Origin of the sequence: Streptomyces sp. SKN60 (assembly GCF_026236535.1) — a bacterium.
Classification (GTDB): domain Bacteria; phylum Actinomycetota; class Actinomycetes; order Streptomycetales; family Streptomycetaceae; genus Streptomyces.
The window spans coordinates 1-227650 of the sequence record NZ_JAHTMW010000011.1; the positions used below are offsets into that span (position 1 = coordinate 1).

The following is a 227650-nucleotide window of genomic DNA, read 5'->3' on the forward strand; positions in this document are numbered from 1 at the left end:
TCGGCCTCGGTCACGTTCTCACTGGTCATCGGTGCATCCTCCATGATCGGGAGTTACACCGAACGATTTACAGTCCCGGTCGGCGAGAACCCGCTGCCGGAGTTCGGCGCGGGGTGTGTTGTGGGCGAGGCGGCCGTAGCGGGTCTGGTAGGGGTGAGGGCGGAGCGGATGCGCTGGTACAGGTCGGGGTGCTGGCGGACGAGTTCACTGTAGGCCTGGTCTGCTGCCTGCTTGAGCTTGGTGTAGCTGGGGTCGGCTTGCTCGGCGAGTGTCATGGTGTCGTTGAGGTCGGTGATCAGGCGGGTGCATTCGGCGCGTCGTTGGAGGAGCGCGGCGAAGAGCCTGCGCCGGCCGGCGAGTTGTTCGATCTGGGAGGCGCTGCGGGCGCGTCCGGTCGGTGTGAGGTCGTGGAGGCGTTTGGTCGTGGGGTTTTCGGCGGCCGGTGCCAGGTCCGTGAGGCTGTGGTTGAGCTGGTCGCGCCATCGGTTGAGGACGAGGGGATGGCACAGGGCGTCGTCTCTTGCATCCTGCTGGGTGGCGTCGGCGATGAGCCGGCGGCGGAAAGCGTGGTCGTCAGTGGCGAGGAGTTGTTCGACGGTGTCGTTGACGGGTGCTGTGATCCAGCCGTTGTCGATGCTTTTGGTGATCTTGTCGCGGATGCTGCGGATGGGGGCGGCGGCGTTGTGGGGTACGCCGGCGGCGGTAGCGATGGCGTGGACGAGGGCTTCCTTCTCGTCGGCGAGGTAGCGGCCGAGCCATGCGCGGGCCACGTGCCGCGGGTCGTCGCTGCGTGGCGGGAAGGGCAGGATGCCCGCTGCGGTGAGTTCGGTGATCCGGCGTCGCTTGAGTAGCTGTTCGGCTTCCAGCAGGCGGCTTCGGATGGCCTGCTGCTGTTCGGCGAGCAGCGTGGTGTGTGCGTCGCGGCCGCGGGTGAGGGCGTGAGTCTCACGCTGGAGCTGGCGGTCGTGCAGGGCGTAGGTGAGGGCGTCGAGGCTCTGCTGGATGTGGTCGGGTCCGTAGAGGAGGCCGTCGAGGCCGGTGCGGCGTAGTCCGCAGGCGTGGGCGGTGACGACTTTCGCGTGGTCGAGGAAGCTGATGTTGATGAGGTCGGCCAGCTCGTACAGGGGTAGGCGCCATGGCTGCGGGTCGGGGGTGCGGGTGGCGTGGAGGCCGATGCCGGGGCCGGTGGGTGCGCGGTGGGGTTGGGGGTGGCGGGTGTGGGGTTCCGTGAGGTCCAGGCCGAAGCGCAGGTTGAGGTAGCGGGTCTTTCGCCCGCGGTGGAGAGCTGTGGTGGGGCGGTCTCGCAGCGTGCGGCACAAAGCGTGCTTTCGCGCCCCGCAGGTCGGACAGTCGATCGTGGTGACCTCTTTGGAGGTCAGGCTCCACAGTGCCGGACGGACGAGGGCGGTGCTGCTCGCCGAGGGCGGGCGGGGTGGGAATGTGGGGCGCATGGCGTGAGGGTGCCGGTCGGCACGCCGGTGGGCTGAGTATCAGGCCGCCCAGATCCCTCGAATGGCCCCACCATGATCGAACTCACGCTTCGTGCACGTGCTTGAGTTCCTCCGCGACGGCTGCTGCGGAATCTGAGACAAACCGACGGTAGCCGAGCCGGCGGACAGCAGGCCCGAGGTTCGGAAGAAGGCCCCTACAGTGGCCGGCCGACGTCCGCGAGCACTCCATCGGGAATTCCGTCACGCATCAGCGGAAGCGCCCGCTCGAAGTCGCTCAGAAGGCCACCTCCGTCGTAGGGCCACAGGTCCATGTCCGTGACCGCCACGCCGATATATGCGCGGCCGGGAGCATCGTTCCAGGTGGGATCAAGAACGGCACCGTCTGAACGGACCACCCAGGCGTGCGGGAGATGGAAGTCGAGGCCTTCGTGTGTGAGCGCTAAGCCCTCCGCGTAGAGCAGGCCCTCACTGCGATGGGCACGGGCGTATCGGGCCGCGTTGCTGTAGCAGAGCCGGTCAGGCATGCCGACGAGGTCGGGCGGGCTGGGCATGGCGGTGAACCGCCGACCGTGTTCGAGGAGCAGGTGGTACTGGCTGGGGTGTCGCCAGCCAGCTGTTCCTGGGCTCACCGACTCGGTGAGCTGGGCGTACTGGCGGATGACGTGAATCAGCTCGTCCTCGCCCGGGTTCGTGAACGTGGCGGCAGACTCCGTCATCCAACGCGCTCCTCGTACATCATCAGCGACATGGAGGGAATTCTGGCACGCGTGTCTGCGCGAGGACGTAGTGCTCGGGGGCAGTCGGCCCAGGCTTGTGTGATGCGTTCTGGGCTCCAGTCGTCTTCGAATCTTCTGGAGGGTGACCGCAGCGGGCCCTGAAGGTGGCCTCGTCGATGTGCAGTCGATCAGGACGAACCTGAGAGCCAAAAGATTCTCGGCGCCTCTCATCACCGGCCTCGCCACGGAGGCCGAAGGACGTCGAAGCCCTGCCGACGACGCCGGTTCGACCACGTTCTCGTTCGCCGATCTGTTCGGCGGCCCCGGCCCTGGCAGCGCTACTCACTGCGCCGGGCCGTCTCTGCTGGCAGCCGCTTCTCACGCTCGGGTGATGGGCGTGATGTGCAGCGCGTGGAGGGGCTGTCGGGGTGTTGCGGGGAGGACCTCGAACCACGCCTGGCCGTTCCAGTCACCCGCTCACGCTTCATGCACAGCTCCTGATCTTCGCGAACCGGCTGGCGCCGGAAGACGAGAACCTTAGCCGCCTGCGCTGACAACGCCCTGCCCGTGAGCGGCAGCGGGCTTGGTCCTACGTCATCGACGAGCCAGGCGGCTCCTGCCGCGGCAGGTCACATGACCTTCTCGATGATCGCGGCGAGGCGTTCGACGGAATCCTCGTCGTGCCCGCGGGCCACCATGAACCCGAGGATGATGTCCCGGCCTACGCCACCTGCCAGCAGGTCAGGCAACACACGCTCGGCACCGTCGGCGCCGAACCCGCGGGACCACCCGTTGTTTCCGTAGCTGTGGATGTCTTCCAGCCGGGTTCGCTGGGCCGGGTTCCATGACTCAAGGGTTGTCTGGCCGTCGACGAGGTTCACGGCGTGTGTTTCCATCGCCCATCCGATCAGTGGATCGGACTTCAGCTCGACGACTGCGAGCGCACCGTCGCGGGCGTAGGGAAGCGCGCGATGCATGTCGCGGTAGCGGGGCACGTACGCGAGAACTGCCCGCCGGTTTCCGCTCGGCCTCTTGCCGCGATCGGTGACGGTGTCGCAGATCTCCGAGAGTCGCCTGATGGCGTCGGGGCCCCATGCTCCACTGATCCTGGGTCTGGGTGACGAGTACAGGCTTTGTACCGAGGGTATTGGCTTGCCGCAGGGTCCATACGGCGGCCAGTTCTGCGGCGATGTCTAGGCTCCGCGCAGGATCGTCGTTCGGCACCCACGCCGCGGTGTACGTCGTGTCCGTCATGTCGTCGACGTTAGCGCCGCCGTGCGACGGTACGGTCGCGCCGACACACCGCCCGCGGAGGCCGGGGGCTGTCACTGAATCTGAGGAGGGCAGGGGCGTCGTTCAGACGTCGGTACAGCCGCCGGCGCGGAACCAGTCGTCCTCGGCCCAGGCTTGATAGGCGGCGGTCTTCCATCCGTTGAGACGGGCAGCGCGTCGACTGCGTGCCTCACCTTCGAGATAGGCGCGCGCACAGCCTCTGGGCCTGTCTCCTCCAGGAGGTCGGTCAGTTGCAGGCGGATGCTGCTGAGGGTCCGCCCGGCCTGGGCGGAGTAGAGCTCAGCGCGGTTGAAGACGTCGAAGTGGTGGCCAGCATGTTTGGTAAGGAGTCCGTCCCAGTGCCCGGGCGGGGTGACGAGGTACTCCAGCCAGGTGGGGCTATCCCTCACAACGCGGGCCGCGCGTTCGAAGCGTCCTATGTCACATATACCCGTTTGCATCATGCCGGTCCTCGTATGAGCGGTCTGCCGAGTCCATGTCGGCGAGGACGAAGCGGGCCAGTTTGCGGCTGAAGCCTGTCTCCTTTCGCTCGGGGGCATCGATGGCTTCTTGCAGGTGGAAGGTGAGGGTGGCCCAGCTGCGGAAGTTGCCGTGGCAGGCGAGGTCGTCTGCCCACAGGAGGTCCTGGGGTGACACGTCGGCCCAGACGGGGTGGTAGCCGGGCATGGTGTCGATGATCTCGTCCGGGCGCAGGGGCGCGTATTGCTGCCAGAGGCAGATGCGGGAGGCGAGTGCGGCGCGGCTGCGGATGCGCCGGTAGCAGTTCTCTCCGCCGACGAAGACGACGGCCAGGTGGTTGCTCTGGTCGGCCCACAGGTTGCGGATGTATTCGAGGACGTGATTGGTGAGGCCTTGTGCTTCGTCGATGAGGATGACGCGTGGCTGGGCGGCGAGGCTGCTTCTGATGAGGCGTTCGGTGGTGCGGTGGCCTGGTTGGAGGTCGTCGGGCAGGGCGAGGGCTTCGGCGAGGTCGGCCTTGAAGTCGTTGAGGGGGTATCCGGGCGGGTATTCGAAGCGGAGGGTGGTTTGTGCGGCGAGGTCGTAGAGGTTGGTGTTGACGGCGATGGTTTTGCCGAGTCCTACGCCGCCGTGGATGCACATCATGCCGCCGGCTTTGATGACGGTTTTCAGGTGGGCTGCTGTGAGGCGTGTGGCGTGGGTGGGGCGGAGAGCGGCGCCGCTGAGACCGAGGTGGTGATCGGTGGGCGAGGGCGGGTCAAGGGTGTACGTCGTCATCGGGGTCCTTGTCGCGATCAGGCTTCTTGTGCCAGGAGGCGGTGGGCCCAGGAAGGCTGGGGTCCGGGGCTGCTGATGGCCGTACGGGCAGGGTCGGGGCGGTTGTTGTTTCCCAGGAGGAGGTGGGGTTCGGCACCGGGCGCGGATTGTCTGCGCTGTCCCGGGGAGGTTTCAGGCGCGGGTCCGAGTCGGCGTCGAAGCGGGGGCTGAGGAGGTGTGGCGGGGTGGTGTCAGTGACGGCGCTGTAGCGCTTTTTCAGGCTCTTCTCGGTCTTCTCCAGGCGCCGTCTGAGGGTTGCGGCCTGGCGTTGGCGTGTCTGGTGGAGTTGCTGTCGGCGTTCTTCGGCGTCGGGGTCCTTGACGCCTTGTTTGAAGCCGGACCCGAGGTACTTGCCGGTTTTGGCGTCGGTGAGTTCGATGCGCTCGTCGTGGTGTGGCATGTAGCGGACGGCGACTTTCATGCCGACGCGGCCGTTCATCCAGGTGTCGAGGTAGACGCTGTTGTTCCAGTGGACGCCGTCGCCTTGGATGATGAAGGTCTTGCGGGCGGGTTCGAGGGTAAAGGTGTGCAGCGCCTCGGGCGGGATGTCTCTGATGATGGTCAGGTCGTCTTCCCAGGCTTGGGCGGGGGTCCTGTTGCCGAGGTTGCGGATCTTGTGTTCGTGGTTCCACCAGCGGACCCACCTGAGGAGCTCCTCGATGAACTGCTCGAAACTGAGGAGGTCTTCGAGTGGGGGGCATCGCCGTCCCGGCTTCGTGGTCGGGCGGTCGGTGTAGCCGGGAAGGCCCTTGAAGAAGGTGTCGGTGACGGCGCCGTTGATCGCTTCGATGGTGCCTTTGAGTTCGGGGCGGCGTGGGGGCAGGTCGACGCGCCGGATGCAGAAGGCGGCGAGGGATTCTGCGACGGTGCGACACAGGAAGTCTTTGCCGCGGTCGATGCGGATCAGGCCGGGGGCGCCTCCGAAGGGCCCGTGGTGGCGTCCGCGCAAGATCGCGGCGCGCAGGGCGACGAGGATCGCTTCGCGTGAGGGTTCGTGCGGGGTGATGGCAAGTCCGCAGATGCCGTCGGTGGAGGCGTCGGCGAACCACGTGATGTGGGGGCGGACGGGCGTGTTGTTGAAGTTGACCCAGACGTCGGCGGTCTTGTGGTCGCCTTCCCAGGCTTCGTTGCGGTTTCCACGCTCGCGGGTGTTGTGGACGTCGTAACGGCGGCGTGCGGTTTCTCCGCCTTTGAGGCCTGCCAGGTGGCCGGGGTCGAGTTCCTTGGTGATAACGCCGTGCAAGGTGGCGTAGGAGTAGCGGCTTCCGGGTTTGCCGGGGATGTCGAGGTGGCCTTCGGCTGCGAGTTCGCGGTGTGCGGCGGCGATGTTTCCGCACCAGCGGGCCAGCGCGTCGTGGATCTGCGGGGTCAGTCTCAGGCCGTCACGCTGCTTGCGGGTGTAGGTGCCGTTGTGGGCCTGGGCGTTGGCGATCCAGTTGCGGATGGTTTTGGTGCTGCAGCCGAAGGCCTGCGCGACGTGTCGTCGGTGCTCGCTGGTGAGTTCGCCGCTCTGCTGAAGGCGCAGAAGGTTGCTGATCGCGGCCTGTTTCAGGGGTTCGGGGTCGGGTGGGCGGTTGTCTGCTGCCATCGGCGGATGTCGTCTTCCTAGGCGGGTGCGAGGGAGAGGAGTCCGGCGCCGTAGGACTGGCCGCGGCCGATGCCGCGTACGAGGGCGGCGCCGAGTGCGGCGGGGTCGGTGACGTGGGCGGTGCCGTCGAACTGGACCAGGCGGTGGTGGGGGCCGGGAGCGGCGCCGGGAGGCCGGCGGAAGGGGCGGGGTTCCATCGTGATGGTGGTGTTCAGGGTGAGGCCGGCGTGGGTTGCCCGGCGCTGCCACCAGGCCAGGGCGTCTGGTCCGTGGAGGGCGATGACGGATCCGCGGCGGACGGGAGCGGGCGGGTGGGGGCTGGGGGCGGGGTGGCGGGGTGGCGGGTTGTTTCCGATGCGGGTGGAGGGGTTGGCGGTGATGCGGTAGCGCAGGTGCAGGCCGGGGGTGAGGTGGTGCAGGACGGGGGCGAGGTCGGTGGTGCGTGCGGTGCCGTAGCCGGCGGGCAGGCCGGCGAGTTGGGGTGGGTGGGTGGTCTGGACGTAGAGCAGCGGTGTTTCGCGGTCGGGTTCGAGGCGGAACAGCAGGCCGGCGGTGCGGCGTGGGTGGGGGCAGCCGGGTTCGTGGACAGCCAGGCGCATGAGGGTCTTGTGCAGGCCTACGTAGTCGGCGAGGTCACGGCGTACCGCGGGGTGGGCGGGGTTGAGCCGGATGAGGGTCAGGCGTGCCTGGTGCATGGGCGGTCCTGATGGATGTAGTCGGTGAGTACCTGTTGGGGGCGGCGGCCGGCGTAGAGCCGGGTGGGCAGGTTCTCGGTGGTGTGCCAGGTGCGGCGTGCGGCGTACTGGCGGTTTTCGGGGGTGTAGTCGAGCGGGTGGTCGGCGAGGTCGTGGTGGCTGTCGGCGGGTGTGTGGGTGGGGGGCTGTTCCCAGATGAAGGTGACGGGAACGGTCTCGGCTGTGGGGCGGGGTGGGTTCGGCAGGGTGAGGGGGGTGTGGTGCAGGAGGTGGTGGACGGGGTCGGGCAGTGGTGGGCCGAGGACGAGGGGTTCGTCGGGGACGCAGGCGCGGCGTCCGAGGTAGGGGGCGTAGTGGGGGTGTTCGAGGTGGTCGGCGATGGTGTGGATGAGGGGGGTGGGTCCGGTCAGGGCCAGGGTGAAGGCTGCGTCGGTGAGGTAGAGGCGGTGGGAGGGGAGGGCGGAGCTGTGGGGCGGGCGGTGTTTGCCGGTGCTGGTGCGCAGGGACATCGGGCGGGGGTAGCCGCCGCCCGTGACGTGGAAGTCGGTGGAGAGGGTGCCGGGTTTGTCGACGCGGATGGTGCAGGCGAGGTCGTGGTAGGTGGGGTGGCCTGGTAGGTCGGTGAACGGGGTGAGGGCCTGGTCGCGTGGGCGTCCGGCTGCTGCGGCGAGCATGCCGATGAGTGCGGAGCGGGTGGGGCGGGGGTTGGTGTCGCGGTGGGTGAAGGCCGCTTGGGTGCCGTAGGCGGCGAGGGGGCCGGCCAGTCGCAGCAGAAGGCCGCTGATCGGGGTGGTGTTCATGAGGCGGCGGGGAGTTGGGCGTCGTGGACGGCGGCGGCGATGAGGTCGTCGAGGCTGTCGTGGTGGGGGCCGAGGTGGTCGAGGGGGGTGGGGTGTGCGGTGGTGTGGCCGTGGCCGACGAGTCTGCGGGTGCCGATGAGTCGGTTGGCGTAGGCGGCTTCGGCGGTGAGGGCCTGGCGGCTGGGGACGAGGTAGCCGCCGCTGTGGGTGGCGCGGACGGGCTGGTCGAAGGCGGAGGCGTAGGAGACGGGGCGGCGGTCGCGGACGGTGTAGTGGATGGTGTCGGGCAGGGTGTGGGGGGCGGTGGAGTTTGCCTTGCCCTGGGGCAGGGTGGTGGTGAAGGTCTCCATGAACAGGGCGAGCAGGTCGAGGGCCTGCTTGGTGTCGCCGTCGAGGTTGCGGGTGAGGCCGGTGAGGTTGACGTTGGCATAGCAGTAGAAGACGCCGGCGGTCAGGAATGCGGTGTTGAGGTGGGCGCTGCCGCTGTCGCCGGGGGGCTGCCACTCCTCGACCGCGGTGAAGAAGTCTGGCTGGAGGTCGCTGGTGTGCGTGGTGAAGGCCCAGGCGACCTGGGCGGCGCCGGTGACGTTGCTGGCGTCGTGGCCGGCAAGCATGCGGCCGAAGAGGCTGATGCAGGCGGTGCGGCGCGCGAGGATGGCGCTGATGTCCTTCGTCGGCAGGGCGGCTGGCGGTCCGTCGTCGCCGTTCTTCGTCCTACTGGTGCGCTTGGTCTGGCCGGACGGTGATGCGTCGGCGCGGGAGGCGGCCAGGGCTTCTTCGAGCTGGGCGCGCTGCCGGGTGCACAGGGCTGTGAGGTCGTCGAGGAGACCGGTCTCGGCGGTGTAGATCATGGCCTGGGTGCGGTGGCCTGCGGCCGGGTCGGTCTTGAGTCCGCCTTTGATGGCGCTCCTGGCGATCTGCTCTCCTGCGAAGGCGGCGAGGTCGTCGGGCCAGCCCGCTTGTTTCAGGGCTGCAGTGACGCGCGGGGGGATCATGCGGGTGCGGACTGCCGGTTCGGCAAGCTCCTCCTCCATCTCCATGCGATCGGCGCGTTTGATGGACTGGCTGGAGATCGCGCCGCGGACCGTGTTGCCGATCGAGAGGGTTTTGGGTTCGCCGTATTCCCCGCGGTTGGGATTGGCGGCCGGGACGCTGCGGAGCAGATGGATGTCGATGTAGCGGGCGCGCATGCTTGTCAGTCCTCCGTGTCGGGGTGGGGGCGGTCGTCGTCGGGGAGGGCGAGGTAGAAGGAGTCCATCCAGCGGGTGACGACGGCGGGGCGGTCGATGTCCCACAGGCTGAGGTCTTCGAGGAGGACCGCCCAGTCGGGGCGGCAGCCCGCCTGCAGGAGTTGTTCGGCGAGCCCGGGCAGACGCGGGTGCAGGACGTCGGTGGACAGCCGGGCCAGGAGCTGGAGCTTGTTGTCGAAGGCCTGGGCGCTGACGGGTCGCCGGACGACGGCGGTGGCGAGAGTGGCACCGAGGTTGAGCCGGCGGCGCCACTCCACGGCCTCGCCAGCAGGCTCCGCGGTGGGCGGGTGGTGGTGGGTGTGCGGTTCGAGAGCGATGAGGGAGGCCACGGTGTAGTGCGCCCGTCGGGCGCCGTATCCGTGGGCAGGGCGGGTGAGGTAGCGGTGGAGTGCGGTGCACTGCTCGATGCGGCGGCCGCGGCCTTGGGCAAGGGCCGCGCGGATGCCGCTGGTGGTGCACAGGTCGCGTACCTGGGTGACGAAGGCGTCGTAGTGGGCTCGGCGGTCTTGGGTGGCGATCGGAGTCATCGGCGGTCCTTGGGCCGGGGTGCGGCTGTCTCGCGGAGGGTGACGACGGCACGGGCGAGGGCGGGGCCGGCGCCTCGCTGCCGGGGCAGTGCAGGGCCTGCGGCTGTGCGCAGGCTGTCGACGGCCTCGTAGGCGAACGCGGGAAACGCGGGGCGGTCGGGGTGGTGGTTGATGAGGTTCCAGAAGACGGTTTCGGCCCGGGGCCAGTAGGCGGCGAGGGCCTGGCGCGTCCAGAGCGGCTGGTGCTCGGTGCCGCGGTGCGGAGGCTTGCTGCTGCCTGCGTTGGGCAAGGTCGCCTCCCGCCATGCCCGGGTTGCGGCGCGGGCCAGGACCGCGGCAACGGTTTCGGCCGCGAGCCGGCATTCGGCGATCCGCGCGGCCATGAGGGGATCCTTTTCCTGGGCCCAGGTCCAGATCGGCGGGGTCAGGGCCGAATACCAGGCGCGGTTGTTGGTCTTGGCTTCCTGGTCGAACCCGAGAACGCGGACCTGCAGGTGTGTGACGACGTCTGCAGGCAGGTCGTTGAGGCTGGAGAAGACCTCCGGGCGGCGCGCGGTGCTGGTTTCGTCACCGGCCAGGACCAGGGTGTCCAGGTCCAGCCACACGGCGCGGTCGGTGTCCGCCCGCTGGGGCATGTCGCGTGTCTCGGCCGGCTTCTTCGGGTCAGTTCGGATGATCAGGTACGGGTCGGTGGCCGGCAGACCGCTCTGAAGCGTCGCCCACGTCAGGTAGGCGTTGGTGACGTGGCTGCCATCAGCGTCCGGCACGAGAAGCACCGCGTGGCGGGAGCGGCCGGTCAGGATGCCCCCGGGCCAGGTCACCGCGGCGGGCGGCGCCAGAGGGTCACGCGGAGCGGGCTCTTCCCACGGACACCGGTCGGGCTCACTCTGGCCCGGCCCCCGGTAGGGGGTCAGGTGGAGCAGCATCGACTCGTACAGGGTGCGGCCCCGGGGATGGAACGAGACCGTTCCTCTGATCGGTCCAGCGCGCAGACTCGCCTCGGTGACGGTGTCGACAGTCCGGGCAGAGCAGCGTCCCGAGCGCCCGTAGTAGTGGTGGACGAGCAGGTGCCAGGCCGCTTCGTGGCTTGTGACAGGACGGGGGTGGGTGTCGGTGTGGACGGAGAACCAGGCAAGGTTGTTGCCGGCCGGGCGGCCGTGCACAAGCGCGTTCACGCCGGCGGCCTCGCGGCACTGGCCGGCCAGCGAGGGGTCCTGCAGGAAGGGCCGCTTGGTGTCGAACAGGTCCCACGTGAACATGCTGAGGTAGGTGTCGACCGCCTCCCGGTCGAATCCGCCCTTGGCCACAAGAAGCCTGGCGCGTTGTTCGTGCCAGTCGCTCACTGGCATGTCGGGCTGGTCGAGCGTGGTGAGGCGCGCCGTGATGGCAGCAAGGAGGCGCCACAGCGAGGACTCGGCGGGCGGGATCGGCAGCGCCAGGTCCTCGATCTCGTGGGCGTGGTGGAACAGGCTGCGCAGCCCGACCATCCGGTCGGTGGTGCGGGCGAGGGGAATCCAGGGTCGGGTGGCGAGACAGAAGCTGGGTGCCATGGAACGTCTTCTCGAGCGTGGTCTGGGGCATGTGCCCGGCCGAGGTCTGATCGTGGGCGTGGAGGGGCAACCCGCTCATGCATGCATGAAACCCCTGATCAAGGGTGGCGGAGGGTGCGCAAGCCCGGGACAGTGCTGGCCATTTCAGGACAGCATCCGGTGCCGGAGCAGGGACAGTGAATGCGAACTAGTCATACGAACCGGCGGGAGCGCGGCCCCCCAGACAGCGTGCGGCATGGCACCCGGCGTGCGCCCCCGAGCAAGGGGCGTGCGCCGGAGGGGCAGGACCGGCGGCTGATCGCCGCTCCCGGGCGACAGGAGGAATGCCGCAGCTCTACCCGCCCCCGCCCTTGAGTGCGTTGCCGAAGCGCGAGGCGCCCCGCGCCGGCGAGAGTCGATCCTGTCGCTCCAGGACGTAGCCGCCAGGGGGAGAGTGATGGTCGCCTCGCCAGTGCCCGAGGATCCGCAGAGCGAACTCGCTCGATGGCTCGACAACTATCGTCGGCTGCAGGTGGGCGATGAGACCTGGGTGTATCGGAGCTTCGCCGACCTTGTCGCTGAGCACGGCTCCTTCTTCCGTCCGGCACCATGGCCGACAGGGGAACCGCAGACGCCAGGCCGCTGGTCCGACAGAGCCGGCTGGGTCTACGTGGAAGGTTTCGTGCTCGTCCCTTCCGTCCTCCCGTTCACCGTCTTCGAACACGCGTAGTGCCTGGACGAGGAGGGGAAGGTCGCCGACCCTGCGCTGCCGGACGGTATGGCTGCTGGATACCTCGGTGTCCCGCTCACCAGCAACTTTCGCCGCGAGCAGCAGCGCCTCCGCAGGACGGACGCCGTCTTCGCCTGAGACCCGTCCAACCCTCTGGCCGGCCTCAACGAGCCGATCCTCCGCACGGGTCTGCCTGACTGTGCGCTGGCCACTCGGGCAGCCGCTGACGGCCGGGGGCATAGGGCGAAGCAGTGAGGGATCCCGTCGGCTCTGGCATCACAACCGTGCAGGTGTTCATGGCGGGTTGAAGGAGGGCCTGGAGGGCGGTGGTCTGGGGAGCTGCGTTTCTGGGCGGCGCGCTTGGGGTGCCTCCCGGTGTGGGCATACCGCTGGTGGCGTAATGGCAGCTTGGTCTGGTTGGCCGATCACTCTGTTTCTGCTCATCCCCGTCGGCACTGCCGTCTACGGGCGTGTCCGCGACTCCTCCAGCGTCCACCCCATCAACCCGGCGCGGGACGGACAGCGCGTTCTGACCTGCTGCAGCGCCGCTCACCTCGCCGAGCTGCAGCAGCACTACCGGCGCCGCCCCTTCGTCAACGAAGAGCTCTGGGCGATGAAGATCGACCGGGCCATGCGGCAGCACTCGCACAGGCTGACCAATGAGCAGCTCATACGAGAGACCGGGCTCAACCTAATTCAGCTGGAGGCATCCGCCACCTGGCGCTACCGCCGTCACTACGACATCCCGAAATCGGCCGGAGAGCAGTGAAGCTGCGCCATCTTGAAGTGGCTGGTCAGGGTGCAGGTGTGATGTCTTTTTTCGGGGTGCTCGTGCTGGTCGTGGGCGGCAGTCTGGGGTGTAGATCGTCTGGCGGGGCGGTTTGGCCGATGAGTTCACCGTCCTCGAACGGTCTACCCAGCGACACGACCGTTCTCGACAGAAGTGCCATGTCCACCATCCAGCCAGTGATCTTGACTGCCGACCACGACGCCCTGCTCGGCTTCTATACGAAGCTGTTCGGCGCCAAGGAGATCTTTCGGGTCCCGGCGGAAAGCCCGGCCTTCTACCTCGGCTTGCGCATCGGCGACACCGACCTCGGGCTGGTGTCCAAGCCCGACCCGGGGACTGGGGCGGCACCGCGAATCCTGCTCAGCATCGATGTCGACGACGTCGACGAAACGCTCGGCCGGGTGGAGGCGGGCGGCTCGATCAGCAGCGGCCCCAACGACATGCCATGGGGACAGCGCGTCGCCCATATCCAAGACCCCGACGGCAACCCGCTGAACCTCACCCAGCCGATCCCGGCCTGTTTTCGGCAGGGTGAACGGGAGCCACTCGGGCAGCGGGAATGAGAGCCACGTTCGTCCATCCGCGGAAGGGATGGTGGCCGCCTAGGTCCATGATCGGCAATGGGATTGAGAGCCACCCCCTTCGGGTGGGTGACTTCCGGGCTGCTTGACGGGTGGTCGGGGTGTCAGCGTCGTGGCAGAGCCGTGTCCCTGACAGGCGCGGATCAGAAGGGCCCGGCTCTGTCGTTGCCGCCCAGCGCAGGTTGGCGCTCGCCGCACTGAGAACCGTGAGTAGTCAAGCGCCTGGAGGTCTGCGATTTCGCCGACTGTGACATGGGGACGCTGTGGAAGGCGTCGGGATCAAAGTCCGGGGCCGGTGTAACCGGGGTCTGGGTGTTGGCGGGGCGTGTACCACTCGGTGAGCGCCCACACCCCGAGAGCGAGTGCCGCCAGGGTCATGAATACAGCAATCCAGGGGCGCCTCGTACATCGCGTGGTCAGCGTCCAGGTGAAGAGCGGAACCACTGTGCCGCCGAGCAGAATGAGCGGCAGATCGAGGAAGATCGCGCTTAGATCGCGGGCATGGGCCTCGAACCCGCCGTCGATGCTGAAGGCGGCCCGCGGTGCCCACACCAGCAGTCCAGCCATTGCGCCTAGGCCAGCGAGGAGGCATGCGGCGGTGCCCTCGGTCTTCTGGTTCATATCGCCTACCGCCTGAGTCGCTTTGCAAGGCGCTGGTGGCCGTGCGTTCCCAGGACAGCAAGCTAGGGGATCAGAACGGGACGTGAGTGAGTAGGCTTTGCTCCGATCCCCGTCACCCTTCAGGCCGTGCCCGTGCCTGCGCGTAGGGGGTCATCGTCGTCCTGGCCCGGCGCTCGGTTTCGGTGGCCTGGAAGCGGTAGGACTCGATGCCGGTCTGAATGAGAACGCAGCGGAAGGTGATCCGGTCGGCGATGGCCGCGCAGAGCCTGGGGTCGGCGAAGGGCGAGTTGGTGGCCACGGCGGTGGCCTTGCATTCCTCGCGTTCGGTGAAGATCTGGAACAGCAGCCAGGCGCCCTTCTTGACAAGGTTCGGGGGTCGACCTCCGCCTCCTCGCCGGGCTGCATCTCCTGCGGCACCATCCCCTCCAGATGCCGGCGACCCTGCCTGGCCTCCAGCTCCAGCTGCGGGCGGCGCCATTGGCACTGAACCAATGCGGATGACGGCGTGACGGGTTGCGGGCGGTGACGGATGTCCGTCGCTACTACTGGCCGAGGGCAGAACGACAGAAGCACACGCCCCGGCAGTGGTCGCACGTCTTGACCAGTTCGTGAACGCGCTTGTCACACGGCTTTCCGCACGGGTTGCCACCGGTACGTTCACGAGCGAGGGAGACCTGCCGCGGGCCGTAGAGCCCAGCCCCGCCAGACAGGTAATAGCCATTGTCCGTGGCGAACATCCGGACGGAGGAAACCTTCAGAGTCTTTCCCTCGCCCGGTCCCTCCAGGATCGTCAGCCAATCTCCAGCCTTGTACACATCACACTCTTCTCAGGTAGTCGATCTCTGGTAAGGCCCCGCCAGGGCATGAGCCTTCTTGATTGTGGCGTTGGCGCTACAGGTGTTGCACAACATAGCGTCATCGGCATCGACGCTGAGCCGTGAAAAGTGATCTCCACTCGCCTCACGCATCACTCCCCCACAGAAGGCGGCAAGTGGCTCAGGAGTCCTGTTTCCTGTGGACGAGGCCGAGTTCGGCGTCCATGGACAGCCAGTGCCGCCCGAACGAAGCAGGCTGGGGGCTGGCGAGATCGTGGAACAGCGGGACGAGGTCGGCAAGCAGGGGGTGCTGGAGCCACGCTTCGGGCAGAGCGGGTTGCTCCTGCCCTGGCGGTCCTGAGACCCAGGATTCGGGTACGGAGACGACGCACTGGAGCAGGCGGCGGATCTCTACCGGTTTCAGGCGCGGTCCTGCGGGCAGCGGCCATGTGCCTTTTTCGTCCAGGGTCAGGTGGCTGGTCATGGGCTGGAGGTAGCAGGGCAGCAGGCGGCGGGGGCAGGTACCGGCGCGGGTGGGTGCGTTGCCTGGGGTCGTGGGCCTGCGGTGGAGGTCGGCCAGCGATCCGATGCGCACGGGCGGGGGGATGGCCTGGGTGTCGCCGAGGTGGGTTTCGTACCGGAGGGAGGAGACGTGGGCGGCTTCCATGGCGGCGAACTCGCTGTGCGAGCCGGCGGTGCCGGCGTGCATCTCTTCGATCAGGTGGGGAACGTCGTCGGGGAGTGTCACGGTGCGAAGGCCGGTGTGGAGTGCCGCGGCGCTCTGGTGCATCCACAGTTCCGTGTCCGAGCTGCGCCAGGCTTGCGGAATGTCGGTGCGGCCTTCGTGTACAGGGTTGAGGACGCTCAGCCGCGGTCCGCGCTCCCGGATCCAGGGCGGGCGGCGGTCGCGGCGTTTCGTCGTGTTCTGTTGCCGCCAGAGAAGTTCGAAGCGCCAGAGCCGGCCGGCACGTTGCAGGAGCCTGTGCATCGATGCGAGATCGCTGACCAGGACATCGAGGTCAATGTCGAGGCTCATCTCCAGCAGGCTGGTGGTCACCACGATCAGCCGGTAGGGCCGCTTTCCCCTGGGCCCCAGCACGTCACGAATCCTGCGGGTGAGCGGTCCCCGGCGTTGCCCGGGGATGCGGCCGTGGAGCAGGACCAGGTCGGTTCCCGCGCGGATGCCCGCAGCCTTGAGGATCTTCCGCAGGTGGAGGTAGGTGTCCTGGGCGTCTGCGACGGTGGCGCACTCGACAGCTGCGCATCCTCCGTGCTCGGCCACGGGCTGGATCTCCTGGACGATCCGGTCAAGCCTCTCCCCCGCTGCGATGGCTCGCGTCTCCTCTCCCAGGCGCTGGTACGTGACGTCGCGGATGATCATTTCGATCGTGGAGCGCTGCTCCTTCACATGCAGGCGCCGGGGTCCGTCGGCCATCACGGTGGTCGAGGCATCGCTGGCGGCGGCGAACAGCCACCCCGGGTAAGGGACCGTGACACTGCGGCCCGCGAGGCCGGTATGGCCGGCGCCTGTGAGATAGGCCCGCACAAGGCCGGCTGATACCGCCGCCGGCAGCGTTGCCGAGACGACCACCACTGGGCATCCCAATGCTCCGAGCCAGTGCACGAACCGTTCCATCAGTCTCAGGGTGTAGGGGCTGTAGGCGTGCGCTTCGTCGATGATCACGGTGCGTCCGGACATGCCCAGCATCCGAAAGGCGCTGTAGCGGGTGGGCAGTACGCTCATCAGAGTCTGGTCGAGGGTGGCCACGGTGAACTGGGCGAGCAGTGCCCGGTCGAAGCCTCGCAGCCACGGGTCGGGCACTGTCACCTTCTTCTCGGGGCGGCCGTCGGCCTCGGGGGTGTCGGTGAAGTATTCGTCGAGGGTGATCTGCCCGTTGCGGGCGAGGAACTGATCGGTGTAGGCGGTGTTCTGCCAGCTGTGGTTGTGTACCAGGGATACGGGGGCGCGCTCCGGCTGGTGTGCGGCGACGTAGTCCCTGAGCGTTTCGTACATGGCGTCGGCGATCGCGGTCGACGGCTGGAGGATAGCCGCACCGCGTGTCCCGCAGTGGAGGTTGAAGATTCTCTGGGCCTCCAGCATCGCCACGGTCTTCCCGGCCCCGGTCCTGTCCGTGATGACCAGGATCCCGGCGCCGTTTGCCGCGACCGCCTGATCGAGCTGGTTCATCAGGGATGCCTGCAGCTGGTTCGGGCGCTCGAGGTGAGGATGTGCGGTGGTGAAGGGGACCTCGGGAAGGTCGGCCCGCTCCAGCCCGGAGGCGGTCACCACGGCCGCCGCCCACGGCTCTTCCGCCTCCTGCGAGGCGGGCCGCCAGGCCGATGCGTAGTGCGCGCTCGCTCCGAACGCCGGCGCCATCGCGCGCGGAATCCACACATGCGGCTGGCTCGCGAGCCGGTCCGCCACCATGATCAGGCCCGCGATCAGCACGGCCGCCGGGACCGACACCCGCGGCGGCACCGCCAGCGCCTGGGTCTGATACCGGATCTGCGCGGTGTACCGCCACCGGATGTCCTGCCACAGCGGCCCGCCAAGCTCGGCGGCAACCCTCGGGCCGCTCGCCGCCCCGTACACGTCGCACTGGTGGAACCATCCGTGGTGCCCGCCGATGATCTGCGCAGCCCGCACCGCAGGACTCGCGTTGCCCGTCCGCTCGTATCCGAAGCCGGCGAGGATCCCGACCATCGCATGCATGGAAGCCCGTTCGTGGGCGATCAGACGCCATCCGCCGGTGTCCGCCTGCAGGTCATCACTCACCCTCGCCCAGCCGGCCGGCTCGCACTCCTGAAACCGGCTCACCTTCCCCAGGTCATGACAGCCGGCCCAGAACATCACCACCCGCCGCGCGTCCGCCGCTCCCAGCCCCAAGCCCGCGGCGATCAGCCGTCGCTCCTGTCGGGTGAGATAGCGGTGCCACAACACCCCCGCGATCGCCGCCACATCGAGCATGTGAAACAACACCGGATACCCCAGCTGAAACCGCTTGCTGAACTTCCACTTCCCCCACAGACACAGCGGCAGGCCTCCGTTCCGGCCGTCGTCCACCACCCCCACGACCCAAGCCCTCCCTCTGCTGGCAAACGATGCGGGTCCTGGTCGGGCCCGCATCGTTCGCTACCCTCACCTCCTCACCAGCAGGCGGAAAGGACGAGGCAGTTACCTCATTTCGGTGAAGAGGGCCTCAAGTCGCCACTCAGAGGGGCGACTTTGTGCGACAACGATGACAAGCCATGCAGCGGCCGACCACTGCGCTGCGGGCGCCCCACGCAGCTCTTCTTCGTCGGATCCGGCCTTCCCACTCTCGTCGCGCTCAACCACGGAGAACAGCCGTCTCGTCCAGTCCCCGCTCCGGCCAAGGCAGGTGATGTGCATGTAGGCCGTCCCACCGATCAACGCAGTGGGGCTGACTCGGGTGTGGTCACACTTCGACACCGCCTGCTCCAGCGCCAGACAGTGCGCCCCGTCGCCGCAACGCTCGTGAGGCCGTTCCCCGCTCTCCCAACCCGGCGAAACGGGGGATGCTGACACATCAGGTCGTCCGTGCGAGCCGGCGTGGCACCCGTTCCCCGTGCTTTGGCGCTGATACCTGCCGCGTGCCAGGCGAGGGCGTTGATATACACCGCTCCCCACCCGCATGGGGCTGACACGTGCACGGGGTCCCTCGTGGAGCGCGCTTTCAGCCACTCCCGACATCTTGTGGCGATGGTCCCCAGCCGCCGGCCTGGACGGGGATCTCGATGCCACACGCATGGGGTTGACACCACCCGTGGAGTCCTGAGGCGCTCATTCCGGGACCGCTTCCCCACGCACGTGAGGCTGACACCGGGCCCGATGACGCACGCATTCGATCTGTCGCCCGCTCCCCACGCACATGGGGCTGACGCCTCCTGGCCGGCGCCCGCATCTCGGTCTCCGTGACGCTCCCCACGCACATGGGGCTGACACGATGTCCTCCGGCTGCTCACCGGGCTACAGGAACCGTTCCCCATGCACATGGGGCTGACACCTCAACACGCACCTAGGTACTACCTGCAACACCCCGCTCCCCACGTACATGGGGCTGACACTCTGCGGACCAACAGCAGTGCGCGCATGGTGTACCGCTCCCCACACGCGATGCCAGTGACCTGCACGACTCGAAGTCTTTGACATGCCTCTATTCCGACTTGAATCAAACCTTCCTGCAGGTTTGCACTCATTTTCCCAACAAACTCTCACTGGATGTCCGCAACCCCAGGCTCTTCCAGCAGGTCCTGGATGTGAAGGTGGGAAACTCTCGCGCAAGGTCTCTGGGAAATTGAGGCGCTAGTCAGCACCGCGCGTACGGGGAGCATGGACGGCCGGCCAGACGACAAGTCGGCGGGCCGGGAACATCCCCACGCATGCGGGGAGCAGACTGTCTGACCTGCAGCGTTCCACCACCAACAAGCCCAACGCCACCACTTTCAAAGAACCCGACAAAACGCCCCCCTCCCCCGCCCACACACACGAAGACCAGCGGGCCCAAGGGAAAGCGGCTGCTCCCTTGCGAGAACCGGTTCCGGCGCAACTCCTGTGATGCCGTCCTCTCACAGTGCCGGTCAGCCCTCAATAAACGCGGCAGCCAGGCGCCTGAATTCGTAAGATCCCTGACAGGACGGGGCTCGTAGCGCAGAGGTCGTCGCGCCTTCACCGCATGTAGGAGGACGCCGGTTCAAATCCGGCCGGCCCCGTCCTGCCTCTTCCACGACAGCATCCCCCGACACCCAGACACGCCCTAACCACGCCTCAGCAGGCCCGTTGCGGCGTCCCGGTCGCCGATGTTCGCGGCGGTCACCGCGACGACCAGGAGCAGGCCGAGCGTGTCGGTCACGATGTGCCGTTTGCGCCCGGGCACCTTCTTCCCGCCGTCGTAGCCACGTGAGGCGGCCGGCACCGTCGCGGCGGCCCGCACCGACTGCGCGTCGATGATCCCCGCCGTGGGTGAGGCCTCACGGCCCTCGCGTTCACGCACCCTCCCGCGCAGCCGGTCGTGGAACTCGGTGATCAGCCCGTGCTCACGCCAGCGGCGGAAGAAGGCATAGACCCGGCCCCAGGCGGGGAAATCCGCGGGCATCGCCCGCCACGAGATCCCGCCCGCGACCAGGTAGCGGATCGCGTCCAGCAGCTGGCGGTGGCAGTAGCCCTCAGGCCGCCCGCTCCTGCCCTGAAGCCAGGTCGGCACCGGCAGCAACGGCCGGACAGCCGCCCACTCCGCGTCCGTCATGTCCGACGGATAGCGGCGCACCCGGTCCGGATGGTCGGCCGCGTTGCCGTACACGTGCGCGAGGCAATCGCACGACACGGCGGGCAAGTTGAAGTGAAGGGGCTGGGGCACGTACAACAACGACAACAGGGTCTCCGGAACCGCTCGTATGGGATCGCACCCCCGAGCTACCAGGAGGCCCTGCCTTCATGCACGCACGGCCGGAAGATCACCCGACCAGGAACTCTGTTCGACCGGGCGGTGCGGCGGCTCCACGAGGAGGACCAGCCGGCCCTGGTCGTGGACGTACGCGCCGGGGCCGACGGACGCCACGGGGTGTGCGCCGACGCCCGTACGCCCTCGGCGCCGCCGCTGGTCGCGTACTGCTCGGTCCCGCTCGGCTCCGCGCGGGCGCGCTGCCCGCTACTGCGCCCAGTCGAAGACGCCCGACTCCAGGTCGATCTGGGCGTTGCCACCGCCGAAGTTGACCCCGCCGACGCCGTCCTCCAGCTCGAAGACGTACGGCGTCAGCCCCTCCGGCAACGTCTGGCAGGGCATCACCGTTCCGCCGAGGTGCGAGATGCCCTCGACGGACGACCAGAACGCGTCGAGATCCTTGTCGTCCGAGGACCAGGCCTCCACGTAGCCGCCCTCGCCGTCCTCCGCCGGGGCGATGCCGGTGTTCGGGTCGCCGGTGCGCTCCCCGATCCAGACCGTGATTTCGGGGGCGCTGTCGTCCCAGGCGTTCTGGCCGCGGCTGTACTTGTCGCCGAGGCCGTCCGGCCGAATGTCGGCCGGGGGATCTATGCGGGGCGCGGCGAACTCCGCGGCGGTGAGCCAGATGAGCGCGTGCGCGCCGCCGATCACGTCCTCCAGGTCCTGCTGCCGGGGGTGGCGGGCTGCGGCCGTCGCGGCCACCGCGGCGAGGAACGGATCGGCGGCCTGCTCCGGGGTGGGCACGGTGCCCGCCAGCAGCTCGTCCACGCCCTCGATGTCGTCGGCGACGTGGTCGTCGGCGTGGAAGAAGGAGACGGCTACCAGGTCCTGGCCCTTGCGCCGGTAGTCCTCCGGCAGTTCGAGGGTGATGACATGGGTCATCGGCAGTCCCGTGACAGGGCTCCGGGGCCAGGAAGCCGTTCCGATGCCGGGCGCACGACCGCCGCACCACCCGGCGACGCGGGCCCCGGGCAGATCGATCTCGACGGGCTTGCCGGGCCGGACCGACAGCGCGTCCACGGACTCTCCGAACCCCAGGTCGTATGCCTTCACCGTGTTCCTCGTTCATTCCGTTCGACTGCGACGGTGCTCAACCTACGCGAGGCCTCCGACAGTCCCCGTCCCCGTCGTTCCCGCTCGGTCCGCCCGGGCACCCGAACTAGTCTGCTCGTACACCAGCCGCCCACTCCGCGTCCGTCATGTCCGACAGATAGCGGCGCACCCGGTCCGGATGAGCGGCCGCGTTGCCGCACACGTGCGCTTGGAAGATCACCCGACCAGGAACTCTGTTCGACTTGCACGTTCCAAGATCGATTGAGATACGGCTTCTAACTCTGCGCCAGAGGCCTCCCGCTGTGAGATCGTCCGAACCTGCCGTCTATTCTGAACGCGTTCAGTCGGGAGGCGGGTGGGATGCGGATGAGCACTTCAGCGAGACGATGGTCGGCTCTGGTCGCCGCGTTGGCGTGGGCTTGTGTTGCTTGCGCTGATGCAGGTGGAGATGCGGCTCGCATTGATCAGTCGGCACTTACGGGCGAGTGGAGTAGCCCTGGTGGCGCTCTTCTCCACTTGCGGGCGGACCACGGTATGACGGGTGAAGGCCTGAACAGTGCGATGCTGGGAGGCACATCATGCCCGGACACTGCAACCGGCCACTGGAGCTTCTTCAGCGCACCCGACGAGACGGGTTCCTCCTTCGCTGACGACGCGCTCACCAGCGGCGACACCGTCTCCCTGAGCATCGACCCTCCCAAAGACTCCTGTCTCTTGTCGGCTCTGGTCCGGCGGGACGAGCACGGACTCAATCTCTGCCTGGTAGAAGACCCTGATTCCGACTGTTCCGCCGAAGAACTTCTCCGCCTCGAGTCAGCATCGGCAGAACAGGCTGCGAAGTGACCCACCGCCCCTGCCTTTGAAGGAGCATCACAAGATCCCCGACAGAGCCGAATTACGTGACCGTTCATAAGGGTTGTCCCGTAACTGCTGGTCGTCACTGGGGAGCGACGCAGGTGCTGGATTTACCAGTCGAACCGTGTGTCGTCCTTGCTGTGCGGCTGCTTGCCGGGGGCGAATCGTCAGTGGGGCTTGTAGTCGTCCCAGAAGGAACCCGTCCGGCGCCTTTCGTACGAGGCTTCAGCCCTCGCCATCCAGGCGTCGATGTCGGCGACCATCGTGGGGAACTTCTCCTTGAGAGGCTCGGCCAGTTCGACCAGCTCCTCCCAGGAGTCGGCCAGATAGGTCAGGTTCTCCAGTCCGATCGCGACCTCGACCCGGAACGGGTCGTCCGACTTCAGCCACGCCTTCCCTGTCTCGAAGATCTCCGCCCCGTCCTTGGGATCGATGATCCAGGACATGGAGAGCAGCTGCTCCGCGACATACCCAGGGGTGACATTCGGAGCCCTGTGGTCGACGAGGAAGCTCATGACGTCCTCAACCTTCACTGATCTACAACCTCCGGTACATGCGCCACGCGAACACACCCTCGTGCGGTGTGATGACTCGGCCGTCGGTGTACTTCATCGTCCCGAACATGTGGGACGGGTGGACCCCGGCCCCCTCGTCGATCAGTTCGAAGCTTGCCGCGGCCGGCGCGGTGCGGTGGGCGGGTCCGCTCACGCGCTCGTTGGTGTCGTGCGCAAGCCTTCGAGGAGGGTGGCGAGGTAGCGGTGTGCGGTGTCGGCCCGGTCGGCGGGGGTGCCGCCGTGGACGTTCGCGGCGTGGGCGATGCCGCACATGAGCGGGACGAGGTCGGCGGCGGCGAGGTCGGGGCGGACCGCTCCGGCATCGCGGGCCCGGGCGAGGAGGGTGGCGCCGGCCGACGCCAGTGACTCCTTGAGTTCCGTGGTGCGCGGCACGGCGTCCGTGGCCGCCGCGGCGACGGGGGGCAGGGCGGCGTCGGCGACCTGCGCCTCGACGGTGTGGAAGAGGAAGCCCGTCAGGCCGCGCCAGGGGTCGGCATCGGTCAGCGCCTGCCGGCCGTGGGCGGCCAGGGCCTCCAGGCACGGCGCAGCGACGGTCTCCAGCAGCGCCTCGGGCGTGGCGAAGTGCCGGTAGACGGTGCCGACCCCGAGTCCTGCCCGGCGTGCGACGTCGTTGAGCTGCAGTGGTGTGCCCTCGTCGACCAGGCCGCGGGCGACGGAGACGATCCGCTGCCAGTTGCGGGCCGCGTCCTTGCGTAGAGGCGTCGTCATGAGGCCATGCTAATCGGATGGTTCATCCGGATGGTTCCGCCCTGCCGCCCGGTACCCGCGGCGCCGCGCCGCGCGTACGACGTTCAGGCGGGGGTGAGCGGCGCGTGCCGTTCGCTGAGTCGGCGTACGGCTTCGGCGACGCGGGGGTCGGCCGCCGCCCGGTGCGGGGCGACCGGGTGCGCCCGGGCGCCGATGACGATGCCGGTTCGACCCGTCAACGTCTCGTTGGTGGCGGCCGTGATGGAGGGCCTGGCTGCCGCGGACGCCGGATGCGAGGTCGAGCGCTCGAATGTGCGGCGCACCAGGGGCCAGAGCAGCCGCAGGGCGGGCGAGACGATCTTCGGGTCGGTCATGGTGCCGTTGGTCATGTCGGTCGCGGCCCCTCCGGGGTCGGCGGCGAAGACCGAGACGCCGGTGCCGTCCAGCCGGTCTGCCAGGTCCAAGGTGTAGGCCAGGTTGGCGAGCTTGGCGCGGCCGTACCAGTGGAAGCCGTAGTAGCCGCCCGGCGGCTCGACGGCGTCGAACACGCGCTTGGCCACGGCGACCGCGCCCGACGTCACGTTCACGATCCTGCTCGGCGCACCGGCCGTGAGTGTGGGCAGCAGCAGTTCGGTCAGCAGGTAGGGCGAGAGGTGGTTGACGACGAACGACGCCTCGACACCGCCGAGGGTCTGGCGCTCGGGGAACATCGCCCCGACGTTGTTGACCAGCACCGTCAGCGGTTCTCCCGAGGCGGCGTGGTCGGCCGCGATCGTCCGGGCGAGTGCACGCACCTGGTCGAGCGAGGCGAGGTCCGCGGGCAGGAAGCGGGCCGGGTGCACCGGGCCCGTCGCGTTGATCCGCCGGGCGGCCCTGGCTCCCCGTCCGGCGTCGCGCCCGATCACCGTGACCGCGAACCCGGCGGCGGCCAGCCCCAGCGCCGTCTGAAGGCCGATGCCCCCTGTTCCGGCCGTGACCACTGCTGTCTTCTCCATGTACTCCTCCACCAGGCAGCCAATCGGATAGATCATCCGCTTAGTCCCGGACGGTAGCACACATACGGATGAACTATCCGGTTGAGCTTCGGCGGCAGCGACAGTCCGCCCGCGGCAGGAGACAGACGGACGCCCGGGGAATCACGCGACGTCGGCCCCGGAAAATCGCGTGACCGTCGACAACGGGTTTCGCCGCGGCCGGCACCCTCGATCCCGAGGCGGCAGTGGGCGCAGATGCCGGGCGCGGACCAGCGCAGCGAGGTCGGCCAGGACAGCGCGCCGGGCGGTGTCGTAGGTGATCGCGGCGCTGCCGACCAGGACATCGAGGCGCCCGAACCCCGCCCCCACGCTGCGCACAAGGGCACGCACGGACACGGCCGGCATCTGCCACAACCAGCCGGCGCAGCAGCAACCCGCCGGGCACTCCCGGAGCCACGCCGGCCACAGCAACAACATTCCTCCGCACAGCCGCACCCACAATGCCCGACCCCGACCGGCACTTGGGGCGCCGGGGCATCCCCCGCGGGCGCGGGGAACGGTACCGGTCCTCGGTCGCCCCGCCGAAGAAGTCGGGGCGACCCCCGCGTAAGCGGGGAGCAGCCCGGGCCATGCCTGCGGATGTCCACGACGTCGGGGCCATCCCCGCAAGCGCGGAAAGCAGTCGGCGCCGCCGTGCCGCTGAACGCGGCGCCGGTGGTCTCCCCACGGGCACGGGGAACAGCCGACCGGCGGCACGCTCCCGGCCGCCGGTCAGGGACCATCCGCGAACACGGGAAACAGGCGTTCTTCAGGAGCAGGCGGGGCGCCGCCGGGGCCATCCCCGCCAACGCTGATAACCCCACCTGCCAGACCGCAAAAGCAGCCCTGACCAGCACAAACGCACACCAAGCCATTACACGCCAGAACTACCTACAACAAACCCACCCGCCCTCAACACAAAACACATAACCCCAGACCAGCCCACACCCCACACACCAACAAACCCCCACTCAGCGGCAGCACATCGGCGAGTCCGCCTAATTCCTCACAGTCGACGGCCCCGTCGCCGCCAGCCCGTACACCGCAGGCGCTCGGCATGAGCGAGAAGGTCGCCGTGGCCAAGTTCGCCCTCTGCGGGCCCGCGAACGTCTCGAACTGCTCCGCCCGTACGGAGACGCACTGCTGTTGCTGTCCTGGCCGACGATCGCGAGGTTACGGCCGACCTTCTCGCGCTGGCTGGCCGGACGACTTTCCTGAGACGCTGTTGCCGCGGACCACGATTGGGCGCGTTCCTGCGTTCCACCGTGCCCTGCGTAGTCTGCGTCAGGCGTCGTCGCCCGCGAGATTCAGCTGCATCCGGGTCTCGTGGAAGTGCTCCCAGTCCATGACCAGGCGGAAGCGCCGGTGTGCCTCCAGGCGTTCCGCGTCGGCCGGCTCCTGGCCGCGATACACCTGGGCCTCCCCGGACTCCGCGAGCTCCGCCAGGGCGAGGCGGACATCGTTGGCGTCCTGGCTGGTGGCGGCCGCCAGCCGGTCCAAGGAGGTAAGGATTTCTTGCGGTTCACCCAGATCGTTGACCAGGTGGTTGATGAGGGTGTTGACGAGCGGGTCGGTGCGCATCGTCCAGCGGATCTTGTCGAGCCGCTTGGTGATTTCGGTGTCCAGGGGCAGCAGGTCGCCGGGCAGCGGCAGCGCGGTGGGCATCGACCACCGGGTGCCCTCCGGCGTCTCCTCGCGGCTCGCCAGGCCCCATGTCAGGTAGAGCTCGGACAGTTCCCGCACCGTTTTGGGTACTGGGAAGCCGGCGGCCGTCAGCATGGCGCTGAACTTCTCCCAGCGGCTCGCCTCGCACGCCTCTCGGCCCTCTGGCGCTTCCTCGTAGTCCCACTCCTCATCGGGCCATGAGAACGTGAGCGCACCATCGAGATCGCCGCCGATCATGTCCCAGTGGCCGCCGAAGATCTCCTGCAGCAGGTCGTCCAGGGAGCCGGTGAAGCCGGGCTGGCTCGCGGTCCCGATCAGCATGGTCAGCGGGAAGCCCTGGCGGGGCAGGACGTGGTCCCACCCTGACACCCACCAGTCGTTGTGCATCGCCATGTCCCGGCGCGGGCCGGATACAGACGGGTTCTCAGTCATCCGCAGCTCTTCCTCGAAAACGGCCGGACGCCCGCAGCGTACGCACTGAAACGCGGCACGTGCTCACGGGCGTCCGACCCAGGCTTGATGGTCGAGGGCAACGCGCAGTTGCTCGTGTAGGCGGCCGCCAGAACACCGACGCGGGTTCGGGCCCTCACGGACCGCTGCCAGAGCTCCGACATCCCCCCCTCTTGCGGCATGGTGAAGCCTGTCAACGGTCGCTGAAGGCGCCTTAGACCCGGAACGGCTGCCCTTCGCCGTTGCATGGGTGTCATGCTTCGCACTCCTGCGCAGGACGCTCGTCGTCGAACCAATCAAAAGGAAGTCATTCCAGGAGCCATAGAGCCCTTTCCAACCTGATGGCGCGGCAGGTTGGTTGTGCGGCCCGGGCTTTTGACGTCGCGAAGCTCCTGGTAGACGGGTTCACGACCAAGATCGCCCGTATGCACCAGGAGCTTCGTGCGCTTGTCTGCCCATCCGCGATTGATCTGCCAGTACGAGCCTGCGGTATCCAACCCGTCACCTGTCAGCCCACCGCAAGCGCACCGGCAGCCGGTGGCGCCGACTCACGACTGGACACCAAGCCCTGCTCGCCCTCGCTTACCTGCGCTGCGGGAACACCTACGCCCAACTCGCCGCGGGATTCGGGGCCGGCATCGCCACGGTGTATCGGTACATCCGGGAGGCCGTCGAGGTCCTGGCCGCGCGGGCACCCAGCCTCACCGATGCCGTCCTCCCGGAGCCGGCGCTGCGCCTGGCCAGCGACGATCTTGGATGACGGGCGGCGGAGAGGAGGCGGTCGGGGTCTCGTCGCCGCGCGGCTCAGCTTTCGTGTGCCCCTGCTGCGGCGGCGGGGTGTTCCGGGGGTTCGGTGACGGACACCTGGGCGGGGCGGAGCAGGCGGGTGCCCAGCTGGTAGCCGGGGCGGAGGACGGCGGTGCAGACGGGTGTGTCGACGTCGTCGGAGATCTCGTGGTCGACGGCTTCGTGGCGGGCCGGGTCGAAGGGCTCTCCCGGCGTGCCTGTGCGCTCCAGGCCGAGGCCCGCGAGTGTCTCCTCCAGGGCCTCCGCCACGGCCCACAGGCCACCGTTCACCTCGCCGAGGCTACGGGCCCGGTCGATGGCGTCGAGTATGGGCAGGAGGCTTTCGAGGACCTTGGCGGTGGCGATCTCGTTCACGGCCTCCTGGTCGTGCCGTACGCGCTTGCGGTAGTTCTCGTACTCCGCCTGTACGCGCTGCAGGTCGGCGGTGCGCTCGGCGAGCTCGGCTTCCAGGACGCCGGCCCGGTCCGGTGGCTCCAGCACGTGCTCGCCGCCTTCGCGCTCCGGTGGGATCTCGTCGGGTTCCCGCAGCTGGAGGGTCTCCGGGTCGATCCGCCGCCGGTCGTGAACGACCACCTCGGGGCGCTGCTCTTTCGGGTTGGGTGTGTCCGGCCGGGTCATGACGTTCCTCCCATCGGCTCCCCTTGATGGGCGCGTTCCCGTACGACGTACCGCTATGCCCGGCCTAGTGAGCGGCCCCCGCCCGGGCAGTCGAAGGGGAGAAAACCGCTGCCCGATGGCCTTGTGAGCTGGCGTGATCATGGCGAGTGACGTAGGCCCTCCGACGCGTCCCGTCCCGCCGGATCCCGCGGACCTGTCGGAGCCCGGCTGCCATGGGCACGCCGCCCAATGATCCGGTTCCGCCGAGTCCTACACCGGCGCCGGGCCCGGGTCCGGGTCCGCAGCCGGGGCCTGTTCCCGGCCCGGTGCCCGCGCCGGAGCCGGTCACCCGACCCGGCCGGGGCGTGTCGTCAGGACGTGACGGATGCGTCAGGGACCGCGAAATGCGGTGTGGTGGGCGACTCGTCGAGGGTGAACAGGGCGCCGTCCGGGTCACGTACAGTCGCCTGGCGTTCGCCGGCGGGCCAGAGCCCGTTCTGGACGGGGGTGCCGCCGTTCTCGACGGCCGTCGCGGTGGCCTCCTTCAGCGAGGGGACCTTGAAGTGGACCAGCCAGCGCGGTCGCCGCTGCGGCTTGGTGGCGGCTTCCTCGACGGTGTTGAGGCGGGCCACTGCTTCGCCGTCGCGCCGCAGGACGACTTGATCGTCCTCGTACGCGATGTCGCAGCAGCCCACGCCTTGGGCGGCGGTCCAGTCGAGGACCTCACCGTAGAAGAGGGCGGCGTCGAACGCGTTTCTGGTGTGCAGCTCCAGCCACGCGGGCGCCGGTTCGTCGCCGACCCGCCAGTCGGACAGGACCCGTCCCTCCCAGATCCCGAAGGTCGCGCCCTCGCGGTCGGCGACCAGGGCCGCGCGGCCGCTGGGCGGGTAGCGGACGGGGCCGACGCCGATCGTGCCACCGCGCTCGCGTACCCGGGCCACCGCGTCGTCGGCGTCGGCGACGGCGAAGTACGGCGTCCAGGCGACGGGCACCGCGAGTTCACCGGCCACGGCCGCGATGCCGGCCACCGGCGTTCCCTCCGCCTCGGCGACCGAGAACGCCTGGCCGAGCGTTCCCTGGCGGAACGACCAGCCCAGCACGGCCCCGTAGAACTGCTCGGCGGTGCTCCGGTCGCGTGCCTCCAGGCTGAGCCAGCACGGCGCGCCGATCAGATCGGCTGTGACGAGGACCATGGAGGACCTCCTTCCCCTGGACAGTTCGCCAGGATGCCGTCACCGGTCATGGTGCGTCGGTCGGCCGAAGAGTTCGTCGTAGCCCGGGGGCAGTTGCGTCAGGATGCGGTGGGTGAGGTCTGCTCCGGCAGCGTCCGCCGCCACGCTGAGCACGGCGCCGATGTCCCACCGGGCGGTCTCATTGGTGGCTCCGTCGATCCATGCGGCGGTGGCGCGCACGAAGCGCTCGGGAGCCAGGGGCTCGGCGGCTTGGAGAGGGTTGAGCAGGATCAGCGCGTAGGTCTCGGGGAGCCGTGCGGCGAGTTCGGTGCGTTCGCCGCCGACCAGATGGGCTCCGAGCAGCGCGAAGACCACGCGAGCCGCCCGGTCGGCCTCGTCGTCGGTGTCGTACTCTCCGCGTTCCCGGACTTCCTTGAGGAACACGTCCATCAGCATCGGTTCCGTCCCGTCGTCGGAGGAGGGAAGGGGGTGGGTGGATGCGGAAGGCGGGGCCGGAAAGGGGAGGATCCGCGCCCCGCCCTCCGTGCAGAGCCGGCTGCGGCTCGTCTCAGCTGCTGATCTCCTTGCGGTCGCCCCGGTTTTCGATGGTGACCTTGCGGGGCTTGGCGTGTTCGGCGATCGGAATGCGCAGGGTGAGGACACCTGCGTCGTAATCGGCGGCGATGTGCTCGGTGTCGAGGGTGTCGGCCAGCATGACCTGGCGGGAGAAGACACCCAGTGGCCGCTCGGAGAGCTCCATCTGGACGTCGTCAGCCTCCACCGCCGGCCGCCGCTCGGCCTTCACGGTCAGCATGTTCCGCTCGACGTCGATGTCGATCGCGTCCGTGGCCACGCCGGGCAGGTCGAAGGCGACGACGTATTCGTCACCCTTCCGGTAGGCGTCCATCGGCATCGCGGACGGCCTCGACCAGGTGCCCGGGGTCAGCAGCCGCTCGGTGAGCCGGTCGAGCTCGCGGAACGGGTCGGTGCGCATCAGCATCAAGAACACCTCCAGTCGGTTCAGTCGTCCTCTATTGAGGCTTTTCACCTGATTCCGGTGTAGCATGTCATCAATCTGATGACAAGAGAAATTGTCGTCGAAAAGGTGACCAATCGGAAGAGCTCATGGCCATGACTGCGAGTGACCGGAGTGGTGAGCGCCGCCGGCGCGGCGGGAGCGCGCCGGGCAGGGCGGTCGGCGGGCTTGGCGACGTGCGTCCGGGACCGAAATCGCTCCTCGCCGCCACCGAGGCACTCGACGTCATCAGCGCGGCCCTGCGTACGGCACGCGCCGCCACCCCGGACGCCATCGGCCGCGCGTCGGCCGAGGACGAGCTCGTCGGCGACGGGCCGGATCGGGCGCTGGCCTCGCTTCTGCTGCTGCGCGAGGTGCGCGACGAGCTCGGAAGCTGGGAATCGGGGCTCATCGAAGAGGCCCGCCGGACCGGCGCCAGCTGGGCGGAGCTGGCGCACCCGCTCGGCGTGGCCAGCCGGCAGGCCGCGGAGCGTCGTTATCTGCGGCTCCGTCCGGGCACCGCCGGAAGCACCGCCGAGCAGCGCGTCCAGGCGACCCGCGACCGGCGGGCCGCCGACCGGGCGGTCGTCGCCTGGGCCCGTGGCCACGCGGCCGACCTGCGCCGCCTCGCCGGCCAGATCACCGTCCTGACCGGCCTCCCCGAGGAGGCCCGGGCGATCCTCGCCGAGCTCGACCGCGCCCTCGGCGAGGACGACGCCGCCGTGCTCGTCGCCCCGCTGACCGGCGCCCGGGAGCACTTGCGTGCCACCCGCCCGGACCTCGCCGAGAACATCGACAGCCTCGTGCTCCGCGCGGAGCAGCTCCGCCGCGACAGCGCGTATCAGCGCCGTACAGCCTGAGTGACCGCGGCCTGGCCGCGGAGCCACGGATCGCAGGCGCTGGCGCCGCCCCTCCCGGATCTCGCAGGTCGCGTCCTAGGGGTCTGCGGGCAGTGCCGCACAGCCGCTCAGCGGATACGACAGAGCCGACCCCGATCGTGCCGCCACGGCGACGCCGCCGGCCAGAAGGCCGCCCTGCCCGCCGTCGGCCACCCATCCCCGTGGGTACGCGTAGCGAACGCCCCTCCGGGTAGCCGGTCGGTTGAGGGGGTGGCTCTCGCGGACAGTTCGCCTGCGAAGGGACTGCGAAATGAACATCAGCGAGCACTCCGAGGAGAGCCGCCGCATCGTCGTCGGAGTGGACGGCTCCCCGGCCTCGTACGAGGCCCTGCGGTGGGCGGTACAGCAGGCTCGCCTGACGGGCGCGAAGCTGGAAGCCTGGGGTGCTTACGACGTGCCCGGGGCGGTGGGCTGGTCCGCGCCGGCCGTGGATGCCGCCTTCGACGCGGGACAGGCCAGGCAGGCGGTGTCCGACGAGATCCGCGCCGTGATCGACCGGACCGGCGACGTACAGCTCGAGGAGCATGTGGCCCGCGGCAACCCGGCCAGTGTCCTGACCGAGGCGTCGGTGGGCGCGGACCTGCTGGTCGTGGGCAGCAGAGGCCGTGGCGGATTCGCCAGCCTGCTCCTCGGCTCAGTCAGCCAGCAATGCGCCGTGCATGCCTCCTGCCCGGTCGTCATCGTCCGCCCCGGCACCACCGCCGAGGGAGTGGGAAGCGATACGTAACATGCACGTCCACAGTTCCTCGTTGGCGAAAGGCCGCTCACGGTAGTGCTGCTGGAGCTCGGCGAGGTGTTCGACCCCGCACGCGGCCACGGGACGCCGGCCGTCCTGCCCTGGGTCGTCGGGGTGGGCGATGGATGAGTCCCGGTCGTCCGTAGACGGCGCTGCCGGGCGTGATCGCCTGGTGGCAACGGTCACAGACTCGGGGAGACCAGGGACCGCCGGGGTGGCATCGCTCATCGACTCAGTCGCGGTCGGCGGGTGGCGCCGCCGGCCGGCGACCGCCATCCTGCTCCGGCCCTTGGTCCCTGTTGCCTTACGAACATCGATGAGGTCCCAGTCGTCGTAGGCGATGCCGAGGATCGTGGCCCGCATGGTGACGCGCCGTCCTCCGGTCCGTGACGGCGGGTACACGACAACAAGCGATTTCACCGTCCTACGACTTTCCGACTCCGAGCGGCGCACGCCGCAGGGTGCGCGTGAGGCGGCAACGACGGTCGTGTGTCACTGCCAGGCGGTGAGCAGTCTGTCGCGGTGGGCGGCGAGCCAGGTCGCGAAGTCCTGCAGGGCCGGGTTGAGTTCACGTACGGCGGTGAGGTCCCGGGCGGCGGTGAAGCGGTGCTCGCACTCGGCGTAGTACTGGAACATGTTGCCCGTCTCGCCGGCGCCCGGGGTGCCCTGCGCGCGCCACTCGTCCGCGGTGAGCGGCCGGTACCGTACGGGCACGCCGACGGACGTCGAGAGCGCCGCGGCCATGTCGGCGACCTTCAGGTGCTCGCCCGCGATGCTGATCGTGGCGGCGATGAGGTCGGCCCCGCGCCGGAGGACGGCCAGAGCGGTCCTGCCGATGTCGTCGACCGCGATGGGGGAGAGCCTGCTCTCCCCCATGGGATAGGTGAGTTCGAGGGCGCCGTCCGCACCGCGCTGCGGGGCGAAGGCGGCCAGCAGGTTCTCCCAGTAGAAGGTGGTGCGCAGGAAGGTCGTCGGCACCGCCTCCTCGAGGAAGTAGTGGTCGGCCTCCGCCTTGCCGTCGAAGTGCGGCACCTTGTAGTGGTCCTGGAGCGTGGGCATGCGGTCGTCGTCGACCGGGACGCACTCCCGGGTGTCCTCGAGCGTCGACCAGACCGCGTGCTGGACGCCGGCGTGCGAGGCGGCCCGGGCGACCGCGCGGGCCTGGGCCTTCTCGCGTTCGGCCGACATGTGCTCCTAGAAGTTGGTGACGAGGAACGCGCCGTACGCGTGCTCGAAGGCGGGCGCGAGGCTCGACTCGTCGTCCATGTCGCCGCGGACGATGTCGTCGACACCGAGGCGTTCGAGTTCCCGGGCGGGTTCCCCGTCGGGGTGTCGGGTGACGGCGCGTACGGCGAACTCCGTCCCCGGCCCCGTGTCGTGGTCGGCGAGGATGGCCCGCACGAGCCCGCCGCCCTGCCTGCCGGTCGCTCCGATCACCGTGATGATCTTCTTCTCGGTCATGGCTCGATCGCCTCGCACCTCGGACATGCGGTTCAGCTGCCGTCGTCCCTCCGCCACGCCTACTCGCCCTTGTCCTCCCGCTTGTCCTCGTCGACGATCTCGGCGTCGACGATGTCCTCCTCGCCACCGGCTCCGCCGCCGGCCGTGGGTCCGGTGCCCCCTTGGGCCTCTTGCTGCTGGGCGTACATCGCGGTGCCGATCCGCTGCGCGGCCGTGCTCAGCCGATCCACAGCCGTACGGACCTCCGCGGCGTCCTGGCCCTTGAGCTTCTCCTTCAGCTCGGCGATCGCCGTCTCGACCTCGGCCTTGACGTCACCGGGGACCTTGTCCTCGTTGTCCTTGAGCAGCTTCTCGGTCTGGTAGACGAGCTGTTCGCCCTGGTTGCGGGTCTCGGCGGCCTCGCGGCGGCGCCGGTCCTCCTCGGCGTGGGTCTCGGCGTCGCGCATCATCCGCTCGATGTCGTCCTTCGGCAGTGAGGAGCCGCCGGTGACGGTCATCTTCTGCTCCTTGCCCGTGCCCAGGTCCTTCGCGGTCACGTGCATGATGCCGTTGGCGTCGATGTCGAAGGCGACCTCGATCTGCGGGACGCCGCGCGGGGCCGGCGGGAGGCCGGTCAGCTCGAACATGCCGAGCTTCTTGTTGTACGCCGCGATCTCGCGCTCGCCCTGGAAGACCTGAATGGTCACCGAGGGCTGGTTGTCCTCGGCGGTGGAGAACACCTCCGAGCGCCGGGTCGGGATCGTGGTGTTGCGCTCGATCAGCTTCGTCATGATGCCGCCCTTGGTCTCGATACCGAGGGACAGCGGGGTCACGTCGAGCAGCAGAACGTCCTTGACCTCACCCTTCAGCACACCGGCCTGGAGCGCCGCGCCGACGGCCACGACCTCGTCCGGGTTCACGCCCTTGTGCGGGTCCTTGCCCGTCAGCTCCCGGACCAGTCCCGTCACCGCGGGCATCCGAGTCGATCCGCCCACCAGGATCACGTGATCGATATCGGCGACCTTGATGCCCGCGTCCTCGACCGCCTGGTGGAACGGTGTCCTGCAGCGTTCGAGCAGGTCTTCCGTCATCTTCTCGAACTGCGCCCGGGTGAGCCTCTCCTCCAGGTGCAGCGGGCCCTCGGCGGACGCCGTGATGTACGGAAGGTTGATCGAGGTCTCCGTCGCGGACGACAGCTCGATCTTCGCCTTCTCCGCCGCCTCGCGCAGACGCTGCACCGCCATCTTGTCCTTGGACAGGTCCACGCCGTACCCGTTCTTGAACTGCCTGACCAGATGGTCGACGACCCGCTGGTCCCAGTCGTCACCACCGAGATGCGTGTCCCCGTTCGTGGCCTTGACCTCCACCACGCCGTCGCCGATCTCCAGGAGGGACACGTCGAAGGTGCCGCCACCGAGGTCGAAGACGAGGACCGTCTGGTCGTTCTCCTTGTCCAGGCCGTACGCCAGGGCGGCGGCGGTCGGCTCGTTCACGATGCGCAGGACGTTGAGCCCCGCGATCTCGCCCGCCTCCTTCGTCGCCGTGCGCTGGGAGTCGTTGAAGTACGCGGGCACGGTGACCACCGCGTCCGTGACGTCCTCGCCGAGATAGGACGCGGCGTCCCGCTTCAGCTTCTGCAGTACCCGGGCGGAGACCTCCTGCGCCGTGTACCGCTTTCCCTCCACCTCGCCAGTCGCCGGGAACCGCCACTCCGCCTCGCCCATGTGCCGCTTCACCGACCGCACGGTGCGGTCCACGTTCGTCACGGCCTGCCGCTTGGCCAGCTCACCGACGAGCACGTCACCGCCCTTGGCGAAGCCGACCACGGACGGGGTGGTCCGCGCGCCCTCCGCGTTCGCGACGACGGTCGGCTCCCCGCCCTCCAGTACGGACACAACCGAGTTCGTCGTTCCGAGATCGATACCCACCGACCGAGCCATCGTCGGCCTCCCAACATCCACCGAAGCGAGCCGAAATGAGGCCGCTCTACCTTCGGCGCCTTCCCTGGATGGGCGCGGGCAACCCTGCGGCCGTCTCCACTCCTGCCGACAACAGCGCAACGGGCCCTGACGCCCTTGCTTCGTTTGGCGCGCGCACTGCTGGTTATTCGCCCGTGCGAGGGATTCATCCGGGGAAGAGAAGGGAGGTCGGTCTGGCCCTGCCGAGTCCTCCCGCCCCTGTGTCTCCAGACCGGTGCCGATGCGGTACGGGCACGCGGACTCGGCCAAGGCAAGCATCCGGCCCCCGTGCCGCACGACGTTGACGTCGGGCATGTCCCGGAAGGTGCCCGCGAGCTCGGGTCCGACCTCGTCGGCATCCGGAAAGATCATCGACTCCACCCCGCCCCACAGGGCTCGCCCCGCCCGCTCCTCCGCCTGAAGCGCGGGGGTCCGCACGAAGCGGTTGCGATAGCGGGCGCGGCCCTCGCAGAGCCAGACGCCGTGGAGCATTCCGTCACCGTCGATCGGGTACAGGTACGAGCCGACCGGCGTGAAGCGCGGATTGGGCCCGTTGCGCAGGTACAGCCCGTCCAGAGCGGCCGGCACCACACCCGTCACCTCCAGGCCCTCGACGTCCACCTCCCGGCTCACCGGCGCGAACGAGCCCAGCAGATGAGGAACCCGGGTCGGGGGCCCGCAGACGCGGGCCGTCCCTGCGGGCACGGGGAGCAGGCACGCGTACCAGGACGCTGGGTCGCTTCGGGGGCCATCCCCGCGGCCTGGTGGTCGGCTCCGGACGTCTTCGGGGGCCGGCTTCCGGAGTCTCAGGCGGAGGCGGCGGTGAGGAGGGTTTCAGCGGCAGCGGTGCGGGCGTAGAGGACGGAGCGGCCGGCGCGGTGGGCGCTGACCAGGCCCGCGTTGCGAAGTGCGGTGAGGTACTGGGACACCCCGGCCGGGGAGAGCCCGGTGCGGTGAGCCAGTTCGGTGGTGGAGGCCGGGGTCTCCAGTTCGGTCAGCAGCAGGGTTCGCGAGCGGCCGAGGACGGGGGTGAGGACGCAGGTTCCGGTGACAGGCCGTTTCTCCCACAGCGTGCCGACACCCCGTGCTGGATAGGCGAGCTGCGGCGGGTCCGGCGGTCTCATCCTGGTGCGCAGGCCGGGTCCGGTGAACGCTGAAGGGATCAGAAGCAGCCCCGCGCCCGCGGACTCCCGGGGCAGGTCTCGTTTCCGGCGGGCCAGCTGCAGCGTGTTGTCGTTCCAACTCACCGAGGTGTGCAGGTCGTTGAACAGGCGGCCCGCGCCGTGCTCGGCGACGGTGCGGGCCCGGTGGAAGATGTCGGCGTCCAGTACCGCCCGGATCCGCGCCCAGTAGGGGGCCAGTGCCAGCTCCCAGTACGTTTCGATCTCTTGTGTGACCTTGGCCAGGCGGGAGCGCGGGTCGGCATGCAGGGTCCTCAGCCGGGGGCCGAGACGTCCTTGGTGGCGCGCGAGGTGATCGAGGTCCTGGCGTACTCGGTCGGCGTGCGAGGCCAGGACCGCGTCCCACTCGCCCGTCGGCGCGGGGGCCGCTCCGGCAGGGGCCGGATTGAGGAAGTCGGGCACATAGCCGACAGGTGGGATCAGCTCGGAGAGCCATCCCCGGTCCAGCCCGGCGGCCATCACACGCGGCCGTACCTGGTCCGCCCAGGGCCGGTGGATCGGATGCGCGGTGTGGGACATCAGCAGGCGGTAGCTGGGTGCGACCTCCCACATCGGTGAGACGGCGAACCGCACTTGTGCCAGATCGCTCGCAGAGAACGCCAGTTCCGCCAGGACAACCACTCCTCCATGGATTCAGGGATGTGTGAATCAATGGCGAGCCAGCCTATCGTGCGCAGATCATCCCCCCATGACCTCACACAGCATCTCCGCGGCGGCATCGGGCACCTGGAAGCTCGGCGACCGCACGGTCCACCGGATCGGTTTCGGCGCGATGCGCCTGCCGCAGCACGGGGAGGCGTTCGCGCCGAACGCGGTGCCGCGCGACCGTGACCAGGCGGTCGGTGTGCTGCGCCGCGCGGTCGAGCTCGGCGTGAACCACATCGACACCGCCGCCTTCTACTTCTCGCCGCTGCGCTCCGCCAATGAGCTGATCAGCCGTGCCCTGTCCCCCTACCCGGACGACCTCGTCATCACCACCAAGGTCGGACCGGGCCGTGACCCCGCAGGCAGCTGGCTGCCCCATGCCACCCCCGAGCAACTGCGCGGCCAGGTCGAGGAGAACCTGCGCCAGCTCGGCCGCGACCACCTCGACGTCGTCAACCTGCGCATCGTCGGCACCGACTCCCTCGCCGAACGCTTCGGCGCACTCGCCGAACTGCGCGACGCCGGACTCATCCGCCACCTCGGCCTGTCCAACGTCCGCCCCCACCACCTCGCCGAGGCCCAGGCCATCGCGCCGGTGGTCTGCGTCCAGAACATGTACGGCATCGGCGCATCGCCCGAGCAGGAGGAGTTCCTGCGCATCTGCGGTGAACAGCGCGTCGCATTCGTACCGTTCTACTCGATAGCCGGCAGCGGACGCGAGGCCGGCGCGAGCACCGCCGACAGCAGCGAGGTGCACGCCATCGCCCGCGCCCGCGGGGTGAGCACCGCCCAGGTCCGGCTGGCCTGGACGCTGCACCAAGGCCCCCACGTCCTGGCCATCCCGGGCACCGGCGACCCCGACCACCTCGCCCAGAACGTGGCGGCCGGCTCGCTGAGCCTGTCCGGGGACGAACTCGCCGTCCTGGACTCCCTCCACCACGAAACAGCATGAAGAGGCACCCGATGATGCCGTGATCCACTTCTGCTGATCGGCCGGTCTGTCCCTCGGCCGGTCTGTCCCTCGGCCGGTCTGTCTCCCGGCCGGTCTGTCTCCCGGCCGGTCTGCTTTGCCTGTTCCTGCCGCCCGTCCCGGCAGCAGAACGTCATCGGTTCTCAGGGCGAGCCGCTTCCCCCGTCGGTCAGCAGCGCTTGTGCGGCGGCCGTCGACACCACCTCGGCGACCGTGGACAGGGCGGGCGAGTCGAGCTTCCACTGCTGCCAGTACAGCGGTACGTCCATGGGCCGCGTCGGCGCCAGTTCCACGAGCCGGCCCGAGCGCAGGAGCGGTTCGGCCTGCGCTTCGGGCACCATGCCCCAGCCGAGGCCGAAGGCCACCGCGTCCCGGAACCCGTCCGATGTGGGCACGAGGTGGCGGATGCGCCCTGCGTCGGAACGGCCCCGCGTGAGGGACCGGACGAAGCTGTCCTGCAGGCCGTCGCGCCGGTCGAAGGCCACTGTCGGGGCCTCGCGCAGGGCCTCAGGCAGGGGCCCGGTGAGATGGGCGGCGGCGAACTCGGGGGCGGCCACGGCCCGGTAGCGGGCGAGCCCGAGCCGCCGTACCGTGCACCCGGCCACCGGGTCGGGCGAGGAGGTGACGGCCGCCATCACCTGGCCCTCGCGCAGCAGGGCGGTGGTGTGGGCCTCGTCCTCCCGATGCAGCTCGAAGCAGATCGGCGGGTCCTGCGGGACCCGGGTGAGCGCGGGCAGGAACCAGGTGGCCAGGGAGTCGGCATTGACCGCGATCGGGATCCGGACCGGGCCCTGCTCGGCCGCCAGGCCCAGCTCGGCGCGGGCGTCCCGTTCCAGCCGCGCCAGCTGGCGGGCGAACCGCACCACCACCTCGCCGGACTCGGTGGGGCGCACCGGTTTGGTGCGCATCAGCAGGACCCGGCCGGTGCGCTGCTCCAGTGCCTTGACGCGCTGGCTGACGGCTGACGGCGTCACGTGCAGGGCGGCGGCCGCGGCGTCGAACGTACCCTCGTCGACCACCGCGAGCAGCGTCCGGACCTGGTCCAGGGGAAGCTCGTCCATAAGTAGCACTAAGGGTACCTAAGAATCTTTAGCTGTCCTGATCGTGACATGTTCCTTACGGTCGACGTCATGACCAGCAGCATCCTCGCCGCCCTCGTCGCCGGATTCGGTACGGGGCTCTCCCTCATCGTCGCCATCGGCGCCCAGAACGCGTTCGTCCTGCGCCAGGGCGCCCGCGGTCACGCGGTCCTCGCGGTGGTCGCGATCTGCGCCCTGTCGGACGCGGTACTGATCGCACTCGGTGTCGCGGGAGTGGGCGCGGTGGTCACGGCATGGCCGGCCGCGCTGACCGCAGTGGGCCTGGCGGGCGGGGCGTTCCTCCTTGGCTACGGCCTCCTCGCGGCCCGGCGCGTGCTGCGCCCCGACCCGGCCGCCGCCCTGACCACCGGCGGACCGGACGCCGGCTCGGCCCGCCGCGCGGTGATGACCTGCCTGGCGATGACCTGGCTGAACCCGCACGTCTACCTGGACACCGTGCTGCTCCTCGGCTCACTCGCCTCCGACCGCGGCGACCTGCGCTGGGCCTTCGGCGTCGGCGCGGCCCTGGCCAGCCTGAGCTGGTTCTTCACCCTGGGCTTCGGCGCCCGGCTGCTGAGCGGAGTCCTCGCCCGCCCGAAAGCCTGGCGCGTACTGGACGGACTGGTCGCGGCGACCATGCTGGCCATGGGCGGAATGCTGATCGCCGGCGCCCAGTGACCCACAGCGCTGATGCAGGCGACGGCAGCCGGCACGTCAGGACGTCGTGGGTTCCACGACCTGGCCTCGGCTGCCGAGGGATCGGGAAGGCGGATGTCGCGGGGGCGCTCCGCGGGCACGGGTCGGAAGGTTCCCGCACCCAGTCCTCGGCATCCTCCTTCCGGAACCAGACATCCGGCGGTGCCTCGCGCATCCGCAACACTTCCGCGCCGGTGCACAACCCGATGTCCACGGACACCTCCGCGAACTCCTGGTCACCCACCCCCACAAGCTGACGCGCCACGCGCAGAGCCAGTATCGGGTCCGGGCTCTCGCCGAACACTCTCGCGATCGTCTGAGGTCCTTCAGGACCGTTCATGGCGCGGAGGAAGAGATGCCGGTGCTGCTCGATGGCGTCCGGTCCGAGGCCGGTGGACCGAACAGGTCCCAAGCTCGCGCCGGAGAGTGACGGCCCGCCCGCAAGGGCGGCTAGCGGCCCTTGGATTCGACGGAGGCGAGGGGCTGGGGGCCGACGTAAGGGCGGCGACCGCCCGGTCCAGGTCGTGTCTTCGGGGTCAGGGTCGATCGCAGGTACGCCCAGCCGGCCGCGGCGACGAGCGCGACGCGCTCGGGGTCGGGGTCCGTGGTCTCGGCGGCGTCGTATCCGGAGATGCCGCCCGGGATGTGCTCCCCGCCATGGACGGTGAGCAAGCTCTTCGGGCCGGGGCTCAGGGTGTAGGCGTCCCAGCGGTAGCTGATCCGCTCGGAGAACATCGGATTGAGGTCCTGGTCACCGGCGATGACGAGGGCATCGGCGGTCATCGTGCCGAAGTCGACCTTCTGGAGGAGGGGGAAGTGGCTCGCGGCAGCATCTTCGGGTCCGCGAACCTCATCGGGAGAGGCGATGATCAGACCGGCCTTGATCCGTGGGTCGGCGCGTCGCACGACCATACTGTCGGCGGGGTCCATGGTGCACGCGCCCAGCAGCACCGACGCGGTGAGACCGCCGAGGGAGTGCCCGGCGACGGCGATGCGGTCCCGGTCGATCTGCCCGTTCAGCGCGGAAGGCCTTCTCGACCTCGTCGAGGTGGTCCAGCACGGTAGTCACGTCGGCAGCCCGGGTGTACCAGTAGAACGGCGCCTCGGCGTGCTCGGCCTGGCGCTGTCCGAGCGCGGTGGAGTCAAGGTGCGTGGGCTGCAGCACGACGAACCCTCGGGCCGCCCAGAAAGTCGACCGGCGGGCCGTAACCCCGCAGCGGCGACAGGTACCAGCAACCGCCGTGTCCGTGCGAGAGCACGATCACCGGCAGGCCGTCGCCGGTGGCGGGCGCGGAGACCTTGACTCCAGCGGGACGAGCCGGCCGGGCACGTCGACGACGACCGGGCTGTAGCTGATGACGGGCGTGGGCGCGTCGACGGCGATCCCGGCGACGGTGGTGGAGTCGTTCACGGCTCTCTCCTCTTGGAGTGTGCCCGCACCCTGTGTGGCTCGGCGGGTCACGGGTCCGAGACTCGCCGCTGTGGCGCCCTGTTCGCGTCGGCGATCGTCACCTATCCCCTCACGCGTGCCTGCGAGGGGCTCGTACCCGGCGAGTCCTGGCAATGGCCGTGAGCGTCGCCGCAAGCGTCCCGGTCGGTGTCCGACCCGGTGCGTGGTGGGTGGGTGTCGATGACGTTCCACGCGCGTGCTACGTCACAGCGCCGTGGTCACGGGATCGGGAGGTCCCGGAGCTGGCGCCGCGAGGTGATGGCGAGCTTCGGGAAGATGTGGCGCAGGTGGGCGTCGTCGGTCCTCGGGCTGAGAAACAGCTGGGCGGCCACCTCCTTGGAGGTGGCGCCGGTGGCTACCAGGCGCGCGATGGGCAGCTCCTGGGCGGTCAGTGCGCCGGTCGGGTCGCTCTGCCGCTTGCGCGGCTGAGGTCGGGGCACTCGCCCGGGCTTACGTCGGGTTCGCGGCGACCGAGGCGAACCTCGTCGAGCTGATGTTCGCCCACAAGCACGGAGCCGACGGTCGGCAGGTGGGGCTCAGCGCGGTCGAGGCGTTCACACCCGTGCTCGCGGTGTTCACCGGCGGGTGACCCGACCCGGAGCGGACCGGACTCGCGTTCCTCGCGGCCCTCCAAGGCGTCACAGGACTGGCCAACTGCGGCGTGGTCGACGTCTCGCGGCTCGAAGACCTCCTGGCCGACATCATCTCCCGGTACTCCCGGTACTCCCGGTACTCCCGGTACTCCCGGTACTCCCGGTTCTCCCGGTTCTCCCGGCCCTGACAGCTCTCCGGCAGCAGCCCCGGACGGCGTCGAGGAAGCAGTCGGGCCGAGCAGGCGGCAGCCGGCGAGCGCCACCGGCGGCGCCGGCGCCGGAACCTGGACATCGAAGAACGTCACCAGCAGGCCCGCACCAGTCCGGCGGTCAGCCGGTGAACGGCATCGATGCCACGGACATGGAACAGCCGAGGCGGCTGACGAGCCCCGACGCCGCCGGCGCCCCGTCGGGGATCCGGTGCGGCGTGACTCCCTCGCCAGGGACGTAGCCGGGACGTCGCGCTGTTCGTTCGCCGCCGGCTACCGGCCCCTGGGGCCGGGCGCGGGCAGGGTGCGCGGTCGCAGGCGCTCTCCCTGCGGCCCGAACAGGATCAGGTACTCGACCGGTCCGCCGAGGCCGGCATTCGCGACCCCGTGGGGATTGCGGGGTATCGAACTCGGCGACCTCCCCCGCGCTCAGGACGAGGTCCTGGTCACCGAGAGCGAGCCAGAGGCGTCCGTACAGCACACACAGCCACTCGTAGCCGTCGTGGGAGACCTGCCCGGGGCGTGCCGGCGGGCTCTCGACGGCGGGCAGGACGTGCTTGTGGGCGTGCAGGCCGCCGACGTACCGGGTCAACGGCAGCACCGCTTTGCCATCCCCGAGGCTCAGCGGCGCCGCAGCGCGCGGCTGGGCCGCCGGGGTGGGCGCGGTGCCGGCCAGCTCGTCCAGGGAGACGCCGTACTCCCTCGACAGCTGCAGCACCACTTCCAGCGTGGGCTTGCGTCGGCCGGTCTCGATCCGTGACAGCGTGCTCGGTGAGATGCCGGTCGTACAGCTGACTCCGGTGAGCGTGGCGCCGTATCGCTCGCGCGCAGCCCGCAACCGTGGGCCCATATCCGCCAGAGTCTCCACGGTGCTGTCGTCCGCCACTCCTGCTCCCTTCTCACCGACCATGCCGCTCGGCTCTGTCCTGCATGTTTGCCCAAATGGCAACGCTCATCGCGTCGAGGGGCCGTTGCACCGCATGATCGATGTGCACCCCCGCCCGGCCGCAAACCGAGGAGGAACCCATGAAACCCCAGCCGTACGCAGGACTCCGCCACCGGACCGTCGAGGCCCCCGCCGGCCGACTGCACCTGGTCGAGCAGGGCACCGGCCCGCTGATCCTGCTCGTGCACGGCTTCCCCGAGTCCTGGTACTCCTGGCGACTGCAGCTCCCCGCCCTCGCTGCGGCCGGTTACCGGGCTGTGGCCATCGACGTGCGCGGCTACGGCCGCTCCTCCAAGCCCGCCGCGACCGAGGCCTACCGGATGCTCGACCTGGTGGAGGACAACCTCGCCGTCGTGCGCGCCCTCGACGCGGAGAGCGCGGTGATCGTCGGGCACGACTGGGGATCCAACATCGCCGCCGCCTCCGCCCTGCTCCATCCCGGGGCCTTCAGCGCCGTCGGCCTGCTGAGCGTCCCGTACGCACCGCCCGGCGGCCCCCGTCCCACCGACGTCTTCGGCCATATCGGCGGCCCCGAGCAGGAGTTCTACGTCTCTTACTTCCAGGAGCCCGGCCGCGCCGAGGCGGAGATCGAGCCCGACGTCCGCGGCTGGCTCACGGGCTTCTACGCGGCCCTGTCCGCCGACACCATGCCAGCCGAGGGCGAACCCGACCCGCACTTCGTCGCCCACGGCGGCCGGCTGCGCGACCGCTTCCCCGTGGGCAAGCTCCCTTCCTGGCTGACCGAGGACGACCTCGACGTCTACGTCGGGGAGTTCGAGCGCACCGGCCTGACCGGCGCCCTCAACCGATACCGCAACATGGACCGCGACTGGGAGGACCTCGCCCTCCACCGAGGCGCCCCGATCAAGCAGCCGTCCCTGTTCATCGGCGGCACCCTGGACGCCTCCACCACCTGGATGGCGGACGCGATCGACGCCTATCCGGCCACGCTTCCCGCCCTGTCCGCCTCCCACCTCCTGGAGGGGTGCGGGCACTGGATTCAGCAGGAGCGTCCCGAGGAGGTCAACCGCCTGCTGACCGCCTGGCTCGCCACCCTCCAGGGCTGAACCGCGGGACGCCCCGGCCGTCGCCCGAGCGAGCATGCCCGGCGACCACACAGGCCGAACGGCCCCCTTGAACTACGCGCCGGGCGAAAGGGCGTTACCCCTCGGCTGCCTTCGCCCCACAGTGGTGACCATGCTGAACCGCGTAGCCGTCCTGTCCGACATTCACGGAGTCCTGCCGGCCCTGGAAGCCGTACTCGCCGAACCAGATGTCAGCGCCGCCGATCAGATCGTGCTGACCGGCGACATCACCGCCGGCCCGCAACCGGCCCAGGTTCTCGACCGGCTGACCGGCCTCGGTGACCGCGTCATCTGGATCAGCGGGAACGCCGACCGGGAACTCCTCGAATACCGCCGGGGGCAACGCGACACGATCCCCGATCCGATCGCCCCCTGGGCAGCCGAACAGCTCCGCGAAGACCATCTCGCCCTTCTCAGCTCGCTGCCACGATCCCTTTCCCTGTCCGTGAATGGCCTGGGAAACGTGCTGTTCTGCCATGCGACCCCTCGTGACGACGAGGAGGTCGTTCTGGTCGACTCCCGCCTCGACCGCTGGAAGGAGGTCTTCGACGGACTCGACGCCGACATTCGTACCGTGGTCTGCGGCCACACCCACATGCCGTTCGTCCGCCTCGCTCACGGCCGCCTGGTGATCAACCCCGGCAGCATCGGCATGCCCTACGGGCGAAGCGGAGCGCACTGGGCCCTCCTGGGCCCGGGCGTCGAACTCCGCACCACGCACTTCGACCTCCAGGCCGCGGCCACTCAGCTCAGCCAGGACTCGTCCTACCCCGACATCGTCGAATGGGCCGACTACTTCCTGCACGCTCGCGCGACTGACGCCGACGCCCTGGCAGCGTTCGCCCCACGGGACGGACGCGATCACAGCCCGTGACCTCGCCATCCGTCCACGACAGCGAGCAGCCTCAGCCCCCGCCGACGAATTCGAGCGGTGACGGTGGCGCCCCCATCCCGGCGGGCGCGGGAGCAGGCCCAACAGGGCGTCCTTGGCGATGCGGATCCCGAGGGCTGCGGCCGGCGTTGAGTGCGCGTCTCATCGGCCATGGCGAGGGCGGTGCTTCCTGGGCCGGGCTTCGTCAGGTGGGTGAGACGCCTGCATGCTTCCAGGATTTCGCACTGAGGATGGCAGTCTTCCTCGTTGCCTCGGAATGCAGGCCGGCTCTGACCTGGCTTGGCCGCCGTCGAGGAATTCGTTCGCCGTCCGAGGTGATCGCTTCTAGCCTGCGTCGCGTGATGACGGATGAAGACGTGTTGTCTGTCCTGACTCTGCTGCGACGGGCAGAGGTAGATGTCTGGATCGGTGGAGGATGGGGAATCGACGCCCTGATCGGCGAACAGACCCGGGGCCATCGCGACTTGGACCTCATGCATCGGCAAGACCAGGAAGCCACGGTGGTGGCGGCTCTCCGCGAGGCGGGCTTCGCGGAGAACCTGAACTGGAGGCCCATCCGATTCCTCGTCGCGGCTCCGGACGGCCGAGAGATCGACCTGCATCCACTCGTCTTTGGAGACGACGGCTCGGCGGTGCAGGCGTCACCCGAACCAGAGCATCCTTTCGTCTATCCCTCCTCATGCTTCGTGACCGGCACGATCAAGGAGGCGACCGTCCCGTGTCTGTCAGCCGAGCAGCAGGTGTACTTCCATCGGGGATACGAGCCCACGGACCGCGATCGGCATGACATGGCCCAACTTCGCCGAGTCTTCGGGATCGCCACGTACTTCTGAGGAGCGATGCCATGCCGCCGCGCCGCCGCGCCGCTTGGGCGGGCAGGTGGCCGTGCGCTCCCCCGTGTGGGGAGGCGAGCAGGCCGGTGAGGACGACAGCTTCGGGTGAGGTGGCGGCTCGTTCCAGGCCTCGGAGGGACTGTGGGGATCACCGAAGCGCCTCCCCGGGCCTCCCGGCCTCTCGGCGTCCGCCAGTCGCTGGACGGTTCGGGAGGTCATGCCGAGTCGGCGCTGGATTGAGCGTCGGCTGTGGCCGACTGCCCATAGCCCGCCGGCCCTCCTGCCCCGTCGTCCTTGCCGCATGAGAGGCTGCCCGGCGACACCAGGACAGGGGCGGAGGGGCCGGCGGGATGGGTTTCGAGGGCGAAGTCTGGCGACTGATGCGGCAGGAGGAACTGCTCGGCGAGATCGTGATCGACGAGGCCGACTTTCCATGGCTGAACGGTCACTTCGTTCCCACGCCGACGTTCGAAGCAGTGAAGCCGTGGTTCGAGGAGTCGCTGGCTCTGATAGCGGCGGAGCAGTACGAGCGGTTCGACGACTCCTACGACCGGATCGCGAAGGCCCTGTCGCTGGTCGCCCCGTCAGGACCGGTCCCAGAGTTTCTGCTGCACATCGACGACGGTCGAGCATGGTTCAGATGGAGCGACGAACCGTTCGACGATGCCTGAACCCGGCAAAAACGCCCGCCCCTTCCCCCCGCGTACCCGGGAAGCAGCACCCTGCTTCGGGCGCCAGGCCGAGGTCCTGGGGACCATCGCCCGCGCACGCGGCAAACACCGAACGCGCCTGCCCCACGGCCGGTAACCGCACGCTCGCCCTCGCCCCGAACGCCTGCCGGGTGGCTCACGCCGTCGGCGACAGCCGCCCGGTACAGGGTGTCGAGGTCGTCCAGGCTGCCGCGAACGGACTCGGCTCCGGCGGTACGGAGTGCTTCGGTCGGCGTGTCCGGGCGGGCGCGCCGGACGGCGGCGGAGCCGGTCCGGACGGATACCAAGGCGGCGGCGACTCCTGCGGGCAGAGGGACATGCGGGTCCTGCGCCGTACGGATGCCCATCCGGCGTGAGTGCTTGCCGAGTCGGCCGCGCGAGCGCCCGCCCCGGTCACTCGCCGGCCCCTCGTGACCGCTCGCCGGTGAAGGCGGTTCGGTCGCGCGCCGCGCAGCGTGTCCGAGGGTCAGTCGGCCGCCGTCAGCGCCTCGCGCGCGGCCGTGAGGATCTCCTCGGAGAGTGGTGAGTCCCTGGTGGCCCGGGACAGTACGAGTGCCCCGATCAGGGTGGACAGCCGGGCGAGGCCGTCCTCCCGGTCGTCGGAGGTGAGCCAGTCGGCGAACTCGCGTACGCCTTCGGTGTAGACGCGGCGCGCCTCGCGTTCCTCCGTCCCGCGTGCGATGTCGGCGGCGAGCCCGGCGACAGGGCATCCGTCGGCCGCGTTGTCGCGATGCCCGACGGAGAGGTAGGCCTCGATGAACGCCCGTCGCGCTGCGTCGGGCTGTCCGGCGTGCCGCTCGAGTCCGGCTTCGTGGCGCCGGGTGAGTTCGGCGAAGGCGTAGGTGGTGGCTTCGTCGACGAGTGCCTCCTTGGAGGCGAACTGTTTGTAGAAGCCGCCGTGCGTCAGGCCTGCTGCCTTCATGAGGTCGGCGACGCTGATGTGGGTGCCCTGCTCCCGGAACAGTCGCGAGGCGGTCTCGACCACCCGGCGGCGGTTCTCCTCGGCCTGTGCTTTCGATACGCGGCCCATCAGCCACCTCCCTTTGGATGTCGAGCGGAATCTATTCTATGCTGCACGTTAGATGTTGCTCATAATCTATGCATCCGGGGGCGCTCTGCGCCCGGGAGTCGGGAGCGTCAGATGGAACTCAAGAACGCAGTGGCAGTGGTCACCGGAGCCAACCGAGGATTCGGCCGGCACCTGGCCGCCCAGCTCGTGGACCGCGGGGCCACCGTCTACGCGGCGGTCCGCCGTCCGCAGGAGGTGGACCAGCCCGGTGTGATCCCGCTGCGCCTCGACGTGACGGACGAGGCATCGGTCCAGGCCGCGGCCCGCACCGCCTCCGACACGACGCTGCTGATCAACAATGCGGGCATCTCCACCGGGGCGCGGCTGATCGCGGGCGACCTGGACGCCGTACGCCGGGACATGGAGACCAACTTCTTCGGCACGCTGACCACCACCCGGGCGTTCGCCCCGGTCATCGAGCGCAATGGCGGCGGCGCCGTCCTCAATGTCCTGTCGGTCCTGTCCTGGCTGCATCCCGCGGCTCTCGGCTCCTACGCGGCGTCCAAGGCGGCGGCCTGGGCGCTGACCGACGCGACCCGGGAGGAACTGGCGCCGCGCGGCATCACCGTCTCGGGCCTGCACGTCGCGTACATGGACACCGACATGACGGCCGCCGTCCCCGCCGACCAGAAGATCGACCCCGCCGCCGTCGCCACCCAGGCCCTGCACGGCATCGAGGCGGGCCTTCCGGAAATCGTCGCCGACGCACTCACCCGGCGGGTCAAACAGGCTCTGGCCGGCACGTCGCAGCCGTGACCGCCGGACACCCATGAAGGCCGTGCCGGCCGTCGGACAGGCCCCCGGGAGGGGGGACGCCTGTCCGGGCGGTGACGGCGGGGTCAGACGAGGTCCCCGATGGCCTGGCGGTACCCGTCGCGCAAGTGATCCTCGGTGACGTGCTTCAGGTACTCGGAATCGGGTTTCGTCGCGTACCGGAGCACCGTCTCCCTGTATGGGGACACCCAGGTAAGAGCAGCGCGAGACGCCACGGTGGGCTGCGGACCGGCGGGGCGATGATCACCCCGGACCCTCCGTTCCGCTCGCTCGGCTCAGGGGCCACTCGCCCCGGCCAGGGGCGAAGCCATCCGGACGAGGAGGAGTACGGCGCCGAGCGCGGACACGGCGCCGGTGCCGCCGGGAACCTCCTGCTGCACCAGCACCATCGGGACGGTCGTGATCACCGCGATCCACATGGCGTTGGGGAGCTGAAGCGCGATCAGCGCCGGCGCCGACTCTGCCAGCGGGAGCAGACAGAAGAAGACGGTCGCGAGGAGCACGGCGGCAGCCACGATCCGGGCCTTTCCTGCGCGCTCGGCCACGCGGCCCACCGTGATCATCAGCGGAATCTCCAGCGCCGCTCAAACCCCCGCCATCACTCCGACCAGGGAGGTCGGCAGCTGCAGTTCCTTGGTTCGCCACGTTGACCAAGGTGACCGCGCCGAGCAACAGCCAACTGCTGCGCGGTACCGGGGCGAAGGCCTGAAGCGTGCCGGACCGGCGCCAGCGCGCTTCCGCCCCGTCCGGCGGCTCCCGCCGTGGCGGTCCGGGCGGGGCGAGGGAGGCGGGCAGGGCAGGCAGGAACCAGGGGCCGAGCACGGCACTCAGCAGGAGCAGGGCCGCCGCGCCCCCGTACAGACGTCTGAAGCCGGTGTGTGTCAGCAGGAAGCGACCGGCCGGCGGACCGATCACCCACCCGCGGAGCTGAGCGGCGTGACCTCTCGGCCGGCGGAGTCGGCGAACTCCTTGACGTAGGCGAAGAACTGGGAGCCGTACGCCCCGTTGAGACCGAGCAGTACGGCTCCGGCGGCGAACACCGGCGCGTAGTCCCGGGCGGTCGTGAAGACCATCGCGCCGGTGGTGCCCGCCGGCGCGGCCGCGGCGAGCGCAGTCCGTCGGTCAGGCAGCCGGTCGGACAGCCGGCCCACGGCGAGGTTGACGCCGACGCCGATCACCCCGCACCCGGTGCAGTACAGGCCGACGCGTCCCGGCCCGGCACCCACGGCGTCGGCGAGTAACAGGCTGAGCGTGGTGCCGAAGACCGACATCGCGAGGGCGTAGGACCCTGCGGACGCCGCGGGAGACAGCGCCGTCCGGTGGGACGAGATCGCACCGGTCACTCGTCGGGACCGGCTGAAACCTGCGGGCTGCTTCACGCGGATCCCCGTCGCTCGGACGAGGCGCGCACCGGCGCCCCTCGCGCGTCGCCGGCGACATCAGTCTCCTTGACTGCGCAAAGAAGTGACACTGGCCATGGCACCCGTGCTCGCGGGTGACGCCCTGGCCGCCGTTCCGCGCGGTGTCCCGATTGGTTCACGAGTCCGTTCCGGTTGAGATCCGGCACGCCCGGCGGCGTGGGGTGGCGGATAGCGTTCCTCCGGTCGCGCGGTCGCACGTCTGTGCGGTGTCGAGCGCGGCGCATCTCTGATCCGACGATTTCACGGGGGTACGGCAACATGACCATGCGACGAGGCAGCCGGCCGGGTATCGGATTCTCCCGGCGGCGCGCGCTGCGGCTGGCCGGCGGCGGTCTCACGCTGGCCGTGCTGGCAGCCGGCGCGGTCGGCTGTCGCGAGGACGGCTCCGAACTGGGCGGCTCGGGGGGTTCCGGGAGTTCGGGGGGCGGGAAGCCGGTCGGCGGCGACAAGCCGGACGGAGGGGGCGCCGGCAAGGACGGTCAGGCGCCCGAGCCGCTGTGGACGAAGACGACATCCGCGCAGACCTACGGCGACAACGACGAACTCGTGGCCGTGGGCGGCGTGGTGATCGCCAGCGGTGAACCGCTGGCCGCGCTGGACGGCGCCTCGGGCAAGGAGCGGTGGTCGCTGGAGGACGGGGCGATCCCGGGGGCGCCGATGCTGCTCGGCAACGGCACGCTGTACCTGGCCAGTGCGCAGTACGACGGCACCGTCGCCGGCTACGACCCGGCTTCGGGCAAGGAGACCTGGCGCAGCCACCTGGGCAAGGCCTACCGACAGCCGAGGCCCATCGCGGTCGACGACAAGCAGGTGTACGTCATCGCCGAGATCCTCGAGGCCGACGGCTCGTCCAAGACCAATGTGATCGCCGCGCTGAACAGCGGCACGGGCCGACTGGCGTGGAAGGAACAGCGCGACCTCGGCACCGAGCAGAACGGCATCCACGCCCATGCCGAGGGCCGCTATCTCGTCTACACCGACTTCAAGAAGAACCTCACGGTGCGCGACACCGCCACCGGGAAGCAGATGTGGACGCACAAGACCACCAAGACCAACTACGGCTTCTTCGCCGTGTACCAGGACCTGGTGATCGTTCCGCAGGGGCCGAAGCTGCAGGCCTTCAGCCTGGCCGACGGCTCGGCGAAGTGGTCGATGGAGGCCGCCCAGAGCTACGTCTCCTTCAAGGAGCCGGCCGTCCTGGGCGACGTCCTCTACATCGCCGACAGCGACCGCACGATGCGCGCCCTCGACCCCCGTACCGGCAAGGAGATCTGGAAGTCACAGGCGCTCGCCGACGCGAATCTCACGGTGCCACGGCAGTACGTGCAGGCGGGCGATGTCCTGTACGCGGCCACGGACCTCGACAAGCAGGGCGGCGTGATCGCCATCGACGCGAAGACCGGTGCCGTGCGCTGGACGTTCAACGACAAGTCCGGTGACTATCACGCCTGGCTGGTGGCCACGGACGGGCAGCACGTGTTCGCCCTGCATGGCAAGAAGCTGCACGCCCTGCCCGTCTGACATCCGTACCGGGAGGCTCGGCGTCGGCGTGCCGCCTGACCGGCCCGTCAGGCATCATCAGGGGATGATCGGCAATCGGATCACCTCTCGCATGGCGGACGGCGTCCGCATCCCGGGAACCTGGCGCCACGCGTTCATATGCAACGGCGGCACCTACTTCCTCACAGACCTCTTCATCTACGCCGACGGCCTCGTCGACTGCTGGGAACTGGTCACGCTCGACGAGTTCGAGAAGAAGCTCCGCAGCGGGTGGGTGGCCACCAGCCTGCCCGACGGCGGCGCGGTGTCCGCACACCGACTGGGGGCGTGGACCTTCGGTGAGCCGGACACCTGGCTGACCCCGGAGCTGCTGCTCGCCGAAGTCCGCGACACCGTCGACGAGCTGAACGGGCGCCCCGATTCGACCGGTCGCTGCCTGGCGGCGGTGGAGGTGTTCCTCGCCGAGCGGACGGAGGAGCACCGGGCCGCAGCCAGGGCCGCCTATCTGGCCATTCCCGAGACCGTGCGTCATTACGCTCTCGGCGACATGGACCGCAAGGACCGTCCCCTGCAGGCCCTCGTGACGGGGCCGGGCGGTCGCTTTCCCGGCTGGCCTGACGAACGGGTTTCGCAGGAGGAGTACGACGAGGCCCTCACGTACTTCGAGGAGCGGGGCCGATGGCTGGCCGAGGCGCCTTCGCGGGTGCCGGCGGACGGGGCGGTGGACTCCTTCGCGCCTGCGGTGAAGCTCTCCCACTCGTATCCGCAGCGCGCGCTCGAGCACCCGGACAAGCGGAGCCTGCGTAACGACTACCCCGCACCCATCACCCTGGACGACGTCACCTATCCGTCGGTGGCGCACGCCTACTGGGCCCTGTCCGTCGCCGATCCGGAAGCGCGCGCCGCGGTCGCCACCGCGGAGACGGGGGCGAAAGCCCACACACTCGCGGCCAAGGCGACGCGACGCGAGGGCTGGGAGCAGACCCGCACAGCGGTCATGGCCCGGTTGCTGCGCGCCAAGTACGCGCAGCACTCCGGCCTCGGCGCGGTCCTCCTGGCCACGGGTGACGCGTCCTTGCTCTACGACGACGCGGACTCGGGTTTCTGGGGCGACAACGGAGGCCGGGGCCGAAACTGGACGGGGCGCCTCCTGGAACTCGTCCGGTCCGAACTGCTGGCCGACCAGGCCGGCATCGGCCAGGACTTGTCCGGCGGAGCGTGCAGCTGCTCAGGGCAGGACTCGTCGATGCGGGCCTGGGGCGGGGAGATCTGACGGATGTCGGGTGGGAACGGCTGCCGGCCGTTCCCGACCGTCAACCACGGGCCGGCTTGCGCCACACGGAGATGTGCTTCGCGGAGTCCTGGGTGAACGGAGACCCGTCCCAGTCCGCGACGCGACGTTCCAGCTCGAGCCCGGCGATCCGCGCCATCAGGTCGAGCTCCGCCGGCCAGGCGTAGCGGTGCCGGGAGTTGTCACGACGGTAGCGGCCGTCGTCGCCGTCGCGGGTGAAGTGGTGCGAGACGAGCATCTGCTCGACCAGGTCGAAGGTGTCGAAGCCGAGATGCTGCTCGGAGACGTCGAACGGCACCGCGACCTGACCGGGCGGCAGCGACCGCAGCGGCGGCACGAGCAGCTCGATGACGAACCGGCCGCCGGGCTCCAGGTGCCGTGCGGCGTTGCGGAAACACTCGACCTGCTCGTCCTGCGTGAGCAGGTTCGAGATGGTGTTGTAGACGAGATAGACCAGGGAGAACTCGCCGGGAACGACGGTGGTGGCCATGTCCCCGATGACCACCGGGAGGGTGTCCTCGTCGATCTTGCGCCGCAGCACCGCTGCCATGTGCTCGGACAGTTCGATGCCCACGACCGGTACGCCGCGTTCCCGGAGCGGGACGCCCACGCGTCCGGTTCCGATGGCGAACTCCAGTGCCCTGCCGTCGCCGGCGAGCTCGGCGAGGAAGGCGAGGGTCGGTCCGAGAACGGCAGCCGAGAACATCTCGGCATCCTCGGCGTCGTAGCGGTCGGCGGTCGCGCGGGTCCACAGCTCACTGCTCGTCACAAGCGGCCACTTTGCCGGGTGTCGAGGCGCGCTGTCGACGCATTAACGCATCCATGGTCCGGGCCGGATCGCCGCAGCCGCGGCGCGGGCTCGCCCGAGAAGGGTGTTGATCACGTCCCCCGACCGTGCGGGTACAGCCGCCACGGACATGCCGCCACGGACATGCCTCCGCGGCGGGGCCGAGTGGTCAGAGTGCGAGTACAGGGCGGGTGGAGAAGTCCTCGTACATGTCCTCGCCGTCCGGCGCGTAGACGAACTCGGTGGCAAGGAACGGGTTGCGGTTGGCCGTGGCCAGGGGCAGCCATCCCAGCAGGTTGCCGTAGCCACCGCATTCCGATTCGCCGCCGTCTCCGCCGTGCACCGCGGTGACGTCGCTCGTCAGCTCGGTCCGGTAGGTGTCGTAGGCGATGTGCAGGCCCAGGGCGTTCGGCTGGTGGTGCGGGCCGTCGGGGGCGCCGTAGGGGGTCCTGTCGAGGGGACAGTCGTCGCCCCATCGAAACAGGGTGCTCGCGCCGGCTCCGCAGGCGTGCTCCCATTCATCCGCGTTCGGCATGCGCAGGCCGCGAGCGGCGAGCGCGGCCGGCATGTCGGCGGGAGGGTCGGTCAGGTTCTCGTCCTCCACCGCCATGAGCACCGACGCCAAGGCGACGCGGCGGCGCGGACTGAGCAATCGCGCAAGATGGGCCCGCAGGTCGGGGCCGAACCCGAAGCCCTGCTCCAGGCTCTCCTGGTAGTCGGCAGCCTGCTCGGCCGACGGCTGATAGGAGTCGAGGTCGAATCCGAGTATCAGGGTGCCGCCCGGCACCAGGGCGAATTCCTGCGCGTTCCGCTCGATCCGCACTCGGTGCATAGGGGCGCCGAGGTGTTCGACCGGCTCGACGGCAACGACCCGGCCGTCCACGAGATCAGCTGCCTGCTGGGCGACGCGGCGGGCGGTCGGCAGGTCGAACGACCGCCATTCGTCAAAAGTGAGATCGGCGAGAGACATGCGCCGCAGTCTTCCACCAAGATCTGACACGGCCGGGGTCACGGCCTGTCGAGCGTGGGCAGCAGAGCCTGACGAGGCGCCGCCAGCAGCAGGGCCGAAGGCCGCGCGGGCGGTCGTCGCGACGGCAGAGTCGTTCACCGCGCGGGCGCCCGCGGCTCATCGGAGCACGACGGTGACGCCGCTCTGTTCCAGGAGCCCCACAACCTCCTCGAAGTAGGAGAGTCGGCCCAGCGGATCCTCCACAACGTCCGCCGGCGCGCGGCGTGCGACCTCGGAGTCGCGCCAGGTCAAGGTGAACGGCGGGACCACGCCGAATCCACCGCACAGGCAGTCCTTGAAGGCGTTCCACTCCCGGCCGAAGTAGCGGCCGGGCCCGAGCAGCGCCTCGGCCATCGCGCAGTGCAGCCCGGGAACGTCCGTGACGAACCGGCCGTCGAGATGGTGCTCACCGCCGGACCGATCCGGCCGTGGCGCGGGCATCCGCCAGTCGCGTGTGGTGAGGTCCAGCCACTCGGCCCTGCCCTGCGAGTCGTACGGCGCCCACATGTGGGGCTCTGCCGGCGGGCCTTGATGCCACTGCGCCCAGACCGGGCGGGCCGCCGGCGACGGCCGGTCGTGTCCGCCGTCGGCGAGGGTGATGTCGACGAGCGTGCCGCCGAGCACGGACGGTCGCGCTCCGGTGATGGCCAGGCCCACGGTGCGGGAAGCCATCACGGCGCCATGACGATCCAGCACCAGGAGGTACGCCCAGTCCCGCTCCGAGCGACGGGGGCGCCGCAGCGCCGCGAGCAGGGGCTCCGCGGGCTCACAGCCGATCAGCTCCAGCGGAACGGGGGCCGGGTCCATTCGCGCCCGGAACAGGCCGTCCACGGCGGAGCACCGGCCTGCGCTTGCCGCGGCGGCGGTCGTTCCCGCGAAGAGTTCGAAGCGCGGAGTGGCGGGGAGTTCGAAGAAGCCCTCCTCGTTCCTGACGCCGGCCCCGAGCACGATGTCGTACCGCTCCGTGTCGGCAACCAACCCTTCGATGCCTGCGCAACTCCCCCAGAACTGTTCCACACCGTCTCCGTCCTCCCGAGCCCAGGAGGCACTTCACCGGAAAGTCCCGGTCCCACGCGGCGTGATCTGCGATGCGCACCCAACCCCCGAACATACGAGCAGCTTTCGCGCCCACGATACGGACCCGCCCGCCCCAGGGCGGACCAAAGAACGGTTGCCCGGGGGATCTCGCCGATCAGCAGCTTGTGAGGGAACACCGGCAGCACCGGCAGCACCGGCGGGGCTGGTGTCGGGTGCGAGAGGTCGGCACCCGCTGTTCCGAGCCAGCGGAAGGGCGTTCGCGGGGCGATTGTTGGCCGGGCTCCGTCCTGTTCCTGCGCGCTGGGGCCTCTAGCATTCAACCGCTCCCGCCCGTACCGGCGGGGCCACCCCGGGATGCCATGACGTGCGTATGACGGTGCAACTGTTGCCGGCTGCATCACCCTCTCCGCACCAAGAGCGCGTCGATCCACCGCAGTAGGTCCGTGACGGCCGCCCGACCCTGTGGCGCGCCGCACCCCCCAGCCCGCGAGCGGACGCCCCCGTGCGCCCGCGCTCGCCCGGCACCGAAGCACTGGATGGGAGAACCATGAGAATCCCCTCACTGGTGAGCGGAGCGGCCATCGCCCTGTTCGCCTCGGCCCTGCCCGCGCAGGCAAGCCCCTCGTCGATCGCCGACCCGCCCCCGGACCGGATCGTCATCGACATCGCCACCGTGAACGGCTCCGGCTGTCCCCTCGGCAGCACCGCCATCGCCGTGTCCGAGGACAACACCGCCTTCACCGTCACCTACAGCGAGTACCTGGCGCAGGCGGGGGGCGGCTCCTCCCCCACGGCGGCCCGCAGGAACTGCCAGCTCAACCTGCTAGTGCATGTGCCCCAGGGGTTCACCTACGCGATCGCCAGCGCCGACTACCGCGGCTACGCGTCGCTCCGGCCCGGAGCGAGCAGTACGGAGAAGGCCTCGTACTACTTCCAGGGCTCGCCGAGCACCGCGTCCCGGACGCACAGCTTCCGGGGGCCGTACGAGGACAACTGGCAGGCCACTGACGACACCGACTGGGCGCAGCTCGTGTGGGCGCCCTGTGGCGTGCAGCGGAACTTCAACATCAACACCGAGCTCCGGGTGAACGCCGGCACGTCCGACCCGGCCACCACCAGCTACATGACCATGGACTCGACCGACGGTGACATCAGCACCGTCTACCACCTCGCGTGGAAGGCGTGCCCCAAGAGCTGACACCGTGCCCGACCCGGCCGGGCTCGCCCTTCCCCGGCCGGGCCTCACGGCCGCCGCAGGCATCACGCCTCACGCCTCACGCCTCAGCGGATCGCGTATCCGTCCCGCAGCGGGCCGCCGCACCGGTCCAGTACGTCCGTCACGACAGCGGCGAAGGCTTCGGTGTCGCCGGCGATCGCCTGCCCGGCGGCTTCGGTCAGGGTGCGGTGCATCCCGGGGTCGGCGCGACAGCGCCGCTGCCGAAGCGGCCCGCACGGCGCCGTTCGGGCGACATACGGTCGAGGAACCGGCGTGTCGCAGGTGGCGGCGCGCCCGAAGAAACGATTGGGCTTTGGTAGGACGGGCGCGATCCCACGACCGAAAGGTGATCGCCCATGCCTCCCACCACCGGCAGCACGCCAGATCCAGGGACGCTCCCCCGGCCGAGACCCCGCCGTCGGCGCGGTCTCACGGCGCTGCTCGCCGGGGTCCTGATGGCCGCCGCCCTCCCCTTGGCCGCAGGAGCCCCGCAGGCCCGGGCCGACGTCGGCATCGACGAGTACCCCGTATCCACCACCAGCACGCCGGTCGGGATCACCGCCGGCCCCGACGGCAACCTGTGGTTCACCGAGGCGGCCGGGAACAAGATCGGCCGGATGAGCCCGACGGGCGCCCTCATCGCCGAGTACCCCCTGCCCGGCGAGTTCAGCACCCCGCACGACATCACCACGGGTCCGGACGGGAACGTCTGGTTCACCATGCAGGACGTCGACTCCCGGGTCGGGAAGATCGACACGAACGGCACGATCACCGAATACCCCCTCCCCGACCAGCTCGTCGAGCCCACCGGGATCACCGCCGGCCCCGACGGGGCCATGTGGGTCACCGAGCAGAACGGCCACCGGATCGCCCGGGTCACCACCACCGGCGCCGTCACCGAACACCCTCTGCCCGAGGGCTCCGGCCAGCCGTCCTACATCACCGCCGGGCCGGACGGGAACCTCTGGTTCACCGAGATCGACACCAGCGTCATCGGCCGTATGACGCCGTCCGGCGTCGTCACCGAATTCCCGGTCCCGGGCGGCGGCGGGCCGTCCGACATCACCACCGGCCCCGACGGAAACCTCTGGTTCACCGTGTTCGGCGGCAACAGGATCGGCCGGATCAGCACGTCCGGCGTGATCACCCAGTACGAGCTGCCCGCGGGCGAATTCCCGCCCGCGCCCCAGGACATCACCGCCGGGCCGGACGACAGCCTGTGGTTCACCGAACGCAACGGCGGGAAGATCGGGCGGATCAGCACGTCCGGCGTCATCGCCGAGTTCCCCCTGCCCTTCCCCACCCGTGACCCCTGGGGCATCGCCAAGGGCCCCGACGACGACATCTGGTTCGCCGAGACGGCCGGCCTCATCGGGCGCCTCCGTCTGACCGAGGCCGATCTGGCCGTCACGAAGTCCGACACGGGCTCCGATCCCGTCGTCGAGGGGCAGAACGTGACGTACACGCTCACCGCGACGAACAACGGCCCGCAGACGGCCGAGGGGGTCGTGCTGCGTGACGCTCTCCCGGCCGGAATGGAGTTCGTCTCGGCCTCCCCCGGGTGCACCGCGGCCGGCACCGCACCGGACGTCGTCACCTGTGGCATCGGCAGCCTCGCCGCCGGGGCGAGCGCCGCGCGGACCATCACCGCGACGGCCACGACCGAGGACGTCGCCGTCGACACGGCGGGCGTGGCCGGGGCGGTCTCCGACCCGGCCCCGGCCAATGACACCGCGACGGAGAACACCACCGTCGACGCGGTCACCTGCTTCGGCGAGGAGCCCACCCTCACCGGCACCCCCGGTGACGACCAGATCAACGGCACGCCCGCACGCGATGTCATCCTCGCCCACGGCGGCAACGACACCATCAACAGCGGCGCGGGCGACGACCTCGTGTGCGGCGGCCCCGGGGCGGACTCGATCACCGGCGGGCCCGGAGCCGATGTGATCGCGGGCGGCACGGGGGACGACACCCTCCACGGCTCCCAGGGCGTCGACATCGTCTTCGGCGGGCCCGGCGACGACTCCCTCTTCGGCAATGCGGGCAACGACAACCTGGACGGCGGCCCGGGCACGAACAGCAACAACGGCGGCCCGGGCATCGACTCCTGTGCCGCCCCCGACACAGGCATCGGCTGCCCGTGACCTGATCGGGCAGGGGTGCTCCCGGAACCGGAACCGGAATCCGGAACCGGCATCCGGACCGGGAGCACCCGCGGCCACGCGGGCAACCGGCGGCGGGCCCGCCGGCGGCCCGTACCGCGCTCAGGGGCGGGTGTCCTCCGGCTCCGGGAGGACGCATTCGATGAGGTAGTCGCCGGTGGTGGGGTCCATGGTGACTCCGTGGGTCTCGCTGTGGAAGCCGGGGAAGGCGCGGTCGAAGGCTTCGAGGGCGCCGAGGTAGCGCAGGAGCGGGCCGTCGGTGGTGCCGACGGCCTCGCCGGGCATCAGGACGGGGATGCCCGGCGGGGTGACGGTGACCATCGCCGCGGAGACGCGGCCGGCTGCCTTGGCCAGGGTCAGGCGCTCGGTTCCGCCGCGGATCAGGCGTTGGTAGCAGTGCTGCGGGGGTGCGACGGGCTCGGGAAGCTCTCGGAAGGCGGTGTCGAGGGTGTCGATCAGCTCGGCCTCGGTGAGGTGTTCGTGCATGTCCTGGCACAGCTGCTGGAGGGTGAGGCCGGTGTAGCGGTGCGGGTGCGCGTCCACGAGAGCGGGCAGCACCCTGTCGAGCGGGGCGGCGCTGTCGTAGAGGGCCTTGAAGTCCATCAGGGCGTCGATGAGGGTGCCCCACTTGCCCTTGGTGATGCCCATGGAGAAGAGGATGAGCGTGCTGTAGCTGTCGGTCTTCTCCACGACGATGCCGCGGGTGGCGAGGTAGGCGGTCAGGACGCGGGCCGGGATGCCCCACTCCCCTCTGTGTCCCGTGGCGGTGACGCCGGGGCAGGTGAGGGTCACCTTGACCGGGTCGAGCATGCAATAGCCCTCGGTCAGTCCCTCGAAGCCGTGCCAGTCGGCACCGGGCTCCAGCTCCCAGCAGCGCGGATCCCGGGCCAGGAGGGCGGGCGGCGCTTCGGCGAAGTCCACGCGGTCGCCGGTCGCGGGGTCGGTGACGGTGTCGGGCTGCCAGACACCGAAGAACCAGCCGGGCCGGTCGCCCGCGGCGGCGATGCGGCGGCCGGTGCGCACGACGGCCCGGCGGAAACGGATGGCCTCGGTGATCGCCTCGTCGATGAGCGCCCGGCCCTGAGGGCCATCCATCATGGCGGTCGCGACGTCCAGTGAGGCGATCGCGGGATACAGCGGCGAGGTGGTGCCGTGCATCATGAACGCCTCGTTGAACCGCTCGTGTTGGACCGGTGCGCGGGGCGAGGGCTTGACGTGCACCATCGCGGTCTGGGAGAGGGCTGCGAGCAGTTTGTGCGTGGACTGGGTGGCGAAGACTGTGGGCCGCGTCGGGTCGTCGAAGGTGTCGGGGCCGACCGCCATGCCGTATCGGCCCTCGTACAGCGGGTGGAAGCGGGCGTAGGCGAACCATGCCTCGTCGAAGTGCAGCCGCGGCGTACTGGGCGCCAGCGCACGGGCGACCTGGAGGGTGTCGTAGCACAGGCCGTCGTAGGTGGAGTTGGTGAGCACGGCGTACTGCGCGTGCGGGGAGAGGGCGTCCGCGACGAGGGGGTGGTCGGCGATGCGTGCTGCCACCGCGTGCTCGTCGGTGCGCGCCGGGGGCAGCGGGCCCGCGAGTCCGTATCCGTTGCGGGTGGGGACCAGGTAGACGGGGCGGGCACCGGAGATCACGAGGCCGTGCAGCACGGACTTGTGGCAGTTGCGGTCCACCAGGGCGATCTCGTCGCGCATGACGCTGAAGTGGCCGACCATGCGGTCGGCGGTGGAGTCCCCGTGCAGTACGAAGTAGGTGCGGTCGGCGCCGAAGACGCGGGCGGCGTTGCGCTCGGCTTCGCCGATCGGGCCGCTGTGCTCGAACAGCGAGCCCAGGTCCGCGACCGAGATCGACAGGTCCGTACGGAACAGCCGCTCGCCGTAGTAGTCGAAGAACGCCCGCCCCGCCGCCGACTTCAGGAACGCGACGCCGCCGGCGTGTGCCGGGGTGTGCCAGGAGTACTGGTGCGCGTCGTCGAAGCGGCGCAGTGCCTTGAAGAACGGCGGCAGCACACCGTCCTGATACGCGCGGGCCGCGGCGGCCACGCGTCCCGCGATGAAGACGGGCGTGTCCTCCAAGGGCCACACGTAGCCGGTCACCACCTCGGCGACCCAGAGCGGGAGCTGTTCGAACTCGCCTTCCGAGTCCTGCGAGTGCTGTGGCATGAGCAGGAACACGGGCAGGTCCTTGAACCGCTGCCCGATCGCCTCCAGAACCTCCGCCCCGCCGCCCGCCGCACCGCCGGGCCCGGCCTGCGGCTCCAGGTCCCAGGCCACCATGGCCCCGGCGAGCCCGGCCTCCGTGCGCAGCACGGCCTGCGCGTCCCGCGCATCGCCGGCCCACCGTACCTGTAAACCCTGGGCCTCCACCTCCTTCCCGATGCGCCGCAGCTGCTCGCTGACCGCCCCGGCGCGCGCACCCATCTCCCGCGTCGCAAGAAGGACCGTTCCCGTACTCATGACCTGCTCCCACACCATGTCGCGGACGTATGCCGCGCAGATAACCGGTGGAGGCGTCCGGCGTCACCGGGGGTCGAACGACATTCACCCGATGGGGTCGGCCTTCGAATACCGACCACTCCCCGTGCCCACGGCCCCGTCCGCCACCGGGGTGCAGCCTCACCCCTGGGGGAAGCCGCCCGCACCGTCGGCGCCGCGTACCTCGCGCGGACGGGCCTCAGGCCTCCTGCGGGGGATGTTGCACGGGGTACGGCTCGGTGAAGTCGGCCGAGCGGCTCACCTGCTCCCAGGCGCGCGCCCTCGGCCAGTCGGCGGCGGTCGGGCAGCCGTTCGCGAGGGGCTGGAGGTCGGCGGAGGGTCAGGCGGGGGCCGTTTCGGTCTCCTCCGCTTCCAGCATGCGGGCGGCCGTCCGGCACTCCGGTGATGCCTGCGGGTCCTCGCGGACGGCTCGCAGCAGGACCGGGACCGGCATCGTCGCGAGCCGGTGCCGCCAGGCAAGGTGCCCGTGCGCGGCTGCGTACCGGGCCGTCAGGACCTCGGCGGGGGTCAGTTCGGCCCCGGACGGAAGCAGCAGCGTCGCGATGCCCCGGTGCGCGAGGCCGTCGCAGACCTGCTGTGGGGTGACGTGGTTGCTGTGGTGGTCGTCGTGGACCTCGTACAGGAGGCTGTACACGAGGCGTTCCTCGCGCGGGGTGGCCGTGGCGGGCGCCGGCGTCCGCCACCGCAGCGACTCGATGCCGGCCGGCGAGACCGGCACGGGCAGTCCGCAGGCCAACGGGCTCGGGGACGCCGCCAGCCGGATCGCGCCGAGCGCCACCGCCCGCTCCGACAAGGCACGGTGGAACGCGAGCCCCTCGGCTGCCGCCGACGTCAATGCCGGTACCCGGGCCGCCTCCGCCACCTGGTCGGCGGGCGGCCCGTCCGTCCAGGCCAACGCCAACCCATCCGCTGTGTCCGCCTCGACGGCGAAGGCCGTCCCGAACCGCTCGCCCAGCGCCGCCGCCAGGGCCTCGACCGTACGCCGGGCATCCGTCATGCCCTGAATCTAGGTCGCCGCCACACCGCGTCACCCTTGAGAGAAGTCGCCGCGTGCCACGCGCCACGGGGCCACCCCTGCAGGAGTCCTCCCGCACCACGGCAAAGCGCCGCTGCCGCTCGACCGGCCAAGACGGGTTTCATTCCTCGTCGAGACGGGCCTGCGACCGTGCACGAGGTGCTGGCGCCGTGGGAGAAGGCGCCTGCCAAGGAGACCGCGGCGAGGAAGGTCACTGCGGCCCGCCGCCGGAAGTCGGCATAGACGCACCACATCACATGCCGTGGAACTGGGTCGTCAGCCGGGAAAGCCCAGCTCGGCGTCGGGCTGACAGATGAGCGTCATCCGGCACCTCCCTGGATCCGACTCATTCGCCCGGCAGCGTCAGGCTTTCGCGCCGGGCAAGCCGCTGGTGACGACGATCGCTGCCACGTCGCCGGTCTTCGTGCGCCCGAGCCAGACGATGCCGCCCGATTCGGCCCCGAAGGTGACCAGGTCGGCTTGGTGTGACGCATCGCGCACCCGCTCGCAACCGTCGGTCAACCGCTCGGTATCGCGCGGCACAGGAACGCCATCCGCGAACGTGGCTGGCAGAGCGGTGGGGCCGGGACGTGCTGCACTGTGTGTACTGCCACGGCTGGGAGGTGCGGGACCGACGGATCGGTGTGCTCGGGAACGTCCATCAGGCCTTGCTGTTCCGGCAGTTGTCCGAGGACGTCACGCTGTTCCGGCACACGGGAGCGGAGTTGACCGACGAGCAGTGGCAGCAGCTCGCGGGGCTGGGCATCGGCGTGGTCGACGGCGAGGTCGCCGGTCTGGAGATCGACGACGAGGACCGGCTGGCCGGCGTGCGGCTGGTCGCGGGGCCGGTGGTGCCGGTGCGGGAACTGGCGGTCGCTCCCCGCTTCGTCGCACGCGTCGGCTTCCTCGCCGGTCTGGGCCTGCCGTTGCGTGAGCACCCCATGGGCCTGGGGGAACAACTGGCCGCGGACGCCTCCGGGTTCACCGGGGTCGCGGGGGTCTGGGCCGCGGGGAACGTCAGCGACGTACTGGCGGGCGTGCCGGCCGCCGCCGCGGCCGGAGTGACCGCCGCGGCGGCGATCAACAACGATCTGCTGACGGCCGACGCCCGGCGGGCGGCCGCGTCCCGCGCGGCGGGCGACAGTGTCTTCGGCGGGGCGGCGGAGGCCGAGGCGGCTCGGCGCGTGCTGGGGGTCCAGGGGATGGCCGGGCGCGGCGGCCGCTGAGACCGATTCGGCGCTACGACGCCACGGCCGCGCGGCGGCCGGTCGCCGGCTCAGGCGGTGCGGGCCCTGAGATGGGCCCGCTCCCCCTGCGGCCCGAACAGCACGAGGAGTTCCACGGTCCGCTCGTCGTCGGGGCCGAGCCAGTGCGGGACATGCGCGTCGAACTCGGCCGCCTCACCGGCCTTGAGGACCAGGCTCCGCTCGCCCAGGAGCAGCCGCAGCCTGCCCCCGAGGACGTAGACCCACTCGAAGCCGCCGTGGGTCTGCAGCTGCGGCTCCGTGCCCGGCCGGGCCGGGATCAGCACCTTGTGCGCCTGGACACCACCGGGGCGGCTGAGCGGCATAGGTCAGGCCGCCGCGGGTGACCGGCTTGAGATGGATCCGCGGATCGCCGGTGCGCGGCGCGCCGACGAGTTCGTCCAGCGGTACGGCGTACACCTCGGCGAGCGGAAGGAGCAGCTCCAGGGTCGGCTTGCGCGTCCCGCCCTCGAGGCGGGAGAGCGTGCTCTCGTTGATCCCGGTCTCCGCGGCGAGCTCGGCCAGCGTCATGCCCCGCCCGCGCCGCAGCTCCCGCAGCCGCGGGCCGACCGCTCCCAGGACGTCGCTCCTCGTGGTTCCCATGCGGCCAGGCTGCCGGGACGGCATGAAGGTTGCAACTTCGGCAAGAGGTCTCGTCGACCACGTGGTGTCGCGCCACGGAAGAGCAGCATGTGTCGCCGCAGCGGCGGCCCCGCCCAGGCCCTCGGCCTCTTCGAACGGGTCCAGCTGTCCTGACCACACAGGACGAGAGCGTGCATGCCCTGTCGCCGCACGCGGCCGAAGGTCGGACGCCGGAGGCAACGCGGACGCCCGATCCGACGTCTGCCAAGCAGAGAACGAACCGGGCGGACCGACCCCGCCGTGTGAAAGGAGCCCGCTGGTGCTCATAGGACTGCTGACCGCGGTCGCGGCCTCGATCTGTTACGGCACCGGATCCGTCCTGCAAGCCGTCGGCTCCCGCAAGTCCGCCCGGCACCAGGCGGCCGCGGCAGGGCAGACCACCCAGCACGGCGGGCCGAGCCTGTCGTCGACCGCGAAAGCCGCGATGACCTGGGAGTTCATCGTCGGCACGATCCTGGACTTCGTCGGCTTCGGCCTCGGCGCGCTCGCCGCCCGCATGCTCCCGCTGTTCCTCTCCCAGACCGTGATCAGCGCCAACCTGGTCATCACGGCCGTCCTCAGCGTGAGGCTGCTCCGCATCCGGCTGACCCGAGCGGAGTGGATCTCGATCGGCGTGGTCTGCTCCGCCCTGGTGCTGCTCGCGACCGCGGCCGGCCCGGAGGGCAGCGGGCACACTCCGATCGCGACGCACTGGTGGCTGCTCGCGGTCTCCCTGCTCCTGATGGCCGGCGGCACGATCCTCGTGCGGGTGCTCGGCGCCCGGTCGGCGATCCTCGCGGGCCTCCTGTCGGGTCTCGGCTTCGGCGCGCTCGGGGTCGGAGTGCGGATCCTGAACGGCATCGACCCGTTCGACCCGGTCACGGTGCTGACCGACCCGGCGCTGTACGCGATCCTGGTGGCCGGCGTCGGCGGCATGTACCTGCACACGGTCGCGCTGCAGATCGGCTCGGTGAACGGGGCGACGGCGGCGCTCGTGGTCGGCGAGACCGTGCTGCCGGGGATGATCGGCGTGTGGTGGCTGGGCGACGCCTCCCGCCCCGGCTTCGCCTGGCTCGCCGTCCTCGGCTTCGTCCTCGCCGTCACCGGCGCGGTCGCGGTGGCCTGGTTCGGCGCCCCGGACAGCCACGGGGCCGCGCCCGAGAGCACAACGCCGGAGCCCGTACGTGTTCCGGAACCCGCACGCGTTCCGTAGACCCGTGGCGGGCGGCGGTGCGGCTGGGCCACTCCGCCCGTCCTCGCAGGTGCAGCCCCCTGCGCCTGTGCCGCGTGCAGCGGCGCCGGGACCGAGACGAGGGCGTTCCCTCGCTCCCCTCCGCCCGTCACCTCACAGGGACGGAGGCCCACCAGGTCGAGGGCGCAGCGGCGACGTACCCCAGCGACTCGTACAGCGGCCTGCCCAGCTTCGAAGCCGTGAGCGTGAACGGCAGGTCCGCCAAGTCGGCGAGGGCGCCGAGCATGACCGCCCGTCCCACGCCACGCGACCGGAACGCCGGCGACGTACCGACCCAGTAATGGCTCCCGACGCCCCCGTCCACAACCCTCACGCACGCTCCCGCCGGCACACCGTCGCGCGAGGCGACGAACACCTCCACGCCCGGCTGCTCGATCAGCGCTGCCGGGAACAGCTCGCCGGGGCGGTGGGGCTCGAAGCCGTCCAGTTCGAAGCCCTCGATCACGATCCGCTCGGCCGCCTGCAGGTCCTCGGGCCGCCGAACCCGGACCACGTCCGGCGCCGAATCGCCGACAGTCCCGGGCGGGCGCAGCATGACCGGCATCTGCCAGTTGCGCATGCCCAGGTGGCCAAGGTCGGTCGAGCTGAACGGATCCTCCACGACCGCCGGGCCCGCCGCGTGGAGAACCAGCTCGCTCAACTCCGCCAGCTCGCCCGGCTCAAGGTCGCATTCCTGGATCAGGACCCGCAGGCCGGCGCGCCCGTCGCCGTCGACCGCGACGAATCCGCGGCGCCGGACGACCTCGTGCCCCCGGCAACGACCGGTTGCGATCCAGAAAGCGGCGGAATTGCGAGCCTGGCGCACCGGCGCCTCAGCCAAAGTGGATCTGTTCGTCATTGCGCCCACGCTAGCGCGCAACGGCCCCATCACACGGGCCAATTCCCTGCGAGCCGACCGGGCCACCTTCGGACGGGGCAGGCTCCGGCGCGTGGCCGGGCCCACCCCGGTACCGGGTGGAGGGGTCAGCAGTAGAGGTTGGCACCCGGCGCGACCCCGAGGATGGACGTGAACCGGAGATAGGCGTCCACCCGGCTCTGGACCTGCGCCGGGTTGCGGCCGTCACACTCCAGGGAGCCGTTGATGGAGCGGATCGTCTGGCCGAAGCCGGCGCTGTTGACCATCGCGTTGTGCGGGGTCATGGTGCCGGGGCCGTTCTGGGTGTTCCAGTACCACAGGCCGGTCATCATCGCGATGTCCGGCTCGCGCTCGACCCGCCAGGGGTTGTTCAGGAGGTCGATGCCGAGGGCGTCACCGGCGGCCTTGTAGTTGAAGTTCCAGGAGAGCTGGATGGGGCCACGGCCGTAGTACGCGGCCTGGCCGGCGGGGCAGCCGTAGGGCTGGTTCCAGTCGCAGTAGTGCGGGTAGTTGGCGGTGTTCTGCTCGACGATGTGGACGAGGCCGCCGGTCTCGTGGTTCACATTGGCGAGGAACGCCGCGGCCTCCTGCTTTTTCACGGTGTCGCTGCCGGTGGTGGCGAAGGCCGGGTACTTCTTGGTGGCGGCGACCAGTCCGGCGTACGTGTAGAAGGGGTTCCGGTTCGGGAACATCTGGTTGAACTGGGCCTCGGAGACCACGAACCCGGAGGTGGACGGCGGCGGGGTGGTGCCGCCGCCGCTCGCGGGCGCGTTCCACTTCTGGTTGGCCCCGCCGGTGCAGCTCCAGATCTGCAGCCGGGTGCCGTCGGCGCTGTTGTTGTCCCGGACGTCCAGGCACTTGTTCGCGGCCGGGTTGACGATGTCGTGCGCGGCGGTGACCACCCATTTCTGGTTGGCGCCACCACTGCAGTCCCACAGCTGGACCGAGGCGCCGTCGCCGGTACCGCGGTCCACGACGTCGAGGCACTTGCCGAGGGCGCGGAGGGTCCCGTCACCGGGGTTGGACCAACGCTGGGCGTTGGTCCCGTTGCATGAGTAGAGCTGGACGGCGGTGCCGTTGGCGCTGCTCGCGGCCGCGACGTCGACGCACTTGCCGGCGAGTCCGGTGATGGCTCCCTCAGCGGCCTCGGCGGGCGCCACGGTGAAGAGGGCGGACAGGACGGCGGTGAGCGCGGTCAGGGCCAGGGCCCGTCCGGAGAATCGACTTCTGGGCATGGAGGGGACACGCTCCTCGGGTTCGCCGTCGCCGAGCGGTCGGCTGGGGGTGGGGGAAGAAAGGGCTGTCGCGCGACCAGAAAGTAGAGGTCTGGACCAACTTCCGTCAAGAGTTGAAGTAAGCGATGAGGAAAGGGAGTTCGCCCCCGCCCCCGGAGGGGCGCAGCGCACATCCACACGAAAGGCCACCTGGGCGGGCATCGGGCGGCCCCCTGCCACCAGAGCGGGGCGGAGCCGTCAGCGGCAGGAGAGGTCTGCCGCAGCGTCAAGGCGACGGCGTAGGCGCGGACGCCTTCGCCGCGTCCGAGGGTGCCGAGGTGTTCAGCGGTTACGGTCCGAACATCCCTCCCGCTCGACGCCATCTTCGACCACCCCACCATCGCGGAGCTGGCCGAGCTCCTCGACGCGGGGTAATGGGGGGTCGGGGGTCCCCAGCTGATCCTGCGGCACCTGATCCCGGGTCAGGTGCCGCACTGGCGAGCCGGGGCGGCCGGTGGGGGATCACCCGATCGACCGCACGGACCGGTCGGCTGATCGGACTTGTGACGAGATGCCGTAGGGGGCATTCGGGTGGCATATGTCGTCTGCCGCAACCGACCCCGCCGCCCGCGCTGTCGTCCTCCGCAGTGGCATGACGACCAAGGAGGCACTTGTGACTGGTTTTCAGGCTTTCACCTCGCACACCGCCGGGCTGTGGGATCTCGACCCCTACCGCTTCCCCGCCGCAATCGTCGACGACCTGCCCGAGCCGCACCCGACCGTCTGCGGCCTCATGGAGCCGGGCGACTACGCCCTGCCCGCACCGGACCCGGCGAGCCGGCTGACCGATCCGCTCGAGCCGGCCGACCGGCGCCGGCTGGAGCTGCACGCGGCCCTCACGACCGCGGGGATCGCGCCGCTGCCGGGCGACCTCGACGCCATCACCGCGCTGTGCGAGCTGGACGACACCACGCATGCCGCGCTCCGGCGGTGGATCAGCCACACCGTGTGACCCGCGCCGCGCCGGGAGGGAACGCCGCGGCGGCGGGCTCGCCGCCGCGGCAGGCCCGGCGGACGCCGAGGTGTCACCGCCGCACGGTCAGGCGTCGGTGCCCTGGGTGGTGTCGGTGCCCTCGGCGGAGGTGTCGCCGTCCCCGCGCTGGTGGCCGCGGCGGGCGTCGCGGTCGAAGATGCCGAGGATCTCGCAGGGTCCGCCGTCGGCTCCGATGGCGTGCGGCATCATCGTGGGGAACTCGGCCGCCTGGTTGGTCTCGACGCGGAAGCGGCGGTGGCCGAGCATGAGGATCGCCGTGCCGGACAGGACGACGAGCCACTCGCGCCCCGGGTGGGCCCGCATGCGCGCCGGGTTCTCGGGCGGCGGTTCGGTCATGCGCTGGCGCACCACGGTCATGCCGGGATCGCCCTTGACGGGCCAGCGCATCAGGCCGTGGGCGCTGTCGATCATCGGGCTGGTGACGACGTCGTCGGCGGCGGTCTCCACGAGCTGATCCAGTGTGGTGTCCAGGGCGCGGGCGAGGACGACCAGCTGGTCGAGGGCGAGGCGGCGCCGGCCGTTCTCGATGCGGCTCAGGGAGGACTGGCTGAGGTTGGCGCGGGTGGCCAGCTCGTCCAGGGACCAGCCCTGCGCCACGCGCAGAGCGCGGATCCGTTTGCGTACGAGGCTGTCCAGATCGCCATCTTCTTGCGTCATACGCAACATCGTATGCCTGCACCGCAAGGCCCGCCTAACGTCGTTTCCGTGGGTCCGGAGCTCCTCGGGCCACGCACGAGGAAAGGACAGGAGGCCTTGGCTGTGGCTGCTTCCGTGTACGCGAGCGACGCGATGCCTGACGGGACCGTCGACGTGGTGGTGATCGGCGGCGGTGCCGCCGGGCTGAACGGTGCGCTGATGCTCGCCCGCTCCCGGCGCGCGGTCGTGGTGATCGACAGCGGCACTCCGCGCAACGCGCCGGCCGGCGCCATGCACGGCTTCATCGTGCTCGACGGCGCCCCGCCCCTGGAGATCCTCCGGCGGGGCCGGGAGCAGGTGCGCCGGTACGGCGGCCGCGTCGTCCTCGGCGAGGTGACCTCGGCCGAGCCCGCCGCCCCGTCGGCCGACGGGGACCTGCGCTTCGGCATCGCCCTGGCCGACGGACGGCAGGTGACCGCGCGCCGCGTGCTCGTGGCCACCGGACTGCGCGACGTACTGCCCGAGGTCCCCGGCCTGGCGCGGCACTGGGGGCACGGCGTGGTGCACTGCCCGTACTGCCATGGATGGGAGGTGCGCGACGCGGCCATCGGCGTTCTCGCCACCGGTCCCGCCTCCGTCCATCAGGCGCGCCTCTTCCGCCAGTTGACCGACGACCTCGTCTACTTCACCCACGGCACCGCCCTCGACGAGGACTCCCGCGCCCGGTTCGCCGCCCGCGGCGTCCGCACCGTCGAAACCCCGGTACGGGAGGTCGTCGGCGACGAGGGCGGCGGCCTGTCAGGTGTGCGCCTGGCCGACGGCCGGGTCGTGGCCCGCCGGGTCCTCGCGGTCGCCACGCGGATGCAGGCCCGGACGGAGGGCCTGGCCGGTCTGAAGCTGCCGATGGAGGAGCTGCCCGACGGCATGGGCCGCCGCTTCGCCTCGGGCCCGGCCGGCGCCACCGAGGTCCCGGGGGTGTGGGTGGCCGGCAACGCCACCGAGCTCACCGCCCAGGTCGGCGCCGCCGCCGCGGCCGGCGCCCTGGCCGGCGCGCACATCAACGCCCTCCTCGTCGCCGCCGACACCGACGCGGCCCTCGCGGCCGCGACCCGGGGCGAGGCACCCGCCTCCTGACGGCCCGGCCCGGCGCGCGGGCCCCCTTTCCTGCACTCGGCGACCGGCCCTGCCCGGCGCTGACTCCGCATGCCCTTTCGAGAGGAAAAAATGAGTACGAACCATCCCGCGGACACCGCTGAAGCCGGCGCCGAGGCCGTACCCGAGGCCCGTCAGCTGCGCACGATCCTGATCGCCGTCTCCGTCGCCCTGATGGCCGTCGTCGCCTCCGTGTCCGGGCTGAACGTCGCCCAGACCCACCTGGCGGTGGAGTTCGGCGCCTCGCAGAGCACCGTCCTGTGGATCATCAACATCTACACGCTCGCCCTGGCCGCGCTGCTGCTCCCGCTCGGCGCGATCGGCGACCGCCTGGGGCGCAAGCCCACGCTGGTCGCCGGGCTGGGCGTCTTCGGCATGGCGAACGTGGTCGCGGGCCTGGCCCCGTCGGCCGAGGTCATGCTCGCCGCCCGGGTGGCCGCCGGCATCGGGGCGGCGATGATCATGCCGATCACGCTCGCGGTCATCACCGCCACGTTCCCCGAGGAGCAGCGCGGCAAGGCGATCGGCGTGTGGACCGGCGTCGCCGGAGGCGGCGGCATCCTGGGCATGTTCCTCTCCGCTCTCCTCGTCGACATAGCCGACTGGCGCGGGCTGTTCGTCCTGCCGGTGGTCCTGGTCCTCGCCGCCCTGGTCCTGACGGTGAAGGCGGTTCCCGACTCCCGGGAGAGCTCGGCGCATCGTTTCGACACGGTCGGTGCGCTCGTCTCCGCGGTGGCCGTGGTGGGCCTCATCCTCGTCCTGCAGGAAGGCCCCGAACGCGGCTGGACCGACCCCGCGACGCTGATCGGCCTCGGCGTCGGCCTCACGGCGGCCGTCGGATTCGTGGCCTGGGAGCTGCGCCGTCGGGACGCCTCGCTCCTCGACGTACGTCTGTTCCGCGAGCGCGGCCTGGCCGGCGGTTCGATCACGCTGCTTGTGGTCTTCGGTGTCCAGGCGGGCATCGCCGTGGTCCTGTTCCCGTTCTTCCAGGCCGTGCTGGGCTGGTCGGGCCTGCTGTCCACGGTGGCGCTGATGCCCATGGCCGTCATGATGATGGTGTCCTCGGGCCTGGCCCCCAAGCTCGCCGCCCGTGCGGGCTCCCGGCCGACGATGGCCGTGGGCATCGCGCTGGCCGGTGTCGGCCTGGCGCTGATGGCGCTGTTCGTCTCGGTCGACGGCGGGTACCTCGCCGTGCTGCCCGGCATGCTCGCCATGGGCATCGGCATGGGCCTGTCGATGACGCCGTCCACCGAGGCCATCACCGGCTCCCTGCCGCGCGAGAAGCAGGGCGTCGCGTCCGCCCTCAACGACGTCACGCGCGAGTTCGGCACCGCTCTCGGGGTCGCCCTGCTCGGTGCGCTGCTCGCCGCCGGCTACCGCCGCGCCGTCGACGGCCGGTTGAACGGCGTCCCCGAGGGACCTGCGGCGACCGCCCGGGAGGGCGTCGCCAACGCCGTCGAGGCGGCGGGCAGCGCCGGCCGGCACGCTCAGGACGTTCTCCACGCCGCCCAGCAGTCCTTCGTCGACGGCTGGCGGCAGGCCATGTGGGCAGGCGTCGCCGTCATGGGCGCCCTGCTCGTCCACGTCGTCTTCCGCGGCCCGGAGCGCAGGACCCCCGCGGCCTCGGACGAGACGGAGGCCACGGAGGCCCTCCAGCAGTCCTCGATCGGCTAGAACTCCACCCGGACGGTCAGGCCGCCGCCCTCCGCGTTGGCCGTCGCCGTCGCCCGGGCCCCGTGCGCCCGGGCGACGGCGTCGACGATCGACAGGCCGAGGCCCGCGCCCTCGCCCGGTGTGTGGGTGCGTTCGTGGAGTCGGCGGAAGGGCTCGAAGAGCAGCGGGACGGTGTCGGGCGGTACGACGGGACCGGTGTTGGTCACCTCGATACCGATGTCCGGGCCGGTGCGCACCTCGACGCGCCCCCGCGGGACGTTGTGCCGTACCGCGTTCGCGACGAGGTTGTGCAGGAGGCGTTCCAGGAGCACCGGATCCCCCTCGACGGTGAGCGGCCGGGCCCGTACCGCGATGTGCACGCCGCGTTCGGCCGCTTCGTCGGCCAGCGCGGCCGCGGTCTGCCGGGCGAGGTCGTCCAGGGCGACCGGGCGGCGTTCCTTGAGGCCCTGTTCGGAGGCGGCGAGGAGCAGCAGCCCCTCGATGATCCGCTCGCTGGTGTCGGCGACCTCGATGAGTTTCGAACGCATCCGTGCCACCCGCTCCGCGGACGGCTCGCCGGCGAGCCCGATCTCGGCGGCCGCCCGCTGTACGGCGAGCGGGGTGCGCAGTTCGTGGGCGGCGTTGGCCGCGAACCGCTGCTGTGCGGAGACGAGCCGTTCCATCCGGCCGAGCATGCCGTCGAAGGTGTCGGCGAGCCGCTTGAGCTCGCCGGGCGGCCCGTCGAGCGCGATCCTCTCGTGCAGGTTCTCGCCGGACAGCCGGCGGGCGGTGTCGGTGATCACGGCGATCGGCCGGAGCACCCGGCCCGCGGTCCACCAGGCGAGCGCGACGGACAGGACGGCGTAGCAGACGAAGACGGTGATGGAGACGGTGAGGAGCCGGTCCAGGGCCGCGGATTCCGCGGCGTCGCTCAGTGTCCGCGTGATCGCCAGGGCCTCGCGCGGGACGACGCCGGTGCCCGCGCTCGGTCCGGGGCTCGCGGGTGCGGGGCTCGCCGGTGCGGGGCTCGCCGGTGCGGCGGTCGGCATCCCGGTGGGGAAGGCGGTCGGCCGGGCGGACGGCAGTTGTTCCAGCCGCTGGGCCGGTACGGCGGTGGTGACGGCCGTGCTGATCGACGCGTACAGGCCCTCCTGCACGAGCACGTACACGACGCCCGTGAGCAGGGCCCCGGCGAGGACGAGCAGCCCGGTGTAGAGGGCGGTCAGCCTGGCCCGTTCACCACGGAACGGCACCAGGCGGCCATGGTGCGCGCCGGGGCCCGGTGTCCTCGGCGGGCGAGGGCGCGGGCGCGGCGGCGCGAAGGGCTTCCGCCGGCCGTTCACGACGCGATCCGGTAGCCGGCTCCGGGGACCGTCTCCACGACCGGTGGCTCGCCGAGCTTGGCCCGCAGCTTGCTGAGGGTGACCCGTACCGCGTTCGTGCGGTAGCTGGTGTGCTCCTCCCAGACCTGCTCGATCAGGTCCTCGCCGCTGACCACGGCCCCCTCGGCCCGCAGCAGCGCCTCCAGGACGCCGAACTCCTTGGGCGACAGATGCAGATGCCGGCCGTCCCGGCTCGCCTGGCGGCGGGCGGTGTCCAGGGCGATCCCGGACCGTTCGAGGACGGGCGGCAGCGCGGGCCTGGCCCGCCGGCCCAGGGCCAGGACCCGGGCGAGGAGTTCGTCGTACGCGAAGGGCTTGGTCAGGTAGTCGTCCGCGCCGAGCCCCAGGCCCTCGACCCGGTCCCGTACCGTACCGGCCGCCGTCAGCATCAGGACCCGGGTCATCAGCCGCTGCCCGACCACGTGGCGGCACACCTCGTCGCCGTGCGTCCCGGGCAGGTCGCGGTCGAGGACGAGGACGTCGTACTCGCCGAACCGCAGTTTGCGCAGGGCTTCCAGGCCGTCGGCCGCGACGTCCACGGCGAGCGCGGCACGGCGCAGCCCCTCGGCGATCATCTCCGCGAGGAACGCCTCGTCCTCCACCACCAGTACGCGCATGGCCCCTGTCTATCCGAAGGGGACCTTTCGCCGGTGTAAACGAAACCGCTGAGAGAAGCGAAACATCCCCGCGCGGCACGCTCCACGGCATGACGATTCGACGGATCACCCGAGCGGCCGCCGCGCCCAGTCTGGCCGCCGCCCTCGCCCTGTTCGCCACCGCCTGCTCCTGGACCGGCGGAGGAGCCGCCGACGCGGGCGGGAGGAACGACCGGAGTGTGACCGAGGAGGGCAAGAAGGCCGACCAGGCCTTCGAGCACCGCAAGTGCCTGCGCGAGCAGGGGCTCGACGTGCCCGAGCCCAAGCCGGGCGAGAGCGGCGTGGGACTCACCATCGGCGGTGACGGCATGTCCAAGGAGAAGATGGAGAAGGCGTTCAAGGCCTGCGCTGACAAGGCCGGCGGCGCCGGGTTCGGCAAGGAGCCGACGCAGGCCGACAAGGACAAGGCGCTCGCGTACGCGAAGTGCATGCGCCAGAACGGCTTCGACATGCCCGACCCGAAGTTCGACGGCGGCGCGCAGCAGGCCCTGCCGGTACCGAAGGGCGCGCAGAAGCAGAAGTTCGAGAAGGCCGCCGAGGCGTGCGAAGGCGTGGCCCGATGAGCGGCGGTACGGCGGAGGGCTCGGCGGACCCGTACCCGTACCCGGACGAGCGGCGCCGGCCGCTCGGGCGGCGGCGGCTCGGGTTCGCCCTCCTCGCGATCGTCGCCGTCGCGGGCGGCGGCGTCGCCGTCACCGCCCTGACCGCGCCGAAGGAGCCCCCGGCCGGCGGCGCGGGCGCCGGCTCCGGCGCCAAGGGGCTGCCGTCCGCCACGGCTCCCGTCACCCGGGGCGACCTCACCGACAGCTCGCAGCAGGACGGCACGCTCGGGCACCTCGGGGAGCGGAAGATCAACGCGGGCGGTCCCGGCGGCACCCTCACCTGGCTCGCGCCGTCCGGTTCCGTCGTGCGGCGGGACGAGCGGCTCTACGAGGTCGACGGCGAGGCCGTCCGGCTGATGTACGGGGACGAGCCCATGTACCGGAGTCTGAAGACCGGCGACAAGGGCACGGACGTACGGCAGTTGGAGGAGAACCTGGCCGCCCTCGGGTTCACCGGCTTCGACGTCGACGAGGAGTACACCGCGAAGACCGCGGCGGCGGTCAAGCGCTGGCAGAAGTCCCACGATCTGCGGCAGACCGGCAGCATCGGCCCGGACCGGATCGCCTTCGCGGGCAGCGCGGTACGGGTGAGGGAGGCGGGTTCCGGCTCCGGTACGGGCGGGGGTGGCGCGGGTGGCGGAGGCGGCGCGGGCGGTCGGATCGCCGTCGGCGACCGGGTCGCACCGGGCTCGACGGTCCTCACGGTGACGGGCTCCGAGCGGGTCGTGACCTTCCGGGTGGCGGCCTCCGAGGCCGGCTCGGCGAAGACCGGGACGCGGGTCCAGGTCACGCTTCCGGACGGCAAGCGACTGCCGGGGAAGGTGTCGGCGGTCGGCAGGACCGCGTCGGCCGGTGACGACCCGCAGGACAAGACCCCGAAGATCGATGTCACGGTCTCCTTCGACGAGCCGGCCGAAGTGCGGGGCGTCGACCAGTCCCCGGTCACCGTCGAGCTGGCCGGCCAGACCCGCCGGGACGTCCTCTCCGTGCCCGTCAACGCCCTGCTGGCGCTTCCCGACGGCGGATTCGGCGTCCAGGTCGTCGAGAACGGTGCGGCGAGGGACGTCCGGGTCGAGCTCGGCATGTTCGCCCAGGGCAGGGTCGAGATCAGCGGCCAGGGGCTGCGCGAGGGCATGAAGGTCGGGGTGCCGTCCTGATGACCGGCACACTGGAACACCTCGCGGACCCCGGCCCGACCCCGGATCCGACCCCGGGTCCGACCCCGGGTCCGGATCCGGTCCCCCGCCCCTCCCCCGCCCGGGTGCCGGTCGTGGAGCTCAGCGGCGTCGTCAAGGAGTACGCGGGCGGCGTCCGCGCGCTCGACGGCGTCGACCTCACCGTCGGCGAGGGCGAACTCGTCGGCATCGTCGGCCCCTCGGGCTCCGGCAAGTCGACCCTGCTCCACATCGTCGGCACCCTCGACCGGCCGACCGCCGGCACCGTCGCGATCGCCGGTCACGACATCGCCTCGCTCACCGACCGGCGGCTCTCCGCCCTGCGCGCCCGTCACATCGGCTTCGTCTTCCAGGCCTTCCACCTGGCCCAGGGCGTCAGCGCCGTGGACAACGTCGCCGAGGGGCTGCTCTACTCCGGACTGCCCCGGGCCCGGCGCCGCAGGCTGGCCGCCGAGGCCCTGGCCCGGGTCGGTCTCGCCGACCGGGCCGGCCACCGGCCGCACGAGCTGTCCGGCGGTCAGAAGCAGCGCGTCGCGATCGCCCGCGCGGTCGTCGGCGCACCCGACCTGCTGCTCGCCGACGAGCCGACCGGCGCCCTGGACACGGCGTCCGGCGAGACCGTCATGGAACTGCTGCACGCCCTCCATCAGGAGGGCGCGACGATCGCGGTCATCACTCACGACACCGAGATCGCGCGGCGCCTGCCCCGACAGGTCCGGATCCGCGACGGCAGGGTCGTCGCGGACTCGGCCCCGTCGGAGCCGGGAAAGGGCGTGAGCTGATGGCCGGCACACGCAAGCGCGGGGCGTCCCGGCCGACTTGGCGGGCCACACCCCGCCACACGTCGCGAGGCACAGTGGCTTTCCAGGTGACGTCCCGGGGCGCGTCCCGGTCCGGTTCCGGTGCCGCCGGCCGGGAGGCCGGCGCGCTCAGAGCCCGCCGGCTCCGCCCACGCGACGTCCTGCACGTCGGCTCGGCCGGGCTGCGCAGCCGGCCCCTGCGGGTGGTTCTGTCGGCGCTCGGGATCGCCATCGGCATCGCCACGATGATCGCGGTGGTGGGCATCTCGGCCTCCAGCCAGGCACAACTGCTCCAACGGCTCGACGCCCTCGGCACCAACATGCTGGTCGCGAAGCCGGGCGAGGGGATGTTCAGCGGCCAGGAGGTGAAGCTGCCCAAGGACGCCGTCGGCATGGTCGGCCGCATCGAGGGCGTGGAGGAGACCGGCGCGAGCGCGGACCTCCGGCACACCGTGCGCCGCTCCCAGCTGATCCCGGAGGCGGAGACCGGCGGCATCGCCGTGAAGGCGGCGACCGAGGGACTGCTCGGCGTGCTGCGCGGCACGACGGCGTCCGGCACCTGGCTGAACGCCGCCAACGGACGCTACCCCTCCGTGGTGCTCGGCCATGTCGCGGCGGAACGCCTCGGCATCGACCGGCCCGGACGGCAGGTGTGGATCGGCCACCGGTACTTCACCGTCGTCGGCATCCTCGCCCCCCTGCCGCTCGCCCCCGAGATCGAGCGCTCTGCGCTGGTCGGCTGGGAGAGCGCGCAGCGGCTGCTCGGCTTCGACGGGCATCCGACGGCGGTGTACGAGCGGTCCACGGACGCGTCCGTCCGGCAGGTCCAGCGGCTGCTCGCTCCGACGATCGACCCTCGGAACCCGCAGAACGTGGCGGTGAGCGACCCGTCCGAGGCGCTCAAGGCGAAGGCGGCGACGGAGGGGGCGTTCTCCACGCTGCTCCTCGGGCTCGGCGGCATCGCCCTGCTCGTGGGCGGTGTCGGAGTCGCCAACACCATGATCATCTCGGTCCTGGAGCGGCGTCACGAGATCGGGCTGCGCCGCTCGCTCGGCGCGACGCGGGGGCAGATCCGGATCCAGTTCGTCACGGAATCGCTGATGCTGTCGGGCCTCGGCGGCATCGCCGGCGTCGTCCTGGGCGGCGCGGCGACGGCGGTGTACGCCTCCGCGGGCGGCCTGCCCTGGGTGGTCCCGCCCTGGGCGGCCGGGGCCGGTTTCGTCGCGACCCTCGCGATCGGCACGGTGGCGGGCCTGTACCCGGCGGTCCGCGCCGCCCGCCAGTCACCGACCCTGGCGCTGGCGGCGGCGTAGCGACCGGTCCCTGCTCCGGGCGTCCGGGCGTCCGGGCGTCCGGGCGGGCACAACCCCGTTCGTCGCCCTGCGAGTTCACCCGATCACCCAGAGCTATGCTCGCGAGCGTCGCCGCGGTCGCGCGGCGGACCGAGACAGGAGCATCACCATGGCCATCATCGTCACGTTCGACCTCCCCGGCGCCGGACAGGAGCTCTACGACGCGGTCATCGATCGCGTGACGGGTGGCCGAGGCTTCTCCCGGTTCGCGGACCTGCCGAACCCGGGGCTCGTCTCCCATGCGGCGGGGCCGGTCGACGGAGGGTTCCGCGTGACCGAGGTCTGGGAGAGCGCGGAGGCCCTGGAGACCCACGCGAAGACGTTCGGTCCGGTCCTGGCCGACCTCGGCCATGCCGACCTGCGGCCCACGATCATTCCGGCGCACAACGTCGTCGTCCGGTAGGGACGGTTCGGACCGCTCCCACACCCACACTGCATCGCACCACGCCGATCGCCCCGGTCGCACCGCGTCCGGGGCATCGTCGTGCGGGGACGCGGCACGCACGCGCCAACCCCCTGCACCGCGAACGAATTCGCACGAATCCGGTCTTCGATTCGATCTTCCAGCAGGCCCAGTTCGGCGCAATGTTGCAGATTCTGTCACATGATGTCTCTGATGGAATGTTTGTCCTGACGGCTGATAAACACTTCCCTGTCGGTGTCACCCCCCAGACGCCTGTACGAGATTCCCCGCATCGAGCGTGCGACAGGCCTGGAAAGGGTGGGTTCTGCTGGATACGAGCAACTGCCCGCACCGCGCTCGGCACAGGCTGCTCTACCTCGCCCTGGCTCAGTGCAGGGCGGCACGTTCCACCCTCGTCCTGCGGGTTCACGGCAGGCCGGGCGGAGTGTTCCATCTGCGGCAGGGCCAGGTGTTCGCGGTCGAGACGCCTGGTGCCCCGACGGCGGAGGCACTGCTGCTGCGGTCCGGGCGGGTCAGCGCGGCGGACTGGGCGACGGTGTCGCCGACCGGGACGCTCGTGCCGGCCGAGGAGCTCGTGACGCGCGGTCACATCGGCGCGGCCGAACTGCAGGTGGTCACGGTGATGGCCCTGCGGGACGCGGTCTTCGCCGTCGTCGCGGGCGAGACCGCCGAATGCGTCGCCGTCCCGCCGCGGAGCGCGCCGACGACCCCCGCCGCCCGTGGGGACGACCCGCTGAAGCTCCTGGACGAGGCAGCCCGTAAGGTCGCCGGCCTCGCCGCGCTGCCGCAGGCCGTACTCCCCGATCGCGAGCGGGTCGTCGCCGGCGCCGGTGTCGTGGGCCCGGCCGAACACCTGGCCCGGCAGCGGAGGGAGATCCTCTTCCACGCCAACGGCCGGCGTACGGCACGGGACATCGCCTTCACGGTGGGGCGCGGCGTCTACCACGTCACCGTCGAGATCTCCCGGATGCTCGGCGAAGGGCTTCTTGAGCGAGCCGGCCGGGGCGAGGTGCTCGGGACGACGGAATCACGGTCGGTCCCGGCGCTCGAACCGCGACGCGGGGCCCACGGCGCCGGCACGGCGGGCGCGGACGCGGACCTGCCGTACCGCACCCCGGGGGCCAGCGGTTTCACGATGAAGTCCCGTCTCGGATGACTCCGTGACGGGTTGACGGGCCCCGGATACGGGGCCGTACCCGAGTGGTGAAGACCAGGGCCACCGGCCCATGGGTGCTCGGGGAAGCCAGGAACAGGTGCGAAGGGAAACCGAATGGACCATGAGGCATTGACCGGTGAGATGAGAGGGCTGCGGGACCAGATTCCCGGCATCACCGACACGGCCCTGGCGGCCGTCGACGGCATTCTCATCGCGGCCGACACCGAGGACGGCATAGAACCCAACGGTCTGGCCGCCCTCGCCGCGGCCAGTCTCGGCCTCGCCCGCCGGACCACCGGCGCGACCGGCCGAGGGGCGCTGCGCCGGACCGTGGCGTACGGCACCACCGGCTGCGCGGCGGTGTACGCCGTGGCCGACACGGCGCTGATGGTCGTCCTGGGCGACGAGGGAATGGACCTGGAGCGGCTCCACCTCGAATCCCAACCCGTACTGAAGCGGGTCGAAGCCATTCTGTCCGGAAGGAAGTGACGACGAGGTGACGAAGCCTGTGGCACAGGGATTCTCGGACGCGATCCAGGGGCTGGTGAAGGAGCTGCGCGCCGATGCCCCCGACTGCGTCGCGGCCGGGGTGGTCGACATGGGGACGGGGATGCTCCTCTCCTACGAGACCATCGACAGCCACCCCCCGGAGGTCCTGGACCTGCTCGCGGGGGCCACGCTCGACCTGTTCCAGGGCCGCACCGTGGTCCTGATCGAGGACGTGTTCAAGGAGCGTCGCGGGGTCGCCAACGACCAGCACTACTTCCAGGAGATCCTTGTCAACAGCGCCAATCTGACTCATCTGTTCATCCGCATGACGGAGAGTCAGGACGTGGTCGCGGTGGTCGTCTGCCGCAAGTCGGTGAACGTCGGCATGCTCTTCGCCCAGGCCCGGCGGGTGGTCAAGGCGTACGGGCTCTGAGCCGGGGCCGCGGCCACGCCTGACTTCATGGACGGGTGTCCATGTATGCTGGACACCCGTCCATGAAGTGTGAGGAGTGGGGTATCCGTGGAGACAACCGCGAATGTGCTGGTCGCGCTGGTGGCCGCGCTGCACGCGTACATCCTGGTTCTGGAGATGTTCCTGTGGGAGCGGAAGCCGGGCCGCGGCCTCTCCGGCTTCGACGCGGAGATGGCCCGCGCCACCGCGCCGCTCGCCGCGAACCAGGGCCTCTACAACGGCTTCCTGGCCGCCGGGCTGGTCTGGGGGCTGATCGCCGGGGATCCGACCGGGTTCCGGGTCCAGGTCTTCTTCCTCGTCTGCGTGCTCGTCGCCGGTCTGTACGGCGGCTTCACCGCCAATCGGCGCATCTTCGTCGCCCAGGCGCTGCCCGGCGCGCTGGCCCTGGCGGCCGTCCTGCTCGCCGGGTGACCGGAGTGCCCGCGGATCCCCGTACGGCGCGGACACGGGCCAAGCTGCGCCGCGCGCTCCTGGAGGAGTGTGCCCAGCGCCCGCTGGCGGAGGTCAGCGTCGCCGCGCTGGTGCGCCGGGCGGGGGTCGGCCGTGCGACCTTCTACCTCCACTACGCGGACCTGGAGGCGCTCGCCGTCGATGCCTGCGCCGACATCGTCCGCGAAGCCGTGGACGCCCTGCACGCGTGGCGCGGTGTGCCCGACCCCGTCACCCCGCCGCCGGCCCTGCCCGCCTTCTTCGAGCGTCTCGCCCCGCACGCCGCGCTCTACCGGGAGCTGCTGCGCCCGGGCGGCAGCGGCCCGCTCGGCCAGGTGCTGCACCAGGATCTGCGCGCCCGCAGCCGCACCGAGCGCGCCTTGGCGGGCGCGCCCGAGCCCGACCTGGTCGCCTCCGCCGTGGCCGCGACCTTCGCCGGGGTGCTCGCCGACTGGCTGCACGGCCTCATCGAGGCCTCCCCCGCCGAGATCGCACAGCGGGTCTGGCGCCTGCTCGTCAACCTGCACCGCACCCCACTGAGCTGACTCCGGCCCGGTGGCCGCGTCCGCACCGGCAAGGGCCCGAAGCAGGTCGGGGGCCGGCGGATCGACGGCACCTCGGAAATGCGTTTGGCAGCCATGACGACCACTGCTACGTTTCTGACGGCCGTGCAGGAGAACGAGGAGGTGGTACCCGTGAACACAGTATCGACATGGGTGCTCCCCTCCGGGGTCGTCACGGTCGGGCGATAGGTCGTCGTCCGGGAGCGCCGCATCAGCGCACTCCCGAAAGGCATGACCCATGCACTTCACTTCCCAGCAGCACCTCGACGACGGTGTTCTCGAGCGCCGATTCACCCTTGGCGAGATCCCCGGAATCCTCTGGACGCCCGCGTCGGCGTCCCCGTCCGCACCGGTGCCGCTGATCCTGCTCGGGCACCCCACGCTCGGGCTCGACACGATGTACCCTCGGCTGGCGGAGCGGGCCCGGCACGCCGCGGCCGACGGCTTCGCCTCGGCCACCATCGAGCTCCCCGGCAGCGGTGACCGGCCGCGTTGGCCCGCCGCCGAGCAGGCCCGAGCCGACCTGCGGAGGGCCCTGGCGGTCGGCGAGCCGGTCGGCGACGACATCATCGACGCCGTCATCCTGCCGCTGGTCGACAGGGCGGTCCCGGAATGGCAGGCCGCTCTCGACGCCCTGCTGGCGCTGCCCGAGCTCGGCGGCCCGGTCGGGTACTCGGGCGGCGTGATCTCCATCGGCGTCCGGCTCGCGGTGGTCGAACCGCGCATCGTGGCCGCCGGGCTCTTCGCCGGCAGCTTCATCCCGCGCGCCATGTTCGAGGAGGCCCGTCGGGTCACCATTCCGCTGCACGTCCTGCTGCAGTGGGACGACGAAGGGAACGACCGGCAGGCCGCCCTGGACCTGTTCGACGCCTTCGGCTCCAAGGAGAAGTCCCTGCACGCCAACATGGGCGGGCACACCGGCGTCCCCGCGTACGCGGGGGAAGCCGCGGCCCGGTTCTTCACCCGGCATGTGCGCTGAGCCGGGGCCCGGCCCCGCCGCCCTACCGCCTGACTGCCAGTCGGTAGCCGGTCGGCGGTGAGGGGTCGGCCCCCTGCGTAGCCGCCCCGATCGCGGCGGTACCGGCCATCGGCGGTACCGCCGCGATCGGCTGTGCGGGAGACCGGTCGGGGCGGGATCGGTCGGTCGCCTGTCGGCGGGATGTCGACCCTTTGCCGGTGGGAGCTGCCCCTGGTAAGGCTCATCGAGTCCGCGAACGTGCCCGCCTGACGGTCTGTCGCCTCCGGAAGACCACCCCCGGCCTCACCCGCCGACGTCCCCGCGAACCTCCGTGGAGATACCCCCTTGCCTAATGGTCAAGAATCGTTGACCATTGCTCGCATGACTGCGGACGACCTGCCCGAGACCTTTCACGTCACCACCGACGAACAACTGCGCGCCGTCTCCAACCTCACCCGTCACCGGATCATGGCCGTGCTCCGCTTCGAGCCCGCGACGATCACCCAGATCGCCGAGCGAGTGGGCCTCGCGAAGGGGAGTTCCAGCTACCACGTACGGCTCCTGGAGCGGGCCGGCCTGGTGAAGGTGGTGCGGACGCGGAAGGTCCGGGGCGTCACCGAGCGGTACTACGCGATGGCCGCGCGCTCGATCGTGCTGCCGGATCCGGGCGAGGGAGGCCCGGATGTGCTGATGCGGCACGCGGTGGCGGACCTGGAGGCGTCGCCGGCGGCCGGCGAGCGGCATGTGGGGATGGCGCATCTGCGGCTCACCGACGAGCAGTTCGCGGAGCTGGGGGCGCGACTACAGGCTCTGGCGGAGGAGTACCGGGAGCTGTCCGATCCGTCGCTGCCGGACGCGTCACTCGTCTTCGCGCTGTTCCACCCGGCACGGCGCGAGCAGCAGCAGGTCGAGGGAGGCGCCAAGTGACCTCGGACATACGGAAGTTGCCGACCGGGTTCGGACGGCTGTGGACCGCGCAGACGGTCTCCTCGCTCGGTGACGGGGTCACCCATGCCGCCCTGCCGCTGATCGCGCTGACCTTGACGCGGGATCCGATGGCGCTCGCCGTCGTCACGGCAGCGGGGACGCTGCCGTGGCTGCTCTTCGGGGTGCTCGGCGGTGCGCTGGTGGACCGCTGGGACCGCCGCCACACGATGTGGATCGCGGACACGGCACGCGCGGTGCTGCTCGCGATAGCCGCGGCGGCGGCCGTGCTCGACGGCTTGAGCATTCCGCTGCTCGCGGCCGTCGCCTTCCTCCTCGGCCTCGGCGGACTCTTCTTCGACACCGCCGCCACGGCCTATCTGCCGGATCTCCTCCGCCGCGACCCCGCGCTCCTGGAGCGCGCCAACTCCCGTTTGCGCGGCGCCCAGACCGCAATGTCCGGCTTCGCGGGGCCGCCTGCGGGCAGCGCCCTGCTCGCGCTCGGGCGGGCGGTGCCGCTGCTCACCGACGCGGCGTCGTTCCTGGTCTCCGCCCTGCTCGTACGGACGCTGCCCGCCATGCCCCGGCCCGCACCGGAGGCCCGCGAGTCGCTGCTCCGGCAGGCACGGGCCGGGGCCACGTACGTCTTCCGGGACCGGGTGCTGCTCGGGCTCGCGCTCCGCCCGGCGGTCGGGAACATCGCCTTTCTCGCCGTGGAGACCGTGCTCGCCCTGTTCGCGCGTGAGCGCCTCGGCATCGACACCTACGGCTTCGGCCTGCTCCTCACGGCGGAGGCCACCGGCGGTCTGCTCGGTGCGGGCATCGCCTCCCACCTCGGCCGACGACTCGGCACCGGCGCCGCGCTGACCTTCACGGCCACGGTCGAAGGCCTGGCCATCCTCGGACTCGCCTCCGCCCCGAACCCGTACGTGGCCGGGCTCGCGCTCGCCGTCTGCGGGGCCGGCATGGGTGCCACCATGGTGCTCGCGCCCTCCCTCCGGCAGGCGATCGTCCCCGCCCACCTGATGGGCCGGGTCGCCTCCACCTCCCGCATGCTGGCCATGTGCGCCGCCCCCGTCGGGGCCTTCCTCGGCGGCTGGCTGGCCACCACGTACGACATCCGCACCCCGCTCTACGCCGCCGCCTTCCTCCTCCTGGCGATGACGGCCGTCACGGCGTCCATGACCGGCAACCGCCGGGTGGAAGCGGCGCTGAAGGCCGCCGCCGAGGACACCGCCAAGGGCCCCGCCCAGGAAGCCGTCCCCGACTCGGGCCGTTAGCCAGGAGCCGGCCGGGCACGCGATCGCGTGCCCGGCCCGGGATTTGTCTGCAGGTTTTCACCATGGAAAGAGTGGGCGCGCCCCGCGAGACTTGCCGCGACCAGCCAATCTTGCAGGGGGACGACGCCTCGATGGTGTGGATGACGGCACTCGAGGTCGGCACCGCGGCCTTGGCCATCCCAGCCACGGGAGTGCCCGGCGGCGCCAGACCGGCGTCCAGGGCGCACCTCTCCGGCAGCACCGAGTAGCGGCCGGCTCCCGGACTTCGGCGCAACGATCCACGAACGCCGCGAAACGCGCGACAGCGCGCAAGCCCTCAGGCACCGCAGTGCCTCTGAAGTCCGGTCGAGCGCCCGTTTCCTGACCGGCTCGTGCGCACGCGCCGGGCCGACCGAAAACCCTCATGGAGTTCACCTTGATGCATCGCAGACCACGCCGACGACGCGTGTTCGCCGCTCCCCTTCCCGTGCTGATGGTCGGCGCGCTCCTCTCCCCGGCGGCGACCGCGAGCGCCTCCCCGGCATCGCCTGCCTCACCCGCAGGACCCGCGGCTCCGGAGCCCGCGGCCCGGATCGACCTGGTGCTCGACCTGTCCGGGTCGATGAACGAGAACGACGCCGGCGGCCAGACCCGCCTCGCCGCCGCCAAGCAGGCGGTCACCCGGATCATCGACACGGCCCCCGAACAGGCCCCGTTGGGGCTGCGCGTCTACGGCGCCACGTACCCCGGGCAGGACAAGAAGCGGGGCTGTGCCGACACCCAGCAGGTCCTGCCGGTCACGCCGATGGACCGGGCGGCGCGTGCCGACGCCAAGCAGCGGGTGGACGGGTTCAAGGCGGTCGGGTTCACCCCGATCGGCGTCTCGCTCCGCGAAGCCGCCAAGGACCTCGGCACGAGCGGAAAGCGCCGCATCGTCCTGGTCTCGGACGGTGAGGACACCTGTGCGCCGCCGCCTCCGTGCGACGTCGCCCGGGAGCTCAAGGCGCAGGGCGTCGACCTCGCCGTGGACGTGGTCGGGTTCCGTACGCCGTCCTCGGCGCGTGCGCAGCTGAAGTGCATCGCCGACGTGACCGACGGGTCGTACGCGGACGCCGACGACGCCGACTCGCTGACCGCCGATCTGGGCACCCTGTTCCGCAAGGGGTGGCGCACCTACCGTGCCACCGGAAAGCCGGTCCAGGGTTCCCTCGACGGCTGCCAGGACGCTCCGCTGGTCGCGCCCGGCCAGTACCTCGACAAGTTCACCGCCGGGCGCGACCTCTACTACAAGGTCAAGAAGCGCCCCGACCAGCGGTTGCAGGTGAGCGCCACCGCCGTCGCCGAGGAGGGGTACGGGCGCGGTGCCATCATCACCGTCGCGGCCGGACCCGCGGGCGACGGTGAACCCCGCGCCTGGCTGAGGGAGTTCGACCAATCCATGGGGTGGGCGAACATCATCACCACCGGCGGCCGCAGCAGGCCCGGATCGGGCGACGAGTCGCCCGCGCCGGACGACACCGGCTGCATCATGGTCGAGAACGACGTGACCCGGTCGGCTGACAAGCCGATGCCCGTGGAACTCCTCGTCGGCATCGCCGACAAGACGACCCAGGCGGCCGGCGCCCGAACCCCGGCGCCCCGCACCGGGGCCGACGCCGAGGGCGGTTTCTCCTTCAACAGCGCCACCCCGATCGGACCGGGTACCCACCGGCAGTCCATCGCCGTCGGCGAGGCGCCGTTCTGGCGGGTGGAGGTGAAGGCGGGCCAGAAGCTCACGGTCAAGGGTGGTGTGGACATCCCGGCCGACTTCCCCAACTCCGTCACCACCGGGTGGAACGTCACCGTCTACAACGCCATGCGTGAGGAGACGCTGTGCAATGAGGACAACGACGTGACCGAGCTCCTCACGGGCCGGACCGGGCACATCGAGCGGGTCTGCGGGCCGTGGGACATCACCGCGCCGGACGACACGAAGGGCCCCGACCCGAAGGGGTACGACGTTCCCGGCACCTACTACATCCAGGCGCAGGTCGCCGAGCCGGACGACGAGGCGAAGGGCATCGTCGTGCCGATCTCGCTGACCGTGGACATCTCCGGCACGCCGCGGTCCGGGAACGGCCCGGTGTTCTTCTTCGGTGACGACGCCGCCCAGGGCCCCGCGCCGTCGGGCGCGACCGGGAACGGGGCCCCCGAGCGGGACGGGGCCGGCGGCACGACGGGCGCTGCCGCGAAGGACGCCGACTCGCTCGTCGGCAGGCTCGCCCTGCCGGTCGGCATCGGCGCCGGAGTCCTCCTGCTCGGCGGCATCACCTTCTACGTCCTCAGGCGCCGCGGGACCGCCTGACAGCGCGACGGATCCGCTCCCGCCGGGCCCGACACGGGGCCGGGCGGGCGGGCGCGGGTCCGTCGTACGTCAGCCTCGGGCCGGGGCGTGGAAGGTCACTCGGCGAGCGACTGCTTCACGGCCAGGCCCTCGCTGCCGGTCCAGTAGGTGACCTTGGGATCGTTGTCGATGTTCACGAAACCCATGCCGCCGGGCAGCGGGACGTTCTGCTCGTAGCCCTCCGGGGAGAGGCTGACGCCCATCTTCTTCACCGCGGTCGTCGGCGCCCCGGTCCGGAAGAGGCGGACGCCCGCGTACGCCTTCTTCCCCGGCTGGACCAGGAACTCCTCGAGCTGGGACTTCATGACGCTCGCCTGGTGGTGCGCGTCCTCGAAGACCGCCGCGGGGTGTCCGCCCAGGACGCACGCCTTGTCGCTCGTGTTGGTGGCGGTGAGGAGGATGTGCTGGAGCGAGTCGTGCGGGGAGGTCGACGCGGTGATCGTGAAGCTGTCGTCGGTGCACGGAGGGCCGGGGACGCCGTCGCCCCCGACGTCCCCTTCAGCGTCCCCGCCCTTGCCAGGGCTGGTGGTGGGCGTGGCCGAGCTGGGTGTGGCCGAGCTGGGTGCGGCGGAACCGGTGCCGCCGCTCGGTGTGGCGGTCGGGGTCGCGCTCGCGCCTCCGCCGGTGCTCGCGCTCGCGGTGCTGGACGGCGCGGTCCCCGCGCCCTCCGCCCCGGCGTCGGGGCTGCAGGCGGCGGTCGAGAGCAGCGCGGCGACGGCCGCGGCTCCCAGGACGTGATTCCTCAAGGTCGTGCGTGCGGTACGCATGGTGGTTCCCCCGTGTGCGATTGCGTGATCGACGTCGCGTGATGGGGCGTGCCCTGTCGAGGGCAGGCCGGCGGCGGGCGTCGTGGTCTCAGAAGATACGGACCCCCGAGGGGGCCGGCGTCCCACACGGGGTGGAACTTCCGCGCCAACTTCCGCCGTACCCCCCGGTTCCGCCGACTCGCTCCGTCCTCCTCAGGTTGACCCCGGTGGGCGAGGGGACTCCAGAAGTCGACGGGATCGGTGAACTGCCGGCGGATGCCCGCGCCGCCCGCCTTCTCCTAGGGTCGGCGCACCGGCTGGACGAGGAAGGCGTGGGTATGGCGCCTCGGTCGTCCCGCCGGCCGGCATGCTCGGCAGGGGGAAGCGCGGCCATGCCGGGCCGCGGCCCGGCGCGTGCCGACGCACGAGGGAGCCGGCGACGGTGTGGGCGGCAGGAGCGGAGACGGGGACGCTGCTGCCGCCCACGACCGGGCGGGAGCCGGCGCCTACCGAGACCTGCCTCGCTGGTGACACTTTCGACTCACCCTGAGGAACGAGCAGTTGGGGACCGTCATCTACCATGTCCGGATGCCCGCGCTGCAGGCCCTCCGCCCACGGTTGGCGCCGGTGGCCCTGGCCGTCGGTTTCGCCGTCGCCGGCTGCCTGATCGGCACCTTCTACCACCCGGCGCCATGGCGGCCGTTCGGCCCGGGGGCGTACCTGCTCACCCTGCTGATCGCCCTGCCTCTCGCGCTCCGGGAGAAGCGGGCGTTCGGCGTGCTCGTGGTCACGGGGACGGGATTCGCCGGATATCTGCTCCTGGGGTACCAGCCCTCGCTCAACTTCTGGTGCCCGGCGGTCGCGTTCGTCTCCGTCTGCGCCCGCGAGCGGCGCGGCCGGGTCATCCTCGGCACGGTGCTGCTGGCTGTGGTCATCGCCCTCAGCGGGGTGTACGGCCGGCTGCCCTGGCCCGTGACGGTCGTTCAGGCGCTGATCGTGCCCGCCGTGGCCGGCGCCGTCGGGCTCACCCAGCGCCGACTCGCCCAGCGCAACGCGGAGTTGCGGCGGCTCACCCTCCTGCTCGACGAGCAGCAGCGCCAGGAGGCCCGGCGGGCGGTGCTCGACGAGCGTTTCCGGATCGCACGCGAGCTCCACGACACGATCTCGCAGCACATGACCATCGTCACCCTGCAGACCGGCCTCGCCCAGTACACCTTCCACTCCGACCCCGCCGCGGCCCACCAGGCCCTCGGCATCGCCGCCACCGCCGGACGGGAGACGCTGGACGACCTGCGCCGCCTCCTGGTCGTGCTCCGTACGTACGATCTCGGCGGCGGCGCGACGAGCAGCGCGCAGGACCCGTCCGTCCCGGCGGACCCGTCCGCGCCGATCCCCGACGACCTGCTCGCCGGCATCGACCGCATCCCCGCGCTCGCCGAACGCCTCGAAGCGGCCGGTCTGCGTGTCGTCGTGCACTTCTCCGGGGCACGACGCCCGCTGCACCCAGGGATCGAACTGTGCGCCTATCGGGTCGTCCAGGAGGCGCTCACCAACGTCGTCAAACACTCCGGGGCGCGTGCGGCCGAGGTCACCGTCGCCTATCTGGACCAGGAACTGCGCGTGACGGTTCTGGACGAGGGGGCGGTGGACGACGCCCCAGGGGCGTTCACGAGCGCCCTCGGCTCCGGGCACGGCTTGATCGGAATGCGGGAACGGGCGAAGATTTGGCACGGCTCGCTGACCGCCGAAGCCCGCCCGGGGGGTGGATTCCAGGTACGCCTCCGCATCCCTCTGGAGCAGAACGCCGCTCCGAAGAAGGACACCCTCCAGGATCGGGACCGGGATCGGGACCGGGATCGGGACAGCGGCTGACCATGACGTGAGCGACACCCGAGGCCGAGGAGCGCTGTGGCCCGCATCCTGGTGGTGGACGACCAGCACCTCATCCGTGCCGGCATCGTCACGCTGCTGCGCACGGTGGAGGGGCTGGGCCCGATCGTGGAGGCCTCGGACGGCGAGGAGGCCGTCGCCGCGGCCCGCGAGCACCGCCCCGATCTCATCCTGATGGACATCTACATGCCCCGCCTCAGCGGCCTCGCCGCCGCCGAGCGGATCCTCGCGCTCGGTCTCGACCCGGCTCCGCGGATCGTCGTCCTCACCACGTTCGACGAGGACGAGTTCGTCTACGCGGCCCTGCGCGCCGGCTGCACCGGCTTCCTGCTGAAGGACATGCCGCCCGAGCAGCTCCTCAGCGCCGTCAAGGCGACCCTCTCCGCCGACCTCCTGGTCGCACCGGCCCGCATCCGCCGCCTCATCCAGAAGCACGCCGTCCCCGATCAGCAGCATCAACAGCTTCAGCAGGCGGCCCGGCCCGGGGCCGACGCGACGAGCCTGCTCACCGGACGCGAGAGCGAGGTGCTCGGCCTGGTCGCCCAGGGCCTGGCCAATGAGGAGATCGCCGAGCGCCTGTGCGTCAGCGATTCCACCGTCAAGACCCACCTCCACCGGCTCATGACCAAGCTGAACCTCCGCAGCCGGGCCCAGGCCGTGGTGTTCGCGTACGAGTCGGGCATCGCGCGAGTCGGCGAAGGCCCCGCGCTGCCGGGCGCGCCCGGCGGACCGGGCGCCTGAGCTCGCCATACGGGGGTGGCGGCACCAACCGCTTCACCGGTGTCCGTCGTCCAGCAAGGCGCAGACGAACTTCTCCTCGGTGGCCCGCAGTCGGGCGAGCAGGGCAGGGTCGAGCGTGACCTGGCTGGTCACGGAGACGGTGATCGTGCGACGGCCGTCCCGGGTGGCGGCGGCGAACTGGGTGTAGCCGGGGGTGTTGCCCGTGTGGCCGAAGACGGTGCCGCAGCGGGTGGTGTAGCGGAACAGCGCGAGCCCGGCCGCGTTGCTGCCCGGACCGGCGGGTTCGGAGGCGCCGCCCGGCAGGAAGTCCTGCTGGGCACGGCGGGTGGCCGGACTCAGCAGCGTCGGGCCGGCATAGCCGCCGATGAAGGTGGAGAGGTCGCGAGGTGTGGAGACGATGCCGCCCGAGGCCCACGCGCCGGACGCGCTGATCGCCTCGCTGACGTCCTCCGGTGCCTCGCCCGGGGTCGTGTCGTAACCGTGCAGATAGGGGCGGGGCAGCCGGTAGCCCTGCGGCAGGCTGGTCCGGTGGAGGCCGAGCGGCCGGTACACCAGCTCGCGCAGCAGCGACTCGTACGGGCGCCCGGTGGCCTGTTCGGACATCAGCGCGACCGCGATGTTGTCCGAGTTCGAGTAGCCGTAGCGGCTGCCGGGCTTGAAGGCCAGGTCCTGGTCGGCGACGAAGTCCAGCAGCCGGCGGGAGTCGAAGTGGTGACGGGGGTCGGCGCGGACGATGTCCTGGAACGCCTGGCTCAGGCTGAAGTCGGGCAGGCCGCTGGTGTGCTGCAGGAGCTGTCGCAGCGTCACCTTGTGCCAGGCGGCGGGGAGGTGGGGCAGGCGTCTGCCGATCGTATCGTCGAGAGCGAGGGCACGTCGGTCCACGAGGCTGAGCGCCACCGCTCCGCTGAAGGCCTTGGCCGCACTCGCGATCCGCATGTGGTCGCCGGTCCGGGGCGGGCGTCCGGTGCCCAGCTCCGCCGTGCCGGCCCGGTAGACCCGCCGGTCACCGTCCCGGGTGAGCACGGCGATCACGCCGGGCGGCCCGCCCGGCGCGGCCACCAGGTCGGCCAGGGCGCGCTGCAGCCCCTTGTCATGAGGACCATCGTGCGGGCCGTCGCCCTGAGGGCCCTTGTCGTGAGGGGCCTTGTCGTGAGGGGCCTTGCTCGCGGGCGCCGTGTCATGAGCGGTCTTGTCCTGCGGGCCCGGGGCGGCGGGTGACGGTACGTCGGCGGAGACCGGGGTCGCCAACAGTCCGGTCAGCACGGCCCCGGCCACAAGGGCCGTGCCGACGGCACGCCGGGCAGCACGCCGGCCGAAGCCGGCTGCGGGGACGGGTACGGGCACGTGTCTCCTCCTCGGGCGCGGTGCGGACGCCTGCCGGCCCGGCAGGCGTCCGATGCACCCAGCATCGAGCCCCTCCCCCGCTGCCGCTCCTCCACCGCGCACCCCCTGCGCCATCTGGCCCTGACCACGCTCACCCACCGAAAACTCGGTGGCCGCGCAGGCCGGCGGGTGTCATGCTTCAGGCACCAAGGGGTGTAGCTCAGATGGCCAGAGCGCCGGTCTCCAAAACCGGATGCCGCAGGTTCGACTCCTGTCACCCCTGCCACGATCCACAGCAGGTCCGCGCCCTGCGCGCCGAGCGCGCGACCCCGTCAGCGGACGGTGAGGCACCGGCGGCGCGTTCACTCCGGAGTGGTGCTTTCACCACACAATCCGGCGAATCCGTGATGCGTCCGCGTGGTTTGCCGCCAGGATGGCGGCATGAGCCATAAGGGTGCGGGGCCGGGCGGATGGCCGGTGGTGGTGAGGGTTCCTGTGGAGCCGGTGGAGGCCGCGGTCGAGGCCGATGCCCGTGACGCGGCGATGAACAGCAACCTGCTGGCGGTGCGGGGCCCGCTGTTCGGGGTGATGGCGCAGGGCGAGGCCGACGGGCGGTGCTGGCGGGTGGTCGTCGAGGTCACCCATGGCGGCCCGCAGGAGGCCCGTGACGGGCTGAACTCCCTGCTGTGGTTCCGCGCGAAGGACGACACCGAGGACAGAACGGAGCGGCGCGCGCTGCTCGCGGCGGTCGCCCGGCTGGAGACGGAACGCGTCGACGAACTCACCGTGCTCGGCACCCGCTACCGCGTGGTGCGGGCCGACGAGTACACGGGCATGGACGCGCACGGCGACGTCGAACCGCCACGGCCCACCGACCCCGAACCCCTCACCCCCGACTGGGACCGCCGCACTCACAGCCCGCGCATCGACGAAGGCCTGGTGCTGGGCCCGGACACGCCCGTCTCCCCCGTCCAGGCGGCCGAGCGGCTGTCCCTGCGCTCCTTCGTCTACACCGGGACCAGGTTCCCCGCCCGCGTCCGGCGCGACTCCGAGCGGGCCGTGGAGAGCCACCCCGACGTCCTGCTCATGCCCGCGCTGTTCAGGATCATGGAGCGGTCCGGCGACGAGCCGTGGTCCACCGGCAGCGGCCTGCACGCCACCGCCCACGACGCGCGCCGGACCCTGGACTTCTCCCTGGTCTGGTGGGAGCCACGCGCACGCGGCCTGATCCCGCGGGACGTCCTGGGCGACATCCACAAGCCGGTCGACGCCCGTACCCTCGTCGCCGAGGGCACCGACCCGGCGGTCGAGGAACTCGCGGTGCTCGCCGAGGCGGCGGACCGCGTCCGTGCGGAACGACTGAACGAGATCGAGGTGAACGGCACCGTCTCCCGAATCGGCCGTATCCGCCGTCTGCTGCGCTGGGGCCCCGACGGACCGGAAGGCCCGCGCCCCTCCGACCTCGACAGCCAGGATCCGTGCCGGCTCCACCCGCTGCTCGACGAGGACGGCGTGATCCATTACGAGGACTCCGAGGAGGAGGACGAGGGCGGGGACGAGGACGCGGACGCGGACGCGACCCCGTAGGACCTCGAAGCGCCCGCGCTTCCCTACCGGCAGAACTTGTCGGGGAACTGCGCGATGATCCCCCTGGAGAGGATGTCGGACAGCATCATCATGTGGTCGAAGGCGGCGTCGTAGTCCTTGATGGCCTTCGGGTAGTCGCCGTCGAGCAGGTCGGTGGCGTAGACGGTGGTCTGGTCGATGTGCTGCCTCAGGGCGGGCCGCGTGACGGACTTCGGCCACTGCTTGGGATTGGCCGCGGTGAGGAAGTCGGCGATGTCCTCGGCGTTGGCGTACCAGTCGTCCAGCGCCTTCTGCAGGGCCTGCTGGTCGCCCTCCTGCGCGGCCTCGAGGACCGGCACCGCCTGCTTGATGTGCGTGGTCAGCAGCGCGGCCAGCTGATCTCCGGCGACCTGGCCGTAGTACGGAACGATGGCGGCGCCCAGGTCCTGCTGGTTCCGCAGGAGCCGGTCCAGGGACGGCTGCAGGGCCTGCTGGTTGTGGAAGAACGCGTCGACCGTCACGTACGTCCACTGCATGTGGTCGCCCCACAGTTCACGCAGCGTGGTGTGGAGCGCGATCTCCTGCTTCGGGTCCTTCGCGTGCGGGCCGTCGCTGAAGGCGGCACCCGCCGCGGCCGGTGCCGGCACGGTCTCGGCGGAGCCGGTGGTGGTGTAGCCGGTGGTGGTGTAGCCGGTGAGCAGGGTTCCCGCGATGGCCAGGGCCGCCGTCGCGGACGCGACACGATGACGGCGGCGGAGCACTCCGGTCATGACTGTCTCCTTTCGGGTGCGCGCCGCCGGGGCGGCGCGCCGAGGACGCCCGATGGAGCGCCCCCACACCCCTACGGTCGGTGACCGATGGTCACGAACGGTGAGTGTTTGCGAGCGGGGGCGTCCCTACCACCGAGGGCGATCCGACCGGGGGAACTCCCGTACCGACCGGGGGAAGGCACGGGGGAAAGCTGCCGGGGGAAGCTGCCCGAACGCCGACCGCGTCCTAGCACCGGGCGAGCGAGCCGCTGTCCAGGGTCGACTTGTCGCCGAACACCCAGCCCTCGGTGTCCGTGCCCGTGATGCGGGCGTAGATCCACTTGTTGGCATGGGCGTTGGAGACGTAGCACTCGTAGGAGACCTTGGTGCCGGACTTCAGCACGGTCACATAGGAGCATTCCGCGTACGGACCGGTGTAGAGGTGGGTGTTCTGGGACGCGTGGCCCACGCCGCTGCTGCTGTTCGAGTGGGCCCAACCGGTGCAGGCCGTCGACACCGGGGTGGGCTCCTTCACCGTGGCACTGGGAGTGGCCTTCGGAGTGGCGGACGGGCTCCCGGACGGCTTGTCGCCTCCGCCGCTCGGCGGCCGGGTGGGTTCCGTCTCGCGGTCCTCGGGCTTCTCCGAGGGGGTGCCGGCCGGCGTCCCGCCGGGGCTGATGGAGGTCAGGTCGCCCGGGGAGGTCGGCCCGTCGGTCGCGCCACCCGGGTCGGACACGCCCTCGCCGGCGGAGGTGCTCGCCGTGGGGAGCGCCGTGCTCGGCCCTGCGGCGTCCTCGTCCCCCCGCATGTCCATGACTGCGTAGGCGACTCCGCCGCAGGTGAGAACGGTGGCGGCCGCCACGGCGACGACGGTACGGGTACGGCGGTGGCGAGCGCGGTCCGCCGTGGCGCGGGTCTCGGAACGGCTGGGGGAAACGGCGGGCGTGCCGGGCGCCGACATCCCCGCCTGCCCCATGCCCGGCTGTCCCATGGCCGGCTGCGCCATGCCGGGCGGCGTGGGCGGAGCGTACGTGCCGGGGGCGGGCGAGCCGAAGGGCGCGGCGACTGCGGGACCGAAGCCCGGCGGCGTGAACGGCTGGGGCGCCGCGCCGGGCGTCGGGCCGCCCGGTCCAGGGGTCGGGCCCGGTCCAGGGGCGGGAGCCTGGGCCTGCGCCAGGGTCGGTGCCTGTACGGGCGCGGGTGAAGGCATAGGTGCAGGTGAAGGCGCGGGCGCGGGCGCCTGTACGGGTGCCGCCCCGAGGTTCGGCACGCCGCCCGCGGCGACCGCCGCCAGCATCTCGCGCGCCTGCGCGGCATCCGGCCGCTGCTGCGGGTCCTTGGCCATCAGCGCCCGCAGCACCGGGGTGAGCGGCCCGGCACGCCGGGGCTCCGGCAGCGGTTCGCCGACGATCGCCGCCAGCGTCTCCCACACGGACGTGCGGCGGAAGGCCGAAGCGCCCTCCACGGCCGCGTACAGCGTCATGCCGAGCGCCCAGATGTCCGACGGGGCACCCGGTACCTGCCCCTGCGCGCGCTCCGGCGGCAGATAGTCGAGCGAGCCGACGATCTGGCCGCTCTGGGTCAGCTTGGCCAGGGCCTCGTCGCCGGAGGGGTCCATGCTGGCGATGCCGAAGTCGGTGAGCACGACTCGGCCGCCCTGCTCAAGGAGGACGTTGCCGGGCTTGACGTCCCGGTGGAGGACCCCGGCCCGGTGTGCCGCGTCGAGCGCGTCCATCAGGCTGGCGCCGATCGCGGCCGCCTCGCGCGGGTCCAGCGCGCCGCGTTCCGCCAGCACGTCGTCGAGGGAGGGCCCGTCGACCAGTTCCATGACGATGACCGGCAGCCCGCGCTCCTCGACCACGTCGTGCACGGTGACCACGCCCGTGTGCCGGATACGGGCGGCGGCCTGGGCCTCCCGCTGCATACGGACCCGCAGATCGGCCAGGTCGGCCGGAGAGGCGTCGTTGTAGGCCCGCAGCACCTTGACGGCGACCTCGCGGTTCAGCAACTGGTCCGTCGCCCGGGCGACCACGCCCATGCCGCCGCGGCCGATCATCGCGGTCACCCGGTACCGCCCGCCCAGAACCTCGCCGACCAGGTCCGCGCCGTTCGCCCCCGTCACCTGTCACATCCTGTTCTTCGCACAGTTCGAAATCCGCCAAGTGGCGGGCACCAGGGTAGGGGTTCGCGTGTGTGCGAGTGCGCACGGTCCGTCTCTCGGCGCGAAATCCACACACCAGGGCCGATCGCAGCGGTCCGCTCACGGCAGTTGCCCGGAAGGATGGTTCGTCAGCGGGGATTCGGCGAGCCCGTGCCCTCCGTGTTTTCCTTGGTGGACACCCCATCGACGAAGGCATCGCATCCATGAACCGCTCGGCCCGTACGGGAGACCTCACCGGCACCGCCGACGACATCGGCATCGCCGGCGACACCGGTAGCGGCGGCCGCGCCGGCACCCCGCCGCTCCCGGCCGAGCAGCGCTTCGACGCGATGGGGCTGCCCGAGGCGGTCCTGGCGACGCTCGCCGATCAGGGTCTCACCACCCCCTTCCCCATCCAGTCGGCCACCCTGCCCAGTGCCCTCGCGGGCCGCGACGTCCTCGGCCGGGGGCGTACGGGGTCGGGCAAGACGCTCGCCTTCGGGCTCGCGCTCCTCGCCCGCACGGCCGGCCGGCGCGCCGATGCCAAGAAGCCGCTCGCGCTGGTCCTCGTCCCGACGCGTGAGCTGGCTCAGCAGGTGAGCGAGGCGCTCGCGCCGTACGCCGGGGCCCTGCGGCTGCGCGTCGCCACCGTCGTCGGCGGTCTGCAGTCGGGCCGGCAGGCGAGCGAGCTGCGGGCCGGTGCCGAGGTCCTCGTCGCCACCCCGGGACGTCTCAGGGACCTCGTCGAGCGCCGGGACTGCCGTCTCGACCAGGTGGAGATCACGGTCCTCGACGAGGCCGATCAGATGGCCGACATGGGCTTCCTGCCCCAGGTGACCGAGCTGCTCGACCTGGTGAGGCCGGGCGGGCAGCGGATGCTGTTCTCGGCCACGCTGGACCAGGACGTCGAGCTGCTTGTCCGGCGGTACCTGCGGGATCCGGTGACCCACGCGGCCGATCTCGCCGAGGAGACCGGCTCCGCGGCCGAGCACCATGTCCTCCAGGTCCAGGGTGCCGAGAAGTTCGCCACCGCCACGGAGATCGCCGCCCGCGAAGGCCGCGTGATCATGTTCCTGGACACCAAGGCCGCCGTCGACCGGTTCACCCGGCACCTCGTCGGCAGCGGGGTGCGGGCCGCCGCGCTGCACGGCGGCAAGTCCCAGCCGCAGCGCACCGACACCCTGGAGCGGTTCAGGGCCGGCGCGATCAACGTCCTGGTGGCCACGAACGTCGCCGCCCGCGGCATCCACGTCGACGACCTCGAACTCGTGGTGAACGTCGACCCGCCGACCGATCCCAAGGACTACCTCCACCGCGGCGGCCGTACGGCACGGGCCGGGGCCTCCGGAAGCGTCGTCACGCTTGCCCTGCCCGACCAGCGCCGTGACCTGGCTCTTCTCCTCGCGGAGGCGGGCATCCGGCCCCGGATCACCAAGGTCCGTCCCGGCGACGCCGAGCTGCGCCGCATCACCGGGGCCAAGGCGCCCGCCGGCGCACCTGACGGCGGCACGGCCGCCTCCGCGGACCGCGACGGGCGGCGCGGTGCGGCCTTCCGGGGCATCGGTACCGTCCCGGGCAAGACGGGCCGCGCCAGGAACGAGTCCCGCAAGTCCGCCGAGGCGCGGCGTACGGCCGAGGCCCGCAAGGCGGCCCGGGTGCGGCGCGGCAGGTAGGCGGCGACCCGCGCCTGTCTCCCTGTCAGCTGTCCCCAGGCCGTGCCGCGTTGTCAGTGGCTCTGGTTAGTCTCCCCACATGTCGCAGTTCAGGGGCGTGATCGCCCCTTGTTCGGGCTGCGCCGGCATCTGATGGGACAGGCGGAGGGGCACGGCTGATGGCGTGGCTGGCAGCGGGTGAGGGGTACGAGATCACCCTCGAGGACGGGCGTGCGGTCGCACGGCGCGCCGGGGGACGGCAGTTGAAGACACTGCCGAAGGCATTGCGCGACAGTCCCGAGGTCGACCGGCTGAAGCAGCTGGCCGAGTGGCTGGACCGGCACGCGGCCTCGTGCGTGGCCCAGGTGGACGCCTGGATGGTGTCGTCGCTCCCGGTGCCGACCGAGCTGATCGCGCAGGTGTGGCCGGACGAGGCGTGGCAGGCGGCGCTGCGTGACATGGCGGTCGTGGGCGACGACCCGGACGAGGTCGGCTTCCTGCGGGACGTCACGGCCGACGGGGAGCTGAAGGTCGTCGACCTCGACGGCGAGACGGTCCGCCTCTCGCCCCGTACGGTGACGCTCCCCCACCCCGTGCTCCTGCCGGACCTGGACGACGTACGGGACTTCGCGGCCGACCTCGGCATCACCCAGAAGGTGGAGCAGATCCACCGGGCGACCTGGGCCAGGTCGGACGGAACGGACGGGACGGGGACCGCGCGTCCGGAGTCGGCGACGGAGGTACGGGACTACGCGGGCGGGAAGTTCGCCTCGCGGTTCGGTCTCGCCGCGCGCGCGACGAGCCTGGGCTATCGGGTGTCCGGCGGCTACGCCACCTGCAAGGTGCGGGACGGAGGTCGCAGCACGGAGGCGTCGGTGTGGATCGGCGAGCCGTACTGGGACGGGGAGTCGGAGACCGGTGGCCTGAGCTGGCACGACGAGGACGGCCGCGCGGTGCGGCTGACGGAGGTCGGACCGGTGGCCTGGTCCGAGGGGATGCGCATGGCCGCCGCGCTGTACGCCGGCCGCACGATCGAAGAGGGTGGGGACGCGTGAGCGGGACGGTGGAGAACGACAACCAGGAGCTCCTCGCGGCGGGCGCGGTGCTCCCGGCCGACGCGCAGGGGGCGGGGCCTTCGGCGGTCGAGCTGACCGCGCGGGCCTATCGCCACGCGGTGCTCGGCGAGGACCGGGTGGTCGTGCGGCTCGCCGCGGCCGAACTCGGCCCCGCCGAGGATCTCGCCGCCGGCTTCCTCGGGCTCGAGCCGCAGGGCGAGCCGGTCGTCGTCGGTCTCGGCCGGCGCCGCGAACTCGGCTTCCCCGAGTGGGTCCTGGTGCACCATCCGGAGGACGGGCACCACGCGCTTGCGGTCGTGCCGGAGCTGGACCGGCTGGCCCGGCAGGCCAAGACCAAGCCCAAGGCCGCCCTGGACGCCTGCCACGAGCTGGCCGGGCGGCTCGCCTCGGCCGTCCCGCACTTCCTTCCCGTCTTCTACGAGCAGGCGGCGCGGGTCTTCCTGGGCGTCGAGAACGCCACGTACGCGGGCCAGTTGTTCGGGCGTGCCCGTACGAGCGAGGCGCAGCACGGTCTGACGGTCGACGAGGACCGGCTCGACGCCGTGTTCCTGGAGTTCGCGCTGGCCGGTGCGCTGCCGGTGAAGGTCCTGACCGGTTACGGCAAGGATCTGTCGGGCCGGCTCGCGCCCGTCGAGGCGTACGAGCGGTTCAGGCGGCTGTGCGTGCGCCGGACCGCCGGCGGTCTGGCGCCGTCCGCGCAGGCGGCGACGGAGCTGAAGCGGCTCGCCCGCGCGGCGGCCCTGTCGGGCAGCGAGGCGGAGCAGGACTATCTCGCCGAACTCCTGCCGCTGCCGGCCACGTTGCGGGCGGCAGCCGGCTGGTGGAAGTCGCACCGCGGCGCGCTGGTCGCGCTGGCCCGGCGCGTTCCGTCGGTGCGGGGCACGCTCCTGTCGATGACCCCGCCCGGGGACAACGGGGAGATGACCGAACTGTGGCTGGGGATCCTGGCCGAGTCGGGGGCCGACGCCGGTCTCGTGGACGCGGACCTGCCGCCGGAGGAGCGGTGCGCTGACGGGGCGGCGGGCTGGCTGGAGCGCTTCCACGGCGCCCGGCACCGCGGTTGGGGGCCGCGCCCGACGCCGCCCACCCTGCTGGCGCTTGTGGAGCGGGCGGCCGGGCGGCTGCGTGCCGATCTGGCGGCGCGGCCGGAGGGCGAGCGGTTCCTGCGGATCGGCGTGGAGGACGTGAACCTGCTCGACCTCCTGCTCTCGCTGCACGTCGCGGTCGCCGACCCCGAGGAGAAGACCGACCGCCATCACGGGCGCCGTGATGCCCTGAACCTGTCGGACTGGGCGCGGGGCGAGGAGCCGCGGGATCTGCTCGCGCTGGCGGCCGACCCGCGCTTCCGGCCCGCCTTCCGGCGCGGGGCGAACAGCTACAACGACGGGTCTTCCGGTACGGACGTGATGCGGCGGCTCGCCGCCTCGCCCGGTGGCCGTCCGATGCTCACCGAGTGGGTGCGCGAGGTGGCCGCCTCGTCGGTGGCGGCCGGGCTGCCCGGACTTCCGCAGGCGATCCACCGCCTTTCGTGGCTGCCCGCCGAGGCTCTCGCGCTCGCGCCCGAGGAGGTCGCGGCCGCCGCCGGTGCCGACCTCGGCGAGACCGTGGCGCGCACCCTGCGGGGCGGTCTGTGGGAGGAGCTGCGCTGGCCGGCCTGGGAGGAGGCGCTGACGCAGCTGGCGCCCGGGCGTCACACCACCGAGGGTCTGACGGTCGCCGAGGCGTGGCCGTATCTGATCGTGGCCAACGCGACGCAGGTGCGCGTCATCGACGCCGACTCCACCGTCCTGGCGCACGATCTGCGGGTGCCCACCACGTCGGTGTGGCGGACGGGCTTCCACTACGTGGACGGCGCGCTCCTCGTGTTCTGGAGCACGTACGGCCGCGGGGAGCCGCAGGGCTACTGGCACACCGCGCCCGACACGGTGTTCGACCTGGTCGGCGGCGGCTCCTGGGCGATGCGTTCGGAGCACCCCAGCCTGCCGCTGCCGGGCGGCGGCCGCACCACCGGCGGCGGGGTCCTGCACAGCGGTGACACGAAGCTGCCCGCGGAGCGCGAGCTGCTGTCCGACGGCACCTCGTACTGGGTGTGGCAGAACGACGGCGGCGCGGACCAGTCGGGCTGGGTCGAGTACGACCCGGTCGGAGGCGGGTACGGGCGGCGCTCGCAGCCGGGCTTCCTCGCCGACGCCCTGCTGCGGCACGCCCCCGGGGCCGAGTTGGCGGCCGGCTCCTGCCGGCTGCTGCCCGCCCCGGCGGTGGCGGGTTCCGCCCAGGGGACGCCCGCGGACGGGCTTCTCGGCTGGCGCGTCGTGCGACTGCCCGACGGCGGGCACCACGGCGAGGACACCGCCGGTCGGATCGTCACCCTGCCCAGGGGCGCCGGCCGGCCGGACGCCGCGCTGACGTTCCCCGGTGACGACCGGCCGCGGGCCCTGACCCGGCAGTGGCGTGAGGTGGCGCTGCGCGACCCGGAGGGCGTGGTCACCACGACGGCCCAGTGCGACCACCGCAACGAGCTGTACGGGACGGCGGCGCTGGCCCTGCCGCCGCTGCCGTACCTGTACATGCTGCGCGTGCGTGATCCGCAGGGGTCGGCGGCGCTGCGCGGTGCCGACGCGGAGTCGGCCGGCGTGCTGCTGAAGGCGGCCGTGCTGGCGGAGCGCGCGGCGGACCTGCCCGAGCTGGTGCGCGCCGCGCTGCCGCAGGTCTCGGCGCCCGAGCTGATCGCCGGAGTGGTGAAGGTGCTGCGCTTCGCGGTGCGGCAGCAGAAGGCGCTGGACGCCGTGGCCGCGCGGCTCGACCCGGCCGCGGCGCCCGCGGACGCCCGGATCCAGGGCCCGAGCGACCATGTGCTCGCCAAGGCGCTGCACGGCATCGTCAGCACCGGCTACTACCGCTACGGCGCGGACAGCGATGTGACCTGCCGTTACCTGGAGATGCTGGCGGCCGTGCGCGCGGACACCGCCGCCACGGCGCGGCCGGGGCGGCTGCACTTCGATCTGCCGTCGCTGCCGTACTCGGGTCTGCCGTTCGCCTCGCTCCTGGACGAGCCGGCCGCGATCGCGTACCGGGCCGTCGCGCCCGGCGGCGACCCGGCGCACCGGGCGGCCCTGCTCGACGTCCTCGGCCGGGTCGACGCGCTGGGGCTGGCGTCGACGGCGGCCTCGGCCGGTCACTGGCGCCGGGTCCTGCTCCATCTGGCGCCGCCCCATCTGCACACGCCGGACGGGCAGGGGCGCAACCAGTCTCATCGCAGTGTGCTGCCCCTGGGCGGCGGCGCGGCGCTCGGCATCACCGAGCACACCTCGGGCGTCGCCGACGGGTGGGAGTTCGGTGCGCTGCTGCACGACCCGAGCGGCCGTTTCGAGGTGCCCGCCCCCTACACCGTGCGCGGTGACGCGCCGGTGGGCGACCGGGTGCGCGGCGCCGACTGGCTGACCGGCTTCCTCAAGGAGGCGGGGTCCCGTGCGGAGGCGGCGCCGTTCCTGCCGGAGGCCGCGGACGAGTTCAGCCGGCTCACCGGCGTGTCCGGGGCGCTGGCCCGGATCGTCCTCGTGGGCATGCCCGACGTGGACAGCTGGGAGAACAACTTCCTGCCCGCCGAGCTCCGCACCATGCTCGGACTGAAGGTGGCCGAGGCGGGACACGCCCGCGACGAGCTGCGCGCACTCGCGATCGAGGTGCGCCGGGCGGTGCTCGCGGCGCTGCTGCCCGACGACCCGGCGCGGTTGTGGAGCGAGGGCCCGGACGTGGCCGCGGCGGCCGCCGTGTGGAACGAGAAGGTGGGACGGCGCCGTCAGGTGCCCGACTGGCTCGCGTCGGAGGCCGCACGCTCCGCGCGCAGCGGCTGGCCCGTGCACCGGGCGCTCCCGGCGCTGCTCGATCCGGCGGCGTCGTCGGAGCTCGGCGCCGACGTGGCGTGGCGCATCGAGGGCGACCACCCGGCGCCGGCGGCCCCCGCCGACGCGCCGTTCACCTCCGAGGTGCTGGCCGGCTCGATGAGCCTGACGGCCTGGCTGGCGCACCGGCTGCCCGCCGGCGATCCGGTGCGGGCGGCGCTGCCGAGTGCGCTGACCGCCGTGCGTCAGCGTCTCGCGGCACCCGAACTGCTGCTCTCCGCGGGGCACTACGTCAGCCTCGCGGACTTCCGGAAGGTGGCGGGCGCCCCGACGGAGACGGCTCCGGACCACGAGCGGTACGGCGCGGTGCTCTTGGCCACGCAGGACGGCCAGCCCCGGCCTGCGGTGCGGCCCGCCCTGCTCGACTCCACCGGCTCCGATCCGTATCTGGTGGCGCTGCGCGGCGCGGACCAGCAGCCGAGCGGGGTCGAGACGGCGCTGCGGCGGGCGCACGACCCGGCGTTCGCGCGGCTCCTCGCCGACCCGGGCGCGCCCGCGGCCGGCGCGGCGGACGACGAAGGCATGTGGTGGCCGCAGGATCCCTCGCGTTCGGTGCCCGGGCTGGTGGCCGAGGTCGCCGAGGCGCGCGGCCTGGGCGCCGACGCGGCGACGCTGTACCTGATGCTGCTCGCCATGCCCGACCCGACGGACCGCAACACCGCCCGGTGGACGGGCTGGAAGCCGGCCCGTCTCAAGGCGGCGCGGGCCGAACTGGCGGAGACCGACCTGGTGGTCTCGGCGGTACGGGCCCGGGCCGGGCGCTCGCTGTTCCTGCCCGGCGCCTGGGCGGAGCAGTCGGCGCCCGTCCTGCCCGTCGAGCAGTGGAAGCTGCCGATGTACGGGGTGGCCACGGGCTCGCGGCCGATGCTCGGCGCCCTGGTGCCGACCGAACCGGCGGCGGAGCTGTTCGCGCGGGCCTGGCAGCGGATCCTCGACGGCGACCTCCCGCGCTTCGAGGAGCTGAAGGTCCGGCGTACGAGGCGCCGCCGCTGAGGCGCCGTCACCGCGGTGCCGTCGAACGGTGCCTGAGCCGCCGCTGACCGGCCGCCCGTCGTCAGCACGGCGCGGCGCACCCGCTCGCCCGGGTGCGCCGCGCCGGCCCCGCGTCCCCGTCCCAGTCCCCGTCCCAGTCCCGTACACACGTCTGTCGCACCACGACGAAGGAACCCGAAGGAAAACCGCATGACCGTCACCGAACAGAGCACGCCCGTCCGGCAGGGCCAGCCGGCCGAGGAGCGCCACGCCGCCGAACTCGCCTTCCTCGCCGCCCAGGACACCGGTCCGCGGCCGCCCGGCTGGGCGCTGACCCCGCGCGCCGTCGTCACGTTCGTGTGCGGCAGCGACGGGGCCGAGCTGGCCCTCCCGGGGCGGCGCGCCGGTCTGCCGTCGAAGCTGGTGATCGCCCCGAAGTTCGTCGGCGAGCGCGCCCTGGTCGAGCGCTGTGTGGTCACCCTCGCCGGAGAGCGCGGTCTGCTGCTCACCGGTGAGCCCGGCACGGCCAAGTCGATGCTGTCGGAGCTGCTCGCGGCCGCCGTCAGCGGGACCAGCGCCCTGACCGTGCAGGGCACGGCGGGCACCACGGAGGACGCGTTCCGCTACGGCTGGAACTACGCCCTGCTGCTCGCCCAGGGGCCCACCCCGCAGGCCCTGGTGGACTCCCCCGTCCTCGCCGCGATGCGGGCTGGAACGGTGGTGCGGGTCGAGGAGATCACCCGCTGTCTGCCCGAGGTGCAGGACGCCCTGGTCTCCATCCTGTCGGACCGGCGGATCAGCGTGCCCGAGCTCACCGCCACCGAGGACGCGGTCGTCCGCGCCGCCCCCGGCTTCACCGTCATCGCCACCGCCAACCTGCGCGACCGGGGCGTCTCCGAGATGTCGGCCGCGCTCAAGCGCCGTTTCAACTTCGAGACGGTCGACCCGATCGCCGACGCCGACGCCGAAGCGGTCCTGATCCGCCGCCAGGCCGTCGCCGCCGTACAGCGGGCCGGCGCGGCGTTCGCCGTCGACGACGCCGTCCTGGACGCCCTCGTCACCGTCTTCCGCGATCTGCGCTCCGGCCGCTCCACCGAGGGCTGGGACGTGGAGCGCCCGGGCACGGTCATGTCCACCGCCGAGGCCGTGCAGGTGGCTGCCTCGCTGGGAGTCGCCGCCGCATACCTGCCCGGCGGGGACGTCCTGGACCTGCTGCCGGGCCATCTGCTCGGCGTGGTCCGCAAGGACGACCCCGCCGACCACGCCCGGCTCCTCGGCTACTGGGACGGCCCGGTGCGCCGCCGCGCCGAGAACGGTTCGGCGATGTGGCGCCGGCTCTGGGACCTGCGCGGGAGCCTGCGTTGACGACCCTCGATCCCCGGACGGCCGTGGACGCGCTGGCCGCGTCCCGCGCGCCGTACCTGCTGGGTGTGCGCCACCACAGCCCCGCGCTCGCCGCGGTGGTGCCCGCCCTGCTGGACGAGGCGCGGGCCGAGGTGGTCTGCGTCGAGCTTCCCGCCGACTTCCGGCCCTGGCTGGAACACCTGGCGGACCCCGAGACCCTCGCCCCGGTCGCCCTGGCCGGAGCGGGCGAGGGCGGACGGCTCTCCTTCTACCCGTTCGCCGACTTCTCACCGGAGCTCGCCGCGGTCCGCTGGGCCAGAAGCCGCGGGGTGGAGGTCGTGTGCTGCGACCTTCCCCTCGGTGATCCCGGCTGGTCGGCGGGGGCCGCACCCGGACCGGACGCGGGCGAGGCCGATACGGGTGCGCCTGACCCCGCTCCTGAGCGCCGGCGCTCGTACGCCGAGGCCCTCGCCGAGGCCGGCACCGGCCGGGACGGCGACGACCTCTGGGACCGTGCGGTGGAGGTGCTGGCCCCCGGCTGCGCCCCGGACGCGGTCCGCCGCGCCGCCCTGGGCGTGGGCTGGGCCCTGCGCACCGACGCCACCGTCCCCGCCACCGACCTGGCGCGGGAGGAGCGGATGCGGCAGGTGATCGCCACCGCCTCGGCGGACGGTCGCCGGGTGGCGGCCGTGATCGGCGCCTTCCACGCGCCGGCGCTCCTCGCGTCCGCGGAGGCGGGGGGCCAGGTGGAGGCCGGGGCGGGCGCCGCCACGGCGGGGTCCGGTACGGGCACACCGGACGAGTCCGAGGCGGGTGGCGAAGCCACCGCGGCCGGTGCGGCGAAGGCGGGTCCGGCCGGACCGCGCCGAGCGGGCATCCGCTCGGACGGCTCCGGTACGGACACACCGGGCGGCGTGGTGACGGACCTGCCGGACGGGTCCGGGGCGGGCGGCACGGTGGGCGGCGGGAGTGCGGCGGTTACCTCCCTCGTCCCGTACTCCTTCGACCTGCTCGACTCCCGGTCCGGCTATCCGGCCGGGATCCGCGACCCGTTGTGGCAGCAGGCGGTGCTCACCGCGGCGGGCGATCCGGAGCGGATCCGGGTGGCGGCCGCCGACGCGGTGACCGGCCTGTGTCGGGAGTTGCGGCGGGCCGGTCACACCGCGGGGACCGGTGAGGCCGCCGAGACCCTGCGGCTGGCCTGTGACCTGGCGGCCCTGCGCGGGCTGCCCGCGCCCGGGCGCGGCGAGCTCCTGGAGGCCGTCACCACCGTTCTCGGTCAGGGCGAACCGCTCGGCCGGGGGCGGGCCCTGGCCCGGGCGCTGGAGGCCGTGTTCGTCGGTACGGCGCGCGGCCGGATCAGCCCGCACGCGCCCCGGTCCGGTCTCGGCCCCTCGGTCGAGGCCGAGCTCGCGGACCTGCGGCTGCCCCGGCCGGATGACCCGGACCGCCGCGACCTGCGCCTCGATCCGCTCCGTTCGCCGCTGGACGGCCGCCGCGAGGTGCTGCTCCAGCGGCTCCTCGTGATCGGTGCCTCGTACGGCGAACCCCTGGATGTGGCGGCCACGGGCGACGGCACGGCGCTCGGCACCAAGTGGCGTCTGACGTGGACGCCGTCCGTGCCCGCGCGCCTCGATCTCGCGGGCGTGCGCGGGGTGACCGCGGCCCAGGCGGCCGCCGGAACGCTCGCCGCGACCGCGCGCCAGGCGGCCGCCGAGGGCGGCCCCACCCCGGAGCAGATCCTGACCGGGCTGACCGCCGCCGCCCGCTGCGACCTGCCCGAACTGGTAGACGCGCGCCTGCACGAGGCTTCCGCCGTGCTGCCCGACTGCGCCGACCTGCCCGAACTCCTCCAGGCCCTCGACCTGTTGGAGGGGCTGCGGCGCGGCCACTACCCCGGTACGACGCAGGACGCCCGCACGGCGGCCGGCGCGCTCGCGGAGGAGCTGCTCGAGGCCGCGGTGCGTGCCCTGCCCGGCCTCGCCGGGAGCGACAGCGCCGCCGACGCCGGTGCCCTGGTGGCCCTCGCGGACCGGGCGGCCGCCCGGCATCTGGGCCTCCGGCTCGACCGGGCGCTCGCCGAGCTGGCCGCCGGGGGCGCCCCGCTCATCCAGGGCGCCGCCGTCGCCGTACGCGTACTGCTCGACCTGGACGACGCGGCCGGGCTCGGCGGGCGTACGGCCGGCTGGATCGACGGCGCCACCGCGCCCGACACACGCCGGGCGCTGACGAAGCGTCTCACCGGGCTGCTCACGGCCGCCGGTCCGCTGCTCCAGGCGTCGCCGGACGCGCTCGCCCCGCTCATGGACCGGGTCGACACGCTGGCCGACCAGGAGTTCCTCGACCGGCTCCCGGCCCTGCGCGGCGGCTTCGACGCACTGGCCCCGGCGGCGCGCGACCGGCTGCTCACCGCCGTGACGGAGCGGCTCGGCGACCGGCTCGACCTGTCGCTCGACGCCCCGCCCGAGCTGCTGGCCCTGTGGGCGGCGGCCGACGCGGCGGGCTCGGCCGCGCTGAAGGCCCTGTGGGCGGCGGCCGACGCGGCGGGCTCGGCCGCGCTGAAGGCCCTGGACCTGCCGGACACAGACACGGACACCGACGCCGTAGTCGACGCCGACGCCGACGCCAGTGACCGGCTCGCGCGGGAGGCCGAAGTCGGCGGCCGCACTCCAGGAGTCGCGGACACGGACGACACGGACCGCAGGCTCGGCCGCGCCGACCGCTGGCGGCTGCTGCTCGGCCGCCACAAGGAGCAGCTCACCGGCGACGCGCGCCGCTACGCCCACGCCCTGGACGAGCTCTACGGCCGCGGACGCGGCGAGGGCGCGCAGGACCTGGACGGCGGCGCGCCCGGCCAGGGCGGCGGTCAGGACCCGTCCTTCCCCACCGCGCGGGAGTGGGCGCAGGAGCTGGAGGCCCTCTTCGGCACCGACGTACGCGAGGAGGTCCTCGCGGAGGCCGCCGACGCGGGTCGCACGGACGTGCTCGCGCAGCTCGATCCGGCGGCGGTACGCCCGTCGGTGGAGCTGCTCGGTGCGGTGCTGTCCCTCGCCGGAGGCATGCCCGAGGCCCAACTCGCCCGGCTGCGGCCGCTGGTGAAGCGGCTCGTCGACGAGCTGTCCCGGGCGCTGGCCACCCGCCTGCGCCCGGCGCTCACCGGTCTGGCCACCCGGCGCCCGACCCGGCGCCCCGGCGGCCGCCTCGACCTCGCCCGTACCCTGCGGGCCAACCTCGCCCACACCCGGCGGACCAAGGACGGCCGGCTGGTCGTCGTACCGGAGCGGCCGCTGTTCAGCACGCGGGCGAGCAGGGAGGCGGACTGGCGTCTGGTCCTCGTCGTCGACGTCTCCGGCTCGATGGAGGCCTCGGTGATCTGGTCGGCGCTGACGGCCGCCGTCCTGGGCGGTGTGCCGACCCTGTCCACGCACTTCCTGGCCTTCTCCACCCAGGTGATCGACCTGACCGACCGGGTGGACGATCCGCTGTCGCTGCTGCTCGAGGTCCGGGTCGGCGGCGGTACGCACATCGCGGCCGGGCTCGCGCACGCGCGGTCGCTGATCACCGTACCGAGCCGCACGCTGGTGGTCGTGGTCAGCGACTTCGAGGAGGGCGCGCCGCTCGGCGGGCTGCTGGGCGAGGTACGTGCCCTGGCGTCCTCCGGCGCCCACCTGCTGGGCTGCGCGGCGCTCGACGACACCGGCACACCGCGCTACTCGGTGTCCGTGGCGCGACAGCTCGTCGCGGCCGGTATGCCGGTGGCCGCCCTCAGTCCGCTCGAACTCGCCCGCTGGGTGGGCGACCGCCTCCGTGGAGAACCCCGTTGAGCACCGAACTCCTGCCTCCCGTCGCCCCCGACGTCCTCGCCGACGCCGTGGAGCAGCTCAGCGCCCGGCTGCGCAAGAAACTCGACGCGGCGATCGCGGGCTGCGCCGACCAGGCCGAACCCGCGACCGAAGGAGCGGTCGAGGTCCGCTTCGGCGAGGACGCCACGGTCACGCTCCGCCCGGGTCCGTCCGGCGCGATCACGGCGGCGGAACAGGCCGTGTGCTCCTGCCTGTTGGCCCCGCGCTGTCTGCACCGGGCCGCGGTCCTGGGCGCGGCCCCGATCGCCGACGGGGAAGGTGACGCGGGCGGGGTCGAGGACTCGGACTCCGGGTCGAGCCCGGGGCTCGCCGAGGGCGCATCCGCCGTCCCCGCCGCCGAGGATGCGACCGAGATTGCCGCCCCCGTCGCCCTCACCGCGCCGCAGGTCCGCGCCGCCTCGGCGCTGTGGGACGCCGCCGCCGAGGCCCTGTCCGCCGGTGTCACGGCGGGCGGCGCGGTGGTGCAGGCCGAGCTGCTCCGAGCGGCCCACACGGCACGGCTGGCCGGGCTGCCGCGGGCCGAGGCCGCCGCGCTGCGCGTCGTACGGGGCCTGCGGGCCGCGCGGGAGCGGCGCGAGGGCCAGCGCCTCGGCGACCTCGCCGAGGCCTTCCGTGAGCTGCTGGCCGGCGCCGCGCTGCTCGCCTCCGGTTCGGCCGACGCGGAGGCGGCGGGCTCCGCGCGCCGGGTCTACGAGCAGGGCGGCAGCCTGCGGGTGTACGGGCTGTGCCGGGAGCCGGTGCTGTCCGCGACGGGTTACGGCGGAGTGACCACGCACCTGGTCGGTGCGGACGGCAGCGGTTACACGGTCTCCGACGTGCGCCCCGGCGGTCTCGCCCGTGTGAAGGGTGCGGGGTCCGCGTCCGTGGCGCTCGGCGGCGCCGTCCTCGATCACGCGGGGCTGGCGCGCGGGGGTCTGCGGATCGTCGGCGCGACCGTCTCGGCGGACGGGCGGCTCGGGGCGGGGCGGCGTGTCAGCGCGACGCCGTTGCGCGGGGTGGACTGGTCCGAGGAGCCCGCGGCCGCTCTCTTCGCCCGGCCGGTGCGGGAGGCGATGGCCGACGTGCTCACCGAGGCTACGGCGCCGGGTCTGCTGGGCTGTGACGTCGAGGTGATCGGGGCGGCCGGCGACGGTGTCGTCGTCCGCGTCGCCGGTGAGGGACCGCTGCTGCGGCTCCGCCCCGCGCACCCCCATCCCGAGCTGCCGCACGCCGCCAACCTGCGCCGGATCGCCGATCACCCGGGGCTCGCCCTGCGCGTGCTCGGCCGTCCCGACCTGGACCGGGCGGCGACGCTCCGGCCGCTCGCGGTCGGGCCGGTGCCGGGGGCGTCCGGCACGCTGAGGCTGCCGGACGAATGGAAGGGTCACGCCGATCTGGGCTACGACCGGCTCCAGGGCGAGCACTTCCCTCGCGAGGCTGCGGCAGCCGCGGCCCACGGGCCGGTGAGCGCGGGCACCGACCCGCTGGCCGACGCTCCCCTGTGGCGCGTCCGGCGCCTCCTCGAGACGGGGGTCGCGGGCGGTCGCCGTGCCGTGGCGGAAGCGGGCCGCGGCACGGACGCGGCCTCGCTCTCCGCCCGGCTGACCCGGGCGGGCCTCGGCGGCGCGGCCCGCCTCGCCCAGAGCGTGACCGCGGAGGCGGGCCGCCGCCCCCGAGACGCGTTCGGCCGCCTGACCGACCCCTCGGCCGACGCCTACGCGAGGGCCTGGCTCGCCTCGGCCGTGCACCTGGCGGCCGCGGAGCGGTCCTTGGTGGCGGCGTCCTGGGCGTAGGTCCTGCTCTGTGAGCTGCCGAGCCGCCACCGTACGTGTCGCCCCGCCCACGGAGGACAGACACCACCGTCCCCCGCCGCGGCACCGTTGCCCGTGCCGGGCCCGGCCGATCGGGTGAAGCCGGGTTCGGGGCGATGAGTCTGCGGGCACCCACAGGTCTACCTCTTGACGAGACCGATCGACGCATCTGGAGCAAGCCATGGGCCTCATTCACATCGCCATGTTCGCGACCCTCGACCTCGTCGGGCAGGCGCCCGGCGGCCCCGACGAGGACCCCATCGGGTTCCCCTTCGGCGGCTGGCAGGCGCCCCTGCTCGACGAGGTCGCCGGCGCCCAGATCGAGGCGGCGTACGAGGGCACGGACGCCCTGCTGCTCGGCCGGCGGACGTACGACATCTTCGCCTCCTACTGGCCGCACCAGAAGGACGCGTTCGGCACGCTCTTCAACAGCATCCCGAAGTACGTGGCCTCCCGCGGCAAGCCCGACCTCTCGTGGGCCGGGTCCACACAGCTCGGCCCGGACCTGCCCGACGCGGTCCGTGAGATCCGTGACCGCCACGAGCACGTGAAGGTCGTCGGAAGCCTGAACCTCGTGCAGACACTCCTCCACGAGAAGCTCTTCGACCGCCTCGACCTCTGGCTGCACCCCCTCGTGCTCGGCGTCGGCAAGAAGGTCTTCGACGACGGCGCGGTACCCACCAACCTCACCCTCATCGCGCCCCCGGCGGCCAGCCCGAAGGGCACCGTGCACCTGCGGTACGGTCTCGTCGAGGGCACGCCCGCCACCGGGGACATGACCGCCGAGAGGACCAGTTGACTCCCTATTCCCTTGCGTTCTACCTGGATGTGATCACGTCCGGCACGGTGCTCGGCGCCAGGCCGACGGACAGTCCCGACCGGGTCACGGAGATTCTGGGCGCCGACTATGCCGAGAACTCCCTTGACGGGCACGGCATGTGGCGGGACTACGGCATGGCCGAGTTCTTCTGGGAACGGGAATCGCGCGACCACCCATGGGTGGGGCACCACTTCACCCTCCAGGTGCACCGGCTGTCGCCGCTGGGCAGCGCCGCTGTCAACCCGGTGATTCGCGAGCGGTACGGGCGCTTCGACCGCCGTCTCCGCTTCGAGAGACTCGAACGGCTCCTGGCCGGGCGCGGCGTGCGGTTGGAGGACGTACCGGATCCCAACGCCCCGGCGTACACGCTGCACTGGCAGTCCGACTCCCAGGTGTCCGTCCTGGTCCACCGGGCTCATCGGAGAGGCGGACGCCGGGGTGGCGGGGAGCGCGTCGGGGACGTGCACGCCGTGTACTCGTCGATGAGCGCCGAGCAGGTGGCCTGCTACCGGAAGCGCTACGGCCGCCGGAACGCCCTGGGAGAGTGAGCGGCACCGCGCGTGGTCAGAATTCGAGGTCGAGGTAGTCGATGTCGTTGATCTCCACCTCCGACAGGCCCGTCGCGCGGCGGCCGCCGTCCTGGAAGTAGGTCTCCCTCAGTCCGTCGGCGATGATCTGCCGCATCCGCCGGTCGTCGGCGCCGGCCTCGCGGGCGTCGAAGAGGCGGCGGGCGAAGGCGGCGGGGAGGTGGACGGTGAGGCGGCGGAAGCGGCCGTCGTCGGTGGTGCCGACCGGGGCGGTGTAGCCGAAGCGGGCACGCGTCTCGACCGTGATGCCGCCGATGGTGGCGGCGTGCTTCTGCCGGCGGCGGCGGACCTGGGGCTGCCAGCGGGCGAGCACGGCCGCCTCGATGCGGGCGGCGACGTCCTTGGGCGGATGCTTGCGGGTGCCTCGGCGGTAGCGGTTGACGGAGTCCGCGGTGACGCCGATCTCCTGGCCGATCTCCTTGGCGCTCTGGTATTTGAGCAGGAATCTGATCCGGGCCTGGAGCGTTCGGGGTGGCGCCTTCGTGAAGTGTTCACGGTCGGCGCGCTCCAGGGCGTCGTCGATGTCTCCCACGGTGGTCACTCACCTTCGTCGAGGACGGCGTCGCCGCCCTTGATGTGGCGGGCCGGGTTGAGGCCCTGTTCCATCAGGTCGACCGCCCACGCCATCGGTTGGACGCCCTCCAGCTTGGCGAGGCCCGGGGAGGGGCCGAGGCGGAAGCCGCCCGGCTTCGCCTTGCCGGAGGCGTCGTACGGCAGGAAGTCGAGCGGCGAGGCGCCGGGGCTCGGGTAGACGACGCAGTCGGAGAGCACGGCCAGCGGGTACCGGCCGGTCATCTCCGCCATGTTGCGCAGCTTGCGGTGCATGTTGACGCGGGCCTTGGAGATGACGGCGGCGCGGATGTCGGGGCGCCAGGTGGGACGTTCCAGGGCGGGCCAGCGGTCGCCTTCCTGGTAGCCCTTGCCCTGCGGGCGTTCGCGGAGCTTGCCGACGCCGCCCTTGACGGTGGCCTTGATCGCGGCGAGTACGGCGGCGAGCGCGGGGTCCTGCTCCTTGTGGTGTTCCATCGCGGCGAGGAACTCGGTGTCGCCGAGGTCCTTGGTGACGCCGAGTTCGGCGAGCGTGGCGACGTAGGCGTCCTTGAGGCGGTCGTGCCAGGGGTCGAGGTACGCGCCGGTCTCGCGGCGCAGATAGGCCTCGAGGATCTCGACGTCGTAGCCGAGTTCCTGGGCGTAGGCGACGGTGTGGGTCTGGTACCAGGCCGGCCCTTGCGGGCGGGTGCCGTCCGGGGTGAACGGTGAGGGCAGGCGCGGGTCCGGTTCGACGTGGGAGAGGTCGACCAGCCAGGAGCCGGGGACCTTGGGGTAGAAGCGGGGGTTCGTGAAGTGCTCGGGCTCGGACAGGCCGACGGTCAGGCGCGACGCGGCGGCGAGGAAGGCGGTGTTGAGGTCCAGTCCGACGGCGTACGGCAGCGCCGCCTCGTCGCCGGAGAGCAGATCGAGGTCGCGGACCCACTGGTAGGCCTCCTCGTCGAGGAAGCCGCCCTTCCATCCGGTGTGCACGACCACGGGGTGCTCGGCGGTGGCCTCCGGCGGCGCCGGGTCCATGGGCTCCGTGCCGAGGGACCCGGGGTGGTGGCCGGACACCCACTGTCCGGTCGTCCGGTCCTGCACGGCCCTGGTCGGCGGGCGCAGCGCCGTCATCAGTTCCAGGCCGGAGACGGCCGTGGAGCCGCGCGGGGTGATGACCCGCTGGGCATAGACGCCGAGGACGCGGGCGATGTCGGCCGGGTCCAGGTCGGCTACGCCGGGCCAGGACCGCTCGTCGAGGGCGTCCCAGGGCAGCACGGCGAGCTGCACGCACATCCGGCGGTTGCCCTCGGACGGCCGGTAGATCCGGGCCCAGGGGCCGAAGCCCCGCCGGGTGAGCTTCCACTTCGCCTTCGTCACCTGCTTGACCACGGGATGGTCCTCGGGGAGGCGCAGGCCCCGGCGGTCCTCGAGTCGCCCGGGCAGCCCGAGCCGCGCCGCGGCGGAGGCGGTGAGCACGATCAGCGGGTCGGAGTCCTTGCCGTAGCGGTGCAGGCGCGGTGCGCCGAGGCCGGACTCCGCGAGGGTCCACTCCACCAGGTCCACGACCGTGGTGGCGGGGCAGTCGAGGACGATGCCGTCGACGCCGTACGCGGATCCGTCGCCGTCCAGGACGGCGAGCGGGCCGTGCGGGAACCGCGGGTCCGACGCGGGAGGCGTCGTGGTCTTGACGGCCGGCCGGCGGGGGTGAGAGCGGGAGGCGGCCGCGGCCGGAGCGCGGCGTGCGGACGGTCGCGCGGCCCGGGCGCCCGGGGACTCCGGGGCGGCCGGGGACTCCGGGACGGCCGGGGACTCCGGGACGGCCGGCGCCGGAACCTGCCCGGACTCCGGTACGCGCGGGGTCACGGGCGCGGGCGGGGTCACGGGCGCGGGCGCCGGCTCGTGACGCGGCGGCGCGGGGTAGCGCTGGGCGAGGCCTTCGAGCAGGCGCCGGTAGGCCTGGAGGCGTTCGGCCCTGGGCTCCGCGCGGCCCTCCTCCCACGCCTGGATGCTGGGCAGCCGGACGCCGAGGGCCTGGGCGACGGCGGCCTGGGTCAGTCCGGCGGCCTCGCGCAGGCGGACGCGTTCGGCCGGCGCGGGCAGGATCTGGCCGGATTCCACGGCGGCGAGGAGCGCGTCGACGGCCGCGAGCGGATCCGAGGGCTGGTTGCTCATGAAAGGGGTGTCTCCTGCCCGGTGTTACCGAATGCCCTGACGGATCTCTTCGAGGCGGGTCACCAGACGCTGGTAGCGCTGGGATGCGGCCTGTGAGGACTTCATCCCCTGATGGCGGGCGATCTCCCGCCATTCGAGGCCGCGGCGCCGGGCCTCGATGACCACCTGCGCCTCCATCCGGTCCAGGGCCGTCCGCATCTCCTCGAACAGCCCGAGGGCCGCGGCCACGTCCTCGTCGGAGACCGCCCGCTCCCCCGCGCCGTCGCCGTGTGCGGCGCCTGCCAGCAGCCTGCCCAGCAGGGCGGAGTCCTGCTGGAGGGCCTGCGCGGGGGCGCTGTCGGGCAGCGGGAAGTCGGCGAGGCCGGCGAGCCGGTTCCGCGGTTCGAGCCGAGTGTCATCCGCCATGGCGCCAGCCTAGCGGGCACGGCAACGAAACAACGAAACGTTGTTCGCTTGCCGCCGTGGCGTGTCGCGCACCCGCGGTGCGGCGCCAGTTGAACATCTGATCGATTGTCAGTGGTGGGTGAGACGGTAGTTCCATCAAGCCGGAACACCGGAACACCGGGATTTGGGGGAATTCGTCGTGTCCAAGAACCAGAATTACATCAACCATGTCGCTCTCGTCCTGGACGCCAGCTCGTCGATGTCGCACCTGAGCCGCAAGGTCGTCGAGGTCGCCGACCAGCAGATCGCGTACCTCGCGCGCCGGTCGCGGGAGCTCGACCAGGAGACGCGGGTCACGGTGTACGTCTTCGCCGACAAGGTGGAGTGCGTCATCTACGACAAGGACGTGCTGCGGATGCCGTCCCTGAAGCAGCTGTACCGGGCGGGCGGGATGACGGCGCTGCTCGCGGCGGCGCTGAAGTCGCAGCGCGAGCTGGCGCAGACGGCCCAGCTCTACGGTGACCACAGCTTCCTGACGTTCATCCTCACCGACGGCCAGGAGAACGCGAGCCACCGCAGCCCGGACGCGCCGACGAAGAACCCGCGCGCGCTGGTGGCGGCGGTGGCCGAGATGATCGAGAAGCAGGACGACAACTGGACGCTGGCCGTCCTCGTGCCCGACCAGATGGGCAAGCGGGAGGCCACGCAGTGCGGGTTCCCCAAGGACAACATCGCGATCTGGGACGCCACCAGCACGCAGGGCCTGGAGGAGGCGGGACAGGTCATCCAGGAGGCCACCGAGAAGTTCATGGTGGGCCGTACGAAGGGCATCCGCGGCACGCGGGCGGTGTTCTCGACCGGCGCGGAGGCGGTCAACAAGGACACGATCAAGGCGGCCGGCCTCACGCCGGTGAATCCGTCGGAGTACCAGTTGGTCGCGGTGGCCCGTGACGCGGGGATCAAGGAGTGGGTCGTCGAGAGCGGTCTCACCTACCGCACCGGCGGCGCGTACTACCAGCTGAGCAAGCCGGAGAAGGTCCAGGCGCGCAAGCAGATCGCGGTCCTGGAGAAGAGCACCGACCGGGTGTACTCCGGGCCGGAGGCGCGGGCGCTGCTCGGGCTTCCCGACGTCGAGGTCCGGATCAAGCCCGACCACAACGACGACTACACGATCTTCGTGCAGAGCACCAGCGTGAACCGCAAGCTCGTCCCGAACACGCGGCTGCTGATCATGAACTGATCCGCGGAGGCGGCACGCCCCGGTCGGCCGGCTCCCGGCCCGGCCGGGGCGTACGGCGCGGGCGTGAGGCGGGGCCGTACGCGCGGCCGGGTGGCGGGGGCGGGAGGTCTCGTACCCTGGGCGCATGCGTACGCGCCCGACCCTCAGCTGGACACCCACCGAGGACCTGCCGCCCGCGACCACGGATCTGACGCCGGTGGCCGAGGTACTGCGGGCGGGCAAGGTGGTGGTGCTCAGCGGGGCGGGGATCTCCACGGAGTCGGGCATTCCCGACTACCGCGGCGAGGGCGGGAGCCTGAGCCGGCACACCCCGATGACGTACCAGGACTTCACCGGGAGTGTCCGGGCGCGGCGGCGGTACTGGGCTCGCAGCCATCTGGGGTGGCGGATCTTCGGCCGCGCCCTGCCCAATGCCGGCCATCGGGCCGTGGCGGCGTTCGAGCGGCACGGGCTGCTGTCGGGGGTGATCACCCAGAACGTCGACCATCTGCACCAGGCCGCCGGCAGCACCGATGTCGTGGAGCTGCACGGAAGCCTGCGCCGGGTCGTGTGCCTGTCGTGCGGGACCTTCAGCGGCCGCCGGGAGCTCGCCGAGCGACTGGAGGGGGCCAATCCGGGCTTCGCACCGGTGCCGGCCGCGCTGAACCCGGACGGGGACGCCGATCTCACCGACGAGCAGGTCGCCGGCTTCCGGATCGTGCCCTGCACGGTGTGCGGCGGGGTGCTCAAGCCGGATGTGGTGTTCTTCGGCGAGAACGTGCCGCCGCAGCGGGTCGAACACTGCCGCGCCCTCGTCCGTGAAGCGTCCTCGCTGCTGGTCCTGGGTTCGTCGCTGACGGTGATGTCCGGGCTCCGGTTCGTACGGCAGGCCGCCGACGCCGGAAAGACCGTGCTGATCATCAACCAGGATCCCACCCGGGGCGACCGGCACGCCCGTACCCGTATCGCGCTCCCCCTCGGCGCGGCTCTGACCGCCCTCGCCGAAGGCCTGGCCGTCCCCCTTGAGGGCCGGGCGGACGCCACCCCCGCACCCTGACGGCGCCACGAAGCCCGAAACCCGAAGCGGGTGCGCGATGGGTCAGTCCGCCCAGACGCGCGCGTAACAGCGCCGGCCACCCGGTGCTCCGCTGTCCGCGAAGGGTGTTCTGCCGTGCAGGACGGCGGAGTTGTTCACGAGGAGGAGGTCCCCTCGTCGCAGGGGCAGCTCCAGCACCAGGGCGGGGTCCTGGAGCAGGGTCTCCATCCGCCGCAGGGCGGCGCGCCGCTCAGGGGTGAAGGGGATGCCCGTCTCGTCCTGGCCGCGGTTGATCCAGTAGCGGTTGTAGTGGACGCGCAGGGTCCGGTCCTCGTGGCGGAAGACCGGGCGGACACGGTCGAAGCCGGGACCGCGGCCGAAGCGGAAGTCCTGGTGCAGCTCGCGCAGGGCGTCCGGGTGGGCGGTGGCGAGGTGGTCGTGCAGGGCCGGGCCGCTGGCGAGGAGGGACGCGCCGCCCTCGGCGGCCGGGCGGATGCAGAGGAGGGCCAGGAGCCTCGGGGGCTCGGGTCCCTCGCCGCGGTCCATGTGCGGGAGGAGAAGGTGTGCGTCGCCGCTGGGGGTGGCCGACGTTTCCGGTCCGGCGAGCGGCGGAAGGGCGGGGGCCGTGGTGGCCGTCAGGAGTTCGTTGGCCGAGCGCTGTAGCCGTAGACCCGCGGGAGCGCACACCTGGGCGACGAGGTGTGCGCAGAGCTCGACGGACTGCCGGTCGGTCAGCCCCGCGAGGTCCAGGCCGCGGAGGACGGCGAAGCCCGCCCCGTACCAGAGGGCGCTGTTGATCCGTGCCGGGAGTGTGCCGCCCGCATCCGCTTCCGTCGGCGGGATCAGCCAGTCCTCGGTCCTCAGCCCGGCCGGATGCCAGCTCAGAGGACCCTCGGCCTCGCGGAGTCCGTCCCTCATGCCCCTCGCCCTCCCGCCGTCCCGCCGCCGCCGGCCTGCGTGATCTCCTTCTCAAGCTGGCGGCGGCGGGGCTGTTTCAAACCGAACGGCTCCAGGGCGATCGGCCCGGGCCGGTCGGGTGGGTGCCGGTGACGGCCATGACCACGGAGTAGAGGCTGGTCTCGGCGGCGATGAAGAGGCGGTTCCGCTTGGCGCCGCCCCAGGAGATGTTGGCGACGGCCTCGGGCACGACGAGCCGGCCGATCAGCGTGCCGTCGGGGTCGTAGCAGTGCACGCCGTCGCCCATGGCCGCCGCCCACAGCCGGCCGCCGTCGTCGAAGCGCAGGTTGTCGAAGCGGGCGCCCGGTCGGCCGGTGGCGTCGGCGAAGACCTTGCCCTCGGAGAGGGTGCCGTCGTCGCGCACGTCGAAGACGCGGACGTGTCCGGCGCGGGTGTCGGAGACGTACAACTGCTGCTCGTCGGCGGAGAAGACCAGGCCGTTCGGCGCCCCGAAGCAGTCGGCGACGAGGCGCACTTCGCCGGTGTCGGGGTCGATGCGGTAGACGTTGTTGGCGCCGATCTCGCTGTCGGCGCGGTAGCCCTCGTAGTCGCTGGTGATGCCGAAGTCCGGGTCGGAGAACCAGATCGAGCCGTCCGACTTCACGGCGGCGTCGTTGGGGCTGTTGAGGCGCTTGCCCTGCCACCGGTCGGCGAGGACGGTGATGGTGCCGTCGTGTTCGGTACGGGTGACCCGGCGGTTGCCCTGTTCGCAGGTGACGAGGCGGCCCTGCCGGTCGAGCGTGTTGCCGTTGGTGTGGCCGGCCGAGCGGCGGAAGACGCTGACCGCTCCGGTCTCCTCGTCCCAGCGCAGCATCCGGTCGTTGGGGATGTCGCTCCACACCAGCTGACGCCAGGCCGGCACATAGAGGGGCCCCTCGGCCCAGCGGCAGCCGGTGTACAGAACCTCCAGGTCGGCGTCTCCGTTCATGCAGCGTCCGGTGCGGAAGCGCTCGTCGAACAGCTCGTAGAGTGCGGGGCCTTCGCCGGTCATGGTTCCCCTCCATGCCATGTCAGCCGAACCTTCTTCGGCTCGTTCGGGAGAATGCAGGATGAGCTATGGTCTCCACAAGGCTGTACCGAACGGAGAGTTGTGGATCACATAGACCGGACCCTGCTGGCCGAACTCCAGCGGGACGCCACTCAGTCCTACGCCGCGCTCGGCCGGGCGGCCGGCCTGTCCGCCGGCGCCGCGCACGAGCGCGTGCGCAAGTTGCGCGAGCGCGGAGTCATCCGGCGCACGACGGTGGAGGTCGACCCTGCCGTGGTGGGCGGCGGCGTCCTCGCGTATGTGATGGTCGACTCCAACGCCTGGATGGGCGATTCGGCGGACGCCTTCGCCGCGCTTCCGGAGATCCTGGAGGCCCACGTCATCGCGGGCAGCGCCACGGTGCTGGTCAAGGTGCGGACGACGACAACGGAGCAGTTGCAGGATGTGCTGCGCCGCCTGTACGCGATCGACGGGGTGAGCGGCACGCAGGCGACGGTGGTGCTTGAGACGTTCTTCGAGCGGCCGGTGGCGGTACGGCAGGACGGCGGCGAGCAGCCGGCGTAGGGGCGCCGAATTCCGCTTGCGGATCTTCACCCGCGTGGGGCACGGTCTCGTGGCACCGAAAACCGGAAGAGGAAGGCCGAGAAGATGACCGCGGAGCCGCGCCCCGCCGACGACCAGGCACTCGACGACCAGGGACTCGACGGCCAGGGACTCGTCGACCACGAACTCGTGGAGGCCGCGGCCCGTGTCGCCCGGACCCGCAGCCACGGCGACAACCACACGATGGCGGCCGCGGCGCGCACCGCGGACGGCCGGATCGTCACCGCCATGAACGCGTACCACTTCACCGGCGGGCCCTGCGCCGAGCTGGTGCTCATCGGTACGGCGGCCGCCCAGGGCGCGTACGAACTCTCGACCGTCGTCGCCGTGGGCGACCGCGACCGGGGCGTCGTGCCCCCGTGCGGCCGGTGCCGCCAGGTCCTCCTCGACTACTTCCCGGACCTGAAGGTCATCGTCGGCTCGGGCGACCGCCTCCGTGCGGTCCGCATCACCGAGCTGCTGCCCGAGAGTTACGTCTGGGCCGACCACCAGCTCGACGGCGCCGAGTAGGTGCGCACCGACGCGGCGGGGCGGCCCGGGCCGCCCGCTCCGGCCGTCCGGCGGCATGTCCGGGTGAGCCGATGAGACTGCCCGTCAGCATCCACCGCACCCGCCTCGGGGCCACCGAGTTCACGGTCATCCGACCCGCCCAGCCGCTGCGCCGTGCGGTGCTCATCGATCGCGACCGGTACCTGAACGCCTACGTCGACGAGGACGCCGCCCGCCGGATCGGCGGCCTGTGGGCACTCGCCGCCACATCTCCGCGCACCTTGGTCCATCTGCCGATGCGCGGCAACCGGCCGCCCTCCGCGGCGCTGCCGTGGGACCCGCCGCGCCGGCTCGATCTCGTCCTGCTGCACCACTCGCTGCAGTTCGCTCCGGCGCACTGGAAGGAGCTCCGCGGCCGCCTCGGTCCGGGCCGTCCGCGGACGGTGACGCTGCCCGGCACAGGGCTCGCGGACGCTGCCGCGATCGACTACGCGGCCCGGCACCACAAGGAGAACCGGGACCTCTTTCACCAGCATCTCCATGCCGAGACCGTCCTCATGACCGGCAGCACCAAGGTGTTCCGGGAGACCGCCCGGCACTTCCTCGACGTCGCTCGCCACGGGCCCGCCCACGCCCGCTCCCACCCGAGCCGTCCGCACTACTGCGCGGAGCTCCACTCCAACGACGGCACCCTCGGCAAGGCGCGCGAGCTCCACATCGAGTTTTGCGACGAATGGAACGCGCGACAGTGAGTCAAGAGCGGTAAAAATCCCGGGAATTGGTCCAGTCCATGAGCTCTCGGGATGGACAGGGGAAACAGCCGGCGGCATTCTCGACTGGTCTAGTCCACTCTTGGTCCAGACCATTGACCCGGTTCCTCGGCGGCCGCTATCCCGGTAGGCGCACCCCGACTCGGCCACCGGCGGAACGGGGGTGTTCTCCCGCCCCTCACACACCCCGGGACTGACTGACATGAGACGCATGCGCTCCTGGCGCGCGATCGTCGCCGCCGTCACCACCACCGTCGCCGCGGCCGGCCTGACCGCGCTCGGCGGTGGCACCGCCCAGGCGGCGACGCCGCTGCCGAACCGGGTCTTCGCGCCCTACTTCGAGGCGTGGACCGGCGAGAGCCCGGCCGTGCTGTCCGCCCAGTCGGGCGCCAAGCACCTCACCATGGCCTTCCTGCAGACCGCGACGAAGGGCTCGTGCACGCCGTACTGGAACGGCGACACGAGCATGCCGATCTCCACCGCCGTCTTCGGGGCCGACATCAAGACCATGCAGGGCCGCGGCGGGGACGTGATCCCCTCCTTCGGCGGCTACACCGCCGACACCACCGGCACCGAGATCGCCGACAGCTGCACCGATGTCAACCAGATCGCCGACGCGTACGAGAAGGTCCTCACGACCTACGACGTGACCCGTCTCGACATGGACATCGAGGTCGACTCCCTCGACAACAGTGCCGGCATCGACCGGCGCAACAAGGCCATCAAGGTGCTCCAGGACCGGGCCGCCGCGTCCGGCCGCAAGCTGGAGATCTCGTACACCCTCCCCACCACCACCTCCGGCCTCGCGTCCAGCGGCCTGGCCGTCCTCAAGAACGCCGTCAGCAACGGCGCACGGGTCGACGTCGTCAACCTCATGACGTTCGACTACTACGACAACGCCGCCCACGACATGGCCAAGGACACCCAGACCGCGGCCCAGGGCCTCTACAACCAGCTCGCCAAGCTCTACCCGGCCAAGACCGCCGCGCAGCTGTGGGGGATGGTCGGCATCACCGAGATGATCGGCGTGGACGACTTCGGTCCGGCCGAGACCTTCACCCTGGCCAACGCCCGCACCGTGTACGACTGGGCCGTCGGCAAGGGCATCAACACCCTCTCCTTCTGGGCGCTGCAGCGCGACAACGGCAGCTGCGCCGGCGGCGCCGCGGCCGACAACTGCTCCGGCATCGCCCAGAACACCTGGGACTTCAGCCATGTCTTCGCGCCCTTCACGGGCGGGACGACCACCCCGGCCGACGACTTCTCCGTCACGGCCGCCCCCACCGCCGCCACCGTGACGGCGGGCGCCTCCGCCACGACCACCATCAGCACGGCCGTCACCTCCGGCGCGGCCCAGTCCGTGAGCCTGAGCGCCGCCGGCCTCCCGGCCGGGGTCACGGCCTCCTTCAGCCCGGCCTCGGTGACGGCCGGCGGCTCGTCGACCCTCACCCTGGCCACCACGTCGGCGGCGGTCTCGGGGACGTACCAGATCACGGTCACGGCGGCCGGTCCCTCGGCCGCGCACACCGCGACCTACGCCCTCACGATCACCGGCGGCACCGGGCACCAGTGCACGGCGGCGCCCTGGAGCTCCGGCACCGTGTACACCGGCGGGCAGCAGGTCTCCCACAAGGGGCACACCTGGAAGGCCAAGTGGTGGACGCTGGGCGAGGAGCCCGGCACGACCGGCGAGTGGGGGGTCTGGCAGGACCTCGGCGCCTGCTGACCCACCCCTCCCGGTCCGCGCACCCGCCGGCGCGCGCCGGCCGGCCCCCCAACCGGCCCGCGCGCCGGCCCACCGCCGGAGCCGATTCCCCGCCTCCGGCACACGGCGGCCTCTGCCTCGGGCAGGGGCCGCCGACCCGCATCCCCGCGTCCCCACGTCCGCACCCGCGTCCGCGTCCGCGCCCGCGCCCGCGCTCCGGCGGAAACCGGTTGCGAGGCGCCGTCCCCGTCCTGTGTGCTCGTGGGCATGGCGATTTCCTTGAGCACGCCGGGAGTTGACGAACTGGGCAGCGCCGTGGAAGCGCTGCGGGAGTGGCAGGACGACCGGGCACCGATGCAGTTGCATCCGGGCGACCTGGGCTGGTTCTGGCAGTCGGGGGCCGAGGCGACCGCCGCGGCGGTCCGGACGTGGCGCAGGGGCGGCCGGATCCTCGCCGTCGGGCTGCTCGACGGGCCCGGTCTGCTGCGGCTGACCATGGCGCCGGACGCACTGCAGGACGGCGAGCTGGCACGGCGGCTGGTCGCTGACGTGACGGCGCCGGAGCGAGGTGTGCTGCCCGCGGGGAAGGTGAACATCGAGGCGCCGCTGGGCGCTCTGCTGCAGGATCTGCTGGCCGAGGCCGGCTGGCCCGTCGACGAGCCGTGGACGCCGTTGCGCCGTGACCTGTCGGAGCCGGTGCCAGACCTGGGGGTACGGGTCGAGGTCGCCGGGCCGGACCGGGCGCCGGACTTCGCGGCCGTGCACCGGTCCGCGTTCGGCGGGTCGCGGTTCACGGACGAGCGCTGGCACAGGATGGCCGCCGGTCTGCCGTACGCGGACGGACGCTGCCTCGTCGCGTACGGCGACCGGGGCGCGGCGGTCGCGGCGGTGACGGTCTGGTCGGCCGGGCCGGGCAGACCGGGGCTGCTCGAACCGATGGGAGTGCACCAGGAGCACCGGCGCCGGGGTTACGGGGCGGCGATCAGCGTGGCTGCGGCCGCCGCGCTCCGTGAGCTGGGCGCGTCGAGCGCGATCGTCTGCACGCCGAGCGCGAACGCGGGCGCCGTCGCCACCTATGAGGCGGCCGGGTTCCGCAGGCAGCGGGAGGTCAGGGACCGGTACCGGGACGTCTGAGGCGACTCCTCAAGGCGCCGTGCACGTTTCGGCCACTCCGCCTCCCTACCTCGCGCCCGTAACCGCGCGGTCGGTGTAGCGGGCACGAACGCACTTTCGCTTGTTCACGGGGTTCGCGGCGCGACCGAAACACATGTGTTCGAGCGGGTGGGTGCCGTCGTTGATCCTCACGACACACCGTTTCACCTGCGAGGTGGCCAGCATGAACCAGCAGAACGGCGCGACCGCCGTCGAAGGCGCCGTGCCCGCTCCTCGGGCGGAGCCGCTTCCGCTGCCGCCCCGGACCGTGCACGCGGGGCCGCGGGACGGCGATCTGGCCGAGGAGATGAAGGACACGTACTGGTCGGTCCACGACGAGGCCGCGGCCCGGGCGACGGTGCGCCAGGTTCTCGTCGGACTGCCGCGGATCACCCGGCTGATCGGGCGGCTCGCCTGGCGTGCCGACGCCCGCGCGACCGCGACCGTCGTCCTCTGCCAGCTCCTCTCCGCCGCGATGAGCGCGCTCGGGCTCGTGGCGTCCGTGGGGGTTCTGCAGAAGCTGTTCGCCGAGGGGCCGACACCCGACCGGGTGTACGCGGCCGTGCCGCAGCTCCTGCTCGTCGTCGGGTTCCTCGCGGCGCGGGCCTTGCTGGAGGCCGTGGTCGCGGTCGCCCAGGCGCGTGTGACGCCCAAGATCAGGACGGCGCTGGAGCGGGAGTTCTTCCAGCTGACCGCGAACGTACGCCTGGAGGCGGTCGAGGACGCCGACTGGCACGACGAGGTGTACCGGGCCAACGACCGCGGCCTGTTCTACGCCCGGCAGATCGTCGGCCAGGTCGTCGCCCTCGCTTCCGCGCTCCTCGGCCTTGCGGGCACCGCCGGTGTGCTCGGCGTCCTGCATCCCGCACTGCTGCCGCTGCTCCTGTTGTCCGTCCTGCCGGTCGGCGCGGCGGCGGTGCGCAGCGCCCGGGCCAGGTTCCACTCGTTCCGGCGGTGGAACGCGCTGCAGCGGCGCGTCCGCGTCTTCTCCTGGCTGCTGCTCGACCAGGACGCGGCCGCCGAGCTACGCTCGGACACCGCGCAGCAGGCACTCCTGGACGAGCACGGGCGGCTGATCGTCCGGATCGCCGAGGAGGACACCCGTCTGGGGGTCCGGGCGGCCTGGCTGAACCTGGCCGGCCGCGCGGTCGGCGGGCTCGGCACCGGGATCACGTACTGCGCGCTCGGCGCCATGCTGATCGCCGGGTGGCTCCCGCTCGCCGCCGGCGCCGGCGCGGTGCTGGCCGTCCAGGCCGGCCAGAGCGCGCTCACCCGCCTCGTGGAGGTCGCGCATCTCGTGTACGAGCACGCGATGTGGGTCGACGACCTGCTGGCCGTGCAGGCGCGCTGCCGAGGCTTGCAGCAGCGCACCGCCGAGGTGCGGGCCCCGGCCCGGGTGGGCACGGTGACGCTGGAGGACGCCCGCTTCACGTACGCCGGGAAGGACACCCCGGCGCTGCGCGGAGTGTCGATGACGCTCTCGGCGGGCGAACGGATCGCGTTCGTCGGCCCCAACGGCTCGGGGAAGAGCACCTGCGCCAAGGTCCTGGCCGGACTGCACGAGCTGCAGGAGGGCCGGATGTGCTGGGACGGGGTGGACGTGCGCGGCATGGACGCGCAGTCGCTCCAGCGGCAGGTCGCGTGCGTGCTGCAGGATCCCGTCCACTACCCCTTCAGCGCGCTGTCCAACATCACGGTGTCGACGGGCAGTCTCACCGAGGCCGATCCCGAACGGGCCCTGGCCGCCGCCCGTGCCGCGGGTGCGGACGAGGTGATCGCGGGGCTTCCGGAGCGGTGGGAGGCGGTGCTGAGCAAGCGGTTCCGCGGCGGGCACGAACTCTCGGGCGGGCAGTGGGCCAAGATCGCCGTCGCGCGGGGCCTGTACAAGAACGCACCGCTGCTCCTGCTGGACGAGCCGACCGCGAGCATGGACCCGCCCTCCGAGCACGCCGTCTACGAGGCGGTGCTCCGCGGCCGGCTCCGGGAGGACCAGATCACGGTCCTCATCTCGCACCGGCTCGCCAGCGTCGTCGAGTGCGACCGGATCTACGTCTTCACCGAGGGCCGCGTCATCGAGTCGGGGTCCCACGAGGAGCTGATGCGGCTCGGCGGTGTGTACGCCCGGATGTTCGCCCTCCAGGCCGCGGGCTACCGGTCCGCCGAGGCGCCGGCCGAGGAAGGGGCGGTCCCATGAGAACCCCGCCCGTTCTCGCCGCGTACGCCCTCGGCGCGCGCCCCTGTCGGTCCGGCCCGGCGCCCCTTCCCGTTCACGACTCTGCTGCGAGGTTCCGACATGTCGCCTTCCCTCCCCCACGTCCACGTATCGGGTGGCGCAGACAGGCGGCGGGTGAAGCCGGGCGCGCCGGCCGGGACCGTGCTGCATGTGGTCGGCGTGCATCTCGTCCTGGAGCGCGAGGGCAAGGTCCTGCTGGGGCTGCGTCATCCGGACTCGGCGTTCGCGGGCGGTCTCTGGCACGCCCTGGCGGGGCACTGCGAGGACGAGGCGGCGACCGCGTGCCTGGTGCGCGAGGCGCAGGAGGAGGCGGGGCTGGTGATCGAGCCGGGCGACCTCGAGCTGGTCCACACCGTGCACCTGGTCGACGGGCCCGGGGAGCGCCCGCGCATCCAGCTCTTCTTCCGGGCCCGGCGATGGGAGGGGACCCCCGAGCTGCGCGAGCCGGACAAGTGCCAGGCCTGGCGGTGGTGGGATGCCCGGGAGCTGCCTGACGCGCTCGTGCCGTACACCCGGTCGGCGCTCGACGGCATGCTCACCGGCCGTACCTACACCGAGATGGGCTGGGCCGGGCGGTGACAGACTTCGCGCGGGTGGGGCGGGACTATGCCGAGCACTCCGGCAGTGCGCGGGGGCGTCTGCGCCACGACCTCGTGGCCCGCAGGGTGCTGGCCGAACTGCCGGATCGGCCGTCCCGGGTGCTCGACGTGGGCTGTGGCGACGGTGAGATGTCCCTGCGGCTGGCCGCGGCGGGACACCGGGTGACGGCCGCCGATCCGTCCGCCGGCATGCTCGCCGCCGCGGGGCACCGGCTGCGGGCCCGGCCCGAACTCGCCCCGCGCGTCGGCTTCCTGGAGGCGGGCCTGCACGAGCTGCCCTTCGGGGCGGAGCAGTTCGACGCGGTGTGCTGCCACGGTGTGCTGATGTATCTGGACGAGCCGGCCGCCGCGATCGCCCGGCTGGCCGGGCTGGTCGCGCCCGGCGGCGTGCTGAGCGTCCTGACGAAGAACCGTGCCGCGATCGGTGCACGGGAGGCGCTGCGCGGCGAGTACGAGGTCGCGCGCGAGCTCATCGAACGGGGCGCCGCGACGAGCGTCGGGAACCTCGGTCTTGCGATCCGCGGGGACACCGCCGAAGAGCTCGACCGGCTCGCGGCCGCGCAGGGGCTGGTGCCGCTGCCGTGGCAGGGCGTGCGGGTCTTCCACGACCACCGGGACGACTGGGCGCCGGGCCCGGAGGAGTACGCGCTCGCGCTGGAGACGGAGTGGGCCGCGTCGGCACGGGATCCGTACCGGCAACTGGGACGGCTCGTGCACACCCTGGCCCGCCGCCCTGGCTCCGCGCGGCCGTCGTGATCGAGACGAGCAGCGGGTACGGAGGGGCCGCGCTCCGGCCGCCTGTGCTGCGAACGTACCCGCCGCAACCCTCACCTCCGCCTCCCCTCCTCCCCCTTCAACGGCTCGATGATCGGAGAAGCATGACGATGACCGACGAGGAGTACGGCGCCTTGCGCGCCTCGGCCGCCCTGTGGGCCGGGACGTCCGTGCTGATCACCAACGGGTACGGCGAGGTGCTGGTCCAGCACGTCGACTACCTGGAGACCTGTCTGCTGCCGGGCGGCGGCGTCGACCCGGGCGAGTCCCCCGCCCAGGGCGCCGCCCGCGAGGTGATGGAGGAGCTCGGGGTGGCGGTGGTGGTCGAGTGCGGGCTGGCCGTGGACTGGGTTTCGGCGGGGAGTGTCGGGGCGCCGGCGGCCATGCGGTTTCCCGGAGAGCTGCTGCATGTCTTCGACGGCGGGACCTGGGACGAGGAGCGGATCGGCGCGATCCGGCTGCCGGAGCAGGAGATCAGGGGCATCGAGTTCGTCGAGCCGGCCCGGCTGTCGGAGCTGATGGCGCCGCGCGACGCACGGCGCGCGCTGTCCGCGCTCCGGGCGCGGGTGAACGGCGCGGGCGCGGTGTTGCTGGAGGACGGGCTGCCGATCGTGCCGACCGTCCTCGACCGTGTGGGCGTCCTGCGGACCCCGCGGGCCCGGCATCGCTTCCCCTTCCGCGCCGGTCCCGTGCCGGACGGGCTCGCGGTGCGGGAGTCGTGGGGGTGGTTGTTCGCTCCCGACGGGCGCGTCCTGGTGCTGCTCGACTCGGCGACGGGCGCCGCGCGCCTGCCGGGCGGGACGGCCGGGCCGTCGGACGACGGGGATCCGGCGGGCGTGCTGGTGCGCGGGGTCGCCGAGGAGGCCGGCGCGGCGTTCGGGGACCTCGTGATGCTGGGCCATCTGACCGACCCCGATCAGCCCGTCGCCCGCGTCCGCTACGCCGCCGCGCTCACCGAACTCGGCCCCGCGCGGCCGGATCCGGTCACCGGCGCCGCGTCCGTGCGCGTCCTCGCCACGCCGGAACAGGCGCTCGAGCTCTTCGACTGGGGAGCGACGGCCGCCGAGCAGCTGGCCGCCGTCCATCGCGCCCGGGAACGCCTCGGGATCCCCCGGGCGGCCCGCCAGGCCGTCACCGAGGTCTGCGCGGCGACCGCTCCGGCGCGACCGGACGTCAACTTGGGTTGACAAGACTCTCGCGTCAACCTAAGTTGACATGCATGAGTGAGGCGACCGATCTGGCCAGCCGCGCCGGCGACCGGGACCCCCGTGTGGGGTTGCGGGCCGTGGCCGCGTTGCGGCGGTTGTTGGAGCAGTTGGAGTCCGTGCAGGTGCGCAGCGCGCGGGCGCAGGGGTGGTCGTGGCAGGAGATCGCGGCCGAGTTGGGAGTCAGCAGGCAGGCCGTGCACAAGAAGTACGGGAGGTCGTAGATGTTCGAGAAGTTCACGGCGGCGGCGCGGTCGGCGGTGGTCGGCGCCCAGGTGGAGGCCGCGAACGCCGAGGCCGCGATGGTGGCGGAGGAGCATCTGTTGCTTGCTCTGCTGGAGCAGGGGGCGCTCGATCCGCTCGGGGTGGATCGGGCGGCCGTACGGGCCGGGCTGGTCGAGGCGCGGCGCCGCGGCGGCCTGTCCAAGGCGGACGAGGAGGCGCTCGCCGGACTGGGGATCGACCTCACCAAGGTGGTGGCGCGGGTCGAGGAGACCCACGGCGAGGGCGCGCTGAGCGCGTCCCCGCCACGCGGCCGGGGGCGCGGCGCGGGGCTGTTCGGGCGGCGGGAGCCTGGGCCTCGGTCCCATCGTCCGTTCACGACGGAGAGCAAGCAGGTCCTCGAGAAGTCCCTGCGGATCGCCCTCGGCCGCAAGGACAAGGAGATCGGATCCCGGCATCTGGTCCTCGCGCTCATCGCCCGCCCGGGGCCCGTGTCCGAGGTCCTGGCGGACCACGGCGTCACCTACGAACGGGCGGAGCACGAGCTCACCGGCTAGGCCCTGTCCGGCTGATCCTGTGACGGTCGACCTTCTTCGCCCGACCATGTCCGAACTCGTCGTCTAGGCCTGCTGCCTGCGCTCCAACCAGGCGGTGACGTCACGTCGGAACTCCCGGTCTTTGTAGACGTCCTCCCTGGCGAGCCGCTCCAAGTCGCGTAGGACCCCTGGGGAACGGGCGGGGTCGCGTACCGCGTACACGCCTACACCCGATTCATACGTGTCGGCCAGGAGCCAGACGCTGTTGTCCAGGGCCAGCATGGCGAAGCCAGGGTGGCCTGCGCGAATGCCGAGGAACGTAGCCGCGCCGGCCCCCATGATGTCCCACCGGTCCAGCAGACGGACCCGGTGCCAGACATGCACCCTGTGTCGCAGGCGGCGGTCTACCGCGGCGGTCCAGGTGCCCCTGGGCAACATGACAAGGAATTCGCGATTCTCATCGAGCAGGCCGGCGGACATGGCGAGGTCGTACCAGCCCTCGTTGAGCCGCTCCACGAGTTGCGGGTCCCCGTACTCGACGAGAAAGAAGCCGAAAACTCGCTCTCGTTCGTACCCGAGGACATGTGGTATCGCTGAGGCCGGAACCGCGTCGGGTATCACCTCGAGCCCCGCTCGTCGCAGCGGTCTGAGTACCTTGCGATACCTCTCCTGCCGGCCCAACCCGTTACCCCCCGTCACCCTACGACCTGTTCGGCCTGATCGTGCCGTGCTCAGCCTATGGCCACGATCGACCGGACAGGTCCTAGCGGGCCACGCCGGACGCGTCCCGCCCGGTGAACAGTGCCCGCCGTGCCGGAATCCGCATCAGCTAGTGCGCACTGCCGTCGTCGAGGCCGGCGATGACTCGGACGTCCGCTTCGGACATGCCCAGAACCTTGGCGATCTCCTGGGCAAGAAGTGGCTCCGGATTGTGCTGTCCGCTGCGCAGCATGTGGATGGTGGACATCGATCGTGCGGTTTCCCGTGCCATCACCTTGACCGGAATCCCGCGCAGGTCCATCAACCCGGTGAGCACCCTTGCGAACGGATGCGGCTCCAGCTGCCCGGCAGGGGCGGCGGCCGGGCCGAGCACCACGTCGCCGATCTTGGCTTGGAATCGGATCAGCCGATCACCCGCAAACCCGACCTTCGCGACGAAGGGCAGTTCCTCGTCACCGCCGGAACCGACCGTGCCCGGCACGGACACCTCGGTAAGCCGGGACGGGTGACCGTGATGATCGCTCCCGATCTCCAGGGGGAGCCCCGGCTCGACGTGGCTGACCTTCCAGTCACGGTTCCACCAGGGAAGGCCCTGCAGCACCTCGGTGAAGAAGGGGGCCAGAACGGTGACATCCACCGGGTCCGGAGGGTTCTTCTGGCCTCCCCAGAGGACACCGGGCCAGTACGTCAGTGCTGCGATCACGTCGGCGGTCAGCGTGCGGTCGGCTGTCTCCATGGGCGTACTCTCCCACCGGTCGACAGGGCGATCCGGAGGCCCGGAGCGACGCCGGGAAAAAATCTTGGCCAGTGATGTCGAGAACGCGTGGCCGGCTCCGTCCCCGGTGTGAACGCGACCAGAATGGTCGCACCGCACCGAGGAGAGAGATCATGGCCAAGTACCTGCTTCTGAAGCACTACCGCGGCGCTCCGGACGCGGTCAACTGCGTCCCCATGGACCAGTGGACGCCGGACGAGATCACGGCTCACATGCAGTACATGCACGACTTCGCGGCGCGCCTGGAGAAGACCGGCGAGTTCGTCGACGGGCAGGCGCTGGCGCCCGAGGGGGCGTGGGTGCGGTACGACGGGGAGGGGCGGCCGCCGGTCACCGACGGGCCGTTCGCCGAGACGAAGGACCTCATCGCGGGGTGGATGGTGATCGACGTCGACTCGTACGAGCGGGCGGTCGAGCTCGCGGGCGAGCTGTCGGCGGCGCCGGGGGCGGGTGGGGAGCCGATTCACGAGTGGCTGGAGCTGCGCCCCTTCCTCGCCGCGCCGCCCACCGTCACGGACTGACCCGATGGACGAGGGACTGCTGCGCCGTCTGACGCCGGGCGTGCTCACGGTCCTCGTCCGCCGCGGAGCCGATTTCGCGGCGGCCGAGGACGCTGTGCAGGACGCGTTGGTCGAGGCGGTGCGGGTGTGGCCGGCCGAGCCGCCGCGCGATCCGAAGGGCTGGCTGGTGACGGTGGCCTGGCGCAAGTTCCTCGACGCGACGCGGGCGGACGCCGCCCGGCGGCGGCGCGAGGAACGGGTGGAGGTGGAGCCGGAGCCCGGGCCCGCCGCGCAGGCGGACGACACGCTGCGGCTCTACTTCCTGTGCGCGCACCCGTCGCTGTCGCCGTCGTCGGCGGTCGCGCTGACGCTGCGCGCCGTGGGCGGGCTGACGACGCGGCAGATCGCGGCGGCGTATCTGGTGCCCGAGGCGACGATGGCGCAGCGCATCAGCCGCGCCAAGCGGACGGTCTCGGACGTGCGGTTCGACCGGCCGGGGGACGTCGGGACGGTGCTGCGGGTCCTCTATCTGGTGTTCAACGAGGGCTATTCGGGTGACGTCGACCTCGCCGCGGAGGCGATCCGGCTCACCCGGCAGCTGGCGGCGGCGATCGACCACCCCGAGGTGGCGGGGCTCCTTGCCCTGATGCTGCTCCATCACGCGCGGCGGGCGAGCCGGACGGGACCCGACGGCGGTCTCGTACCGCTCGCCGAGCAGGACCGGCGCCGGTGGGACACGGCGCTGATCGCCGAGGGGGTGGAGATCCTGCAGAGGGCACTGGCTCGCGACCGGCTGGGCGAGTTCCAGGCGCAGGCGGCGATCGCGGCGCTGCACGCGGACGCGCCGACGGCCGGGGAGACGGACTGGGTGCAGATCGTGGAGTGGTACGACGAGCTGGCGCGGTTCAACGACAACCCGGTCGTCCGGCTCAACCGCGCCGTCGCCGTCGGCGAGGCCGACGGTCCGCGCGCGGGCCTCGCCGCACTCGCGGACCTGGACTCCGCGCTGCCCCGGTACACCGCGGCCGCCGCCTACCTCCACGAGCGCGCCGGCGACCTGACGACGGCGGCGCGGCTGTACGCCGACGCGGCCCACCAGGCGCCGAACCTCGCCGAGCGGGACTATCTGACCCGTCAGGCGGCGCGGCTGAACACCCGGCTGCGGGGGTGACGGCGGGGCCGGCGGAGTACGTACCGGATCAGGTCCCCGGGCCCGGCTCCGGCGCCGGGGCCTGCTCCCCGTCCGTCCCCCTGCTGCGCAGCAGCGCCCTGGCCGCCTCGACGGCCTCCGCCTCCAGGACCTCCACGGCGCCCCCCTCCCCCCACGACTCCTCCCAGGAGTCGAGCGCCACCGAGCAGTGGATCAGCGCGTCCAGCTCTTCGGGGCGGCCCAGGTCGTCGGCGATCTCCGCCCGGATCAGGTACGCGCCGGAGGCGGCGTCGAGCGAGCCGTCGACCATCTGCTCGGCCGTCCAGAGGGCGAAGGCCCAGGCGGCGGCCCGGGGCTCCGCGGGCGCGCGGAAGGTGAGCCCTAGTTCGTCGAGGACCCGTTCGAAGAGCTCCGGGGCCTCGGGCTCCTCGCTCCGCAGGAGGCCGGCGAGCTCCGGCAGCGACGGGCTGTCGATGCCGGCGAGCAGCGCGTCCAGGCCCGCCTGGATGAGCTGGTCGGAGCCGGCGTGCCGCCCGAAGGCTCGCAGCCGCGCCAGGTGTCCGAATCGGGTGAGGGCCGCGGCCTGGTTCATCACGTCGGTCTTCTCCGGGTGGCGGTGGGCAGGGACGTCCGACCCTCGCACATGCGAGGCTTGCTCCCGCGCAGCCGTCCCCGAGGAGGAAGCATGCGGCGGACACCGGCCGACGTCGGAGCCGTGGTCGAGCTCGCGCAGGAGCTCGTGCGGCGGCCGAGCCGGGGTGGGGTCGACCCGTACGGGCCGGTGCTCGGAGTCCTCGAGCGCCGGCTCGGGGAGCGGGGGTTGCCGCACCGCCGGCTGCGCTCGCCCGCCGGGGAGGTCGTCGGGGTGCTCGTCGAGGTCCGGGGCGGGCGGCCGGGGCCGTGGTGGGTGCTGGACGCGTGTGTGGACACCGCACCGTTCGGGGACACCGGTCGCTGGTCGTTCTCGCCCACGTCCGGGGAGGTGCGTGACGGGTGGCTGCTCGGGCGCGGGGCGGCCGACTCGAAGCTGGCCGCGGCGCTGTTCTGCCACCTCGCCGCCGATCTCGCGCCGCGCGGCGGAGGAGTTCGCCGGCGGGCTGGCCGTTCTGCTCGACGTGGACGAGCACACGGGCGCCTTCGGGGGCGCCCGCGCGTACCTCGCCGATCCGCGGACCCCGAAGCCGGCCGGGGTGATGATCGGCTATCCGGGGCTTGACGAGGTCGTCGTGGGCGGGCGCGGGCTGTGGCGGGCGACGCTCACGGTGTACGGCGAGGCCGGGCATTCCGGTGCGCGGCGGACGGGCGTCGGGGCGATCGGGCGGGCCGCGCATCTCGTCGGTCTGCTCGACGCCGCCGAACTGCCCGGCCCGGACCGGGACTCCGGCTTCCCGCTCGGTCCGAAGCTGACGGTGACCGCGTTCCACGGCGGCGAGGGCTTCTCGGTCACCCCGGACCGGGTGGACGTCAGCGTCGACGTGCGGACGACGCCGGAGTTCGGCGCGGGGGCGGCCGCCGGTCTCGTACGGCGGGAGGTCGCCGCGCTCGATGCCGTACGGCCCGGTCCGCGGCCGACCGGGATCGCCGAGGTGGCGGACTGGCCGGCGTACCGGCTCGACGCCGGGCGGCAGCCCGCGGCGGCGCTGCTCGGTGCCGCGCGGGACGCCGGGCTCGTGGTGCGGGCGAAGACCGCGGGGCCGTCGAACATCGGGAATCTGCTCGCCGGTGCGGGGATCCCGGCGACGGCCGGGTTCGGTGTCCCGTACGAGGGGCTGCACGGGATCGACGAGCGGGCCTCGCTGGCCGAGCTGCCGACGGTGTACGCCGTGTACCGCCGGGCCGTGCTCGACCTGCTCGGCGCGGCGGACTGACCCCGGTCGGTCAGGGCGCGGGCGGGGCGGTGTCGAGGACGCGGTCGATGAGTCCGTACTCCATGGCCTCCGCCGGGGTGAGCCAGCGGTCGTCGGCGAAGTCCCGTACCACCTGGGCGACTTCGCGGTGGGTGAAGCCCGCGAGGAGGTCGGCGACGCGGTCGCGGCTGTAGCGCAGTTCCTCGTGACGGGTGCCCTCGGCGGTGCCGGTGGGCGGCTGGGCGAAGTCCGGCAGGTGGAGCATCATGCGGGCGTTGGGGAGGGCGTAGCGCTTGCCGGGGGTACCGGCGGAGACGAGGAACTGGGCCATCGAGGCGCAGTAGCCCAGGCCGATGGTGACGACGTCGTTGCCGATGTGCCGCATGACGTCGTAGATCGCCATGCCGGCGGGGACGGATCCGCCGGGCGAGTTGATGTAGAGGGTGATCGGGCGGTCGTTCTCGGCGGCGAGGAGGAGCAGCTCGGCGGTGACGCGGTCGGCGGTCGCGCCGGTGATCGGCTCGCTGATGTGGAGGATGCCGTGCCGCAGCAGGCGCTCGACGACGGGGTCCGGCTCGGGAGTGCCGGAACCGCCGGCGCCGCCGGAAGCACCCGTATCGGAACCGCCGGAGGTGCCCGTACCGGGACCGCCGGTCGGCTCGTCGGGGGCAGGGGTCATACCGGGGGTTCCCTCCTGCGGCGCGGGGCGGGGCGGGCGGAGCGGGGGTGGGCGAGGGCCCGGACGGCGGGGCGAGGGCCCGTACCGCCCTCGTGCGGCGTACCTCTGCAGGCGTTCCCTGCGCTCCGCCCGGCATCACAGCCGCCAGCCGATCGGAGTAGCCGCGCGGAGTGCGCGCCCCGCATTCTGGGAGCGCTCTCAGAGCCTGCCGTGCAGCGTCTATCCTGATCGGCGTCGGACCGGCCGTGCGGAACGGAGGAACGGGGAGTGCCTGCCTTGCCCGAGGAGACCACGGAGTCGTCCCGCCCCACCCTGGAGGCCGTCGCGGCGCGGGCCGGGGTGTCCCGTGCGACGGTCTCGCGGGTCGTCAACGGCGGCGCGGGCGTGCGGCAGCCGCTGGTGGACCGGGTGCGCGAGGCGGTCGAGGAGCTCGGCTACGTACCGAACCAGGCCGCGCGTTCCCTGGTGACACGGCGGCAGGGCGCGGTCGCGGTCATCATCGCCGAGCCGGAGTTCCGGATCTTCTCCGATCCCTTCTTCGAGCAGCAGGTGCGCGGCATCAGCCGGGAGCTGACCGCCCGTGACACCCAGCTGGTGCTGCTGTGGGTGGAGGGTCCCGGGGACCACGGGCGGATCGCGCGCTATCTGGACGGCGGGCATGTGGACGGGGCGCTCGCGTTCTCGCTGCACAGTGACGACCGGCTGCCGGCGCTGATCGCGCGCAGCCGCGTCCCCGCGGTGTTCGGGGGCCGGCCGGCGGCCTCGGGGCCGGCCGTGCCGTATGTCGACTGCGACAACCGGGGCGGGGCGCGGGACGCGGTGCGGCACCTGGTGTCGCTGGGACGGCAGCGGATCGCGCATCTCGCGGGGCCGCGCGACCAGACCTCGGCGCTCGACCGGATCGCCGGGTATCACGACGTGCTGGTGGACGCCGACCCCGAGCTGCTGTGCCAGGGCGACTTCACCCGGGAGAGCGGGGCGCGCGCGATGGCCGAGCTGCTCGACCGGCGGCCGGACGTCGATGCCGTCTTCGCGTCGAACGACCTGATGGCGGCGGGCGCGCTGCGGACGCTCCGCGAGCGCGGGGTCCGGGTGCCGGAGGACATCGCGGTGGTCGGTTTCGACGACATGGAGTCGGTGGTGCGGGAGACCGATCCCGCGCTGACGACGGTCCGTCAGGACATCGAGGGCATGGGGCGGTTGATGGTCCGGCTGCTCATGCGGCTGCTCGACGGGGCGGCGGACGCGGCGACGGCGTCGGTGATCACGGAGACGCGTCTGGTGCGGCGGGCCTCGGCCTGACGCGCAGGGACGGAAGGGCGGCGGCGCGGCCACCGAGGCCACGCCGCCGCCCTCCTCACAGGGCCCGAAGGCCCCGTCTCAGTCGTACGGGATGACGAGGACGGAGTCCGCCGCGCCGGTCCGCAGCCGGGAGTCGGCGTTGCCGATGGCGCTCCAGACCTCCAGGCGTACGGTGCCGCCGGTCAGGTTGCCGAGGGTGCCGGTGGCGGTCTGCAGGCCGCGGTTCTGGTTGTACTCCTCCCAGCCGGTCACCGGGTCGGTGGCGAAGTAGTGGTAGGTCTCGGTGCGTTCGAAGGTGCCGTCGCCGGTGAGGTCGTAGCTGATCCGGACCTGCTGGCCGAGGCCGACGGCGGTGCCGGCGTCCACCGGGAGCCGGAAGGCGGTCGAACCGCCCGCCCTGAGCGTGCCGTTGACGCCGCGGGCCTCGTAGACGAGCGGGCGGTAGGGGGTGCCGTCGTGGTTGGTGCCGCCGGCCGAGGGGATGGTGTCGCTGCCGGGCGTGCCGTCGGTGGCGGTGGTGAGGGTGCCGCCGGAGCGCGGGCGGAAGGTGTTGCCGGTGGACGGCTGCGGGTCGGGGTCGGGGTCGGGGTCGGTACCGCCGGTGCCGGTTCCGGTGGCGGTGGACCGGGCGGGGACGGTGAGGGTCTTGCCGTCGGAGAAGGTGACGGTGCGGGCCGTGGCGCCGTGGTTGTGGGCGGCGTAGGTGCGGACGCCGTTCTTGGTGAAGACGGCGGAGGTCGGCAGATCGCCGGTGACCGACGGGTCGGGGGCGCCGAGGGCGTCGAGGGTGGTGATCCAGTGGTAGGTGTGGGCCTTGGACTCGCCCGCCTCCGGGGTGTACGCGGCGTTGCCGGCGTCCCACTTGGCGCGGGCGGTCGCGGGGTCGGCGAGCGACTGGAACTCCCAGAGGATGTCGCGCCATTCGACGGCGGGGCCGCCGTTCTCGCGTTCCATCTCGGCGATGTTGCGGCGGACGGCGTCCTTGCGGGCGGCGAGCTGGAGCGAACCGCCGGTCACCGGAAGGACGTTGATGCCGTGGATCTCCTCGGGGTTGGCGGTCCACCAGGTGGAGTAGGCGGCGCCGCTCCCCCACACCATGCCGACGGTGTCGTGGGCGAAGGAGCCGGGGAAGACCTGCTGGTCGGCGTCGAACCAGTACTGGGCGACGGCCTCGCCCTCGGTGGCGAGGAGATAGCTGCCGAGGTCGCGCAGGGTGGTGTCCCCGGTGGCGGAGCCCCACAGCACGAGCGCGGCGCTGAGGTTGGTGGACTCCGAGGACGATTCCTGGTTGTTGCCGGCGGCGAACCCCTGGTGTCCGGAGGCCCAGCTGTGGCCGGCGTAGACGTCGAAACCGCGCAGGAAGGGGAAGGCGCCGTCGGTGCGGCTGGGGTTGGCGGTGTCGCGGATCAGCGTCTTGACCATGCCGCCCCAGGCGGAGTCGGCGGCCCAGCCCGGGTCGTACTGGGCGACGATCGCTGCGGCGAGGACGTAGTAACCGTAATGGAAGTGGTGGTCGTTGAGTTCGGTGTCGCTGCCGTACGAGGCGGGGTAGCCGATCAGGGTGCGCCAGTTCTGGTCGTACGCGAACTCGTTGGCGCCGCCGGCCGTGAACCAGTCCTGCAGGCGGCCCTTGAGGAGGGCGAGGAGCCGGTCACGGGTCGCGGTCTCGCCGATCTGGTCGGCGACGGGCACGAGTTGGGCGAGCCGACCGAGGGCCTTGCCGGTCCAGTAGGTGTCGACGGCCCCGTTGAGCGGGTCGGCGGAGTTGACGACCTCGTTCAGATGGCCGCGCAGCCGGGCGGTGTCGACGGCGTCGGTGCGGGGCAGCGAGGGCAGGACGGGGGCGGCCTTCTGGACGGTGGTGAAGGCGGTGGCCTCCCGGACCTTCATCGTGCCGCGCGGGGAGACGTACGTGTACGGGGTGAGGGCGTCGGTGGTGTGCAGCCACTGGTGGCGGTAGAGGGCCTGGAGGGTGCCGCGTTCGGTGCCCTCCTTGGCCTCGGTGGTGAGGGTGTAGGTGGCGCGGACGATGCCGCCGGTGGCGCTCCAGTCGACGCGGGAGCCGGTGACGAAGCTGAAGGCGTACTTCCGGTAGGTGGCGAGCGCGTCGGTGGAGGGCAGGACGGCGACGGAGAAGTAGTTCCTGCCGCCGAGTCCGGCGCTGATGGTGCTGCCGCTGACGGTCCAGTCGCTGCCGGTGGGTGCGAACAGGGCGTAGTGGTGGCCGGCGACGGTGATGCCGAGGACGTTGCCCTGGTCGGCGAAGACGGCGGGGGTGCCGGCCGTGGTGACCTGGGCGTTGCCGCCGGTGCCCTGGGCGTACACGAAGGGGCTGCCGTGGCCGATGGTGGTGCGCAGGGTGCGGGTGCCGTCGGACCAGTAGGGGGTGACGGTCCAGTCGGACCAGGCGTCGGCCCTGGTGTCGGGGGCGTTGAGCCCGGCGAGGCCGACGGTGAGGTCGCGCTTGTGGGCGAACTCGTACTGGCGCCCGTCGCCCACGATCGCAGGGCTGGTGGGGTAGCCGATGTCGAGGCCGCCGGCGGTGGCCTGGTAGGTGAGCGGGTGCCCGTACATGGGGGTCGACCAGGGGTTGTCCCCGTAGCGCTGGAAGGCGAGTGAGGACCACCAGTCGTTGGTGGGGACGGGTTTGCCCTGGGCGGCCGCGGTGACCTTGGGGGTGACCGGGGTGCCGGTGTTGGTGGTGGGGCCGGAGGCGCCGGCCGGGCGGGTGTCGGAGTAGCTTCCGGCGCCCACGGGGACGGTGGCGGCGGCCGCGGGGGCCGCACCGGGACCCAGGCCGTATGCGGCGAGGGCGGCGGCCAGGGTGGTGGCCAGGAGGAGCGAGGCGCCGGAGCGCGGGTGGGGGACTCGCATGGGGAAACACCTCGGGTCGGCAGGTGGGGTGACGACGTGCGGGTGACGACGTGCGGGTGGCGACGTGCGGGTGGCGACGTGCGGGTGAGGGCAGGTGAGTGAGGGCAGGTGAGAGCGCTCTCAGACGGCTCGAAACGTAGGGCGCCTCGAACAGTGGTGTCAATACATGACGCAACATCTGAAGTCCGTGCGGTTTCAGGGCCGTTACGCGTTCGACTCTTGACGGAAAGCGCCCGCCACGGGCACGCTCCCCTCGCAGCTTGAGAGCGCTCTCAGGCGCACGTTCGTCATCACGCTTTCTCGTTCGGTCCCGAAGCCAAGGGAGACTTCCCATGCCCACTGCCCGAGCCGCCGGAAGAACCGCGGGAGCCGCCGGCAAGGCCGCCCTCCGCCTGGGGGCGGTCGCGCTCGCCGGGGTCCTGCTCGCCGCCTGCGGAGGTTCGCCGGACGGCGCCTCCGACAGCGCGGGCGGCGAGGTCACGCTCACCGTGGACCTGTTCGGTTCCTTCGGCTATCAGGAGGCCGGGCTCTACGCCGAGTACGAGAAGCTGCACCCCGGTGTGACCATCAAGCAGACGGACACCGAGGACGAGGCCGACTACTGGAAGTCCCTGCAGACCCGGCTGGCCGGCGGCGGCGGTCTCGCCGACGTCCAGGCCGTCGAGGTGGGGCGGATCGCCTCCGTCGCCCAGCAGCAGGCCGACCGCTTCGAGGACCTGCGCAAGCACGGCGCGGACAAGCTCAAGAGCCAGTTCCCGGAGGCCAAGTGGGCGGCCGCCACCGGGAAGAACGGCGAGGTGCTCGGCCTGGGCACGGACGTCGGCCCGGAGGCGATGTGCTACCGCAGCGACCTCCTCGCCGCGGCCGGCCTGCCCACCGACCGCGAGGAACTGGCGCGCAAGTGGTCCACCTGGGACGGCTATCTCGACCTCGGCCGGCAGTACAAGGCGAAGGCCCCGGCGAAGAGTGCCTGGCTGGACAGCGTCGGCAGCCTCTACTCGGTGATGATCGGCCAGCAGAAGGAGCGCTACTACGACGCCTCCGGCAAGCTGATCTGGGACACCAACCCGGCCCTGAAGACCGCCTGGGACACCTCCGTGACGGCGGCCCACGACGGGCTCAGCGCCAAGCTGGACCAGTGGTCGCCGCAGTGGAACCAGGCCTTCACCGCCGGCTCCTTCGCCACCCTCCCCTGCCCCGCCTGGATGCTCGGCTACATCAAGGGCCAGGCCGGTGACGCGGGCAAGGGCAAGTGGGACATCGCGAAGCTGCCCGGCGGCGCCGGCAACTGGGGCGGCTCCTACCTCACCGTGCCGCGCGCCGCGAAGCACAAGAAGGAGGCCTACGAGCTGATCGCCTGGCTCACGGCACCCGCCCAGCAGGCCCGGCTGTTCCAGAAGCAGGGCAGCTTCCCCTCCGCCACCGCCGCGATCGCCCAGATCGCCGGCGCGACCGACCCGTACTTCTCCGGCGCGCCCATCGGCAGCATCTTCGGCGACGCGGCGAAGGCCGCCCCCGTGCAGGTGCTCGGCGTGCACGACCAGAACGTGGCCCAGCAGATCACCAACGCCCTCGGCGAGGTCGAGCGCAAGGGCACGGACCCCGAGGCCGCCTGGGCGAACGCCAGGAAGGGCGTCGAGAACACCATCGGCTGAGCCGCGTCCGCTCTCCCGTCCGCTCCCCCTCCCCCGTCCGGCGCCCCCGGCTCCGGCTCCGGCCCCCGCCCGCCCTCCCCCGGGCGGGGGCCCCGCCCCTCCCGCCCGTCACCCCTCCCCCGAAGGGCCGCACCGTGACCCTGACCGCACCGACGACCACCGGACCGAGGGCGGCGAGCCCTCCGCCCGCGCTGCGGCGCGCCTGGCGGAAGGCCTCCCCGTACGCGTACCTCGCGCCCTTCTTCACCCTCTTCGCCGCCTTCGGGCTCTTCCCGCTGCTCTACACGGCCTTCGTGTCGCTGTACCGGGTGGAGCTGCAGACGCCCGGCGAGATGGAGTGGCGCGGGCTCGGCAACTACACCGCGCTGCTGGGCGACACCTACTTCTGGACGGCGCTGCGCAACACGTTCACCATCGGGGTGCTGTCCACCGTGCCCCAGCTGGTGATGGCGCTGGGTCTCGCCCATCTGCTCAACTACCGGTTGCGCGGGCGGACGTTCTTCCGCACGGCGATGCTGCTGCCGTACGCGACCTCCGTCGCCGCCGCGACGCTCGTCTTCGCGCAGCTCTTCGGCCGTGACTTCGGCCTGGTCAACGTCGCGCTCGGGCTCGTCGGGATCGATCCGGTGGACTGGCAGACCGGCACGGTGGCCTCCCAGGTCGCGGTCTCCACGATCGTGATCTGGCGCTGGACCGGCTACAACGCGCTGATCTATCTGGCGGGCATGCAGTCCATTCCCCGGGAGCTGTACGAGGCGGCGGAGATGGACGGGGCCTCGCGATGGCGCCAGTTCTGGCATGTGACGCTGCCCGGGCTCCGGCCCACGATCGTGTTCACGGTCGTCGTGTCGACGATCGGCGCGACCCAGCTCTTCGGCGAACCGCTGCTCTTCGAGGGCTCGGTGTCGGGCGGCATCTCGCACCAGTACCAGACGCTCGGGCTCTATCTGTACGAGCAGGGCTGGGGCTTCTTCCACCTGGGGCGGGCGGCGGCGATCGCCTGGGTGATGTTCCTGCTGATCCTGCTGGTGGTCGGGGCCAACGCCCTGATCGTACGGCGCCGTTCGCGCAAGGAGGCCGGCCGATGACCGCGCTCGCCGCACCGCCCCCGCCCGTCCGGGAGCCCGCCCCCGACCGCGCCGCCCGGCGTGGCCCGCGCCGCTCGGGCGCCGGCCGGACCCTGCGCGGCGGGAAGCTGGCGTACGTGGTCCTGAGCCTCGCGGTCCTCGTCTCGGCGTTCCCGTTCTACTGGACGCTGGTGGCGGCCAGCCGCTCCAACGCCGACCTGGCGAAGGTGCCGCCGGCGCTGCTGCCCGGCCCGAACCTGGCCCGCAACATCCAGGCGGTGGCGGAGGAGGCCGACATCGGCAAGGCGCTCCTCAACTCCCTGATCGTGTCCGGGTCGATCACCCTGGGCACGGTGCTGTGCTGCACCCTCGCCGGGTTCGCCTTCGCCAAGCTGCGCTTCCGCGGCCGGGGCGCGCTGCTCGCGGTCACCGTCGGCACCATGATGATCCCGCCGCAGCTCGGCGTGATCCCGCTCTTCATGCTGATCGCGAAGCTGCAGTGGGTGAACCAGCTCCAGGCCGTCATCCTGCCCGGCCTTGTGTCCGCGTTCGGCGTGTTCTTCATGCGCCAGTACCTCGTGCAGTCGCTGCCGGACGAACTGATCGAGGCGGCCCGGGTCGACGGCGCCTCCACCGGCCGGATCTTCTGGTCGATCGTGATCCCGATCGCCCGGCCCGGCATGGCCGTGCTCGGCCTGCTCACCTTCATGACGGCCTGGAACGACTTCTTCTGGCCGGTCGTCGCCCTCTCCTCCTCGGAGCCGACCGTGCAGGTCGCGCTGCGGCAGCTCGGCGGCGGTTACGTGAACGACCAGTCCGTGATCATGGCGGGCACGCTGCTCGGCACCCTGCCCGTACTGCTCGTCTTCGGCCTGCTCGGCCGGCAGATCGTCGGCGGGATCATGCAGGGCGCGGTCAAGGGCTGACCCGCGCGCGACGCCCGCCCGCGCCCCCCTCTCTCTTCCGTATCACATCGGCCTTCTCTTCTCTCTCCGGGAGTCGTGTCCTCATGACCATGCCGCTCCGCTTCCCGCCCGGGTTCCGCTGGGGCACCGCCACCGCCGCCTACCAGATCGAGGGAGCCGCCCGTGAGGACGGCCGTACGCCGTCCATCTGGGACACCTTCAGCCGCACGCCGGGCCGGGTCCGCAACGGCGACACCGGCGACATCGCCGCCGACCACTACCACCGGACGGCCGAGGACATCGCGCTCCTTCGCCGGCTCGGCGTGACGGACTACCGCTTCTCGATCGCCTGGCCGCGCGTGCAGCCGACGGGCCGGGGTCCGGCCGTCCAGAAGGGCCTGGACTTCTACCGGCGGCTCGCCGACGAGCTGCGCGAGGCGGGGATCCGGCCGGTGGCCACCCTCTACCACTGGGACCTGCCACAGGAGTTGGAGGACGCGGGCGGCTGGCCGCAGCGGGAGACCGCGTACCGCTTCGCCGAGTACGCGGGCCTCGCGGCCGAGGCGCTCGGCGACCGGGTGGCGACCTGGACGACGCTCAACGAGCCCTGGTGCGCCGCGTTCCTGGGGTACGGCAGCGGGGTGCACGCCCCGGGCCGTACGAGCGATGTCGCCGCCATGCGCGCCGCCCACCACCTCAACCTGGCACACGGCCTGGCGGTCGGCGCGCTGCGCGCCGCCCTGCCGACGGCCACGGCCGCCGAGGTGTCGCTCACCCTCAACCTGCATGCGGTGCGCGCGTCTTCGGACGTTCCGCGCGACCGTGACGCGGCTCGCCGGATCGACGCGGTCGGCAACCGGATCTTCCTCGACCCGGTGTTCCACGGGCGTCTGCCGAAGGACCTGGTCGAGGACACCGCAGCGGTGACCGACTGGTCCTTCGTGCGGGACGGGGATCTCGCGACGGCGGCCGCGCCGATCGACTCGCTCGGCATCAACTACTACTCCCCCACCGAGGTCGCCGCCGCCGGTCCCGGTGCTGCCGACGACTCCGGGGAGCCGTCGCCGTGGGCGGGCGCGGAGCGGCATGTGCGGTTCGTGCCGGTGGCCGGGCCGCGGACGGCCATGGACTGGCCGGTCGACGCGGACGGACTGTACGAACTGCTCGTACGGCTGCGGGACGAACTGCCGGGAGTGCCGCTGCTCGTCACGGAGAACGGCGCCGCGTACGACGACTACGCCGACCCGTCCGGCCAGGTGAAGGACCCCGAGCGGGTGGCGTATCTGCACGCCCATCTGGGCGCCGTGCACCGGGCGTTGGCGGACGGGGTCGATGTGCGCGGCTACTTCCTGTGGTCGCTGCTCGACAACTTCGAGTGGGCGTACGGATACAGCAAGCGGTTCGGGATCGTGCACGTCGACTTCGCCACGCAGCGGCGCACGTTGAAGGACAGTGCCCGCTGGTACGCGGATGTCATCGCCCGCGGCGGTCTGCTCACGCCCAGCTGATGCGGGCGGCGACGGGCAGGTGGTCGCTGCCGGTGGCGGGCAGGGTGCGCACGTGCCCGACGGTGCCGGCGCGGGCCATGACCTGGTCGATCCGCGCCACCGGGAAGGCGGCGGGGAAGCTGAGGGCGAAGCCCCGTTCCGGCACGTTGAGGCGGGAGGTGAGCGGGGCGAGGCCGCGGTCGTCGACGGTGCCGTTGAGGTCGCCGAGCAGGACGACCGCGCGCTGCTCCTCGTCCGCGATCGCCCGGCCCAGGAGCCGGGCGCTCTCGTCGCGCCAGGCGGAGGCGAAGCCGCGTACCCCGATCCGTACGGAGGGGAGGTGGGCCACGTACGCGGCGACGACGCCGTGCGGCGTGCGCACCTCGGCCCGCAGTCCGCGGCTCCATCCCTCGGTGATCTCCCGGGGTTTGATGTCCACCGGCCGGACCCCGGTCAGCGGATGCCTCGACCACAGGCCGACGGTGCCCTGGACGGCGTGGTACGGGTACGCGGCGGCCAGGGCCTGCTCGTAGGCGGGCAGGGCCGCCGGCAGCAGCTCCTCAAGGGCGATGAGGTCGGGCTGTGCGGCGGCCAGGGCCCGGGCCGTGCCGGCCGGGTCGGCGTTCTCGTCGCTGACGTTGTGCTGCACCACGGTCAGGTCGCCCGGCCGGGCGTCCGGCGCGGGCAGCCACAGCCCGGCGAAGAGGTACGTCCAGGCCGCCACCGGAAGCAGCAGGGCGACCAGGGCGGGCACGGATCGGCGCAGCAGGGCCCAGGCGAACAGCGCCACGATCACCAGGCCGAGCCACGGCAGGAAGGCTTCGAGCAGGCTGCCCAGGCGTCCCGGGGTGTTCGGGACCACCCGGTGGCAGGCGAGGAGCGCCCCCGCCAGCACGGCGGCGACGGCGAGGCCCCGGCCCCGCCCCCGGCCCCGGGCGGGTGTCCGGCCCTTGGTGCGGGTCATCCGCCGAGGACGACCTGGTGGCCGGTCAGTTCGAACTCGACGCCGTCCGCGGTGGAGCGGACGGCGGTGATGTTGATGTTCTGCGGGAGCGGGATGCGCCAGGTGTACGGCTGGGGGGCGAGCTGCGGGACGCGGAGCTCGAACTCGTCGGCGGCCACCGAGATGCTCGCCGCGGTCTCCGTCGTCCGCCCGTCCTTGGTGCCCGTCACGCGCAGCGGCGCCTCGGTGGCGGTGTTCCCGCCGGAGGAGGCGGTGGGGTCCTGCTTGACGGTGAGGGCGCCGCCCTGGTCGGTCAGCCGGGACAGGACGCCGGACAGGGCGTCGTAACCGATCGTCACGCGGCCGGTGACCAGGTTCGCGTCGACGCGGCGGGAGGAGATCGAGCCGGCGGACAGGTCGTGCAGGTCCAGTTCGAGCCGGCGGATGGTGAGGTGGTCGCCCTGGGCGTTCGTGGTGGTGTTGACCGAGAAGTCGCCCGCGGTCAGGGTGACGTGGTCGAACTCGAGGGAGGCGGCCTGGGTGAGGAACGGGAAGCCGTGGATCGACAGGTCGACGGAGCTGTTCGTCGAGTTGCTGTAGCCGTACTTCTCCTGCGCGAGGGCGACGGCCTCCTTCTCCGCGTAGTGCACGGCGATCCGGTCCACCGCGACGAACAGCCCCGCGAGTATGACGAACACGATCAGCAGCACCTTGACCCAGCGCCGTCCCATCCCCGTACTCCCCCGTTTCGCACCGCGCCCCCGACGGGCCCGGCTGGTCACCGGCCACACGGCCGGGCCTCGATCCTATGTCGCACGGGTGTGGCGCGAGTGACGTGGGGGAATCGATGGCATCCACCCGCCCGGCAGGCGTGTTTCCCGAGACGCGGCGCGGCCGGGAAAGTATGATCAAGCGATGTCTGACATGACCGAAACCACGCCTGGCTGGCTGTCTGCGGACGAGCTGAACACCGCCCGGGGCAGCATGCCGATCCTGTACGTCGAGGCCGTGCCCGTGCGCGTGGACGACAGCGGCGAAGTCACCAGCATCGGCCTGCTCCTGAGGATCGGCGCGGACGGCACGATCAGCCGCACGCTGGTCTCCGGCCGTGTCATGCACCACGAGCGGATCCGCGACGCGCTGCTGCGGCACCTGGAGAAGGACCTCGGCCCGGTGGCCCTGCCCCGGATCCCGTCGTCCCTGCAGCCGTTCACGGTCGCCGAGTACTTCCCCACGGCCGGCATCACCCCCTTCCACGACCCGCGCCAGCACGCGGTCTCGCTCGCCTACGTCGTCCCGGTGACGGGCGACTGCCGGCCGCGCCAGGACGCCCTGGACCTGGTCTGGTTCACCCCCCAGGAGGCGGCGTCGGCGGCGGTGCAGGGCGAGATGCCGGGTGGGCACGGGGCGCTGCTGCGGCAGGCGTTGGCGCACGTGGGACTCGCGTTCTGAGCCCGTCACCCCGCTGAGCTGACGTGAGGACGGCCGCGCGCGGCCCGTCGAGGTCGACGCCCGGCTGTCCGGTCCGGCTGTCAGTGGGGGCGCGTACGCTTCGGCGCAGGGTTGGAACGGCGTTCGGGGGCAGGGCATGGCACTGGGGACGGAGCACGACTGGGCGTCGGTGCTCGACGGTGTGGTGGTGTACGCGCAGGGGGCGTTGTGCACCCGGCTGGCGCGGGGCGCGGTCCCGGCCGGGGGCCGGGTGCGGGTGACGGGGCTGCCCCGGGTGGCGGACCCGGCCTCGCTGCGGGTGCGGGTGGTGGGCGGCTCGGGCGTGCGGGTCACCGAGGCGCGCGTCGAGGTGGCGGCCGAGCCGGTCGCGGACGGCGGCGGGGACGCGCTGCGCCGCGAGGTGGAGCGGCTGCGCGAGGCGCGGGCGCTCGTGCGTGCGCGCCGGGACCGCCAGTCGGCCCTGATCCAGGAGGTCGCGGCGCTGCGTCCGGTCGCGCCGCCGCGCCGGCGGGACGATCCGCGGCCGCACCGGCCGGCGCCGGTCGAGGCGTGGCTGGACCTCACGGAGTTCGTGGACGGGCGGCTCGCCCGCCTGCACGCCCGGCTCACCGAGTTGGAGGAGGAGGCCCTGGACCTCGACCATCAGGCGGAGGTCCTGGAGGAGCGGATGGCGCGCGCCTCCGACGCCCGTCCGGACGCGCACGTGGACACCACGGTGAGCGCCGTCCTCACCCTCGACGGCCCGGTCGGCCGGGAGGTCGAGCTGGCGGTGGAGTACGGGGTGCCGGGCGCCGTGTGGGTGCCGTCGTACCGGCTCGACGCCCGGCAGGGCGACGGCGTCGGACGGCTGGTGCTGCGGGCCTCGGTCGCGCAGCGCACCGGGGAGGACTGGACGGGGGTACGGGTCGCGTTCGCGACCGCCGATCTGCGCCGTCGCAGCGATCTGCCCCGGCTCGCCTCGATCCGCATCGGGCGCAGCCGGCCCACGCCGGCGCCGGCGGGGTGGCGTGAGCCGCCGGCCGGGCTCGGCGATCTGTTCTCCGGATACGACGCGACGGGCCCGCGACCGGCCTCCGGCGGCCTGTTCGGCCGTCCGGTCGCGGCCGGGGGCGGGGCCGGGTTCGGCGCCCGGCCCGCGGTCGCGGGCGCGGTCGCGGCCACCCCGCCCGTACCACCGCCTGCCGCCGTGATGCCACCGCCGCCGCCTCCGGCGCCGGGCGGTCCGCAGGCGCCCGGTGCCGCGCCCCGCGCGGCGTACGGCGGCAGCCCGTACGGTGGCGCGTACGGTGCGCCCCCGCCGACGCGCGGGATGCCCGCCCCGGCGGCCCCTGCGCCCGCGCCCGTCGCGGCGGCGCAGGTGGCCGAGCCCGTGACCGGACCGCCACGGCCCAGCGGTGCCGAACTCGACTACGCGGCGCTGGTGCTGAGCGGCCCCGACGCGCCGGCGGCCCGCCGGGGGCGCCTGTTCCCGGGGACGGCGGCGGCCGATCCGGTGGCCGCCGAGTACCGGCAGCGGGCCGAGAGGGTCGCGTCGCTGCCGCTGCCCGGGCACGCCGCGCGGCCGCGCGCCTCGGCCGGTTCCTTCGACCACCGCTACGACGCGGCGGCCCGCGCGGACATCCCGTCCGACGGCACCTGGCACACCGTCACCGTCGGGGAGATCACGGTCGGTCTGCGCACGGAGTACCTGTGCGTCCCGTCCGTCGAGCAGACCGTGTACGCGACGCTGGTCCTCTCCAACACCAGCGGACAGGCCCTGCTCGCCGGCGGGATGGAGGTGGCGGGCGGCGACGGACTGATGGTGACGGCGGCCCTGCCCACGCTCGCGCCCGGCGGCGAACGGCGCGTGGGCCTCGGCCCGGCCGACGGGATCCGGGTGACCCGGCGCACCCAGCTGCACGAGTCGACCGCCGGTCTGCGCGGCGGCACGATGGTGCTCGACCACCGGGTGCGCGTCGAGCTGGCCAACACACTGGCCCGGCCGGTCACCGTCGAGGTCCAGGAGCGGGTGCCGGTCAGCTCCGAGGCGGACGTGAAGATCCAGGAGCGGGCCGACTGGACCGAGCCCGCGCGCCCCGGGGACGGGGTCTCCGGGGCCGGCCCCGAGCCGGAGACGCTCGCCCCCGGCACCCGCCTGTGGCGGGTCGACCTGCCCGCCGGTGCCACCACCGCCCTCGACGGCGGCTACGAGATCCGCATCCCGGCCGGCAAGACCCTCGCCGGCGGCGACCGGAGGAGCTGACAGACATGACCACGACCCCGCACACGCCCGTGCCGAACACACCGGACCCGGCGTCCGCGGACGCGCCGCCGATCGCCCTCCCCGTCACCGCCGTCACCTGCCTGGAGGACCGCGCCCACGTCGAGCGCACCGCCCGGCTCACGCTCGAAGCGGGGGTGCGGCGGCTGCGGCTCGGACCGGTCAGCGCGCTGGCCGTCGACCGCACCCTGCACGCCGAGCTGACGCCCGAACAGGCCGAACAGGCCGAAGGGCCAGAGGGTGCGCTCGACGTCCTGGACGTGCGGATCGTCCGGGAGTGGACGCCGCGCGGGCCGCGCCCCTCCGCCGACGACTCCGCGCTGCGCCGGCGCGTCCACGCCCTCACCACCGAGCAGACGGCGCTCGAACAGCGGCGGGACCGGCTCGCGACCCGGCTCGACCTGCTCGGCGGGCTCGCCGCCGACCTGCTGCGCGAGATCGGCGAGGGCACGGGGTACGGGGAGACCGACCCCGCGCGCTGGACCCGCGAACTGGACCGGATCGACGCCGAACGCGACGCGTACGCGGAGCGCCTCGGCACCGTCGGCGCGGAGCTGACCCGGGTCGGCGAGGAGCTGGCCGCGGCCACGGAGGCGATGTACCAGGCGGAGGAGGAGCCGGCCGAGCTCGTCGGCCATGTCGAGCTGACGGTACGGGCCGCGGCGGCGGGCCCGGCCCTGCTGCGGGTCACGCATCTGACGCCCTGTGCGCTGTGGCGGCCGGCCTACCGGGCCGTCCTCGACGGGGAGTCGCTGACGCTGGAGAGCGAGGCCGTGGTGTGGCAGCGCACCGGCGAGGACTGGGCCGACGTCCGGCTGACCCTGTCCACGGCGAGGTCGGCGCAGGCGACCGAGCCGCCGAAGCTGGTCGAGGACCGGCTGACGCTGGTCGACCGCTCGGCGGCCGAGCGGCGCACGATCGATCTGGAGATGCGCGAGGAGACGATCTCGGCCCTCGGTCCCCTGCCGGTGGTCGGGCTCCCGGGCGTCGACGACGGCGGCGAGACGCGGGTGCTGTCCGCGCCGGCGCCGGTGGGCGTCCCCTCGGACGGGCGCGCCCATCGCGTACCGCTGAGCTCGTTCACGACGCCGGCGGTGGCCGAGTACGCGTGCTCACCGGAGCTGTCGCCACTGGTCACGCAGCTGGTGCGGTTCGACAACCGGTCGGGGCACGCCCTGCTCACCGGGCCGGTCGACCTGGTCCGGGCGAGCGGTTTCAGCGGCCGGGGCACGCTCGACTTCACGGCGCCCGGCGCGCCGGCAGAGCTGGCCTTCGGCAGCCAGGACGACTACCGGGTGGTGCGGCGGGTCGAGGAGACCCGGGACACCACCGCGCTCTCCCAGCGGACCGTGGTCTCCCGAACGGTGCGGGTGCATCTCTCCCGGCTGTCCGCGCCCGGCGAGGAGGGCGATCGGCTGGTGACGGTGCGCGAGCGGATACCGGTGCCGGAGGTGTCGGCGGTGCAGGTGCGGGTCCGCAAGGAGGCGTGTTCGCCGGTGCCGGACGAGGTCGACGCGGACGGCATCGTCCGCTGGGACGCGGCGCTGCCGCCGGGCGGGCGGCGCACGCTCACCCTCTCGTACGAGATCACGGCGAAGTCGAACACCAGCGGCCTGTAGGCCCTGAGGGCGGCCGGCCCGCGGCGTCAGGCGCGGCGGGCCAGTCGCTCGCGCACCCAGGCGGGGCCGGGGTTGACGTGGGGGCGGCCGTCGACGAAGACCGTGGGCACGGTCTCGTTGCCGTCGTTGACCGCCCGCACGTCCGCCGCGGCCTCGGGGTCGCGCCAGATGTCGACCCAGTGCACCCGCCGCGCGTCCCGCCCGAGGCCGAACCGCAGCCGGATGCAGTATTTGCACCCCGGGCGCCAGTACACGATCGGCCACCCGTCCTCGGCGCCGCGCCGCCGCGCCTCCTCGGCCCGCAGCGGCCGCGGGAACACCAGCGGCGAGTGCGCCACGGCGAGCACGAGGAACACCACGAGGAGGACACAGCCCTCGACGAGACTTCCCCGGAGCAGCACCGGCGTGGCCACGAGCAGGCCGGCGAGCAGGAACAGGGTCGGCAGGGTCCAGGAGCGTGTCATGCTCACGGAGGTTACGTGACGGTCGGTGGAAACGTCGGCGGTAAAGGTCAGCGGGACTGGAGGGACTTGACGTTGTCGCCGAAGGTCCAGTTCTTCGAGCCGTCCCAGTTGGCGGACCAGGTCATCAGGCCCTTCAGCTTGCCGGAGTAGTGGTTCCAGGCCTGGGCGACCTGGGAGGTGGTCATGTAGCCGCCGCCTGCGCCGGGCTGGGCGGGGAGTCCGGGGACCTGCTTGTCGTACGGGACGCGGATGGTGGTGCCCTGGATGACCAGGCCGCGGTCGAGGCAGTCGGTCTGGGCGACGAATCCGGCGACGGTGCCGGCCGAGTAGGAGTCGCCGGCGCAGCCGTACATGCTGCCGTTGTAGTACTGCATGTTGAGCCACCACAGGCGCCCGTTGTCGGCGTACTTCTTCACGATCGGGAGGTAGGCGCCCCAGATCGAGCCGTAGACGATGCTGCCGCCGGTGACGTACGCCGTCTCGGGGGCCATGGTGAGGCCGAAGCCGGCGGGCATCCGGGCGAGCACGCCGTCGATGATGTGGATCAGGTTGGCCTGCGAGGCGGAGAGGGTGCCGATGCTGCCGCTGCCGACGAGGCCGGTCTCGATGTCGATGTCGATGCCGTCGAAGTTGTTCGCCTTCAGGATCGGCACGATGGTCTCGATGAAGCGGTCGGCGACGGCGCGCGAGCTGAGGTCGATGCCCGCGGCGGCGCCGCCGATCGACATGAGGACGGTCGCGCCGGCGGCCTTCGCGCGGCACATCTCGGCGGGGGTCGGCACCTTGACGGTGCTGTCCATGCCGTTCTCCCAGAGCACCGTGCCGTCGGAACGGATCACCGGGAAGGCGGCGTTGATGACGTTGTAGCCGTGCGCGGCGAAGCGGGGGTCGTCGATGGGCGCCCAGCCGAAGGGCGGGTGGACGCCGTTGGCGGCGCCGTCCCAGTTCTCCCAGTAGCCCTGGAGCACCTTTCCGGTGGGCTTGGGCTTCAGTGCGCAGGTCTCCGCGGCGGCGGTGCCGGCGGTGGTCCTGGTGGGTGCGGCGCTCTCGGCCGCGGCGGGGGCCGCGAGCGCGGTGACGGCGGCGAGCAGGGTGGCGAGTCCCGCTCCGACGGCATGGACGATCCGGTGGCCTGACATGCGTGCTCCCTGGGATGTGGGGGGAAGGGCCTGGGCATGAGGTACGGTCCCCACGACCGTAGATTGGTCCAGACCAACCGTCAACACCCGGGTCACTCACGGGACTTGGCGGGCATGTTCCAGCCCTCCCCTGCCACCCTCCCCCGTCGGTCCGGCGCGGCCGACCGGTCGAGCTCGCGCCCGATCTGCTCCCGCAGCGTGGCATGTTCAGGGCCGAGCCGATGCCGTTCGGCGGTCCAGTGGTCGCGCGGATAGAGCCACACGGGTACGTGGACGAGCTCGGCGGGCTCCCACGCGTACCGCGGCCAGACGTGGGCGTGCAGGAACGGGTCGCGGTTGCCCAGGATCTCCAGGTTGACCCGGCGGAACGCGGGGTCGCGGCGGCGGCAGGCCCGCTCGACCGCTTCGGCCAGGCGGTCGAGGTCGGACAGGAAGGCCAGTCGCCTGGCTCTCGGCAGGTCGGAGAGGCGCTGGGCGTCGGGTGCGTCGGTGAGCAGGACCGAGTAACCGGGCAGGAACTGGACGTCGCCGATCACGGCGAAGCCCGCGTCCAGGCGCCGTAGCACCGTCGGATTCTCGCCGCGCAGGGCCGCCCCGATGCGGTCCGTGCGCCAGTCGGCAGAGGTCATGCCCGCGAACCTACCGGGACGCGGGGCGCGCGAGGGGCGGGCGCGTGGTGGGCCGACGCGGCCCGGCACACGGGCCCGGACGCGCCCGGCGGGACTATCGTGGGGTGACGGCAGAGGAGGGTGACCATGTCCGGACCGGCCCGAGCGCCCGACCGTCCGCACCCGCTGTTCGCCCGTTTCTACGCCGGGGTCGCCGGTCCCGCCCTCGACAAGGCCGGGGTCACCGAGCACCGCCGGCGGCTCCTCGCCGGGCTCACGGGCGAGGTTGTGGAGATCGGCGCCGGCAACGGTCTCAACTTCGCCCACTACCCGCCCGGCGTACGCCGGGTCCTCGCCGTCGAACCGGAGCCGCGGCTGCGCGCCCTCGCCGAGGAGGCCGCCCGTACGGCCCCGGTGCCGGTGGAGGTGGCGGCCGGGGTCGCGGAGGACCTGGCGGGGGTGGCGGACGCCTCGTACGACGCGGGCGTGGCGTGTCTGACGCTGTGCTCGGTGGCGGATCCGCACGCCGCCCTGGCCGAGCTGCACCGCGTCCTGCGGCCCGGCGGGCAGCTGCGCTTCTTCGAGCATGTGCGCGCCGGGACCCCCGGGATGCGCCGGGTGCAGCGGGTGCTCGACGCCACCGTCTGGCCGCTGCTCGCGGGCGGCTGCCACACCGGGCGCGACACGCTGGCGGCGATCGAGGCGGCGGGGTTCGAGCCCACCTCGGTCGACACCTTCTCCTTCCCCGAGACCAGGATCCCCTCCCCCGCCGCGACCCACATCCTGGGCACGGCCGAGCGCCGCCCCGCCTGACGAGCCGGTCAGTTTCGGAGAAGCGGGTGCGGGCGGCCCGTTCCTAGGATGGGAACCAGCCGCACCGAGGAGAAGAGCAGTCATGACGGACGCGAAGAAGGCACAGCGGAAGGCCACGACGCCCGCCCGGCGCACCAAGCGGACCGACACCGCCGCCGACGGCTTCACCGAGGAGGAGCGCGCCGCGATGAAGGAGCGCGCGAAGGAGCTGCGGGCCGCCTCGCGCGGCGGCTCCCGCGCGAGCAGGGCGGAGAAGGCGGCGGAGGCGGAGGCCGAGGTCCTGGCGAAGATCGCCGAGCTGCCGGACGAGGACCGCGTCCTCGCCGAACGGGTCCACGCGCTGGTCAAGGCCCATGCGCCCGCGCTCGCCCCGCGCCTGTGGTACGGGATGCCCGCCTACGCCAAGGACGGCAAGGTGCTGTGCTTCTTCCAGCCGGCGTCGAAGTTCAAGGCCCGCTACGCCACGCTTGGCTTCAACGACGTGGCGACGCTGGACGAGGGCGTGATGTGGCCGACCGCTTTCGCGCTGACCGGGCTCGGCCCGGCAGTGGAGGACCGGATCGCCGCCCTCCTCAGGACCGCCGCCCACTGAGCGTCTCCGGGGCGGCGAGCAGAGCCGCGAAGAGCCCGGACGCGTCCACGCCCCGCGGCAGATCGCTGACCTGACCGTCGCCGGCCTCCACCACCCGCCACGCGCCGTCGGTGTCGTCGGTGTCCCCCTCGCCGTCCCCGACCGCCCGGGCCAGGTCGGTGGTGACGAAGCGGCAGCCGAGGGCGCGGACCAGCGGACGGACGGCGGCAAGGTCGGGAACCGGCCGGACGTCCGGGGTGTCGGGGTGCGGGCCGACGAGGACGGGCGCGCCGTCCACCCACCAGACCCGCGCCTCCTCGGCGCGTCCGTCCGCGTCCCGTACGAACCGTTCGAAGCGCCGCAGCACCACCCCACCGGCCAGGAACTCGCCCTGCAGCTCGACGAACCGCCCGACCACCCGGCGCAGACCGGCCCGGTCGGCGAGGTCGGGGACGTAACAGGCCTCGGCCCACTCGCGCTTGCGCGACTTCACGTAGTCCTTGACGACGGCGGGCCCCGACCCGCCGAGCCGCTCCGCCGCTTCGGCGAGCGCCGCGCCGTCCGGCATGCCGGTGCCGGGGAGCCACGCGCTGGGCGGGGTGTGCCCGGCGAAGTACGGGTACCAGCCCGGGAGTTCGTGGGCGCGGGCGTAGGCGGCGGCCGGGGTGAGCAAGGTGCGCCCGCGCTCGGCCAGGGCGGATTCCAGCGTCTCGTACGCCGCCGGGGGCAGCATCCAGCCGCGGTACCAGACCGGTCCGCGGCCGGCCGGCACACGCCGTACCGCCTCGGCCGCGTCACCGCCGGCCGTCAGCACGTCGTGGTCGACGACGGCGCTCGCGCCCCCGAGGGCGGCGACGCACCGCGCCTCCGCCCCGTAGTGCGGGTCGGGGCGGTGGGGGCGCAGCGGGTCGGCCGGGAAGAGGACCGTGGGTACGGGCAGCACGGGCAGCACGGGATCAGGCCAGGGGCTCGGCGGCGATCTCGACGACCTGGGCGGGCCCGGCCCGGAAGGCGGAGTTGGTCGCGGCGGCCGCGACCATGTGCGGGGCGCGGTCGTGCGCCGCCAGGGCCTCCCGCGAGGCCCAGTGCTCGACCAGCACGAAGCGGTCGGCGTCGCCGACCACCTGGTGGAGGTCGTACTGCAGACAGCCGTCCTCCGCCCGTACGAGCGGGGCGAGGCGCTCGTAGGCCTCGATCTGGTCGCGGCCGCGGCCCGGCTGCGTGGCGATGTGGACGTGCAGGCGCACGGGCTGGGGCTGGGACTGAAGCTGGGGCTGGGGCTGCTGCGAAGGGTGTGACATGGGCAGGAGCCTAGAGCGGGCGGGGGCGCGGGGAAACGCATTTCCGCTCGGGCGACGGGTGCCCCGGGTGGACCCACCCGTTCCGGTGGTTTGGCCGAACTCCGCGTAGACCGAATAGATGCCCGAGGCATGTAGTGGGAGGACCAAGACCCCGACGACCTCCGTCTGCGAGGACCCCCCATGTCCGAAGTCGTGGCATTCCCCCAGAGCCGCACCTGCCCCTACCACCCGCCCACCGCCTACGATCCGCTGCGCGAGGAACGCCCGTTGTCCCGGGTCACCTTCTGGGACGGCCGGGAGGTGTGGCTCGTCTCCGGCCACCGGGCCGCCCGCGCGCTGCTCGCCGACCAGCGGCTGTCCACCGACTCCACGCGCCCGGACTTCCCGATCTCGGTCGAGCGTACGGCGGTGCTGCGCAGGCGGCGGCGCGCCGCGCTGCTCGGCTGGGACGACCCCGAACACAACACCCAGCGGCGGATGCTGATCCCGAGCTTCGCCGTGCGCCGGATCGAGGGGATGCGGCCGCGCATCCAGGCCACCGTCGACCGGCTGATCGACGCCATGGAGGCAGCGGGTCCGCGAGCCGAGCTGGTGAGCGCGTTCGCGCTGCCGGTGCCGTCGATCGTGATCTGCGACCTGCTCGGAGTGCCGTACGAGGACCACGACTTCTTCGAGGAGCAGTCCCGGCGGCTGTTGCGCGGCCCGACGGGCGCCGACACCGAGAACGCCCTCGCCCTCCTGGAGGGCTACCTCGGCGAGCTCGTCGACGGCAAGCTCCGCAAGCCGGGCGAGGGCGTGCTCGACGACCTGGTCGCCCGGCAGCGCCAGGACGGCACGCCCGACCGTGCCGAACTGATCCAGCTGGCGACGGTGCTGCTCGTCGCCGGGCACGAGACCACGGCGAACATGATCTCCCTCGGCGTCTTCACCCTGCTCCGGCATCCCGAGCGCCTCGCGGAACTGCGCGCCGATCCGGCGCTGCTGCCCGTCGCCGTCGAGGAGTTGCTGCGCTTCCTGTCCATCGCGGACGGGATGCTGCGGGTCGCCCGCGAGGACATCGAGGTCGAAGGGACCGAAGGCGCCGAGGGTGCCGAGGGTGCCGACGGGGTCGACGGGGCCGGCAGGGTGGTGATCCGGGCCGGCGAGGGCGTGGTCTTCTCGACCTCCCTCATCAACCGCGACACCGCCGCCTACGCCGATCCGGACACCCTCGACTGGGACCGTTCGGCGCGCCACCACCTCGCCTTCGGCTACGGCATCCACCAGTGCCTCGGCCAGAACCTGGCCCGCGCGGAGCTGGAGATCGCGCTCGGCACACTGCTGCGCCGGCTGCCCGGGCTGCGGCTCGCCGCGCCGGTGGACGAGATCCCGTTCAAGCCGGGGGACACCATCCAGGGGATGCTCGAACTCCCCGTCACCTGGTGAAAGGAGCCCGCTCGATGCGCATCACCATCGACAAGGACGTCTGTATCGGCGCCGGCCAGTGCGCCCTCGTCTCCCCCGCCGTCTTCACCCAGGACGACGACGGCTTCGGGACCGTCGTCCCCGGCCGGGAGACCGCCGAGCCCGGACCGCTCGTGCGCGAGGCCGCCCGCGCCTGTCCGGTGCAGGCGATCACGGTCACGGAGGCCGCGAGGCCTGCCTAGCGCGGTTCCCGGGACCGTACGGGGTCGGTGTACGGGGTCGGTGTACGGGGTCGGTGTACGGGGTCGGTGTACGGGCTCGGGGTACGGGCTCGGTGTACGGGGCCGGGTCAGGCGCCGCCGTCGCGCAGGAGGAGGGCCGCGACCTTCTGCGCCGGCGCCGCCAGTTCGGCCTCCAGGGCCGCGGCGCGGTCCGGGTCGAGCACGAGCGCGGGCGCGCGCAGCTCGCCGCGGGCGAGGTTGCGGATGCGCAGGTGCGTGGGCGGGTGGGTGGAGTCCACGCGGTGGCCGCGGAGTTCGGCGACGCGGTGCAGTCGCTCGTACTCGCGCTCCGGCACGGTCCGGACCTCGGCGGCGACGCGCTGCCACAGCCCCTCGGCCCGGACCTCGCGGCGGGCCCGGCCGCCGACCCGGGTGCGGGCGGCGACGATCTCGCGCCGCAGCGCCGATCCGGTGCTCCGGTACACCAGCAGGCGCTGCAGGAATCCGACCGCGGCGTCGCGGCCCGCCGTACGGGCGGCGGCGCCGTCGGCGAGGTACTCGGCGCGCTGGGCGGCCCGCAGGGTCGCCCCGTCCAGGAGCAGCGTCAGGCCGTGCACCGCCCAGCGCGGTGGGGCGGTGAGCACATTGATGAAGGCGTCCGACAGGGAGTCGCCGTCCTCGCTGCGCGCGAGCATGTAGCGCCAGGTGTCCAGCGATCCCAGGGCGCTGCCGACGAGGAAGCCGTGGCGGGTGTCGCCGTGGGCGTAGTGCCCGAGTTCGTGGCCGAGCAGCGCGATCCGCTCCTGCGGGTCCAGGGTGGCCCACAGCGGCATGCCCAGCACGAGGACACGGCGCCGGCGGATGCCGTACGCGCTGACGAAGGCGTTCACGTCCGCGTCGAGGACGACGACGTCGACACCCCGGGTACCGACGAGCACCCCGATCTCGTCGATGAGGGCGAAGAGCCGGGGCGCGTCGGCGCTTTCCAGGAGGGGCAGTTCGGAGCCCTTCCGGAGCCGGCCGAAGCGGGGACGGAGGACGAAGGCGAGGGCGAGGAGCAGTCCGCCGACGGCGGGCTGGAGGCCCTCGCCCCAGCGGGCGACGAGCAGCCACAGGCCGAGGACGGCCAGACCCACGGTGAGGCCGTGCACGGCCAGAGCCAGGACGGTCGCCAGCAGGGCGGCGCCGCCGGTGGGGCGAGAGGCGGCGGGCCCGTCCGCGCCCGGGGCGGCCGCCAGGTCGGCGAAGAGCTGCTCGCCGTACCGGTGCGCGAGGGTGCGGCGCAGCCGTTCGACGCGGTCGGGCTCGGGCTCGTCGGGCGTGGCGTCCTCGGGGTCCACGTTCCAGCCGCAGGCGGTGCACCACGTGACGAAGCGGGAGTCGACGGGGATCCGTTCGCCGCAGTCGGGGCAGTCGCGCGCGGTCGGCTCGGCGCCCCGTGTGCCCGTGGCGGTGGCTGTGCCCGCAGCCGTACCCGTACCCGTAACGGCGCTCGTCGGTCCGCCGGACGTGTCCTTCGTCATCCCCACCCCTTGTGATCAGGCATGTGAGAGGGGACCCTACCTGCGGCGTGACTCGCCGGCTTCGGGGGAATCCGGGGGAAGGGGCAAGCGGATGAACTGGAACTGGGTCTGGGTGATCCTCATCCTGTTCTGGACCGGCGGTTTCGCGTGGGCGGCGGACATCGTCCGCACGGCGCTGCGGCACCGCCACGAGCGCAGGATGGAGCTGCTCTCGGCGGAACGGCGGGAGCGGCAGGCACTCGAGGCGGCCGGCAAGCCGCCGGAGCCCGTCTGCGGCTGCACGCACCATCTGGCCAAGCACGACAAGCAGGGCCGCTGCCACGAGCGCGTGGAGGTCCCGGTGGCGTGGGACGAGAACAAGAAGCCGGTGCGGTACGAGGCGGGGCAGTGCAACTGTCAGCAGTACGTGGGGCCCCAGCCGCTGTCGCAGGTGTACGCGGAGGAGCTCACCGACCTGTGAGACGCGAAGGCCGAGCCCCCGGGAGTGGCCTCCCGGGGGCTCGGTGCTGCGGTGCCCGCGTGGCGCGCGGGGACTAGAAGGTCAGGTTCCAGGCGTCAATGCGGCCCGTGTCCTGGGACGCGACGTCCCGGACGCGCAGCTTCCACGTGCCGTTCGCCGGCTCGGCGGAGGCGTCGACCGTGTAGGTCTTGGCGACGTTGTCCGTGCTGTCGCTGTTGCTGAAGTCCTCGAGGAGGTAGACGGTGCCGTCCGGGGCCACGAGGGAGATCACCAGGTCACCGCGGTAGGTGTGCTTGATGTCGACACCGACCTTGAGGGTCGCGGGGGCGTTGCCGGTCACGCCGGAGACGGTGATCGGGCTCTCGACGGTGGCGTTGTCGGCGATGGCGACGTCGGTGAGGTTCTCGAAGTACGGGCCGGTGGGCGGCGGGGTCGTTCCGCCGACCGCCTTCAGCGCGTCGACCTGGCCCTCGCCGAAGAAGCCGTTCTTGGTGGTGGTGCCGGTGCAACGGCTGTCGGACGGGCAGGCCTTGTCGGTGGCCTGGGTCGCGAGGGCGTTGCGGATGTCGGCCGGGGTGAAGGCCGGGTTGGCGCTCGCGATGAGCGCGGCCACGCCGGTGACGTGCGGGGAGGCCATCGACGTACCGCTCATGGAGCCGTACTTGCCGCCGGGCAGCGTCGAGTACACGCCGGTGGATCCGTCGCCGCCGGGGGCGGCGATGTCGATGACGCCGTTGCCGAAGTTGGAGTACGAGGCCTTGGCGCCGCCGCTGGCCTGCGCGGAGACGGTCACGACGCCCGGGAGCTCGGTCGGGATGTCGATGCAGGCGTTGGTGATCGTGCGGGTGACCGGGGTGGAGTCGTTGGGGCTCTCGCTGTCGGTCGTCTTGTTGGCCAGGTCGTAGTTGGAATTGCCGGCGGCGGCGACCTGGAGGGAGCCCTTGGACTCGGCGTAGGCCTGGGCGCGGCGGACGCCCTCGATGATGGCGGCCTGGTCGAGGTTGTCCGGGCAGTTGAACTGCCACGGGTCGGTGAAATAGCTGTTGTTGGTGACCTTGAAGCCGTGGTCGCCGGCCCACATGAAGCCGCAGACGGTGTTCTCGGCGAAGAAGAGGGTGCTGGTGGGCTCGGCGATGCGGACGGAGGCGATCTTCACTCCGGGCGCGACGCCGATGACGCCCTTGCCGTTCTTGGCGGCCGCGATGGTGCCGGCGACGTGGGTGCCGTGGGTGTCGACGTCGCGCCAGGCGCCGGCGCGGGCGTCGGCCTTGCCGTAGGCGCAGGAGACGGAGTCGGCGGCGTCGAAGTTGGGCGCGATGTCCTGGTGCTGGTCGTCGACGCCGGTGTCGAGGACGCCGACCTTGACGGCGGCGGAGCCGGTGGTGACGGCCCAGGCCTGGTCGGCCTTGATCTGCGTCATGTCCCAGCGGTTCGACTCGGTGAGCGTGGTCGTGGACTGGGCGGGGTTGGCGGGCAGCGCCGGGTTGTAGGCGTCGGCGGGCACGTCGGAGGTACGGGTCGCGCCCACCTGCTGCACGCCGGCGACGCCGCGGAGGGTGGCGGCGAAGGAGGCGGAGGTCGAGTGTGCGACGACGACGCCGATGGCGTCGTAGGCGGCGAAGACGGTGCCGCCGTTGGCGGTCACGGCCGAGCGTACGGCGGTGGTGTCACCGGGCGTCGTGATGACGAGGTACGCGCGGGTGCCGGCGGCCCAGGCGGCCTGGGCGGTCCGGGCGGTCGCCGTCTTGGGGGCGGCCGTCTTGGGGGCGGCCTTGGCCGTGGGCTTCGCCTTGGCCGTGGTCGTCGCGGCCCGGTCCTGCGCGTCCAGGGGCTGGACGTCGGCCTGCGCGGGGGCGGCGATGGCGATGGTGGTGCCGACGACGGCGGCGACCGCGAGCGGGATTCTCAGCCGGCTCGATATGTGGGAAAACAATGCGTCCTCCGATGACCCGGTGGCGCGGGTGGCGCCGGCCGGGCCCTGTGATGTGTGGGGTGGACGCAAGATCGCAGGCCGCGGGAGCGGAGGGAAGGGTTCTGCCCGTCATATCCCTTTCCGTTACCCATTGTTGATCTGGCGGAACGCCATGTCAGGGACGTACGGGGGCTGTTGGGGCATACCGCCGCCGGTCGCGGAATTCCCCGCGGCCGCCGGCCGGTCGTGGCGCAGAATGACCGCCATGCGGCTTCCCACTCCCCTGCACGTCCTCAACGAGGGCCTCGCCCTCCTCCTGGAACTGGCGGCGCTCGCCGTCCTCGCGTGGTGGGGCTGGGCGAGCGCCGGCCCCGTCGCCCTGCGCCTCCTCCTCGCCGTCGCGGCCCCCGCGGCCGCCGCCGTCCTCTGGGGCCTCTTCGCCGCCCCGAGGGCCCGCTTCCCGGTCCCCCTCCCGGCCGTCCTCACGGTCAAGGCCCTCGTCTTCGGCGCGGCCACCCTCGCGCTCGTCGGCGTGGACCACCCCGCCTGGGCGATCGCCTTCGGCGCGGTGGCCGTGGTGAACACGGCCCTGGCGACGGCGGACCGCCGGGCGGCGATGCACCGGAACCGGACCTGAGGCAGGGCGGCCCCGTTCAGCCGATCCGGCGGCGAGCCGCACCCGGCGTTCACCTCAGTGCGGCGCCCCGCGCCGGGCACCCTCCGCTCGACGTGCCGCCGCCCAGCAGGCGAGGGCCACGGCGGCCAGGGCCGTGCTCGTCCAGAGGGCGGTCAGCGGGGTGGTCGTGTGGGTCGTGGTGGCGGAGGCCAGGAGGGGGCCTGCGAAGGCGCCGGTGTTGAGGGCGACGGTGGCGAAGGCGCCGGAGAGGGAGGGGGCGGCGGGGGCGAGGTGGAGGGTGCGGGTGACGAGGGTGGTGCCGAGGGCGAAGGAGAGGGCGCCCTGGGCCGCGGCGAGGAGGAAGAGGGGGACGGGGTACGCGCCGAGGGCGGCGGTGAGGGCCCAGCCGGCGGGGAGCGCGGCGAGGGCGGGGGGCAGGCGGAGGGTGGTGCGGCCGGCGGCGGTGACGCCGAGGAAGGCGCCGGCGCCGAAGGCGGCCAGGAGGCCGGGGACGGCGGCGGGCGGCAGTCCGGTGTGGTCGGTCGCGATGACGGCGAGGAAGGCGAAGCCGGCGAAGGTCGCGCCGTTGACGAGGGCGGCTGTCGCGAGGGTGGCCCGCAGCGGGCGGGAGCGCAGCGCCGTGAGTTCGCGGCGCAGGGAGACGTTCGCGGGCCGGGCGGGCGGCCGGTGGTCGGCGGGCGCGGGGCGCAGCACGAGGAGGAGCGCGGGCAGGCACAGGGCGGCGACCGCCCAGAAGGCCGCGCGCCAGCCGTACGCCGTGCCGAGCAGCGCTCCGGCCGGGACGCCGACGACGCAGGCCAGGGTGACGCCCGACAGCAGGAGCGCGGTGGCGCGTGCCCGGTGGGCGGCGGGGACGAGGGAGCCGGCGTGCGGGAGGGCCACGGCGAGGAAGCCGGCGTTGACGACGGCGGCGATCGCGCGGGTCGCGAAGAGGACGGCGAAGTCCGTGGTCAGCGCGCCCAGTACGTGGACGAGGACGAACGCGGCGAGGAAGCCGGCGAGGGCGGGGCGGCGGGGCCACCGGGCGCCGGCGGCGGCCATCAGGGGCGCGCCGATGATCATGCCCACCGCGTAGGCGGCGGTGAGCCCGGCCGCGGCCGCCGGGGATACGTGGAGGTCGTGGGCGAGGTCGGGAACGAGCCCGGACAGCATGAACTCGGAGGTGCCCTGGGCGAACACGGCGAGCGCCAGGACATGGAGGAAGAGAGGCACGGAGACGGCTCCGGTGACGAGTGACGGACGGGGAGGTGCTCGGTCCGGTCACTCGGTCGCGGGCGGCGCGGGGCGGCGCGGCCGGGCGGGGGAACCCCGCGGGGTCCGGCTCAGCCGTCGGCGGGCCGCCGGAGTCGAATGACCGGCGGCCCGGTTCTGTCCGACTCGGGGCTCGTCACCCGGCCGACGTTAGCCGGGGTGCCTCTCCTCCTCAACGGGTTTTCGCCCGGGCCCGTCAGGCCTTGGCGGCGCAGATCACGTCGTACGGGCGTCCGATGGCGAGGGTGAGCCGCATCGGCTCGGTCGTGCCGGACGGGCAGGACTTGGCGTCCTTGACGAGGTCGAGGACCTTGTAGCCGCTGCCGGCGGCGGAGGTGCAGGCGATCTCCTGGGCGGTGTCCGTGATGCAGTCGCCCTTGACGAGCTGGCCGCCGCCGGCGCCCGCGTCACCGGGGTGGGTCGCGGAGAGGTTGCGTCCGCAGACCGTCTTGCTGGGCAGGCCGCCGCTCTTGTCGCTGCTCGAGCCGAAGGTGATCTTGACCTGGATGATGAGGTCGGTGCCGGCCGGGCACTGGATGGCGTCCGGGAGGATGCTGGCCGGCATGACGGCGAGCGCCTTGAAGGTGGCGCCGGAGTCGCCGCAGTCCACGGCGCGGTAGCCGTCGGGCCGGTCGTCGGGGTCGGGGCCGCCGCAGTCGCCGACGTTCCAGGAGGCCTCCTTGTCCCCGGAGCCGCCCGCCGTGGAGGAGGAGGACGAGGACGAGCCCTTGTCGTCGAAGACCTTGGAGGCGCCGTAGCCGAGGCCGAGCATGACGACCAGGATCAGCAGCGCGGGCAGGCAGCCGCCCTTCCTCCGGGCGGGCGGCGGCGGGGTCGGGCTGGGCATGGCCATGGAGGCTCCTCGTGGTTCCGGGCGGTACGGGGGGACGGTGCGCCGGACCGGCCCACGGGGCTGAGCGGTCACGCCGATCCGTCGCGCGTCCCCCCGGGCGCCCCCGGCGCAACCACGGGGACGCGCTGTGTCCATGCCACGGTTCCGCTTCGCGGCCCCCGAACGCCCGCTCCCGTCACACCGGTTCGACGAGCTCCGCCAGCACCTCCGTCACGGCCTTCACCGACGCCTCCGAGGCGGGGAGCAGCGGCAGGCGCACATCGGGGGTGGGGATGCGGCCCTGGGCGTGGAGGACGGCCTTGACGACGGCGGGGTTGGGCTCGGCGAAGAGGAGGGTCGAGAGGCGGGCGAGGTGGTGGCCGAGGGCGCGGGCGCGGGGGATGTCACCGGTGTGCCAGGCGTCGGCGAGGGCGGCGAAGCGGTCGGTGGCCAGGTGGGCGGAGGCCAGGATGCCTCCGGTGGCGCCGAGGGCGAGCAGGGGTGAGACGAAGGTGTCGTCGCCGGCGAGGACGGCGAAGTCGTCGGGGAGGTCGCCGAGGAGGGCGACGGTGTCCTGGTCGATGCCGCCGACGGCGTGCTTGACGCCGATGACACCGGGGAGCGCGCCGAGGGCGCGGAGGGTGGCGGCGTCGAGGGACCGGCCGGTGCGGTACGGGATGTGATAGACGATCAGCGGTACGGGGCTTTCGGCGGCGAGCCGTTCGAAGTGCGCGAGCACGCCCTCGGGTGAGGGGCGTACGAAGGCGGGGACGATCACCAGGGCGGCGGCGATCTCGGGCCGGCCGGCCAGTGCGGCGAGTTCCCGGGCGGCCGCGGCGGTGGCGCCGCTGCCCGCGCCGACGATCAGCGGGGCGCCGCGCCGGCGGCAGACCCGCGCGCAGGTGTCGATGACGGCGGCGCGCTCCTCCGGGTCGAGGGCGCCGACCTCGCCGGTGGTGCCGAGCGCGACGATGCCGGCCGCACCGCCGTCGAGGACGGAGTGCGCGAGGGCGTCGAGCGCGTCGAGGTCGGGGCGCCCGTCGGCGCCGAAGGGGGTGACGAGGGGGACGTGGATACCGCGCGGAGTGAAGTGGAGGTCCTGTGCCATGCCTTCGAGGGTGCGGTGCGTCGAACCCTCAGGTCCAGTTCGCTTTTCCGATGTGAACCGTAAGCTGTACTGATGCTTGATGTACGACGTCTGCGCCTGCTGCGTGAGCTGGCCCTGCGCGGCACCATCGCCGCCGTGGCGGAGGCCCTGTCCTTCACCCCGTCCGCCGTGTCCCAGCAGCTCGCGACCCTGGAGCGGGAGGCGGGGGTGCCGCTGCTCGAACGCTCGGGGCGCGGCGTACGGCTCACGCCCGCCGGCGAGAACCTGGTGCGGCACGCGGAAGCGGTCCTCGAACGTCTGGAGCGGGCGGCGGCGGAACTGGCCGAGGCCCGGCACGGCCCGGCCGGCCCACTGCGGATCGGCGCGTTCCCGACCGCGACGCGGTCGATCGTGCCGGCGGCGCTCGCGCGCCTCGCGGCGCGCCACCCCGCCCTGGAGCCGATGGTCTCGGAGACGGACCCGGCGGGCGCGGCGCACGCGCTGCGTGCCGGGGATCTGGACGTGGCGCTGATCCACGACTACGACCTGGTCCCCGCGCCGCTGGAGCCGGGGCTCGCGGCGACGCCCTTGTGCGAGGAGGAGATGTACCTGGCGTCCTCCTCCCCCGCGCCCGAGCAGGCCGAGAAGACCGAGGCGGCCGAGGAGACCGACGGGACGAGTGCCGACGGGCTCGCGGTGCTCGCGCTCTGGCGGGACGCGCCGTGGATCATGCCGGGGCCGGACACACTGTGCCGGGCGGTGACCGAACAGATGTGCCGGGCCGCCGGGTTCGTGCCCCGGGTACGGCACCAGGTGGACGAGTTCGCGACCGTCCTGGCCTTCGTCGCGGCAGGTCAAGGGGTGGCCGTGGTCCCGCAGTTGGGGGCGGTGGACCCGCCGCCCGGGGTGTCCCTGACGTCGCTGCCGGTACGTCGCAGGACCCGGATCGCCTTCCGCAGCGGCGCCGGACCGCACCCGGCGGTGGGCGCGCTGGCCCTGGCCCTGCGCGAGTCCGTGCCGGAGCGGCTCGGCACCCCGGGCTGGCCGAACGGCACGGACGGGCCGGGCCCGGCCCCGTACCGTAGACCCGGAATCCGTCGGTCCGGACACAGGGCCACACGGACACACGGATCGGCGGAGGGCCGGACGGCCGAACGGCCCGACGGCCGGAGGGGAGCGGGACGCATGACGGAACGGGGCGGGGACGCGGAGGCGTTCGACACGGGGGCCGAGGCGTGGCGGGAGTGGCAGGAGGAGCCGTGGGGGCGGCTGCGGTACGCGGTGGCCGAGGCCAACCTCGCCCGCCATCTGGCAGCGGCGCGGCCGGCCTCCGAAGCCGCCCCGGCGGGCGGCGCGTTGCGGGTGCTCGACCTCGGCGGCGGGGACGGCGGGGACGCGCTGCGGCTCGCCGCGCGCGGCCATCACGTCACGCTCGTCGACTACGCGCCCGCCATGCTGGCGACCGCCGCGCGCCGGGCCGCACGGGCCGGGCTCGCCGACCGGATCGTGTGCGTGGCGGCGGATGTCACCGCGCTGCCCGCCGAGTTGGCGGCCGGCGGCTTCGACCTCGTCCTGCTGCACGCCGTGCTGCCGTACGCCCGCGACACCGCCGGCACGCTCGGCGTGGCGCTCGGGGCGGCCCGGGAGGGCGGGCTCGTGTCGGTGATCGCGATGAACCGGCACTCCGAGCCGCTGCGCGCGGCGGTGCGCACGATGGACCCGGACGGCGTGCTCGCGGCGCTCGACGCCGAGACCGTGCACACCGACCTGTTCGACGCGGAGCTGCGGCTGCACACCGAGGAGGAGCTGGACGCGGCCCTGCGGGCGCTCGGCTGCGCCGAGGTGCACCCGTACGGGATCCGGGTGTTCTGCGACTACATCCCGGACGACGCCGTCAAGTTCGACCCCGCCTATTACGCGCGGCTCGAACGCCTGGAGATCGCGACGGCCGGCCGCGCGCCGTACCGGCACACCGCCCGGCTGCTGCATCTCGTCGCCGTGCGAGGTCCAGGCGTCCGGGGTACGGGCGAGGGCGCCGCGGCGCGCGGCCGGGGTCAGAGCAGGTCGGGTTCGGCGAACAGCGCCCCGACCCAGTAGGCGCTCGCCTCGTGGCAGTCGTCGGCCGGGGTGCCGGGGAAGAGCCGGAACCAGCTCACCGCGCGCGAGAGCGCCGCGAGCCGGACGGCGAGGGTCGCGGCGCGCCGCAGCTCCGGCAGCGGGATCCCGATCCCGAGCTCGGTCCACGGCTCCAGATACGCGTCGCGGACGGCGGTGACGGACTCGGGACCGTACCGTTCGCGCACGTCCCTGGCCGGTACGAGGAGGCTGGCGAAGGGGTGGGCGACGGCGGCGTCGCCCCAGTCGAAGAAGGTGAAGCGGCCGGCGGCGGGGGTGAGCACCTGGCCGTCGTGGAGGTCGCTGTGGTCGAGCGAGTCAGGGATGCCGAAGGTGTCGAGCTCGGCGCACCAGTCGAGCAGTCGCGGCCGCCCGGCGCGCAGGGCACGGCGGGTGTCGGGGTCGAGGGTCGGGTTGGTCTCGACGAGGCCGTCGAAGATCCGCGGCAGGTCGGCGGTACGGGCGCCGGGCACGCCGAGCTCCGTCATGCGGTCGGCGTACGGGGTGAGCGCGCGCTGCATCCGCGCGTACTGGCCGACCGCCGTGAGCCAGTTGGCCCGCCCGGCCTCGCCCCGGTCGAGGGCGCCGCGCAGCAGCGGCCCGCCGTCGGGCCAGAGGGACCAGCCGCGGGCGGCGTCGACCGCGAGCGGGGTCATCACGTGCTCGGGCACCCAGGCGGCGAGCGCGCCGCCGAGGCCGGCCTCGAACCCCGCGGCCGGGGCGCTCGCCTTGAACCAGACGGCGTCGCGCTCGCGCGGTCCTGTCCGGAAGCGGACCAGGATCGACCAGGGGCGGACGCGCACCTCGCGCGGGCCGGTCTCGGTCAGCCCGTGCCGGGCGAGGAGTGCCGTCGCCCACCCGAGCGCGTCGGCGCGCCAGCCGGGCCGCTCCCAGGGCGTGACCGCGTCGGCGAACCGGCCCCGGTCGACATTGGTGGGCGGGGGCGCGGGCGCGGCCCCCGTAGCCGCTCCGGGCCCGGGACAGGTTTCCGCCTCAGTGTGCATCCGGCGATTGCACCACCGGGTACGGGACGGCTGCACCCGGTTTTCGGCGGCTGCACGGCCGCCGCGAAACGGCGACGGGTGTCAGCGGGTCAGTCGCGGTCGGCGGCGCGGGCGGCCTTCTCGGCCTTCTCGGCGCGCATCTCCTTGATGCGGACGTTGTCCTTGCGGACCTCGGCCTGGGTGGCGCGCTCCTTCTGGAGCCATTCCGGGTTCTCGGCCTTCAGGGCCTCGATCTGCTCGGTGGTGAGCGCCTCGGTGACACCGCCGCGGGCCAGGCCGGAGATGGAGATGCCCAGCTTGGCCGCCACGACGGGGCGGGGGTGCGGGCCGTCGCGGCGCAGGTCGCGCAGCCACTCCGGCGGGTCGGTCTGGAGGGCGTTGAGCTCGGCGCGGGTGACGGAACCCTCGCGGAAATCGGCGGGGGTGGCGTCGAGGTAGACGCCCAGCTTCTTCGCCGCGGTGGCGGGCTTCATGGTCTGGGCGTTCTGGTGCTGCGTCATGCCGACAAGAATATCGGGCAGGTGCGCGGCCGCCGACCACGGCCGGTAATCTGGCCTGGTGACAGGCTCGGACGCATCCCTCACCCCCATTCCCGCGCCGGCCCAGGAGCCCGAGGGCGCCCCGGAGCCGGCCGAGGCGGCTGCCGCGCCGCCCGACGCCACCGGGCCGGCGTTCCGGCTCGCGTACGTGCCGGGTGTGACGCCCGGGAAGTGGGTGCGGATCTGGACGCAGCGGCAGCCCGACGTACGGCTCGACCTGGCCCAGGTGACCGCCGCCGAGGCGGAGGGGGTGCTGCGGGTGGGCGGCGCGGACGCCGCTCTGCTGCGCCTTCCGGTGGACCGTACGGTCTTCAGCGCGATCCCCCTCTACACCGAGACGACCGTCGTCGTGTGCCCCAAGGACCATCTGGTCGCGGCGGCGGACGAGGTCACGGTGGAGGACATCGCCGAGGAGATCGTGCTGCACCCGCTGGACGACACCCTGGACTGGGAGCGGCCGCCGGGCGAGCCGGCGTTCGAGCGCCCGGCGACGACCGCGGACGCGATCGAGCTGGTGGCGGCGGGGATCGGGCTGCTGATCGTGCCGCAGTCGCTGGCCCGGCTGCACCACCGCAAGGACCTCACGTACCGGACGATCACCGGCACCCCGCAGTCGCAGGTGGCGCTGTCCTGGCCGGAGGAGGCCACCACCGACCTGGTGGAGGACTTCATCGGGATCGTGCGCGGGCGGACGGTGAACAGTTCGCGCGGGCGCAGGCCGGACGAGAAGGCCGCGAAGGCTGCGGCCAAGACGGCGAAGCCGAAGGGCCAGGGGCAGAAGCAGCAGCCCCGCCAGGGGCAGAAGTCGGGTCAGGGCCAGAAGCCGCAGGCCGGCGGGGGCGGGCGGCGCAAGGCGGGCGGCGGCGCGGCCAAGAGCTCTCGCTCCGGGAAGCCGCGCCGCCGCTCCTAGCCGCCGCTCCTGGCGGCATCCGCGCGACCGGTCAGGCCGCGGGTTCGGCCGCCGCCGGAACGGGCTCGGGGTGGGCCGGGGCGGGCTCGGCCAGGGGGCGTACGGGGATGAGCGCGGCGACGGCCGCGGCGGCGAGGGCGACGACGCCGCCGATGAGCAGGGCGATGCGGAAGCCGTTCTCGGAGGGCAGGGCGTGTCCGGCGAAGTCGGTGGTCAGCTGGGCGAGGACGACGCCGATGACGGCGGCGGAGACGGAGCTGCCGATGGAGCGCATCAGGGTGTTGAAGCTGTTGGCGGCGGCGGTCTCGTGCTGGGGCACGGCGCCCATGATGAGGGCGGGCATGGCGCCGTAGGCGAGTCCGACACCCGTGTTGCAGATGAGGGTGACGACGAGCAGGCCCCATGTGCCGCCCATCAGGGCGAGCGAGGAGAGGTAGCCGAGCGCGATGACGAGGCTGCCGACGGAGAGGGTGACCTTGGGGCCGCGGGCGGCGGACAGCTTCGCGCCGAGCGGGGCGAGCACCATCATCATCAGGCCGGCCGGGGCCATCCAGAGGCCCATGGCCAGCATGGACTGGCCGAGGCCGTAGCCGGTGGCCTCGGGGAGCTGCAGCAGCTGCGGGACGACCAGCGACTGGGCGTACATCGCGAAGCCGACGAGGATCGAGGCCGCGTTGGTCATGAGGACCTGCGGGCGGGCGGTGGTGCGCAGGTCGACCAGCGGGTCGCGGGTGCGCAGCTCCCAGAAGCCCCAGGCGAGCAGGACGACGGCGGAGGCGGCGAAGAGACCGAGGGTGGTGGCGCTGCCCCAGCCCCAGCCGGCGCCCTTGGAGACGGCGAGGAGGAGGGCGACGAGTCCGCCGCCGAGGCCGAGGGCGCCGAGGACGTCGAAGCGGCCGGCGGATGCGGCGACCCGGCCGGTGGGGGCGACGAGCGCGACGAGCACGCCGACGACGGCGCTGAGGCCGGCGGCGACCCAGAACAGCGCGCGCCAGGTGGCGTGTTCGGCGACGGCGGCGGAGAACGGCAGGCCGAGGGCGCCGCCGACGCCCATGGAGGCGCTCATCAGAGCGATGGAGGAGCCGAGCTTCTCTGCCGGCAGGACGTCGCGGAGCAGGCTGATGCCGAGAGGTACGACGCCCATGCCGAGGCCCTGGAGGGCGCGGCCGGCGACCATCGGGACGACGGAGCTCGACAGGGCGCAGACGACGGAGCCGGCGACGAGCGGGACGGTGGAGGCGAGCAGCAGGCGGCGCTTGCCGTACATGTCGCCGAGGCGGCCGGCGACGGGGGTGGCGACGGCGGCGGCGAGGAGGGTGGCGGTGATCACCCAGGAGGCGTTCGACGCGCTGGTGTGCAGGAGGACGGGCAGGTCGCCGATCAGCGGGACGACGAGCGTCTGCATGAGGGCGGCGACGATGCCGGCGAGGGCGAGCACGCCGACGATGCCGCCTGCGGGGCGTGGTGCTGAGGGGCGGGTGGCGGGCATGGGGGTCTCCCTGGGTGGCGTGGCGCGAGCATTGTGCAACGTACACATAATGTGCATCATGCACAAGCGATGCAGTCTGCATATGCTGGGACGATGGACAAGCCCACGCACCTGATCGAGTTCGAGACGATGCTCCTGGCACGGCACTCCCTGCTCCACGCGCCGCGCGCGCGGGCGGCCGGCGGCAACCTCGACCGCAGCGCGTACGTCCTGCTCACCCGGATCCGGATGGACGGGCCGATGTCGATCAGTCAGCTCAGCGACGCCTTCGGCCTGGACGCGTCCACCCTCAACCGGCAGACGGCGGCCATGCTGCGCTCGGGGGTCGTCGAGCGCATTCCCGACCCGGACGGCGGCATCGCGCGGAAGTTCCGCATCACGGAGGAGGGCGCACGGCTCCTCGACGCCGACCGCACCTTCAACATCGGGGGTCTGGAGCGGGTGCTCGCCGACTGGACGCCGGAGGAGGTGGCGGAGTTCGCCGCCGTCCTGGAACGCTTCAACCGGGACATCGAACGGCTCGACGGGCGGCCCTGGCCCCGCCCCTGACCAGGACTCCTGACCAGGAACCCCGACCAGGACCCCAGACCGGAGGAAGCCCGCCCATGCGCGTCGCCCTGTTCGTCACCTGCGTCAACGACGCCCTGTATCCGGCGACGGGGGTGGCGACCGTCCGGCTGCTCGAACGCCTCGGCGTCACCGTCGACTTCCCGGCGGCGCAGAGCTGCTGCGGCCAACCGCAGTTCAACACCGGCTACCGGGCCGAGACCGCTCCCCTGGTCCGGCGCACGGTCCGGGCCTTCGAGGGGTACGAGTACGTCGTCACCCCGTCCGGTTCGTGCGCCGCGATGATCCGCGAGCACTACGGACGCTTCGGCCCCGAGGCCAACGAACTCGGGCCCCGTACATACGAACTGACGGAGTTCCTGGTCGACGTGCTCGGGGTGACCGACGTCGGCGCGCACTTCCCGCACAGGGTCGCCTACCACCCGTCCTGCCACGGTCTTCGGATGCTCGGGCTCGGCGACCGGCCGATGCGGCTGCTGCGGGAGGTGCGGGGCCTGGAACTCGTCGAGCTTCCGGGCGCCGAGGAGTGCTGCGGCTTCGGCGGCACCTTCGCCGTGAAGAACCCGGCCGTGTCGGCGGCGATGGGCGCCGACAAGGTGCGCAACGCGGTGGCGAGCGGCGCGGACGTGCTGTGCGGGGCGGACAACTCCTGTCTGATGCACCTGGGTGGCACGATGAGCCGGATGCGGGTGCTGCCGGGGCTGCGGCCGGTGCACCTGGCGGAGATCCTGGCGAGCACGGAGACGGAGCCCCTGGCATGGGGAGCGAAGGAGCCCCTGGCATGAGCGGTACGTTCCTGGGGATGCCGGCCTTCCCGGCGTTCCCGGCGGCGGCGCGGGAGGCCGTGCACGACGAGACGCTGCGCGGCAACCTGCGGCACGCCACCCACACCATCCGCGACAAGCGGGCGCGGGCGGTGGCCGAGCTGGCCGACTGGGCCGAGCTGCGTGCGGCGGGGCGGCGCATCAAGGACCGGACACTCCGTCATCTCGACACCTACCTCCTCCAGTTGGAGGAGGCGGTGACGGCGGCGGGCGGCACCGTGCACTGGGCGGCGGACGCCGCCGAGGCCAACCGGATCGTCGCCGGCCTGGTGAAGGCCACGGGCGAGACCGAGGTCGTCAAGGTCAAGTCGATGGCCACCCAGGAGATCGGCCTCAACGAGGCCCTGGAGGCGGAGGGCATCCGCGCCTACGAGACCGATCTCGCCGAGCTGATCGTGCAGCTGGGCGAGGACCGGCCCTCGCACATCCTCGTGCCGGCGATCCACCGCAACCGGGGCGAGATCCGCGACATCTTCCGCACCGAGATGGGCAGATGGGGCAGGCCCGCCCCCGACGACCTCACCGACACGCCCGCCGAACTGGCCGAGGCCGCACGCCTGCACCTCCGGGAGAAGTTCCTGCGGGCCAAGGTCGGCATCTCCGGCGCCAACTTCATGGTGGCCGAGACCGGCACCCTGGTCGTCGTCGAGTCCGAGGGAAACGGCCGGATGTGCCTCACCCTTCCCGAGACGCTGATCTCGGTCGTCGGCATCGAGAAGGTCGTGCCCTCCTGGCAGGACCTGGAGGTCTTTCTGCAGACGCTGCCCCGCTCGTCGACGGCCGAGCGCATGAACCCGTACACGACGATGTGGACCGGCACCACCGACGGCGACGGCCCGCGCGCCTTCCACCTGGTGCTGCTGGACGCGGGCCGCACCGACGTCCTCGCCGACGCCACCGGCCGGCAGGCCCTGCGCTGCATCCGCTGCTCGGCCTGTCTCCATGTCTGCCCGGTGTACGAGCGGGCCGGCGGCCACGCCTACGGCTCCGTCTACCCGGGGCCGATCGGCGCGATTCTCACGCCCCAACTGCGCGGCACCGCGAGTGAGATCGACGCCTCGCTGCCGTACGCCTCCACCCTCTGCGGGGCCTGCTACGAGGTGTGCCCGGTCGCCATCGACATCCCCGAGGTCCTGGTGCGTCTGCGCGAGCGGGTCGCCGAGGCGGGCGGACCCGGACACCGCCTGGAACGCGCGGCGATGAAGGCGGCGGCCTGGGCCCTCGACCATCCGAAGCTCCTCGCCGCCGGCGAACGCCTCGCCTCCCGCACCCGCGCCCTGCACCCGAAGAACCCGCCGGGTGCGGGGGCGTGGACGGAGAGCCGCGACCTGCCCGAGCTGCCGGCGGAGCCGTTCCGCGACTGGTGGAGGAAGAACCGCGCATGAGCACCGAGAACACCTCCCCCGCCGGGCCCGTCACCGGATCGCGGGAGCGGATCCTGGGCCGGATCCGGGCCGCCGTCGCCGGTGCGCCCGAGGCGCCCGAGCCGGAGCGGAACTATCTGCGGCAGCACGCGCCCGACGATCCGGCGGCGCTCGTCGACCTGCTGCACGCGAACCTGGCGGACTACCGGGCCGTCGTCCACCGCACGGACGCCGCAGGCCTGGCGGGGCTCGTCGCCCGGCTGCTCGCCGGACACGGGGCCCGCGGTGTCGCCGTACCGCCGGGGCTGCCGGAGGAGTGGCTGTCCGCGCTGCCCGAGGGCATCGAACTCCGGCCGGACGAAGGCGATCTGACGTCCTACCAGCTCGATGCGACGGACGCCGTCGTCACGGGCTGCGCGGTGGCCGTCGCCGAGACCGGCACGCTCGTCCTCGACGCCGGCCCGGCCCAGGGGCGCCGCGCACTCACCCTCGTACCCGATCTGCACGTCTGTGTCGTACGGGTGCCGGACCAGGTGGTGGCGTCGGTGCCGCTGGCGCTGCCGCGGCTCGACCCGCGGCGGCCGCTGACCTGGATCTCGGGTCCGTCGGCGACCAGCGACATCGAGCTGGACCGGGTGGAGGGCGTGCACGGGCCGCGCCGGCTCGAGGTCGTCCTCCTCTCCGAGTGAGCCGCGGACAGGGCGGACCGGGCCGCCCTAGCGGAACGCGGGGAGGTTGCGGGCGACCCAGTCGGCGAACGGGGCGGCAGGCCGTCCGAGGACGGTCTCGATGTCCGGGCTGACCCGCTGCTCCGCCGGGAGCGGGACGCCGAGGACATCCAGGGTGCCGGTGACGACCTCCTCGGGCATGAAGGTCGCCAGATGCGCGTGGGCGTCCGCGCGGGAGAGCTCGACGAACTGGACCTCCTCCCCCAGCGCCTCGGCGAGGACCGCCGCTTGGCGGCGCGGGCTGATCGGCTCGGGGCCGGTCAGTTCGTAGGTGCGGCCCGCGTGCCCGGCTTCGGTGAGCGCCGCCGCGGCGACGGCGGCGATGTCCGCCGGGTCGACGACGGGCAGGGCCACGTCCCCGAACGGGGCGAGGACCGTGCGCCGGGTGCGGACGGACTCGGCCCAGGCGAAGGCGTTGGAGGCGAAGCCGCCGGGGCGCAGGACGGTGAACTCCCGCCCCGATTCCCCGACGGCCGTCTCGAACTCCCGCAGCCGGGCGTGCGAGACGGCGTCCGGACGGGTGGCACTGACCTGCGAGGAGACGAGGACGACGCGCTCGACTCCGGCGGCCTTGGCCGCGTCGAGGAGCGCGCTCGGGTGCTCGCCGTGGCTGTTGAGTTCGCCGCCGAGCAGTAGGAACAGGGCGCGGGACCCGTCGAGGGCGGGGCGCAGGCTGTCGGCCGAGCCGAGGTCGGCGCGGGCCCGGCGGACGCCGGGCGCCGCCGGGGCGGCGGCCGCGGGGGCCGCCTGCCGGGACACGGCGACGACCTCTTCCCCGGCTCCGGCGAGCAGTTCCACGAGCGTGCGTCCGACGTTTCCGGTGGCACCGGTGACGGTGATCATGTCTCCCCCTGGAGTTAGTTAGTTAGTTGACTGACTTAGGCGAGGGACAGCAGAACACAGACGACGGGCGGTTGTCTATAGTCAGTCGGGTGACTGACTCAGAGAATCGACGGACGCGGGCCTCGCAGAAGCGGCAGCGCCTGGTCGCTGCGGCCGCCCGGGTGCTCCATGAGCAGGGCGTCGAGCGCACCACCCTCGCCGACATCGCGCGCGAGGCGGAGGTGCCCGTGGGGAACGTCTACTACTACTTCAAGACCAAGGACGACCTGGTCCTGGCCGCGCTGTCCGAGCACCGCGCGTATCTGGCGGGGCTCACCGGACGCCTGGAGGAGCTGGCGAATCCGCGCGAGCGCCTGAAGGGCCTGGTCGAGGCCTGGGTGGAGCAGCGGGAGGTGGCGGCGCGGCGCGGCTGTCCGACCGGCACGCTCGCGGTCGAGCTCGACAAGCGGGCCGACGGAACGCTCGACGCGGAGGCCGGGGCGGTGATCCGGGAGCTGCTCGACTGGGCCGGGGCACAGTTCCGGGCCCTCGGCATGACGGACCCGGAGGGCCTGGCGCTCACCCTGGTCTCCGCGTACCAGGGGATGTCGCTGCTCACCAACGCCCTGCGCGAGCCGGAGGTGATGACCCGCGAGGGGGCCCGGCTGCTCGCGCGGCTCGACGCCCTGCGGGCGCCCGACGGTCAGCTCTGACCGAGTACTGAGCGTCGGGCGCCGGACGCGCGCGGCGCCGGAGGCACGCGGTTCCGGTCAGAGGTCGAGGGGCAGTCCGGTGTAGTTCTCGGCGAGTTCGGCGGCGGCGTGCCGGGAGCCGGCGATGCGGTCGAACTGGGAGAGCTGGAGCCGGGTGTCGAAGGACTCCTGGGCGGGGTCGGTGTGGAGTGTGGTGGTCATGAAGTACGAGAAGTGCTCGGCGCGCCAGACCCTGCGCAGGCAGGTGTCGGAGTAGGCGTCGAGGAGTTCGGTCGAGCCGGTCGCGTGGTGGTGGGCGAAGGCGCGGGCGAGCACGACGACGTCGGCGGCGGCGAGGTTGAGGCCCTTGGCGCCGGTGGGCGGGACGATGTGGGCGGCGTCGCCGGCCAGGAAGACCCGGCCGTGGCGCATGGGTTCGGTGACCGAGCTGCGCATGGGCAGGACGGCCTTCTGGGTGACGGGGCCGCGGGTGAGGCGCCAGCCGGGTTCGGCGCGCAGGGAGAGGCGGGCGTCGAGCTCGTCCCAGATGCGCTCGTCGGGCCAGTCGGCGGGGTCGGTGCCGTTGGGGACCTGGAGGTAGAGCCGGCTGACGGCGGGCGAGCGCATGCTGGCGAGGGCGAAGCCGCGCTCGGAGTGGGCGTAGATCAGCTCGTCGTAGACGGGCGGGGCGTCGGCGAGGATGCCGAGCCAGGAGTACGGATAGGTCCGCTCGTGGGTGCGGCGCAGGTGCTCGGGGACGGCGTGCCGGGTGACGCCGTGGTAGCCGTCGCAGCCGACGACGTAGTCGCAGTCGAGTATCCGCGTGCGGCCTTCGTGGGTGTAGTGGACGCGGGGGCGGTCGGTGTCGGCGCCCTCGACGGCGGTGACCTCGGCCTCGAAGCGGAGCGGGCCGCCGTCGGCGAGCTGGAGGGCGACGAGGTCCTTGACGACCTCGGTCTGGGCGTAGACCCAGACGCGCCGGCCGCCGGTGAGGCCGGGGAAGTCGATGCGGGTGGCGCGGCCGTCGTGGCGGAGTTCGATGCCGTCGTGCGCAATGCCCTCGGCGTCGAGGCGGTCGGCGGCGCCGGCGGTGCGCAGGGCGTCGACGGTGGCCTGTTCGAGGATGCCGGCGCGCTGCCGCTGTTCGACGTAGGCGCGGTCGCGGCTCTCCAGGACGACGCTGTCGATGCCGGAGCGGTGGAGCAGCCGGGCCAGGAGCAGGCCGGAGGGGCCGCCGCCGATGATGCCGACGGTGGTGCGCATGGAATCTCCTCGTCGCAGCAGTTGTTCGCATAGTGAAGAGACTTTCACTATGATGGGAGTCTGGTGGCGGCCCGGTGTGCCTGTCAACGGGCTGCCGCAGCCGGTCCGCGTCGTGTTCACTACGGGGACCCGAAGATCCACCACGGAGAGCCCATGCCATCGATCGACGACTCCACCGCCGGCGCATCCGCCTCCGAAACCGCCGAGGCCCCGCCCGAGGCGGTGACGCCGCTGCTGCGCGGGATCGGCGTGCTGCGGCGGCTGACCGGGGCGGGCGGGCGGATGCCGGTCGGCGAGCTGGAGCGCGCCACCGGGCTCGCCCGCTCCACGGTCGACCGGATCACCGGCACGCTGGCCCGCATGGGCTACGTACGGATCGAGGGGCGCGACGTGGTGCTCGCGCCGCCGCTGCTCGAACTCGGCAACGCCTATCTGGCCTCCGTACGGCTGCCGGGCCTCCTGGGCGGTCTCGCCGACGCGCTCGCGGACGAACTGGACGAGTCGGTGTCGCTCGCCGTGGCCGACGGCGACGGGATCCGCTTCGTGCACCAGGCGACCCGGCGCCGCGCGATGTCGGTGAGCTTCCGCATCGGCGATCTGCTGCCGGCCGAACGCACCGCGCCGGGGCTGCTGTTCGCCTCCGCGTGGGACGCGGTCCGCTGGGCGGAGTGGCGGCAGCGGCGGGCGGCCGATCCGGCCGGGCGGGGCTTTCCCGCCGCGCCGCCGAGCGGGCGTACCGGCGCCGTGGACCTCGCCGAGCGGGCCGCCGAGGCGGGCCGGCTCGGCTGGGCGCTCGACGACCAGCTGGTGGAGCCGGGCCTGGTGGCGATCGCCGTGCCCGTACGGGACGGGGACGGGCGGATCGTCTGCGCGCTCAGCACGGTCAGCCACACCAGCCGGCACGACGCGGACTCGCTGCGCGCCGCGCTCCTTCCGCGACTGCGGGACTCGGCCGGGGCGATGGAGAAGGCGCTGCGGGAGGCGCCGGCGGAGGAGCCGGCCGCGCCCAGCGGCCTGGCCGCTTGGACCTCGGAGTCCAAGCAGGAGCTGGGACGGGAGTTCGTGGAGTCGCTGGCGCGCGGGCTCACCGTCCTCACGGCGTTCGGCACGGGCCGGGCGGCGCTGCCGCTGACGGCGGTCGCGGAGGCAACGGGGCTCGCGCGGGCGACCGCGCGGCGGGCGCTGATCACCCTGGAGCACGTCGGCTGTGTGGCGGTGGAGGGGCGGGAGTTCCGGCTGACGCCGCGCGTCCTCGACCTCGGTTTCCCGCCGCTGTCGCGCACGACGCTGACCCGGATCGCGCAGCCGCACCTGGCCGATCTGGCCGAGCGGGTGCGCGAATCGACGTCCCTCGCGGTCCTGGTGGGCGACGAGGTGCAGTACACGGGCCGGGTGGAGACCAGCCGCATCATGAACGTCCACATCACCCTCGGCACCCGCTTCCCCGCGTACGCGACCTCCATGGGCCGGGTGCTGCTCGCCGATCTCCCGCCGCAGGAGCGGGCGGCGCGCCTGGCCGGGGCGGAGCCACGGGCCCTGACCCCGTACACGGTGACGGATCGCGCGGAGCTCGGCGCGCTGCTCGACGGGGTGGCGCGGGCGGGCTACGCGCTGGTCGACCAGGAGCTGGAGGAGGGGCTGCGGTCGATCGCGATGCCGGTACGGGACGGGGCCGGGCGGGCGGTCGCCGCGGTGAACGTGGCCCTGCACGCGAGCCGCCGCTCCCCCGAGGAGTGCGTGACCGAGGTGCTGCCGGAGCTGGCGGCGGCGATCGCCGGGATCGAGGCCGATCTGCACGTCACGGAGCGGTTCTGCCGCGTGCCCGCGTACTGATCCGGTGACCGTTCCCCGAGCCGTCACTCCCCGTCCGGGTCCGCCAGGACGCGCTGGGCCACGGCGAAGGCGGCGTTGGCCGCCGGGACGCCGCAGTAGACGCCGGCCTGGAGGAGGGCGGCGGCGATCTCGGCGTCGCCGAGGCCGTTGCGGCGCGCCGCGCGGAGATGCAGGGCGAGTTCCTCGTGGTGGCCGTGGGCGACGAGCGCGGTGAGGGTGACGAGGCTGCGTTCGCGGCGCGAGAGGGTGGGGTCGGTCCAGATCTCGCCCCAGGCGTAGCGGGAGATGAAGTCCTGGAAGCGGGCGGTGAGCGGGGTCTGGCGGGCCTGGGCCCGGTCGACATGGGCGTCGCCGAGGACTTCGCGGCGGGTCGCCATGCCGTTCGTTCCGTTCGGAGCGGAAGGCATGCCGAAGTGCGCCCGGAGGGCGGCGGTGACGGCCGCGGGCTGTTCGGCGGGGGCCAGGTGGGAGGCGCCGGGGAGTTCGGTGAGCGCGGCGCCGGGCACGGCGTCGGCGATCTCCCTCAGATGGGCGGGCGGCGTGGCGGGGTCCTCGCGGCCGGCGATCAGCAGGGTGGGCGCGGCGATGGCGGCGAGCCGGTCGCGCAGGTCGAAGGCGGCGAGCGCGTCGCAGCAGGCGGCGTAGGCGGCGGGGTCGGCGGCGCGGTGGTCCTCGACGAGGCGCGGCACGGTGAATCCGGGGGTGAACCAGCGGGCCTCGGCGGTGTCGGCGAGCCGGGCCAGGCCGTCGCGGCGTACGTCGGCGGCCCGGGCGAGCCAGGGCTCGGCGCCGCCGAAGTGGGCGGAGGAGCAGAGCACGGCGAGCCGGTCCAGGCGTTCGCGGTGGTGGGCGGCGAGGTGGAGGCCGACGGCGCCGCCGAGGGAGACCCCGGCGTACGAGAAGCGGTCGGCGCCCAGCGTGTCGGCGAGGTCGAGGACGAGCCGGGCCAGGTCGGCGACGGTCGCGCCGGGTCCGATGAGTCCGGCGGGCGAGCCGCCGTGGCCGGGCAGGTCCCAGCGGATCACCCGGTGAGTGGCGGCCAGTTCGGGGGCGACGGCGTCCCACAGGGCGGTGGAGGTGCCGAGCGAGGGCCCGAGGATGAGCACGGGCGCCGTGGCGGGTCCCTCGGCGATGTGGTGGAGGGTGGTCGCAGTGGTGGTCAACGTCGCTCCAGGGCGCGGTCGGTGAGGGTGCCGGCGTGGCCGGTGGCCCGGGCGGGGTCGGCGAGGGCGGCGAGTTCGGCGGGGTCGAGGCCGGTGGACTCCGCGTGTCCGGCGAGGAGTTCGGCGAGCGGACGGCCCTCGGTGCGGGTACGGGTGGCGAGTTCGGCGACGAGGGTCCGCGCGGCGGCGCGGCCGAGCCGGGGGGCGAGGGCCGTGGCGAGGCGTTCGGCGACGAGGAGCCCGCCGGTGCGGTCGAGGTTGGCGCGCATCGCGGCCGGGTCGACGCGGAGGGTCTCGACGAGGGCGGCGGCGTGGTGGGCGGCGCCGCCGACGAGCCGGAGCAGCTCGCGCAGGGGTTCCCATTCGGCGTGCCAGGCGCCCGCGGGCCGCTCGTCCTCGGCGGCCAGGCAGCCGTAGAGGCTCGCCGCGAGGTGCGGGGCGCGGCGGGCGGCGGAGGCGATCAGGGTGGCGCGGACCGGGTTGGCCTTGTGGGGCATGGCGGAGGAGCCGCCGCCGGTGCCCTCGGCGAGCTCGCCGATCTCGGTCCGCGACAGGGTGAGGACATCGGCGGCGATCTTCCCGAGCGCGCCCGCGGTGAGGGCGAGCACGCCGGCGAGGTCGGCGATCGGGGTGCGCAGGGTGTGCCAGGGCAACAGGGGTGCGGCCAGGCCGAGTTCGGCGGCGTACGCGGCGGGCAGCCCGGTCACGTCCCCGTCGGGGTGGCGGTCGGCGAGGGCGGCCAGGGTGCCGGCGGCGCCGCCGAGCTGGGCGGGCAGCCCGTCCCGTACCGCGGTGATCCGGTCGCGGGCGTCGAGGACGAGGCTGCGCCAGCCCGCGGCCTTGAGGCCGAAGGTGGTGGGGACGGCGTGCTGGGTGAGGGTGCGGCCGGGCATCGCGGTGTCGCGGTGGGCGGCGGCGAGGGCGGCGAGCGCCCGCTCGGCGCGGGCGAGGTCGTCCAGGACGAGGCCGAGGGTGCGGACGGCGACCAGCATGGCGGCGGTGTCCAGGATGTCCTGGCTGGTCGCGCCGTGGTGCACGTACGGGCCCCACTCCCCCACGCGGTCGGACAGTTCGCCGACGAGCGGGATCACCGGATTGCCGCCGGAGCGCGCCCGCAGGGCGAGCCGACGCAGCTCGTATCGGTCCGCGTCGGCGGCCGCCTCGGTGATGGCGCGCGCCGCCTCGGCGGGTACGGCCCCGGTGGCGGCCTGCGCGCGGGCGAGGGCGGCCTCGGCGTCGAGCAGGGCGCGCAGGAAGGCCCCGTCGCCGGTCGCGGCCTCGGCGGGCAGCCCTGCCCGCACGGGGTCGAGCAGCCCGCCGTCGATGGCGTGGAGCAGGTCGGCGTCCGGGTGGCCGGTCACGGGAACTCCAGGAAAACGGTCTCGCGCTCGCCCTGGAGGCGGATGTCGAAGCGGTGGGTGCGGTACGGCTCCTCGGTGGCGATCAGGGTGGCGCGGCGGTCGGCGGGGAGCCGGTCGAGCAGCGGGTCGGGGCCGTCGGCGAGATAGGCGCGGGTGTAGAGGTGGTGGAGCAGGCCGCGGGCGAACACACAGACGGCGATGTGGGGTTGGCCGGTATTGCCGGGCGGCAGGGTGTGCAGGGTGTAGTGGCCGTCGGCGTCGGTGGCGACGCGTCCGAAGCCGGTGAAGTCGGTGCCGTTGCGCCCGAGGTGGCCGCCGGTGACGGGGTCGCGGCGCAGCGAGCCGGGCGCGCCGGTGCGGGAGCCGTCGGGGGCGACCTGCCAGAACTCCAGGAGCGCGTCGGGGACGGGGGCGCCGGCGCCGTCGAGGACGCGGCCGTGGAGGGTGATGCGGTCGGGGTGCCCGGCGGGGGCGACGCGCTCTCCGTCGGGGAACGGCAGGGCGTAGCCGTAGAACGGGCCGACCGTGTGGGACGGCGTGGGCAGCGGCCGGGCGGCGGGTTCGGCGGTGCTCATCGGCCTTCCTCCATCCAGGTGGCGGCGGGTCCGTCGAGGACGATGTCCCAGGCGTAGCCGAGGGAGAACTCGGGGACGGACAGGCCGTGTTCGTAGCGGGCGACAAGCCGGTCGCGGGCCGCCGGGTCGGTGACCGAGCGGATGATGGGGTCGTGGGCGAGCAGCGGGTCGCCGGGGAAGTACATCTGGGTGACGAGGCGCTGGGTGAACGCCGTGCCGAACACCGAGAAGTGGATGTGGGCGGGGCGCCAGGCGTTGGTGTGGTTGCGCCAGGGGTAGGCGCCGGGCTTGATGGTGGTGAAGGTGTAGCGGCCCTGACTGTCCGTCAGGGTGCGGCCCACGCCGGTGAAGTGGGGGTCGAGCGGGGCCGGGTGGCGGTCGCGGTGGTGGGCGTAGCGGCCGGAGGCGTTGGCCTGCCAGAGCTCGATCAGCTGGCCGCGCACGGGCCGGCCCTCCCGGTCGAGGAGCCGGCCGGTGACGGTGATCCGCTCGCCCAGGGGCTCGCCGGCGTGCATCCGGGTGAGGTCGTTGTCGTGCTCGGTGACGTCGGTGGGTCCGAAGACCGGCCCGGCGAGCTCGACGGCCTCCGGGTCGCCGCCCGCGTCGACGGCGACGAGCGGCTGCCGGGGGTGGCGGAGCAGCGAGCTGCGGTACGGGGCGTAGTCGCGCGGCGGGTGGTGGCGGGGCGGGGCACCCGCGGCGAGCGCCGCGTCGTAGGTGCTCTGGAGGGCCGCGATCTCGCGGTCGATGCGGTGCTGGGTGAGCTCGTCGTCCATGCGGAGGGTTCTTTCCTCTCGGAGCGGAAAGGCGGGCGGGCAGGCGGGGCGCCCGGGTCAGACCTGGACGCGGGCCCCGGGGTCCGGGGCGCGGTCCGCCGCCGGTGGGATCGGCTGCCCGTCCGGGCCGAGGACCGGGGCGGCCGTCAGGGCCGCGACCTGCTCGGGGGTCACGTCCGGTGCGGTCTCGACGAGGACGAGGCCGTCCGGTGTCACGTCGAGCACGGCGAGGTCGGTGATGACGCGGTCGACGCAGGCGCGGCCGGTCAGGGGCAGGTCGCACTCGGCGACGATCTTGGGGGTGCCGTCCTTGGCGGTGTGGGTGAGGACGACGATGACGGTCCGGGCGCCGTGGACGAGGTCCATGGCGCCGCCGATGCCGGTGACGAGGCGCCCGGGCACGGCCCAGTTGGCGAGGTCGCCGCGGGCGGAGACCTGCATGCCGCCGAGGACGGCGACGTCGACATGGCCGCCGCGGATCATGCCGAAGGAGAGCGCGGAGTCGAAGTACGCGGCGCCGGGCAGGACGGTGACGGTCTCCTTGCCGGCGTTGATGAGGTCGGGGTCGACCTCGTCCTCGGTCGGGTAGGGGCCGGTGCCGAGGATGCCGTTCTCCGAGTGGAGGACGACCTCGACGCCGGGCGGCAGGTGCTCGGGGATGAGCGTGGGCAGGCCGATGCCGAGGTTCACGTACTGCCCGTCGCGCAGTTCGCGGGCGGCGCGGGCGGCCATCTCTTCGCGGGTCCAGCTCATCGGGTGGTCCTCCGTGTCGGAGAGGCGGAAATCGTGCGCCGTTCGATGCCCTTGTCCGCGGCCTGTTCGGGGGTGAGCGCGACGACGCGCTGGACGAAGACGCCGGGCAGGTGCACCTCGTCGGGGCCGAGGACGCCGGGTTCGACGAGTTCCTCGACCTCGGCGACGGTGACGAGGCCGGCCATGGCGGCGAGGGGGTTGAAGTTGCGGGCGGCGGCGTGGAAGACGAGGTTGCCGTGCCGGTCGCCGCGGGCGGCGCGGACCAGGGCGTAGTCGGTGCGGATGGCGCGTTCCATGACGTGCGGGACGCCGTCGAAATCGCGTACCTCCTTGGGCGGCGAGGCGAGTGCGACGCCGCCGTTCCCGTCGTACCGCCAGGGCAGTCCCCCGTCGGCGACCTGGGTGCCGACGCCGGCCGGGGTGTAGAAGGCGGGGATGCCGCAGCCGCCGGCGCGCAGCCGCTCGGCGAGGGTGCCCTGCGGGATGAGTTCGACCTCCAGCTCCCCGGCCAGGTACTGGCGGGCGAACTCCTTGTTGGCGCCGATGTACGAGCCGGTGACGCGGGCGATCCGGCCGGCGGCGAGCAGCACGGCGAGCCCGCTGTCCAGGGCGCCGCAGTTGTTGGAGACGACCCCCAGTCCCCCGACGCCGCGGGCGTGGAGCGCCTGGATGAGGGTGGTGGGTACGCCGCTGAGGCCGAAGCCGCCGACGGCGAGCGTCGCTCCGTCGGGAACGTCGGCCACCGCCTCGGCGGCGCTGGTGACCACTTTGTCCATGGGAAGCCTCTCGTCCGCACCGATGTCCGCGTCGGCCCTGCAGGAGTCGGTGCGAGAGTGAGCCGGTAAAATTAGTCAGTGCACTGAGCATCTGGCCGACCGGGCCATGCTGGCAGCCCTGTGCGCCACCGTCAACGGGTTGCGGGCGAACTGGTCCCGGCCGGGGTGAGGGCGACGGGTATCGTTCCGTGCACCGACGAAGCGGCAGGCACGGCTGAAGGAGCGCACGATGGGCGCGGTGGATCTGACCACGCATCCCGGACACCTGGCCCGGCGACTCCAGCAGGCCCACCACCTGCTGTGGACGACGGTGGTCTCGGAGGAGATCACCTCGCCGCAGTTCGGCGTCCTCAACGCCCTGGTCGCCGAGCCCGGCCTCGATCAGCGGACGGTGGGCGAGCGGGTGGGCCTGGACCGGTCGACGATCGCCGAGGTGGTGAGCCGGCTGATCCGGCGCGGTCTGCTCGACAAGGTGCGCGACCCCGAGGACGGGCGCCGCTTCCTGCTCCGCCTCACCGATGAGGGGACCCGCACCCACCGCCGCCTGACCGTGCGGACGGCCCGGATGAACCAGATCTTCCTGGCGCCCCTCTCCCCCGAGGAGCAGACCCAGTTCCTCTCGCTCCTGCGGCGGGTCTCCGACGCGGCGGAGGAGCTGCGGGCGCCGGCGGAGCCGGTCGCCGCACCCTGAGACCGCCTGACCTCAGAACCCTCGGTGCACTGACGATCAGTGCACCGACCGTCGTCGGGCCCCCGCCTCCTCAGTCCGCCAGCAGCGGGTGCGCCCGGTCCAGGACCCGGTCGATGCGCTCCCAGGTGGCGGTGTCGCGCGGCACGGGCGGCAGCGTCTCACCCTCGCCCGTGCCCCACTCCCGGGCGAGCGCGACGGGATCGGCGCCGGTGGCGGCGGCCGCGGCGAGGGCGGCGGCGCCGAGGGCGACGAGTTCGGTGGCGGCGGGGACGACGACGGGGCGGCCGGAGAGCCGGCGGACGGTCTCGGTCCAGGCCCGGCCCCGTGCGCCGCCGCCGACGAGGCGCAGGGGCCGGTCCCGCACGGCCGGATCGGCGGGGTCGAGGCCGCAGGCGGTGAGCACCTCGTCGAGCGCGCGGAGCACGGTGAAGACGGCGCCCTCGTAGGCGGCGCCGAGCAGCGCGTGCGGGGTGGTGGCGTGCCGCAGACCGGTGAGAAGGCCGGTGGCGTGCGGCAGGTCGGGGGTGCGTTCGCCGTCGAGGTACGGCAGGAGGACGAGGCCGTCGCCGGGTGCGGCGTCCTCGCGGTCGAGGCCGAGGAGGCCGGCGATCCGGTCGACGGCGAGGGTGCAGTTGAGCGTGCAGCCGAGCGGCAGGTAGCCGCCGTCGGCGGCGGCGAAGCCGGACAGGCCATGGCTCGCGGGCCGGGCGCGGGTGGCGGCGAAGACCGTGCCCGAGGTGCCCAGGCTGACCACCGGGTGGTCGAGCAGGCCGCCCGTGCCGAGGCCGAGTCCGACGGCGGCGGCCATGTTGTCGCCGGTCCCGGCGGCGACGGCGACTCCGGCCGGCAGGCCGAGGGCTTCGGCGGCGGCGCGGTTGAGGGTGCCGACGCGGGTGGCGCCGGTCGGGGCGACGGCCGGGAGCAGGGCGGGGTCGAGGTCGATCAGGGCGAGGAGCTCGGGGTCGTAGGCGGCGCGCCCGGTGTCGTACCAGCAGGTTCCGGAGGCGTCGCCGGGGTCGGTGACGGCGGTGCCGGCGAGCCGTTCGGTGAGGAAGTCGTGCGGCAGCCGGACGGCCGCCGTGCGCTCGGCGACGGCGGGTTCGTGCTCGGTCAGCCACTGCCACTTGGCGGCGGTCATGGAGGCGACGGGCACGGATCCGGTGCGGGCGAGCCAGGCCGCCGGGCCGCCGAGCGCGTGGGTGAGGGCGGCGGCCTGGGGCGCGGAGCGGGTGTCGTTCCAGAGCAGCGAGGGCCGCAGCGGGCGGCCGGCCGGGTCCAGGGTGACGAGGCCGTGCTGCTGTCCGGCGACGGCGATGCCGGTCACGGCGGCGGGCGGTACGGCGGCCTGCCGGAGCCCGTCGGCGACGGCCCGGGCGAGCGCGGACCACCACTCCTCGGGGTCGGACTCGCGGGCGCCGGCCTCTCCGGTGACGGTGTGCGGGGCGCGGCCGACGGCGAGCAGCGCGCCGTCCTCGGCGGCCACGACGGCCGCCTTGGTGGACTGGGTGGAGCTGTCGACGCCGATGACCACCGGGCGCTGGCTCATGGACCACCTCTCGTTCCCCGGATGCGGGGCTCTCGTTCCCCGCAATCGGGGGTCGGCTCTGGCGCCGGGCGGCGCCCGGCGGTATTAGTTATCTCAGAAAACAAATCTCGCGGCCAGCCTCCCCGCTCACGGCCGCGCCACGAAGGAGCCGGACATGTCGCAACATCTCCTCCCCACCCCCGACGACCGCTTCACCTTCGGCCTGTGGACCGTCGGCTGGCAGGGCCGCGACCCGTTCGGCGACGCGACCCGGCCGGCGCTCGACCCGGTCGAGTCGGTCGAGCGGCTCGCGGAGCTCGGCGCGTACGGCGTGACCTTCCACGACGACGACCTGATCCCGTTCGGGACGGCGGAGGCCGAGCGCGAGGCGGCGGTGAAGCGCTTCCGGGCCGCCCTCGACCGCACGGGCCTCAAGGTGCCCATGGCCACCACCAACCTCTTCACGCACCCGGTCTTCAAGGACGGCGGGTTCACGGCGAACGACCGTGACGTGCGCCGGTTCGCCCTGCGCAAGACGATCCGGAACATCGACCTCGCCGTCGAGCTCGGCGCCTCGGTGTACGTGGCCTGGGGCGGCCGGGAGGGCGCGGAGTCGGGCGCGGCGAAGGACGTGCGCCTGGCGCTCGACCGGATGAAGGAGGCCTTCGACCTGCTCGGCCAGTACGTCACCGAGCAGGGCTACGAGCTGCGCTTCGCGATCGAGCCGAAGCCGAACGAGCCGCGCGGCGACATCCTGCTCCCGACGATCGGGCACGCGCTCGCGTTCATCGAGCGCCTGGAGCGGCCCGAGCTCGTGGGCGTCAACCCGGAGACCGGACACGAGCAGATGGCGGGCCTCAACTTCCCGCACGGCATCGCGCAGGCGCTGTGGGCGGGCAAGCTCTTCCACATCGACCTCAACGGGCAGTCCGGGATCAAGTACGACCAGGACTTCCGCTTCGGCGCCGGCGATCTGCGCCAGGCCTTCTGGCTCGTCGACCTGCTCGAGACGGCCGGTTACGGCGGTCCGCGTCACTTCGACTTCAAGCCGGTGCGCACCGACGGCTTCGACGGGGTGTGGGAGTCCGCGAAGAACTGCATGCGGAACTACCTGATCCTCAAGGAGCGCGCCGCCGCCTTCCGCGCCGACCCGGAGGTCGTCGCCGCCCTCGCCGCCTCCCGGCTCGACGAACTCGCCGCGCCGACCGCCCCGGACGGGCTCGCGGGCCTGCTCGGCGACCCCGCCGCGTACGAGGAGTTCGACGCGACGGCGGCGGCCGAGCGCTCGATGGCCTTCGAACGGCTCGACCAGCTCGCCCTGGAGCACCTGCTCGCGGTGCGCTGACGCACGGGAGAAATTCCCTTACGCACGGTCGCCGCCTGTGTCATTCTCCGACTGTCATGCCGCCGTCCGGCTGACAGCCTTCTTCGGATTCTTCGAGGGATCGGGGATGCGCCATGCGGTTCTCCACACACGCCGCCCGCTGGGGCGTCGCCCTCCTGCTCTGTCTGCCGGCCGCGGTGTCCTGCGACAATCCGGGCGACGACCAGGGCGCCGGACCCGGCGGCGGCGTGAACGGCGGCGCGGTGCCGGGTCCCGGCGGGGCCGGCACCTCCGGCGGGAGCAGCGGCGGGAACAACGGCGGAGCCAAGCCCGGACCGCTGCGGATCCCCGACTGGGGCCGGTCCGACCGGCTGCACGACGACGCGTCGGAGGAGGGCCGGTTCAACTGGGCCGCCCTGAAGCGGCGGTTCGTCGAGATGTGCGGGGACGGGACGCTGTGCGTGGACCTCGTGCGCGTCAACCGCACGGCGGACGGCCGGGAGACCGCCGGCCCGTGCGGCTACGACCACATGGAGCCCCGGTCCGGCAGGACGGTCGAGCGCCACCGCGTCGTGTACGTGGTGGGCGTGTGCGAGCCGGACCCGAACGGGACGGACGAGGGCCCCACCGGCGGACCGACGACCGACGGGCCCACCGACGGACCGACGACCGACGGACCGACGGACGGGACCACGGACGGGCCGACCGATCGGCCCACGGACGGCTCGGCCGAGGGGTCCACCGACGGGCCCACGGGAGGCTCCTCCCGCACCGCCTCGACGTCGAGCACCGGTGCCGGCACCGGCGGAAGCGCGGCCGCCCGGTGAACGAGGGCACCGGCGGTCCCGGCCGCCTCGCCACCCTGGTCGGCGCGGTCGCCGCGCCCACCAGCCTCGTCACCGCGCTGCTCTACTACTTCGGCTACTGGCACGCGTACTGGTTCTTCGCGTACTTCCGGGTGCACTCCACGCTCCTCGGCTTCAGTACGGCCGACTACCTGATGCGCAGCCTGGACGCGCTCTGGGTGCCGCTGACGGTGACGGCGACGCTCGGCGTGGCCGGCTTCTGGGGGTACGACCTGGCGCGGCGCCGGCTCGGGCCGCTCCTGGGGCCGGTGGCGCGGCGCCGCGCGACCGCGGCCCTCGCCGCGGCCGGGTTTCTGCTCACGGTCGGCGGGCTCTGGTCGACGTTCCAGGTGACCTTCCTCAGCCGTGTGCTCACCCTTGCCCCGCTCAGTCTGTCCACGGGAGTCGCCCTGCTGGCGTACGCCCGGCTCCTCGCGCGGCGGAACGCGGCGGACGCTCCGGCTGCGGAGCCGGAGGCGATACGGGAGCCGGAACCGGAGCCGGAGCAGACTCCCGCGCCCCAGGCCGAGGCGCCCGCACCCGAGCCGGCAACTGAACCCGAGGCCGTACCCGCACCCGCACCCGCACCCGCAAGCGAGCCGGAGACCCAACCCGAAGCTCGGCCCGAGCCCCGACCCGAGCCGGAGCCCGCGCCCGTTCCCGATGCCCCGCCTCCGTCCCCGCCCCGCCCCGAGTGGGCCGTGATCGCCGAGTGGGCGGTGGTGTTCACCCTGGTCATGCTGGGGATCGTCTGGGCCGCCAACGACTACGCCGCCTCCGTCGGCACCGTGCGGGCCCAGCGCTTCGTGGCCGGTCTGGAGCGCTCCCCCGCGACGGTGGTCTTCAGCGAGCACCGCCTCGGCATCGGCGGCCCCGGGGTGCGCGAGACCCGATGCGCGCAGGACAAGGGCGACAAGGCCGCGTACGCCTATCGCTACGACGGTCTCGTGCTGATCCTCCAGTCGGGGGACCAGTACGTCCTCGTGCCCACCCGCTGGACGCCGGCCGACGGGGTCGCCGTGGTGCTGCCGCGCAACGACTCGGTGCGCCTGGAGTTCGGCCCACCGCCGGGTCCGGCGCCGAAGCCGCTGCCCTCCTGCTGAGACAGCCGAGGCAGCCCAAGCGCCACAAGGCAGCAAGCGCTTTCTAAGAATCGTGCGCAAAGCATTGACGCGGCCTCATGACCCGCTTAGCTTCGTCGCGTTGCACTTCGTACGTCATATATGAGACGCGATACATGAGATCTGAGAGTGCTGCCGCCATGGCCTTCGCCGCCCCCAGCCCCATTCCGTCCCGCACCCAGTTCGTCCTGGAGGCGATCAAGCACGACATCCTCACCGGTGGTCTCAGTCCGGGCCAGGCGCTGGTGGAGACCGAACTCGCCGCCCGTTTCGGGGTGTCGAAGACCCCGGTGCGCGAGGCGCTGAAGACACTGGCCGGCAGCGGGCTCGTGGTGCTCAGCCAGTACAAGGGCGTCACGGTCCGGATGGTCGACGCGGACATGGCCCGCGAGGTCTACGACGTACGGCTGCTGCTCGAACCGGTGGCGGTGCGCCGGTCCGTGGCCGCGGGCGCCCCGCTGGACGCCGCCCGGGCAGCCCTGGAGCGGGCGGCCGTCGCCGACGATCCGGCCGAACGGTCCCTGGCCAACCGGGAGTTCCATCGCTCGCTCTATCTGCCGTGCGGGAATCCGCTGCTCGGCCGGATGCTGGACGAGGTACGGGACCAGGCCGCGCTGGTGTCCACGGTGGCGTGGGCGGCGGTGCCGTCCTGGGAGCGGGAGGCCGCGGAGCACGCGGAGATCCTGCGCCTGGCCGCGGCGGGCGACGCCGAGGGCGCCGGCCGGGCCGTGCACGCGCACATCGCGTCCTTCGTCGCCCGGGCGTTCCCCGCACCCGAACCCGCGCCCGTACCCGTACCCGTATCCGCACCCGTGGCCGTCCCCGAGGAGCAGGCATGAGCGTGGAGTTCGACGCGCTGCGCGAGGCGCTCGCCGATGTGGTGGCGATCCCCGTGACCCCGTTCACCGCCGAGGGGGAGCTGGACACCGGCGCCCATCGGGTGCTGCTGCGGCGGATGCTCGACGCGGGGGTGCGGACCCTCACGCCCAACGGCAACACGGGAGAGTTCTACGCCTTGACCCGTGAAGAGCGGTGCCGGGTCACCGAGTTGACGATGGAGGAGGCCGCGGGCCGGGCCACCGTCCTGGTCGGGGTGGGGCACGATCTGCCGACCGCGATCGAGGCCGCCCGGCACGCGGGGGACGCCGGGGCCGCGATGCTGATGGTGCATCAGCCGGTGCACCCCTATGTCTCGGCCGCCGGCTGGGTGGACTACCACCGGACCATCGCCCGGGCCGTGCCGGAGCTCGGGATCGTGCCGTATCTGCGCAATCCGAGCCTCGGCGGCGACCGGCTCGCCGAGCTCGCGGACTCCTGCCCGAACGTGATCGGGGTGAAGTACGCCGTTCCGGACGCGGCGCGGTTCGCCGGGTTCGCCCGGGACGCGGGCCTGGACCGGTTCGTCTGGGTGGCGGGCCTGGCGGAGCCGTACGCCCCGGCGTACTTCGCGGGCGGCGCCACCGGTTTCACCTCGGGTCTGGTCAACATCGCCCCCGCGCTGTCCCTGGAGATGCTGCGCACCCTGCGCGCGGGCGACTATCCGGCGGCCATGAAGGTGTGGGAGCGGATCCGGCGGTTCGAGGAGCTGCGAGCGGCCGACCACAGCGCCGACAACGTCACCGTGGTGAAGGAGGCCCTGGCCTCGCTGGGACTGTGCCGGCGCGACATCCGGCCGCCGAGCCGTGAACTCCCCGAGGCGGCCCGGGCCGAGGTCGCCGCGATAGCCGCCGGGTGGCCGGTGTGAGCGCCGGGATGAGCGGCGGCGAGGGCCGCCGCCCCGAGGAGCTGCGCAGCCACCAGTGGTACGGCACGGACGGGCTGCGCTCGTTCAGCCACCGGGCCCGCACCCGGCAGCTCGGCTATCTGCCCGAGGAGCACCTGGGCAAGCCGGTCATCGCCGTGCTGAACACCTGGTCCGACATCAACCCCTGCCATGTGCATCTGCGCGACCGGGCGCAGGCGGTGAAGCGGGGGGTGTGGCAGGCGGGCGGATTCCCGCTGGAGTTCCCGGTGTCGACGCTGTCGGAGACCTTCCAGAAGCCGACGCCGATGCTCTACCGCAATCTTCTCGCCCTGGAGACCGAGGAGTTGCTGCGCTCCTACCCGGTGGACGGCGCGGTCCTGATGGGCGGCTGCGACAAGTCGACGCCGGCGCTGCTGATGGGCGCGGCCTCGGTGGACCTGCCGACGGTGTTCGTGCCGGCCGGGCCGATGCTGCCGGGGCACTGGCGGGGCGAGACGCTCGGTTCGGGCACCGACATGTGGAAGTACTGGGACGAGAAGCGGGCCGGGCGGCTCGGCGAGTGCGAGCTCGCGGAGCTGGAGAGCGGCCTGGCCCGCTCCCCCGGGCACTGCATGACGATGGGCACGGCGTCGACGCTGACCGCCGCGGCGGAGACCCTGGGCGTGACGGTGCCGGGTGCCTCGTCGATCCCGGCGGTGGACTCGGGGCACGACCGGATGGCGGCGGCCTCCGGGCTGCGGATCGTGGAGCTGGTACGGGAGGACCTGCGGCTCTCGCGGATCCTGACCCGGGAGGCGTACGAGGACGCGGTCGCCGCGGTGCTCGCGCTCGGCGGTTCGACCAACGCGGTGATCCATCTGATCGCGATGGCGGGGCGGTCCGGGGTGCGGCTGACGCTCGACGACTTCGACCGGATCGCCCGGACGGTGCCGGTGCTCGCGAATCTGCGTCCGGGCGGGCGGTTCCTCATGGAGGACTTCCACTTCGCCGGCGGGATGCCGGGCTTCCTGTCCCGGCTGACGGACGTGTTGCACCTGGACCGGCCCACGGTGTCCCATGCGACGCTGCGCGAGCAGCTGGCGGGTGCCCTTGTGCACGACGAGGAGGTCATCCGGCCGCGGTCACGGCCGCTGGCGGACGAGGGCGGGGTGGCGGTGCTCCGCGGCAACCTCTGCCCCGACGGGGCGGTGATCAAGCACATCGCGGCCGAGCCGCGGCTGCTCAAGCACACGGGTCCCGCCGTGGTCTTCGAGGACTACCGCACGATGCAGCGGACGATCGACGACCCCGCCCTCGGGATCACCGCCGACCACGTCCTGGTGCTGCGCGGCTCCGGGCCCAAGGGCGGTCCGGGGATGCCGGAGTACGGGATGCTGCCGATCCCCGCGTATCTCCTCGCACAGGGGGTGCGGGACATGGTGCGGATCTCCGACGCCCGGATGAGCGGGACGAGTTACGGCGCGTGCGTGCTGCACGTGGCGCCCGAATCGTACGTCGGCGGGCCGCTCGCCCTGGTCCGCACCGGGGACTCGATCACCCTCGACGTCGAGGCGCGCACGCTCCATCTGGACGTCGATGACGAGGAGTTGGCCCGTCGGAGGGCCGACTGGACACCGCCGCCCGCCCGTTACGAGCGCGGCTACGGCGCGCTGTACACCGAGCAGATCACGCAGGCGGACACCGGCTGCGACTTCGCCTTCCTCTCCCGTCCGGGGACCACCCCCGATCCGTACGCGGGCTGAGCACCCCGCACCGCCCCCGTCACTCTCCCTCACTCCCCCGCACGGCGCGTCGTGCCGCACGGCGATGCCGCATGCCCCCGAACCCGTCCCGAACCCGTCCCGAACCCGTCTTCCCCAGAACGGAGCAGCCGTCATGGCCGCAGCTGTGACCCCACCGCCCCGGGCCGTCCGCCCGCCCGGGCGCCGCCGCACGGGAGGGCCCCCGCGCCGCCTCCCGTATCTGCTGATCGCGCCCGCCGGCCTGCTGATGCTCGGCTTCATCGCGTATCCCGTGCTCAGCGTCTTCTACTACAGCCTCCAGGACTACAACCCCACCAAGCCGTGGCGGAACGGCTTCGCGGGGCTGGGGAACTTCACGGAGCTGTTCACGGAGGACCCGCAGTTCTGGGGAACGCTCGGCTTCAGCCTCAAGTGGGTCGCGGTCGAGGTGACGCTCCAGCTGCTCTTCGGGCTCGCCCTGGCACTGATCGTCAACCAGACCTTCGTGGGCCGGGCGGTCGGACGGGCGCTCGTCTTCTCGCCGTGGGCGGTGTCCGGGGTGCTGACCTCGGCGATCTGGGTGCTGCTCTACAACTCGCAGACGGGCCTGACCCGTTATCTCGCGGACGCGGGCATCGGCTCGTACGGCACGTCCTGGCTCTCCGACACCGCGACCGTGTTCCCCGCGGCGATCGTCGCCGATCTGTGGCGCGGGGTCCCCTTCTTCGCGATCCTCATCCTGGCCGATCTGCAGTCCATTCCGAAGGACCTGTACGAGGCGGCGGAGGTCGACGGCGCGGGCCGGGTGCGGCAGTTCCTGCACATCACGCTCCCCCATCTGCGGGACGCGATCGTGCTGTCCACGCTGCTCCGCGCGGTGTGGGAGTTCAACAACGTCGACCTGCTCTACACCCTGACCGGCGGCGGGCCCGCCGGCGAGACCACCACGCTGCCGCTGTACATCGCGCGGACCAGCGTCGACGCCCATGACTTCGGGTACGCGTCCGCGCTGACGACGGTGGCGTTCGTGGTCCTTCTCTTCTGCTCGACGGTGTATCTGCGCCTGAGCAGGTTCGGAGGCGAGAACCGATGACCGTCCTCGACAGGATCGAGGTCCGGGCGGACGACGACGCGGCGGCCGGGCCCGGCGCCCGCCGGAAGCGCCGCCGCGCGTGGGACGAGGTGCCGCGCTGGCAGATCTACCTTCCGCTCGGCGCGTATCTGCTCTTCACCCTCGTCCCGTTCTACTGGATCCTGCTGTTCGCGGTCCGCCCGGCCGGTTCGACCTCGCTCGTGCCGTGGCCGATGACCGGCGAGCACTTCGCCAAGGTGTGGAGCGAGCGCGGCTTCGCCACCTACTTCCAGAACAGCCTGCTGATCGGTCTGGCCACCCTGGTGACCACCACGGTCGTGGCCCTGGCCGGCGGCTACGCCCTGGCGCGCTTCGAGTTCCGCTTCAAGAAGGGCTTCATGCTGGCCCTGCTGTGCTCGCAGTTCGTGCCGGGGGCGCTGCTGCTCGTCCCGCTGTTCCAGATCTTCGCGGGCCTGCGGATGATCAACTCGCTGGGCAGCGTCATCATCGCGGAGACCGTCTTCCAGCTGCCGCTGTCGATGATCCTCATCAGCGGCTTCATCAGGAACGTGCCGTACTCCCTGGAGGAGGCGGCCTGGGTGGACGGCTGCAATCGCTTCGCCGCCTTCCGGATCGTGGTGCTTCCGCTGCTGCGGCCCGGGCTCGTCGCCGTCGGCTCCTTCGCCTTCGTGCACGCCTGGAACCACTTCCTCTTCGCCCTGATGTTCCTCAACAGCCAGGAGAAGCAGACGATCCCGGTCGGCCTCAACACCCTCATGGGCGCGGACAGCGTCGACCTCGGGGCGCTGGCGGCGGGCGGGGTGATCGCGGCCGTGCCCGTGGTGATCGTGTTCGCGTTCATCCAGAAGTGGCTGGTCACCGGCTTCAGCGCGGGGGCGGTGAAGGGATGAGCCCGCAGCACGAGCCTGTTCCCGTGGTGCTCGCCGGGGCCCGCGGCCACGGGCACTGGCACCTGGCGAACCTCCGCCGTCTCGAGGCCTCCGGTCCGGTCCGGCTCGCCGGGGTCTGCGAGCTCACCCCGCTCGACAGCGCCGAGCTGGAGGGGTTCGGCACGGTCGTCCAGGGCGCTGACCTGGACGCGCTGCTCGCCGCGACGGGGGCGCGGATCGCGATCGTGTGCACCCCGATCGCCACCCATGCCGAGCTCGCCCTCGTCGCCGCACGGCGTGGGGTGCAGCTGCTCCTGGAGAAGCCGCCCGCCCCTTCGTACGCGGAGTTCCGCCGCCTGGCGGACGGTGTCGCGGCGGCCGGCGTGGCCTGCCAGATCGGGTTCCAGTCACTGGGCTCGCACGCCGTGCCGGCCATCCGCGAGCTGGTCGCGGACGGGGCGATCGGGGAGCTGCTCGGGGTAGGCGGGGCCGGGGCGTGGGTGCGGGACGAGGCCTACTTCCGGCGGGTGCCGTGGGCGGGCCGGCGGCGGCTCGACGGCGTGGACGTCGTGGACGGGGCGCTGACCAACCCGCTCGCCCATGCCGTCGCCACCGCCCTCGCGCTGGCGGGCGCCCCGCGCGCCGAGGACGTCGACCGCATCGAGACCGAACTGCTGCGCGCGCACGCCATCGAGTCCGACGACACCTCCGCCGTACGGATCCTCACGACGGCCGGTCGGCAGGTGACGGTCGCGGCGACGCTGTGCGCGGAGCGGGCGGCCGAGCCGTATGTGATGGTGCACGGCAGCCGGGGGCGGATCACCTTCTGGTACAAGCAGGACCGGGTGCTGCTGCAGCGGGCCGGGCACGGGCCGGTGGAGACCGTGCACGGACGCACCGACCTCCTGGAGAACCTGGTCGCGCATGTGACGGACGGAGCGCCGCTGCTTGTGCCCCCGGACGCGACGGGCGCCTTCATGCGGGTGGTGGAGGCGGTGCGGTGCGCGCCCGACCCGGTGGAGCTGCCGGAGGAGTTCCGGCGGACGGTACGGGGCGAGGGCGGGCCGCGCCGGACGGTGCCCGGGATCGACGCGCTGGTCGACCGGAGCGCCGAGACGCTGAGCCTGTACTCCGAACTCGGCGCCCCCTGGGCGCGGCGGGCCGGGGCGGTGGTCCGGTGAGCGGCGCCGAGGGCATCCTCGAACTGCGCTGCGCCGGGCGGCCGGTGGCCGCGTACACGACGCGGCCGGAGCTCTCCGCGCGCCATTCCCCGCGGCCGTATCTGCATCCGGTGACGACACCGGCCGGGGTGCCGGTCAGCGCGTTCGCGCCGGACGATCATCGGCACCATCTGGGGGTGGGGGTCGCCGTGCCGGACGTGGCGGGGCACAACTTCTGGGGCGGTCGGACCTTCGTCCGCGGCCGGGGGCCGACGGAGCTCGACAACCACGGCGTCCAGCGGCACGAGGGGTTCGCCCGCCTCGGTCCCGACGGCTTCACGGAGGCGCTGAGCTGGACCGCCGGGGACGGCCGCGTTCTTCTCCGAGAGGAGAGAATCCTGCGGGTCCGCGAGCTCGGCGGGGCGGCGTGGGCGCTCGACCTGTCCTTCGCGCTCACCGACGCCACGGGTGCCGGGGTGTCGATCGGCAGCCCGGCGACCAATGGGCGGCCGGGTGCCGCGTACGGAGGCTTCTTCTGGCGCGCGCCGAAGGAAGCCGGGCCGCCGGTGGTGTTCGGCGCGGCCGGGGACGGCGAGGCCGCCGTGCACGGGGTGTGCGGCGACTGGGTCGCGCTGGCCGGGGACGGCTGGACGCTGGTGTTCGCCGGGGCGGACGAGGAGACCCGGCGCGATCCGTGGTTCGTGCGCGCCGCCGAGTACCCGGGCGTCGGTTCCTCCCTCGCCCACGAGCGGCGGCTCCTGCTGCCAGCCGGGGGCACGGTGGTACGGCGGGTGGTCACCGTGGTGGCCGACGGGCGGCTCGACCGGGCGGCCGCCGAGGCCCTCGCGCACCGGGGGGTGACGCCATGACCGCCCCGTACACGGACACCGACGGCCGGACCGGGGACCTCGGCGACGGCACCTACCGCAATCCGGTCCTCGCCGCAGACTGGTCCGATCCGGACGTGGTGCGGGTCGGTGACGACTTCTATCTGACCGCGTCCAGCTTCGGACGGGCCCCCGGACTGCCGCTGCTCCACTCGCGCGACCTCGTGAACTGGGCGCTGGTCGGGCACGCGCTCGACCGGCTGCGGCCGGAGGCGGCGTTCGCCGTCCCCCGGCACGACGCCGGGGTGTGGGCGCCGTCGCTGCGGCACCACGACGGCCGGTTCTGGATCTTCTGGGGCGACCCCGACCACGGCGTCTTCCAGGTCAACTCCCGTTCCGTGCGGGGCCCGTGGAGCGAGCCGCAGCTGGTGAAGGCGGGCCGGGGGCTGATCGACGCCTGCCCGCTGTGGGACGCGGAGAGCGGCGAGGCGTATCTGGTGCACGGCTGGGCGAAGTCCCGGGCGGGCTTCAACAACCGGCTGACCGGCCACCGGATGAGCCCGGACGGCACGCGGCTGCTCGACGCGGGCACGACGCTCGTCGACGCCGACACGCTCCCCGGCTGGTTCACCCTGGAGGGGCCGAAGCTGTACCGGCACGACGGCTGGTTCTGGATCCTCGCCCCGGCGGGCGGTGTCGCCACCGGCTGGCAGGGCGCCTTCCGCGCGCGGGCGTTCACCGGCCCGTACGAGGAACGGGTCGTCCTCGCGCAGGGCGACACCCCGGTCAACGGGCCCCATCAGGGCGGCTGGGTGCGCACCGCGCGGGGCGAGGACTGGTTCCTGCACTTCCAGCAGCGGGGCGCGCACGGGCGGGTGGTCCACCTCCAGCCGATGTGCTGGGACGCGGACGGCTGGCCGGTGCTCGGCGACAACGGGGCGCCCGTCCTCGTCCACCGCAAGCCCGACCTGCCACCGCAGCCGCGGTCCGCACCCGGGCACGACGACCGTTTCCCCGGCGGCCGGTTCGGGCGGCAGTGGCAGTGGACGGCCAATCCGGCCGAGGGCTGGACGGTCCGCCACTCCGCCGACGGACTGCGGCTGACCTGCGGGCGGCACGAGCGCGTCGACGACCTGCGGGCGCTGCCGCAGCTCCTCACCCAGCGGATGCCGGCGCGGGCGTGTGTCGTGGAGGTCGAACTGGACCTGGACGGCGGTGCGGTGGCGCCCGGGGCCAGGGCGGGGCTCGTGGTCCTGGGCGACGCGTACAGCTGGATCGGGCTCGCCCGGGAGGGCGACGGCCGGGTCCGGCTCGTGCACCGGTTCGCCCCGGCCGACACCGACCGGGAGCGGGACGCGGCACCGTCCCGGGCCTCGCCCGAGGGGCGGGCCCGGCTGCGGATCGAGCTGACCGCGGACGCCCGATGCCGCTTCGCGGCCGACACGGGCGACGGCCGGGAATTCGTTCCGCTCGGACAGGAATTCGCGGCGACGCCGTGGCGGTGGGTCGGGGCGCTGCTCGGGCTGTTCGCCGCGGCGCCGCCCGGGACGGGCCACGCCGGGACGGCCCTGTTCACCGACTTCCGCATCACGCCCTGAGCCCCCTTCCCCTATCCCCGTCCCATCTCCCCCCACCCCCCAACCCCCGTACGACCCCAGAGAGAAGAGAGCCGACGATGCATGTCTTCCGTGGCGGGCGGCGCAGAGCCGCCGGTGCCCTGGCCCTGACCACCGCGCTCGCGCTGACCCTGGCCGCCTGTGGCGACGACGGCAGCGGGGCCGCCGGCGACAAGGGCGCCGAGGGCTCGGGCAAGGGCGAGATCACCTTCTGGGACAACAACGGCGGTGTGCGTACCGACGTCTGGAAGGAGATCATCGCCGACTTCGAGAAGGCGAACCCCGACATCAAGGTGAAGTACGTCGGGATCGCCGCGAAGGAGGTCCAGTCCAAGTACGACACCGCGATCCAGGGCGGCGGGCTGCCGGACGTCGGCGGCGTCGGCGCGGCGATGCTCGCCGGGATCGCCGCGCAGAACGCGCTCGAACCGCTGGACGCCCGGATCGACGCGAGCCCCCTCAAGGGAAAGCTGAACACGGGCATGGTCGACAGCGTGCGCTCGGCCGGCGGCCGGGAGAAGCTGTTCACCGTCCCCACCTCCGCCAACAACGGAGTCCTGTACTACCGCACCGATCTGTTCCAGGCCGCGGGCCTCCAGGAGCCGGCCACCTGGCCGGCGTTCTACACGGCCGCCGAGAAGCTCACCGACCAGAAGAGCAACCGCTTCGGGTACACGATCCGCGGCGGCGCCGGGTCCGTCGCCCAGGCGCTGGACGCGATGTACGGCCAGAGCGGGATCACCAGCTTCTGGAGGGGCGACACGACCACGGTCAACGACCCGGCGAACGTGGCCGCCCTGGAGAAGTACGCGGGGCTGTTCAAGAAGACCACCCCGGCCGCCGACGTCAACAACGACTTCACCAAGATGGTCGCGCAGTGGGACAGCGGCCAGATCGGCATGCTCAATCACAACCTGGGCTCCTACCAGGACCATGTGAAGGCGCTCGGCACCGGGAAGTTCCGGGGCATCCCGCTTCCGACCAAGGACGACGGCACCCGGGTGCAGGTGTCCAACCCGGTCGACGGTCTCGGACTGTTCTCGTCGAGCAAGAACAAGACGGCCGCCTGGAAGTTCATCGAGTTCGCCGCCTCCCACGAGGCCAACAGCACGTGGAACGAGTCGGCCGGCGCCATCCCGTCGAACACCGAGGCCGCCCAGGACCCCTGGATCAAGGAGTCCGAGCCGACCCGGCTCGCGGCGGAGGCGCTGTTCAGCGGCAAGACCGTCATCGTGCAGCTGCCGTACTACCTGCCGGACTGGAACACCATCTCCAAGGCCGACAACGAGCCCGCGTTCCAGAAGGTGCTGCTCGGCACGATGTCCGCGAAGGACTTCCTCGACGACCTCGCCGAGCAGCTGAACAAGGCGCAGGCCGAGTGGAAGAGCCGTACCAAGTGAGGGGCCTGACCCGGCGCCGTCTGCTCGCGGCCGGGGCGGGCCTCGCACTCGCCCCGGCCGGGGCGCGGACCGTCGCCGCCGCCGCAGCCACCGCCCAGGCCCAGGACCCGGCCGCGGCCACGCCCCCGAAGGGGACCCGTATGCGCACCCTGTACATCGCCGGTGACTCCACCGCCGCCCAGAAGTACGCCGACGCGGCGCCCGAGACCGGCTGGGGCATGGCGCTGCCGGTCTTCCTGCACAAGGACGTCTCCGTCGCCAATCACGCCGTCAACGGACGCAGCACGAAGAGCTTTCTCGCCGAGGGGCGGCTCGACGCGATCCTGCGGGCGATCCGGCCCGGGGACGTGCTGCTCGTCCAGTTCGGCCACAACGACCAGAAGACCGAGGACCCGGCGCGCGGCACGGACCCGTGGACGACGTACCAGGACAACCTCCGCGCCTTCGCGGCCGCTGCCCGGGAGCACGGGGCGCTGCCGGTGTTCGCCACCTCGGTGGAGCGGCGCCGCTTCGACGCGGCCGGCACGGCCCTGCGCACCCTCGGGCAGTACCCGGCGGCGATGCGGGCTCTCGCGGTACGGGAGGACGTCGCCCTCCTGGACGTCGAGGCGCTGTCCCTGGCCCTGTGGCAGCGGCTCGGGCCCGAGGCGACGAAGACGTACTTCAACTGGACGCCGACCGAACAGGACAACACCCACTTCAACCCGCCGGGTGCGATCGAGGTCGCCCGCCTCGTCGCGGACGAACTCGTGCGCACCCGGGTCCTCGCGCCGCACGAGACGCGCCGCCTGGACGACGAGATCCCCACCGACCGGATCACCTGGCCCCAGCCGCCCGAGATCGAGGAGAAGCAGTGAACCGTCGCAGAAGAATGTGTGTGGTGGGCGCGACCGCCCTCGTGCTCGGCCTCACCGGGCCGCTGTCCGCGGCCCAGGCCGCCCCCTCTCCGGAGCGGGCCACGCTCGGGGCCCGGGACGGCTGGGCCTCCGAGGGCACGGGGACCACCGGCGGCTCCGCCGCCACCGCCTCCCGGGTGTTCACGGTGCGCACCTGGGAGGCCTTCCGGGCGGCGCTCGCCGCGCCGGGGACGGAGCCGCGGATCGTACGGGTGGTGGGCACGCTGAACGCGACCGCCGCCGGCTGCGGCGCGTTCGAGGCGCCCGGCTACGACTTCGCCGCCTATCTGGCCGCGTACGACCCGGCGGTGTGGGGGTACGAGAAGGTGGTCAGCGGCCCGCAGGAGGATCTGCGGGCGGCCTCCGCCACCGCGCAGGGCCAGGCCATCAAGGTGAAGGTGCCCGCCAACACCACGATCGTCGGCGTCGGGCGCTCCGCGGGCATCACGGGCGGCAGCCTGCAGATCACCGGTGTCGACAATGTCGTCGTCCGCAACCTCACCCTGGAGAGCCCGCTCGACTGCTTCCCGCAGTGGGACCCGACGGACGGGGCGACCGGGGCGTGGAACTCCGAGTACGACAGCATGGTGGTGTACGGCTCGACGCATGTGTGGATCGACCACAACACGTTCACCGACGGGGCCCACCCCGACTCCACGCTGCCTTCCTACTACGGGGAGGTGTACCAGCAGCACGACGGCGAACTGGACGTCGTGCGCGGCGCGGACCTGGTGACGGTGTCGTGGAACGTGTTCGCCGACCACGACAAGACGCTGATGATCGGCAACAGCGACAGCGCCGGCGCCACCGACCGGGACAAGCTGCGGGTCACCCTCCACCACAACCTGTTCCGGAACGTGATCGAGCGGGCGCCGCGCGTCCGGTTCGGGAAGGTCGACGCGTACAACAACCACTTCGTGGTGCCGGGTCCGGCCTACGCGTACTCGTTCGGCATCGGGCAGGAGTCCCGGCTGGTCGCGGAGAAGAACGCGTTCACGCTGGCCGACGGGGTGCCCGCCGGGAAGATCCTCAAGAAGTGGAAGGCCGCCCCGGTGACGGTGGCGGACAACCTGGTCAACGGCGCGCCCGTCGACCTGCTCGCCGTGCACAACGCCCAGTTCCCGGGCGAGGCGCTGACCGCCGACGCGGGCTGGACGCCCGAGCTGCGCGCCCGGGTCGACGTGCCGCGGGCCGTGCCCGCCCTCGTCGACCACCGCGCGGGCGCCGGACGCCTGGACTGAGCCCCCGGCCCTCTGTGTCGCCCCCCTCCCCCGATCTCCTCTCCCCGATCTCCCTTCCCCCGTCTCCCCTCTCCGAGCGAAGGAGCACGTCGTCATGCCCTCGCACCAGCACCGCACGGCCCCGCCCGGCCGGCGGGCCGTCCTCGCCGCCGGCGCGGCCGCCGCCCTGGCGTTCGCGCTTCCGCCGGTGCCCGCCGCCGCGAGCACCGCACGCCCCGCCGGTCCGTTCGGGCGGTTCGGCTCGCCCGCGCACCGGCTGACCCCGCGCACCCTGTACGTCCACCCGGGCGGCCTCGGCGACCATCCGACCGTCCAGGGGGCGGTGGACGCGGCCGGCGGACCCGGCTGGACGCTGGTGCTCGCCCCCGGCACGTACCGGGAGACCGTCCTCGTGAGCGCCGCCCGCACCGGCATGACCTTGGTCGGCGCGAGCGAGGACCCGAAGGACGTCGTGGTCGTGTACGACAACGCGGCGGGCACCCCGCGGCCGGACGGCACCCCGTACGGGACCAGCGGGTCCGCCACCACGACCGTGCAGGCGGACGGGTTCACGGCCCGCTGGGTGACCTTCGCCAACGACTTCCTGCGCACCGACCTGCCCGGCAATCCCGGCACCCAGGCGGTCGCGCTGAAGGCGCAGGGCGACCGCTCGGCCTTTCTGCACTGCCGCTTCCTCGGCCATCAGGACACCCTGTACGCGGACTCGATGGCGCTGAACGCGCTCGCCCGGCAGTACTTCGCGCACTGCCATGTCGAGGGCGACGTGGACTTCGTCTTCGGGCGGGCCCGGGCGGTGTTCGAACACTGCCGCTTCCGTACGCTGCTCCGCACCGATCTGCCCTCGGCGCCGTACGGCTTCGTCTTCGCCCCGTCGACGGCGCGCGGCAACCCCTACGGCTTCCTGGTCAGCCGCGGCCGGTTCGTCAGCGAGGCGCCCGACGGCTACTACAAGCTGGCGCGGCCGTGGGTGCCGGGCTCGGATCCGACGGCGTGGCCGTCCCTGGTCGTCCGGGACAGCGTCCTCGGGCCGGGGATCGACGCCGTGGCGCCGTACGCGAACATGCGCGACGCGTATCCCTGGCAGGCGCAGCGGTTCGGCGAGTACCGCAACACCGGGCCGGGCGCGGACGTCACCGTGCCGGAGAACCGGCCGCAGCTCAGCGCGGCCGAGGCCGCGTCGGCGACCCGGGCCGCGTATCTGGGCGACTGGACGCCGGTCGCCCCGTAAGCCCCCCTCCGTTCACCTCCCCCACCACCACCCCCCACCACGAGAGGACCCGCACGTCATGTCTCGTACCGCAGCACGCTCCCGGGGCACGCTCCTCGCCCTGACCGTCCTGGCCGCTTCCGTCGCCGGCCCGGTCGTCCTCGCCTCGCCCGCCCAGGCCGCCACGGTCGTGGTCTCGACGGCCACCGAGCTGGCGAGCGCCGTGAAGAACGCGGCCCCCGGCACCGTCATCCAGGTGAGGGGCGGCACCTACCGGCCCACCGCCACCCTGCAGTCCACGGCCAACGGGACCACCTCGGCGCCGATCCGTCTGGAACCGTACGGCTCGGAGTCCGTCGTCATCGACGGTTCGGGCCTGCCGGCCGGTGCGTGGATCTTCAAACTGACCGCGGACTACTGGACGGTGTCGAACCTGACGTTCCAGAACTCCCCGGACAGCGCGGTCGTCTGCACCTCCTGCACCGGCACGGTGTGGAACCGGATCACGACGCGGAACGGCGGCGACTCCGGCTTCACGCTCACCGGCGCCGACACGAACAACAACACCGTGCGCAATCTCGACTCGTACGGGCACTACGACGCGGCCAACCACGGCGAGAACGCGGACGGCCTCGCGATCAAGTTCGGGTCGGGCTCGGGAAATCTGATCACCGGGGCGCGCCTTTTCGACAACTCCGACGACGGCGTGGACCTGTGGTCCTGGTCCTCGCCGGTGACGATCGAGCACACCTGGGCCTGGGGCAACGGGCGGAACCGCTGGTCGGACTCCGCCTTCGCGGGCGACGGGAACGGCTACAAGCTGGGCGGCGACGGCGAGGTCGTCGCCCATGTGGTCAACAACTCGGCGGCCTGGTCCAACGCGGGCAACGGCTTCACCGAGAACAGCAACAAGGGCGCGATCGTGATCAACCGCACGACGGCGTACGCGAACGGCAAGTGGGGCTACTACTTCGCCACGGGCGCGGCCCGCCTCGGCAGGAACCTGGCCGTCGGCAACGGCTCGGGCCTGGTCAACAAGGGGTCCTCGGTGGTGTCGTCGGGCAACAACTGGGACTCCGGGATCGCGACCCCGGCCTTCGTCTCCACCCACCCGGCGACGGCCTACGGGGCGAGGAAGTCGGACGGTTCGCTGCCGGCGACGACCTTCCTCACGACCGGGTCGACGACGATCGGCTCGACGATGAACTGAGCGCCGATCAACCGAGCGCCGAGGCGCTGACCCCGGGGGCGCCGGCTCCCGCGTCCCACGCCCCGCGCTCCACCAGATCGAGGACGAGGGCGGCGATGTTCCACGCGTCGTCCTCGCCCCGGTGGTGCCGGCCCTCCAGCGGCAGCCCGGCGATCCGCAGGGCGCCCGCCATGCCGGGCCGCTTGCGCAGCCCGTACGCCTCGGTGAACACGGCCTTGGCGTTGGTGTGCCCCGCCTCGGCCGGCCGCCCGAACGGATAGGGCGCGCCGGCCGCCCGGCACTGCCGCTCGAACTGCTTGCGGTCGTAGTCGCCCCAGCTCGCCCAGGGGCGGGCGCGGGCGTCGTACTCGTCGGCGAGCATCCGGCACGCCTCGGCGAAACCGACCCCGCCGGCGACCTCGGCCGGGGTGAGCCCGGTCAGTTCGGTGCAGAAGCCGCTGACCTCGGACCGCTCGGGTCGCACGAGGATCCGGTGCTTCCCCACGCGCCGGCGCGCCGTCAGATCCACGACGGTGAGCCCGATCTCGATGATCTCGCTCACCGCGCCGGGCGGCGGCTGTCCGTCCCAGCAGGTGGCCTCGACGTCGACGACGTTCAGAAGGGCGGGTCCGTGTTCCATGGCGGCAGGGTAGGGACGGCGGGCGGGGCGGGTCACGCGGTTTTCCGCGGGCGGACCCCCGTTCCCCGTTCCGCTGTCATTCATCCTTTGACGACCCCCAGCGGTACGAGGCGGGCGACCAGCCTCGCCAGTCCCGCGCGTTCGGTCGCGGCGGCCACGGCGTCGACGTCCTTGTAGGCGTCGGGCGTCTCCTCGGCGAGCGCCCGCCACGAGATCGGCCGGACGGCGATGCCGTGGGACTCCAGATCCTCCTGCAGTTCCTCGCCCCGGACGCGGCGGAGCGCCTGGTGGCGGCTCCAGACCCGGCCCGCGCCGTGGGCGGAGGACCAGAAGGCCTCGTTGCCTGCGGTGCCGGCCATCACGTACGAGGCGGTCCCCATCGTGCCGGGCACGAGCACGGGCTGCCCGGCCTCCGCCAGGTCCTCCGGCAGCTCCGGATGGCCCGGCGGCAGGGCCCGGGTGGCGCCCTTGCGGTGGACGCACAGGCGGCGCCGCACACCGTCCACCTCGTGGGTCTCGATCTTCGCCATGTTGTGGGAGACGTCGTAGACAAGGTCCAGCCTCGCCCCGGCGGCGACGTCGAACGCGTGACGCGCGGCCTCGGTGAGCAGCTGCCGGTTGGCGCGCCCGTAGTTGGCGGCGGCCGCCATCGCCCCCAGGTAGGCGCGGCCCGGCGTGGAGACGGCGGGGGCGCAGGCCAGCTGCCGGTCCGGCAGGTGGATGCCGAACGAGCGCAGGGACTGGTCCATCACACGGACGTGGTCGCTGCACACCTGGTGCCCCAGGCCGCGCGAACCGCAGTGGATCATGACGCACACCTGGCCGGGACGCAGACCGAAGGCGGTGGCGGTCGACTGGTCGTACACCCGGTCCACGGCCTGCACTTCGAGGAAGTGATTGGCCGACCCCAGGCTCCCCACCTGCTGGAGCCCCCGGTCGACCGCCCGCTGACCGACCTGCGACGGATCGGCCCCCGCCAGTGTCCCGCGGTCCTCGCAGCGTTCCAGGTCGCGGGGGACGCCCCGGCCGTGCTCGACCGCGTACGCGGCCCCGGCGGCCATGAGTTCGTCCAGCTGGGGGCGTCCGGACAGCTTCCACAGCCCGCCGCGCCCCAGGCCGCGCGGCACGGTGTCTCCGAGGATGTCCATCAGGCGGCGCGTGTGGGGGGTCAGGGCGCCGCGATCGAGGTCGGCGGCGAGCAGTCGCACACCGCAGGAGATGTCGAATCCGACACCGCCGGGCGAGATCACCCCGCCGGCGTCGATGTCCGTGGCGGCCACCCCTCCGATCGGGAAGCCGTACCCCCAGTGCACATCGGGCATGGCGTACGAGGCACGCACGATGCCCGGCAGCGTCGCCACGTTCACGACCTGTTCCAGCGCCTTGTCGCCGGCCGCCTCCGGCAGGAGCTCCCGCGTCGCGAAGACGACGCCGGGAACCCGCATCGGGCCCTGCTGTGCGATGCGGAACCGTACCGGGGTCTCCTCCACCAGGGTGATGTCCATGCCCGTCGTCCCTTCCCCGTCCCCCGCCTTGCGCTAGCCCCTCTTCCGGTGGGCCGTCTTCCCGAAGCCCCTCTTCCAGTAGACGCTCGGCGTCCCGGCTTCGCGCACCGTCGAGCACGGCGGGCGCCCGGTTCCTAGACTGGAAGGCGTGGCCCGGCCCAACGAAGAGGTCGAGGCACTCCTTCAGGAGTACGCGGACCTCATCGCCATCACCGGAGGCGAGGCGTTCAAGGCGCGCGCCTACGAGAAGGCCGCCCGCGCCATCGGCGGGCACCCCGCGGACGTGTCCCGGCTCGACGCGGCGGGTCTGCGGGAGATCCCCGGCGTCGGCAGATCCATCGCCGAGAAGGTCGTCGAGTACTTCCGCACCGGCAGGGTCGAGACGATCGAGGAGCGGCGGGCGAGGATCCCGGACGGTGTGCGGCGGCTCATGGCCATCCCCACCCTCGGCCCCAAGAAGGCGCTGGCGCTCTACGGGGACCTGCGGATCTCCTCCGTGGACGAGCTGGTCGACGCGATCAAGGCGGAGCGGCTGCGCGACCTCAAGGGCTTCGGCGAGAAGACCGAGGAGAACATCCTGCACGGCATCGAGCTGATGCGGCAGGCCGGTGGGCGCGTCCTGCTGAGTGTCGCCGCGGAGACCGCCGAGGACATCGTCACGACCTTGTCCGGGATCAGCGGTTGTGAGGACTGCGCCTACGCGGGGTCGCTGCGCCGGATGAAGGAGACCGTCGGCGACCTCGACATCCTTGTCGCCGCCGCCCGGTCGGCGCCCTTCATGAACGCGCTCACCGAACTGCCGGCCACCGCGGAGGTCCTCGTGCACGGCCCCAAGAAGACCTCCGTCCGCACCGCCGAGGGCGTCCAGGTCGACCTGCGGGTGGTGCGGCCGGCCTCGTGGGGCGCCGCCCTGCAGTACTTCACCGGTTCGAAGGCGCACAACATCCACACCCGTACGCTCGCCGTCCGCGCGGGCCTGAAGCTCTCCGAGTACGGCCTGTTCGAGACGGAGAGCGGCGAACGGGTCGCCTCGCGGACCGAGGCGGAGGTGTACGAGCGACTCGGCCTGCCGTGGATCCCGCCCACCCTGCGCGAGGACCGCGGGGAGATCGAGGCCGGCCTGCGCGGCGAGCTCCCCGCAGTGGTGACGGAGGACGACATCAGGGGCGACCTGCACACCCACACCGACCTCACCGACGGCCTCGCCCCGCTGGAGGACATGGTGGCGGCGGCCGCCGCACGCGGCTACGCGTACTACGCGGTCACCGACCACGCCCCCGACATGTCCATGCAGCTCATGACCGACGACAAGATCCTCGCCCAGCGCGAGCGGGTGCGGGAGCTGGACGGCAGGCACCACCGGATGCGGCTCCTGCACGGCACCGAACTCAACATCGGGCCGGAAGGCGACGTGGACTGGCCCGACGATTTCCTCCGGGACTTCGACCTCTGCGTGGCCTCGGTGCACTCCCACTTCGGGCTCGGGCGGGACGCGATGACCCGGCGGATCGTCCGGGCCTGTGAGAACCCGTACGTCAACGTCATCGGCCATCCCACCACCCGGCTGATCGGCAGACGACCCGGGATCGACGCGGACTTCGACGAGGTGTTCGCCGTCTGCGCCCGTACCGGCACCGCCCTGGAGATCAACGCCCAGCCCGACCGCCTCGACCTCGGCGACGAGGACATCCTGCGGGCCAAGGAGTACGGGGTGAAGTTCGCCGTCGACACCGACGCCCATTCGATCCCCCAGCTCGCCCACCTCCGCTACGGCGTCGGCACGGCGCAACGTGGCCGGCTCACCGCCGACGACGTGATCAACACCTGGCCGCTGCGGCGGCTGCGAAGCTTCCTCCGCAAGGACCGAGCGGGCCGGTCGGCCTGAGCGCGCCCTCACACGTCGAGCGTCACCGAACAGGTCCAGCCGCCCGGTCCCCGGCCCATCGCCGTCTCGTGCAGCGTGACGGCCTTCGGCGCGGCGCCCGTCACCGGAAGCGTCCCGGCGTCAGCCGTCCACAGGACGCCCCGCACGCCTCCGTCCACGGGGACGAGTTCCACCTCGACCGGGACCTCGCCCGCCGTGTCCAGCCGGTACACCACCTCGTCGAGCAGAGCGACCAGGACGTCCTCGTCCCGGTCCGCCCGTACCTCCACGTCCCGCCGGTGGACCCCCACCGCCCCCGTCAGATCCAGGAACGACGCGCAGACGCCCCGTACGGCCTGTGCGAGGCATTCCTCCCGGGTGGGAGCCCATGCCTCCACCCGCAGGTCCGCCGTGTGGGGCACGCCACGGTGCCCGCTGCGGCCCACCGAAGGGTCCGGTCCCACAGGCTTCCTCCGTCCTGCCCTCGCCGTGACAGCGCCTTCGCACCCCGCATCCCCCATTCTGCCGCGGGACACGTGCGGCCGGGCGGGCCCCTTCTCGGGGCCCGCCCGGCCGGTTCGTACGCGGAGCGGGTGCTCTTCGCGGGGCGGCGGTTGTTATTCGAGCAGTTCCGCGTACGAGCCCATGGCCAGGGCGATGTCCGCCTGGGCCCAGAACCGGTGGTAGGTGAAGACGGGGGCGGCGCCGCCGGCCAGGTAGGCCTCGATCTTCGGCCAGGCCGGGTCGTTCTTGTAGAAGGAACGGATGGAGGCGAAGGTGGCGGCGGAGTTCACGGCGTCGCCGTTGGGCATGGTGCCGGTCCAGCCGCTGGGGACGTAGACCGGGTCGTCGAAGCGGTTGTAGTCGGCGCGGGTCTCCGGGACGGCGATGCCGAGCGGGTCCTGGTAGTGGGTCCACATGCCGTCGAGGAGGGCCTTGGCGACCCGCTTGGCCTCGGTGTGGCCGGACTTGGCCGCGTAGTAGGTGAGGGTCTTGGCGTAGGCGGCGGCCACGCCGACGTCGTCGGTGTAGTCGGCGACGGTGACGTGCAGGCCGGCGTTGGCGCCGGGGCTCGCCGCGTTCCAGGTGTCGGGAGCGCCCGACCACTGGAGGGTGGAGGGGACACGGTAGGTGCCGTCGGGGTTGATCGTGGTCTTGGACAGCGCCCAGGCGACCCACTTGTCGAGGACGGTCTTCGCGTCGGTGTCACCGGTCTGCTGGTAGTACTCGGCGACGCGCTCCATCGACCAGGCCTGGAAGCCGAACCACTGGTTGGACGGCGGGTCGTGGTAGACGGGCTTCTCGTCGTAGTACAGGCCGTGGAAGGTGGGGGTGCCGGCCGGCGGGGTGGCGTAGCGGCCCTGCCAGCTGTTCGTGGCGCCGCCCGCGATCGCGCCCTCGGAGGACTGCAGCCAGCGGTAGAACTCCAGCTGCCGGTCCAGGCTGGTGCCCCAGTCCGTGGCGCCGGTCGCCGACTTCGGCTTGAGCGGGGCGTAGCTGCTCAGCGCGTACGCGGCGAGCGGGTTCTGGTAGCCGCCGTGGGCGTGGCTCGAGCCGATCCGCCAGGCCCAGCCGGCGCTGGTGTCGGTGGCGCCGCCCCAGGCGTAGTACCAGGACATCAGGTAGTGCGAGCTGTCCTTGCCGCTGCCCGCGGGGCAGGTGGTCGGTCCGACGCAGTCGCCGGCCTTCTTGAAGTACTTGTCGAAGAACGAGTAGCGCAGGTAGTCGCCCATCTTGGCGGCCTTGCCGACGGTCGTGGCGACCTGGGCGCCCTTGCCCTGCTGCTTGGCCCAGACGTCGGCCCAGTAGACGGCCTGGACGGCCCGGGCGTCGGCGTCGGGGGCGTTGGTGAACTTCCACTGCTTGGCGTAGGAGGAGTCCCCGGTGAAGAGGTCCAGGTAGCCGTTCTTTCCGCCGTAGGAGAAGTTGTCGCAGGTGGGGTGGGTGACGGTCTCCCAGACGGACTCCTGCGGTCCGCGCTGGAAGGTGTTGATGTACGAGGGGCCGGTCGCCGTGGGGCCGGTGGAGCACTTCCCGGGCTCGTTGCCGTAGCCGTAGACGTTGTCGACGTCCTGGATCCAGTGCATGCCGTAGATGTCGTCGGTGCCGTAGGCGCTCTTCAGCTCACCGGCGATCGGGTCGGCTCCGGACGTCACCCCGGTGTCGAGCTTCGCCGGGTACTGGGACGGCAGGTCCCACTCGGGTGCGTAGGTGGCGGGCTTGGAGGCGCTGTAGAAGGAGTTGGTGGGCTGGTCGGCGTGGGTGGGGATCATGTACTTCTCGAGGGTGTCCCACGCGCCGTTGAACTTCGACCAGTCGCCGGTGATCTTCCCGTACATGGCCTGGAGCCAGACGAGATAGCTGTACGCCTCCGAGGTCGTCTCGTGGCCGTGGTCGGGGGCCTCGACGATCAGGGTCTCGACCGAGTGGTACGGGATGCCCTCGGGCGAGAAGTAGCCGTTGGCCGGGTTGGTGATCTTCCCGTAGAGGTCGAGGAAGCGGGCCTCGTACGCGGAGCTCGCGGCCAGCTGGGCGACGGTGACCTCGGCCTTGGTGTGGCCGGGGGCGGTCGCGGTGAAGACGGCGGTGCCGGTGCCGGTGGGCGCGGCGGTGACGGTCACCTTCTGGGCGGTGTTCCAGTTCGCCGGGGTGAAGGTGAGGGTGGCCGGGCTCGCGGTGAGGCCGGTGACGCCGGAGGTACGGGCGACGCTCACGGTGACGTTCGCGGCCGGCTGGGTGGAGAGCTTGAGGTCGAAGGTGCCGGTGGTGCCCTGGCGTACGGAGAGCTGGGCGGGGGTGGCGACGAGGGCCGCTCCGGCGGCGACGGTGATGCCGACGGGGGCGGATTCGCCGGTGGCGCCGAGGGAGTCGTAGGCCTTGGCGTAGAGGGAGTGGGTGCCGGCGGCCAGGGAAGTGGCGCCGAGGGTGAAGGGGGCGGTGGTGTCGGTGCCGAGCAGGGTCGTGTCGCTGTAGAACTCGACCTTGCTCACGGTGGCGCCGTCGGCTGCGGCCGCGGTGGCGGCGAGCGGGACCGGGTCGCCCTGGGTGTAGACCGCGCCGGGCGCGGGGCTGGTCAGGACGGCGACCGGGGGCTGGTGGGCGCCGGTGCAGGGGGTGCCGTTGACGGTGAAGGAGGTGGGCGCCGCGTTGCTGCCGGTGTACGAGAACTGGGCGCCGGTGGTGACGGCGGCCCCGGCGGCGACGGTGCCGTTCCAGGCGACGTTGGTGACGGTGATGTTCTTGCCGGACTGGCTCCAGGTGCCGTTCCAGCCGTTGCTCAGCTTCTGGTCACCGGCGTACGTGTAGCCGAGGGTCCAGCCGTCGAGGGCGGTGGTGGCGCGGTTGGTGAGGGTGAGCTCGGCGGTGAAGCCGGAGCCCCAGTCGTTGGTCTTGTAGTCGACGCTGCACTGCACGTCGGCGGCCTGGGCGGTGGGCGGTCCGACCGCGAGCAGGGCGGCGGGCAGGGCGAGTACGGCGGCCAGCGCGGTGAGCGGCCGGACCGGGCGGCGTGGGCCGCGGGGCCGGCGGGGGCGTGGTGGCATGCGGGTGGTTCTCCTCGCGGCTCGAAGGTGGGGTGGTGCGAGGGCGCGTGGTCAAGCTCTGAACCAGTGGGAGCGCTCCCACTGTGCAGATCCGGCGTGACGCCGTCAAGACGGGCGAAGAGTCGAAGGCTTGTGAACGCGCCCGCCCAGGAAATTTGGTCAACTCCTCTTTTCCTTGGCGGAAGTTGGCGCTACGGTCTGCCGGACCAGTGGGAGCGAATCCATCCCGTCGGCACCCCTTCCCGTGGTGCCCTCGCTGTGAGGACTCGCTCATGCGACATCCCCCACGCCTGACGGCGCTCCTGGCCGGAGCGGCGCTCACGGCGGCGAGCACCGCTCTCGTCGTCGCCGGTACGGCCTCGGGAGCCGCCACCGTGGCCGCCGCCTCCGCCTGCACCGTGGAGTACTCGGTCACGAACCAGTGGACCGGCGGCTTCCAGGGCTCCGTCAGCGTCACCAACAACAGCACGGCGCTCAGCAGCTGGACCCTCGGCTTCGGCTTCCCCGCAGGTCAGGCGGTCAGCCAGGGCTGGGGCGGCAAGTGGTCCCAGTCCGGGACCTCCGTGACCGTCGTGAACGAGAGCTGGAACGGGACTCTCGGCACGGGCGCGAAGGTGACGGCCGGCTTCATCGCCTCCTGGACGGGCAGCAACCCGGCCCCCACCGCCTTCACGCTCAACGGCGCGCCCTGCGACACCGGCGGAACGACGCCCACCCCCACGCCCACCCCGACGCCCACCCCCACTCCCACTCCCACCCCCACCGACCCCACGACTCCCCCGACCACACCACCCACCACGCCGCCCACCCCGGTCACCGGAGCGCCCGAACTCGGCGTCTCCGGCAACCGGTTCACCGACCAGAACGGCGCGACCCGCCGGCTCCTCGGGGTGAACCGCTCCGGCGGCGAGTTCATGTGCGTCCAGGGCTACGGCATCTGGGACGGACCCGTCGACGACGCCTCGATCGCGGCGATCGCCGACTGGAAGGCCAACACCGTCCGCATCCCGCTCAACGAGGAGTGCTGGCTCGGCCTCGACAACATCAAGCCCGAGTACCGCGGGGCGAACTACGTCTCCGCCGTCAAGGGCCTGGTCGACCGGGTGCTCGCCCACGGCCTGACCCCGGTGGTGGAACTCCACTGGACCCACGGCCAGTACACCGGGAACTCGGCCGGCTGCTCCGACGTCCACGCGTCCTGCCAGAAGCCGATGCCGGACGCCGAGTACACCCCGGCGTTCTGGACCTCGGTCGCGAACACCTTCAAGAACGACCGGCGGGTCGTCTTCGACCTGTTCAACGAGCCCTATCCGGACCGGGCGACCTCCACCGCCGCCCAGGCCTGGAGCTGCTGGCGGGACGGCGGCAGCTGCCCCGGCATCGGTTACGAGGTCGCCGGCATGCAGGACCTGGTGGACGCGGTCCGCGCGACCGGGGCGAGGAACCTCGTCCTGGTGCCCGGCATCGCGTACTCCAACGACCTGAGCCAGTGGCTCGAGCACCGCCCCACGGACCCGGCGGGCAATCTGGCCGCCGCCTGGCACGTCTACAACTTCAACACCTGCTCCACCGAGGCGTGCTGGAACGACACCCTCGCCCCCGTCGCCGCCCAAGTACCGCTGCTCGCGGGCGAGATCGGTGAGAACACCTGCGCCCACGGATTCGTCGACCGCGTCATGAAGTGGTTCGACGACCGCGGCCTGTCCTATCTGGGCTGGACCTGGAACACCTGGAACTGCGGCTCCGGGCCCGCCCTGATCACCTCGTACGACGGCACTCCCACCGCATTCGGCATCGGGCTGCGCGACCACCTGCGCACCCTGAACGGACACTGAAAGGGTCACCCACCCCCATGAGCCGCACGAAGAGCCGTACCGCCCTGTTCGCGGCGCTCGGCCTGATCGCCGCCACCGGCGCGACGGCCACCGCCCTGAGCACCGCCACCGCCGGCGCCGCCGCCGCGGGCTGCAAGGTCGACTACCAGATCGCCAGCCAGTGGAACACCGGCTTCACGGCGAACGTCGTCGTCACCAACCTCGGCGACCCGGTCAACGCCTGGACGCTGGGCTGGAGTTACGGAGGCGACCAGAAGGTCAGCCAGGGCTGGAACGCCGACATCAGCCAGTCCGGCGCCGCCGTGACCGCGAAGAACCTCTCCTACAACGGAACCCTCGCGACCAACGGTTCCACCTCCTTCGGCTTCAACGCCACGTACAGCGGCACCAACGCCGTGCCCGCGACCTTCACGCTCAACGGTGTCGCCTGTACCGGCGCGGTGCCACCCACCACACCCCCCACCACCCCGCCGACGACGCCTCCGCCGGCCGGCACCAAGGCCGACAACCCGTACGTCGGCGCCCGGGTGTACGTGAACCCGGAGTGGTCCGCCAACGCGGCGGCGGAGCCGGGCGGCACCCGGGTGTCCAACCAGCCCACCGGCATATGGGTGGACCGGATCGCCGCCATCAACGGCGCGAACGGCGGCATGGGCGTGCGCGCGCACCTCGACGAGGCGCTGCGGCAGAAGGGCGACGGCGAGATGGTCGTCCAGTTCGTCATCTACAACCTGCCCGGCCGGGACTGTGCGGCCCTCGCCTCCAACGGCGAGCTCGGCCCGACGGAGATCGACAAGTACAAGACCCAGTACATAGACCCGATCGCGGCCATCTTCGCCGACCCGAAGTACGCCGGCCTGCGGATCGTCACCACGGTCGAACTCGACTCGCTGCCCAACCTCGTCACCAATGTGAGCGGACGCCCGACGGCGACCCCGAACTGCGACGTGATGAAGTCCAACGGCAACTACATCAAGGGCGTCGGCTACGCCCTCAGCAAGCTGGGCGCGATCCCCAACGTCTACAACTACCTGGACGCCGGCCACCACGGCTGGCTCGGCTGGGACGACAACTTCGGGCCCTCCGCCGACCTGTTCAAGACGGCGGCGACCGCCGAGGGCTCGACCCTCGCCAACGTGACCGGCTTCATCGTCAACACCGCCAACTACAGCGCCCTCAAGGAGGACCACTTCACGATCAACGACTCGGTGAACGGCGTCACGGTGCGCCAGTCCAAGTGGGTCGACTGGAACCGCTACACCGACGAGCTGTCGTACGCCCAGGCGATGCGCGACAAGCTGGTCTCCATCGGCTTCGACTCGAAGATCGGCATGCTGATCGACACCTCCCGCAACGGCTGGGGCGGCACCGCCCGGCCCACCGCCCCGGGCGCGAAGACCGACGTCAACACCTATGTCGACGGCGGCCGTTACGACCGGCGCATCAACCCCGGCAACTGGTGCAACCAGGCGGGAGCGGGCCTCGGTGAACGTCCGAAGGCGGCCCCGGAGCCGGGTGTCGACGCGTACGTCTGGATGAAGCCCCCGGGCGAGTCCGACGGGGCGAGCTCCGAGATCCCGAACGACGAGGGCAAGGGCTTCGACCGCATGTGCGACCCGACGTACACCGGCAACCCCCGGAACAACAACAACATGTCGGGCGCCCTGCCGAACGCGCCGCTGTCCGGGAAGTGGTTCTCGGCCCAGTTCCAGGAGCTCATGAAGAACGCCTACCCGGCGCTGTGACGCACTGACCGCCGGCCACGGAGGGGGCGCGGGACGTCGTCCGCGTCCCCTTCGTGGTACGTTTCGCGTCGCCGTGCGTTACTGCGATGTCCAGGAGGTGAGTTCGATCAACACGATGACAGGTCGGGCCTCCCTCCCCCGCATGGCCTAGGGAGCCCGCAGAAGGCATCCCGAAAGGCGTGAAACGCTATGCGCTTCAGCTCCTCCCTCTCTTCTCTCTCCTTCACCTCCGAGACGTCGTCCGACGGCGTCCGCGAACAGCTCTTCACCCTCGACGGGATTCCCGGCGTCCTGTGGACGCCGGACGGCGCCGTCGGTACGCGTCCGCTCGTCCTGATGGGACACGGTGGCGGTCAGCACAAGAAGCACCCCGACATCCTGGACCGGGCGCACCGCTTCGTGAGCGAGCTCGGCTTCGCCGTCGTGGCGGTCGACATGCCCGCGCACGGCGACCGCCCGAAGGTCGAGGAGTACGACCGGCTGGCGGCCGAGAACCAGGCCCGGATCGCGGCCGGGGCCGAACTGGCGCCGCTCGTGGCCGAGTTCCAGGCGCTCGTCGCACGGCAGACCGTGCCCGAGTGGCGGGCGGTCCTGGACGCGGTCCAGCGCCTTGAGCACGTCGGCCCCGGACCGGTCGGCTACTGGGGCGTCTGTCTGGGCTGCGGCCTCGGCGTCCCGTTCGTGGCCGCCGAGCCCCGGGTCCGCGCGGCCGTGCTGGGCCTGGGCGGGGCGCTCGCCTCGGCCGAGGCCGCGGCGCGGATCACCGTCCCGGTGGAGTTCCTGGTCCAGTGGGACGACGAGCGGGTCCCGCGGGCCGACGGCCTGGCGCTGTTCGACGCCCTGGGCTCGGCGGAGAAGTCCCTGCACGCCAACCCCGGCCTGCACGGCGAGATCCCGGCGTACGAGCTGGACAGCGCGCTGAGGTTCTTCGCCCGCCACCTCGGCTGACGGCTGCCGTATTGCGGGCGTCCGGCTCACGAGGACGCCCGCACCACCAGCTCCGTCGGCAGCACCTGACGGGCGCCCTGGCCGGCCGCCGGCTCCCCCTCGGGTCCGCGATCGCCCTCGCCCTCGCCGGACAGCTCCCGCAGCAGCATCCGCGCCATCGTGCGGCCCATCTCCTCGATGGGCTGGCGCACGCTGGTGAGGGGCGGGTCCATCAGGCGGGCGACGGCGGAGTCGTCGACGCCGACGAGGGCGACGTCCTCGGGGACCCGGCGGCCGGCCTCGCGCAGCACGCCGCGGGCGCCGGCCGCCATGACGTCGGAGGCGGCGAAGACGGCGTCCAGGTCGGGCGCGCGGTCGATCAGGGCGCGCATGGCGCGACGGCCGCCCTCCTCGGTGAAGTCGCCGGTGGCGACGAGGAGATCGTCGGGGGCGAGGCCGGCCGCCGCGATGCCCTCGCGGTAGCCGTCGAGGCGGGCCCGGGCCACGTACATGTCGAGCGGGCCCGTGATGGTGGCGATCCGGCGGCGGCCGCGGGCGGCGAGGTGGGCGACGGCGGCGCGGCCGGCTCCGGTGTTGTCGGAGTCGACGTAGGCGGCGGCCTCGTCGGCGGTGCGCCGGCCGTTGAGGACGACGGGCAGGCCGAGTTCGCGGACGCGGTCGGGCAGCGGGTCGTCGGCGTGCACGGAGGCGAGCAGGACGCCGTCCACGCGCCGGGCGGCCAGATACTGCTCGAAGCGCTGCCGCTCCCGCTCGGTGCGCACCAGGGTGAGCAGCAGCTGCTGGTCGGCCGCGCCGAGTTCGGCGCTGATGCCGCGGATGATGTCGAGGAAGTAGGGCTCGGCGAAGAGCCGTGCCTCGGTCTCCGGGATGACCAGCGCGATGGCGTCGGTGCGGCTGCCGGCGAGGGTGCGGGCGGCCTGGTTGGGCACGTAGCCCAGTTCCTCGATGGCCCGGTGGACGGCCTCGCGGGCCTGGTCGCTGACCCTGGGCGAGCCGTTGATGACCCGGGACACGGTGCCCCGGCCGACCCCGGCCCGTACCGCGACCTGTTCCAGCGTGGGCCTGCCACTGTGCCGTCCGCTCACGACTGTCGTACTCCCCTCGTGCGGCCTCGCCCCGTCCCTTGCGGCGATCAGGTCAAGATAGGCCACGATCCCGGTCCCCGTCGCACCCGGCACCGTTCGACAAGCGAAGGCGGCCCCGCGCGATGGGAGCGCTCCCACATTACCCGAACCAGGACAGGGCGCACCGTCGGCGGGCTCGCGTAACGAATCCGCGTTCATGTCTTGACACTGCCGCCCGAGAGGCAGGAACCTTCCGGCAACGACGACGTGGGAGCGCTCCCATCCGGTCGATCGACGACCGGGCGGGTGGAGTCGCGCGCTCCCCGAACACCGGAACTCGGCGCACGACGAGCACCACCTTTGGGACGAGGAGAGTGGAATGCGCACATCCAGCAGCAGACGGGCCCCCGGCCGCGCCCGCCGTACCGCGCTGGCGGCGACGGTGGCCCTGGTCACCGGTACGGCCCTGCTCACCGGCTGTGGGGACGGCGGTGACGGCGGGGACTCCGCCGACGGCGGCACGATCACGCTGCGGGTCGGGACCTTCGGTTCCTTCGGCTACGACAACAAGACCGGCGCCAAGCTGTACGCCGAGTACGAGAAGAGCCACCCGAACATCAAGATCGTCGAGTCGAACGTGGCCGACGGACAGAAGTACTGGGACACCCTCAAGCTGCGCCTCTCCCGCAACAGCGGTCTCGCGGACATCCAGGCCGTCGAGGTGGGCTACATCGCCGAGGCGACCGGCCCTGCGATGGCGGACAAGTGGGTGGACATGTCCAAGACCGGCGGCGCGGACCTGGGCGCCTTCCTCGACTGGAAGGTGAAGCAGGCGACCACCCCCGACGGCAAGGTGATCGGTCTCGGCACCGACATCGGCCCGATGGCCATCTGCTACAACAAGGAGCTCTTCGCCAAGGCCAAGCTGCCCACCGACCGCACCGAGGTCGGCCGGCTGTGGGCGGGCGACTGGGGCAAGTTCCTGGAGACCGGCAAGAACTACCAGAAGAGCGCGCCGGCCGGGACCTTCTTCCACGACTCGGCGAGCGGCCTGTTCAACGCGGTCGTCAACAGCGACCCCGAGCAGTACGCGAACAGCAAGGGCGAGCTCGCCTGGGAGACCAGCCCGGGCGTGAAGACGGCCTGGGACACCGCCGTCAAGGCGGCGCAGGCCGGCATCACCGCCAAGCTGCGCCAGTTCGACGAGAAGGGCACCTGGAACGCCGCCTTCAAGAACTCGAAGTTCGCCACGGTCGCCTGCCCGAGCTGGATGACCGGCATCATCAAGGACCAGGCCGGCCCGGGCAACCAGGGCAAGTGGGACATCGCCGCGCCGCCGGTGGCGGGCAACTGGGGCGGCTCCTTCCTCGCCGTGCCGAAGTCCGGGAAGCACGCCAAGGAGGCCGCCGAGCTGGCCGCCTGGCTGACCGCCCCGGCCCAGCACGCCAAGGTGTTCGCGGTGAACGGCAACATCCCGTCCACCAAGGACACGCTGTCCTCCGCCGCCGTGGTCGGCGCGAAGCTCCCCTACTTCGGCGACACCCCGGTCGGTGAGATCTACGCGGCCGCGGCCGCCCACATCAAGCCCGCCCCGATCAGCCGCTGGGACGGCCAGGTGAAGACCTTCCTCACCGACAACGGCATCCTCGACATCGAGCAGCGCGGCACCGATCCGGCGAAGGCCTGGGAGAACGTCAAGAAGCTGGTCGACGACAAGATCGACCAGTAGCGGGAGGCGGCGGGGGCCCGGCCGTCGACACGGCCGCCGGGTCCCCGCCGCAGCGCCCCACCCGTACGCACCGAACTGGAAGGACGCCCCCGTGGCCACCTCCGTACGGGCGAGGAAGGGCGGCTCCGCGTCGCCCGACGCACCGCCCTCCCGCTCCTCGCGCCCCGGCGCCCACCGCCCGGGCGGCGGCGGCCCGTCCGCCCTGCGCCGCCGGCTCTACCGCTGGGACCTGAAGGCGACCCCGTACGCCTTCGTCGCCCCCTTCTTCCTCACCTTCGCCGCCTTCGGTCTTTTCCCGCTGCTCTACACCGGCTGGCTGTCGCTCAACCGGGTCGAGCTGGGCGGCGATCCGCAGTGGAAGGGTCTGGAGAACTACACCGACCTGGCCGGCAGCGAGTTCTTCTGGAACGCGCTCGTCAACACCTTCACCATCGGTGTGATCTCGACGGTCCCGCAGCTGCTCATGGCGCTCGGCCTGGCGCACCTGCTCAACTACAAGCTGCGCGGCCGGGGTTTCTTCCGGGTCGCGGTGCTCGCCCCGTACGCGACCTCGATCGCGGCGGCGACGCTGGTCTTCACCCAGCTCTTCAACAAGGACTACGGACTCATCAACTCGGCGCTCGGCGCGGTCGGTTTCGACCCGGTCGACTGGGAGTCCTCCAAGTGGCCGGCGCAGATCGCCATCTCGGTGATCGTGACCTGGCGGTGGACCGGCTACAACGCGCTGATCTACCTGGCCGCGATGCAGGCCGTGCCGCAGGACCTGTACGAGGCGGCCGCCCTCGACGGGGCCTCGCGCTGGCGCCAGTTCCTCAGCGTGACCATTCCCTCGATCCGGCCGACCATTCTGTTCACGATCATCGTCTCGACCATCGGCGCCACCCAGCTGTTCGGCGAGCCGATGCTCTACGGCGGCAGCGTCGGCATCTCCGGCGGCAGCGGCAACCAGTTCCAGACGCTGAGCCTGCTGATGTACGAGAAGGGCTGGGTCACCGGCGCGCTGGGCCAGGCCTCGGCGATCGCCTGGGTGATGCTGCTGCTCCTGCTCCTCATCGGCGGCGTCCAGTCGCTCGTCGCCCGCGCGAACCGCAAGAAGCTGGGGGGCTGAACCCGTGCGCACCCGAACCCGCCCGTCCCTCCGCCCGTCCTTCCGTCAGACGGCCGGCCGGCAGCATCACGCCGGGCCGCTGACCTATGTCCTGCTCGGCCTCGCCGCGCTGCTCTCGCTCTTCCCGCTGTACTGGAACCTGGTGGCGGCCTCGCACACCGGCGAGCGGGTGGTCAGCCCGCCCGCGCCGCTGCTGCCCGGGCCGCGGCTCTTCGACAACCTGTCCTTCGCCTGGAACCAGGTCGACATGGGCGAGGCGCTGGTCAACACGACGATCGTCGCCGGCCTGGTCTCGGCGTCCACGGTGCTGTTCTCCACGCTCGCCGGCTTCGCCTTCGCCAAGCTGCCCTTCAAGGGCCGCAACGTGCTGCTCGCCCTGGTGGTCGCGACGATGACCGTGCCGCCGCAGCTGAGCGTGATCCCGCTGTACCAGATCATCACCGACCTGGGCTGGATCGACCAGCTGCAGTCGGTGGTGCTGCCCTCGCTCGTCGCCGCCTTCGGCGTGTTCTTCATGCGCCAGTTCCTCGTCGAGGCGCTGCCCGTCGAGCTGGTGGAGGCGGCCCGGATGGACGGGGCGCACTCGCTGCGGATCATCTGGCACGTGGTGTTCCCGGTGGCGCGCCCGGCGATGGCCGTCCTCGGCATGCTGGTCTTCGTGCAGGCGTGGAACGACTTCTTCTGGCCGTTCATCGCGCTCACCCCGGACGGCAACCCGACCCTCCAGGTGGCCCTGGCCGGCCTGGGCGCGGGCAACCACACGGTCGACCAGGCCGTGGTGCTGACCGGCGCGCTGATCTCGACGGTGCCGCTGCTGCTGGTGTTCGCCGTGCTCGGCAAGCACATCGTCGGCGGGATCACCGCGGGCGCGGTCAAGAGCTGACGCCCGCGCGCCGATTCCCTTCCCGTACCGCTCCGTACCCCCGCATGCCCCGCACGGCTCGGGTACGTCCCTCTGTCACCCCTTCTGTCTTCCGTTGGGAGCGCTCTCATATGACCGCGTCCGAAACCCGGCCGCTGACCGCCGTCCGCCGATTCCCGTCCGACTTCCTGTGGGGCGCGGCCACCGCCGCGTACCAGATCGAGGGGGCGGCGGCCGAGGACGGCCGGACGCCGTCCATCTGGGACACCTTCTCGCACACCCCCGGGAAGGTCTTCGAGGGCCACACGGGCGATGTCGCCGTGGACCACTACCACCGTTTCCGTGACGACGTCCGGCTGATGTCCGAGCTCGGTCTGAACGCGTACCGCTTCTCGGTGTCGTGGTCGCGGGTGCAGCCGACCGGGCGGGGCCCGGCGGTGCAGAAGGGTCTGGACTTCTACCGACGCCTTGTGGACGAGCTGCTCGACGCCGGCATCGAGCCGGCCCTCACCCTCTACCACTGGGACCTGCCGCAGGAGCTGGAGGACGCGGGCGGCTGGCCGGAGCGGGCGACGGCGGAGCGCTTCGCCGCGTACGCGACGCTGGTCGCCGACGCGCTCGGCGACCGGGTGACCCGCTGGACCACCCTGAACGAGCCGTGGTGCAGCGCCTTCCTGGGGTACGGCTCCGGGGTGCACGCGCCGGGCCGCACCGACCAGGTGGCCTCGCTGCGCGCCGCGCACCACCTCAACCTGGGGCACGGGCTCGCGGTGCAGGCTCTGCGCTCGACGCTGCCGGCGGGGGCGAAGCTGGCGGTCTCGCTCAATCTGCACGAGGTGCGTCCGCTGACCGGCTCGGCCGCGGACCGCGAGGCGGCCCGCCGGATCGACACCGTCGGCAACGGGGTGTGGCTGGGCCCGATGCTGGAGGGCCGCTACCCCGAGGAGCTGTTCGCGGACACCGCGCACGTGACGGACTGGAGCTTCGTGCGGCCCGGGGACGAGGCGACGGCCGGGCAGCAGCTCGACTGGCTGGGCATCAACTACTACACGCCGACGGTGGTCTCGAAGGTCGCCGAGGGCGAGGAGAAGCCGCAGGACGACGGGCACGGCGCCAGTGCCTTCTCGCCGTGGCCGGGCGCGGACGACGTGGCCTTCCACCAGGCGGACGGGCCGCGGACGGCGATGGGCTGGCCGGTGGACCCGTCGGGTCTGACGGACCTGCTGACCCGGGTCGCGGCCCGCTATCCCGACCTGCCGCTGGTGGTGAGCGAGAACGGCGCGGCGTACGAGGACGTGGTCGGCGCGGACGGTTCGGTGCACGACCCGGAGCGGACCGCCTATGTGCACGCGCACCTGGAGGCGGTGCACCGGGCGGTCGAGGCGGGCGTGCCGGTGCACGGCTACTTCCTGTGGTCGCTGCTCGACAACTTCGAGTGGGCGTACGGGTATGCGAAGCGGTTCGGCGCGGTGCACGTGGACTACGCGACGCAGGTGCGCACGCCGAAGTCGAGCGCCCGCTGGTACGCGGAGGTGGCGCGGTCGGGCGAGCTGCACGCCCCGGGCGCGGAGGCCTGAGCGGACGCTTGAGCGAAGATCGTGAAGAGGTACGGTTTCCGGGCGGTCCGCCGACCGGGAACCGTACCGTCACGGAGGAAGTGCACGCGTATGTCTGTGATCCACAGGACGACCATGGCGCCGACCAAGCTGGAGCTGCTCACGGCCTGGCTGCCGACCCGCCCCTGGTACCGGGGCGGCGAGGGCACCGTGCCCGAGCTCGCGAAGGCCGGCGGCTTCCGGCTCGACGACCCGGAGGGCGAGGTGGGCATCGAGTTCATGGTGGTCGCGGACTCCGCCGGGGACGAGGTCCACGCGTATCTGGCGGCGATGACCTACCGCGCGGCGCCGCTCGCGGGCGCCGAGCACGCGCTGATCGGCACCACGGAGCACGGGGTGCTCGGCACCCGCTGGATCTACGACGGAGCCCACGACCCGGTCCTGCTCGGCGAGTTGACCGCGCTGCTCGAGGGCCGTGCGGTCCCGCAGGCGCAGAGCGTGTCGGACACCACGGACCCGACCGTCGAGGCCTCCTTCCACGGGCCGGCGGGCGCGTGGGACACGACGGCCGCGCCGGGCGTCGAGGAGGGCGCGTACGGCACGGACGTACGGCTCGGGGCGGGCGCCCCGCCGCTGCGGCTGGCCCGGGTGCTCGACGAGAAGGCGGCCGGCCCGCGCGGCCATGTGGTCACCGGCTGGTCGCTGCCGGACGGCGAGGCGCGCCGCGGGGCGTACGTCCTGGTGCTCGACCCTTCCTGAGGGCCTGAGGGCCTAGGGCCTGAGGGCCTGAGGGGCCGCCTCAGAAGACGGACAGGCCGGTGATGGTGGTGAACCGGTCGAGGGCGGTGACGCCCGCGACCGAGTTCCCCCGCTCGTCCAGGCCGGGGCTCCACACGCACAGCGTGCAGCGCCCGGGCACGACGGCGATGATGCCGCCGCCGACGCCGCTCTTGCCGGGCAGCCCGACCCGGTAGGCGAAGTCGCCGGCGGCGTCGTACGTCCCGCAGGTCAGCATCACCGAGTTGACCTGCTTGGCCTGGCTGCGGGTGAGCAGCCGGGAGCCGTCGGCGCGGATGCCGTGCCGGGCGAGGAAGCCGGTGGCGAGGGCGAGGTCCGCGCAGGAGGCCTCGACGGAGCACTGGCGGAAGTACTCGCGCAGCAGGGTGGGCACCGGGTTGGCGATGTTGTCGTACGAGGCCATGAAGTGCGCGAGGGCGGCGTTGCGGTCGCCGTGCGCGGTCTCGGAGGCGGCGACGTCGCGGTCGAAGTCGAGGTCCTGGTTGCCGCTCTCGGCGCGCAGGAAGTCGAGCAGGACTCCGGAGGCGTCGCCGGTGATGCGGTGCAGCTGGTCGGTGACGACGAGGGCGCCGGCGTTGATGAACGGGTTGCGCGGGATGCCGTTCTCGTACTCCAGCTGGACCAGCGAGTTGAACGGGTTGCCGGAGGGTTCGCGGCCGACGTGGTCCCAGAGCGCCTCGCCCTTGCGGGCGAGGGCGAGCGCGAGGGTGAAGACCTTGGTCACGGACTGGGTGGAGAAGGGCCGCTGCCAGTCCCCGACGCCGTACACCGTGCCGTCGAGTTCGGCGACCGCCATGCCGAAGCTGCCGGGGTCGCCGGAGGCGAGTGCGGGGATGTAGTCGGCGGGGCGCCCGCGTTCCGTGAGGGCGGCGATCTCCTCGGCGATCCGGTCGAGGACGGGTTCGAACGTCAACAGCATGATCACATCATGCGCTGTGCGGTCCCGGGCCGCTGTCAGTGCCCCCTCCTATGATCTTGTCGTGTGTCGCAGGGGCGGGCACCCGGCCGCGGTGCGGTCGGTCATGGGGAGGGGATGTTTCATGCGACGACGACAGGTCCGACCGGCTCGGCGGGGCCTTCGGCCGGCTCTCGCGGGAGTGGTGGCCGCGGTGCTGCTGCCCGCGACGACGGCCACGGCCGAGGCGGAGACGCCGAGCCCGCGCACGTACACGGTCTGGCAGTGGAACGTGGCGGGGAACACGATCCACCACGGCTCGACCACCGACGGCCTCGTCACGCAGGCGGCCGCCTCCGTCGTCAACCGCTCGGCCGACTTCGCGGCCTTCAACGAGCTGTGCCAGGGACAGTACAGCGCGCTGGTCGACGAGCTGCGGGCCAAGGGCTGGCCGCAGGACGCGCAGAACTTCGCCCGCTTCGAGCCGAGCCGCGCGGCGGGCAACGCGGCGGTGTGCGGCGGCGAGGCGTTCGGGAACGCGCTGTTCAGCAAGCGGCCGCTCGGTGCCGCCGCGCGCTTCGCGCTGCCGGACGACGGGACGGCGGAGAAGCGCAATCTGCTGTGCGCGCCGCTGACCGACGGCACGGCGACCCGGTTCTGCACGACGCACATCACGACGAGCCAGGACTTCAACGTGGCGCAGCTGGAGTTCGTGCGGCAGAAGCTGGAGGAGTACGCGGGGGCCGGTGAGACGGCGCTGATCGCGGGCGACTTCAACGCCCAGCCGCACTACGGCCGGCTGAACTCGTACTACGCGCCCAGCCTGGACACGCCCAACAACTCGAACAACACGGGCCGGTACCGGGAGCTCGACGACAACGACGCCGACCACTGCCTTGGCTACGGGGAGTGGACGGCGGACGGGACGCCCGGGGCGACGCCGCCGTGCGGCGGGTACGCGAAGATCGACCACATCTTCGTACGGGAGAGCGCGCTGGCGGGGCCGTACAGCGCGGACTCGCTCGCGATCTCGACCGCGTGCACGGGCGTCGCGGCCTGCTCCGACCACCGGATACTCGTCGGTACGGTGACGGTCGAGTAGCGGCGTCGACCATCCGTTGAGTGGCGCAGCCGCGGTGGCCGGGTGAGGGTGGCCAGGGGGCTGACTGGGACGGAGGTGAGCCGGGTGCCGCTGACGGCGGACGAGCCGGGCGCGCCCTGCTGGCTGAGCCTGGCGGTGCGCGATCTCGGCGCGGCGGAGGAGTTCTACGGGGCGGTGCTCGGCTGGACCTTCCGGCACGGGCCGCTGGGCCACGGCTTCTCGGTGGGCGAGCGGGACGGTGTGCCGGTGGCCGGGATCGGCGAGGTGGCGGACCGGATGTCGGTGCCGGTGGCGTGGACGGTGTACTTCGCGGTGGCCGACGCGGACGCGGCGGTGGCCCGGATCCGGGAGCGCGGCGGCACGGTCGGGGTCGGCCCGGTGGCCTACCCGCCGCGCGGGCGCGCGGCGCTCGCGACGGACGTGGAAGGCGCGGCCTTCGGCGTCTGGGAGGGCCGGGTGTCCTCACGCTGGCGGATCGGCGAGCACCAGGCACCGGCCTGGCTGGAACTCCACACCCGCAACGCCTTCGACGCGGCCCTCTTCTACGGCGGCGTCCTGAACTGGGTGAACGGCACGGAGGGCGCCCCGCAGCGCTTCGAGGTGTCCTACGAGGACGAGCAGGTCGTCCTCCGCCGCCAGGGCACCCCGGTCGCCCGCCTCAACAGCGGCCCGGCCGAGGCCGCCTCCCCGCAACCCCAGCTCCGCCCCCGCTGGCTCGTCCACTTCCGGGTCCCCGACCTGGAACGCGCGAAGACGGCCGTCCTGGACCTCGGCGGCCACCTGGTCCCGGAGGCCGACCACGGCTGGCCCGCCCCGGAGGGCCGCCGCACGACGGTCCGCGACCCGCAGGGCGGCCTTTTCACGCTGGACGAGTGGCTGGAGGACTGAGCCTTCGCCGCTCAGTGCGCCGTCGGCGCCTCCAGGTCCAGTTCGCCCTCCGGCCCCGGCGCGAACCACCGTTCCGTGGCCGAGTCCGGCACCTCGGCGAGGGTCGGTGGGGTCCAGTGGGGGTTGCGGTCCTTGTCGACGACCTGGGCGCGGATGCCCTCGGCCAGGTCCGGGGAGCGGAGGGCGGCGCAGGAGAGGCGGAATTCGGTGGTGAGGGCCGCTTCGAGGGAGTCGAGGGTGCGGGCGCGGCGGACGGCGGTGAGGGTGGCCTTGAGGGCGGTGGGCGAGCGGGTGAGGAGGAGGGTGGCGGTCTCCTTGGCCTCCGGGATGCCGGAGTCGGTGAGCCGCTGGACGATCTCCTCGACGGTGTCGGCGGCGTAGCAGGCGTCGATCCAGGCGCGGCGGCCGGCGAGCTCGCCGGCCGGGGCGGGGCGGGCGAAGCGGGCGACGGCCGTGGCGGCGTCCTCGTGGGTGAGGGCGGCGGTGAGCGCGGGCAGCTCGGCGGCGGGGACGTGGTGGTCGGCGAGGCCGGCCAGG

The 227650-nt window shown here is 72.4% G+C and carries 201 protein-coding genes, 2 tRNA genes, 6 pseudogenes and 1 CRISPR repeat array (1 of these 210 cut by a window edge); of the genes and pseudogenes, 115 read left to right on the top strand and 94 right to left on the bottom strand.

Going from position 1 to position 227650, the window contains the following annotated elements:
* Positions 1–53: 53 nt before the first annotated feature.
* The 10 genes from KV205_RS19400 to casA form a co-directional block, all read right to left on the bottom strand.
* A complete protein-coding gene (locus tag KV205_RS19400; protein WP_265865703.1) occupies positions 54–1451 on the bottom strand; it encodes a hypothetical protein in 1398 nt (465 codons plus the stop codon).
* A 194-nt stretch (positions 1452–1645) separates the two neighbouring features.
* Positions 1646–2167 (bottom strand): hypothetical protein, encoded by a 522-nt coding sequence (locus tag KV205_RS19405; protein ID WP_265865704.1) that lies wholly within the window; start codon positions 2165–2167, stop codon positions 1646–1648.
* A gap of 629 nt (positions 2168–2796) precedes the next feature.
* Positions 2797–3162, bottom strand: coding sequence for a hypothetical protein (locus tag KV205_RS19410; protein ID WP_265865705.1), 366 nt, complete (start codon positions 3160–3162; stop codon positions 2797–2799).
* A 718-nt stretch (positions 3163–3880) separates the two neighbouring features.
* Positions 3881–4696 carry an ATP-binding protein gene (locus KV205_RS19415; protein ID WP_265865706.1) on the bottom strand — a complete coding sequence of 272 codons (816 nt, stop codon included), beginning with the start codon at positions 4694–4696 and terminating at the stop codon, positions 3881–3883.
* Entirely contained in the window at positions 4677–6323 is a 1647-nt protein-coding gene (locus KV205_RS19420; RefSeq protein ID WP_265865707.1) for a Mu transposase C-terminal domain-containing protein, read from the bottom strand. Before KV205_RS19420 ends, KV205_RS19415 begins: the two co-directional genes overlap by 20 nt.
* Positions 6324–6340: 17 nt before the next feature.
* The gene (locus tag KV205_RS19425; RefSeq protein ID WP_265865708.1) at positions 6341–7018 is read right to left on the bottom strand and encodes a type I-E CRISPR-associated protein Cas6/Cse3/CasE; all 678 of its coding nucleotides are present in this window, start codon (positions 7016–7018) and stop codon (positions 6341–6343) included.
* A complete protein-coding gene (gene cas5e / locus KV205_RS19430; protein ID WP_265865709.1) occupies positions 7000–7818 on the bottom strand; it encodes a type I-E CRISPR-associated protein Cas5/CasD in 819 nt (272 codons plus the stop codon). The genes KV205_RS19425 and cas5e overlap by 19 nt, the downstream gene beginning before the upstream one ends.
* Entirely contained in the window at positions 7815–9008 is a 1194-nt protein-coding gene (gene cas7e / locus KV205_RS19435; RefSeq protein ID WP_265865710.1) for a type I-E CRISPR-associated protein Cas7/Cse4/CasC, read from the bottom strand. The genes cas5e and cas7e overlap by 4 nt, the downstream gene beginning before the upstream one ends.
* A 5-nt stretch (positions 9009–9013) precedes the next feature.
* A complete protein-coding gene (casB, locus tag KV205_RS19440; protein WP_265865711.1) occupies positions 9014–9595 on the bottom strand; it encodes a type I-E CRISPR-associated protein Cse2/CasB in 582 nt (193 codons plus the stop codon).
* On the bottom strand, positions 9592–11145 hold the full coding sequence (casA, locus tag KV205_RS19445) for a type I-E CRISPR-associated protein Cse1/CasA (RefSeq protein WP_265865712.1): 1554 nt from the start codon (positions 11143–11145) through the stop codon (positions 9592–9594). The genes casB and casA overlap by 4 nt, the downstream gene beginning before the upstream one ends.
* Positions 11146–12254: 1109 nt before the next feature.
* Between casA and KV205_RS19450 the strand changes: the two genes are divergently transcribed.
* Together KV205_RS19450 and KV205_RS19455 are read left to right on the top strand one after the other, a co-directional pair.
* Positions 12255–12623: a hypothetical protein gene (locus KV205_RS19450; RefSeq protein ID WP_265865713.1), complete on the top strand. Its 369-nt coding sequence runs from the start codon at positions 12255–12257 to the stop codon at positions 12621–12623.
* Between the two features lie 179 nt (positions 12624–12802).
* Entirely contained in the window at positions 12803–13207 is a 405-nt protein-coding gene (locus tag KV205_RS19455) for a VOC family protein (RefSeq protein WP_265865714.1), read from the top strand.
* A 297-nt stretch (positions 13208–13504) separates the two neighbouring features.
* On the opposite strand, the gene KV205_RS19460 is transcribed toward KV205_RS19455, so the two are convergent.
* The 3 genes from KV205_RS19460 to KV205_RS19470 form a co-directional block, all read right to left on the bottom strand.
* On the bottom strand, positions 13505–13846 hold the full coding sequence (locus KV205_RS19460) for a hypothetical protein (protein WP_265865715.1): 342 nt from the start codon (positions 13844–13846) through the stop codon (positions 13505–13507).
* A gap of 112 nt (positions 13847–13958) precedes the next feature.
* On the bottom strand, positions 13959–14144 hold the full coding sequence (locus KV205_RS19465) for a hypothetical protein (RefSeq protein WP_265865716.1): 186 nt from the start codon (positions 14142–14144) through the stop codon (positions 13959–13961).
* A 698-nt stretch (positions 14145–14842) separates the two neighbouring features.
* The gene (locus KV205_RS19470; RefSeq protein ID WP_265865717.1) at positions 14843–17734 is read right to left on the bottom strand and encodes a CRISPR-associated endonuclease Cas3''; all 2892 of its coding nucleotides are present in this window, start codon (positions 17732–17734) and stop codon (positions 14843–14845) included.
* A 741-nt stretch (positions 17735–18475) separates the two neighbouring features.
* Positions 18476–18747: a CRISPR direct-repeat array (repeat unit 28 nt; unit sequence ACGCTCCCCACGCACATGGGGCTGACAC).
* A gap of 571 nt (positions 18748–19318) precedes the next feature.
* Here KV205_RS19470 and KV205_RS19475 point away from each other — a divergent pair.
* Positions 19319–19392 (top strand) — tRNA-Ala (locus KV205_RS19475).
* A 44-nt stretch (positions 19393–19436) separates the two neighbouring features.
* Here KV205_RS19475 and KV205_RS19480 read toward each other — a convergent pair.
* Positions 19437–20036: an IS5 family transposase gene (locus KV205_RS19480; RefSeq protein WP_265865955.1), complete on the bottom strand. Its 600-nt coding sequence runs from the start codon at positions 20034–20036 to the stop codon at positions 19437–19439.
* A 291-nt stretch (positions 20037–20327) separates the two neighbouring features.
* Positions 20328–21173 (bottom strand): hypothetical protein, encoded by an 846-nt coding sequence (locus tag KV205_RS19485; RefSeq protein ID WP_265865718.1) that lies wholly within the window; start codon positions 21171–21173, stop codon positions 20328–20330.
* Between the two features lie 534 nt (positions 21174–21707).
* Between KV205_RS19485 and KV205_RS19490 the strand changes: the two genes are divergently transcribed.
* A complete protein-coding gene (locus KV205_RS19490; RefSeq protein WP_265865719.1) occupies positions 21708–22016 on the top strand; it encodes a hypothetical protein in 309 nt (102 codons plus the stop codon).
* 179 nt (positions 22017–22195) lie between these two features.
* On the opposite strand, the gene KV205_RS19495 is transcribed toward KV205_RS19490, so the two are convergent.
* The 5 genes from KV205_RS19495 to KV205_RS19515 all read right to left on the bottom strand — a co-directional run bounded on the left by KV205_RS19495 (position 22196) and on the right by KV205_RS19515 (position 26361).
* Positions 22196–22543 (bottom strand): hypothetical protein, encoded by a 348-nt coding sequence (locus KV205_RS19495; protein ID WP_265865720.1) that lies wholly within the window; start codon positions 22541–22543, stop codon positions 22196–22198.
* A gap of 22 nt (positions 22544–22565) precedes the next feature.
* A complete protein-coding gene (locus tag KV205_RS19500; RefSeq protein WP_265865721.1) occupies positions 22566–22736 on the bottom strand; it encodes a hypothetical protein in 171 nt (56 codons plus the stop codon).
* A complete protein-coding gene (locus KV205_RS19505) occupies positions 22733–23311 on the bottom strand; it encodes a TetR/AcrR family transcriptional regulator (RefSeq protein ID WP_265865722.1) in 579 nt (192 codons plus the stop codon). Before KV205_RS19505 ends, KV205_RS19500 begins: the two co-directional genes overlap by 4 nt.
* A gap of 83 nt (positions 23312–23394) precedes the next feature.
* Positions 23395–24285, bottom strand: coding sequence for an SDR family NAD(P)-dependent oxidoreductase (locus tag KV205_RS19510; RefSeq protein ID WP_265865956.1), 891 nt, complete (start codon positions 24283–24285; stop codon positions 23395–23397).
* A 1302-nt stretch (positions 24286–25587) separates the two neighbouring features.
* Positions 25588–26361 (bottom strand): DUF6042 family protein, encoded by a 774-nt coding sequence (locus tag KV205_RS19515; protein WP_265865723.1) that lies wholly within the window; start codon positions 26359–26361, stop codon positions 25588–25590.
* 482 nt (positions 26362–26843) lie between these two features.
* Between KV205_RS19515 and KV205_RS19520 the strand changes: the two are divergent.
* Positions 26844–27133: pseudogene (locus KV205_RS19520) on the top strand (transposase family protein); the annotation flags it as partial.
* Between the two features lie 89 nt (positions 27134–27222).
* Here the strand turns inward: KV205_RS19520 and grpE are convergent.
* The 4 genes from grpE to KV205_RS19540 form a co-directional block, all read right to left on the bottom strand.
* The gene (gene grpE, locus KV205_RS19525; protein WP_265865724.1) at positions 27223–27843 is read right to left on the bottom strand and encodes a nucleotide exchange factor GrpE; all 621 of its coding nucleotides are present in this window, start codon (positions 27841–27843) and stop codon (positions 27223–27225) included.
* A 350-nt stretch (positions 27844–28193) separates the two neighbouring features.
* Positions 28194–29015 (bottom strand): VOC family protein, encoded by an 822-nt coding sequence (locus KV205_RS19530; RefSeq protein WP_265865725.1) that lies wholly within the window; start codon positions 29013–29015, stop codon positions 28194–28196.
* A 39-nt stretch (positions 29016–29054) separates the two neighbouring features.
* The gene (locus tag KV205_RS19535) at positions 29055–29450 is read right to left on the bottom strand and encodes a DUF2267 domain-containing protein (protein ID WP_265865726.1); all 396 of its coding nucleotides are present in this window, start codon (positions 29448–29450) and stop codon (positions 29055–29057) included.
* A 112-nt stretch (positions 29451–29562) separates the two neighbouring features.
* A complete protein-coding gene (locus tag KV205_RS19540; RefSeq protein ID WP_265865727.1) occupies positions 29563–29994 on the bottom strand; it encodes an Hsp20/alpha crystallin family protein in 432 nt (143 codons plus the stop codon).
* Positions 29995–30125: 131 nt separating this feature from the next.
* Between KV205_RS19540 and KV205_RS19545 the strand changes: the two genes are divergently transcribed.
* The gene (locus KV205_RS19545; RefSeq protein ID WP_265865728.1) at positions 30126–30869 is read left to right on the top strand and encodes a hypothetical protein; all 744 of its coding nucleotides are present in this window, start codon (positions 30126–30128) and stop codon (positions 30867–30869) included.
* Between the two features lie 289 nt (positions 30870–31158).
* The gene (locus KV205_RS19550; protein WP_265865729.1) at positions 31159–31635 is read left to right on the top strand and encodes a universal stress protein; all 477 of its coding nucleotides are present in this window, start codon (positions 31159–31161) and stop codon (positions 31633–31635) included.
* A 501-nt stretch (positions 31636–32136) separates the two neighbouring features.
* Here KV205_RS19550 and KV205_RS19555 read toward each other — a convergent pair.
* The 4 genes and pseudogenes from KV205_RS19555 to KV205_RS19565 all read right to left on the bottom strand — a co-directional run bounded on the left by KV205_RS19555 (position 32137) and on the right by KV205_RS19565 (position 36775).
* A pseudogene (locus KV205_RS19555) lies at positions 32137–33132 on the bottom strand (NmrA/HSCARG family protein).
* A gap of 32 nt (positions 33133–33164) precedes the next feature.
* Positions 33165–35024, bottom strand: a complete 1860-nt coding sequence (gene dnaK, locus KV205_RS19560) for a molecular chaperone DnaK (RefSeq protein WP_265865730.1) — start codon at positions 35022–35024, stop codon at positions 33165–33167.
* 228 nt (positions 35025–35252) lie between these two features.
* Positions 35253–35747, bottom strand: a pseudogene (locus tag KV205_RS36555) (carotenoid oxygenase family protein); the annotation flags it as partial.
* A gap of 101 nt (positions 35748–35848) precedes the next feature.
* Entirely contained in the window at positions 35849–36775 is a 927-nt protein-coding gene (locus tag KV205_RS19565; protein ID WP_374214693.1) for an ArsR/SmtB family transcription factor, read from the bottom strand.
* Positions 36776–36911: 136 nt separating this feature from the next.
* Here KV205_RS19565 and KV205_RS19570 point away from each other — a divergent pair, with 136 nt between their 5' ends.
* The gene (locus KV205_RS19570) at positions 36912–37820 is read left to right on the top strand and encodes an oxidoreductase (RefSeq protein ID WP_265865732.1); all 909 of its coding nucleotides are present in this window, start codon (positions 36912–36914) and stop codon (positions 37818–37820) included.
* A gap of 161 nt (positions 37821–37981) precedes the next feature.
* On the opposite strand, the gene KV205_RS19575 is transcribed toward KV205_RS19570, so the two are convergent.
* On the bottom strand, positions 37982–38899 hold the full coding sequence (locus KV205_RS19575; RefSeq protein WP_265865733.1) for a LysR family transcriptional regulator ArgP: 918 nt from the start codon (positions 38897–38899) through the stop codon (positions 37982–37984).
* A gap of 69 nt (positions 38900–38968) precedes the next feature.
* Here KV205_RS19575 and KV205_RS19580 point away from each other — a divergent pair, with 69 nt between their 5' ends.
* Positions 38969–39595, top strand: a complete 627-nt coding sequence (locus KV205_RS19580) for a LysE/ArgO family amino acid transporter (RefSeq protein ID WP_265865734.1) — start codon at positions 38969–38971, stop codon at positions 39593–39595.
* Positions 39596–40063: 468 nt separating this feature from the next.
* Here the strand turns inward: KV205_RS19580 and KV205_RS19585 are convergent, their stop codons facing one another.
* The 4 genes and pseudogenes from KV205_RS19585 to KV205_RS19600 all read right to left on the bottom strand — a co-directional run bounded on the left by KV205_RS19585 (position 40064) and on the right by KV205_RS19600 (position 42775).
* The gene (locus KV205_RS19585; RefSeq protein ID WP_265865735.1) at positions 40064–40519 is read right to left on the bottom strand and encodes a hypothetical protein; all 456 of its coding nucleotides are present in this window, start codon (positions 40517–40519) and stop codon (positions 40064–40066) included.
* A 355-nt stretch (positions 40520–40874) separates the two neighbouring features.
* A complete protein-coding gene (locus KV205_RS19590) occupies positions 40875–41024 on the bottom strand; it encodes a hypothetical protein (RefSeq protein WP_265865736.1) in 150 nt (49 codons plus the stop codon).
* 257 nt (positions 41025–41281) lie between these two features.
* Positions 41282–41461: pseudogene (locus KV205_RS19595) on the bottom strand (helix-turn-helix transcriptional regulator); the annotation flags it as partial.
* A gap of 677 nt (positions 41462–42138) precedes the next feature.
* Positions 42139–42775: pseudogene (locus KV205_RS19600) on the bottom strand (helix-turn-helix domain-containing protein).
* Positions 42776–42891: 116 nt separating this feature from the next.
* Here KV205_RS19600 and KV205_RS19605 point away from each other — a divergent pair.
* The 4 genes from KV205_RS19605 (at position 42892) to KV205_RS19620 (ending at position 46292) form a co-directional block, all read left to right on the top strand.
* Entirely contained in the window at positions 42892–43878 is a 987-nt protein-coding gene (locus tag KV205_RS19605; protein ID WP_265865737.1) for an alpha/beta fold hydrolase, read from the top strand.
* Between the two features lie 130 nt (positions 43879–44008).
* Positions 44009–44770 carry a metallophosphoesterase gene (locus tag KV205_RS19610; RefSeq protein WP_265865738.1) on the top strand — a complete coding sequence of 254 codons (762 nt, stop codon included), beginning with the start codon at positions 44009–44011 and terminating at the stop codon, positions 44768–44770.
* A 359-nt stretch (positions 44771–45129) separates the two neighbouring features.
* Positions 45130–45621: a nucleotidyltransferase domain-containing protein gene (locus KV205_RS19615; protein ID WP_265865957.1), complete on the top strand. Its 492-nt coding sequence runs from the start codon at positions 45130–45132 to the stop codon at positions 45619–45621.
* A gap of 350 nt (positions 45622–45971) precedes the next feature.
* Positions 45972–46292, top strand: a complete 321-nt coding sequence (locus KV205_RS19620; RefSeq protein ID WP_265865739.1) for a hypothetical protein — start codon at positions 45972–45974, stop codon at positions 46290–46292.
* Positions 46293–46797: 505 nt separating this feature from the next.
* Here the strand turns inward: KV205_RS19620 and KV205_RS19625 are convergent.
* The gene (locus tag KV205_RS19625; protein ID WP_265865740.1) at positions 46798–47361 is read right to left on the bottom strand and encodes a TetR/AcrR family transcriptional regulator; all 564 of its coding nucleotides are present in this window, start codon (positions 47359–47361) and stop codon (positions 46798–46800) included.
* A 111-nt stretch (positions 47362–47472) separates the two neighbouring features.
* Here KV205_RS19625 and KV205_RS19630 point away from each other — a divergent pair, with 111 nt between their 5' ends.
* Positions 47473–48156, top strand: coding sequence for an SDR family oxidoreductase (locus KV205_RS19630; RefSeq protein ID WP_265865741.1), 684 nt, complete (start codon positions 47473–47475; stop codon positions 48154–48156).
* A gap of 293 nt (positions 48157–48449) precedes the next feature.
* On the opposite strand, the gene KV205_RS19635 is transcribed toward KV205_RS19630, so the two are convergent.
* A complete protein-coding gene (locus KV205_RS19635) occupies positions 48450–48719 on the bottom strand; it encodes a hypothetical protein (RefSeq protein WP_265865742.1) in 270 nt (89 codons plus the stop codon).
* A gap of 366 nt (positions 48720–49085) precedes the next feature.
* Positions 49086–49445 (bottom strand): hypothetical protein, encoded by a 360-nt coding sequence (locus KV205_RS19640; protein WP_265865743.1) that lies wholly within the window; start codon positions 49443–49445, stop codon positions 49086–49088.
* A 408-nt stretch (positions 49446–49853) separates the two neighbouring features.
* On the opposite strand from KV205_RS19640, the gene KV205_RS19645 reads away from it, so the two are divergent.
* Together KV205_RS19645 and KV205_RS19650 are read left to right on the top strand one after the other, a co-directional pair.
* Complete coding sequence (locus KV205_RS19645; RefSeq protein WP_374214694.1) at positions 49854–51116, top strand: PQQ-binding-like beta-propeller repeat protein; 1263 nt, start codon at positions 49854–49856, stop codon at positions 51114–51116.
* Positions 51117–51180: 64 nt separating this feature from the next.
* On the top strand, positions 51181–52368 hold the full coding sequence (locus KV205_RS19650; protein ID WP_265865744.1) for an NADAR family protein: 1188 nt from the start codon (positions 51181–51183) through the stop codon (positions 52366–52368).
* 40 nt (positions 52369–52408) lie between these two features.
* Here the strand turns inward: KV205_RS19650 and KV205_RS19655 are convergent, their stop codons facing one another.
* The 3 genes from KV205_RS19655 to KV205_RS19665 form a co-directional block, all read right to left on the bottom strand.
* Positions 52409–53155: a class I SAM-dependent methyltransferase gene (locus KV205_RS19655; RefSeq protein ID WP_265865745.1), complete on the bottom strand. Its 747-nt coding sequence runs from the start codon at positions 53153–53155 to the stop codon at positions 52409–52411.
* A gap of 187 nt (positions 53156–53342) precedes the next feature.
* A complete protein-coding gene (locus KV205_RS19660) occupies positions 53343–54143 on the bottom strand; it encodes a hypothetical protein (RefSeq protein ID WP_265865746.1) in 801 nt (266 codons plus the stop codon).
* 156 nt (positions 54144–54299) lie between these two features.
* Positions 54300–55160, bottom strand: coding sequence for a barstar family protein (locus tag KV205_RS19665; RefSeq protein WP_265865747.1), 861 nt, complete (start codon positions 55158–55160; stop codon positions 54300–54302).
* A 607-nt stretch (positions 55161–55767) separates the two neighbouring features.
* On the opposite strand from KV205_RS19665, the gene KV205_RS19670 reads away from it, so the two are divergent.
* Positions 55768–56418 (top strand): DUF4360 domain-containing protein, encoded by a 651-nt coding sequence (locus KV205_RS19670; RefSeq protein WP_265865748.1) that lies wholly within the window; start codon positions 55768–55770, stop codon positions 56416–56418.
* Between the two features lie 83 nt (positions 56419–56501).
* On the opposite strand, the gene KV205_RS19675 is transcribed toward KV205_RS19670, so the two are convergent.
* Positions 56502–56630: a hypothetical protein gene (locus tag KV205_RS19675; RefSeq protein ID WP_265865749.1), complete on the bottom strand. Its 129-nt coding sequence runs from the start codon at positions 56628–56630 to the stop codon at positions 56502–56504.
* 162 nt (positions 56631–56792) lie between these two features.
* Between KV205_RS19675 and KV205_RS19680 the strand changes: the two genes are divergently transcribed.
* On the top strand, positions 56793–58583 hold the full coding sequence (locus KV205_RS19680; RefSeq protein WP_265865750.1) for a hypothetical protein: 1791 nt from the start codon (positions 56793–56795) through the stop codon (positions 58581–58583).
* 120 nt (positions 58584–58703) lie between these two features.
* On the opposite strand, the gene KV205_RS19685 is transcribed toward KV205_RS19680, so the two are convergent.
* The 3 genes from KV205_RS19685 to KV205_RS19695 all read right to left on the bottom strand — a co-directional run bounded on the left by KV205_RS19685 (position 58704) and on the right by KV205_RS19695 (position 62652).
* Entirely contained in the window at positions 58704–61055 is a 2352-nt protein-coding gene (locus KV205_RS19685) for an Orn/Lys/Arg decarboxylase N-terminal domain-containing protein (RefSeq protein ID WP_265865751.1), read from the bottom strand.
* A gap of 358 nt (positions 61056–61413) precedes the next feature.
* Positions 61414–62091 (bottom strand): hypothetical protein, encoded by a 678-nt coding sequence (locus KV205_RS19690; RefSeq protein WP_265865752.1) that lies wholly within the window; start codon positions 62089–62091, stop codon positions 61414–61416.
* Between the two features lie 381 nt (positions 62092–62472).
* Positions 62473–62652 carry a hypothetical protein gene (locus KV205_RS19695; RefSeq protein ID WP_265865972.1) on the bottom strand — a complete coding sequence of 60 codons (180 nt, stop codon included), beginning with the start codon at positions 62650–62652 and terminating at the stop codon, positions 62473–62475.
* Between the two features lie 47 nt (positions 62653–62699).
* On the opposite strand from KV205_RS19695, the gene KV205_RS19700 reads away from it, so the two are divergent.
* On the top strand, positions 62700–63335 hold the full coding sequence (locus tag KV205_RS19700; protein ID WP_306806335.1) for a hypothetical protein: 636 nt from the start codon (positions 62700–62702) through the stop codon (positions 63333–63335).
* A gap of 50 nt (positions 63336–63385) precedes the next feature.
* Here KV205_RS19700 and KV205_RS19705 read toward each other — a convergent pair.
* Positions 63386–63980, bottom strand: a pseudogene (locus KV205_RS19705) (helix-turn-helix domain-containing protein).
* 274 nt (positions 63981–64254) lie between these two features.
* Here KV205_RS19705 and KV205_RS19710 point away from each other — a divergent pair.
* Complete coding sequence (locus KV205_RS19710; RefSeq protein WP_265865753.1) at positions 64255–65187, top strand: hypothetical protein; 933 nt, start codon at positions 64255–64257, stop codon at positions 65185–65187.
* A gap of 127 nt (positions 65188–65314) precedes the next feature.
* Here the strand turns inward: KV205_RS19710 and KV205_RS19715 are convergent, their stop codons facing one another.
* Together KV205_RS19715 and KV205_RS19720 are read right to left on the bottom strand one after the other, a co-directional pair.
* Positions 65315–66064, bottom strand: coding sequence for a GNAT family N-acetyltransferase (locus KV205_RS19715; RefSeq protein WP_265865754.1), 750 nt, complete (start codon positions 66062–66064; stop codon positions 65315–65317).
* Positions 66065–66189: 125 nt separating this feature from the next.
* The gene (locus KV205_RS19720; protein WP_265865755.1) at positions 66190–67317 is read right to left on the bottom strand and encodes a glycoside hydrolase family 19 protein; all 1128 of its coding nucleotides are present in this window, start codon (positions 67315–67317) and stop codon (positions 66190–66192) included.
* 652 nt (positions 67318–67969) lie between these two features.
* Between KV205_RS19720 and KV205_RS19725 the strand changes: the two genes are divergently transcribed.
* Positions 67970–68308, top strand: coding sequence for a hypothetical protein (locus tag KV205_RS19725; RefSeq protein WP_265865756.1), 339 nt, complete (start codon positions 67970–67972; stop codon positions 68306–68308).
* Between the two features lie 87 nt (positions 68309–68395).
* On the opposite strand, the gene KV205_RS19730 is transcribed toward KV205_RS19725, so the two are convergent.
* On the bottom strand, positions 68396–69016 hold the full coding sequence (locus KV205_RS19730; protein WP_374214695.1) for a helix-turn-helix domain-containing protein: 621 nt from the start codon (positions 69014–69016) through the stop codon (positions 68396–68398).
* 123 nt (positions 69017–69139) lie between these two features.
* Here KV205_RS19730 and KV205_RS19735 point away from each other — a divergent pair, with 123 nt between their 5' ends.
* On the top strand, positions 69140–70120 hold the full coding sequence (locus KV205_RS19735) for an NAD(P)/FAD-dependent oxidoreductase (protein WP_265865959.1): 981 nt from the start codon (positions 69140–69142) through the stop codon (positions 70118–70120).
* A gap of 90 nt (positions 70121–70210) precedes the next feature.
* On the top strand, positions 70211–71812 hold the full coding sequence (locus KV205_RS19740; RefSeq protein WP_265865758.1) for an MFS transporter: 1602 nt from the start codon (positions 70211–70213) through the stop codon (positions 71810–71812).
* On the opposite strand, the gene KV205_RS19745 is transcribed toward KV205_RS19740, so the two are convergent.
* A complete protein-coding gene (locus tag KV205_RS19745; RefSeq protein ID WP_265865759.1) occupies positions 71809–73044 on the bottom strand; it encodes a HAMP domain-containing sensor histidine kinase in 1236 nt (411 codons plus the stop codon). The two genes, KV205_RS19740 and KV205_RS19745, sit on opposite strands and share 4 nt — an antisense overlap.
* Positions 73045–73130: 86 nt before the next feature.
* Positions 73131–73790 carry a response regulator transcription factor gene (locus tag KV205_RS19750; protein WP_265865760.1) on the bottom strand — a complete coding sequence of 220 codons (660 nt, stop codon included), beginning with the start codon at positions 73788–73790 and terminating at the stop codon, positions 73131–73133.
* A gap of 89 nt (positions 73791–73879) precedes the next feature.
* Here KV205_RS19750 and KV205_RS19755 point away from each other — a divergent pair, with 89 nt between their 5' ends.
* The 14 genes from KV205_RS19755 (at position 73880) to KV205_RS19820 (ending at position 86776) form a co-directional block, all read left to right on the top strand.
* The gene (locus KV205_RS19755) at positions 73880–74392 is read left to right on the top strand and encodes a hypothetical protein (protein WP_265865761.1); all 513 of its coding nucleotides are present in this window, start codon (positions 73880–73882) and stop codon (positions 74390–74392) included.
* Positions 74389–75588: a peptidoglycan-binding protein gene (locus KV205_RS19760; RefSeq protein ID WP_265865762.1), complete on the top strand. Its 1200-nt coding sequence runs from the start codon at positions 74389–74391 to the stop codon at positions 75586–75588. The genes KV205_RS19755 and KV205_RS19760 overlap by 4 nt, the downstream gene beginning before the upstream one ends.
* Positions 75588–76388: an ABC transporter ATP-binding protein gene (locus KV205_RS19765; protein ID WP_265865763.1), complete on the top strand. Its 801-nt coding sequence runs from the start codon at positions 75588–75590 to the stop codon at positions 76386–76388. Before KV205_RS19760 ends, KV205_RS19765 begins: the two co-directional genes overlap by 1 nt.
* Positions 76389–76474: 86 nt before the next feature.
* The gene (locus KV205_RS19770; RefSeq protein WP_265865764.1) at positions 76475–77719 is read left to right on the top strand and encodes an ABC transporter permease; all 1245 of its coding nucleotides are present in this window, start codon (positions 76475–76477) and stop codon (positions 77717–77719) included.
* Positions 77720–77867: 148 nt separating this feature from the next.
* Positions 77868–78161 carry a hypothetical protein gene (locus tag KV205_RS19775; RefSeq protein WP_265865765.1) on the top strand — a complete coding sequence of 98 codons (294 nt, stop codon included), beginning with the start codon at positions 77868–77870 and terminating at the stop codon, positions 78159–78161.
* Positions 78162–78606: 445 nt separating this feature from the next.
* A complete protein-coding gene (locus tag KV205_RS19780; RefSeq protein ID WP_265865766.1) occupies positions 78607–79338 on the top strand; it encodes a MarR family transcriptional regulator in 732 nt (243 codons plus the stop codon).
* Between the two features lie 114 nt (positions 79339–79452).
* Complete coding sequence (locus KV205_RS19785; RefSeq protein WP_265865767.1) at positions 79453–79827, top strand: roadblock/LC7 domain-containing protein; 375 nt, start codon at positions 79453–79455, stop codon at positions 79825–79827.
* Between the two features lie 19 nt (positions 79828–79846).
* Entirely contained in the window at positions 79847–80260 is a 414-nt protein-coding gene (locus KV205_RS19790) for a hypothetical protein (protein WP_265865960.1), read from the top strand.
* Between the two features lie 87 nt (positions 80261–80347).
* Positions 80348–80710: a DUF1304 domain-containing protein gene (locus tag KV205_RS19795; protein WP_265865768.1), complete on the top strand. Its 363-nt coding sequence runs from the start codon at positions 80348–80350 to the stop codon at positions 80708–80710.
* Positions 80711–80715: 5 nt separating this feature from the next.
* Positions 80716–81273 (top strand): TetR/AcrR family transcriptional regulator, encoded by a 558-nt coding sequence (locus KV205_RS19800; protein ID WP_374214700.1) that lies wholly within the window; start codon positions 80716–80718, stop codon positions 81271–81273.
* A gap of 256 nt (positions 81274–81529) precedes the next feature.
* Positions 81530–82270: an alpha/beta hydrolase gene (locus KV205_RS19805; RefSeq protein WP_265865770.1), complete on the top strand. Its 741-nt coding sequence runs from the start codon at positions 81530–81532 to the stop codon at positions 82268–82270.
* A 360-nt stretch (positions 82271–82630) separates the two neighbouring features.
* Positions 82631–83176, top strand: a complete 546-nt coding sequence (locus KV205_RS19810) for a transcriptional regulator (RefSeq protein WP_265865771.1) — start codon at positions 82631–82633, stop codon at positions 83174–83176.
* On the top strand, positions 83173–84453 hold the full coding sequence (locus KV205_RS19815; protein ID WP_265865772.1) for an MFS transporter: 1281 nt from the start codon (positions 83173–83175) through the stop codon (positions 84451–84453). Before KV205_RS19810 ends, KV205_RS19815 begins: the two co-directional genes overlap by 4 nt.
* Before the next feature lie 418 nt (positions 84454–84871).
* A complete protein-coding gene (locus KV205_RS19820) occupies positions 84872–86776 on the top strand; it encodes a VWA domain-containing protein (RefSeq protein WP_265865773.1) in 1905 nt (634 codons plus the stop codon).
* A gap of 95 nt (positions 86777–86871) precedes the next feature.
* Here the strand turns inward: KV205_RS19820 and KV205_RS19825 are convergent, their stop codons facing one another.
* A complete protein-coding gene (locus KV205_RS19825; RefSeq protein WP_265865774.1) occupies positions 86872–87582 on the bottom strand; it encodes a DUF4232 domain-containing protein in 711 nt (236 codons plus the stop codon).
* Between the two features lie 567 nt (positions 87583–88149).
* Here KV205_RS19825 and KV205_RS19830 point away from each other — a divergent pair.
* Together KV205_RS19830 and KV205_RS19835 are read left to right on the top strand one after the other, a co-directional pair.
* Positions 88150–89433 (top strand): sensor histidine kinase, encoded by a 1284-nt coding sequence (locus KV205_RS19830; protein WP_265865775.1) that lies wholly within the window; start codon positions 88150–88152, stop codon positions 89431–89433.
* 36 nt (positions 89434–89469) lie between these two features.
* Positions 89470–90192, top strand: a complete 723-nt coding sequence (locus KV205_RS19835) for a response regulator transcription factor (RefSeq protein ID WP_265865776.1) — start codon at positions 89470–89472, stop codon at positions 90190–90192.
* A gap of 33 nt (positions 90193–90225) precedes the next feature.
* Here KV205_RS19835 and KV205_RS19840 read toward each other — a convergent pair whose 3' ends face one another.
* Positions 90226–91536: a serine hydrolase gene (locus KV205_RS19840; RefSeq protein WP_265865777.1), complete on the bottom strand. Its 1311-nt coding sequence runs from the start codon at positions 91534–91536 to the stop codon at positions 90226–90228.
* Positions 91537–91724: 188 nt separating this feature from the next.
* On the opposite strand from KV205_RS19840, the gene KV205_RS19845 reads away from it, so the two are divergent.
* Together KV205_RS19845 and KV205_RS19850 are read left to right on the top strand one after the other, a co-directional pair.
* A tRNA-Trp gene (locus KV205_RS19845) sits at positions 91725–91801 on the top strand.
* Positions 91802–91956: 155 nt separating this feature from the next.
* Positions 91957–93102, top strand: coding sequence for a DUF5954 family protein (locus KV205_RS19850; protein WP_265865778.1), 1146 nt, complete (start codon positions 91957–91959; stop codon positions 93100–93102).
* 23 nt (positions 93103–93125) lie between these two features.
* Here KV205_RS19850 and KV205_RS19855 read toward each other — a convergent pair whose 3' ends face one another.
* Both KV205_RS19855 and KV205_RS19860 read right to left on the bottom strand, forming a co-directional pair.
* Positions 93126–93851: a hypothetical protein gene (locus KV205_RS19855; RefSeq protein WP_265865779.1), complete on the bottom strand. Its 726-nt coding sequence runs from the start codon at positions 93849–93851 to the stop codon at positions 93126–93128.
* Positions 93852–94077: 226 nt separating this feature from the next.
* On the bottom strand, positions 94078–95952 hold the full coding sequence (locus KV205_RS19860) for a serine/threonine-protein kinase (protein ID WP_265865780.1): 1875 nt from the start codon (positions 95950–95952) through the stop codon (positions 94078–94080).
* A 242-nt stretch (positions 95953–96194) separates the two neighbouring features.
* On the opposite strand from KV205_RS19860, the gene KV205_RS19865 reads away from it, so the two are divergent.
* The 8 genes from KV205_RS19865 to KV205_RS19900 all read left to right on the top strand — a co-directional run bounded on the left by KV205_RS19865 (position 96195) and on the right by KV205_RS19900 (position 111937).
* Positions 96195–97643 carry a DEAD/DEAH box helicase gene (locus KV205_RS19865; protein WP_265865781.1) on the top strand — a complete coding sequence of 483 codons (1449 nt, stop codon included), beginning with the start codon at positions 96195–96197 and terminating at the stop codon, positions 97641–97643.
* Between the two features lie 158 nt (positions 97644–97801).
* Positions 97802–98677 (top strand): DUF4132 domain-containing protein, encoded by an 876-nt coding sequence (locus tag KV205_RS19870; RefSeq protein ID WP_265865782.1) that lies wholly within the window; start codon positions 97802–97804, stop codon positions 98675–98677.
* A complete protein-coding gene (locus KV205_RS19875; RefSeq protein ID WP_265865783.1) occupies positions 98674–103593 on the top strand; it encodes a DNA-binding protein in 4920 nt (1639 codons plus the stop codon). The genes KV205_RS19870 and KV205_RS19875 overlap by 4 nt, the downstream gene beginning before the upstream one ends.
* Before the next feature lie 189 nt (positions 103594–103782).
* Complete coding sequence (locus tag KV205_RS19880) at positions 103783–104937, top strand: AAA family ATPase (RefSeq protein ID WP_265865784.1); 1155 nt, start codon at positions 103783–103785, stop codon at positions 104935–104937.
* A complete protein-coding gene (locus tag KV205_RS19885) occupies positions 104934–108740 on the top strand; it encodes a DUF5682 family protein (protein ID WP_265865785.1) in 3807 nt (1268 codons plus the stop codon). The genes KV205_RS19880 and KV205_RS19885 overlap by 4 nt, the downstream gene beginning before the upstream one ends.
* Complete coding sequence (locus tag KV205_RS19890; RefSeq protein WP_265865786.1) at positions 108737–110551, top strand: SWIM zinc finger family protein; 1815 nt, start codon at positions 108737–108739, stop codon at positions 110549–110551. The genes KV205_RS19885 and KV205_RS19890 overlap by 4 nt, the downstream gene beginning before the upstream one ends.
* 199 nt (positions 110552–110750) lie before the next feature.
* Complete coding sequence (locus KV205_RS19895; RefSeq protein ID WP_265865788.1) at positions 110751–111368, top strand: dihydrofolate reductase family protein; 618 nt, start codon at positions 110751–110753, stop codon at positions 111366–111368.
* Entirely contained in the window at positions 111365–111937 is a 573-nt protein-coding gene (locus tag KV205_RS19900) for a hypothetical protein (RefSeq protein WP_265865789.1), read from the top strand. The genes KV205_RS19895 and KV205_RS19900 overlap by 4 nt, the downstream gene beginning before the upstream one ends.
* A gap of 16 nt (positions 111938–111953) precedes the next feature.
* Here KV205_RS19900 and KV205_RS19905 read toward each other — a convergent pair whose 3' ends face one another.
* The 3 genes from KV205_RS19905 to KV205_RS19915 are packed head-to-tail and all read right to left on the bottom strand — an operon-like array spanning position 111954 to position 115084.
* Entirely contained in the window at positions 111954–112508 is a 555-nt protein-coding gene (locus KV205_RS19905; RefSeq protein WP_265865790.1) for an XRE family transcriptional regulator, read from the bottom strand.
* Positions 112509–112513: 5 nt separating this feature from the next.
* Entirely contained in the window at positions 112514–114679 is a 2166-nt protein-coding gene (locus KV205_RS19910; RefSeq protein WP_265865791.1) for a helix-turn-helix transcriptional regulator, read from the bottom strand.
* Positions 114680–114703: 24 nt separating this feature from the next.
* The gene (locus KV205_RS19915; protein ID WP_265865792.1) at positions 114704–115084 is read right to left on the bottom strand and encodes a hypothetical protein; all 381 of its coding nucleotides are present in this window, start codon (positions 115082–115084) and stop codon (positions 114704–114706) included.
* A 178-nt stretch (positions 115085–115262) separates the two neighbouring features.
* Between KV205_RS19915 and KV205_RS19920 the strand changes: the two genes are divergently transcribed.
* Both KV205_RS19920 and KV205_RS19925 read left to right on the top strand, forming a co-directional pair.
* Positions 115263–116303 carry a vWA domain-containing protein gene (locus tag KV205_RS19920; protein WP_265865793.1) on the top strand — a complete coding sequence of 347 codons (1041 nt, stop codon included), beginning with the start codon at positions 115263–115265 and terminating at the stop codon, positions 116301–116303.
* A gap of 124 nt (positions 116304–116427) precedes the next feature.
* The gene (locus tag KV205_RS19925; protein ID WP_265865794.1) at positions 116428–117339 is read left to right on the top strand and encodes an NAD-dependent protein deacetylase; all 912 of its coding nucleotides are present in this window, start codon (positions 116428–116430) and stop codon (positions 117337–117339) included.
* Positions 117340–117381: 42 nt separating this feature from the next.
* Here KV205_RS19925 and KV205_RS19930 read toward each other — a convergent pair whose 3' ends face one another.
* On the bottom strand, positions 117382–118236 hold the full coding sequence (locus tag KV205_RS19930; protein WP_265865795.1) for a TauD/TfdA family dioxygenase: 855 nt from the start codon (positions 118234–118236) through the stop codon (positions 117382–117384).
* Between the two features lie 76 nt (positions 118237–118312).
* Complete coding sequence (locus KV205_RS19935; protein WP_265865796.1) at positions 118313–119266, bottom strand: SMP-30/gluconolactonase/LRE family protein; 954 nt, start codon at positions 119264–119266, stop codon at positions 118313–118315.
* 99 nt (positions 119267–119365) lie between these two features.
* Here KV205_RS19935 and KV205_RS19940 point away from each other — a divergent pair, with 99 nt between their 5' ends.
* From KV205_RS19940 to KV205_RS19990, 11 genes are all read left to right on the top strand, one after another.
* Positions 119366–119827: an Lrp/AsnC family transcriptional regulator gene (locus KV205_RS19940; RefSeq protein WP_265865798.1), complete on the top strand. Its 462-nt coding sequence runs from the start codon at positions 119366–119368 to the stop codon at positions 119825–119827.
* Between the two features lie 84 nt (positions 119828–119911).
* Positions 119912–120376: a cytidine deaminase gene (locus KV205_RS19945; protein WP_265865799.1), complete on the top strand. Its 465-nt coding sequence runs from the start codon at positions 119912–119914 to the stop codon at positions 120374–120376.
* A 71-nt stretch (positions 120377–120447) separates the two neighbouring features.
* Positions 120448–121107 (top strand): hypothetical protein, encoded by a 660-nt coding sequence (locus KV205_RS19950; RefSeq protein ID WP_265865800.1) that lies wholly within the window; start codon positions 120448–120450, stop codon positions 121105–121107.
* A 220-nt stretch (positions 121108–121327) separates the two neighbouring features.
* Positions 121328–122851, top strand: coding sequence for a glycosyl hydrolase family 18 protein (locus KV205_RS19955; protein ID WP_265865801.1), 1524 nt, complete (start codon positions 121328–121330; stop codon positions 122849–122851).
* A gap of 246 nt (positions 122852–123097) precedes the next feature.
* A complete protein-coding gene (locus KV205_RS19960) occupies positions 123098–123964 on the top strand; it encodes a GNAT family N-acetyltransferase (protein WP_265865802.1) in 867 nt (288 codons plus the stop codon).
* Positions 123965–124166: 202 nt separating this feature from the next.
* Complete coding sequence (locus KV205_RS19965; RefSeq protein WP_265865803.1) at positions 124167–126176, top strand: ABC transporter ATP-binding protein; 2010 nt, start codon at positions 124167–124169, stop codon at positions 126174–126176.
* A 153-nt stretch (positions 126177–126329) separates the two neighbouring features.
* A complete protein-coding gene (locus KV205_RS19970) occupies positions 126330–126794 on the top strand; it encodes an NUDIX domain-containing protein (protein WP_265865804.1) in 465 nt (154 codons plus the stop codon).
* A gap of 14 nt (positions 126795–126808) precedes the next feature.
* Positions 126809–127570 carry a methyltransferase domain-containing protein gene (locus tag KV205_RS19975; RefSeq protein WP_265865805.1) on the top strand — a complete coding sequence of 254 codons (762 nt, stop codon included), beginning with the start codon at positions 126809–126811 and terminating at the stop codon, positions 127568–127570.
* 122 nt (positions 127571–127692) lie between these two features.
* Positions 127693–128775, top strand: a complete 1083-nt coding sequence (locus tag KV205_RS19980) for an NUDIX hydrolase (protein WP_265865806.1) — start codon at positions 127693–127695, stop codon at positions 128773–128775.
* Between the two features lie 32 nt (positions 128776–128807).
* Positions 128808–129017, top strand: coding sequence for a helix-turn-helix domain-containing protein (locus KV205_RS19985; protein WP_265865807.1), 210 nt, complete (start codon positions 128808–128810; stop codon positions 129015–129017).
* Positions 129018–129572 (top strand): Clp protease N-terminal domain-containing protein, encoded by a 555-nt coding sequence (locus KV205_RS19990; protein ID WP_265865808.1) that lies wholly within the window; start codon positions 129018–129020, stop codon positions 129570–129572. It abuts the gene before it with no gap.
* Positions 129573–129635: 63 nt separating this feature from the next.
* Here the strand turns inward: KV205_RS19990 and KV205_RS19995 are convergent, their stop codons facing one another.
* Complete coding sequence (locus KV205_RS19995) at positions 129636–130067, bottom strand: hypothetical protein (RefSeq protein ID WP_265865809.1); 432 nt, start codon at positions 130065–130067, stop codon at positions 129636–129638.
* A gap of 313 nt (positions 130068–130380) precedes the next feature.
* Positions 130381–131007 carry an XRE family transcriptional regulator gene (locus KV205_RS20000; RefSeq protein WP_265865810.1) on the bottom strand — a complete coding sequence of 209 codons (627 nt, stop codon included), beginning with the start codon at positions 131005–131007 and terminating at the stop codon, positions 130381–130383.
* Between the two features lie 152 nt (positions 131008–131159).
* Between KV205_RS20000 and KV205_RS20005 the strand changes: the two genes are divergently transcribed.
* Together KV205_RS20005 and KV205_RS20010 are read left to right on the top strand one after the other, a co-directional pair.
* Positions 131160–131567 carry a YciI family protein gene (locus tag KV205_RS20005; RefSeq protein WP_265865811.1) on the top strand — a complete coding sequence of 136 codons (408 nt, stop codon included), beginning with the start codon at positions 131160–131162 and terminating at the stop codon, positions 131565–131567.
* A 4-nt stretch (positions 131568–131571) separates the two neighbouring features.
* Positions 131572–132717 (top strand): RNA polymerase sigma factor, encoded by a 1146-nt coding sequence (locus tag KV205_RS20010; protein WP_265865812.1) that lies wholly within the window; start codon positions 131572–131574, stop codon positions 132715–132717.
* A gap of 28 nt (positions 132718–132745) precedes the next feature.
* On the opposite strand, the gene KV205_RS20015 is transcribed toward KV205_RS20010, so the two are convergent.
* On the bottom strand, positions 132746–133288 hold the full coding sequence (locus KV205_RS20015; protein ID WP_265865813.1) for a hypothetical protein: 543 nt from the start codon (positions 133286–133288) through the stop codon (positions 132746–132748).
* A 394-nt stretch (positions 133289–133682) separates the two neighbouring features.
* Here KV205_RS20015 and KV205_RS36325 point away from each other — a divergent pair, with 394 nt between their 5' ends.
* A complete protein-coding gene (locus KV205_RS36325) occupies positions 133683–134564 on the top strand; it encodes a M20/M25/M40 family metallo-hydrolase (protein ID WP_374214696.1) in 882 nt (293 codons plus the stop codon).
* 10 nt (positions 134565–134574) lie between these two features.
* On the opposite strand, the gene KV205_RS20025 is transcribed toward KV205_RS36325, so the two are convergent.
* On the bottom strand, positions 134575–135222 hold the full coding sequence (locus KV205_RS20025; protein WP_265865814.1) for a ClpP family protease: 648 nt from the start codon (positions 135220–135222) through the stop codon (positions 134575–134577).
* Positions 135223–135498: 276 nt separating this feature from the next.
* Here KV205_RS20025 and KV205_RS20030 point away from each other — a divergent pair, with 276 nt between their 5' ends.
* Positions 135499–136524 (top strand): LacI family DNA-binding transcriptional regulator, encoded by a 1026-nt coding sequence (locus KV205_RS20030; protein ID WP_265865961.1) that lies wholly within the window; start codon positions 135499–135501, stop codon positions 136522–136524.
* A 78-nt stretch (positions 136525–136602) separates the two neighbouring features.
* Here the strand turns inward: KV205_RS20030 and KV205_RS20035 are convergent, their stop codons facing one another.
* Complete coding sequence (locus tag KV205_RS20035) at positions 136603–139398, bottom strand: glycosyl hydrolase (protein WP_265865815.1); 2796 nt, start codon at positions 139396–139398, stop codon at positions 136603–136605.
* 332 nt (positions 139399–139730) lie between these two features.
* On the opposite strand from KV205_RS20035, the gene KV205_RS20040 reads away from it, so the two are divergent.
* The 4 genes from KV205_RS20040 to KV205_RS20055 all read left to right on the top strand — a co-directional run bounded on the left by KV205_RS20040 (position 139731) and on the right by KV205_RS20055 (position 144533).
* The gene (locus KV205_RS20040) at positions 139731–141053 is read left to right on the top strand and encodes an extracellular solute-binding protein (protein WP_265865816.1); all 1323 of its coding nucleotides are present in this window, start codon (positions 139731–139733) and stop codon (positions 141051–141053) included.
* 134 nt (positions 141054–141187) lie between these two features.
* A complete protein-coding gene (locus KV205_RS20045; protein WP_265865817.1) occupies positions 141188–142141 on the top strand; it encodes a carbohydrate ABC transporter permease in 954 nt (317 codons plus the stop codon).
* Positions 142138–143046: a carbohydrate ABC transporter permease gene (locus KV205_RS20050; RefSeq protein WP_265865818.1), complete on the top strand. Its 909-nt coding sequence runs from the start codon at positions 142138–142140 to the stop codon at positions 143044–143046. The genes KV205_RS20045 and KV205_RS20050 overlap by 4 nt, the downstream gene beginning before the upstream one ends.
* Positions 143047–143129: 83 nt before the next feature.
* Positions 143130–144533 carry a GH1 family beta-glucosidase gene (locus tag KV205_RS20055; protein ID WP_265865819.1) on the top strand — a complete coding sequence of 468 codons (1404 nt, stop codon included), beginning with the start codon at positions 143130–143132 and terminating at the stop codon, positions 144531–144533.
* Here KV205_RS20055 and KV205_RS20060 read toward each other — a convergent pair.
* Positions 144520–145476 (bottom strand): endonuclease/exonuclease/phosphatase family protein, encoded by a 957-nt coding sequence (locus tag KV205_RS20060; protein WP_265865820.1) that lies wholly within the window; start codon positions 145474–145476, stop codon positions 144520–144522. The two genes, KV205_RS20055 and KV205_RS20060, sit on opposite strands and share 14 nt — an antisense overlap.
* Positions 145473–146186, bottom strand: coding sequence for a DUF2993 domain-containing protein (locus KV205_RS20065; RefSeq protein ID WP_265865821.1), 714 nt, complete (start codon positions 146184–146186; stop codon positions 145473–145475). The genes KV205_RS20060 and KV205_RS20065 overlap by 4 nt, the downstream gene beginning before the upstream one ends.
* A gap of 193 nt (positions 146187–146379) precedes the next feature.
* On the opposite strand from KV205_RS20065, the gene KV205_RS20070 reads away from it, so the two are divergent.
* From KV205_RS20070 to KV205_RS20080, 3 genes are all read left to right on the top strand, one after another.
* On the top strand, positions 146380–146907 hold the full coding sequence (locus KV205_RS20070; protein WP_265865962.1) for an NUDIX hydrolase family protein: 528 nt from the start codon (positions 146380–146382) through the stop codon (positions 146905–146907).
* A gap of 136 nt (positions 146908–147043) precedes the next feature.
* Positions 147044–149149: a DUF4139 domain-containing protein gene (locus tag KV205_RS20075; RefSeq protein ID WP_265865822.1), complete on the top strand. Its 2106-nt coding sequence runs from the start codon at positions 147044–147046 to the stop codon at positions 149147–149149.
* 5 nt (positions 149150–149154) lie between these two features.
* Positions 149155–150786: a DUF4139 domain-containing protein gene (locus tag KV205_RS20080; RefSeq protein ID WP_265865823.1), complete on the top strand. Its 1632-nt coding sequence runs from the start codon at positions 149155–149157 to the stop codon at positions 150784–150786.
* 26 nt (positions 150787–150812) lie between these two features.
* On the opposite strand, the gene KV205_RS20085 is transcribed toward KV205_RS20080, so the two are convergent.
* The 3 genes from KV205_RS20085 to KV205_RS20095 form a co-directional block, all read right to left on the bottom strand.
* The gene (locus KV205_RS20085) at positions 150813–151250 is read right to left on the bottom strand and encodes a glutaredoxin domain-containing protein (protein ID WP_265865824.1); all 438 of its coding nucleotides are present in this window, start codon (positions 151248–151250) and stop codon (positions 150813–150815) included.
* A gap of 47 nt (positions 151251–151297) precedes the next feature.
* On the bottom strand, positions 151298–152389 hold the full coding sequence (locus KV205_RS20090) for a chitinase (protein ID WP_265865825.1): 1092 nt from the start codon (positions 152387–152389) through the stop codon (positions 151298–151300).
* Positions 152390–152481: 92 nt separating this feature from the next.
* Entirely contained in the window at positions 152482–153018 is a 537-nt protein-coding gene (locus KV205_RS20095; protein WP_265865826.1) for a diadenosine tetraphosphate hydrolase, read from the bottom strand.
* Between the two features lie 126 nt (positions 153019–153144).
* Between KV205_RS20095 and KV205_RS20100 the strand changes: the two genes are divergently transcribed.
* Entirely contained in the window at positions 153145–153810 is a 666-nt protein-coding gene (locus tag KV205_RS20100) for a class I SAM-dependent methyltransferase (RefSeq protein WP_265865827.1), read from the top strand.
* 82 nt (positions 153811–153892) lie between these two features.
* The gene (locus tag KV205_RS20105; protein ID WP_265865828.1) at positions 153893–154402 is read left to right on the top strand and encodes an iron chaperone; all 510 of its coding nucleotides are present in this window, start codon (positions 153893–153895) and stop codon (positions 154400–154402) included.
* Here the strand turns inward: KV205_RS20105 and KV205_RS20110 are convergent.
* Positions 154383–155333 carry an ATP-grasp domain-containing protein gene (locus KV205_RS20110; RefSeq protein ID WP_265865829.1) on the bottom strand — a complete coding sequence of 317 codons (951 nt, stop codon included), beginning with the start codon at positions 155331–155333 and terminating at the stop codon, positions 154383–154385. The two genes, KV205_RS20105 and KV205_RS20110, sit on opposite strands and share 20 nt — an antisense overlap.
* A gap of 4 nt (positions 155334–155337) precedes the next feature.
* Entirely contained in the window at positions 155338–155682 is a 345-nt protein-coding gene (locus KV205_RS20115) for a putative quinol monooxygenase (RefSeq protein WP_265865830.1), read from the bottom strand.
* Between the two features lie 180 nt (positions 155683–155862).
* Here KV205_RS20115 and KV205_RS20120 point away from each other — a divergent pair, with 180 nt between their 5' ends.
* On the top strand, positions 155863–157107 hold the full coding sequence (locus KV205_RS20120) for a cytochrome P450 (protein ID WP_265865831.1): 1245 nt from the start codon (positions 155863–155865) through the stop codon (positions 157105–157107).
* A 14-nt stretch (positions 157108–157121) separates the two neighbouring features.
* Positions 157122–157328 (top strand): ferredoxin, encoded by a 207-nt coding sequence (locus tag KV205_RS20125; protein WP_265865832.1) that lies wholly within the window; start codon positions 157122–157124, stop codon positions 157326–157328.
* A 107-nt stretch (positions 157329–157435) separates the two neighbouring features.
* On the opposite strand, the gene KV205_RS20130 is transcribed toward KV205_RS20125, so the two are convergent.
* Entirely contained in the window at positions 157436–158830 is a 1395-nt protein-coding gene (locus KV205_RS20130; protein WP_265865833.1) for a M48 family metalloprotease, read from the bottom strand.
* Positions 158831–158921: 91 nt separating this feature from the next.
* Between KV205_RS20130 and KV205_RS20135 the strand changes: the two genes are divergently transcribed.
* Complete coding sequence (locus tag KV205_RS20135) at positions 158922–159290, top strand: hypothetical protein (protein WP_265865834.1); 369 nt, start codon at positions 158922–158924, stop codon at positions 159288–159290.
* Between the two features lie 73 nt (positions 159291–159363).
* Here the strand turns inward: KV205_RS20135 and KV205_RS20140 are convergent, their stop codons facing one another.
* A complete protein-coding gene (locus KV205_RS20140) occupies positions 159364–161223 on the bottom strand; it encodes a S8 family serine peptidase (RefSeq protein ID WP_265865835.1) in 1860 nt (619 codons plus the stop codon).
* A gap of 244 nt (positions 161224–161467) precedes the next feature.
* Here KV205_RS20140 and KV205_RS20145 point away from each other — a divergent pair, with 244 nt between their 5' ends.
* Positions 161468–161839, top strand: a complete 372-nt coding sequence (locus KV205_RS20145; RefSeq protein ID WP_265865836.1) for a YrdB family protein — start codon at positions 161468–161470, stop codon at positions 161837–161839.
* 54 nt (positions 161840–161893) lie between these two features.
* Here KV205_RS20145 and KV205_RS20150 read toward each other — a convergent pair whose 3' ends face one another.
* The 3 genes from KV205_RS20150 to KV205_RS20160 form a co-directional block, all read right to left on the bottom strand.
* On the bottom strand, positions 161894–163051 hold the full coding sequence (locus KV205_RS20150) for a Cmx/CmrA family chloramphenicol efflux MFS transporter (RefSeq protein ID WP_265865837.1): 1158 nt from the start codon (positions 163049–163051) through the stop codon (positions 161894–161896).
* A 235-nt stretch (positions 163052–163286) separates the two neighbouring features.
* On the bottom strand, positions 163287–163943 hold the full coding sequence (locus KV205_RS20155; protein ID WP_265865838.1) for a hypothetical protein: 657 nt from the start codon (positions 163941–163943) through the stop codon (positions 163287–163289).
* Positions 163944–164118: 175 nt separating this feature from the next.
* Positions 164119–165030, bottom strand: coding sequence for a dihydrodipicolinate synthase family protein (locus tag KV205_RS20160; protein ID WP_265865839.1), 912 nt, complete (start codon positions 165028–165030; stop codon positions 164119–164121).
* Between the two features lie 72 nt (positions 165031–165102).
* Between KV205_RS20160 and KV205_RS20165 the strand changes: the two genes are divergently transcribed.
* Positions 165103–167106: a LysR substrate-binding domain-containing protein gene (locus tag KV205_RS20165; protein WP_265865840.1), complete on the top strand. Its 2004-nt coding sequence runs from the start codon at positions 165103–165105 to the stop codon at positions 167104–167106.
* On the opposite strand, the gene KV205_RS20170 is transcribed toward KV205_RS20165, so the two are convergent.
* Positions 167064–168128: an aminoglycoside phosphotransferase family protein gene (locus KV205_RS20170; RefSeq protein WP_265865841.1), complete on the bottom strand. Its 1065-nt coding sequence runs from the start codon at positions 168126–168128 to the stop codon at positions 167064–167066. The genes KV205_RS20165 and KV205_RS20170 overlap by 43 nt on opposite strands.
* Before the next feature lie 89 nt (positions 168129–168217).
* Positions 168218–168628, bottom strand: a complete 411-nt coding sequence (locus tag KV205_RS20175; protein WP_265865842.1) for a DUF5997 family protein — start codon at positions 168626–168628, stop codon at positions 168218–168220.
* Between the two features lie 187 nt (positions 168629–168815).
* Between KV205_RS20175 and KV205_RS20180 the strand changes: the two genes are divergently transcribed.
* Complete coding sequence (locus KV205_RS20180; RefSeq protein ID WP_265865963.1) at positions 168816–169577, top strand: LysR family transcriptional regulator substrate-binding protein; 762 nt, start codon at positions 168816–168818, stop codon at positions 169575–169577.
* 31 nt (positions 169578–169608) lie between these two features.
* Here KV205_RS20180 and KV205_RS20185 read toward each other — a convergent pair whose 3' ends face one another.
* Positions 169609–171066 (bottom strand): MFS transporter, encoded by a 1458-nt coding sequence (locus KV205_RS20185; protein WP_265865843.1) that lies wholly within the window; start codon positions 171064–171066, stop codon positions 169609–169611.
* Positions 171067–171159: 93 nt separating this feature from the next.
* On the opposite strand from KV205_RS20185, the gene KV205_RS20190 reads away from it, so the two are divergent.
* Genes KV205_RS20190 through KV205_RS20205 form a run of 4 tightly spaced genes read left to right on the top strand, consistent with a single transcriptional unit; the run spans position 171160 to position 174510 of the window.
* A complete protein-coding gene (locus tag KV205_RS20190) occupies positions 171160–171615 on the top strand; it encodes a MarR family transcriptional regulator (protein WP_265865844.1) in 456 nt (151 codons plus the stop codon).
* Between the two features lie 56 nt (positions 171616–171671).
* Positions 171672–172418, top strand: a complete 747-nt coding sequence (locus KV205_RS20195; protein ID WP_265865845.1) for a (Fe-S)-binding protein — start codon at positions 171672–171674, stop codon at positions 172416–172418.
* Positions 172415–173842 carry a lactate utilization protein B gene (locus tag KV205_RS20200; protein WP_265865846.1) on the top strand — a complete coding sequence of 476 codons (1428 nt, stop codon included), beginning with the start codon at positions 172415–172417 and terminating at the stop codon, positions 173840–173842. The genes KV205_RS20195 and KV205_RS20200 overlap by 4 nt, the downstream gene beginning before the upstream one ends.
* Entirely contained in the window at positions 173839–174510 is a 672-nt protein-coding gene (locus KV205_RS20205; protein WP_265865848.1) for an LUD domain-containing protein, read from the top strand. The genes KV205_RS20200 and KV205_RS20205 overlap by 4 nt, the downstream gene beginning before the upstream one ends.
* Positions 174511–174537: 27 nt before the next feature.
* Here KV205_RS20205 and KV205_RS20210 read toward each other — a convergent pair whose 3' ends face one another.
* On the bottom strand, positions 174538–175392 hold the full coding sequence (locus KV205_RS20210; protein WP_265865849.1) for an SDR family oxidoreductase: 855 nt from the start codon (positions 175390–175392) through the stop codon (positions 174538–174540).
* 89 nt (positions 175393–175481) lie between these two features.
* Here KV205_RS20210 and KV205_RS20215 point away from each other — a divergent pair, with 89 nt between their 5' ends.
* Entirely contained in the window at positions 175482–176084 is a 603-nt protein-coding gene (locus KV205_RS20215) for a TetR/AcrR family transcriptional regulator (protein WP_265865850.1), read from the top strand.
* Between the two features lie 57 nt (positions 176085–176141).
* Here KV205_RS20215 and KV205_RS20220 read toward each other — a convergent pair whose 3' ends face one another.
* Entirely contained in the window at positions 176142–177326 is a 1185-nt protein-coding gene (locus tag KV205_RS20220; protein ID WP_265865851.1) for a 4-hydroxybenzoate 3-monooxygenase, read from the bottom strand.
* Between the two features lie 153 nt (positions 177327–177479).
* On the opposite strand from KV205_RS20220, the gene KV205_RS20225 reads away from it, so the two are divergent.
* Positions 177480–179159, top strand: a complete 1680-nt coding sequence (locus KV205_RS20225) for an IclR family transcriptional regulator C-terminal domain-containing protein (RefSeq protein WP_265865852.1) — start codon at positions 177480–177482, stop codon at positions 179157–179159.
* Between the two features lie 23 nt (positions 179160–179182).
* On the opposite strand, the gene pcaD is transcribed toward KV205_RS20225, so the two are convergent.
* From pcaD to KV205_RS20255, 6 genes are read right to left on the bottom strand one after another with little or no spacing between them, the layout of a single operon-like run.
* On the bottom strand, positions 179183–180322 hold the full coding sequence (gene pcaD / locus KV205_RS20230) for a 3-oxoadipate enol-lactonase (protein WP_265865853.1): 1140 nt from the start codon (positions 180320–180322) through the stop codon (positions 179183–179185).
* A complete protein-coding gene (gene pcaB, locus KV205_RS20235; protein ID WP_265865854.1) occupies positions 180319–181683 on the bottom strand; it encodes a 3-carboxy-cis,cis-muconate cycloisomerase in 1365 nt (454 codons plus the stop codon). The genes pcaD and pcaB overlap by 4 nt, the downstream gene beginning before the upstream one ends.
* Positions 181680–182258, bottom strand: coding sequence for a protocatechuate 3,4-dioxygenase subunit alpha (gene pcaG / locus KV205_RS20240; protein WP_265865855.1), 579 nt, complete (start codon positions 182256–182258; stop codon positions 181680–181682). Before pcaG ends, pcaB begins: the two co-directional genes overlap by 4 nt.
* Positions 182255–183034 carry a protocatechuate 3,4-dioxygenase subunit beta gene (gene pcaH / locus KV205_RS20245; RefSeq protein WP_265865856.1) on the bottom strand — a complete coding sequence of 260 codons (780 nt, stop codon included), beginning with the start codon at positions 183032–183034 and terminating at the stop codon, positions 182255–182257. The genes pcaG and pcaH overlap by 4 nt, the downstream gene beginning before the upstream one ends.
* 57 nt (positions 183035–183091) lie before the next feature.
* Positions 183092–183787 carry a CoA transferase subunit B gene (locus KV205_RS20250; protein ID WP_265865857.1) on the bottom strand — a complete coding sequence of 232 codons (696 nt, stop codon included), beginning with the start codon at positions 183785–183787 and terminating at the stop codon, positions 183092–183094.
* Positions 183784–184563, bottom strand: coding sequence for a CoA transferase subunit A (locus tag KV205_RS20255; protein WP_265865858.1), 780 nt, complete (start codon positions 184561–184563; stop codon positions 183784–183786). Before KV205_RS20255 ends, KV205_RS20250 begins: the two co-directional genes overlap by 4 nt.
* A 229-nt stretch (positions 184564–184792) precedes the next feature.
* On the opposite strand from KV205_RS20255, the gene KV205_RS20260 reads away from it, so the two are divergent.
* A complete protein-coding gene (locus KV205_RS20260) occupies positions 184793–185254 on the top strand; it encodes a MarR family winged helix-turn-helix transcriptional regulator (RefSeq protein WP_265865859.1) in 462 nt (153 codons plus the stop codon).
* Between the two features lie 70 nt (positions 185255–185324).
* On the opposite strand, the gene xylB is transcribed toward KV205_RS20260, so the two are convergent.
* Positions 185325–186800 (bottom strand): xylulokinase, encoded by a 1476-nt coding sequence (xylB, locus tag KV205_RS20265; RefSeq protein ID WP_265865860.1) that lies wholly within the window; start codon positions 186798–186800, stop codon positions 185325–185327.
* 154 nt (positions 186801–186954) lie between these two features.
* Here xylB and xylA point away from each other — a divergent pair, with 154 nt between their 5' ends.
* From xylA to KV205_RS20345, 16 genes are all read left to right on the top strand, one after another.
* The gene (xylA, locus tag KV205_RS20270) at positions 186955–188124 is read left to right on the top strand and encodes a xylose isomerase (protein ID WP_265865861.1); all 1170 of its coding nucleotides are present in this window, start codon (positions 186955–186957) and stop codon (positions 188122–188124) included.
* Between the two features lie 113 nt (positions 188125–188237).
* Positions 188238–188930, top strand: coding sequence for a hypothetical protein (locus KV205_RS20275; RefSeq protein ID WP_265865862.1), 693 nt, complete (start codon positions 188238–188240; stop codon positions 188928–188930).
* Positions 188927–190051, top strand: coding sequence for a hypothetical protein (locus KV205_RS20280; RefSeq protein WP_265865863.1), 1125 nt, complete (start codon positions 188927–188929; stop codon positions 190049–190051). Before KV205_RS20275 ends, KV205_RS20280 begins: the two co-directional genes overlap by 4 nt.
* A gap of 134 nt (positions 190052–190185) precedes the next feature.
* On the top strand, positions 190186–190908 hold the full coding sequence (locus tag KV205_RS20285; protein WP_265865864.1) for a GntR family transcriptional regulator: 723 nt from the start codon (positions 190186–190188) through the stop codon (positions 190906–190908).
* Positions 190905–191813 carry a dihydrodipicolinate synthase family protein gene (locus tag KV205_RS20290; protein WP_265865865.1) on the top strand — a complete coding sequence of 303 codons (909 nt, stop codon included), beginning with the start codon at positions 190905–190907 and terminating at the stop codon, positions 191811–191813. Before KV205_RS20285 ends, KV205_RS20290 begins: the two co-directional genes overlap by 4 nt.
* 8 nt (positions 191814–191821) lie before the next feature.
* Positions 191822–193555: an L-arabinonate dehydratase gene (gene araD / locus KV205_RS20295; protein ID WP_265865964.1), complete on the top strand. Its 1734-nt coding sequence runs from the start codon at positions 191822–191824 to the stop codon at positions 193553–193555.
* A gap of 133 nt (positions 193556–193688) precedes the next feature.
* Positions 193689–194627: a carbohydrate ABC transporter permease gene (locus tag KV205_RS20300; protein WP_265865866.1), complete on the top strand. Its 939-nt coding sequence runs from the start codon at positions 193689–193691 to the stop codon at positions 194625–194627.
* A complete protein-coding gene (locus KV205_RS20305; RefSeq protein ID WP_265865868.1) occupies positions 194624–195517 on the top strand; it encodes a carbohydrate ABC transporter permease in 894 nt (297 codons plus the stop codon). The genes KV205_RS20300 and KV205_RS20305 overlap by 4 nt, the downstream gene beginning before the upstream one ends.
* On the top strand, positions 195514–196677 hold the full coding sequence (locus KV205_RS20310) for a Gfo/Idh/MocA family protein (RefSeq protein ID WP_265865869.1): 1164 nt from the start codon (positions 195514–195516) through the stop codon (positions 196675–196677). Before KV205_RS20305 ends, KV205_RS20310 begins: the two co-directional genes overlap by 4 nt.
* Positions 196674–197525, top strand: a complete 852-nt coding sequence (locus KV205_RS20315) for a PmoA family protein (RefSeq protein ID WP_265865870.1) — start codon at positions 196674–196676, stop codon at positions 197523–197525. Before KV205_RS20310 ends, KV205_RS20315 begins: the two co-directional genes overlap by 4 nt.
* Complete coding sequence (locus tag KV205_RS20320) at positions 197522–199081, top strand: glycoside hydrolase 43 family protein (RefSeq protein ID WP_265865871.1); 1560 nt, start codon at positions 197522–197524, stop codon at positions 199079–199081. Before KV205_RS20315 ends, KV205_RS20320 begins: the two co-directional genes overlap by 4 nt.
* A 77-nt stretch (positions 199082–199158) precedes the next feature.
* Positions 199159–200499: a sugar ABC transporter substrate-binding protein gene (locus tag KV205_RS20325; protein WP_265865872.1), complete on the top strand. Its 1341-nt coding sequence runs from the start codon at positions 199159–199161 to the stop codon at positions 200497–200499.
* A 140-nt stretch (positions 200500–200639) separates the two neighbouring features.
* The gene (locus KV205_RS20330; protein WP_306806338.1) at positions 200640–201356 is read left to right on the top strand and encodes a rhamnogalacturonan acetylesterase; all 717 of its coding nucleotides are present in this window, start codon (positions 200640–200642) and stop codon (positions 201354–201356) included.
* A gap of 14 nt (positions 201357–201370) precedes the next feature.
* Entirely contained in the window at positions 201371–202636 is a 1266-nt protein-coding gene (locus KV205_RS20335; protein ID WP_265865875.1) for a polysaccharide lyase family 1 protein, read from the top strand.
* A gap of 94 nt (positions 202637–202730) precedes the next feature.
* Positions 202731–203864, top strand: a complete 1134-nt coding sequence (locus KV205_RS20340) for a pectinesterase family protein (RefSeq protein WP_265865876.1) — start codon at positions 202731–202733, stop codon at positions 203862–203864.
* A 58-nt stretch (positions 203865–203922) separates the two neighbouring features.
* Entirely contained in the window at positions 203923–205053 is a 1131-nt protein-coding gene (locus KV205_RS20345; protein WP_265865877.1) for a right-handed parallel beta-helix repeat-containing protein, read from the top strand.
* 7 nt (positions 205054–205060) lie between these two features.
* Here the strand turns inward: KV205_RS20345 and KV205_RS20350 are convergent, their stop codons facing one another.
* Positions 205061–205672, bottom strand: coding sequence for a 3'-5' exonuclease (locus tag KV205_RS20350; protein WP_265865878.1), 612 nt, complete (start codon positions 205670–205672; stop codon positions 205061–205063).
* An 80-nt stretch (positions 205673–205752) separates the two neighbouring features.
* Entirely contained in the window at positions 205753–207177 is a 1425-nt protein-coding gene (locus tag KV205_RS20355; protein WP_274710643.1) for an RtcB family protein, read from the bottom strand.
* A 148-nt stretch (positions 207178–207325) separates the two neighbouring features.
* Between KV205_RS20355 and polX the strand changes: the two genes are divergently transcribed.
* Complete coding sequence (gene polX, locus KV205_RS20360; RefSeq protein WP_265865879.1) at positions 207326–209062, top strand: DNA polymerase/3'-5' exonuclease PolX; 1737 nt, start codon at positions 207326–207328, stop codon at positions 209060–209062.
* An 8-nt stretch (positions 209063–209070) separates the two neighbouring features.
* Here the strand turns inward: polX and KV205_RS20365 are convergent, their stop codons facing one another.
* Together KV205_RS20365 and KV205_RS20370 are read right to left on the bottom strand one after the other, a co-directional pair.
* Positions 209071–209505 (bottom strand): archease, encoded by a 435-nt coding sequence (locus tag KV205_RS20365; RefSeq protein ID WP_265865881.1) that lies wholly within the window; start codon positions 209503–209505, stop codon positions 209071–209073.
* A gap of 153 nt (positions 209506–209658) precedes the next feature.
* Positions 209659–212583, bottom strand: a complete 2925-nt coding sequence (locus tag KV205_RS20370; protein ID WP_265865882.1) for a glycoside hydrolase family 48 protein — start codon at positions 212581–212583, stop codon at positions 209659–209661.
* 272 nt (positions 212584–212855) lie between these two features.
* Between KV205_RS20370 and KV205_RS20375 the strand changes: the two genes are divergently transcribed.
* From KV205_RS20375 to KV205_RS20385, 3 genes are all read left to right on the top strand, one after another.
* A complete protein-coding gene (locus KV205_RS20375; RefSeq protein WP_265865883.1) occupies positions 212856–214418 on the top strand; it encodes a cellulase family glycosylhydrolase in 1563 nt (520 codons plus the stop codon).
* 17 nt (positions 214419–214435) lie between these two features.
* Entirely contained in the window at positions 214436–216163 is a 1728-nt protein-coding gene (locus KV205_RS20380; RefSeq protein ID WP_265865884.1) for a glycoside hydrolase family 6 protein, read from the top strand.
* 189 nt (positions 216164–216352) lie between these two features.
* A complete protein-coding gene (locus KV205_RS20385; protein WP_265865885.1) occupies positions 216353–217111 on the top strand; it encodes a dienelactone hydrolase family protein in 759 nt (252 codons plus the stop codon).
* A 26-nt stretch (positions 217112–217137) separates the two neighbouring features.
* On the opposite strand, the gene KV205_RS20390 is transcribed toward KV205_RS20385, so the two are convergent.
* Entirely contained in the window at positions 217138–218196 is a 1059-nt protein-coding gene (locus KV205_RS20390) for a LacI family DNA-binding transcriptional regulator (RefSeq protein WP_265865886.1), read from the bottom strand.
* A gap of 358 nt (positions 218197–218554) precedes the next feature.
* Here KV205_RS20390 and KV205_RS20395 point away from each other — a divergent pair, with 358 nt between their 5' ends.
* The 5 genes from KV205_RS20395 to KV205_RS20415 all read left to right on the top strand — a co-directional run bounded on the left by KV205_RS20395 (position 218555) and on the right by KV205_RS20415 (position 224189).
* The gene (locus KV205_RS20395; protein ID WP_265865887.1) at positions 218555–219904 is read left to right on the top strand and encodes an ABC transporter substrate-binding protein; all 1350 of its coding nucleotides are present in this window, start codon (positions 218555–218557) and stop codon (positions 219902–219904) included.
* 91 nt (positions 219905–219995) lie between these two features.
* Positions 219996–221012: a carbohydrate ABC transporter permease gene (locus KV205_RS20400; RefSeq protein ID WP_265865888.1), complete on the top strand. Its 1017-nt coding sequence runs from the start codon at positions 219996–219998 to the stop codon at positions 221010–221012.
* A gap of 4 nt (positions 221013–221016) precedes the next feature.
* Positions 221017–221895, top strand: a complete 879-nt coding sequence (locus KV205_RS20405) for a carbohydrate ABC transporter permease (protein WP_265865889.1) — start codon at positions 221017–221019, stop codon at positions 221893–221895.
* A gap of 110 nt (positions 221896–222005) precedes the next feature.
* Positions 222006–223451: a GH1 family beta-glucosidase gene (locus KV205_RS20410; protein WP_265865890.1), complete on the top strand. Its 1446-nt coding sequence runs from the start codon at positions 222006–222008 to the stop codon at positions 223449–223451.
* Positions 223452–223541: 90 nt separating this feature from the next.
* A complete protein-coding gene (locus tag KV205_RS20415; RefSeq protein WP_265865891.1) occupies positions 223542–224189 on the top strand; it encodes a 1,4-alpha-glucan branching protein in 648 nt (215 codons plus the stop codon).
* Between the two features lie 40 nt (positions 224190–224229).
* Here KV205_RS20415 and KV205_RS20420 read toward each other — a convergent pair whose 3' ends face one another.
* Positions 224230–225147: a glutaminase gene (locus KV205_RS20420; RefSeq protein ID WP_265865892.1), complete on the bottom strand. Its 918-nt coding sequence runs from the start codon at positions 225145–225147 to the stop codon at positions 224230–224232.
* Positions 225148–225328: 181 nt separating this feature from the next.
* Between KV205_RS20420 and KV205_RS20425 the strand changes: the two genes are divergently transcribed.
* Both KV205_RS20425 and KV205_RS20430 read left to right on the top strand, forming a co-directional pair.
* Entirely contained in the window at positions 225329–226225 is an 897-nt protein-coding gene (locus tag KV205_RS20425; protein WP_265865893.1) for an endonuclease/exonuclease/phosphatase family protein, read from the top strand.
* An 84-nt stretch (positions 226226–226309) separates the two neighbouring features.
* Positions 226310–227113: a VOC family protein gene (locus KV205_RS20430; protein WP_265865894.1), complete on the top strand. Its 804-nt coding sequence runs from the start codon at positions 226310–226312 to the stop codon at positions 227111–227113.
* Positions 227114–227124: 11 nt separating this feature from the next.
* Here KV205_RS20430 and KV205_RS20435 read toward each other — a convergent pair whose 3' ends face one another.
* Positions 227125–227650: the end of an enoyl-CoA hydratase/isomerase family protein gene (locus KV205_RS20435; protein ID WP_265865895.1), read on the bottom strand. 545 nt of this gene lie beyond the right edge of the window; 526 of the gene's 1071 nt are visible here — the last part of the coding sequence; the start codon falls outside the window, past its right edge; the stop codon is at positions 227125–227127.

Bases quoted from the DNA above. Each gene is read 5' to 3' on its own strand.
- KV205_RS20115 (WP_265865830.1), bottom strand. From the start codon at position 155,682: ATGTCACACCCTTCGCAGCAGCCCCAGCCCCAGCTTCAGTCCCAGCCC.
- KV205_RS19660 (WP_265865746.1), bottom strand. From the start codon at position 54,143: ATGTCTCTCGCCGATCTCACTTTTGACGAATGGCGGTCGTTCGACCTG.
- KV205_RS20065 (WP_265865821.1), bottom strand. From the start codon at position 146,186: ATGGGACGGCGCTGGGTCAAGGTGCTGCTGATCGTGTTCGTCATACTC.
- dnaK (WP_265865730.1), bottom strand. From the start codon at position 35,024: ATGGCTCGGTCGGTGGGTATCGATCTCGGAACGACGAACTCGGTTGTG.
- KV205_RS20195 (WP_265865845.1), top strand. From the start codon at position 171,672: ATGCGCGTCGCCCTGTTCGTCACCTGCGTCAACGACGCCCTGTATCCG.
- pcaH (WP_265865856.1), bottom strand. From the start codon at position 183,034: ATGGACGACGAGCTCACCCAGCACCGCATCGACCGCGAGATCGCGGCC.
- xylB (WP_265865860.1), bottom strand. From the start codon at position 186,800: ATGAGCCAGCGCCCGGTGGTCATCGGCGTCGACAGCTCCACCCAGTCC.
- KV205_RS19645 (WP_374214694.1), top strand. From the start codon at position 49,854: ATGACCATGCGACGAGGCAGCCGGCCGGGTATCGGATTCTCCCGGCGG.
- KV205_RS20000 (WP_265865810.1), bottom strand. From the start codon at position 131,007: ATGGAGACAGCCGACCGCACGCTGACCGCCGACGTGATCGCAGCACTG.
- KV205_RS19865 (WP_265865781.1), top strand. From the start codon at position 96,195: ATGAACCGCTCGGCCCGTACGGGAGACCTCACCGGCACCGCCGACGAC.
- KV205_RS20165 (WP_265865840.1), top strand. From the start codon at position 165,103: ATGCTTGATGTACGACGTCTGCGCCTGCTGCGTGAGCTGGCCCTGCGC.
- KV205_RS20225 (WP_265865852.1), top strand. From the start codon at position 177,480: ATGCCATCGATCGACGACTCCACCGCCGGCGCATCCGCCTCCGAAACC.
- KV205_RS19855 (WP_265865779.1), bottom strand. From the start codon at position 93,851: ATGACCGGAGTGCTCCGCCGCCGTCATCGTGTCGCGTCCGCGACGGCG.
- KV205_RS19420 (WP_265865707.1), bottom strand. From the start codon at position 6,323: ATGGCAGCAGACAACCGCCCACCCGACCCCGAACCCCTGAAACAGGCC.
- KV205_RS20350 (WP_265865878.1), bottom strand. From the start codon at position 205,672: ATGGAACACGGACCCGCCCTTCTGAACGTCGTCGACGTCGAGGCCACC.
- KV205_RS19460 (WP_265865715.1), bottom strand. From the start codon at position 13,846: ATGAACCAGAAGACCGAGGGCACCGCCGCATGCCTCCTCGCTGGCCTA.
- KV205_RS20190 (WP_265865844.1), top strand. From the start codon at position 171,160: ATGGACAAGCCCACGCACCTGATCGAGTTCGAGACGATGCTCCTGGCA.
- KV205_RS20025 (WP_265865814.1), bottom strand. From the start codon at position 135,222: ATGACCCCTGCCCCCGACGAGCCGACCGGCGGTCCCGGTACGGGCACC.
- KV205_RS19690 (WP_265865752.1), bottom strand. From the start codon at position 62,091: ATGACGGATGCCCGGCGTACGGTCGAGGCCCTGGCGGCGGCGCTGGGC.
- KV205_RS19830 (WP_265865775.1), top strand. From the start codon at position 88,150: ATGCCCGCGCTGCAGGCCCTCCGCCCACGGTTGGCGCCGGTGGCCCTG.
- KV205_RS20255 (WP_265865858.1), bottom strand. From the start codon at position 184,563: ATGGACAAAGTGGTCACCAGCGCCGCCGAGGCGGTGGCCGACGTTCCC.
- KV205_RS19545 (WP_265865728.1), top strand. From the start codon at position 30,126: ATGACTGCGAGTGACCGGAGTGGTGAGCGCCGCCGGCGCGGCGGGAGC.
- KV205_RS19650 (WP_265865744.1), top strand. From the start codon at position 51,181: ATGATCGGCAATCGGATCACCTCTCGCATGGCGGACGGCGTCCGCATC.
- KV205_RS20325 (WP_265865872.1), top strand. From the start codon at position 199,159: ATGCATGTCTTCCGTGGCGGGCGGCGCAGAGCCGCCGGTGCCCTGGCC.
- KV205_RS19870 (WP_265865782.1), top strand. From the start codon at position 97,802: ATGGCGTGGCTGGCAGCGGGTGAGGGGTACGAGATCACCCTCGAGGAC.
- xylA (WP_265865861.1), top strand. From the start codon at position 186,955: ATGTCGCAACATCTCCTCCCCACCCCCGACGACCGCTTCACCTTCGGC.
- KV205_RS20015 (WP_265865813.1), bottom strand. From the start codon at position 133,288: ATGAACCAGGCCGCGGCCCTCACCCGATTCGGACACCTGGCGCGGCTG.
- KV205_RS19640 (WP_265865743.1), bottom strand. From the start codon at position 49,445: ATGTCGGTCTTCGGCACCACGCTCAGCCTGTTACTCGCCGACGCCGTG.
- KV205_RS20135 (WP_265865834.1), top strand. From the start codon at position 158,922: ATGAACTGGAACTGGGTCTGGGTGATCCTCATCCTGTTCTGGACCGGC.
- KV205_RS20080 (WP_265865823.1), top strand. From the start codon at position 149,155: ATGACCACGACCCCGCACACGCCCGTGCCGAACACACCGGACCCGGCG.
- KV205_RS20305 (WP_265865868.1), top strand. From the start codon at position 194,624: ATGACCGTCCTCGACAGGATCGAGGTCCGGGCGGACGACGACGCGGCG.
- KV205_RS20370 (WP_265865882.1), bottom strand. From the start codon at position 212,583: ATGCCACCACGCCCCCGCCGGCCCCGCGGCCCACGCCGCCCGGTCCGG.
- KV205_RS19950 (WP_265865800.1), top strand. From the start codon at position 120,448: ATGAGACTGCCCGTCAGCATCCACCGCACCCGCCTCGGGGCCACCGAG.
- KV205_RS19455 (WP_265865714.1), top strand. From the start codon at position 12,803: ATGTCCACCATCCAGCCAGTGATCTTGACTGCCGACCACGACGCCCTG.
- KV205_RS20220 (WP_265865851.1), bottom strand. From the start codon at position 177,326: ATGCGCACCACCGTCGGCATCATCGGCGGCGGCCCCTCCGGCCTGCTC.
- KV205_RS19980 (WP_265865806.1), top strand. From the start codon at position 127,693: ATGACGATGACCGACGAGGAGTACGGCGCCTTGCGCGCCTCGGCCGCC.
- KV205_RS20275 (WP_265865862.1), top strand. From the start codon at position 188,238: ATGCGGTTCTCCACACACGCCGCCCGCTGGGGCGTCGCCCTCCTGCTC.
- KV205_RS20100 (WP_265865827.1), top strand. From the start codon at position 153,145: ATGTCCGGACCGGCCCGAGCGCCCGACCGTCCGCACCCGCTGTTCGCC.
- KV205_RS19625 (WP_265865740.1), bottom strand. From the start codon at position 47,361: ATGGGCCGCGTATCGAAAGCACAGGCCGAGGAGAACCGCCGCCGGGTG.
- grpE (WP_265865724.1), bottom strand. From the start codon at position 27,843: ATGACCCGGCCGGACACACCCAACCCGAAAGAGCAGCGCCCCGAGGTG.
- KV205_RS20250 (WP_265865857.1), bottom strand. From the start codon at position 183,787: ATGAGCTGGACCCGCGAAGAGATGGCCGCCCGCGCCGCCCGCGAACTG.
- cas5e (WP_265865709.1), bottom strand. From the start codon at position 7,818: ATGAACACCACCCCGATCAGCGGCCTTCTGCTGCGACTGGCCGGCCCC.
- pcaG (WP_265865855.1), bottom strand. From the start codon at position 182,258: ATGAGCACCGCCGAACCCGCCGCCCGGCCGCTGCCCACGCCGTCCCAC.
- KV205_RS20155 (WP_265865838.1), bottom strand. From the start codon at position 163,943: ATGGCCATGCCCAGCCCGACCCCGCCGCCGCCCGCCCGGAGGAAGGGC.
- KV205_RS20130 (WP_265865833.1), bottom strand. From the start codon at position 158,830: ATGACGAAGGACACGTCCGGCGGACCGACGAGCGCCGTTACGGGTACG.
- KV205_RS19495 (WP_265865720.1), bottom strand. From the start codon at position 22,543: ATGAGCTTCCTCGTCGACCACAGGGCTCCGAATGTCACCCCTGGGTAT.
- KV205_RS20085 (WP_265865824.1), bottom strand. From the start codon at position 151,250: ATGACACGCTCCTGGACCCTGCCGACCCTGTTCCTGCTCGCCGGCCTG.
- KV205_RS19610 (WP_265865738.1), top strand. From the start codon at position 44,009: ATGCTGAACCGCGTAGCCGTCCTGTCCGACATTCACGGAGTCCTGCCG.
- KV205_RS19515 (WP_265865723.1), bottom strand. From the start codon at position 26,361: ATGGCGATGCACAACGACTGGTGGGTGTCAGGGTGGGACCACGTCCTG.
- KV205_RS20125 (WP_265865832.1), top strand. From the start codon at position 157,122: ATGCGCATCACCATCGACAAGGACGTCTGTATCGGCGCCGGCCAGTGC.
- KV205_RS19765 (WP_265865763.1), top strand. From the start codon at position 75,588: ATGACCGGCACACTGGAACACCTCGCGGACCCCGGCCCGACCCCGGAT.
- KV205_RS19680 (WP_265865750.1), top strand. From the start codon at position 56,793: ATGCCTCCCACCACCGGCAGCACGCCAGATCCAGGGACGCTCCCCCGG.
- KV205_RS19605 (WP_265865737.1), top strand. From the start codon at position 42,892: ATGAAACCCCAGCCGTACGCAGGACTCCGCCACCGGACCGTCGAGGCC.
- KV205_RS19670 (WP_265865748.1), top strand. From the start codon at position 55,768: ATGAGAATCCCCTCACTGGTGAGCGGAGCGGCCATCGCCCTGTTCGCC.
- KV205_RS20200 (WP_265865846.1), top strand. From the start codon at position 172,415: ATGAGCGGTACGTTCCTGGGGATGCCGGCCTTCCCGGCGTTCCCGGCG.
- KV205_RS20290 (WP_265865865.1), top strand. From the start codon at position 190,905: ATGAGCGTGGAGTTCGACGCGCTGCGCGAGGCGCTCGCCGATGTGGTG.
- KV205_RS20160 (WP_265865839.1), bottom strand. From the start codon at position 165,030: ATGGCACAGGACCTCCACTTCACTCCGCGCGGTATCCACGTCCCCCTC.
- KV205_RS19880 (WP_265865784.1), top strand. From the start codon at position 103,783: ATGACCGTCACCGAACAGAGCACGCCCGTCCGGCAGGGCCAGCCGGCC.
- KV205_RS20055 (WP_265865819.1), top strand. From the start codon at position 143,130: ATGACCATGCCGCTCCGCTTCCCGCCCGGGTTCCGCTGGGGCACCGCC.
- KV205_RS20300 (WP_265865866.1), top strand. From the start codon at position 193,689: ATGGCCGCAGCTGTGACCCCACCGCCCCGGGCCGTCCGCCCGCCCGGG.
- KV205_RS19505 (WP_265865722.1), bottom strand. From the start codon at position 23,311: ATGACGACGCCTCTACGCAAGGACGCGGCCCGCAACTGGCAGCGGATC.
- KV205_RS20285 (WP_265865864.1), top strand. From the start codon at position 190,186: ATGAGATCTGAGAGTGCTGCCGCCATGGCCTTCGCCGCCCCCAGCCCC.
- KV205_RS19820 (WP_265865773.1), top strand. From the start codon at position 84,872: ATGCATCGCAGACCACGCCGACGACGCGTGTTCGCCGCTCCCCTTCCC.
- KV205_RS20415 (WP_265865891.1), top strand. From the start codon at position 223,542: ATGTCTGTGATCCACAGGACGACCATGGCGCCGACCAAGCTGGAGCTG.
- KV205_RS19715 (WP_265865754.1), bottom strand. From the start codon at position 66,064: ATGACGAACAGATCCACTTTGGCTGAGGCGCCGGTGCGCCAGGCTCGC.
- KV205_RS20395 (WP_265865887.1), top strand. From the start codon at position 218,555: ATGCGCACATCCAGCAGCAGACGGGCCCCCGGCCGCGCCCGCCGTACC.
- KV205_RS19915 (WP_265865792.1), bottom strand. From the start codon at position 115,084: ATGGCGGATGACACTCGGCTCGAACCGCGGAACCGGCTCGCCGGCCTC.
- KV205_RS19550 (WP_265865729.1), top strand. From the start codon at position 31,159: ATGAACATCAGCGAGCACTCCGAGGAGAGCCGCCGCATCGTCGTCGGA.
- KV205_RS19405 (WP_265865704.1), bottom strand. From the start codon at position 2,167: ATGACGGAGTCTGCCGCCACGTTCACGAACCCGGGCGAGGACGAGCTG.
- KV205_RS19955 (WP_265865801.1), top strand. From the start codon at position 121,328: ATGAGACGCATGCGCTCCTGGCGCGCGATCGTCGCCGCCGTCACCACC.
- KV205_RS20185 (WP_265865843.1), bottom strand. From the start codon at position 171,066: ATGCCCGCCACCCGCCCCTCAGCACCACGCCCCGCAGGCGGCATCGTC.
- KV205_RS20070 (WP_265865962.1), top strand. From the start codon at position 146,380: ATGACCGAAACCACGCCTGGCTGGCTGTCTGCGGACGAGCTGAACACC.
- KV205_RS19760 (WP_265865762.1), top strand. From the start codon at position 74,389: ATGAGCGGCGGTACGGCGGAGGGCTCGGCGGACCCGTACCCGTACCCG.
- KV205_RS19910 (WP_265865791.1), bottom strand. From the start codon at position 114,679: ATGAGCAACCAGCCCTCGGATCCGCTCGCGGCCGTCGACGCGCTCCTC.
- KV205_RS19945 (WP_265865799.1), top strand. From the start codon at position 119,912: ATGACCGCGGAGCCGCGCCCCGCCGACGACCAGGCACTCGACGACCAG.
- KV205_RS20330 (WP_306806338.1), top strand. From the start codon at position 200,640: ATGCGCACCCTGTACATCGCCGGTGACTCCACCGCCGCCCAGAAGTAC.
- casB (WP_265865711.1), bottom strand. From the start codon at position 9,595: ATGACTCCGATCGCCACCCAAGACCGCCGAGCCCACTACGACGCCTTC.
- KV205_RS19730 (WP_374214695.1), bottom strand. From the start codon at position 69,016: ATGTTGCGTATGACGCAAGAAGATGGCGATCTGGACAGCCTCGTACGC.
- KV205_RS20170 (WP_265865841.1), bottom strand. From the start codon at position 168,128: ATGCACACTGAGGCGGAAACCTGTCCCGGGCCCGGAGCGGCTACGGGG.
- KV205_RS19925 (WP_265865794.1), top strand. From the start codon at position 116,428: ATGCGTACGCGCCCGACCCTCAGCTGGACACCCACCGAGGACCTGCCG.
- KV205_RS19720 (WP_265865755.1), bottom strand. From the start codon at position 67,317: ATGCCCAGAAGTCGATTCTCCGGACGGGCCCTGGCCCTGACCGCGCTC.
- KV205_RS19850 (WP_265865778.1), top strand. From the start codon at position 91,957: ATGAGCCATAAGGGTGCGGGGCCGGGCGGATGGCCGGTGGTGGTGAGG.
- KV205_RS19565 (WP_374214693.1), bottom strand. From the start codon at position 36,775: ATGTGGGAGGTCGCACCCAGCTACCGCCTGCTGATGTCCCACACCGCG.
- KV205_RS19630 (WP_265865741.1), top strand. From the start codon at position 47,473: ATGGAACTCAAGAACGCAGTGGCAGTGGTCACCGGAGCCAACCGAGGA.
- KV205_RS20420 (WP_265865892.1), bottom strand. From the start codon at position 225,147: ATGCTGTTGACGTTCGAACCCGTCCTCGACCGGATCGCCGAGGAGATC.
- KV205_RS19490 (WP_265865719.1), top strand. From the start codon at position 21,708: ATGACGGGTGAAGGCCTGAACAGTGCGATGCTGGGAGGCACATCATGC.
- KV205_RS20040 (WP_265865816.1), top strand. From the start codon at position 139,731: ATGCCCACTGCCCGAGCCGCCGGAAGAACCGCGGGAGCCGCCGGCAAG.
- casA (WP_265865712.1), bottom strand. From the start codon at position 11,145: ATGGCACCCAGCTTCTGTCTCGCCACCCGACCCTGGATTCCCCTCGCC.
- araD (WP_265865964.1), top strand. From the start codon at position 191,822: ATGAGCGGCGGCGAGGGCCGCCGCCCCGAGGAGCTGCGCAGCCACCAG.
- KV205_RS19825 (WP_265865774.1), bottom strand. From the start codon at position 87,582: ATGCGTACCGCACGCACGACCTTGAGGAATCACGTCCTGGGAGCCGCG.
- KV205_RS19960 (WP_265865802.1), top strand. From the start codon at position 123,098: ATGGCGATTTCCTTGAGCACGCCGGGAGTTGACGAACTGGGCAGCGCC.
- KV205_RS19580 (WP_265865734.1), top strand. From the start codon at position 38,969: ATGACCAGCAGCATCCTCGCCGCCCTCGTCGCCGGATTCGGTACGGGG.
- KV205_RS19685 (WP_265865751.1), bottom strand. From the start codon at position 61,055: ATGAGTACGGGAACGGTCCTTCTTGCGACGCGGGAGATGGGTGCGCGC.
- KV205_RS19930 (WP_265865795.1), bottom strand. From the start codon at position 118,236: ATGAGGGACGGACTCCGCGAGGCCGAGGGTCCTCTGAGCTGGCATCCG.
- KV205_RS20145 (WP_265865836.1), top strand. From the start codon at position 161,468: ATGCGGCTTCCCACTCCCCTGCACGTCCTCAACGAGGGCCTCGCCCTC.
- KV205_RS20060 (WP_265865820.1), bottom strand. From the start codon at position 145,476: ATGACCCGCACCAAGGGCCGGACACCCGCCCGGGGCCGGGGGCGGGGC.
- KV205_RS20410 (WP_265865890.1), top strand. From the start codon at position 222,006: ATGACCGCGTCCGAAACCCGGCCGCTGACCGCCGTCCGCCGATTCCCG.
- KV205_RS20105 (WP_265865828.1), top strand. From the start codon at position 153,893: ATGACGGACGCGAAGAAGGCACAGCGGAAGGCCACGACGCCCGCCCGG.
- KV205_RS19965 (WP_265865803.1), top strand. From the start codon at position 124,167: ATGAACCAGCAGAACGGCGCGACCGCCGTCGAAGGCGCCGTGCCCGCT.
- KV205_RS19785 (WP_265865767.1), top strand. From the start codon at position 79,453: ATGGACCATGAGGCATTGACCGGTGAGATGAGAGGGCTGCGGGACCAG.
- KV205_RS19575 (WP_265865733.1), bottom strand. From the start codon at position 38,899: ATGGACGAGCTTCCCCTGGACCAGGTCCGGACGCTGCTCGCGGTGGTC.
- KV205_RS19540 (WP_265865727.1), bottom strand. From the start codon at position 29,994: ATGCTGATGCGCACCGACCCGTTCCGCGAGCTCGACCGGCTCACCGAG.
- KV205_RS20375 (WP_265865883.1), top strand. From the start codon at position 212,856: ATGCGACATCCCCCACGCCTGACGGCGCTCCTGGCCGGAGCGGCGCTC.
- KV205_RS19620 (WP_265865739.1), top strand. From the start codon at position 45,972: ATGGGTTTCGAGGGCGAAGTCTGGCGACTGATGCGGCAGGAGGAACTG.
- KV205_RS19530 (WP_265865725.1), bottom strand. From the start codon at position 29,015: ATGGTCCTCGTCACAGCCGATCTGATCGGCGCGCCGTGCTGGCTCAGC.
- KV205_RS19935 (WP_265865796.1), bottom strand. From the start codon at position 119,266: ATGACCGGCGAAGGCCCCGCACTCTACGAGCTGTTCGACGAGCGCTTC.
- KV205_RS20385 (WP_265865885.1), top strand. From the start codon at position 216,353: ATGCGCTTCAGCTCCTCCCTCTCTTCTCTCTCCTTCACCTCCGAGACG.
- KV205_RS19750 (WP_265865760.1), bottom strand. From the start codon at position 73,790: ATGCGCGTACTGGTGGTGGAGGACGAGGCGTTCCTCGCGGAGATGATC.
- KV205_RS19675 (WP_265865749.1), bottom strand. From the start codon at position 56,630: ATGCACCGCACCCTGACCGAAGCCGCCGGGCAGGCGATCGCCGGCGAC.
- KV205_RS20050 (WP_265865818.1), top strand. From the start codon at position 142,138: ATGACCGCGCTCGCCGCACCGCCCCCGCCCGTCCGGGAGCCCGCCCCC.
- KV205_RS20095 (WP_265865826.1), bottom strand. From the start codon at position 153,018: ATGACCTCTGCCGACTGGCGCACGGACCGCATCGGGGCGGCCCTGCGC.
- KV205_RS20090 (WP_265865825.1), bottom strand. From the start codon at position 152,389: ATGTCAGGCCACCGGATCGTCCATGCCGTCGGAGCGGGACTCGCCACC.
- KV205_RS19400 (WP_265865703.1), bottom strand. From the start codon at position 1,451: ATGCGCCCCACATTCCCACCCCGCCCGCCCTCGGCGAGCAGCACCGCC.
- KV205_RS19895 (WP_265865788.1), top strand. From the start codon at position 110,751: ATGGGCCTCATTCACATCGCCATGTTCGCGACCCTCGACCTCGTCGGG.
- KV205_RS19510 (WP_265865956.1), bottom strand. From the start codon at position 24,285: ATGGAGAAGACAGCAGTGGTCACGGCCGGAACAGGGGGCATCGGCCTT.
- KV205_RS19740 (WP_265865758.1), top strand. From the start codon at position 70,211: ATGAGTACGAACCATCCCGCGGACACCGCTGAAGCCGGCGCCGAGGCC.
- cas7e (WP_265865710.1), bottom strand. From the start codon at position 9,008: ATGCGCGCCCGCTACATCGACATCCATCTGCTCCGCAGCGTCCCGGCC.
- KV205_RS19805 (WP_265865770.1), top strand. From the start codon at position 81,530: ATGCACTTCACTTCCCAGCAGCACCTCGACGACGGTGTTCTCGAGCGC.
- KV205_RS20380 (WP_265865884.1), top strand. From the start codon at position 214,436: ATGAGCCGCACGAAGAGCCGTACCGCCCTGTTCGCGGCGCTCGGCCTG.
- KV205_RS19775 (WP_265865765.1), top strand. From the start codon at position 77,868: ATGGCCATCATCGTCACGTTCGACCTCCCCGGCGCCGGACAGGAGCTC.
- KV205_RS19985 (WP_265865807.1), top strand. From the start codon at position 128,808: ATGAGTGAGGCGACCGATCTGGCCAGCCGCGCCGGCGACCGGGACCCC.
- KV205_RS20340 (WP_265865876.1), top strand. From the start codon at position 202,731: ATGCCCTCGCACCAGCACCGCACGGCCCCGCCCGGCCGGCGGGCCGTC.
- KV205_RS20075 (WP_265865822.1), top strand. From the start codon at position 147,044: ATGGCACTGGGGACGGAGCACGACTGGGCGTCGGTGCTCGACGGTGTG.
- KV205_RS19425 (WP_265865708.1), bottom strand. From the start codon at position 7,018: ATGCACCAGGCACGCCTGACCCTCATCCGGCTCAACCCCGCCCACCCC.
- KV205_RS19535 (WP_265865726.1), bottom strand. From the start codon at position 29,450: ATGCTGATGGACGTGTTCCTCAAGGAAGTCCGGGAACGCGGAGAGTAC.
- KV205_RS20335 (WP_265865875.1), top strand. From the start codon at position 201,371: ATGTGTGTGGTGGGCGCGACCGCCCTCGTGCTCGGCCTCACCGGGCCG.
- KV205_RS19615 (WP_265865957.1), top strand. From the start codon at position 45,130: ATGACGGATGAAGACGTGTTGTCTGTCCTGACTCTGCTGCGACGGGCA.
- KV205_RS19450 (WP_265865713.1), top strand. From the start codon at position 12,255: ATGGCAGCTTGGTCTGGTTGGCCGATCACTCTGTTTCTGCTCATCCCC.
- KV205_RS20310 (WP_265865869.1), top strand. From the start codon at position 195,514: ATGAGCCCGCAGCACGAGCCTGTTCCCGTGGTGCTCGCCGGGGCCCGC.
- KV205_RS19755 (WP_265865761.1), top strand. From the start codon at position 73,880: ATGACGATTCGACGGATCACCCGAGCGGCCGCCGCGCCCAGTCTGGCC.
- KV205_RS20010 (WP_265865812.1), top strand. From the start codon at position 131,572: ATGGACGAGGGACTGCTGCGCCGTCTGACGCCGGGCGTGCTCACGGTC.
- KV205_RS19990 (WP_265865808.1), top strand. From the start codon at position 129,018: ATGTTCGAGAAGTTCACGGCGGCGGCGCGGTCGGCGGTGGTCGGCGCC.
- KV205_RS20205 (WP_265865848.1), top strand. From the start codon at position 173,839: ATGAGCACCGAGAACACCTCCCCCGCCGGGCCCGTCACCGGATCGCGG.
- KV205_RS19810 (WP_265865771.1), top strand. From the start codon at position 82,631: ATGACTGCGGACGACCTGCCCGAGACCTTTCACGTCACCACCGACGAA.
- KV205_RS19415 (WP_265865706.1), bottom strand. From the start codon at position 4,696: ATGACGACGTACACCCTTGACCCGCCCTCGCCCACCGATCACCACCTC.
- KV205_RS20175 (WP_265865842.1), bottom strand. From the start codon at position 168,628: ATGACGCAGCACCAGAACGCCCAGACCATGAAGCCCGCCACCGCGGCG.
- KV205_RS19735 (WP_265865959.1), top strand. From the start codon at position 69,140: ATGCCTGACGGGACCGTCGACGTGGTGGTGATCGGCGGCGGTGCCGCC.
- KV205_RS20345 (WP_265865877.1), top strand. From the start codon at position 203,923: ATGTCTCGTACCGCAGCACGCTCCCGGGGCACGCTCCTCGCCCTGACC.
- KV205_RS20005 (WP_265865811.1), top strand. From the start codon at position 131,160: ATGGCCAAGTACCTGCTTCTGAAGCACTACCGCGGCGCTCCGGACGCG.
- KV205_RS20210 (WP_265865849.1), bottom strand. From the start codon at position 175,392: ATGATCACCGTCACCGGTGCCACCGGAAACGTCGGACGCACGCTCGTG.
- KV205_RS20260 (WP_265865859.1), top strand. From the start codon at position 184,793: ATGGGCGCGGTGGATCTGACCACGCATCCCGGACACCTGGCCCGGCGA.
- KV205_RS20035 (WP_265865815.1), bottom strand. From the start codon at position 139,398: ATGCGAGTCCCCCACCCGCGCTCCGGCGCCTCGCTCCTCCTGGCCACC.
- KV205_RS20355 (WP_274710643.1), bottom strand. From the start codon at position 207,177: ATGGACATCACCCTGGTGGAGGAGACCCCGGTACGGTTCCGCATCGCA.
- KV205_RS20320 (WP_265865871.1), top strand. From the start codon at position 197,522: ATGACCGCCCCGTACACGGACACCGACGGCCGGACCGGGGACCTCGGC.
- KV205_RS20120 (WP_265865831.1), top strand. From the start codon at position 155,863: ATGTCCGAAGTCGTGGCATTCCCCCAGAGCCGCACCTGCCCCTACCAC.
- KV205_RS19570 (WP_265865732.1), top strand. From the start codon at position 36,912: ATGACCTCACACAGCATCTCCGCGGCGGCATCGGGCACCTGGAAGCTC.